Origin of the sequence: Rhodococcus sp. C1 (genome assembly GCF_020809065.1) — a bacterium.
Lineage (GTDB): Bacteria > Actinomycetota > Actinomycetes > Mycobacteriales > Mycobacteriaceae > Rhodococcus_F > Rhodococcus_F qingshengii.
Window position 1 is genome coordinate 4,542,456 of the sequence record NZ_CP078080.1, and the last position, 229,396, is coordinate 4,771,851.

230 protein-coding genes and 2 tRNA genes (2 of these 232 only partly in view) are annotated in these 229,396 nt (G+C 62.9%); 103 read left to right on the forward strand and 129 right to left on the reverse strand.

Annotated elements, in window-relative coordinates; all coding sequences use genetic code 11:
- From KTR60_RS20680 to KTR60_RS20710, 7 genes are all read right to left on the reverse strand, one after another.
- Positions 1-260, reverse strand: the start of a protein-coding gene (locus KTR60_RS20680) for a pyridoxine/pyridoxamine 5'-phosphate oxidase (protein ID WP_050654515.1). It extends 415 nt beyond the left edge of the window; the window shows 260 of its 675 coding nt (coding positions 1-260); it begins with the start codon at positions 258-260; the stop codon falls past the left edge of the window.
- Positions 261-285: 25 nt separating this feature from the next.
- Complete coding sequence (locus KTR60_RS20685) at positions 286-786, reverse strand: nuclear transport factor 2 family protein (RefSeq protein ID WP_003946235.1); 501 nt, start codon at positions 784-786, stop codon at positions 286-288.
- A gap of 97 nt (positions 787-883) precedes the next feature.
- Positions 884-1,525, reverse strand: coding sequence for a TetR/AcrR family transcriptional regulator (locus KTR60_RS20690; RefSeq protein ID WP_063316786.1), 642 nt, complete (start codon positions 1,523-1,525; stop codon positions 884-886).
- Positions 1,526-1,530: 5 nt separating this feature from the next.
- Entirely contained in the window at positions 1,531-3,267 is a 1,737-nt protein-coding gene (locus tag KTR60_RS20695; protein WP_228401212.1) for an ABC transporter ATP-binding protein, read from the reverse strand.
- Positions 3,264-5,165: an ABC transporter ATP-binding protein gene (locus tag KTR60_RS20700; protein ID WP_228401213.1), complete on the reverse strand. Its 1,902-nt coding sequence runs from the start codon at positions 5,163-5,165 to the stop codon at positions 3,264-3,266. The genes KTR60_RS20695 and KTR60_RS20700 overlap by 4 nt, the downstream gene beginning before the upstream one ends.
- On the reverse strand, positions 5,162-6,154 hold the full coding sequence (locus KTR60_RS20705) for an ABC transporter substrate-binding protein (RefSeq protein WP_058037023.1): 993 nt from the start codon (positions 6,152-6,154) through the stop codon (positions 5,162-5,164). Before KTR60_RS20705 ends, KTR60_RS20700 begins: the two co-directional genes overlap by 4 nt.
- A gap of 55 nt (positions 6,155-6,209) precedes the next feature.
- The gene (locus KTR60_RS20710; RefSeq protein ID WP_228401214.1) at positions 6,210-7,592 is read right to left on the reverse strand and encodes an MFS transporter; all 1,383 of its coding nucleotides are present in this window, start codon (positions 7,590-7,592) and stop codon (positions 6,210-6,212) included.
- An 84-nt stretch (positions 7,593-7,676) separates the two neighbouring features.
- On the opposite strand from KTR60_RS20710, the gene KTR60_RS20715 reads away from it, so the two are divergent.
- Complete coding sequence (locus KTR60_RS20715; RefSeq protein WP_030536301.1) at positions 7,677-8,315, forward strand: TetR/AcrR family transcriptional regulator; 639 nt, start codon at positions 7,677-7,679, stop codon at positions 8,313-8,315.
- Positions 8,316-8,386: 71 nt separating this feature from the next.
- Positions 8,387-9,361: an ABC transporter substrate-binding protein gene (locus KTR60_RS20720; RefSeq protein WP_228401215.1), complete on the forward strand. Its 975-nt coding sequence runs from the start codon at positions 8,387-8,389 to the stop codon at positions 9,359-9,361.
- Position 9,362: 1 nt separating this feature from the next.
- Here KTR60_RS20720 and KTR60_RS20725 read toward each other — a convergent pair whose 3' ends face one another.
- From KTR60_RS20725 to KTR60_RS20745, 5 genes are read right to left on the reverse strand one after another with little or no spacing between them, the layout of a single operon-like run.
- Positions 9,363-10,403 (reverse strand): ABC transporter substrate-binding protein, encoded by a 1,041-nt coding sequence (locus tag KTR60_RS20725; protein WP_228401216.1) that lies wholly within the window; start codon positions 10,401-10,403, stop codon positions 9,363-9,365.
- Positions 10,400-11,251, reverse strand: a complete 852-nt coding sequence (locus KTR60_RS20730; protein ID WP_050794099.1) for an ABC transporter ATP-binding protein — start codon at positions 11,249-11,251, stop codon at positions 10,400-10,402. The genes KTR60_RS20725 and KTR60_RS20730 overlap by 4 nt, the downstream gene beginning before the upstream one ends.
- Positions 11,252-11,274: 23 nt before the next feature.
- Entirely contained in the window at positions 11,275-12,324 is a 1,050-nt protein-coding gene (gene fepG / locus KTR60_RS20735) for an iron-enterobactin ABC transporter permease (protein ID WP_228401217.1), read from the reverse strand.
- Complete coding sequence (locus KTR60_RS20740; RefSeq protein ID WP_003946222.1) at positions 12,321-13,448, reverse strand: Fe(3+)-siderophore ABC transporter permease; 1,128 nt, start codon at positions 13,446-13,448, stop codon at positions 12,321-12,323. The genes fepG and KTR60_RS20740 overlap by 4 nt, the downstream gene beginning before the upstream one ends.
- Positions 13,445-14,332: a siderophore-interacting protein gene (locus tag KTR60_RS20745; protein WP_228232781.1), complete on the reverse strand. Its 888-nt coding sequence runs from the start codon at positions 14,330-14,332 to the stop codon at positions 13,445-13,447. Before KTR60_RS20745 ends, KTR60_RS20740 begins: the two co-directional genes overlap by 4 nt.
- A 257-nt stretch (positions 14,333-14,589) precedes the next feature.
- Between KTR60_RS20745 and KTR60_RS20750 the strand changes: the two genes are divergently transcribed.
- Both KTR60_RS20750 and KTR60_RS20755 read left to right on the forward strand, forming a co-directional pair.
- Positions 14,590-16,248: an ABC transporter ATP-binding protein gene (locus KTR60_RS20750; protein ID WP_228232783.1), complete on the forward strand. Its 1,659-nt coding sequence runs from the start codon at positions 14,590-14,592 to the stop codon at positions 16,246-16,248.
- Positions 16,245-18,002 (forward strand): ABC transporter ATP-binding protein, encoded by a 1,758-nt coding sequence (locus KTR60_RS20755; RefSeq protein WP_007729003.1) that lies wholly within the window; start codon positions 16,245-16,247, stop codon positions 18,000-18,002. The genes KTR60_RS20750 and KTR60_RS20755 overlap by 4 nt, the downstream gene beginning before the upstream one ends.
- 43 nt (positions 18,003-18,045) lie before the next feature.
- Here the strand turns inward: KTR60_RS20755 and KTR60_RS20760 are convergent, their stop codons facing one another.
- Positions 18,046-18,870, reverse strand: a complete 825-nt coding sequence (locus KTR60_RS20760; RefSeq protein ID WP_007729004.1) for a helix-turn-helix domain-containing protein — start codon at positions 18,868-18,870, stop codon at positions 18,046-18,048.
- Between the two features lie 139 nt (positions 18,871-19,009).
- Between KTR60_RS20760 and KTR60_RS20765 the strand changes: the two genes are divergently transcribed.
- A complete protein-coding gene (locus KTR60_RS20765; protein ID WP_050654510.1) occupies positions 19,010-20,500 on the forward strand; it encodes an acetyl-CoA acetyltransferase in 1,491 nt (496 codons plus the stop codon).
- Positions 20,501-20,580: 80 nt separating this feature from the next.
- Here KTR60_RS20765 and KTR60_RS20770 read toward each other — a convergent pair whose 3' ends face one another.
- Positions 20,581-21,819 carry an HNH endonuclease signature motif containing protein gene (locus tag KTR60_RS20770; RefSeq protein ID WP_228401218.1) on the reverse strand — a complete coding sequence of 413 codons (1,239 nt, stop codon included), beginning with the start codon at positions 21,817-21,819 and terminating at the stop codon, positions 20,581-20,583.
- Between the two features lie 217 nt (positions 21,820-22,036).
- Here KTR60_RS20770 and KTR60_RS20775 point away from each other — a divergent pair, with 217 nt between their 5' ends.
- Positions 22,037-22,456 (forward strand): TetR/AcrR family transcriptional regulator, encoded by a 420-nt coding sequence (locus KTR60_RS20775; RefSeq protein WP_064111652.1) that lies wholly within the window; start codon positions 22,037-22,039, stop codon positions 22,454-22,456.
- Here the strand turns inward: KTR60_RS20775 and KTR60_RS20780 are convergent.
- The 4 genes from KTR60_RS20780 to KTR60_RS20795 all read right to left on the reverse strand — a co-directional run bounded on the left by KTR60_RS20780 (position 22,453) and on the right by KTR60_RS20795 (position 27,086).
- Complete coding sequence (locus KTR60_RS20780; protein WP_003946255.1) at positions 22,453-24,261, reverse strand: ABC-F family ATP-binding cassette domain-containing protein; 1,809 nt, start codon at positions 24,259-24,261, stop codon at positions 22,453-22,455. The two genes, KTR60_RS20775 and KTR60_RS20780, sit on opposite strands and share 4 nt — an antisense overlap.
- The gene (locus KTR60_RS20785; RefSeq protein ID WP_042921272.1) at positions 24,261-25,196 is read right to left on the reverse strand and encodes a 4-(cytidine 5'-diphospho)-2-C-methyl-D-erythritol kinase; all 936 of its coding nucleotides are present in this window, start codon (positions 25,194-25,196) and stop codon (positions 24,261-24,263) included. Before KTR60_RS20785 ends, KTR60_RS20780 begins: the two co-directional genes overlap by 1 nt.
- 81 nt (positions 25,197-25,277) lie before the next feature.
- Positions 25,278-26,054, reverse strand: coding sequence for an ABC transporter permease (locus KTR60_RS20790; RefSeq protein ID WP_042921274.1), 777 nt, complete (start codon positions 26,052-26,054; stop codon positions 25,278-25,280).
- A 36-nt stretch (positions 26,055-26,090) separates the two neighbouring features.
- Positions 26,091-27,086 carry an ABC transporter ATP-binding protein gene (locus tag KTR60_RS20795; RefSeq protein WP_228401219.1) on the reverse strand — a complete coding sequence of 332 codons (996 nt, stop codon included), beginning with the start codon at positions 27,084-27,086 and terminating at the stop codon, positions 26,091-26,093.
- 97 nt (positions 27,087-27,183) lie between these two features.
- Between KTR60_RS20795 and KTR60_RS20800 the strand changes: the two genes are divergently transcribed.
- Positions 27,184-28,152: a helix-turn-helix transcriptional regulator gene (locus KTR60_RS20800; RefSeq protein WP_228401220.1), complete on the forward strand. Its 969-nt coding sequence runs from the start codon at positions 27,184-27,186 to the stop codon at positions 28,150-28,152.
- 96 nt (positions 28,153-28,248) lie between these two features.
- Here KTR60_RS20800 and KTR60_RS20805 read toward each other — a convergent pair whose 3' ends face one another.
- Positions 28,249-28,452 (reverse strand): cold-shock protein, encoded by a 204-nt coding sequence (locus KTR60_RS20805; protein WP_003946232.1) that lies wholly within the window; start codon positions 28,450-28,452, stop codon positions 28,249-28,251.
- 314 nt (positions 28,453-28,766) lie between these two features.
- On the opposite strand from KTR60_RS20805, the gene KTR60_RS20810 reads away from it, so the two are divergent.
- The 3 genes from KTR60_RS20810 to KTR60_RS20820 are packed head-to-tail and all read left to right on the forward strand — an operon-like array spanning position 28,767 to position 32,159.
- A complete protein-coding gene (locus tag KTR60_RS20810) occupies positions 28,767-28,976 on the forward strand; it encodes a heavy-metal-associated domain-containing protein (protein ID WP_003946267.1) in 210 nt (69 codons plus the stop codon).
- Between the two features lie 7 nt (positions 28,977-28,983).
- Entirely contained in the window at positions 28,984-29,898 is a 915-nt protein-coding gene (locus KTR60_RS20815; RefSeq protein ID WP_007729015.1) for a hypothetical protein, read from the forward strand.
- Positions 29,898-32,159: a heavy metal translocating P-type ATPase gene (locus tag KTR60_RS20820; protein WP_003946240.1), complete on the forward strand. Its 2,262-nt coding sequence runs from the start codon at positions 29,898-29,900 to the stop codon at positions 32,157-32,159. Before KTR60_RS20815 ends, KTR60_RS20820 begins: the two co-directional genes overlap by 1 nt.
- 58 nt (positions 32,160-32,217) lie before the next feature.
- On the opposite strand, the gene rsmA is transcribed toward KTR60_RS20820, so the two are convergent.
- The 3 genes from rsmA to KTR60_RS20835 are packed head-to-tail and all read right to left on the reverse strand — an operon-like array spanning position 32,218 to position 35,410.
- Positions 32,218-33,117 carry a 16S rRNA (adenine(1518)-N(6)/adenine(1519)-N(6))-dimethyltransferase RsmA gene (rsmA, locus tag KTR60_RS20825; RefSeq protein WP_003946263.1) on the reverse strand — a complete coding sequence of 300 codons (900 nt, stop codon included), beginning with the start codon at positions 33,115-33,117 and terminating at the stop codon, positions 32,218-32,220.
- 9 nt (positions 33,118-33,126) lie between these two features.
- Positions 33,127-34,254 (reverse strand): resuscitation-promoting factor, encoded by a 1,128-nt coding sequence (locus tag KTR60_RS20830; RefSeq protein WP_099697979.1) that lies wholly within the window; start codon positions 34,252-34,254, stop codon positions 33,127-33,129.
- Between the two features lie 31 nt (positions 34,255-34,285).
- Positions 34,286-35,410, reverse strand: coding sequence for a resuscitation-promoting factor (locus KTR60_RS20835; RefSeq protein ID WP_042921286.1), 1,125 nt, complete (start codon positions 35,408-35,410; stop codon positions 34,286-34,288).
- A gap of 236 nt (positions 35,411-35,646) precedes the next feature.
- Here KTR60_RS20835 and KTR60_RS20840 point away from each other — a divergent pair, with 236 nt between their 5' ends.
- Both KTR60_RS20840 and KTR60_RS20845 read left to right on the forward strand, forming a co-directional pair.
- Positions 35,647-37,095 (forward strand): amino acid ABC transporter substrate-binding protein/permease, encoded by a 1,449-nt coding sequence (locus KTR60_RS20840; protein ID WP_003946214.1) that lies wholly within the window; start codon positions 35,647-35,649, stop codon positions 37,093-37,095.
- A complete protein-coding gene (locus tag KTR60_RS20845) occupies positions 37,092-37,859 on the forward strand; it encodes an amino acid ABC transporter ATP-binding protein (protein ID WP_003946239.1) in 768 nt (255 codons plus the stop codon). The genes KTR60_RS20840 and KTR60_RS20845 overlap by 4 nt, the downstream gene beginning before the upstream one ends.
- 36 nt (positions 37,860-37,895) lie before the next feature.
- On the opposite strand, the gene KTR60_RS20850 is transcribed toward KTR60_RS20845, so the two are convergent.
- The 3 genes from KTR60_RS20850 to KTR60_RS20860 all read right to left on the reverse strand — a co-directional run bounded on the left by KTR60_RS20850 (position 37,896) and on the right by KTR60_RS20860 (position 39,605).
- Positions 37,896-38,321, reverse strand: a complete 426-nt coding sequence (locus tag KTR60_RS20850; protein ID WP_042448984.1) for a DUF6578 domain-containing protein — start codon at positions 38,319-38,321, stop codon at positions 37,896-37,898.
- Positions 38,318-38,701: a DUF6578 domain-containing protein gene (locus tag KTR60_RS20855; protein ID WP_042921287.1), complete on the reverse strand. Its 384-nt coding sequence runs from the start codon at positions 38,699-38,701 to the stop codon at positions 38,318-38,320. Before KTR60_RS20855 ends, KTR60_RS20850 begins: the two co-directional genes overlap by 4 nt.
- 76 nt (positions 38,702-38,777) lie before the next feature.
- Positions 38,778-39,605 (reverse strand): TatD family hydrolase, encoded by an 828-nt coding sequence (locus KTR60_RS20860; RefSeq protein ID WP_030536315.1) that lies wholly within the window; start codon positions 39,603-39,605, stop codon positions 38,778-38,780.
- A 21-nt stretch (positions 39,606-39,626) separates the two neighbouring features.
- Here KTR60_RS20860 and metG point away from each other — a divergent pair, with 21 nt between their 5' ends.
- Positions 39,627-41,225 carry a methionine--tRNA ligase gene (gene metG, locus KTR60_RS20865; protein ID WP_003946248.1) on the forward strand — a complete coding sequence of 533 codons (1,599 nt, stop codon included), beginning with the start codon at positions 39,627-39,629 and terminating at the stop codon, positions 41,223-41,225.
- Positions 41,226-41,306: 81 nt separating this feature from the next.
- The gene (locus tag KTR60_RS20870) at positions 41,307-42,554 is read left to right on the forward strand and encodes a DUF2786 domain-containing protein (RefSeq protein WP_202425863.1); all 1,248 of its coding nucleotides are present in this window, start codon (positions 41,307-41,309) and stop codon (positions 42,552-42,554) included.
- Here the strand turns inward: KTR60_RS20870 and rsmI are convergent.
- Positions 42,551-43,381: a 16S rRNA (cytidine(1402)-2'-O)-methyltransferase gene (gene rsmI, locus KTR60_RS20875; RefSeq protein WP_003946264.1), complete on the reverse strand. Its 831-nt coding sequence runs from the start codon at positions 43,379-43,381 to the stop codon at positions 42,551-42,553. The genes KTR60_RS20870 and rsmI overlap by 4 nt on opposite strands.
- A 74-nt stretch (positions 43,382-43,455) precedes the next feature.
- Here rsmI and KTR60_RS20880 point away from each other — a divergent pair, with 74 nt between their 5' ends.
- On the forward strand, positions 43,456-44,964 hold the full coding sequence (locus tag KTR60_RS20880; RefSeq protein ID WP_003946230.1) for a dolichyl-phosphate-mannose--protein mannosyltransferase: 1,509 nt from the start codon (positions 43,456-43,458) through the stop codon (positions 44,962-44,964).
- Between the two features lie 72 nt (positions 44,965-45,036).
- Here the strand turns inward: KTR60_RS20880 and KTR60_RS20885 are convergent, their stop codons facing one another.
- From KTR60_RS20885 to KTR60_RS20900, 4 genes are all read right to left on the reverse strand, one after another.
- Positions 45,037-46,671, reverse strand: coding sequence for a BCCT family transporter (locus tag KTR60_RS20885; RefSeq protein WP_054188803.1), 1,635 nt, complete (start codon positions 46,669-46,671; stop codon positions 45,037-45,039).
- 84 nt (positions 46,672-46,755) lie between these two features.
- Positions 46,756-47,187: a DoxX family protein gene (locus KTR60_RS20890; protein ID WP_003946228.1), complete on the reverse strand. Its 432-nt coding sequence runs from the start codon at positions 47,185-47,187 to the stop codon at positions 46,756-46,758.
- Between the two features lie 48 nt (positions 47,188-47,235).
- On the reverse strand, positions 47,236-47,595 hold the full coding sequence (locus KTR60_RS20895) for a GntR family transcriptional regulator (protein WP_003946225.1): 360 nt from the start codon (positions 47,593-47,595) through the stop codon (positions 47,236-47,238).
- Positions 47,596-47,637: 42 nt separating this feature from the next.
- The gene (locus KTR60_RS20900; RefSeq protein ID WP_050654500.1) at positions 47,638-48,321 is read right to left on the reverse strand and encodes an SDR family oxidoreductase; all 684 of its coding nucleotides are present in this window, start codon (positions 48,319-48,321) and stop codon (positions 47,638-47,640) included.
- Positions 48,322-48,415: 94 nt separating this feature from the next.
- On the opposite strand from KTR60_RS20900, the gene arsC reads away from it, so the two are divergent.
- Positions 48,416-48,769 carry an arsenate reductase (glutaredoxin) gene (gene arsC / locus KTR60_RS20905; RefSeq protein WP_003946209.1) on the forward strand — a complete coding sequence of 118 codons (354 nt, stop codon included), beginning with the start codon at positions 48,416-48,418 and terminating at the stop codon, positions 48,767-48,769.
- Positions 48,770-48,782: 13 nt separating this feature from the next.
- On the opposite strand, the gene arcA is transcribed toward arsC, so the two are convergent.
- Positions 48,783-50,000, reverse strand: a complete 1,218-nt coding sequence (gene arcA / locus KTR60_RS20910) for an arginine deiminase (RefSeq protein WP_003946210.1) — start codon at positions 49,998-50,000, stop codon at positions 48,783-48,785.
- 99 nt (positions 50,001-50,099) lie between these two features.
- On the opposite strand from arcA, the gene KTR60_RS20915 reads away from it, so the two are divergent.
- Complete coding sequence (locus KTR60_RS20915; RefSeq protein WP_228401221.1) at positions 50,100-50,588, forward strand: FABP family protein; 489 nt, start codon at positions 50,100-50,102, stop codon at positions 50,586-50,588.
- Between the two features lie 5 nt (positions 50,589-50,593).
- Positions 50,594-51,073 carry a redox-sensitive transcriptional activator SoxR gene (soxR, locus tag KTR60_RS20920; RefSeq protein ID WP_003946250.1) on the forward strand — a complete coding sequence of 160 codons (480 nt, stop codon included), beginning with the start codon at positions 50,594-50,596 and terminating at the stop codon, positions 51,071-51,073.
- On the opposite strand, the gene KTR60_RS20925 is transcribed toward soxR, so the two are convergent.
- The 3 genes from KTR60_RS20925 to KTR60_RS20935 all read right to left on the reverse strand — a co-directional run bounded on the left by KTR60_RS20925 (position 51,059) and on the right by KTR60_RS20935 (position 52,736).
- A complete protein-coding gene (locus KTR60_RS20925; RefSeq protein WP_030536322.1) occupies positions 51,059-51,541 on the reverse strand; it encodes a DUF2505 domain-containing protein in 483 nt (160 codons plus the stop codon). The two genes, soxR and KTR60_RS20925, sit on opposite strands and share 15 nt — an antisense overlap.
- A gap of 48 nt (positions 51,542-51,589) precedes the next feature.
- Positions 51,590-52,435, reverse strand: a complete 846-nt coding sequence (locus KTR60_RS20930) for an SDR family oxidoreductase (protein ID WP_007729029.1) — start codon at positions 52,433-52,435, stop codon at positions 51,590-51,592.
- A 145-nt stretch (positions 52,436-52,580) separates the two neighbouring features.
- Positions 52,581-52,736, reverse strand: a complete 156-nt coding sequence (locus KTR60_RS20935; protein ID WP_003946253.1) for a hypothetical protein — start codon at positions 52,734-52,736, stop codon at positions 52,581-52,583.
- Positions 52,737-53,215: 479 nt separating this feature from the next.
- On the opposite strand from KTR60_RS20935, the gene KTR60_RS20940 reads away from it, so the two are divergent.
- On the forward strand, positions 53,216-53,632 hold the full coding sequence (locus KTR60_RS20940) for a helix-turn-helix domain-containing protein (protein ID WP_003946231.1): 417 nt from the start codon (positions 53,216-53,218) through the stop codon (positions 53,630-53,632).
- A 60-nt stretch (positions 53,633-53,692) separates the two neighbouring features.
- Here KTR60_RS20940 and KTR60_RS20945 read toward each other — a convergent pair whose 3' ends face one another.
- Both KTR60_RS20945 and KTR60_RS20950 read right to left on the reverse strand, forming a co-directional pair.
- A complete protein-coding gene (locus KTR60_RS20945) occupies positions 53,693-54,694 on the reverse strand; it encodes a hypothetical protein (RefSeq protein WP_204855498.1) in 1,002 nt (333 codons plus the stop codon).
- The gene (locus KTR60_RS20950; RefSeq protein ID WP_003946241.1) at positions 54,691-55,191 is read right to left on the reverse strand and encodes an ImmA/IrrE family metallo-endopeptidase; all 501 of its coding nucleotides are present in this window, start codon (positions 55,189-55,191) and stop codon (positions 54,691-54,693) included. The genes KTR60_RS20945 and KTR60_RS20950 overlap by 4 nt, the downstream gene beginning before the upstream one ends.
- A gap of 178 nt (positions 55,192-55,369) precedes the next feature.
- On the opposite strand from KTR60_RS20950, the gene KTR60_RS20955 reads away from it, so the two are divergent.
- Both KTR60_RS20955 and KTR60_RS20960 read left to right on the forward strand, forming a co-directional pair.
- Complete coding sequence (locus KTR60_RS20955) at positions 55,370-56,161, forward strand: hypothetical protein (protein WP_228401222.1); 792 nt, start codon at positions 55,370-55,372, stop codon at positions 56,159-56,161.
- 2 nt (positions 56,162-56,163) lie between these two features.
- Complete coding sequence (locus tag KTR60_RS20960; protein ID WP_228401223.1) at positions 56,164-56,418, forward strand: hypothetical protein; 255 nt, start codon at positions 56,164-56,166, stop codon at positions 56,416-56,418.
- Positions 56,419-56,710: 292 nt separating this feature from the next.
- Here KTR60_RS20960 and KTR60_RS20965 read toward each other — a convergent pair.
- From KTR60_RS20965 to KTR60_RS20985, 5 genes are all read right to left on the reverse strand, one after another.
- A tRNA-Ala gene (locus KTR60_RS20965) sits at positions 56,711-56,786 on the reverse strand.
- Positions 56,787-56,888: 102 nt separating this feature from the next.
- Complete coding sequence (gene glpR, locus KTR60_RS20970; RefSeq protein ID WP_007727521.1) at positions 56,889-57,623, reverse strand: gephyrin-like molybdotransferase receptor GlpR; 735 nt, start codon at positions 57,621-57,623, stop codon at positions 56,889-56,891.
- A 267-nt stretch (positions 57,624-57,890) separates the two neighbouring features.
- Positions 57,891-58,526 (reverse strand): GNAT family N-acetyltransferase, encoded by a 636-nt coding sequence (locus KTR60_RS20975; protein WP_007727523.1) that lies wholly within the window; start codon positions 58,524-58,526, stop codon positions 57,891-57,893.
- 21 nt (positions 58,527-58,547) lie between these two features.
- On the reverse strand, positions 58,548-59,807 hold the full coding sequence (glp, locus tag KTR60_RS20980) for a gephyrin-like molybdotransferase Glp (protein ID WP_007727526.1): 1,260 nt from the start codon (positions 59,805-59,807) through the stop codon (positions 58,548-58,550).
- Between the two features lie 125 nt (positions 59,808-59,932).
- On the reverse strand, positions 59,933-60,844 hold the full coding sequence (locus tag KTR60_RS20985; protein WP_003946415.1) for a UTP--glucose-1-phosphate uridylyltransferase: 912 nt from the start codon (positions 60,842-60,844) through the stop codon (positions 59,933-59,935).
- 59 nt (positions 60,845-60,903) lie between these two features.
- Between KTR60_RS20985 and KTR60_RS20990 the strand changes: the two genes are divergently transcribed.
- The 4 genes from KTR60_RS20990 to mscL all read left to right on the forward strand — a co-directional run bounded on the left by KTR60_RS20990 (position 60,904) and on the right by mscL (position 63,251).
- Positions 60,904-61,482 carry a 5-formyltetrahydrofolate cyclo-ligase gene (locus tag KTR60_RS20990; protein ID WP_042921299.1) on the forward strand — a complete coding sequence of 193 codons (579 nt, stop codon included), beginning with the start codon at positions 60,904-60,906 and terminating at the stop codon, positions 61,480-61,482.
- Between the two features lie 111 nt (positions 61,483-61,593).
- Positions 61,594-61,905, forward strand: coding sequence for an FmdB family zinc ribbon protein (locus KTR60_RS20995; protein WP_003946378.1), 312 nt, complete (start codon positions 61,594-61,596; stop codon positions 61,903-61,905).
- A 77-nt stretch (positions 61,906-61,982) separates the two neighbouring features.
- Positions 61,983-62,729, forward strand: coding sequence for an SAF domain-containing protein (locus tag KTR60_RS21000; protein ID WP_073512730.1), 747 nt, complete (start codon positions 61,983-61,985; stop codon positions 62,727-62,729).
- A gap of 99 nt (positions 62,730-62,828) precedes the next feature.
- On the forward strand, positions 62,829-63,251 hold the full coding sequence (gene mscL / locus KTR60_RS21005) for a large conductance mechanosensitive channel protein MscL (RefSeq protein ID WP_030536328.1): 423 nt from the start codon (positions 62,829-62,831) through the stop codon (positions 63,249-63,251).
- A gap of 59 nt (positions 63,252-63,310) precedes the next feature.
- Here the strand turns inward: mscL and KTR60_RS21010 are convergent, their stop codons facing one another.
- From KTR60_RS21010 to mrf, 9 genes are all read right to left on the reverse strand, one after another.
- A complete protein-coding gene (locus KTR60_RS21010; RefSeq protein WP_165639126.1) occupies positions 63,311-63,487 on the reverse strand; it encodes a hypothetical protein in 177 nt (58 codons plus the stop codon).
- Positions 63,488-63,493: 6 nt separating this feature from the next.
- A complete protein-coding gene (locus tag KTR60_RS21015) occupies positions 63,494-63,991 on the reverse strand; it encodes a MogA/MoaB family molybdenum cofactor biosynthesis protein (RefSeq protein ID WP_176720912.1) in 498 nt (165 codons plus the stop codon).
- Between the two features lie 80 nt (positions 63,992-64,071).
- A complete protein-coding gene (locus KTR60_RS21020; protein ID WP_228401224.1) occupies positions 64,072-65,565 on the reverse strand; it encodes a S1C family serine protease in 1,494 nt (497 codons plus the stop codon).
- Positions 65,566-65,791: 226 nt separating this feature from the next.
- Positions 65,792-67,171: a HAMP domain-containing sensor histidine kinase gene (locus KTR60_RS21025; protein WP_020908630.1), complete on the reverse strand. Its 1,380-nt coding sequence runs from the start codon at positions 67,169-67,171 to the stop codon at positions 65,792-65,794.
- A gap of 65 nt (positions 67,172-67,236) precedes the next feature.
- Positions 67,237-67,923, reverse strand: a complete 687-nt coding sequence (locus KTR60_RS21030) for a response regulator transcription factor (RefSeq protein ID WP_003946387.1) — start codon at positions 67,921-67,923, stop codon at positions 67,237-67,239.
- 70 nt (positions 67,924-67,993) lie between these two features.
- The gene (locus KTR60_RS21035) at positions 67,994-68,605 is read right to left on the reverse strand and encodes a trimeric intracellular cation channel family protein (RefSeq protein ID WP_003946409.1); all 612 of its coding nucleotides are present in this window, start codon (positions 68,603-68,605) and stop codon (positions 67,994-67,996) included.
- Positions 68,606-68,623: 18 nt separating this feature from the next.
- Positions 68,624-68,797, reverse strand: a complete 174-nt coding sequence (gene rpmF / locus KTR60_RS21040; protein ID WP_007727540.1) for a 50S ribosomal protein L32 — start codon at positions 68,795-68,797, stop codon at positions 68,624-68,626.
- A complete protein-coding gene (locus KTR60_RS21045) occupies positions 68,797-69,051 on the reverse strand; it encodes a type B 50S ribosomal protein L31 (RefSeq protein ID WP_003946367.1) in 255 nt (84 codons plus the stop codon). The genes rpmF and KTR60_RS21045 overlap by 1 nt, the downstream gene beginning before the upstream one ends.
- Positions 69,048-70,301 (reverse strand): ribosome hibernation factor-recruiting GTPase MRF, encoded by a 1,254-nt coding sequence (gene mrf, locus KTR60_RS21050; RefSeq protein ID WP_128637894.1) that lies wholly within the window; start codon positions 70,299-70,301, stop codon positions 69,048-69,050. Before mrf ends, KTR60_RS21045 begins: the two co-directional genes overlap by 4 nt.
- 104 nt (positions 70,302-70,405) lie before the next feature.
- Here mrf and rpmB point away from each other — a divergent pair, with 104 nt between their 5' ends.
- The 7 genes from rpmB (at position 70,406) to KTR60_RS21085 (ending at position 74,454) form a co-directional block, all read left to right on the forward strand.
- Entirely contained in the window at positions 70,406-70,642 is a 237-nt protein-coding gene (rpmB, locus tag KTR60_RS21055; RefSeq protein ID WP_003946346.1) for a 50S ribosomal protein L28, read from the forward strand.
- Positions 70,643-70,646: 4 nt separating this feature from the next.
- The gene (gene rpmG, locus KTR60_RS21060; protein WP_003946358.1) at positions 70,647-70,811 is read left to right on the forward strand and encodes a 50S ribosomal protein L33; all 165 of its coding nucleotides are present in this window, start codon (positions 70,647-70,649) and stop codon (positions 70,809-70,811) included.
- A 2-nt stretch (positions 70,812-70,813) separates the two neighbouring features.
- A complete protein-coding gene (rpsN, locus tag KTR60_RS21065; RefSeq protein ID WP_003946379.1) occupies positions 70,814-71,119 on the forward strand; it encodes a 30S ribosomal protein S14 in 306 nt (101 codons plus the stop codon).
- A 9-nt stretch (positions 71,120-71,128) separates the two neighbouring features.
- Positions 71,129-71,386: a 30S ribosomal protein S18 gene (rpsR, locus tag KTR60_RS21070; RefSeq protein WP_003946414.1), complete on the forward strand. Its 258-nt coding sequence runs from the start codon at positions 71,129-71,131 to the stop codon at positions 71,384-71,386.
- A 129-nt stretch (positions 71,387-71,515) separates the two neighbouring features.
- On the forward strand, positions 71,516-72,454 hold the full coding sequence (locus KTR60_RS21075; protein WP_221741750.1) for an AEC family transporter: 939 nt from the start codon (positions 71,516-71,518) through the stop codon (positions 72,452-72,454).
- 19 nt (positions 72,455-72,473) lie between these two features.
- Positions 72,474-72,938: a hypothetical protein gene (locus KTR60_RS21080; protein ID WP_007727550.1), complete on the forward strand. Its 465-nt coding sequence runs from the start codon at positions 72,474-72,476 to the stop codon at positions 72,936-72,938.
- A gap of 154 nt (positions 72,939-73,092) precedes the next feature.
- Positions 73,093-74,454, forward strand: a complete 1,362-nt coding sequence (locus tag KTR60_RS21085) for a flavin monoamine oxidase family protein (protein ID WP_007727552.1) — start codon at positions 73,093-73,095, stop codon at positions 74,452-74,454.
- 36 nt (positions 74,455-74,490) lie between these two features.
- Here the strand turns inward: KTR60_RS21085 and KTR60_RS21090 are convergent, their stop codons facing one another.
- Positions 74,491-76,008 carry a PucR family transcriptional regulator gene (locus KTR60_RS21090; RefSeq protein ID WP_003946355.1) on the reverse strand — a complete coding sequence of 506 codons (1,518 nt, stop codon included), beginning with the start codon at positions 76,006-76,008 and terminating at the stop codon, positions 74,491-74,493.
- 169 nt (positions 76,009-76,177) lie between these two features.
- Between KTR60_RS21090 and KTR60_RS21095 the strand changes: the two genes are divergently transcribed.
- From KTR60_RS21095 to KTR60_RS21105, 3 genes are all read left to right on the forward strand, one after another.
- Positions 76,178-77,608, forward strand: coding sequence for a gamma-aminobutyraldehyde dehydrogenase (locus tag KTR60_RS21095; protein ID WP_003946421.1), 1,431 nt, complete (start codon positions 76,178-76,180; stop codon positions 77,606-77,608).
- Between the two features lie 90 nt (positions 77,609-77,698).
- Positions 77,699-78,598, forward strand: coding sequence for a universal stress protein (locus tag KTR60_RS21100; RefSeq protein ID WP_064074030.1), 900 nt, complete (start codon positions 77,699-77,701; stop codon positions 78,596-78,598).
- On the forward strand, positions 78,595-80,121 hold the full coding sequence (locus KTR60_RS21105; RefSeq protein ID WP_003946397.1) for an APC family permease: 1,527 nt from the start codon (positions 78,595-78,597) through the stop codon (positions 80,119-80,121). The genes KTR60_RS21100 and KTR60_RS21105 overlap by 4 nt, the downstream gene beginning before the upstream one ends.
- Here the strand turns inward: KTR60_RS21105 and KTR60_RS21110 are convergent.
- Positions 80,118-80,735, reverse strand: a complete 618-nt coding sequence (locus KTR60_RS21110) for a TetR/AcrR family transcriptional regulator C-terminal domain-containing protein (protein WP_030536334.1) — start codon at positions 80,733-80,735, stop codon at positions 80,118-80,120. The two genes, KTR60_RS21105 and KTR60_RS21110, sit on opposite strands and share 4 nt — an antisense overlap.
- A gap of 149 nt (positions 80,736-80,884) precedes the next feature.
- On the opposite strand from KTR60_RS21110, the gene KTR60_RS21115 reads away from it, so the two are divergent.
- Both KTR60_RS21115 and KTR60_RS21120 read left to right on the forward strand, forming a co-directional pair.
- A complete protein-coding gene (locus KTR60_RS21115; RefSeq protein ID WP_228401225.1) occupies positions 80,885-81,832 on the forward strand; it encodes a nitrilase-related carbon-nitrogen hydrolase in 948 nt (315 codons plus the stop codon).
- On the forward strand, positions 81,829-82,854 hold the full coding sequence (locus KTR60_RS21120) for an agmatine deiminase family protein (RefSeq protein WP_042449028.1): 1,026 nt from the start codon (positions 81,829-81,831) through the stop codon (positions 82,852-82,854). Before KTR60_RS21115 ends, KTR60_RS21120 begins: the two co-directional genes overlap by 4 nt.
- 11 nt (positions 82,855-82,865) lie before the next feature.
- On the opposite strand, the gene KTR60_RS21125 is transcribed toward KTR60_RS21120, so the two are convergent.
- Genes KTR60_RS21125 through KTR60_RS21135 form a run of 3 tightly spaced genes read right to left on the reverse strand, consistent with a single transcriptional unit; the run spans position 82,866 to position 86,660 of the window.
- The gene (locus KTR60_RS21125) at positions 82,866-84,803 is read right to left on the reverse strand and encodes a VWA domain-containing protein (protein ID WP_042449031.1); all 1,938 of its coding nucleotides are present in this window, start codon (positions 84,801-84,803) and stop codon (positions 82,866-82,868) included.
- Positions 84,804-84,812: 9 nt separating this feature from the next.
- On the reverse strand, positions 84,813-86,189 hold the full coding sequence (locus KTR60_RS21130; RefSeq protein ID WP_102999408.1) for an ATP-binding protein: 1,377 nt from the start codon (positions 86,187-86,189) through the stop codon (positions 84,813-84,815).
- A 54-nt stretch (positions 86,190-86,243) separates the two neighbouring features.
- On the reverse strand, positions 86,244-86,660 hold the full coding sequence (locus KTR60_RS21135; protein ID WP_228401226.1) for a VOC family protein: 417 nt from the start codon (positions 86,658-86,660) through the stop codon (positions 86,244-86,246).
- Between the two features lie 85 nt (positions 86,661-86,745).
- On the opposite strand from KTR60_RS21135, the gene KTR60_RS21140 reads away from it, so the two are divergent.
- The 3 genes from KTR60_RS21140 (at position 86,746) to KTR60_RS21150 (ending at position 88,987) form a co-directional block, all read left to right on the forward strand.
- Positions 86,746-87,318: a DUF4126 domain-containing protein gene (locus KTR60_RS21140; protein ID WP_007727593.1), complete on the forward strand. Its 573-nt coding sequence runs from the start codon at positions 86,746-86,748 to the stop codon at positions 87,316-87,318.
- Between the two features lie 27 nt (positions 87,319-87,345).
- Positions 87,346-88,314: an alpha/beta hydrolase family protein gene (locus tag KTR60_RS21145; RefSeq protein WP_003946348.1), complete on the forward strand. Its 969-nt coding sequence runs from the start codon at positions 87,346-87,348 to the stop codon at positions 88,312-88,314.
- 451 nt (positions 88,315-88,765) lie between these two features.
- Positions 88,766-88,987: a hypothetical protein gene (locus KTR60_RS21150; RefSeq protein ID WP_003946391.1), complete on the forward strand. Its 222-nt coding sequence runs from the start codon at positions 88,766-88,768 to the stop codon at positions 88,985-88,987.
- A 76-nt stretch (positions 88,988-89,063) separates the two neighbouring features.
- On the opposite strand, the gene purH is transcribed toward KTR60_RS21150, so the two are convergent.
- From purH to KTR60_RS21170, 4 genes are all read right to left on the reverse strand, one after another.
- Complete coding sequence (gene purH / locus KTR60_RS21155) at positions 89,064-90,623, reverse strand: bifunctional phosphoribosylaminoimidazolecarboxamide formyltransferase/IMP cyclohydrolase (protein ID WP_228401227.1); 1,560 nt, start codon at positions 90,621-90,623, stop codon at positions 89,064-89,066.
- Positions 90,616-91,335 (reverse strand): phosphoribosylglycinamide formyltransferase, encoded by a 720-nt coding sequence (gene purN / locus KTR60_RS21160; protein ID WP_081558239.1) that lies wholly within the window; start codon positions 91,333-91,335, stop codon positions 90,616-90,618. The genes purH and purN overlap by 8 nt, the downstream gene beginning before the upstream one ends.
- Positions 91,336-91,341: 6 nt before the next feature.
- Complete coding sequence (locus KTR60_RS21165) at positions 91,342-92,874, reverse strand: DUF6350 family protein (RefSeq protein ID WP_052959976.1); 1,533 nt, start codon at positions 92,872-92,874, stop codon at positions 91,342-91,344.
- Positions 92,875-92,995: 121 nt separating this feature from the next.
- On the reverse strand, positions 92,996-94,051 hold the full coding sequence (locus KTR60_RS21170) for a DUF5336 domain-containing protein (protein WP_042921326.1): 1,056 nt from the start codon (positions 94,049-94,051) through the stop codon (positions 92,996-92,998).
- Between the two features lie 86 nt (positions 94,052-94,137).
- Here KTR60_RS21170 and KTR60_RS21175 point away from each other — a divergent pair, with 86 nt between their 5' ends.
- A complete protein-coding gene (locus KTR60_RS21175; protein ID WP_058037877.1) occupies positions 94,138-94,773 on the forward strand; it encodes an IMPACT family protein in 636 nt (211 codons plus the stop codon).
- A 42-nt stretch (positions 94,774-94,815) separates the two neighbouring features.
- Here KTR60_RS21175 and sucD read toward each other — a convergent pair whose 3' ends face one another.
- From sucD to KTR60_RS21190, 3 genes are all read right to left on the reverse strand, one after another.
- Entirely contained in the window at positions 94,816-95,718 is a 903-nt protein-coding gene (sucD, locus tag KTR60_RS21180) for a succinate--CoA ligase subunit alpha (RefSeq protein ID WP_003946432.1), read from the reverse strand.
- A 15-nt stretch (positions 95,719-95,733) separates the two neighbouring features.
- Positions 95,734-96,903 carry an ADP-forming succinate--CoA ligase subunit beta gene (gene sucC, locus KTR60_RS21185; protein WP_003946426.1) on the reverse strand — a complete coding sequence of 390 codons (1,170 nt, stop codon included), beginning with the start codon at positions 96,901-96,903 and terminating at the stop codon, positions 95,734-95,736.
- A 179-nt stretch (positions 96,904-97,082) separates the two neighbouring features.
- Positions 97,083-98,924: a hypothetical protein gene (locus KTR60_RS21190; RefSeq protein ID WP_228401229.1), complete on the reverse strand. Its 1,842-nt coding sequence runs from the start codon at positions 98,922-98,924 to the stop codon at positions 97,083-97,085.
- A gap of 232 nt (positions 98,925-99,156) precedes the next feature.
- Between KTR60_RS21190 and KTR60_RS21195 the strand changes: the two genes are divergently transcribed.
- Positions 99,157-100,179 carry a M23 family metallopeptidase gene (locus KTR60_RS21195; protein ID WP_030534879.1) on the forward strand — a complete coding sequence of 341 codons (1,023 nt, stop codon included), beginning with the start codon at positions 99,157-99,159 and terminating at the stop codon, positions 100,177-100,179.
- 78 nt (positions 100,180-100,257) lie between these two features.
- On the opposite strand, the gene pcrA is transcribed toward KTR60_RS21195, so the two are convergent.
- On the reverse strand, positions 100,258-102,750 hold the full coding sequence (gene pcrA, locus KTR60_RS21200; RefSeq protein WP_003946394.1) for a DNA helicase PcrA: 2,493 nt from the start codon (positions 102,748-102,750) through the stop codon (positions 100,258-100,260).
- Positions 102,751-103,066: 316 nt separating this feature from the next.
- Here pcrA and KTR60_RS21205 point away from each other — a divergent pair, with 316 nt between their 5' ends.
- Positions 103,067-103,393, forward strand: coding sequence for a chorismate mutase (locus KTR60_RS21205; RefSeq protein WP_003946362.1), 327 nt, complete (start codon positions 103,067-103,069; stop codon positions 103,391-103,393).
- A gap of 74 nt (positions 103,394-103,467) precedes the next feature.
- Here the strand turns inward: KTR60_RS21205 and KTR60_RS21210 are convergent, their stop codons facing one another.
- Complete coding sequence (locus tag KTR60_RS21210; protein ID WP_007727613.1) at positions 103,468-104,922, reverse strand: NAD-dependent succinate-semialdehyde dehydrogenase; 1,455 nt, start codon at positions 104,920-104,922, stop codon at positions 103,468-103,470.
- A 92-nt stretch (positions 104,923-105,014) separates the two neighbouring features.
- On the opposite strand from KTR60_RS21210, the gene pgi reads away from it, so the two are divergent.
- Positions 105,015-106,670: a glucose-6-phosphate isomerase gene (pgi, locus tag KTR60_RS21215; protein ID WP_118603670.1), complete on the forward strand. Its 1,656-nt coding sequence runs from the start codon at positions 105,015-105,017 to the stop codon at positions 106,668-106,670.
- A 1-nt stretch (position 106,671) separates the two neighbouring features.
- On the opposite strand, the gene KTR60_RS21220 is transcribed toward pgi, so the two are convergent.
- On the reverse strand, positions 106,672-107,484 hold the full coding sequence (locus KTR60_RS21220; RefSeq protein WP_007727618.1) for an FAD:protein FMN transferase: 813 nt from the start codon (positions 107,482-107,484) through the stop codon (positions 106,672-106,674).
- A gap of 210 nt (positions 107,485-107,694) precedes the next feature.
- Here KTR60_RS21220 and KTR60_RS21225 point away from each other — a divergent pair, with 210 nt between their 5' ends.
- Positions 107,695-107,853 carry a hypothetical protein gene (locus tag KTR60_RS21225; protein WP_155277906.1) on the forward strand — a complete coding sequence of 53 codons (159 nt, stop codon included), beginning with the start codon at positions 107,695-107,697 and terminating at the stop codon, positions 107,851-107,853.
- Between the two features lie 551 nt (positions 107,854-108,404).
- The gene (locus tag KTR60_RS21230; protein WP_003946341.1) at positions 108,405-108,848 is read left to right on the forward strand and encodes a helix-turn-helix domain-containing protein; all 444 of its coding nucleotides are present in this window, start codon (positions 108,405-108,407) and stop codon (positions 108,846-108,848) included.
- Positions 108,849-108,874: 26 nt separating this feature from the next.
- Here KTR60_RS21230 and KTR60_RS21235 read toward each other — a convergent pair whose 3' ends face one another.
- Genes KTR60_RS21235 through KTR60_RS21245 form a run of 3 tightly spaced genes read right to left on the reverse strand, consistent with a single transcriptional unit; the run spans position 108,875 to position 110,976 of the window.
- Entirely contained in the window at positions 108,875-109,693 is an 819-nt protein-coding gene (locus KTR60_RS21235) for an ABC transporter permease (RefSeq protein ID WP_007727621.1), read from the reverse strand.
- Positions 109,653-110,468, reverse strand: a complete 816-nt coding sequence (locus tag KTR60_RS21240) for an ABC transporter ATP-binding protein (protein WP_371698823.1) — start codon at positions 110,466-110,468, stop codon at positions 109,653-109,655. The genes KTR60_RS21235 and KTR60_RS21240 overlap by 41 nt, the downstream gene beginning before the upstream one ends.
- 37 nt (positions 110,469-110,505) lie before the next feature.
- The gene (locus KTR60_RS21245) at positions 110,506-110,976 is read right to left on the reverse strand and encodes a MarR family winged helix-turn-helix transcriptional regulator (protein ID WP_007727626.1); all 471 of its coding nucleotides are present in this window, start codon (positions 110,974-110,976) and stop codon (positions 110,506-110,508) included.
- Positions 110,977-111,101: 125 nt separating this feature from the next.
- Here KTR60_RS21245 and KTR60_RS21250 point away from each other — a divergent pair, with 125 nt between their 5' ends.
- On the forward strand, positions 111,102-111,605 hold the full coding sequence (locus KTR60_RS21250) for a hypothetical protein (RefSeq protein WP_007727629.1): 504 nt from the start codon (positions 111,102-111,104) through the stop codon (positions 111,603-111,605).
- A gap of 3 nt (positions 111,606-111,608) precedes the next feature.
- Here the strand turns inward: KTR60_RS21250 and KTR60_RS21255 are convergent, their stop codons facing one another.
- Both KTR60_RS21255 and KTR60_RS21260 read right to left on the reverse strand, forming a co-directional pair.
- On the reverse strand, positions 111,609-112,931 hold the full coding sequence (locus KTR60_RS21255; protein WP_003946361.1) for an NAD(P)/FAD-dependent oxidoreductase: 1,323 nt from the start codon (positions 112,929-112,931) through the stop codon (positions 111,609-111,611).
- Positions 112,931-113,683, reverse strand: coding sequence for an SDR family oxidoreductase (locus tag KTR60_RS21260; RefSeq protein WP_007727631.1), 753 nt, complete (start codon positions 113,681-113,683; stop codon positions 112,931-112,933). The genes KTR60_RS21255 and KTR60_RS21260 overlap by 1 nt, the downstream gene beginning before the upstream one ends.
- Positions 113,684-113,765: 82 nt before the next feature.
- Here KTR60_RS21260 and KTR60_RS21265 point away from each other — a divergent pair, with 82 nt between their 5' ends.
- From KTR60_RS21265 to KTR60_RS21275, 3 genes are read left to right on the forward strand one after another with little or no spacing between them, the layout of a single operon-like run.
- On the forward strand, positions 113,766-115,175 hold the full coding sequence (locus KTR60_RS21265; RefSeq protein WP_039972850.1) for a dihydrolipoyl dehydrogenase family protein: 1,410 nt from the start codon (positions 113,766-113,768) through the stop codon (positions 115,173-115,175).
- Between the two features lie 29 nt (positions 115,176-115,204).
- Positions 115,205-116,734, forward strand: a complete 1,530-nt coding sequence (locus tag KTR60_RS21270; RefSeq protein WP_007727637.1) for a carboxylesterase/lipase family protein — start codon at positions 115,205-115,207, stop codon at positions 116,732-116,734.
- Positions 116,731-118,203 carry a carboxylesterase/lipase family protein gene (locus tag KTR60_RS21275; protein WP_209909602.1) on the forward strand — a complete coding sequence of 491 codons (1,473 nt, stop codon included), beginning with the start codon at positions 116,731-116,733 and terminating at the stop codon, positions 118,201-118,203. Before KTR60_RS21270 ends, KTR60_RS21275 begins: the two co-directional genes overlap by 4 nt.
- 7 nt (positions 118,204-118,210) lie before the next feature.
- Here the strand turns inward: KTR60_RS21275 and KTR60_RS21280 are convergent, their stop codons facing one another.
- On the reverse strand, positions 118,211-118,636 hold the full coding sequence (locus KTR60_RS21280; RefSeq protein ID WP_003946354.1) for a hypothetical protein: 426 nt from the start codon (positions 118,634-118,636) through the stop codon (positions 118,211-118,213).
- Positions 118,633-119,223, reverse strand: a complete 591-nt coding sequence (locus KTR60_RS21285) for a helix-turn-helix domain-containing protein (protein ID WP_003946400.1) — start codon at positions 119,221-119,223, stop codon at positions 118,633-118,635. The genes KTR60_RS21280 and KTR60_RS21285 overlap by 4 nt, the downstream gene beginning before the upstream one ends.
- Positions 119,224-119,389: 166 nt before the next feature.
- Between KTR60_RS21285 and KTR60_RS21290 the strand changes: the two genes are divergently transcribed.
- The 6 genes from KTR60_RS21290 (at position 119,390) to KTR60_RS21315 (ending at position 125,337) form a co-directional block, all read left to right on the forward strand.
- Positions 119,390-120,175, forward strand: coding sequence for an aldolase (locus KTR60_RS21290; protein WP_030534888.1), 786 nt, complete (start codon positions 119,390-119,392; stop codon positions 120,173-120,175).
- A gap of 33 nt (positions 120,176-120,208) precedes the next feature.
- On the forward strand, positions 120,209-121,111 hold the full coding sequence (locus KTR60_RS21295; protein WP_209909605.1) for a dihydrodipicolinate synthase family protein: 903 nt from the start codon (positions 120,209-120,211) through the stop codon (positions 121,109-121,111).
- Positions 121,112-121,170: 59 nt separating this feature from the next.
- The gene (locus KTR60_RS21300; RefSeq protein ID WP_007727644.1) at positions 121,171-122,031 is read left to right on the forward strand and encodes an SDR family oxidoreductase; all 861 of its coding nucleotides are present in this window, start codon (positions 121,171-121,173) and stop codon (positions 122,029-122,031) included.
- Positions 122,031-123,824 (forward strand): DEAD/DEAH box helicase family protein, encoded by a 1,794-nt coding sequence (locus tag KTR60_RS21305; protein ID WP_007727645.1) that lies wholly within the window; start codon positions 122,031-122,033, stop codon positions 123,822-123,824. The genes KTR60_RS21300 and KTR60_RS21305 overlap by 1 nt, the downstream gene beginning before the upstream one ends.
- Before the next feature lie 199 nt (positions 123,825-124,023).
- Entirely contained in the window at positions 124,024-124,500 is a 477-nt protein-coding gene (locus tag KTR60_RS21310) for a nitroreductase/quinone reductase family protein (protein WP_003946395.1), read from the forward strand.
- A 57-nt stretch (positions 124,501-124,557) separates the two neighbouring features.
- Complete coding sequence (locus KTR60_RS21315) at positions 124,558-125,337, forward strand: DUF427 domain-containing protein (protein WP_047272578.1); 780 nt, start codon at positions 124,558-124,560, stop codon at positions 125,335-125,337.
- A gap of 30 nt (positions 125,338-125,367) precedes the next feature.
- Here the strand turns inward: KTR60_RS21315 and KTR60_RS21320 are convergent, their stop codons facing one another.
- A complete protein-coding gene (locus tag KTR60_RS21320; RefSeq protein ID WP_228401230.1) occupies positions 125,368-126,600 on the reverse strand; it encodes an MFS transporter in 1,233 nt (410 codons plus the stop codon).
- A 72-nt stretch (positions 126,601-126,672) separates the two neighbouring features.
- Between KTR60_RS21320 and KTR60_RS21325 the strand changes: the two genes are divergently transcribed.
- Positions 126,673-127,548 carry a LysR family transcriptional regulator gene (locus KTR60_RS21325; RefSeq protein WP_007727651.1) on the forward strand — a complete coding sequence of 292 codons (876 nt, stop codon included), beginning with the start codon at positions 126,673-126,675 and terminating at the stop codon, positions 127,546-127,548.
- On the opposite strand, the gene KTR60_RS21330 is transcribed toward KTR60_RS21325, so the two are convergent.
- The 4 genes from KTR60_RS21330 to cobF form a co-directional block, all read right to left on the reverse strand.
- Positions 127,541-128,407 (reverse strand): Fpg/Nei family DNA glycosylase, encoded by an 867-nt coding sequence (locus tag KTR60_RS21330; protein WP_007727653.1) that lies wholly within the window; start codon positions 128,405-128,407, stop codon positions 127,541-127,543. The two genes, KTR60_RS21325 and KTR60_RS21330, sit on opposite strands and share 8 nt — an antisense overlap.
- A 40-nt stretch (positions 128,408-128,447) precedes the next feature.
- On the reverse strand, positions 128,448-129,623 hold the full coding sequence (locus KTR60_RS21335; RefSeq protein ID WP_042449063.1) for a sensor domain-containing diguanylate cyclase: 1,176 nt from the start codon (positions 129,621-129,623) through the stop codon (positions 128,448-128,450).
- 43 nt (positions 129,624-129,666) lie between these two features.
- On the reverse strand, positions 129,667-130,833 hold the full coding sequence (locus KTR60_RS21340) for a GGDEF domain-containing protein (protein ID WP_223304416.1): 1,167 nt from the start codon (positions 130,831-130,833) through the stop codon (positions 129,667-129,669).
- A 76-nt stretch (positions 130,834-130,909) separates the two neighbouring features.
- Positions 130,910-131,650, reverse strand: a complete 741-nt coding sequence (gene cobF / locus KTR60_RS21345; RefSeq protein WP_047272582.1) for a precorrin-6A synthase (deacetylating) — start codon at positions 131,648-131,650, stop codon at positions 130,910-130,912.
- 86 nt (positions 131,651-131,736) lie between these two features.
- Between cobF and KTR60_RS21350 the strand changes: the two genes are divergently transcribed.
- From KTR60_RS21350 to KTR60_RS21370, 5 genes are all read left to right on the forward strand, one after another.
- A complete protein-coding gene (locus KTR60_RS21350; RefSeq protein ID WP_003946427.1) occupies positions 131,737-132,537 on the forward strand; it encodes a thymidylate synthase in 801 nt (266 codons plus the stop codon).
- Positions 132,538-132,539: 2 nt separating this feature from the next.
- Positions 132,540-133,031 (forward strand): dihydrofolate reductase, encoded by a 492-nt coding sequence (locus KTR60_RS21355; protein ID WP_208690361.1) that lies wholly within the window; start codon positions 132,540-132,542, stop codon positions 133,029-133,031.
- Positions 133,032-133,115: 84 nt separating this feature from the next.
- Positions 133,116-133,448 (forward strand): cupin domain-containing protein, encoded by a 333-nt coding sequence (locus KTR60_RS21360; protein WP_003946336.1) that lies wholly within the window; start codon positions 133,116-133,118, stop codon positions 133,446-133,448.
- A gap of 19 nt (positions 133,449-133,467) precedes the next feature.
- On the forward strand, positions 133,468-134,163 hold the full coding sequence (locus KTR60_RS21365; RefSeq protein ID WP_030534897.1) for a hypothetical protein: 696 nt from the start codon (positions 133,468-133,470) through the stop codon (positions 134,161-134,163).
- Positions 134,164-134,190: 27 nt separating this feature from the next.
- Complete coding sequence (locus KTR60_RS21370) at positions 134,191-135,882, forward strand: GAF domain-containing protein (RefSeq protein WP_042921348.1); 1,692 nt, start codon at positions 134,191-134,193, stop codon at positions 135,880-135,882.
- A gap of 3 nt (positions 135,883-135,885) precedes the next feature.
- On the opposite strand, the gene KTR60_RS21375 is transcribed toward KTR60_RS21370, so the two are convergent.
- The 7 genes from KTR60_RS21375 to cycA all read right to left on the reverse strand — a co-directional run bounded on the left by KTR60_RS21375 (position 135,886) and on the right by cycA (position 144,093).
- The gene (locus KTR60_RS21375; RefSeq protein ID WP_003946380.1) at positions 135,886-136,524 is read right to left on the reverse strand and encodes a response regulator; all 639 of its coding nucleotides are present in this window, start codon (positions 136,522-136,524) and stop codon (positions 135,886-135,888) included.
- Between the two features lie 76 nt (positions 136,525-136,600).
- The gene (locus KTR60_RS21380) at positions 136,601-137,494 is read right to left on the reverse strand and encodes a universal stress protein (RefSeq protein ID WP_228401231.1); all 894 of its coding nucleotides are present in this window, start codon (positions 137,492-137,494) and stop codon (positions 136,601-136,603) included.
- 358 nt (positions 137,495-137,852) lie between these two features.
- A complete protein-coding gene (locus tag KTR60_RS21385) occupies positions 137,853-138,893 on the reverse strand; it encodes an LLM class F420-dependent oxidoreductase (protein ID WP_007727670.1) in 1,041 nt (346 codons plus the stop codon).
- A 176-nt stretch (positions 138,894-139,069) separates the two neighbouring features.
- Entirely contained in the window at positions 139,070-139,963 is an 894-nt protein-coding gene (locus KTR60_RS21390; protein ID WP_007727672.1) for a universal stress protein, read from the reverse strand.
- Between the two features lie 141 nt (positions 139,964-140,104).
- Positions 140,105-141,610 (reverse strand): glutamate-cysteine ligase family protein, encoded by a 1,506-nt coding sequence (locus KTR60_RS21395; protein WP_047272585.1) that lies wholly within the window; start codon positions 141,608-141,610, stop codon positions 140,105-140,107.
- A 126-nt stretch (positions 141,611-141,736) separates the two neighbouring features.
- The gene (locus KTR60_RS21400; protein WP_003946431.1) at positions 141,737-142,507 is read right to left on the reverse strand and encodes a M23 family metallopeptidase; all 771 of its coding nucleotides are present in this window, start codon (positions 142,505-142,507) and stop codon (positions 141,737-141,739) included.
- A gap of 122 nt (positions 142,508-142,629) precedes the next feature.
- Entirely contained in the window at positions 142,630-144,093 is a 1,464-nt protein-coding gene (gene cycA / locus KTR60_RS21405) for a D-serine/D-alanine/glycine transporter (RefSeq protein WP_030534902.1), read from the reverse strand.
- 142 nt (positions 144,094-144,235) lie between these two features.
- On the opposite strand from cycA, the gene KTR60_RS21410 reads away from it, so the two are divergent.
- Positions 144,236-144,952, forward strand: a complete 717-nt coding sequence (locus KTR60_RS21410) for an HAD family hydrolase (RefSeq protein ID WP_047272587.1) — start codon at positions 144,236-144,238, stop codon at positions 144,950-144,952.
- Between the two features lie 7 nt (positions 144,953-144,959).
- Here the strand turns inward: KTR60_RS21410 and xylB are convergent, their stop codons facing one another.
- From xylB to KTR60_RS21425, 3 genes are all read right to left on the reverse strand, one after another.
- Positions 144,960-146,357 (reverse strand): xylulokinase, encoded by a 1,398-nt coding sequence (xylB, locus tag KTR60_RS21415; RefSeq protein WP_047272588.1) that lies wholly within the window; start codon positions 146,355-146,357, stop codon positions 144,960-144,962.
- A 24-nt stretch (positions 146,358-146,381) separates the two neighbouring features.
- The gene (locus KTR60_RS21420) at positions 146,382-146,699 is read right to left on the reverse strand and encodes a WhiB family transcriptional regulator (protein WP_003946343.1); all 318 of its coding nucleotides are present in this window, start codon (positions 146,697-146,699) and stop codon (positions 146,382-146,384) included.
- Between the two features lie 69 nt (positions 146,700-146,768).
- Positions 146,769-146,999 (reverse strand): DUF3263 domain-containing protein, encoded by a 231-nt coding sequence (locus KTR60_RS21425; protein WP_030534904.1) that lies wholly within the window; start codon positions 146,997-146,999, stop codon positions 146,769-146,771.
- Between the two features lie 194 nt (positions 147,000-147,193).
- On the opposite strand from KTR60_RS21425, the gene KTR60_RS21430 reads away from it, so the two are divergent.
- Positions 147,194-148,381, forward strand: a complete 1,188-nt coding sequence (locus KTR60_RS21430; RefSeq protein WP_003946405.1) for an ROK family transcriptional regulator — start codon at positions 147,194-147,196, stop codon at positions 148,379-148,381.
- Between the two features lie 267 nt (positions 148,382-148,648).
- Positions 148,649-149,950 (forward strand): MFS transporter, encoded by a 1,302-nt coding sequence (locus KTR60_RS21435; protein ID WP_075834070.1) that lies wholly within the window; start codon positions 148,649-148,651, stop codon positions 149,948-149,950.
- Positions 149,951-149,996: 46 nt separating this feature from the next.
- On the opposite strand, the gene KTR60_RS21440 is transcribed toward KTR60_RS21435, so the two are convergent.
- The gene (locus tag KTR60_RS21440; RefSeq protein ID WP_007727685.1) at positions 149,997-150,797 is read right to left on the reverse strand and encodes a crotonase/enoyl-CoA hydratase family protein; all 801 of its coding nucleotides are present in this window, start codon (positions 150,795-150,797) and stop codon (positions 149,997-149,999) included.
- A gap of 259 nt (positions 150,798-151,056) precedes the next feature.
- Here KTR60_RS21440 and KTR60_RS21445 point away from each other — a divergent pair, with 259 nt between their 5' ends.
- Positions 151,057-151,155, forward strand: coding sequence for a winged helix-turn-helix transcriptional regulator (locus tag KTR60_RS21445; RefSeq protein ID WP_228401232.1), 99 nt, complete (start codon positions 151,057-151,059; stop codon positions 151,153-151,155).
- Positions 151,156-151,310: 155 nt separating this feature from the next.
- Here KTR60_RS21445 and KTR60_RS21450 read toward each other — a convergent pair whose 3' ends face one another.
- Complete coding sequence (locus KTR60_RS21450) at positions 151,311-152,690, reverse strand: LLM class flavin-dependent oxidoreductase (protein ID WP_047272629.1); 1,380 nt, start codon at positions 152,688-152,690, stop codon at positions 151,311-151,313.
- Between the two features lie 242 nt (positions 152,691-152,932).
- Between KTR60_RS21450 and KTR60_RS21455 the strand changes: the two genes are divergently transcribed.
- Both KTR60_RS21455 and KTR60_RS21460 read left to right on the forward strand, forming a co-directional pair.
- Positions 152,933-153,008: transfer RNA gene (locus KTR60_RS21455), tRNA-Arg, on the forward strand.
- A 49-nt stretch (positions 153,009-153,057) separates the two neighbouring features.
- The gene (locus KTR60_RS21460; protein WP_047272589.1) at positions 153,058-154,020 is read left to right on the forward strand and encodes a formylglycine-generating enzyme family protein; all 963 of its coding nucleotides are present in this window, start codon (positions 153,058-153,060) and stop codon (positions 154,018-154,020) included.
- A gap of 1 nt (position 154,021) precedes the next feature.
- On the opposite strand, the gene KTR60_RS21465 is transcribed toward KTR60_RS21460, so the two are convergent.
- Positions 154,022-154,939, reverse strand: a complete 918-nt coding sequence (locus KTR60_RS21465; RefSeq protein ID WP_064444230.1) for a TauD/TfdA dioxygenase family protein — start codon at positions 154,937-154,939, stop codon at positions 154,022-154,024.
- Positions 154,940-154,974: 35 nt separating this feature from the next.
- On the reverse strand, positions 154,975-155,643 hold the full coding sequence (locus KTR60_RS21470) for a TetR family transcriptional regulator (protein ID WP_064443878.1): 669 nt from the start codon (positions 155,641-155,643) through the stop codon (positions 154,975-154,977).
- 205 nt (positions 155,644-155,848) lie between these two features.
- On the opposite strand from KTR60_RS21470, the gene KTR60_RS21475 reads away from it, so the two are divergent.
- On the forward strand, positions 155,849-158,185 hold the full coding sequence (locus KTR60_RS21475) for an arylsulfatase (protein WP_064443877.1): 2,337 nt from the start codon (positions 155,849-155,851) through the stop codon (positions 158,183-158,185).
- Positions 158,186-158,258: 73 nt separating this feature from the next.
- Here the strand turns inward: KTR60_RS21475 and KTR60_RS21480 are convergent, their stop codons facing one another.
- The 4 genes from KTR60_RS21480 to KTR60_RS21495 form a co-directional block, all read right to left on the reverse strand.
- Entirely contained in the window at positions 158,259-159,761 is a 1,503-nt protein-coding gene (locus KTR60_RS21480; RefSeq protein WP_228401233.1) for a DUF4153 domain-containing protein, read from the reverse strand.
- Between the two features lie 108 nt (positions 159,762-159,869).
- Positions 159,870-160,865 (reverse strand): HAMP domain-containing sensor histidine kinase, encoded by a 996-nt coding sequence (locus KTR60_RS21485; protein WP_007727705.1) that lies wholly within the window; start codon positions 160,863-160,865, stop codon positions 159,870-159,872.
- Entirely contained in the window at positions 160,862-161,548 is a 687-nt protein-coding gene (locus KTR60_RS21490; RefSeq protein ID WP_003940586.1) for a response regulator transcription factor, read from the reverse strand. The genes KTR60_RS21485 and KTR60_RS21490 overlap by 4 nt, the downstream gene beginning before the upstream one ends.
- 65 nt (positions 161,549-161,613) lie before the next feature.
- On the reverse strand, positions 161,614-162,147 hold the full coding sequence (locus KTR60_RS21495) for an NlpC/P60 family protein (protein ID WP_007727720.1): 534 nt from the start codon (positions 162,145-162,147) through the stop codon (positions 161,614-161,616).
- 250 nt (positions 162,148-162,397) lie between these two features.
- Here KTR60_RS21495 and KTR60_RS21500 point away from each other — a divergent pair, with 250 nt between their 5' ends.
- Positions 162,398-163,507 carry a serine hydrolase domain-containing protein gene (locus KTR60_RS21500; protein WP_228401234.1) on the forward strand — a complete coding sequence of 370 codons (1,110 nt, stop codon included), beginning with the start codon at positions 162,398-162,400 and terminating at the stop codon, positions 163,505-163,507.
- A gap of 5 nt (positions 163,508-163,512) precedes the next feature.
- Here the strand turns inward: KTR60_RS21500 and KTR60_RS21505 are convergent, their stop codons facing one another.
- Positions 163,513-164,736: an erythromycin esterase family protein gene (locus KTR60_RS21505; RefSeq protein WP_228401235.1), complete on the reverse strand. Its 1,224-nt coding sequence runs from the start codon at positions 164,734-164,736 to the stop codon at positions 163,513-163,515.
- 108 nt (positions 164,737-164,844) lie between these two features.
- Here KTR60_RS21505 and KTR60_RS21510 point away from each other — a divergent pair, with 108 nt between their 5' ends.
- Positions 164,845-165,567, forward strand: coding sequence for a MerR family transcriptional regulator (locus tag KTR60_RS21510; RefSeq protein ID WP_030534937.1), 723 nt, complete (start codon positions 164,845-164,847; stop codon positions 165,565-165,567).
- Between the two features lie 4 nt (positions 165,568-165,571).
- Here KTR60_RS21510 and KTR60_RS21515 read toward each other — a convergent pair whose 3' ends face one another.
- Entirely contained in the window at positions 165,572-166,219 is a 648-nt protein-coding gene (locus KTR60_RS21515) for a TetR/AcrR family transcriptional regulator (RefSeq protein ID WP_003940096.1), read from the reverse strand.
- A 77-nt stretch (positions 166,220-166,296) separates the two neighbouring features.
- On the opposite strand from KTR60_RS21515, the gene KTR60_RS21520 reads away from it, so the two are divergent.
- Positions 166,297-167,838, forward strand: coding sequence for an MFS transporter (locus KTR60_RS21520; RefSeq protein ID WP_228401236.1), 1,542 nt, complete (start codon positions 166,297-166,299; stop codon positions 167,836-167,838).
- On the opposite strand, the gene KTR60_RS21525 is transcribed toward KTR60_RS21520, so the two are convergent.
- A complete protein-coding gene (locus KTR60_RS21525; protein ID WP_064111615.1) occupies positions 167,738-170,020 on the reverse strand; it encodes an ATP-dependent DNA ligase in 2,283 nt (760 codons plus the stop codon). The genes KTR60_RS21520 and KTR60_RS21525 overlap by 101 nt on opposite strands.
- A gap of 131 nt (positions 170,021-170,151) precedes the next feature.
- Between KTR60_RS21525 and KTR60_RS21530 the strand changes: the two genes are divergently transcribed.
- Positions 170,152-170,424, forward strand: a complete 273-nt coding sequence (locus KTR60_RS21530; RefSeq protein ID WP_050654722.1) for a WhiB family transcriptional regulator — start codon at positions 170,152-170,154, stop codon at positions 170,422-170,424.
- A 65-nt stretch (positions 170,425-170,489) separates the two neighbouring features.
- Positions 170,490-171,395: a transporter substrate-binding domain-containing protein gene (locus tag KTR60_RS21535; RefSeq protein WP_030534940.1), complete on the forward strand. Its 906-nt coding sequence runs from the start codon at positions 170,490-170,492 to the stop codon at positions 171,393-171,395.
- Between the two features lies 1 nt (position 171,396).
- On the opposite strand, the gene KTR60_RS21540 is transcribed toward KTR60_RS21535, so the two are convergent.
- From KTR60_RS21540 to KTR60_RS21595, 12 genes are all read right to left on the reverse strand, one after another.
- Complete coding sequence (locus KTR60_RS21540) at positions 171,397-173,052, reverse strand: substrate-binding domain-containing protein (protein ID WP_228401237.1); 1,656 nt, start codon at positions 173,050-173,052, stop codon at positions 171,397-171,399.
- A 120-nt stretch (positions 173,053-173,172) separates the two neighbouring features.
- A complete protein-coding gene (locus tag KTR60_RS21545; RefSeq protein ID WP_003939735.1) occupies positions 173,173-173,604 on the reverse strand; it encodes an SRPBCC family protein in 432 nt (143 codons plus the stop codon).
- Between the two features lie 73 nt (positions 173,605-173,677).
- Positions 173,678-175,315, reverse strand: coding sequence for a cation acetate symporter (locus tag KTR60_RS21550; protein WP_228401238.1), 1,638 nt, complete (start codon positions 175,313-175,315; stop codon positions 173,678-173,680).
- Complete coding sequence (locus KTR60_RS21555; protein ID WP_003939976.1) at positions 175,312-175,674, reverse strand: DUF485 domain-containing protein; 363 nt, start codon at positions 175,672-175,674, stop codon at positions 175,312-175,314. The genes KTR60_RS21550 and KTR60_RS21555 overlap by 4 nt, the downstream gene beginning before the upstream one ends.
- Before the next feature lie 162 nt (positions 175,675-175,836).
- Positions 175,837-177,588, reverse strand: coding sequence for a cation acetate symporter (locus KTR60_RS21560; protein ID WP_030534942.1), 1,752 nt, complete (start codon positions 177,586-177,588; stop codon positions 175,837-175,839).
- A 10-nt stretch (positions 177,589-177,598) separates the two neighbouring features.
- Entirely contained in the window at positions 177,599-177,970 is a 372-nt protein-coding gene (locus KTR60_RS21565) for a membrane protein (RefSeq protein ID WP_003939880.1), read from the reverse strand.
- Complete coding sequence (locus tag KTR60_RS21570) at positions 177,967-178,758, reverse strand: LytR/AlgR family response regulator transcription factor (protein WP_047272635.1); 792 nt, start codon at positions 178,756-178,758, stop codon at positions 177,967-177,969. The genes KTR60_RS21565 and KTR60_RS21570 overlap by 4 nt, the downstream gene beginning before the upstream one ends.
- 51 nt (positions 178,759-178,809) lie before the next feature.
- Positions 178,810-180,027, reverse strand: a complete 1,218-nt coding sequence (locus KTR60_RS21575) for a sensor histidine kinase (RefSeq protein WP_030534943.1) — start codon at positions 180,025-180,027, stop codon at positions 178,810-178,812.
- Positions 180,024-180,410, reverse strand: coding sequence for an MmcQ/YjbR family DNA-binding protein (locus KTR60_RS21580; RefSeq protein ID WP_047272600.1), 387 nt, complete (start codon positions 180,408-180,410; stop codon positions 180,024-180,026). The genes KTR60_RS21575 and KTR60_RS21580 overlap by 4 nt, the downstream gene beginning before the upstream one ends.
- Positions 180,411-180,414: 4 nt before the next feature.
- Positions 180,415-181,632 carry a lipase family protein gene (locus tag KTR60_RS21585; protein ID WP_064074002.1) on the reverse strand — a complete coding sequence of 406 codons (1,218 nt, stop codon included), beginning with the start codon at positions 181,630-181,632 and terminating at the stop codon, positions 180,415-180,417.
- Positions 181,633-181,647: 15 nt separating this feature from the next.
- Positions 181,648-183,294 (reverse strand): Na+/H+ antiporter, encoded by a 1,647-nt coding sequence (locus KTR60_RS21590; protein ID WP_003939739.1) that lies wholly within the window; start codon positions 183,292-183,294, stop codon positions 181,648-181,650.
- A gap of 121 nt (positions 183,295-183,415) precedes the next feature.
- A complete protein-coding gene (locus tag KTR60_RS21595) occupies positions 183,416-183,607 on the reverse strand; it encodes an antitoxin (RefSeq protein WP_003940164.1) in 192 nt (63 codons plus the stop codon).
- 180 nt (positions 183,608-183,787) lie between these two features.
- Between KTR60_RS21595 and KTR60_RS21600 the strand changes: the two genes are divergently transcribed.
- Positions 183,788-184,930, forward strand: a complete 1,143-nt coding sequence (locus tag KTR60_RS21600; protein WP_003940053.1) for a sensor domain-containing diguanylate cyclase — start codon at positions 183,788-183,790, stop codon at positions 184,928-184,930.
- Positions 184,931-184,936: 6 nt separating this feature from the next.
- Here KTR60_RS21600 and KTR60_RS21605 read toward each other — a convergent pair whose 3' ends face one another.
- The 3 genes from KTR60_RS21605 to KTR60_RS21615 form a co-directional block, all read right to left on the reverse strand.
- Positions 184,937-187,441, reverse strand: a complete 2,505-nt coding sequence (locus tag KTR60_RS21605; protein ID WP_003940410.1) for a cation-translocating P-type ATPase — start codon at positions 187,439-187,441, stop codon at positions 184,937-184,939.
- Between the two features lie 76 nt (positions 187,442-187,517).
- Positions 187,518-188,633 (reverse strand): MBL fold metallo-hydrolase, encoded by a 1,116-nt coding sequence (locus tag KTR60_RS21610; protein ID WP_228401240.1) that lies wholly within the window; start codon positions 188,631-188,633, stop codon positions 187,518-187,520.
- Between the two features lie 62 nt (positions 188,634-188,695).
- A complete protein-coding gene (locus KTR60_RS21615; protein WP_003940192.1) occupies positions 188,696-189,427 on the reverse strand; it encodes an enoyl-CoA hydratase in 732 nt (243 codons plus the stop codon).
- Positions 189,428-189,539: 112 nt separating this feature from the next.
- On the opposite strand from KTR60_RS21615, the gene KTR60_RS21620 reads away from it, so the two are divergent.
- Together KTR60_RS21620 and KTR60_RS21625 are read left to right on the forward strand one after the other, a co-directional pair.
- The gene (locus KTR60_RS21620; RefSeq protein WP_042451119.1) at positions 189,540-190,643 is read left to right on the forward strand and encodes an NAD(P)-binding domain-containing protein; all 1,104 of its coding nucleotides are present in this window, start codon (positions 189,540-189,542) and stop codon (positions 190,641-190,643) included.
- Entirely contained in the window at positions 190,640-192,082 is a 1,443-nt protein-coding gene (locus KTR60_RS21625) for a phospholipase D-like domain-containing protein (RefSeq protein WP_042921404.1), read from the forward strand. Before KTR60_RS21620 ends, KTR60_RS21625 begins: the two co-directional genes overlap by 4 nt.
- A gap of 4 nt (positions 192,083-192,086) precedes the next feature.
- Here KTR60_RS21625 and KTR60_RS21630 read toward each other — a convergent pair whose 3' ends face one another.
- Positions 192,087-192,596, reverse strand: coding sequence for a hypothetical protein (locus tag KTR60_RS21630; RefSeq protein WP_042451123.1), 510 nt, complete (start codon positions 192,594-192,596; stop codon positions 192,087-192,089).
- Positions 192,597-192,974: 378 nt separating this feature from the next.
- On the opposite strand from KTR60_RS21630, the gene KTR60_RS21635 reads away from it, so the two are divergent.
- The 6 genes from KTR60_RS21635 (at position 192,975) to KTR60_RS21660 (ending at position 198,606) form a co-directional block, all read left to right on the forward strand.
- Complete coding sequence (locus KTR60_RS21635) at positions 192,975-195,821, forward strand: ATP-binding protein (RefSeq protein WP_228401241.1); 2,847 nt, start codon at positions 192,975-192,977, stop codon at positions 195,819-195,821.
- Entirely contained in the window at positions 195,818-196,234 is a 417-nt protein-coding gene (locus KTR60_RS21640; RefSeq protein WP_003940329.1) for a roadblock/LC7 domain-containing protein, read from the forward strand. Before KTR60_RS21635 ends, KTR60_RS21640 begins: the two co-directional genes overlap by 4 nt.
- 5 nt (positions 196,235-196,239) lie before the next feature.
- Complete coding sequence (locus tag KTR60_RS21645; protein WP_007727785.1) at positions 196,240-196,614, forward strand: DUF742 domain-containing protein; 375 nt, start codon at positions 196,240-196,242, stop codon at positions 196,612-196,614.
- A complete protein-coding gene (locus KTR60_RS21650) occupies positions 196,595-197,182 on the forward strand; it encodes a GTP-binding protein (protein WP_003940118.1) in 588 nt (195 codons plus the stop codon). The genes KTR60_RS21645 and KTR60_RS21650 overlap by 20 nt, the downstream gene beginning before the upstream one ends.
- 40 nt (positions 197,183-197,222) lie before the next feature.
- Positions 197,223-198,017 (forward strand): MHYT domain-containing protein, encoded by a 795-nt coding sequence (locus tag KTR60_RS21655; RefSeq protein WP_228401242.1) that lies wholly within the window; start codon positions 197,223-197,225, stop codon positions 198,015-198,017.
- Positions 198,018-198,318: 301 nt separating this feature from the next.
- A complete protein-coding gene (locus KTR60_RS21660; RefSeq protein ID WP_228401243.1) occupies positions 198,319-198,606 on the forward strand; it encodes a hypothetical protein in 288 nt (95 codons plus the stop codon).
- A 12-nt stretch (positions 198,607-198,618) separates the two neighbouring features.
- Here the strand turns inward: KTR60_RS21660 and KTR60_RS21665 are convergent, their stop codons facing one another.
- A complete protein-coding gene (locus tag KTR60_RS21665) occupies positions 198,619-199,077 on the reverse strand; it encodes a GNAT family N-acetyltransferase (RefSeq protein ID WP_228401244.1) in 459 nt (152 codons plus the stop codon).
- A 56-nt stretch (positions 199,078-199,133) separates the two neighbouring features.
- Complete coding sequence (locus KTR60_RS21670) at positions 199,134-199,760, reverse strand: helix-turn-helix domain-containing protein (RefSeq protein WP_003940282.1); 627 nt, start codon at positions 199,758-199,760, stop codon at positions 199,134-199,136.
- A gap of 33 nt (positions 199,761-199,793) precedes the next feature.
- On the opposite strand from KTR60_RS21670, the gene KTR60_RS21675 reads away from it, so the two are divergent.
- Positions 199,794-200,822, forward strand: a complete 1,029-nt coding sequence (locus tag KTR60_RS21675; RefSeq protein ID WP_217018920.1) for an NAD(P)/FAD-dependent oxidoreductase — start codon at positions 199,794-199,796, stop codon at positions 200,820-200,822.
- Between the two features lie 9 nt (positions 200,823-200,831).
- On the opposite strand, the gene KTR60_RS21680 is transcribed toward KTR60_RS21675, so the two are convergent.
- The 3 genes from KTR60_RS21680 to ctaD are packed head-to-tail and all read right to left on the reverse strand — an operon-like array spanning position 200,832 to position 203,580.
- Entirely contained in the window at positions 200,832-201,251 is a 420-nt protein-coding gene (locus KTR60_RS21680; RefSeq protein ID WP_042451127.1) for a DUF5313 family protein, read from the reverse strand.
- Positions 201,252-201,306: 55 nt separating this feature from the next.
- Entirely contained in the window at positions 201,307-201,780 is a 474-nt protein-coding gene (locus KTR60_RS21685; RefSeq protein ID WP_003939892.1) for a MarR family winged helix-turn-helix transcriptional regulator, read from the reverse strand.
- Between the two features lie 45 nt (positions 201,781-201,825).
- Positions 201,826-203,580, reverse strand: a complete 1,755-nt coding sequence (gene ctaD / locus KTR60_RS21690; protein ID WP_020970441.1) for a cytochrome c oxidase subunit I — start codon at positions 203,578-203,580, stop codon at positions 201,826-201,828.
- A gap of 202 nt (positions 203,581-203,782) precedes the next feature.
- Between ctaD and KTR60_RS21695 the strand changes: the two genes are divergently transcribed.
- The gene (locus KTR60_RS21695) at positions 203,783-204,934 is read left to right on the forward strand and encodes an NADH:flavin oxidoreductase (protein WP_065455317.1); all 1,152 of its coding nucleotides are present in this window, start codon (positions 203,783-203,785) and stop codon (positions 204,932-204,934) included.
- Positions 204,935-204,998: 64 nt separating this feature from the next.
- Here KTR60_RS21695 and KTR60_RS21700 read toward each other — a convergent pair whose 3' ends face one another.
- The gene (locus tag KTR60_RS21700) at positions 204,999-205,847 is read right to left on the reverse strand and encodes an aldo/keto reductase (RefSeq protein WP_037128502.1); all 849 of its coding nucleotides are present in this window, start codon (positions 205,845-205,847) and stop codon (positions 204,999-205,001) included.
- Positions 205,848-205,977: 130 nt separating this feature from the next.
- Between KTR60_RS21700 and KTR60_RS21705 the strand changes: the two genes are divergently transcribed.
- The 3 genes from KTR60_RS21705 to KTR60_RS21715 all read left to right on the forward strand — a co-directional run bounded on the left by KTR60_RS21705 (position 205,978) and on the right by KTR60_RS21715 (position 209,257).
- Positions 205,978-206,574, forward strand: a complete 597-nt coding sequence (locus KTR60_RS21705; protein WP_030535396.1) for a class I SAM-dependent methyltransferase — start codon at positions 205,978-205,980, stop codon at positions 206,572-206,574.
- Between the two features lie 66 nt (positions 206,575-206,640).
- Complete coding sequence (locus KTR60_RS21710) at positions 206,641-208,272, forward strand: ABC-F family ATP-binding cassette domain-containing protein (protein ID WP_030535395.1); 1,632 nt, start codon at positions 206,641-206,643, stop codon at positions 208,270-208,272.
- Between the two features lie 145 nt (positions 208,273-208,417).
- On the forward strand, positions 208,418-209,257 hold the full coding sequence (locus KTR60_RS21715) for an aldo/keto reductase (RefSeq protein WP_054827330.1): 840 nt from the start codon (positions 208,418-208,420) through the stop codon (positions 209,255-209,257).
- A gap of 12 nt (positions 209,258-209,269) precedes the next feature.
- Here the strand turns inward: KTR60_RS21715 and KTR60_RS21720 are convergent, their stop codons facing one another.
- The 3 genes from KTR60_RS21720 to KTR60_RS21730 form a co-directional block, all read right to left on the reverse strand.
- The gene (locus tag KTR60_RS21720) at positions 209,270-209,845 is read right to left on the reverse strand and encodes a TetR/AcrR family transcriptional regulator (RefSeq protein ID WP_007733408.1); all 576 of its coding nucleotides are present in this window, start codon (positions 209,843-209,845) and stop codon (positions 209,270-209,272) included.
- Positions 209,846-210,259, reverse strand: coding sequence for a VOC family protein (locus KTR60_RS21725; RefSeq protein ID WP_021332241.1), 414 nt, complete (start codon positions 210,257-210,259; stop codon positions 209,846-209,848).
- 74 nt (positions 210,260-210,333) lie between these two features.
- Complete coding sequence (locus tag KTR60_RS21730) at positions 210,334-210,753, reverse strand: hypothetical protein (RefSeq protein WP_007733415.1); 420 nt, start codon at positions 210,751-210,753, stop codon at positions 210,334-210,336.
- 106 nt (positions 210,754-210,859) lie between these two features.
- On the opposite strand from KTR60_RS21730, the gene KTR60_RS21735 reads away from it, so the two are divergent.
- The 6 genes from KTR60_RS21735 to KTR60_RS21760 all read left to right on the forward strand — a co-directional run bounded on the left by KTR60_RS21735 (position 210,860) and on the right by KTR60_RS21760 (position 216,497).
- Positions 210,860-211,210, forward strand: coding sequence for a helix-turn-helix transcriptional regulator (locus tag KTR60_RS21735; RefSeq protein WP_042952669.1), 351 nt, complete (start codon positions 210,860-210,862; stop codon positions 211,208-211,210).
- Positions 211,203-211,748 carry a hypothetical protein gene (locus KTR60_RS21740; protein WP_228401246.1) on the forward strand — a complete coding sequence of 182 codons (546 nt, stop codon included), beginning with the start codon at positions 211,203-211,205 and terminating at the stop codon, positions 211,746-211,748. Before KTR60_RS21735 ends, KTR60_RS21740 begins: the two co-directional genes overlap by 8 nt.
- A gap of 43 nt (positions 211,749-211,791) precedes the next feature.
- A complete protein-coding gene (locus tag KTR60_RS21745) occupies positions 211,792-212,688 on the forward strand; it encodes an ABC transporter ATP-binding protein (protein ID WP_003939757.1) in 897 nt (298 codons plus the stop codon).
- On the forward strand, positions 212,685-213,878 hold the full coding sequence (locus KTR60_RS21750) for an ABC transporter permease (RefSeq protein WP_228401247.1): 1,194 nt from the start codon (positions 212,685-212,687) through the stop codon (positions 213,876-213,878). The genes KTR60_RS21745 and KTR60_RS21750 overlap by 4 nt, the downstream gene beginning before the upstream one ends.
- A gap of 94 nt (positions 213,879-213,972) precedes the next feature.
- Complete coding sequence (locus KTR60_RS21755; RefSeq protein WP_003940141.1) at positions 213,973-215,460, forward strand: acetyl-coenzyme A carboxylase carboxyl transferase subunits beta/alpha; 1,488 nt, start codon at positions 213,973-213,975, stop codon at positions 215,458-215,460.
- Entirely contained in the window at positions 215,457-216,497 is a 1,041-nt protein-coding gene (locus KTR60_RS21760) for a hypothetical protein (RefSeq protein ID WP_151098116.1), read from the forward strand. The genes KTR60_RS21755 and KTR60_RS21760 overlap by 4 nt, the downstream gene beginning before the upstream one ends.
- 4 nt (positions 216,498-216,501) lie before the next feature.
- Here the strand turns inward: KTR60_RS21760 and KTR60_RS21765 are convergent, their stop codons facing one another.
- Positions 216,502-217,773 (reverse strand): MFS transporter, encoded by a 1,272-nt coding sequence (locus KTR60_RS21765; RefSeq protein WP_228401248.1) that lies wholly within the window; start codon positions 217,771-217,773, stop codon positions 216,502-216,504.
- Between the two features lie 177 nt (positions 217,774-217,950).
- On the opposite strand from KTR60_RS21765, the gene KTR60_RS21770 reads away from it, so the two are divergent.
- The 3 genes from KTR60_RS21770 (at position 217,951) to KTR60_RS21780 (ending at position 221,616) form a co-directional block, all read left to right on the forward strand.
- Positions 217,951-219,867 carry a propionyl-CoA synthetase gene (locus KTR60_RS21770; RefSeq protein ID WP_003940009.1) on the forward strand — a complete coding sequence of 639 codons (1,917 nt, stop codon included), beginning with the start codon at positions 217,951-217,953 and terminating at the stop codon, positions 219,865-219,867.
- Between the two features lie 92 nt (positions 219,868-219,959).
- A complete protein-coding gene (locus KTR60_RS21775; protein WP_020970454.1) occupies positions 219,960-220,805 on the forward strand; it encodes a mycofactocin-coupled SDR family oxidoreductase in 846 nt (281 codons plus the stop codon).
- A 301-nt stretch (positions 220,806-221,106) separates the two neighbouring features.
- Complete coding sequence (locus KTR60_RS21780; protein WP_228401249.1) at positions 221,107-221,616, forward strand: hypothetical protein; 510 nt, start codon at positions 221,107-221,109, stop codon at positions 221,614-221,616.
- Positions 221,617-221,623: 7 nt separating this feature from the next.
- Here KTR60_RS21780 and KTR60_RS21785 read toward each other — a convergent pair whose 3' ends face one another.
- Complete coding sequence (locus tag KTR60_RS21785; protein WP_064443858.1) at positions 221,624-222,010, reverse strand: DUF1304 domain-containing protein; 387 nt, start codon at positions 222,008-222,010, stop codon at positions 221,624-221,626.
- Positions 222,011-222,097: 87 nt separating this feature from the next.
- Here KTR60_RS21785 and KTR60_RS21790 point away from each other — a divergent pair, with 87 nt between their 5' ends.
- Positions 222,098-222,682 (forward strand): TetR/AcrR family transcriptional regulator, encoded by a 585-nt coding sequence (locus tag KTR60_RS21790; RefSeq protein ID WP_125051806.1) that lies wholly within the window; start codon positions 222,098-222,100, stop codon positions 222,680-222,682.
- A gap of 57 nt (positions 222,683-222,739) precedes the next feature.
- Positions 222,740-223,360, forward strand: coding sequence for a GNAT family N-acetyltransferase (locus KTR60_RS21795; protein ID WP_125051808.1), 621 nt, complete (start codon positions 222,740-222,742; stop codon positions 223,358-223,360).
- Here KTR60_RS21795 and KTR60_RS21800 read toward each other — a convergent pair.
- The gene (locus tag KTR60_RS21800) at positions 223,318-223,908 is read right to left on the reverse strand and encodes a TetR/AcrR family transcriptional regulator (protein WP_007733425.1); all 591 of its coding nucleotides are present in this window, start codon (positions 223,906-223,908) and stop codon (positions 223,318-223,320) included. The two genes, KTR60_RS21795 and KTR60_RS21800, sit on opposite strands and share 43 nt — an antisense overlap.
- Positions 223,909-224,021: 113 nt before the next feature.
- Here KTR60_RS21800 and KTR60_RS21805 point away from each other — a divergent pair, with 113 nt between their 5' ends.
- The 3 genes from KTR60_RS21805 to KTR60_RS21815 all read left to right on the forward strand — a co-directional run bounded on the left by KTR60_RS21805 (position 224,022) and on the right by KTR60_RS21815 (position 226,366).
- The gene (locus tag KTR60_RS21805; RefSeq protein ID WP_063315920.1) at positions 224,022-225,260 is read left to right on the forward strand and encodes an MFS transporter; all 1,239 of its coding nucleotides are present in this window, start codon (positions 224,022-224,024) and stop codon (positions 225,258-225,260) included.
- A 134-nt stretch (positions 225,261-225,394) separates the two neighbouring features.
- Positions 225,395-225,841: a hypothetical protein gene (locus KTR60_RS21810; protein ID WP_125051810.1), complete on the forward strand. Its 447-nt coding sequence runs from the start codon at positions 225,395-225,397 to the stop codon at positions 225,839-225,841.
- 156 nt (positions 225,842-225,997) lie between these two features.
- The gene (locus tag KTR60_RS21815; RefSeq protein WP_228401250.1) at positions 225,998-226,366 is read left to right on the forward strand and encodes a VOC family protein; all 369 of its coding nucleotides are present in this window, start codon (positions 225,998-226,000) and stop codon (positions 226,364-226,366) included.
- A 4-nt stretch (positions 226,367-226,370) separates the two neighbouring features.
- On the opposite strand, the gene KTR60_RS21820 is transcribed toward KTR60_RS21815, so the two are convergent.
- Positions 226,371-227,717 (reverse strand): cryptochrome/photolyase family protein, encoded by a 1,347-nt coding sequence (locus KTR60_RS21820; RefSeq protein WP_228401251.1) that lies wholly within the window; start codon positions 227,715-227,717, stop codon positions 226,371-226,373.
- 10 nt (positions 227,718-227,727) lie between these two features.
- The gene (locus KTR60_RS21825) at positions 227,728-228,315 is read right to left on the reverse strand and encodes a TetR/AcrR family transcriptional regulator (RefSeq protein WP_047270920.1); all 588 of its coding nucleotides are present in this window, start codon (positions 228,313-228,315) and stop codon (positions 227,728-227,730) included.
- Positions 228,316-228,391: 76 nt separating this feature from the next.
- Here KTR60_RS21825 and KTR60_RS21830 point away from each other — a divergent pair, with 76 nt between their 5' ends.
- Positions 228,392-228,769: a DUF952 domain-containing protein gene (locus KTR60_RS21830; RefSeq protein ID WP_125051812.1), complete on the forward strand. Its 378-nt coding sequence runs from the start codon at positions 228,392-228,394 to the stop codon at positions 228,767-228,769.
- On the opposite strand, the gene KTR60_RS21835 is transcribed toward KTR60_RS21830, so the two are convergent.
- A protein-coding gene (locus KTR60_RS21835) for an ABC transporter permease (protein WP_228401252.1) crosses the window boundary here: on the reverse strand, positions 228,766-229,396 show its 3' portion. It continues 365 nt past the right edge of the window; the window shows 631 of its 996 coding nt (coding positions 366-996); its start codon lies beyond the right edge, outside the window; it ends in the stop codon at positions 228,766-228,768. The genes KTR60_RS21830 and KTR60_RS21835 overlap by 4 nt on opposite strands.

Genomic DNA, 229,396 nt, shown 5'->3' on the forward strand with positions numbered 1-229,396 from the left:
GAGAACCAGAACCCACCCTCGGTCACGTCCTTGAGGATGAGGAAGCGAGAATCAGGCATACCGTCGCCGTCCACGGTCGAGAGCGCACACACGTGTGGCTCGACGACGCCGAAGGCCACGGCCGCACGGAGCCAGTCGAGGAACAACTCCCCCGGCTTTTCCGGAAAACACTCGGGCGCGGGCGGCGGAGTTCCGGTCAGCGCGGGGATACCGCGAATCCACGTCCGTACGTCAGGCAGCGAAAAATCTGCATCAACCATGAGCCGACTCTAATCGCGGGCGACCTCAGGAGACGTTGCGAACGACCGAGTCGCCGAACGACGGTTGCTGCAGCAGCGCCCACTTGTTGGACGTCAATCGGAAACTCGGCATGTCGGCGAGCGCCACCACCGATTCCCAGGTCCGCTCGTAGCTCGTGTGGGAGATTCGCCATTCACCGTCGCTGCAGCGGGTGTATCTGTCGTGATAGAAGGCCGATCCGCGAAGCAGCATGCCGTCTTCGGGGATTACCACTGTGTCCGCGAGGCACCAGATCCCGGTTGCGGTGTCTCCGTCGACGTCGATCTCGGGTTGCCCGCACTGATGTTCGGTGATGATGTGTGATCCGAGAGTATTCTCGAGGAAGGAGACGAACGAATCTCGGGAATCGAAACTGAGTTGTTCTCCGTAGATCGCGGTGGCGTCGACGGTCAGAGTGTCGGCGAATTCGACCCACGATTTGGTGTCCAAGGCGCGTGCGTATCGGTACTTGAGTCTTTGGATGAGAACAATCGCTTCGAGATCCATGATCCCCGCCTCCCGGTGCAGCAACCACCCGTCCTATGTGTGCACATTAGCCTGTATCACGCCGAAACGGGCATTACTCTCAAAGCTAGTAGAAATGTCAGCCGATAACACGCTTTTCCAGGCCGTCGAGCATGATCGTGATCTTCTCGTCCAACCAACCTCGCCCGTGCCACGTCGATTCGTCGCCGATTCCCTCGATCAACGACTCCGATGCATTCCAACTTTCCTGATACGCCTCTCGCGCGGAACGTGAATCGGCGGAGCTGACGGTCTTGTCCATCGCCGCCATCATTGCGAACTGCGTCATCGTCACCTCGGAGATGAAGTCCACCGCCAATATCGCATCGTGGGGTGTGAAGCCTTGCGCAGTCAACGAACCGACCAGTTTCTCCACGATCTCGATTATCGCCGGCGGCGTGCCCGGAACTGCGAGACCGACCTGGGCCAGACCTGGATAGCGCTCGAACGAGGACCACAGAACGTCGCAGAAATCCTTCAGGAATTCGCGCCACGGACGATTCGTATCGGGCCATACAGTCTGACGCACAACATGATCCGAGCAGGCACGCAGCAGCGCTTCGCGGTCTGCGAAGTAGCGATAAAGTGCAGAATGACTGACGCCCAGCCGCTTTGCCACGCTCGGCATGGTCAGTTCACTCAGATCACCGGCGAGGGCGGCCTCGACGATGTCCACTGTCGACAACGTCGGCGGCCGCCCCGTCTTCTTTCCGGTCTGCATTCTGCTCAGCTTGCCACCAACCGCCATCCCGACGCACGGTGGCGCTGATTCCAGAACGCGGCGTAGTTCCCACCGGCTGCGAGCAGGACTTCGTGGGTGCCCACTTCGACGATCGATCCGTCGTCACCGAGCACGATGATCTGATCTGCGGCCACGACGGTCGACAGTTTGTGAGCGATCACGAGCAGTGTGCTTTCCCTGACGAGTTCTTGCATCGCACGCTGCACGTGTGCCTCGTTCTCGGGATCGAGCGCGGCCGTCGCCTCGTCGAGCAGAACGACAGGTGCGCGTTTGAGGAGTGCGCGCGCAATGGAGACCCGCTGCCGCTCTCCACCGGACAGTGCCGTCCCGGCCTCACCGACACGGGTGTCCCAACCCCGCGGAAGCCGCTCGACGATTTCCGCGACGCCCGCGATCCGAGCCACGTCGAAGACTTCCTCGTCCGTGGCTTCGGGGCGGCCGAGGCGGATGTTCGCGATCAACGTGTCGTCGAAGAGGTACACGTCCTGGAAGACCAGAGACAGCTGCGACATCAGGTCGGCACTCGTGAGGTCCCGCACGTCGACGCCGCCGACACGCACCACACCGGAGTCGACGTCGTAGAAGCGCGAGATCAACCGGGTGACGGTGGTTTTGCCGGACCCTGACGGACCGACCAACGCCGTCAACGACTTCCGTGGCACGTCGAAGGAGATGTTTCGCAGAACCTGCCCACCGTCCGCGTATCCGAAGTCGACGGCGTCGAACTGCACTGCCGTCTCCCCCGTCGCCGTCCCGCTGGTATCGGGTTCGACCATTGGTTCAACTTCGAGGATCTCGGACATTCGCCGGATTTCATTGCGTGCCATTCTGATTGCACCGCCGAACTCGCCGATCTCACCCAGCGGCTGGATGAACCGTGCGGTCAGTCCGAGTAGCGCGATCAACGTGACCGGATCGATGTCGCCGCCGAGCGCGAGGAACGCGCCCAAGATGATCACGGCAGAGAACACGAATTGCAGGGCGATCCCGTTGACCACGGACCCGATCACCACGAACCACAGTTGTGAACGACCCGCAGTGTGTTGCGCTTCGATCGCGTCGTCGAGCGGTTCGTACACCCCGTGGGTGCGTCCGAAAGCACGCAGGACCGGTTGGCAACGCGCGTATTCGAGCACTCGATTGTTCGATTCGACGGCCGCTGCATGAGCCCGATCGTCGGCCTTGGCAGTCATCGTCGAGGCAAATCGTGCTGCCGCGAAGAGAATCGGAACGCTGATTACCAGCGCGAGCCCGAGCCGCCAGTCGAAGAACAACATGCACACGACAATGGTTGCCGGGCTGGCAATTCCGGAGATGATCGGTGTCATCAGGTGCGCAGCGGCCCCCATCACCGAGATGGTGCCCTTGCTGGCAACCTGCGATACCTGCCCGAGTCGGCCGGCGCCGAACCAGCCGAGCGGCAGAGTGACGAGATGATCTCCCAGGCGCAGATGCATCGTCCGCAGCAGAGTGAGGGCCGACTCGAAACCCTTCATCGCCTGCAGGTAGTGCGCAATCGAACTGATCACAGCGCATACGGCCATGGCGGCGAGCCACCGAACGAAACTGCCCCAGCTCTGATCGAACAGTGCCTGCACCGCAGGGACCAGAAGCGCCACTGCCAAACCCTGCATCACGCCGTACAACACTGCCCACACCAGGAACTCGCGATAACGGCCCTGATTCTGCGGGCCGAGTATCCGGAAGAGGTCGCGAATCATGAGTTGGCCTTTCCTGCTGCGTCAGACTTACCTGCGGTGTTGCGTTCAATCGAGTCGGCCCGACTGTGTTCAATCGAGTCGGCCCGACTGTGACTCGCCCACATCCGCGCATAGGTTGAACCACTCGCCACAAGCTGATCGTGCGTGCCCTTCTCCACGATCCGTCCGGCGTCGAGGACCACGATCTGATCGGCACTCACGATCGAAGCCAACCGGTGCGCGATCACCAGCACGGTGCGCCCCACCGTCAAACGCGACAGCGCTTCTTGGATATCGGCTTCGGACTCCGGGTCGGCGAACGCGGTTGCCTCGTCGAGCACGAGAACAGGAGTGTCCGCGAGAATCGCACGCGCGATGGAGACTCTTTGGGCTTCACCACCCGAGAATCTGGCGTCGACCCCGACCACCGAGTCGTACCCCCTCGGGAGCGCTTCGATTCGGGTGTCGATCTGCGCGGCTGCGGCAGCGGCCTTCACCTCGGCCGAAGTCGCCTGCGGTCGGGCAAGCCGAATGTTGTCGAGCACGGTCGCTTCGACCAGCTGCACGTCCTGCAGAACGAATCCGACGTGGCGGTACAGCTCGTCGGTAGCGACTTCCCTGACGTCGACACCACCGATGGCCACGGATCCGGCACGCACGTCGTGGAACCTCGGAACCAGCGTTGCCAGCGTCGACTTACCCGAACCCGAAGGTCCGACCAGCGCCGTCACCGTACCCTCCGGCAGCGTCAGATCAATGTCGGTCAGAACGTCGGCGCCGTCGTCGTATGCAAAGGAAACTCCGGAGAATCGAACTTCGTTCCCCACAGGCTTTTTCGGATGATCGGTTTCCGGCAGAGCGTCGGTTGCGAACAGCGCGATCAGTCGCGCCGCAGCGGCGGCTGCCTCACGGCGTGCCTGCATACCGAAACCGATGGTCGTCACCGACACCGGAATCACCATCGCGACAAGAGAACTGGTCAGCACATCGATGGGTGACACCCATCCGGAGTGAACGAACCACGAGCCGAGGCCAAGGTTGACCACCAGCACAACCGGTGCGCTCAACGCAATCGAGGCCAGCGCCTCGGTCCGGAGCATCGGGCGAACCCAGCCCTCGTACGAGACGGCAAACGCCTTGGCAGCGTCGCGGTATCGAGAATGTGACTGCTTGTCCTGACCGAAGGTCTTGACCACTGCGATGCCGGTGACGAACTCGACGATGGTGTTGCTGATGGCCGCGATGCCCTCATTCATCCGGCTCATCTTGACGGCCATGTCCTTGGTCATCATGGCGTAGGCGATCATGTAGATCGGGAGGGTGGCAATCGCGACCAGTCCCAGACGCCAGTCGATCGAGATCACGTAGCCGAGCCCGACGAGCGGCACCGCGATGGCGCCGGTGGTCTCGACGGCGCTGTGCGCAACCAGGTAGTGGAGATCGGAGATGTCGTTCTGCGCGGCTTTTCGCACGGTTCCGGACGAGTGGGAGGTGAACCAGCCCAGTGGAAGTCGACCCAGTGTCGCTGCGATTCGACGCCGAAGCACAGCTTGAAGATTGACATCGGCGAAGTGCGTCACGATCAATGCACCGCCTCCGAAGAACGCACGCATACCCAGACCGAAGACGACCACCCACACGATCGTCCAGACGCGAGACGAGTCGATGTCGCCGCCCACGATCAGCGTCTTACCCAACTCGGCGATGGCCACGTACGGCACGATGGCCGCGACCGCGGCGATCACCTGCATCACCATCGCGATGGTGGTCCGTGTACGAACTGGCGCAAGGAGTTCGCGAAGCGCGCTCTTGTGCGCCGCCGCTTCAGCTTTGGCTTGCGAGGCTTCGGCCGTCGCTGCTTGTGATGCGTCGGCCTCTTCAGATGAAATGTCTGCTTTCGTAGCCTGTGTCGTCGTCATTTCGAGAACGCCTTCCATCGGGTTACTGCGTCGGCGTCGGATGCGATGCGGCCTTGGAGTTCCGCGCCGGTGAGAGTGCGATCGGCAAGAGCCTCGAGGTCTTCGAGGATCCAGTAGACCGCGAAAGGATAACTGCCGAACCAAAGTTCACCGCTCACGTCCGCCGTGCGTCCGGCCTTCACTGCGGAGATCTCGTTGAACAGTGGATTTGCGTGAACTAGAGCGCCGTCGTAGATGTTGCCCGAGGTCACGACCATCGCGTCCGCCGCGTGCTGTCCGACCTCCTCGCCGGACACCGAAGACGTGGCAACACCTGTGTTGGGGCCGATCTTCGCGTCGAGTTCGGCTTGCGGGCGCCCGAAACCGGCTTCCTCGATGATCGAGGACATCGGCGACTGTGGGATGACGGTGTAGATGCCGCCGGAGAATCCCACCAGCACTGACAGTGTCTGCGGTTGCGCCTCGACCGTTCCGGATACTTCGGCAAATTTGGCCTCGAGCCTCGACACGATTTCGCGAGCTTCGGACTCTCGACCCAGTGCAGTCGCCGCGGTATTCAGAACTTCGCGCCACGGCGCCGCATAGGCGAGCACCGTCGTCGGGGCAATCTCGTTGGCCTGCACGGTGATCGACGTCAACGAGCCGACATCACTGAGCAGGATTCGGTCAGGATGAACGGCCGCGATCTGCTCCACATCTGGTGATTGGAAGAACGTCGGTTTGTCGACGACCTCGATCCCCTCACTCTGCAATATCTCCTTCGCCGCCTGCGACTGCAGCGTGGCGAAGACCGTATCGGGCTTGACCCCGAGCGTGAGTGCGTTGAGCGCTGCGAACTCGTCCAGTGCGAGCAGTTTCTGAGGTGCAGGTACGGCCGACGACTCGCCTGTTTCCGATGCGTCTGCGTCATCGCCGCCCACGGAGCAACCGACAAGCGCCGTTGCTGTCGCTGCGAGTGCCGTTGCTCGCAGGCCCCACTGCTGCCGCATCCTTCTCTCCCCGCTTTAGTTACATGCTGTCTCGATTAGGGGAGCCTACAATAAGTCACGCCTTTTGTGCAGTCCTCGTCGCTGGAAGTGCAATCGCCGGCAGACAGGCGACAACACTGATGACGGCACCCATCACGAACGCCAGCGCGAACGAGTCGCCGGAAATGCCGATCGCCAGGACCGCTGTGGTCACCGGGGCGCCCACCGCCGAACCGACGGTTCTGATCACACTGTTGACTCCACTGGCTGCTGCCATTTCCGATGGCGGGACGATCGAGGCAACCAACAGAGCACAGACCGCGAACCCCACGCCGTTCCCCAATCCGACGAGGGAAAAGAACGCCACGATCGCAACCACCGAACTCGGCCAGATCGCGAGTCCGACTGCGCCCGCCGCCATGAGGGCCAGCGCTATGACAGCGGGCACCCGCGGCCCGAATCGCCGCGCGAGAGCCGGCGTCAAGCGGCCACCGAGAAAGACGAGGACAGCGGCGGGCAAGAGCGCCAAGCCGGTCTGCACAACGGTGAATCCGCTTCCATACGTGGACGTTTCCGGCGCCTGGAGGATCCGCGGCAGACAGAGATAGAAAATGTACGGCACGAACCCGAACACCAGGGTGAGTGCGCTGGTGATCATCATCGGCTTGTCCCGAAAAACTCGCATGTCGACGATCGGCGCGTCGTGGCGGGAATCGACGGCAATCAGTGTCGCGAACGAAACGAACGCGACTACCACCAGACCCCAGAATCCGAGCGACAAAACTCCCCAGTCGGAGGCTTTCGTGATCGCCAATAGCAGGCTCACCAATCCGAACGCCAGAGCGCCGGCACCGGCCCAGTCCGTCGGCATACCCGTGCGGCGATGCGAGCCCGGAACCACGGCCACCACTGCGACCAATGCGAGCACGATCGAGATCCCGGTGATCACGAACAACCACTGCCAACTGAGATACTCGAGGATGACACCGCCGATCACCAGTGCACTTCCGGCACCGATTCCCAAAGTCCCAGCGAGCCAACCTATCCCTGAAGACAACTCGGGACCTACTACCGTTCTCCGCAGTACTGCCATCGCAAGCGGGAAGCTCGCCATGCTCACTCCCTGGACAGCTCGAACGACAAGCAGCACCCCGATATTCGGGGCGGCTGCCGCGGCAAATGTCGCGAGAGCGAAGATGATCAGGACGATCACCAGGACTCGCTTGTCGCCGAATCGGTCACCCATCGCGCCGACTATCGGAGCCATCACCGCGGCCGCCAACAGGTACGCCGTCAGGATCCAGCCGGTCACCGCCACGGACGTGTCGAAATGCTCACCCAACACCGGCAACGCCGGTACCAGCATGGTCTGCATGAGCGAGTAGACGAGTACCGCCCCCGCAAGCGCGGCGATCACCCGGCTCCCGGATCGCGTGGGCGCCTCCGCCAAGGTTGTCATCGACACCTTCCTCCAATCATGAATCGAATCGGAACGGAACACTCCGTTCCGATTGAGTAAACCATGCATTGCTAGCCTGTGGGAATGGCGAAAGAGAATGCGAGCCTCCCCGGACGCGCCCGAGAAGCCGCAGACAACGACGTCACCGTACTGCGAGCAGCGCGCGAGATTTTTGCCGAACAGGGTTGGAATGCACCGGTATCGGCAATTGCCACCCGGGCCGGAGTGGGAGTAGGCAGCATCTATCGCCGATACCGAGGCAAGGAGGAACTGGCGCAATCCCTGCGCGTCTGGGCGATCGACCACCTCGCCACCCTCGCCCGAGAGTGCATGAGCACCGCGAAAACCGATGAAGCCGTATTGAAGACGTTCTTCTCGCGATATCTCACCGAATCGGTGGGACCGCTCATTCCGGTCCTCGGCGGCAAGTTACCTGAACACGCCGAAGTCACTCGTGCCGCCGAAGAATTGGAGGCCGCACTGCAATCGATGGTCGACGTCTGCATCGACGCTCGCGAAGTCCCGCCCGACTTCACTGCTGCAGACGTCATGCTCATGACAGTGCATCTGCGGCCGACTCTGCCGATCGAGGGTGATCGAGCCACCGAAATACACACGCGCTATCTCGACTTCATGCTCGACGGACTTCGTGGTGGAACACCCCGACCAACGATCACTCCCCCGTCCTGGAGCGAATGGCTTCAGATGTGGCAGGGCAACTGACCCCGAGAACACCCGAATGACATGTCAGGTTAGGCTTACCTAGCTTAGTTAGCCATGTTCGGAAGGTTCTCATGAAAATCAATCGCCGGCTCGCCGGCTTCGCCGCTCTACCCGCCGTCGCCACGCTCCTACTCGCCGGTTGCGGAAGTAGCGACGCAGCGCCCTCTACCGAGACCAGGTCTGCCGACCAGTCCTGGAGTTACACAACGGGATACGGAAACACGATCACCCTCGACCACGCCCCGGAGCGGATCGTCGTCGACGCGTACTCCGCTGCGGCTCTGTGGGACTACGGCATTCGGCCGGTCGGCATCTTCGGTTACGGCGTCGGCAATCCAGACGTCACCGATCGCGCTGACGAGTCGACGATGACCGTCGTCGGCCGTGAAGGTGAACTCAGCGCGGAAGCTCTTGCGGCGCTGGACCCAGACCTGGTCATCGGGTACGGCAACAGCGACGACCCGACACGATGGACTTGGTGGGACGAGCCGATGGGCAAGACCGTCAACAATGTTGCACCGTTTGTCGGCGTCAAGTTCTCCGGAGCCTCGACACCGGACGTGTTGAACGAGTACGCCTCACTCGCCGAAGTACTCGGCGGGAACACCGACACAGCCGCAGCACGCGAGGGCAAGGAAGCATTCGAATCCGGTGCAGAGCGCATCCGAACTGCTGCGGCCAAGGTCGACGACATCGAAGTCCTCGCCCTGAACGGTGACAGCTCCGAGTTGTACGCAGGCACAACGGCGCTCGCTCAGTTCGGGTACCTTAAGGAACTGGGCGTGAAGTTCACCGGTCCGGGAGGCGACAAGGGCTGGACCGATCTCAGCTGGGAACAGGTACCGGACTATCCGGCGGACATCGTGTTCCAGTTCGCGAAGTCGGCAGAGGCATTCGCGGCATCACCCGTGTTCGTCAAGCTGCCCGCGGTGACCGCGAACCAGGTGATCGACTTCGACGACAAGCGTCCCAACACCTACGCCAATTACGGCGCCTGGTTCGAGCAGGTTGCACAACTACTCGACCAGGCCCGCAACGTCGCCTGAATTACTGCCCAGCAGTGATTCGTCCGGCCGCTTCCTCGAGAACGTCGAGGAAGATGGCCGCGGTGAGCGCAAATCCTTGGTTGTATCGCGCGTCGCTGGTCAACACGTTGCCCGCTTGAACTGCAGGCAACCGCTGCCACGTCGGCTGCGACTTGATCGCGTCGAGCGCTTCCTGATCGCGTGCTTGGGCGATGATCACATCCGCCGGAGCCAAGGTGTCGAGTTGCTCGAACGACAACTCGAACGAGTTCTCTGCATTGTCGTCGTCACGGAAAAGCACGTCCAGGCCGGCATCGAGTGCAACACTGATTCGCAGATTCCGCTGATGCACAAGGAAGCCCGTCGGCGTCTGAACGCCGAACACGATCTTCTTTCCGCCCAGCTTCTCCTGCAACATCGGTCGCAGTCTCGCGAGCTTGTCGTCGTACTCCGCAATGGAAGCCTCGGCGATCGTCACCCGGTCGAGCTGGCTCGCCTGCGCCATCAGAGCACCTCGCCAGTCGACCGGGTGCCCGGCAATCGGTTCGACGTCGTCGCCGACGACCAACAGCGGCGCGATGGAAGACAAGCGCTCGGTGCCGTACCAGTCACTGGTGTATCCGATCGCAGTGATGACGATCAGATCGGGCTCGAGAGCGAGCAGAGCCTCGAAGTTGGTGGAGAAGTCGCCGGCGACGTTGACGAAGCTCGCGTCCTCGATGGTGCGGCCGGGAAACTGGAATCCTGCCTTGGCGTCGGGGAACCAGAAGTTGCCCGATCCGACGATCGGGTAGTCCATCATCATCGCGAATTCGAGGTCGACGCGGCCGTCGAGCACCACCACACGCTTCGGGTCGCGCGGAACGTCGCCGCTGAACTCGGCCCACGTGTACGGGAGAGTGTCACTGGCAGAGTCGGATTCGCCATCGGAGCTTCCGCAGGCGCTCAGCACCAATGCTGCAGCCACACCAGCTGCGCCACCGAAGAATCGGCGTCGCGAAATGCGGTCGACGATCTGAGCCCACTCCGTGTCGGTAACCTGCGCATCCAGGACGAGTGTCATACCTTTGCTCCTTCGATGTTTCGCTGACGCTCGCGTCCCAGCGGAATGACCAGCGGTGTGTGGGAAACCGGATCGTCGATGATGCGGCACGCCATGCCGAACACCTCCTGCACCAGTTCTTCGGTGATGATCTCCGCGGGCGGGCCCTCGGCGACCACCGCGCCGTCCTTCATCGCGATGATGTGAGTTCCGTAGCGGCACGCGTGATTGAGATCGTGAAGCACCGCCACCAGCGTGTGTCCGTCGTTCTCGTTCAGATCGCGGCAGAGTTCCAGCAGCTCGATCTGGTGCGCGATGTCGAGGAACGTCGTCGGCTCGTCCAGTAGCACCAACGGAGTCTGCTGCGCGAGAACCATAGCTACCCAGACACGTTGGCGCTGACCACCGGACAGTTCGTCGACCGGCCTGGCCGACAGATCCGTGACCTTGGTTGCTTCCATCGCCTTGATGACGGCGGCCTCGTCCTCTCGGGACCACTGGCGGATCAGCTTCTGGTGCGGATAACGCCCTCGCGCAACCAGATCGGCGACTTTGATTCCGTCCGGCGCGATCGACGTCTGCGGCAGAAGCCCGAGTCGCCTCGCAACTTCCTTTGCCGGGTACGACGTGATCGCCTTACCGTCGAGAAGGACCTTGCCGGTGGTCGGCTTGAGCAACCGGGACAGCGCACGCAGAAGCGTCGACTTGCCGCAGGCATTGGGACCGACGATGACGGTGAAGCCACCGTCGGGGATTTCGACGTCGAGGTGTTCCGAGATGACGCGCTTGTCGTAACCGATCGTGACGTCCTCGGCGCGAAGCCGATTCGTCCTTTCGACCACGACGGCGGCCGTACTTGTCTCGTTCACGCTGTTCCTCGTTCCTTCACCGATCACTGCTTACGTGCCTCTCGCGCGAGAAGCCATACGAAATAGATGCCACCGATGGAGACGGTGACGACGCCGACCGGCAACTGTGTCGGCGCGAAAGCTCGCTGCGCCACCCAGTCGCTGACCATCAGCAACGCGCCACCCATTGCTGCCGACGGCAGCAGGGTCACTCCGGCACTACCGGTCAATCGCCTCACCAACTGCGGAGCCGCCAGCGAGACGAACCCGATGGGACCGGCCGCTGCTGTCACCATGGCCGTCAGGGCGACGCCGAGAACAACCAGGGATAGCCGCGTGGGTTCGGCCCGGACGCCGAGCGCCTTGGCGGCGTCGTCGCCCATCTCGAGCATCTGCATCCGCCTGCCCAACACCAGGATCAGCGGAACGAGGATGGCCAGCACGACGACCACCGGCCACACCTGAGTCCAGCCGAGGCCGTTCAACGAACCGGCACCCCACACTGCGGCAGCCATGGCGTCGTCAAGTTTCGCCTTGAGGATCATCCAGGTGTTGACCGAGCCCAACATCGCGCTGATGGCGATACCGACGATGATCAACCGGAATCCCTGCACACCTCGCTTGTACGCAAGGAGATAAACAACTGCTGCGGTGGCGATTCCGCCCACCAGAGCACCGACTGCGATCTCGTAGTAAGTACCACCGATGAGGAGGATGACCACCAGAGCGCCCGTGTACGCACCGGAGTTGAAGCCGATGATGTCCGGGCTACCCAACGGGTTCCTGGTCAGCGATTGGAAGATCGCACCGCTCATACCGAGCGCCGCACCGAGCATCAGCGCCAACAGAACTCGGGGCAGACGCCATTCCACGACGACCATGTGGATACGCGCGGGGGCTTCGCCGAACAGTGCACCGAGGACGTCCCCGATCGGCACTTGGTAGTCACCACTACCGAGCGCGATGACACCGATGGCCAATGCAAGCGCAACGAGGACGAGGCAGATTGTGACCGTGCGGACGTCGATCCGCGCGGACCAGCCTTCTTTGGGTGAGCGCACCACCGTGGTGGCGCGCCCGAAATCGATGCTCACAGACCGCTCACCTTGCTTCGACGCACCAGCATGATCAGCACCGGAGCGCCGATGAAGGCCGTGACGATACCGACCTGAAGTTCACCCGGGCGCAGCACGATTCGGCCGACGACGTCGGAGAAGAGAAGAAGAATCGGCGAGCACACCAACGTGTACGGGAGAATCCATCGCTGATCCGGTCCGACGAACCATCTCGCGACGTGCGGAACCATCAAACCGACGAATCCGATCGGCCCGGCCGCAGCTGTCGCCGCGCCGCACAGCAATGTCACCGCGATGACACCGAGGATGCGAGTACGAGTGATGTTGGCACCGAGCGAACGTGCCAGATCGTCACCCAGGGCCACCGCGTTGAGTTGGCGCGCCAACGCGAGCGCCAGGAAGAGCCCGATGAGAATGAATGGGGCAACGGCCAGAACGATTTCCAACGAACGCCCGCTGAGTGAGCCGGCATTCCACTGGCGCATCTGGTCGAAGGCGGTCGGGTTGAGCAAGGTGATCCCGGACGAGATGCCGCCGAGCACGGAGCCGATGGCAACACCGGCAAGCGTCAGCCGAATGGGCGTCGCACCACCTCGACCGATCGAGCCCAGCGTGTAGACGATCGCCGTGGCTATCACCGCTCCGAGGAACGCGAACCAGATGTACGACCAGATGCTGGTCAGGCCGAAGACCGCGACGGCAACGACCATCGCGAAGCCTGCTCCGGCATTGACACCGAGAATTCCGGGATCAGCCAAGGGATTTCGTGTCATCGCCTGGATGAGGCCACCGGCCACACCCAGTGCCATACCGACTATCAGACCGAGCAGAGTACGCGGTAGTCGCAGGTCACGGATGATCACGTGATCATTGGAATCGTCGTAGTTCACCAGCGCGTCGATCACGGTGCCGAACGGAATGGTCTTCGATCCCACCGCGATACTCAGAAGGAGCACGGCGGCGAGCACCACCAGGCACACCAGAAGACCCGCCATACGACGAGAGTTGGTCGATACCAGCCCGTCCGGTTGCTTCTGCTTCTCGTGCAGCGACTCGTCGATCAGTTCTTCGGTGTGTTTGTCGACTGCGCTCTTGTCCGCCGCACCGCTGTCGACAGCACTCTTGTCGAATCCAACGGTCACAAGCCGGCGCTCTCTAGAGTCTTCTCGACCTCGTCGCGGATCTCTTCCTCGTCGCGGTCCGATTCCCAGGCCGCATCGAGTGCCGCGCGGACACTTTCGTCGAGGGCCTCGTACTTCGCGTTCCACACCTCGGCTTTGTACGTCCAGTAGCCGATGACCTTGTACTGCTCACCCGGCAACTTCAGTTCGTGGCGAAGGTACTTGCGGATGTCACGGAGCATCGTGCTCTCGCCTGCAACCCACACGTATCCGAGTTCGGTGGGCAGGTTCATCGCGCGAACCGCGTCCGGCAACTTCGACGGTGCAACACCGTTGCCACTGCCGACCAGCCAGATGAACTCGACGTCGGCGTCCGAGGTGATCTGCTGCTTGTGAGACTCGTCCACCACCTCGACGATCGCCTTGGCCGACATCCCGGCGGGCAACTGTTCGATCAAGCGCCCGAGTGCGGGGAGTCCAGTCGCGTCGGCGACGAACACCTGCCAGCGTGCGTCGGCCGGGGGCTCGTAGAGGCCACGAGACTCGCCGATCGCCAACTTGTCACCGATCTCGGCCTTCTGTGCCCAGTCGCTGGCGATACCACCCTCGTGAACGACGAAGTCGATCGTCATGCAGCTGGTTTCGGAATCGAACCGTCGCACGGTGTACGGCTGGCACGGGGACGGTTCCTCTCCCTCCGGGTATCGCCAACCGCGCGGTGCATCCGGATCTTCCGCCGGTAGAACGAACTTGCCTGTAGCCGGGACCGGGAAGTGGAGGCGCAGGTATTCGTCACCGGTACCGGTGGTTTCGAAGGCGGTCAGCTCCTCCCCACCGAACACGATACGAACCATTCCCGGGGTCACGTACTCCTTGTGAAGTACCTCGCCGAACACAAGACTCACAACAATCTCCAACATCGATGGAACATGAACCGGACCCGAACACGAGGATCTATCCGACTTCCGGACATAGTTAACCCGCGCTAAGTAAGGTAGACCTTAATTTATTGCAGTGTCGTCGATGAGTCGATGCCTTCTCCGCTGCAACGGGGCCAACTACTATCGCAATTCGGCCAACGCAATACGTATGGCCTGTTCACGACAAGTATTGGCACCGGTGTGACTTCTGACTACCGCCCACGATCCCTAGCGTGGACCCAGTGCCTTCGACACCACTTCTTTCGGCCGAGACAAACGGTCCCCCAACCAGCCCGGCGATCACGCCGCGTCAGGTAATCACACGCGCGATCGCTTCCGAAGGTCGCGGAGCCAAGCTGGCGGCCGCGTCCGTCGGCTTCACCGGCCACCAGGTCGCGGAAGCGTTGGTGCCGGTGGTGATCGGTGCGGTCATCGACCGTGCTGTGGCGACCAGCGATGCCGCCGCACTCGGAAAGTGGATCCTCGTTCTCGGAATTCTCTTCACCGGCTTGTTGCTCAGTTGGCGCTTCGCGGCGCGCATCTCCGATTCCGTCACCGAGCACGGAGCACATCGCTTGCGGATGGACATCGCGCGCCGAGGCCTCGATCCGCACGGCATGTCGCCGCGGCGTATGCCGGGCGAGGTCTACTCGATTGCAACATCCGACGCGGGTTCGGTGGCCGGATTCACGCACACGCTGAGCACTAAACTTGCGGCCGCCTGCGGAGTGCTGACCGCCGCGATTTCGCTACTGGTGATCTCGGTGCCACTCGGGCTGCTCGTCATCCTCGGCACTCCCCCGGTGCTGGCTCTCATGCAGGTGGTCAGTCGGCCGCTCGAACGCCGAGCCGAAACCGATCAGTGGCAGGGCGCCAAGGCCGGCGCGCTAGCCGCGGATCTACTCTCCGGACTCCGAATCCTCTCCGGAATCGGCGCCGGAGATGCTGCAGCGCAGCGGTATCGGGGAGCCAGCCGGACTTCGTTGGGAGCAACCCTTCGCGCACAGAGATACCAAGCGATGTACTCCGCCGCCAACGTTGCGATCGCCGGCGCTTTCCTCGCCGTCATCGCGTACGTGGGCGGACGGATGGCAGCGTCCGGGAGCATCTCGGTCGGTGAATTCGTTGCCGTGGTTGGTCTGGCACAGTTCCTTCGGGGTCCGTTGATCGACATCATCTACTTCGGCGCCGGTCTGGCACGGGCGCGTGCTTCCGCCAACCGCGTCGCAGCACTTCTCGGGACCACCGAGGCTGTGACTCCCGCGGGTGAACCTGTGTCCCTGAATCACTCCGAGTTCCTGACGCTGCGCGACGTCGTGTTGGCCGGAGCGTCACCAGTCGATCTCGACGTCAAACGCGGCGAGATCATCGGCATCGTCACCGAGAATGCCGCCTGGGCGGATGCGTTGGTCGACGCACTGGCGCGTCGAATCGAGCCTTCGAGCGGAACAATTCATCTCGGCGACAACGCCATTCACGAGCTGCACATCGACGAACTTCGCACTCACGTTCTGGCAGCACCGCACGACGCGGCACTGTTCATCGGCACAGTCGGCGACAACATCGACGCCCTCGCACCGATCGGCAGCCGCAACGACGAGGCCATCGCCGCTGCTGCGGCAGATCAAGTGATCTCGGCACTGCCGCTCGGCCTCGCAACCCGAGTCACCGAGCAAGGGAATTCTTTGTCCGGCGGTCAGCGTCAGCGCATCGCGTTGGCGAGGGCACTGGCGAGCGAAGCTCCCGTCCTGGTGCTGCACGATCCCACCACTGCCGTCGACTCCGTCACCGAAGCGCGCATTGCTCGCGGGATCGCCGAGGTACGCGGGGCACACGCCACAATACTTCTGACCAGCAGCCCCGTGCTGCTCGATATCTGCGATCGGGTGATCGAGCTGTGAACGAACTACTCCCCACCGCAACACCGAAACAGGCGCGGCGCGCGGCACTTCGGTTGATGGGACCCCACCGAATTTCCGCGATCGCAGCAGTCGTCACCCTGACCGCCGCGACCGCGATCGGTCTGCTCACACCGCTGGTCCTCGGCGCCATGGTCGACGCCGTGACCGACGCAGACGGCGACGCTGTCTCTCGCATCGGCACACTGACTCTCGCGTTGGTCGGTATCGCGGTTGCCTCATCCCTTCTCGTCGGAGTGAGCAACTACCTGCTCGCCGGCGTCGGCGAGCGCGTTGTCGCCGACCTTCGCGAAGAAGTCGTCGTCCGGGTTCTCGACCTTCCGCAGAGCGACGTCGAACGGGCCGGGCGCGGAGATCTCGTCTCCCGCATCACCGGCGACGTGCGGTTGGTGACCCGGGCCGTATCCGAAGCACTTCCGGTTTTTGCCACCGCGGCACTGACCATCGTGTTGACCCTGATCGGATTGGGTAGCCTCGATTGGAGATTCGCCGTCGCCGCGGTGATCGCGGCACCCATCCAGATCCAGGCGCTGCGCTGGTACCTCTCGAGGTCGGCACCGGTCTACCGCGAGGAGCGGGAGGCAGAAGGTGCACGTGCGCAACAGCTCCTGGACTCGCTGAGCAACTCCGACACCGTCGGATCGCTTCGCCTGGCCCAGCCGCATCTCGAACAGATCGAATCTCGATCGATGACGGCCGTCCGGCTGAGCTTGTTGACCACGCGTCTACGCACCAGGTTCTTCGGCCGGCTCAACATCGCGGAGTTCATCGGCCTGTCCGCTGTGCTGATCACCGGCTTCTGGCTGGTGAAGGACGGTCAGATCAGCATCGGTGCCGCCACCGCCGCAGCCCTGTTCTTCCACCGCCTCTTCGATCCGGTGGGCGCGGTTCTCAGCGTGTTCGACGAATTGCAGGAAGGCACAATCGCGTTGGCTCGCCTGGTCGGAGTCACGCTTGCGCCCGTGCCATCTGCACCGACCGATCCGCAGGAACCTGTCGACAGCTCAGCTTCTTTGGAACGCGTCACATTCTCGTACCGAAGCGGCGACGCTCCTGTTCTGCGAGACATCGACATCACCATTCCGGCAGGAACCGTCACCGCACTGGTGGGCGCTACCGGAGCCGGAAAATCTACAGTCGCAAAGCTGATCGCGGGAACCTACGAACCGACCGAAGGCGTCGTGAAGATCGGGACGGTGCCCCGGAACGAACTGCCACCGTCGACATCTCGGAGCGCGGTGGCCCTCGTGACTCAGGAGGTCCACGTCTTCGCCGGCACGTTGGCCGAGGATCTGCGGCTGGCCGACCCGTCGGCAACCGACAACGACATCACCGCGGCGCTCGATACCGTCGGCGCGTCGGATTGGCTGCGGGCTCTCCCGGACGGACTCGAAACCGTGGTCGGAGACGGTGGACACCGGCTGACCGCAACACAGGCACAACAACTTGCGTTGGCAAGAATCGAATTACTGGATCCGCCGCTGCTGATTCTCGACGAGGCGACCGCCGAAGCGGGCAGCGCCGGAGCCAGGGTCCTCGACGATGCCGCTCTCGCTCTGACCCGGGGTCGCACTGCTGTCACAGTGGCACACCGACTCTCACAGGCCGTCGACGCCGATCAGATCCTGGTGATGGACGACGGCCGCGTCGTCGAGCACGGCTCTCACGACGAGTTGGTCAACCTCGGGGGTCGGTACGCGGAGCTGTGGGAAGCGTGGTCCGCGCCGCGGAGTTGACCGCGACGGTTGCACCGAGCACTTCCGCCCGGTGCAACCCAACTCAAGCGTGCAGAAGGTACGGCACCGATTCGGGCGCCACACTCCCCTTGTTCATCATGCTGCCGGGTGTGCGGCCGGTGACCCGGCGGAACACTGCGACAAAGGCACTCGGAGTTTCGTATCCGACCCGCCTACTGACAACCGAAACCGGCACTCCAGCAGCTAAATACGTCAATGCTGCGCGGACACGTACCTGAATTCGCCACTGCGCAAAAGTCATTCCAGTGCCCTGCGCGAACACACGCGTCAGCGTACGGACGCTACCGCCAGCCGTCAGCGCCCATTCGGACAGCGACCGCTGGTCTGCCGGATTGGCGACCAACGCTTCGGCGACGAACAACGCTCGCGGATCGGTCGGCATCGGAACCTCCACCGCAGCAACTTCGAGCGGCTGCAACATGTCGAAGGCCACCCGCTCGGCGCGACTGCGCGCCTCGTCGGGCATGTTCCGCCGATGCATGTGCAGGAGTACCTCACGCAGGAGAGCGCTGACACCGAACAAGCCCGGAACACCCGACGGCGCCTCGTGAGCCTCGGGCCGGAAGTAGGTGCAGAAGAACTCCGTACCCGGACCGGCCTTCACGGCATGCAACGCCCCGGCAGGCAGCCACAGTCCGGCCGAAGGCGGCACCTCCCAAGTGATGCCGTCAGCGACAACCGTGAGCATTCCACCGGAGTTTCCCCAGATCAGCTCATGTTCAGGATGACGATGCGGGGCCCACTGCCGCTGATGAGAGAGCTTCAGAGTCACCGTTGTCATCGAGTAGGGGTGATCGATGGAACGCGGCCCCACGGGCACCGAAACTCTCTCTGCCACAGCTGTCATGAAGACGAGTATAGGACTTTCGTTAGGCATACCTAAATAGGAACCCGAAAATCGTTGACTGTGACCCCAGAGTTACACATACCAGGGTCCCCGATATCGTGACTGCAACTCCCGGCTACGGGTCGGCAACGAGAGGTACATGATGGTTGACGCATCACGAATCCCGGTCATCGTCGGCGTCGGCGATCTGCGCTGGAATCCTGCCGACGGGCACCGCGAACCCCTCGATCTGATTCACGACGCCACCGTCGGCGCGTTGAACGACAGTGGACACGCTGAACTGGGAACACAGATCGATTCCGTGTTCGCGATCAAGACAGTCAGCTGGTCGTACGACGATCTCCCCGGGCTGCTTGCCTCACGATTAGGCGCGACCCCCACGGTCACCTCTACCTCGCCGATCGGTGGCCACTGGCCCGCGGCGCTCCTCGATCGGATCGGCGCGGCCATCGCTCGCGGTGAATCCTCGGCTGCTCTGCTCGTGGGCGGCGAATCGCACGCCAGCAGCACCGCGCTGCGAAAGTCCGGAGTCGCCCCCGACTCGATCGGGTGGACAGCCGCGCCCGGTGGGCCTCCCGGATTCGATCCGACCGACCTGGGAAGCCCCGAAATGCAGCGCGCCGGTTTCATCGTGCCGACTCGTGTCTACCCGCTCTTCGAGAACTGTTTCAGTGCTGCCGAGGGCCACGACGCCCGTGAATCGCTCGACTGGTCCGCGCGGATGTACGCCGCGTTCTCGGAACTGGCTTCGAAGAATCCCGCCTCCTGGACGTCGGAGATCCGATCGGCAGACGAGATCGGCACCGTCGGCCCCGGCAATCGGATGGTCTCCGAGCCGTACCCGCTGATGCTCAACGCCATGCCTTTCGTCAATCAGGCTGCGGCCGTTGTCGTCTGCTCGTTGTCGACGGCCCGCGAGTTCGGGATCGATGAAAACAAGCTGGTGTACCTCTGGGGCGGCGCAGGTGCGAGTGATCCGTTGGACATACTCAGCCGCAACAGCTTCGACAGCTCGGCCGCGATGCATGACGCCGTACATCGCACACTCGACGGTGCCGGAGTCGGCGCCGACGCACTCGACATCGTCGATGCCTACAGCTGCTTCCCGATCGTGCCCAAGCTGTTGATCCGCGAACTCGGACTTCCCGATACCGCGATCCCAAGCGTCACCGGAGGACACTCGTTCTTCGGCGGACCGCTCAACAGCTACACCCTGCATTCCGTCGCTGAAGTCACCAGGCGAATTCGCGACGGCGCGAACCTTGCCCTCGTCCACGGCAACGGTGGATTCCTCACCTACCAGCACTGCGTACTGCTGTCGTCCGCCGCTCATGCCGACGGGTACGTCGGTGATCCCGACGCACGCGCTTTGACCCCGGAGGCTCCGGAACTGATCACCGATTACCAGGGCACTGCAGAAATTGTCACTACCTCTGTCGAATACGGTCGCACCGGGGAGCCTGAGATCGGGTTCGTGATCGCGGCAACGCCGGACGGCCGCCGCGTCGCCGGTCACACCGGTCCCGAGAATGCCTCCGAACTGACCCAGCTTCGCGGTGACAACCCTCCGTCGATCGGGCGAACTGTTCACATCAGCGACGAGAACGGGCGACTCACGCTCACGTTCTGACAGTAGCGTTCTGACAGTAGACAGCCGTCAGCACCGGGGCATGGTGATGCCCCGGTGCTCACGTCTTCAGTTGTCGCGATTCACGCCGCGGTGGGTGGGCTGTTCCCGCCGATCGGCTGCTGATACGGATCAACAGACATCGGTGGATAGAACACCGTCTTCCGATCCGGTCCGATCTCCACCCGCCATTCCGTGTGGTGCATCGTCCGGTGGTGATGACCGCACAACAAGATCAGGTTGTCGAGATCTGTTGGGCCACCATCGTTCCAGTGAACAATATGATGGGCATCGCACCACCCCGACGGAGTCCCGCACCCCGGAAACGCACACCCACCATCCCGAACCGCAAGAGCCCGCCGCTGCGGAACGGTCGCCGTTCTCGCTTCCTTACCGCAGTCGAGCGGAACACCACTCTCATCCAGGAGGATCCGCGTCACGGTGCAGTCGCACGCCAACATCCGGGCCGTGTCGATACTGATCGGACCCACCCAATCCGCCCACGCGAAACCCAGTTCCTGAGTCGACGGCAGTAGATCCTTCAAGGCTTTGAGGTCGGTCATGTCTTTTGCACTGGCGGTGACTGTGATGTGCGGTTTCACTCCGCCCTCGATCGGACCCAGCCCCGCCCGCTCGTACCGGCGCAGTAGTTCGCAGAACCCGTCCGCGCGCCGCAGCGCCGGCGTACGGGTGTCCTTGACGCCGTCTTTCTCCGGCGTCGGCGCAGACAGGCTCGACAGCAACGTGATCAGACGGGCCCCGTTGATCGCATCCAAGTCACCCTTCACAGTGACCCGCCCGTACAAACCTTTCGAGGCGTAGAACTCGTTACGCTCCGAATCCTCACCAACCGGAACGCCGTCCTCGCGTTTTCCGTACTGCTTCTCGATCCGCCGGATCGCCGCCCGCACCGCATCACAATCCGCGATGTTCTGCGACGCCAGGCCAAGCAAGATCCCGCGGGCCTTGTCCACATCCGCCAGGGTCATGTTCTTGGGCGGATGCTGACAGAACGACGCCACCTGACGCGCCTTCAACGCATCCACGTCACCGCGATGGAATGCATCCGCGACAACAGGTTCGAGCATCAACAACCGCGCCAACCCGACCAGCAGGCTGCACTCACCGATCTCCAGATTCGTCGAACCATGCAACCACTGCGCGATCGCCCGAAAACCCTTCCCGCCGAGAACCTCACGGGAAAACATCTCCACGATCAGCAACACCATCCGCGACTGCAACTCGTGCCGGACACGCACCAGATCCAAAACCTCACCCTTGAGGCCCTCACCATCCAGCTGCCACGCTTCCCGACTGTCCATGCCCAAAGTCTAATCGAACACACTTTCGATAACCAGAGACAAACCGGACAACTTCGGGAACATGAAGTCTCGAGACCTGTTGAAGTACATAAACATTCGCCTAGTCGTCCAATATCACGCGATAGAGGACGTATCCCGCGAAACACGCAATCGCAACAACGCACAGCACGAGCAGGATGTCGAAAAGACGGGCCGGGTTGGGTTTCGAGCCTGGTCGATGAGAGGCGCCGAAGACGAGGCGGGCGTGCCACACGGCAGCGCACGGCACTACTTCGCAAACCAGCGTGGACTGATAGTCGAGGTGGTGCGGCATCTTCTGGACGGTGATCTTCCTCGCCCGGGCGAGACGCCGAAGCAACAGGTGGCCCGGTGGCTGGGGCCTGAATCCGGCCGCACTCGGGCGCGTTACGAACTGATCATCGCGTCATTCCACGATCCCGACCTCGCAGTGGAACTGGTGCGTGGTCGGGATCGGTTTGTCGACATCCTGGTCGAACGCGGCATGACCTCGTCCGATGCAACGGAGTTGGTCGCAGCACTGGACGGGCTCGTTCTGGACGCACTGCTGCGCAGGCATGCTCCGGAAACCCTGGATCCCGAGCGAATCTTCAAGAGGTTCGCAGCGAAGTTCCCCTAGCCGTCCAGCTCGGCGAAGAGCTCCATCCACTGCTCTTCGGCGGCTTCCTTGTCGGCGATGACCTGCTTGAGTTCTGCGCCGAGTTTCTGCAGCTTGTCCGGGTCGGTGGCCGCGTCGGCGAGGGAAGCGTGCAGCTTCTTCTCTCGGTCGTCGAACTTCGCAATGGACCGCTCGAGCTTCGAAAGTTCCTTGCGTGCAGCGCGATCCGCGGCGCCGTCGCGGACCTGCTTGCTCTTCGACGCACCACTCGCCGTCGAGGCCACCGACGGGTTGTCGCCATCCCCCATTGCTGCGCGCCGACGCAGGTAGTCCTCGATACCACCGGGCAGGTTGGTGAGCTTGCGGTCACCGAAGAGCGCCCAGGTGGTGTCACAGATGCGCTCGATCAGGTACCGGTCGTGCGAGATGACCACCATGGTGCCCGCCCAGCCGTCGAGCAGATCTTCGAGTTGCTGAAGCGTGTCGATGTCGAGATCGTTGGTCGGCTCGTCGAGAAGCAGGACGTTGGGCTCGGCCATGAGGACACGCGTCAACTGCAGACGTCGGCGCTCACCACCGGAGAGATCACCGACTGGGGTGCGCTGACGCGCCGGCGTGAAGCCCAACCGCTCAGCCAGCTGACCCGCCGATACTTCCTTGTCTCCCAGCGTGATTCGCTCGGCTACATCCTTGACCGCGTCGAGTACGCGCATGTCGGTCGGTAGATCGTCGAGTTCCTGCTTGAGCCAACCGATGTGGACGGTCTGCCCCTGAATGCGCTTTCCGGCGGCAGGCTCGAGTTCGCCGGCCAGAGTCCGCAACAGAGTCGTCTTGCCCGAGCCGTTGACACCGACCAGGCCTACACGCTCACCTGGAGCGAGACGCCAGGTCAGATCCTCGACGAGTACACGACCGTCCGGAGTCTCCAGACGCGCGTCTTCGAGTTCGATGACAACCTTGCCGAGCCGACGCTGCGCGAACGACGCAAGAGCGACCGCGTCACGAGGTGCCGGAACGTCGGCGATCAGGGCCTCTGCGGCCTCGATGCGGTACTTCGGCTTGGACGTACGGGCCGGCGCACCGCGGCGCAGCCATGCGAGTTCCTTGCGTGCAAGGTTGCGTCGACGCTCTTCGGAAGCGTCAGCCTGACGCGAGCGCTCGGCGCGAGCGAACACCCAGTCGTTGTAGCCACCCTCGTAGCTTTCGACGCCGCCGCCGACAACCTCCCAGGTGCGGGTGGCGACGGTGTCGAGGAACCAGCGATCGTGGGTCACGACGACAAGCGCGCTGCGACGCGAGACGAGGTGCTCGGCCAACCACTGAACACCTTCGACGTCGAGGTGGTTGGTGGGCTCGTCGAGCACCAGCAGGTCGAGGTCCTGAACCAGAGCCGCAGCGAGAGCCACGCGGCGACGCTCACCGCCGGACAGGCCGTCGACCTTGGCGTCCAATGCGGACCGCTCGCCACCGGCGCCCAAGTTGTCGATGCCGATACCCGAGAGCACCGAACGGATGCGCGCGTCGCCGGCCCATTCGTGTTGCGCCACTCCGAGCGGCCCCAGGACCACTTCACCGACAGTGGAGCCGGGAGGCAGCACACCGCGCTGCGTCACGACGGCCATACGCAATCCGCCGACGCGGCTGACGCGTCCCGAATCCGGCTGCTCCACACCCGCGAGGACTTCGAGCATGGTCGTCTTACCGCCACCGTTGAGACCGACGACGCCGATGCGCTCGCCCTCCTCGACGCCCAGGGAGACCCCGTCGAGCAACGGCTTGACGCCGAAAGACTTCGACACGTTTTCCAGATTGATCAGATTCGCCATCAGTGCTGTCCCTTTGCCGCATTGTCGAGTATTCGTGCTCCGGGAACGGGTCCGCTCGCCACGCGAACGGTGCGGCACACCCCCGCTCCCGCAAGTTCTGCGCTCACTTCCACCGCGGACTGTGCGTCGGCGCAGAGAAAGGCGCATGTCGGTCCGGAGCCGGAGACGATGCCGGCCAAAGCTCCGGCTTCGACGCCCGCTCGAAGCGTCCGTCGTAGATCCGGGTTGAGTGAGAGTGCCGCAGCCTGCAGATCGTTGCCGAGCAGCGACGCAAGCAGATGAGCGTCACCCGTGGTCAGTGCCTGGATCAACGCATCGGCGCTCCCCACCCGTTTCGGGGAGCCTTCTGCCCGCAGCTTGTCCAGCTCGCGGAACACGACCGGTGTGCTCAAGCCACCCTTCGCCAGCGCCAACACCCAGTGAAAAGTGTGGCGGGTCAACACGGGGACAAGTTGTTCGCCGCGGCCGGTTCCAAGGGCAGTGCCACCGTGCAGCGAGAACGGAACGTCACTCCCGAGGCGTGCCGCAAAAGCGTCGAGATCAGGCCGCGAGAAGTCGAGCTTCCACAAAGCGTTGAGCGCAACCAAAGCGGCGGCTGCGTCGGCACTCCCGCCGGCCATTCCGCCTGCGACGGGGATGCCTTTCTCGATGACTATCTCGACGTTCGGGGCCACGCCACCCTCGACGGCGAGCATCTCGGCGGCACGCCACACGAGGTTGGTGCGATCGGTCGGCACGGCCGCGGCGTCGTCGCCGATCACCCGCACGGTCAAGGTGTCCGCAGGCGCCACCGTGAGGGTGTCTGCCAGCGACAATGCCTGAAAAACCGTCGTCAGCTCGTGATAGCCGTCGTCTCGCAGGTCCCCGACGGCAAGGTGGAGATTCACCTTGGACGGGGCCCGGACGACTACGGGGCGTGGAACGACGGAGAGCACAAGGAACAACAATAGGCGCTGCGAACACCTGGGCGAAAACCTGCGACCGCAGCAGCCCGTCCGACAGCCAGCACACCCACGCTATTTCACCGCGCGCACACCTACGCCCAGACCGACCACCGCCACGCCCAAGGCGGCGACGATTCCTGCCAGAACGCTGCTCGACGCGAAGTCTCCGGCAAAGAGTGCCCGCTCGGCGTCTACGACGTAGCCGAGCGGATTGATGTTCACGAGGACCTTCATCCAACCTGGTGCGTCCTCGAGTGGAAGCATGGTTCCCGACAGGATCAGGAGCGGGAACATCAGCGTCTGCTGAACGACCCAGAACATCCAATCCTGCTCCCGCACAGCCAGAGCGAGAGCGTACGAGAGCGCACCGAGTCCGACGCCGAACACTCCCAGCAGGACTATCCCGAGCGCGGCTCCCGCTGCATTGACGTCCAATCCGAGCGGAAGTGCGACCAGAATGATCAGAATCGCCTGCGCGGCAAGCGGAACCATCTCCTTGCACGCTCGCCCGATCAACAAGGACGAGCGTCGGAGCGGAGTCACCAACATTCGCTCGTGCGATCCCTGCTGCATCTCCATCAAGAGGTTGGACCCGGTCATCGTCGTTCCGAAGATCGCGATCATCACCAACACACCGGGAATGAACCAATTCCATACGCCGTCACCGGTACCCGGAACCCCTTTGAGCAGAGGCCCGAACAACGCCAACAGGATCAGCGGCTGGATGAGGCTGAAGATGACGCTGACCGGGTCGCGCAACATCGGTCGCAGCTCACGGCCCATCACGATTGAGCTGTCTCGAACGATGTTGCCGTGCACGGTAAGTGGGGTATCGAGTGTGATTGTCATGGCGGATTCCTGTTCGTCGAAGTTCTTTGTCGTGTTTCAGGAAGCGACCGCAGCGGCGCTCTCGCGCAGACTGCGGCCGGTGAGAGTGAGGAAGACGTCGTCGAGAGTCGGCCTGGTGATGTCGGCAGTGAGTGCGAGGGCACCGCGGGCATCGGCTTCACGCAGCAACACCGGTAGCGTCGAATCACCCTCGCCGGCACGGATACTCACCGAACTTGCCTCGACGGTGACCCCACGCACAGTGACAAGTCGCTCGGCCACCGACGCCGCGATGGCAGCCGCTTCGGCGTTGTCGAAGGTGAGCAGAAGATGATCCCCGGCAAGATCCGCTTTGAGTGCGGCAGCGGTGTTGTCCGCGATAACGGTGCCCTCGTCGATGACGATGACCCGCTCTGCCATCGAATCCGCTTCTTCGAGGTAGTGCGTGGTCAGCACGATCGTGGTGCCCATCTCGCGCCGCAGCCGGAGGATGTGGTCCCAGAGGTTGGCCCGACTCTGCGGGTCCATGCCCGTGGTCGGCTCGTCGAGGAACAGGAGCGGTGGGCGATGGACCAGGCCGAGGGCGATATCGAGCCGCCGGCGCTGCCCGCCGGACAGCGTACTGACCTTTCTAGTACCCAACTCGGTGAGTTCGAGATCACGCAGCAATTCGTCGGCCCGGACCTGCGAGTCGCCCTTGGGCATTCCGTAGCACAACCCCTGCGTCACCAACTCGTCGCGAACTCGCTGGTTGTGGCCGGCGCCGTTCCCCTGTCCGACGTATCCGAGGCTGGAGCGCACCTCGTTCCGCGCCGCGGAGATGTCAAATCCTGCGATTCGCGCAGTACCGGACGTGGGCTCGAGCAAGGTGGTCAGCATGCGCAACGTCGTCGATTTCCCGGCGCCGTTCGGCCCCAGCAAGGCAACCAACTCACCCTCCGCTACGTCGAGCGTGACTCCCTTGACTGCTTCCACGAGTTTCTTGCCCTGAGCGAAGTGCTTGGTGAGCGCCTTCGTCTCGATCATCGGTCTGCCGTCGTTGATGCGACTCATGACGTGGCCCCAATTTCTTCTCGACTGGTCGGATGTGGACCAACCTAAATTCAATTGAGGACTCATACGGTCCTAAATGTTTGGCAGACTTCTGGCCATGAAGGAGACATCGGCTCGCCTACTGCGGTTGCTGTCACTGCTCCAGACGCGTCGAGACTGGTCCGGTGCCGAACTCGCAGACAAACTCGCGATCACCCCGCGCACGGTTCGACGTGACGTGGACCGCCTCCGCGATCTCGGCTATCCGGTCGACGCGACAGTCGGAGTCGGTGGCGGATATCGCCTGGGTGCCGGCGCGGAGATGCCCCCGCTACAGCTCGATGACGAAGAAGTGCTCGCGGTGGCACTTTCACTGCAATCCGGAGCGACCGGCTCTGTGGTCGGCATCGGCGAGGCTTCGATGCGCGCGCTGGCGAAGCTGCGGCAGATCATGCCGTCGAGGCTGCGACACCGTCTGGAGTCGCTGTCGATCGACGTCGTGCCACGCGAGCCCGCCGCGAGCGCAGTCGATGCGTCGGTCTTGTCCGCCATCGCGTCGGTGTGCCACAACCACGAACGCCTGCGATTCGACTACTGCACTCACGACGGCACCCAGAGCCGGCGCGAGGTGGAACCGTACCGGCTCGTACGGTCGGGTGTCCGGTGGTATCTGGTGGCCTGGGATCTCGCTCGCGAAGACTGGCGATCATTTCGCGTAGACAGAATGGAACCCAAGATCCCCACCGGCCCACGATTCGTGCCGCGGGAACTACCCGCCGGCGGTGCAGCAGACTTCGTGTCCCGCGGTGTCGCTCGGGCCTATTCCTCCACGCGCGCAACAGTTCTACTGCATGCACCCATCGAGCAGATAGCACCCATGGTCAACGAACAGTGGGGATCGGTGGAGTCCACCGACGAAGGGCGTTGCGTCATAGTGCTTTCGGGCACTTCTCTGCGATCGATCGCACACTGGCTCAGAGCTTTCGACGTCGATTTCACCGTTGTGAATCCACCTGAACTCCGCGAAGAATGCCGCACGATCGCGGCGGAAACGACAGTCGCCACTCAGCGGTATCTGGATGCATGACAGCGTTTTTCACTCAAATACAACAAGACCCCAACTCCGAAGAGTTGGGGTCTTGTCAGTACGTCATGCGTCGGTTGCCCGACTCACATGGACGTCTTAGACGATGGTAACGCCGGTGGCCTGCGGGCCCTTGTTGCCCTGACCGATCTCGAACGCCACGCGCTGGTTCTCCTCGAGAGTGCGGAAGCCGCCACTCTGGATCTCGGAGTAGTGAACGAAGACGTCAGCGCTGCCGTCTTCGGGAGCGATGAAGCCGAACCCCTTCTCGGAGTTGAACCACTTCACGATGCCCTCTGCCATGTAAATCTCCTCTAACACAGTGTCAACAGGCAGTCGCTTCGACCGCCCGGGTCACTTACTACGACCGTTCTGAGACAAATCCGTGGAGGATGTCCAAACGCTCGCAACCTAACCATTTGCGAGCGTGGAAACACAAACACAAACACTTACGACCACCACAAGTAGACCACACATCCGCCGTGTTGTCTTCCCTGAGGCCTTCATCACTGCCCAGCCCGTTGACATGCATACCCCCTGGGGGTACCTTCGATTGCAGAGCGATACCTACACCGGGTATCCGTAAAATAAGCTTTCCACAACCGAAGGGACCTGCGATGACCACCGCCGAATACACCGTTTCCGGAATGACCTGCGGACACTGCGTCGGATCCGTCAAGGAAGAGATCGGCAACATCGCGGGAGTAACCGCGGTGGATGTCGAACTGGCGAGCGGACGCGTCGTTGTCACCAGCGATGCTCCCGTCTCCGCAGCCGACGTCGTCGCAGCAGTCGACGAAGCCGGCTACGCAGTCGTACCAAGCTGAGTCAGCCGTGCGCACCTCGACAACACTTGCCGCCTACGCCGTAGGGCTGGTCGCCGTCTTCGGCGCCGCCCTCGGCGTGGGGGCCGCAATCGGAAGCCCGATAGACATGTCCACCACCCAGCACAGCACCCACGAATCAACCACCGAATCGATGCCAGGCATGGATTCGGCAACACCTGCAGGACTCGAAGTCTCTTCCGGCGGATACACACTCACCGATGTGACCGCACCCGGTCGAGCTGGGGAGCCGGGAACCTTGACCTTCCGGATTCTCGACGACACCAACACGCCCGTCGTCGATTTCGACCTCCTGCACGAGAAGAAACTCCACCTCATTGTCGTCCGAAACGACACCAGCGAATTCCGCCACGTACATCCGTCCCTCGCTGCAGACGGCACCTGGTCGATCGACTGGGCCTGGCCCGCCGCCGGCACCTACCGAGTCTTCGCGGACTTCGATCCCACCGACGGCACCCAACTGACACTCGGCCGAAACTTCGACGTGGCAGGCGAATTCACTCCCGCGCCGCTACCTGCGAAGAGCGCGACCGCAACCGTCGACGGATACACCGTGACTCTCGACGGTGATCTGACCACTGCCGGCGGCCCGATCACGCTGAGCGTTGCTCGCGACGGAGCCCCGGTCACCGATCTCGATCCGTACCTCGGTGCCTTCGGTCACCTCGTTGCCCTGCGCACCGGCGACCTCGCCTACCTGCACGTGCACCCCGAAGGCGAGCCAGGCGACGGCGTCACAGCTCCTGGTCCGGACATTTCCTTCCACGCACAGGCACCGAGCGAAGGCACATACCGGCTGTTCCTCGACTTCCAGCACGAGGGCGTGGTTCGGACCGCCGAATTCACTGTTGATGCAGGCACTTCCACGGCTTCAGTTCCAGACAATCACGAGGGAGGGCACTGATGACGTCACCGACTGCGGTCGACAATGCTGCCAACTCGAGCAGCGTCGAACTCGCGATCACCGGGATGACCTGCGCCTCCTGCGCGTCACGAATCGAGAAGAAGCTCAACAAGATCGACGGCGTCACAGCCACCGTCAACTACGCGACGGAGAAGGCCAAGGTCACCTTCCCGGACGGGGTGCCCGTCGAAGATCTGGTCACTGCCGTCGAGAATGCCGGCTATTCCGCCGCGCTCCCCAAACCGCCCAGCGCGCCGGACACCGTCGACCCGGATGCGGAAACCCCGCAGGATCGTGATCTGCGCGAGCTTCGTACCCGCCTGATCATCTCGACTCTTCTCTCCGTGCCGGTCATCGCTATGGCGATGATTCCTGCGCTGCAGTTCGATAACTGGCAGTGGCTCTCCCTCACGCTGGCCGCACCGGTCATCGTGTGGGCGGCCCTCCCCTTCCACCGGGCTGCCTGGGTGAACCTGCGTCACGGCGCGGCCACGATGGACACGCTCATCTCGCTGGGCACCATCTCGGCCTTCGTCTGGTCGCTCTACGCACTGTTCTTCGGCACTGCGGGCGAAGCCGGTATGAAGCACGCCTTCCGGTTGACGGTCGACCGGATGGACGGCAGCGCCAACATCTACCTCGAAGTTGCCGCGGGCGTCATCACGTTCGTGCTGGCCGGACGCTACTTCGAGCACAAGTCCAAGCGCACGTCCGGCGCCGCACTACGCGCACTCATGGAGCTCGGTGCGAAAGACGTCGCGGTATTGCGCAACGGCGTCGAAGTACGAATCCCCGCCGAAGAACTGGCAGCGGGCGACTCCTTCATCGTCCGGCCCGGCGAGAAGATCGCCACCGACGGCATCATCACCGAGGGCCGCTCAGCCGTCGACATGAGCATGTTGACGGGTGAATCCGTGCCTGAGGAAGTCGGTGTCGGGGACACTGTCGTCGGCGCCACCGTCAACGTCGGTGGAACCTTGACCGTCGAGGCAACCCGGGTCGGGAGCGACACCCAACTCGCCCAGATGGCGGCACTGGTCGAAGACGCCCAGAACGGCAAGGCCGAAGTTCAGCGCCTCGCCGATCGGATCGCCGGTATCTTCGTACCGGTCGTCATCGCGATTGCCGTTGCGACACTGGGCTACTGGCTCGGCACCGGTAACCCTATCGAGATGGCCTTCACCGCTGCTGTCGCCGTGCTGATCATCGCGTGCCCCTGTGCCCTCGGATTGGCAACGCCCACAGCCCTGTTGGTGGGCACGGGTCGCGGAGCTCAGATGGGAATCCTCATCAAGGGACCCGAGGTGCTCGAATCGACGCGCGCAGTCGACACCGTCGTGCTCGACAAGACGGGAACCGTCACCACCGGTCAGATGACATTGCTGGACACCGTGGTGGGCGAAGGAACAACCGTCGACGAGGTCCTTCGGCTGGCGGGCGCACTCGAACATCGCTCCGAGCACCCCATCGCCGCAGCGATCGCGAAGGGTGCGACCGAAGCTGTGGGCGAATTGCCTACGGTCGAGGATTTCGTGAACGTCGCCGGGCGCGGCGTGCAGGGAATGGTCGACGGTCACGCCGTCGTCGCGGGCCGAGACGCGCTGCTCGCCGACTGGTCGATGCCGTTGCCGGAAAATCTCCGCGAGGCGAAGGCTGCAGCAGAGAAGGCCGGGCGCACCGCAATCGCGGTGGGCTGGGACGGCAAGGCGCACGGCATCCTCGTGATCGCCGACGCGGTCAAGGACACGAGCGCCGAAGCAATCGCGCAGTTGAAAGCACTCGGCCTCGAACCGGTTCTGCTGACCGGTGACAACGCCACCGTTGCTCGCACTGTCGCGGATCAGGTCGGGATCAGCACCGTCTTCGCCGAGGTCATGCCTGCGGACAAGGTCGACGCCGTCAAGAAACTGCAGGCGGAAGGACGCGTCGTGGCCATGGTCGGCGACGGCGTGAACGACGCGGCAGCCCTGGCTCAGGCCGATCTCGGCCTGGCGATGGGCACGGGTACCGACGTTGCGATCGAGGCCAGCGATATCACTCTGGTGCGAGGTGACCTGCGGTCGGCAGCCGATGCAATTCGACTGTCCCGCAAGACGCTCAAGACCATCAAGGGCAACCTGTTCTGGGCATTCGCCTACAACACGGCTGCGATCCCGCTGGCTGCGGCCGGCCTGCTCAACCCGATGCTCGCCGGTGCCGCAATGGCATTCAGCAGTGTGTTCGTGGTGAGCAACAGCCTGAGGTTGCGGCGGTTCAAATAAGGGGGCAAGCCCCTGTGCGCGGTTAGGGAGTCCCTGCACTCCTTAACCGCGCACGGGACTATTCGCCTCCAGCCAGCCGAACGAAGGCTGCTGCGTCGAGCATCTCACCACGCGTCTGTGGCTCGATGCCGGCAGCGAGGAGCCGTCGTTCGGCCTCGGCAGGCGAACCTGCCCAACCGCTGAGCGCGGCACGCAAAGTCTTGCGGCGCTGCGCGAATGCGGCGTCGATCGCCGCAAAAACCTGCTTGCGGTGTTTCTCGTCCATCGGCCACGGCGGCTCCGCATACCGGTCGATACGAACCAGACCTGATTCCACCTTCGGCACCGGCCAGAACACGTTGCGTCCGACGGCACCGGCGCGGCGAACCTCGCCGAAGAAGTTGGCCTTGACGCTGGGAACGCCGTAGATCTTGCTTCCCGGATCAGCCGCCAGGCGATCGGCAACCTCGGCTTGCACCATCACGAGTGCGGTCCGCAGACTCGGAAGCGACGCGAACAGGTGCAACAGCACCGGCACCGCGACGTTGTACGGCAGGTTCGCGACCAGCGCGGTCGGCTCGCCGGGAATCTGCGAAGGCAGCACACGCATCGCGTCGGCTTCGACGACGGTCAGGCGATCGGCCAGTTCCGGCGCTCGCTCGGCCACCGTCTTCGGCAGGCGAGCCGCGAGGTTGGGATCGATCTCGACCGCGATGACCCGATCGACCACGTCCATCAGCGCCATCGTCAGCGAACCGAGACCAGGCCCTACCTCGAGAACGACGTCGTCACGTGTCACGCCTGCCGTGGTGACGATGCGCCTCACGGTATTGGCGTCGTGAACGAAGTTCTGCCCCAACTGTTTCGTGGGCCGGACACCGAATTCCTCGGCAAGAGCGCGCACCTCGACCGGACCGAGCAGGGCCGCCTGCCCGCGCGGAGTAGCGATGGGTTCGTTCGATTGTTCGGCGTCTGACACCAGTAGAACTTATCCCAGTCCGAGGCGACCCGAGCACGACGGCCATGCGCCCCAGCCCTGAGTGCGCTGGGTCTGTGTCGCAATCGCGATCTGTTCTTCACGGGTGGCGAGGTCGGCGCGGGGCGCATACTTCAACCCGCCCTGTCGTTCCCAGGTGTTCTGGTCGAACTGCACGCCGCCGTAGAAACCGTTGCCGGTGTTGATGGCCCAGTTACCGGTGGCCTCGCACTGTGCGAGCGCATCCCACGTCGAACCGTTCTCCACGGGCGGCACCTCGGTGCCCGGCTTCGTTCCGACACGCACGACCTTCGGCTGCGCCGGTGTGGTGATCGTCTCCGAGACCTGGGTACGTCCGGCTTCGACACCGTTGACGAGATTCACGGCGAACGTCACGTCACGCACGCCGGGCACGCCCGGGTTCTCGACGATCGTGCGGCTCTGGTTCATCGTCGGATCCTCGATGCGCTGATCCGGCGGATCGAGCGGCAAGGTCTCGACCTTGTTCTCGGTGCGGTTGCGCGTCACCGTGACCTCCAGGCCCTCGGTCAGTGGAGCGTCGGCGGCGGGAACCACCGTGTCCGACTGCTCGAGCGGAGTGCCGTTGGCGGTAAGGAACTCCCCGACCGTCGGCGCCGCGATACGCACGTCTGCTGCCGCGTTTGCGCCGTCGACCAGTTTTGCGACGACCGGTGTCAGCACGTCGAGCGCGGCGCCGTCCAGCGGAAGACGCTGCGAGCGCGAAGCCGACACGTGCACATCCGCCGCGACGTCCAACTGCTTCAACGCGTCGTCGACGGTCAAGGCTGTGGTCCAGAGCTTCTGCGGCTGACCGTCGACCGTCAGCGTGATCTCACGGGCACGACGGAGCACCACGGTGTCGCCGTCGGACAGCGTAGCGTCGGCCGCGGGAGCAACTGCATCCTTGTCACCGATCGGGTAACCCGCGTCCTCGAGAGCGCCGTCGACGTTGGTCGACATGGTGCTCAGGCGAATCTGCTCACCGTCGACATCGAGAGTGATGGTCTTGTGCCGGACGACGGCCAGAACACCACCCACGAGAACCGTCAGGAGAAGAGCGGCGATCGCCGAGTACAACAACGGCGACCTGGTCGAGTTGATCTTGGCGAACGGTGACATCGGTTCCTGTGTTCTGTGAGGTGTGAGCGCGTCAGCGCAGGCCCAATTTGCTGGTGCAGGACGGCCAAGCACCCCAGCCCTGACCGGCGCGGACTTTCTCGCCGATCGCGATCTGCTGTTCACGTGATGCGAGGTCGGCGCGAGCTGCGTACTGACCGCCGCCGAATGCTTCCCAGGTGCTCTGGGTGAACTGAAGTCCTCCGTAGAAACCGTTGCCGGTGTTGATGGCCCAGTTTCCGGTCGCCTCGCACTGAGCAATGGCATCCCACGTCGACGCGTTGGACACAGCGGGAGCGGAAGCCTGCTTGGTACCGACCTTCACCACTGCTGCGACCGGTTCCTTGATCACGGTCGCGGACAGTTCGGTTCGTCCGGCCTCGACGCCGTTGACGGTCTTGACCTCGACAGTGGCCGTGCGCTCACCCGGAACACCCGGGTTCTCGACGACGGTCTTGTCCTTCTCTAGCTCGGGATCCTCGACCTTGTTCTCCGGCGGCGCGATCGGCTGCGTCTCGACGCGAGTGTCCGTGCGGTCGCGAGTGACCTGGATGGTCAGGCCGTTGGTAACGGGTGTGTCGGCGGTGGGAACCACCGAGTCGGCCTGCTCGAGCGGCGCATTCTTGGCCGCGAGAAGATCACCGACGGTCACGGCGGCGAGCTTGACCTCCGCCGCGGGAGCGCCACCGTCGCTGACGCTGACGGTCTTCGGGCTGACGACGTCGAGCTCGGTCCGTTCGAGCGGCAGACGATGCGAGCGCGAAGCCGAGACTGCGAAGTCGTCGGAAACATCTACCTGCTTCAATGCCTCGTCGACCGTCAATGCGGTGGTCCAGATGGTGGTCGGCTGACCGTCGACGGTCAGAGCCAACTCACGGGCACGGCGCAGTACGACGGTATCGCCATCGGACAGGGAGGAATCGGCACTGGGTGCGAGCGCGTCCTTGGGATCGACCGGGTATCCGGCGTCCTCGAGAGCGGTACCGACGCTGCTCGACATCGTGGACAGCGAAATCATGTCGCCGTCGACATCGAGGGTGATCGTCTTGTGCCGAACCACGGCGAGCGCACCCCCGACGATGAGCGTCAGAAGCAACGCACCCACCACTGAATAGAGAAGTGGTGACTTCGTGGAGTTGATCTTGGCAAAAGGCGACACAGGAAATCCCAAGGCAGACGACGTTCGATCACAATACGGTAACGACCGAGCGTTGTATCGGCAACCAAATCACAACGAAATGCGACTTTTGTCACGGAACGGCAACGGCGTGTCGTGTGTTCTGCACTTTCCGGCTCCGATACCCGTGTATCGATTCAGCTCTGGGCGCAGTATGTTCTCGTCTGGTTCAAAGCAGTCCGGCGATCCCGGGCGCGACAGAAGAAAGCTGGGCGATAGTGCGAAGAAGATTCGACAGACCACGTAATGCCAGGTGGCCGATCCTGGCCATCCTGCTGGCGCTGATCGCAGCGCTGTTCGCCCCCGGAATCGCGAGCGCGCAACCCGGCCGCACCTACACGATCGCCACCGATCTGACATTCGCGCCGTTCGAATTCGAGAACGAAGACGGCAAACTTGTCGGCATCGACATCGACCTACTCAATGCGATCGCCGAGGACCAAGGCTTCAAGGTCGACATCAAGCAGCTCGGCTTCGACGCGGCCCTTCAGGCCGTGCAGGCCGGGCAGGCGGACGGCGTCATCGCGGGCATGTCCATCACCGACGCCCGCAAGCAGGTGTTCGACTTCTCCGACCCGTACTTCGAGTCGGGCGTGCAGATGGCGGTCCTCGAGACCGACAACGACGTGAAGTCGTACGAGGATCTGAGGGGCAAGCGCGTCGCCGTCAAGAACGGCACCGAGGGCGCCAGCTTCGCCGAGTCCATCAAGGACCAATACGGCTTCACCACAGTCTATTTCGCCGACTCCGCCAGCATGTACGACGAGGTCCGCACCGGGAACTCCGTCGCAGTCTTCGACGACTACCCCGTCCTCGCCTACGGCATCACACAGGGCAACGGCCTCAAGACGGTCACCGAAAAAGAGGTGGGCGCGAGCTACGGCTTCGCAGTCAACAAGGGCCAGAACGCCGAACTGCTCCAGATGTTCAACGCCGGACTGCAGAACCTGCGCGACGACGGCCAGTACGACGAAATCGTCTCGACCTACCTCGGTCAGGGCGCGTCGACGTCGGACAACTCCATCATCGGCTTGATCAAGAGCACCTACCCGCAGCTTCTCAAGGGCCTGTGGTTGACGATCGTTCTCTCCGTCGTCTCGATCGCGATCGCTCTGGTCCTAGGCGCGATCTTCGGTCTCTGCCGCGTGTCCACCAACATGTTCGTCCGAGGTATAGGCACAACCTACGTCGACATCTTCCGCGGCACACCGCTGTTGGTGCAGGCATTCTTCATCTACTTCGGCATCCCGGCAGCCCTGCATTTCCAGATGTCCGCCTTCACCGCAGGCATCATCACGCTCTCGCTCAACGCCGGCGCGTACATGGCTGAAATCGTCCGCGGCGGCATCCTGTCCGTCGACAAGGGACAGATGGAGGCGTCACGAAGCCTGGGCATCAGCTACATGAAGTCGATGCGAAAAGTCATCATGCCGCAGGCAATTCGCACGATGATCCCGTCGTACATCAACCAGTTCGTGATCACCCTCAAGGACACGTCGATCCTGTCGGTCATCGGACTCGCCGAGCTCACTCAGACAGGGCGCATCATCATCGCGCGCAACTTCCAGTCGTTCAACATGTGGCTGATCATCGGCGTCATGTACTTCATCATCATCATGGCGCTCACCAAGCTGTCTAACCGCCTCGAGAAGAGGATCAACAAGTGACCGAAACAGCCGTCAACATGGGCAAGTCCGCCACCGAGGTCAAGATTTCGGTCAAGGGACTGAAGAAGTCGTTCGGCGACAACGAGGTCCTCAAGGGCCTGGACGTCGACATCAAGAGCGGTGAAGTGGTCTGCGTCATCGGGCCTTCCGGTTCCGGCAAGTCGACCTTCCTGCGTTGCCTCAACCGCCTCGAAGACATCACCGCCGGATCCGTGCGCGTCGACCAGTTCGACCTCACGAACAAGGATGTCGACATCGACAAGGTGCGCCAGCACATCGGGATGGTGTTCCAGCACTTCAACCTGTTCCCTCACATGAGCGTCGTCGAAAACGTGATGCTCGCTCCGGTGCAGACCGGGCGATCGACCAAGGAGCAGGCTCGCGAGATCGCCGTCAAACTGCTCGGCCAGGTCGGTCTCGCGGAGAAGGCAGATGCCAAGCCCGCCAGCCTGTCCGGTGGGCAGAAGCAGCGCGTTGCCATCGCCCGCGCACTCGCGATGAGTCCGGACATCATGCTCTTCGACGAGGCCACCAGCGCCCTCGACCCCGAAATGGTGGGTGAGGTTCTGCAGGTGCTGCGCGACCTCGCCAAGCAGGGCATGACCATGGTCGTCGTGACCCACGAGATGGGCTTCGCCCGTGAGGTTTCCGACCGAGTCATCTTCATGGCCGACGGATACATCGTCGAAGAAGGTAAGCCGGAGAGTCTGTTCGGCAACCCCCAGCAGCAGCGCACCCAGGACTTCCTGGCGAAGGTTCTCTAGGGGCAAGCCCCCTGTGCGCCTTTTTGGTAGTGGGGACTACCGGAAAGGCGCACGGGTGGTGGCCAATTCGACGACCAGCCCGGTCTCGATCCGATTCTGCGGCTCGAAGTCGAAGTCGCCGAACCTTCGGAACCACCGAGGACTGGCCTCGACCCTTCGATAGGTCTCGCTACCTTCGACGGGCAACCACATGCGTGGACTTCCGACTTCCTCGTACGTCGTCGTGACCACGAGAATCCCGAGCACCACACCGGTGGTCACGACTCCAGACGCCGGCATCCCGCCGTGAACCCAACCGTCGAAATCGTCGTCCTGCGATCGCGGTGTCAATGTCCACGAGCATGGTTCACCGACCACCGGAAACGGCCCGCAGCACTCGACTTCGACCGCGTCGACATGAACGCTGACGATCCGGACCGAAGAGTCGACCGGCGTCGGCTCAGTGAAGCTGTGCGCCCTCATCCCCTCGCGGGAAGAGCAAGCTCGACGACAACGGCCGTCTCCATCCAGCCACGACGACCGGCAACCAGCGACGACATGCCGCGAAAAGACCGTGGGACCTTCTCGACTCGAACGTGATCGGTGCTCCCAGGTACCAATACCCAGTGCCTGGGTTCTTGTTCGACAAACTCGCCGCGCTCGAGTCGGATCGAGAGAACGATCCCGGCCGTAGGTTCCACGTCGTCGGGATAGATTCCTCCATGAACCGTCCCGTCGAACCACAGCGACTCACGTGTGGGGTGCAAAGCCCACGCAGATTTTTCGCCGACCACCGGCAACGGTGCACAGCACTCGAATTCCCACGTTTCGATGCGGACTGTGACCACGTTGTAGTCATTCATCTGAATACTCCGCGCAGTAGACGAACCGGGACACGACCGTCCCGGGCGCGGAGTTACCTGTCAGACCACCATAGCGTCAGAGCTTGTAGACGCGCTCCGCTGTCGCCGTGGACGCTGCTGCCAGCGCCTGCGGATCCTCACCGCGGATGTCTGCGAGCGCGCGCACTGTGTACGGCAGGCAGTACGACTCGTTGGGCGCACCGCGGAACGGGTGCGGCGTCAAGAACGGCGCATCCGTCTCGACGATCAGTTGATCCGACGGCACCAACAGCGCGGCCTCACGCAGCGCCTTCGCATTCTTGAAACTCACGGTTCCCGAGAAACTCAACACGTAGCCCGCGTCGATGCACGCACGGGCCATCTCCGAATCCGAGGAGAAGCAATGGAACACCACGGTCTCCGGCGCGCCTTCCTCGTGCAGCACCCGCAGCAGGTCCTCATCGGCTTCGCGATTGTGAATCATCAGCGTCTTGCCGAGACGCTTCGCGAGGTCGATGTGCCACCGGAAACCGTCGACCTGCTCCTCGATGGTGGCGCACCCTTCGAGCTTGCCTGGCCAGTAGAGATCCAGCCCGGTCTCCCCCACCGCGACGACCCGCGGATCGGACGCCAACCGTTCTATCTCGGCTCTGGTGTCGACATCGAGGACGTTCGCCCTGGTCGGATGGATTGCGACGGCTGCGTAAACCCTCGAATCCCAGTTCGCAGCGTCGACGGCAAAGCGTGCGGCATCAAGGTCGTCGGCCACCGTGACGACCCGTCCGACGCCGACGGCTTCGGCCCGATCGACAATTTCGGCCACGGTCGCAGCGTCGTGCGCACCACAGGCGTCGAGGTGCGTATGTGCGTCGATCAGAGGCGACAAGGGCTCAGGGGCATCGGGGGCGGGACGGTCTTTGCTCACGCCCGATAGAGTAAGCCCACCATGACTGTGCCTGCCTCACCCTCCCAGACCCCGCGCCCGGACTCCGCTGCCCCGGAAGGCGCGGAACGATCGCCGTTCTACATCACGACAGCGATCGCGTATCCCAACGGCGCTCCGCACATCGGCCACGCGTACGAGTACATCTCCTCGGACGCGCTCGCCCGTTTCAAGCGGTTGGACGGTCATGAAGTGTTCTTCATGACCGGCACCGACGAGCACGGTCTGAAGATGCAGCAGACAGCGATCAAAGAGGGCATCGACGTCCGCGAACTCGCGGCTCGGAACTCCGACGTGTTCCAGAACCTCGACAAGGTCCTGAACATCTCGTACGACCGGTTCATCCGCACCACCGACGCCGATCATCAGGTCGCCAGCAAGGCGATCTGGGAAAAGATGGCCGCATCGGGCGACATCTACCTCGACACGTACTCGGGGTGGTATTCGGTTCGTGACGAGGCCTTCTACACCGAAGCCGAGACCACGCTTCTGGACGACGGCACCCGTCAGTCGACGGAGACCGGCACCCCGGTGGAGTGGACCGAGGAGTCCAACTACACCTTCCGTCTCTCGGCCTACGAGGACCGTTTGCTTGCTCTGTACGAAGAGCATCCCGAGTTCATTGCCCCCGCGACTCGTCGCAACGAGATCGTCAGCTTCGTCAAGGGCGGCCTCAAGGACCTGTCGATCTCGCGCACCACGTTCGACTGGGGCGTCGAGGTTCCCGGAGACCCCGACCACGTCATGTACGTCTGGGTCGACGCCCTCACCAACTACCTGACCGGCGTGGGTTACCCGAACGTCGACTCGGCGGAGTTCGAGAAGTTCTGGCCCGCGAGCCTGCACATCATCGGCAAGGACATCACGCGTTTCCATACCGTGTACTGGCCGGCGTTCCTCATGTCTGCCGGCATCGAACTGCCGGAGCGGGTCTTCGTCCACGGGTTCTTGTACAACAAGGGCGAGAAGATGTCGAAGTCGGTCGGCAACGTCGTCGACCCCATCGCGATGGTCGATCAGTACGGCCTCGACGCGGTCCGCTTCTTCCTGCTCCGCGAGATCTCGTACGGCCAGGACGGCAGCTACAGCCACGAAGCAATCGTGACGCGTATGAATGCAGACCTGTCCAATGAACTGGGCAACCTCGCGCAGCGTTCACTGACGATGGTCGCGAAGAACTGCGATGCCCAGGTACCGACCCCCGGCGAGTTCACCGAGGACGACCTGGCGATGCTGGCGTCGGCGGATGCCCTGCTTGCCAAGTGCCGCAGCGAGTTCGACGTGCAGGCGCTGCATCTCGCACTGGAAGCCATCTGGGGCGTTCTCGGCGAGACCAACCGGTACTTCTCCAAGCAGGAACCGTGGGTTCTGCGCAAGACGGATCCGGCACGCATGGCGACGGTTCTGTACGTGACGCTCGAAGTGGTCCGTATCGTCGGGCTTCTCGTTCAGCCGGTGATGCCCGACGCGGCGTCACGCATCCTCGATCTGCTTGGCCAGAGCGAAGAGAACCGGCAGTTCGCCGACATTGCGGTTCGCATCGACGCGAACCGGAAACTGCCTGCTCCGGCGCCAGTTTTCCCCCGCTTCGTCGAGGAATGAGCTAAGCGAGAGTGCCGCACGTGGGGTCCGAGATATCCGGTTACAGGCGGATGTGTCGGACCCCACGTGCACACTCCAGCCATGACGACGAATAGAACATACATTCGAACCAGCGCTTCGGCGCAGACACTGCCATGGAACGGAGCGCGGGTGTCCACTCAGGAGGTCAGCCCTCAATCCGTTTCCGCGGTGCGAGATCTCGTTTCCGAACTGTCCGCGGCGTACGACCGCGGATGGCAGCCGGCGGATCTGATTCATCTGGCGCGTCGAAGCAAAGAAGCGTCCGACGCCGATCTCGCCGCCACCACCATCCTGTTCGACGCGAAGGCGTCGCGCGCCTCCGATCGCGCTCCGCTCGAATGGGTGGGGCAGTTGCAGACAATCGGCGAGCAGTATCCGAAGTCTCGGCACATCGCTTCTCGAATCACCGTGGACGACGACGTTTTTCGCTCCCTCGCGGCCGGCCTTCTGTTCCAGGATCCCTACTTCCTCGTTTCGCAGATCGTCGACGTCGCGCGATCGTGGATGCGCCTACCTCAGTGGACGGTGTTGCTCGCGCCACCATCCACCTGGCCGTCGCAACGCACCGATACCAGCTATGCCGGCGTCGGCGATACCGAGGTCGACGCCAAGGTACTCAAGCGAATTCGTGGACTACTCGCCAAAGCGGAAGCAACCAACTTCGCGGAAGAAGCCGAGATTTTCACCGCGAAGGCCCAGGAGTTGATGACCCGGTACGCCATCGACTCCGCACTGCTCCACAGTCGCGCCGGGGTCACCGACACATCCGTCAATGCCCGACGCATTCACATCGAGAACCCGTACGTGAAGGAAAAGGTTCACCTCCTGACCGAGATCGGCGAATCGAATCGTGTCAGGACTGTCTGGTTCAGCGACATTGCACTCGCGACCGTCGTCGGCACTCCGGTCGACCTTCAGCAAGTCGACATGCTGTTCACTTCCCTGCTCGTACAGGCAACCCGTGCAATGCAATTCGCCGACTCGAGCAATCGTGGCGGCTCACGCACCACCTCGTTCCGCAAGGGATTCCTGGCCGGGTTCGCCAGCCGCATCGGACACCGCCTGCGTGACGCCGGCACCAAAGCCACCGCCGAAGCGGCCGACGCGGCATCGATGGACGTCGCGGATCTTCTGCCGATCCTCGCCACCACATCCGAGGCCGTCGACGCCGAATTCGATCGATTGTTCCCGACAACCCGCAAGACTCGCGGACGGTCCGTGGACGCCGAAGGCTGGCACGCCGGCCAGGCTGCAGCCGACGACGCCAACCTGCGTCCCGGCGCACCCGCCGTGAACCGCTCCCGCTAGTCCTTTCGAGCGGCCAGGACCGTCTCGTACAACTCACGCTTGGAGACTCCGGCCGTTGCGACCAGAGCACACGCGTCCTTCAATCGTGCTCCCCCCTCGACCAGCCTTTCCACCTCGTCGACCAGATCGGCAGGATCAGATGCCACCAGCACTGCGCCTTCGAGCACCACCGTGATCTCACCGCGAACGCCCTCGGCGGCCCAAGCAGCTAACTCCCCGAGAGTGCCGCGCTTCACTTCCTCGTAGGTCTTGGTCAATTCCCGGCACACGGCCGCGCGGCGATTCGGCCCGAGCACTTCCACCGCATCTGCGAGGCAGTCGGCAAGGCGATGAGGCGCTTCGAAGAACACACACGCTCGCTGCTCGGTTGCCAAGGCAGAGAGCCACGTCTTGCGCTGCCCCTGCTTACGCGGCGGGAACCCGTCGAAGCAGAACCGCTCGACGGGCAATCCGGAGAGTGCCAGCGCCGTCGTCACCGCCGACGGACCGGGCAAGCACGTGACGGCGAGGTTCTCGGCTACGCAGGCGGCGACAAGGCGATATCCGGGATCGCTGACCGACGGCATGCCCGCGTCCGTGACCAGCAGGACGGTCTTGCCTTCGGCGACGTCGGCGACCAGCGCGGGCAGCCGGGAAATCTCGACCTGATCGTAGAAACTGACGATCTTCCCGGTGATGGTTACCTCGAGCGCGGACGCCAGAGACTTGGTGCGTCGTGTGTCCTCCGCAGCAACGACGTCGGCGGTTGCGAGAGCAGACCGAAGACGCGGAGACGCGTCACCGACATCTCCCATGGGTGTTGCGGCGAGTACCAAGCGACCAGTCATACCTGACAGCCTACGATTGCCAGGTGACTGTGCAGACGGACGAGCGGCCAACGCCCGCCACGAGCGATCGGGTAATGCGTAGTCCCGGCCCGCTGGTACCGGATCCTGATTTCGGCCCGACCGACAGATTGCGCGGCTGGATTGTCACCGCTTTCGTCACCGCTATCGCGGCGATCACACGCTTCACGATGCTCGCCTACCCGACCGACGCCGGCACACCTGTCTTCGACGAGAAGCACTACGTTCCGCAGGGCTGGCAAGTTCTGACCGGTGGCGGCATCGAAGACAATCCCGGTTACGGATTGGTGGTACACCCGCCGATCGGTAAGCAGATGATCGCGATCGGCGAAGCACTCTTCGGTTACAACGGTTGGGGGTGGCGATTCTCGTCGGCCCTGGTCGGGACACTGATGGTCTTGCTGATCATCCGGATCGTGCGCCGCATGACGCGGTCCACGCTGATCGGCGCGATTGCCGGAATCCTGCTCATCGTCGACGGCGTCACCTTCGTCTCCTCACGCCTGGGGATGCTCGACATCTTCCTGGCTTTCTTCGTTCTCGCCGCCCTCGGATGCCTGGTGGTCGATCGCGACCAAGTCCGCGAACGGATGGCGAAGGTATACGAAGAGGGCCGAATCGGCGACTCTGCCTGGGGTCCGCGGCTGGGTTTCCGGTGGTGGAGGTTCGGCGCCGGCATCCTGCTCGGCCTGGCCTGCGGAACCAAGTGGTCCGGCATGTACTTCATTCTGTTCTTCGGATTGCTCAGTGTTGCCTTCGACCTGTCAGCGCGCCGCGCCTACCGCGTGCAGCGCCCATGGGTCGGCACTGCAGTTCGCGACATCGGGCCTGCTCTGTATGCGTTGGTGATCATTCCGCTCGGTGTGTACCTCGCGAGCTACTGGGCCTGGTTCACCAGCGAGACCGGCGTCGACCGTCACGCCGTCGGTAACGAGATCGGTGAGGGCGGCACATGGAGCTTCATTCCCTCCGCGCTGCGCTCACTCTGGTACTACAGCGGAAACGTTCTCCAGTTCCACGCCGGTCTGACCAACTCCGCCGGAAACCACCACCCGTGGGAGTCGAAACCGTGGACGTGGCCGATGGGGCTACGACCGATGCTCTACTACTACGCCGACGGCGAGCAGGTCACCGGTTGCGGGGCCGCCAGCTGCGTCAAGGCCGTGATGCTGATCGGCACACCGGCGATGTGGTGGCTGGCCCTACCGATGTTGGCGTGGGCGATCTGGCAGACGTTCGTGCGCAGGGACTGGCGATACGCCGTGGTCCTGACGGGCTACGGTGCCGCTTACCTCCCGTGGTTCGCGACGCTCGACCGCCAGATGTACTACTTCTACGCAGTTGCACTCGCCCCGTTCATGGTCATGGGATTTGCGCTGGTCCTCGGCGATGTACTGGGCAAGGCGAGCGCGTCCGTCGAGCGTCGTACCACCGGACTTCTGGCAGTCAGTCTGTACATCGGTCTGGTCGTGGCCAACTTCGTCTACCTCTGGCCGATACTCACCGCCATGCCGATCACGCCGGAATCGTGGCAGAACCATCTGTGGTTGCCCAGCTGGAAATAACCGGACGACAAAAGGGGCACCGAACCGCAGTTCGGTGCCCCTTCACGGTTCAAGTCCTACTCCGCTCAAGTCCTACTCCACTGACTTATCCACACGGCGTCCTCGGCGCGGGCGTAGGAGAGCACGTTTCTGCTCCTTCGCCGCAATGATGATCGGGTCGTGCGAAAGATCCTTGTACAGCGAGAAGCACAGTCCGATCATGACCAGCACGAACGGCGCCGCAGCGATGATCGTCATGGTCTGCAAGCCGTCGAGCGCTTCGGAACCACCGGTCCACAGCAGAAGCGCCGCGACGCCACCGGTCAACATGCCCCAGAACACCACGACCCAGCGACTCGGTTCGAGCGTTCCGCGCTGCGAGAGCGTCCCCATCACCATCGACGCAGCGTCGGCGCCGGAGACGAAGAACACTGCGACGAGCAGCATGACCAGGACAGTCGTCACTCCGGCCAACGGCAGATTGTCGAGCATGCCGAACAGTTGAGCCTCTTCCGAGCCTCGGCCGGACAAGCCGATTCCGTCGCGTTCCTCACCGATGCCTGCGCCGCCGAAGATCGCGAACCAGAGCAAGCTGACAGTCGTGGGAACGGCGATGACGCCGACGATGAACTGGCGGATCGTGCGGCCGCGGCTGATGCGGGCCAGGAACATGCCGACGAACGGCGTCCAGGACACCCACCATGCCCAGTAGAAGATCGTCCACGACGAAAGCCACGCGCCGGTTTCAGGATTCGACGATGCACCCGTGCGGGCCGACATCTGGGCGAGGTCGGAAACGTATGCACCAATGGTCGTCGGGAGCAGATTGAGAATCAGCACGGTCGGCCCGAGAACGAACACGAACAGGGCCAAGATCAGCGCTAGCACCATGTTGATGTTGGAGAGCCACTGAATTCCCTTGGCCACACCGGAAACTGCCGAAGCGACGAACGCCAGGGTCAGCACCGCAACGATGGCCACGAGCAGGAATACGCCGGCTTCTTCCATCCAGCCGACTACCTCGAAACCGGAGCCGATCTGAAGTGCGCCGAGCCCCAAAGATGCTGCGGTGCCGAAAAGTGTCGCAAAGATTGCCAGGATGTCGATGACCTTGCCGATCGGCCCTTCGGCTTTGCGACCGAGCAACGGGATGAAGGCCGAACTGAACAGTTGCTTGCGTCCTCGGCGATACGACCCGTACGCAATGGCAAGGCCCACAACGGCATACATCGCCCAAGGATGAAGACCCCAGTGAAACATGGTGGTAGCCATGGCAGTTCCGACGCCACCGTCGGTACCGGGAGGCGGAGTCACGTAGTGCGCAAGCGGTTCCGCGACACCGAAGAACATCAGGCCGATGCCCATGCCGGCGCTGAACATCATGGCGATCCAGCTGACGGTTCGGAACTCGGGCTTCTCACCGTCTTTGCCCAGCGGAATGTCGCCGAATCGACTGACAGCGAGGTAGATGGAAAACAGCACGAAAGCCGAAGCTGCGAGTACGAAGAGCCAGCCGATGTTCGTCACCAACCAGCCGAGAACACTTCCGGTTACCGAGTTCAGGTTGTCGGGAGCTACGAGACCCCACACGACAATAGCCAGCACCGCTGCGGCCGCCACGGAAAACACCACGTAGTCGGTCCGAACGCCTACCCGAGTAAAGCCCGTTTCCGGGCGCTCTTCGTTGGCCCCGGAATCTTGTTCGGATCGATCAGATTTCGTCACCATAGATGACTACGTTCGTCACTTTGTGGGCCAAAAGCAAGCTGGAAGGCGGGCTCAACAGCCGTTGAACCCGCCTTCTCACCCCGATCAAGCTGGGGTTTTAACCCAACCGTTGCCCTTGCCGATCAATCCGTCGATGCTGATGCGTCCTGCGCCGATAACAGCGATCAAGAGCGAACCGACACCGAGTGCGACGACGAGTTCATAGCCGCCGTTGTCTATGAAGACGCCCTTGTCGGCGTGCACGATGAAGAACGCGCCGACCATGTCGAGGAACAGCAGTGCGCCGACGAGCGGGGTCAGCAGACCGGCGATGAGCAGGATGCCGCCACCGAGTTCGATGGATGCTGCCAGAACTGCAGAAATCTTGGGGAGCGGGGCGCCCATCCCTTCGAATGCGGCCTGCGTTCCGGCGATCTTGTAGGTGAAGAACTTCTGCCAACCGTGGGCGATGAAGATGATCCCGAGGCCGACACGGGCGATGAGGAGTCCGAGGTCACGAGCAATCGACGAATTCATGAGCCAAGACTGACAGCTTCAAGTTGAAGCGTCAACTTAATCAATGTGTCACGCACCTCTCAATGCCGACTCCACCATGGCGACGATCTCAGTGTCGGAGTACCCGAGCGAGCGGACCTTATGCGCAAACGCTGTCGCCGCCTGCTCCGCCTGCGCCTGCACCGGATCGGTCCCCGAAGCGATGAACGTCCCTTGCTTTCCCCTCGTCTCGATCACGCCCTGATCGCTGAGCGCGCGATAAGCCTTCGCGACGGTGTTGGCCGCCAATCCCAGCTCCGAGGCCAATGCACGCACCGTCGGGATCTTGGTTCCCGCAATCAATCCGCCGCCGTGAACCTGCTCGATAATCTGTTGCCGCAGTTGGTCGTACGGAGCTGTGGAGGAATCGTGTTCGATCGCGATCTTCATCGTCACCCTCGTCGTATCTTCTCGGTCACAGCATCTTCTCTCTCACAAACCCTCGATCGCTTCGCGGATCGTATGCGGGCCGGAGGTCAGAACCAATATCTTGCCGACACTGGACGGCGCGTCGATGAGCGCTTCGATCACTGCGGCGACATCTGCACGAGGCACAGAGCCTCGATCGACGGGTGGCTCTGCAAGAAGGACTTCACCGGTGGGGTCGTCGTCTGTCAGAAGTCCTGGCCGAAGAATCGTCCAATCCAGCGAAGTCCTTGTCTTCAGGTCTTCCTCCGCTGCCGTCTTCGCCCGCAGGTAGGCGGCAAAAATCTCGTCGGTGTTCTCCGGTATTTCGTCACCAGCACCCATGGCGCTGATCTGTATGAACCGACGCACTCCCGCTTTCTCGGCGGCATCGGCCAACAGCACCGCCGCAGCTCGGTCTACGGAGTCCTTCCGCTCGATCGAGCTACCAGGTCCGGCGCCCGCGGCGAAGACCGCGACGTCGGCACCGTCGAGTACCTTCGCAACTTCCTCGACCGTGGAGGATTCCAGATCGATCACCACGGGGAACGCGCCGAGTGTGCGGACCGCACCCTCGTGCGCGGAGTTGCGGATCAGCGCTACCGGCCGATCACCATGTCCTGCCAGCAGGTACGTCAGGTGCTGCGCGATCTTGCCGTGCCCACCGGCAATGACCACGCGCCGTTCGTCCACACTTCGATGTTCCGTCATCGTTTTCTCCTCACAAGTCGGTACTTCAAGTGCAGCGCGCCGGAGGTGTCCGTTGTTCCCCTGTTTGTCCCACGAGTTCGGACACAGAGGCAGAATGACGGACATGGCATCTGCAACCATCTTCCACAATCAACGGTGCAACACGTCGCGGACTGTTCTCGGACTTATCCGCGACGCCGGCATCGAACCGACCATTGTGAAGTACCTCGATACTCCGCCTACCCGATCCGAGCTGGAAAAACTCCTCGCCGACGCCGGCCTCGAGCCCAGCCAAGCCGTTCGCAAGCGCGAAACGCAGTACAAGGAACTCGGGCTCGCCGATGCATCCGAATCCGAGATCCTCGACGCGATGATCGAGCACCCAATTCTGATCGAACGCCCGTTCGTGGTCACCGACAAAGGCACCGTCCTCGCGCGGCCTGCAGCCAAGGTGGAAGAAATTCTCTGACAGCGTCGACGGCTTACAGCGGATCGCGGGCGATCGGGCAGGACATGCACCGAGGACCACCTCGGCCGGACCCCAGTTCCGAACCCGCGATTCGCAAAACCTCGATACCCGAGGCCTCCAGCCTGGCGTTCGTTTCGACGTTGCGCTCGTAAGCGACGACGACGCCAGGCTCGACGGCGAGGGTGTTGTTTCCGTCGTCCCACTGCTCACGCTCGGCAGTCACCGTGTCGAGTCCGGTGTCGATCACACGCAGTTTTCCGATTCCCATGGCGTCGGCCGCCGCTTCGAGGAACGGCGTCGCACCGCGAATACTCACCCCGTCGTCTTCCTTGCGCAGAGTGAACGCCGCCAGGGTGTCCTGAATGGCCGGATACATGACGACCGCGTCGGCCTCGACCATGGTGCAGACCGTGTCGAGATGCATCGACGCTCGGCGTTGCTCGATCGGAACAACCAACACCGTGTGGGCGAGGCCGTCGTCGAACACGCTACGCGCCAATGCTTCTGCTCCGGCGGGTGACGTACGTTCACCGACACCGATTGCGATCACCCCCGGCGCGAGAAGCAGCACGTCACCTCCCTCGACAGGAGCCGTGTGCGACTCGTACGCGCGGCGCACGCCTTTGAATCGAGGGTGATGCGCGTAGACGAGATCCGTTATCGAGGATTCGCGAGCTCGCGCTGACAACGCCAAGGACGTGATGATGACCCGTGGCCCGACCCAGAACGACGAATCACGGGTGAAGAGCAAGTTGGGCAACGGGTCGATCACGAAGTCACCGCCGTGATGCATCCTGCGCACCAACGAGGTCGAGTCGGCATCGATCGGCAATTCGTCGAACGTCATTCCTGCAGTAAGGATCGACGAAAGCTCCTTCGGCTCCACCTTTCGCAGGTAGGCGGCCAGGTGTTGCCCGAGCGCGTGGCCGATCTTGCGTGCGTCGACGGCGGCCGCGATTCCCTGGATCCTCGCTGCGCCACTGACCTCGAGCGCCTCGGTGAGGAGATCGGACAAAAGCAGTACCTCGACGCCGCGCTCACGAAGGACGGTCGCAAACTGATCGTGTTCTTCCTGCGCGCGGTCCACCCACGGCAACGCGTCGAACAGCAGCTCGTCGTTGTTGCGCGGAGTCAATCGTTTCAACTCGTCGCCAGGACGATGAAGAATGACCGATCGCAATCGGCCCACCTCGGAATCGACACCGAGGGGGACGGAGCCAGAAGCGTTCATGAGTGAACACTAATCCCGTAGGCCCCACCCAGCAGGGATAAGCAGCTGTCGTACCGGCCCGCGTAACCTCTGATCCGACGCAGGCGAGAGGACCAGGCAATGAGTAGTACGGATCAGGCGGCGCTGAACGGCGCCGGAATCGAGAGGTTCACCGGGCGCTGGGTCGGCGCTGGAGCCGGACATTTCCCCACCATCGACGACTTCGAGTACTCCGAGGAGATCGAGTTCGCGCCCACCCCGAAACCGTTTCTCACCTACTCGTCGCGCACTCGTGGGCTCCCCGACGGACGACCGCTTCACATGGAATCGGGATACCTGCGCCCAACACCGGGTGGTGAGCTCGAATTGCTGGTCAGCCAGCCCACCGGATTCGTCGAGATCCATCGCGGCACCCTCGACTCCGAAGGTACTCTCGCCTTGACCCGTCTCACGCTCGCAGCATCACCCGACGCAAAACCGGTTCACGACGTTCGGCGAGTCATGCGCGTTCAGGGCGACACGCTGACATACGACCTGTGGATGGCGCACGGCGACACCCCGCTGGCGCATCATCTCCACGCCACCCTCCACCGCGCGACGGACCGGTAGTCGCCATGGAGATGCCGTCGTGGAAGGCAAAGGAACTCACGCCCGGCCAGCTCTCCGAGCGCAGCGGTGTCGCCGTCTCGGCCCTGCATTTCTACGAACGAGAAGGCCTCATCGTCAGTCGCCGGACCAGCGGAAACCAGCGCCGATACCAACGAGACACGCTTCGACGCGTCGCCTTCATCAGAATCTCGCAACGCGTCGGCATTCCGCTGTCGGAAATCAGAGAGGCCCTCGGCACACTTCCTGAAGGCCGTACCCCGAACCGCGCAGATTGGGAAAGATTGTCGACCGGGTGGCGGCGCCACCTCGATCTACGCATCGAGCAACTGGAACGTCTACGGGACAACCTCACCGGTTGCATCGGTTGCGGGTGCCTCTCGTTGGAGGGGTGCGCCCTCGCCAACCCGCACGATCAACTCGCATCCGCCGGCCCGGGTGCGCGCGTTCTCGAAGTAGATTTCGGTGCAGGCTCAGGCGAGAAATGACTCGACGGCGTCCCGATCGCGCCCCAGCAAGTCCTCGACGGTCTTCTTCAGCAACTTCTCGATCTGGCCGCCGATGATCGGCATCTTCACCTCAGCCGTTCCGTCGACGACCAACCGCGTGCAGGACTCGGCGGCGGTGAGATCGAGCGTCGTCTCGATTCGGATCGGCAGTCCCCGCGCGATTCCGGTGACCGACCCTGCTGCACGCCCGTCCGACAGAGGTCCCCACCGATCGACCCGTTTCAGACCGAGCCGACTCGGCGCAACCTTGGCGACCAGGCTCGGGAGGGAGGCGGAGTCGATTTCCTCGGACACGGATACTTCGATCGATCCGTCTCGAACTTCGATGTCCGAGGTGGCATAAAGGTCTCCGAGTCTGCCTTTCCAATAATTCGGGTCGGTCAAAGTTCGATGCACGTCGTCGATCGGATATTTGAATTCGATATCGAAGTGAAAACTCTTCGGCATGACTTTGGTCCCTATTCGACTAGATAAAAGTCCCGGCGGAGTTAACGCTCATCGCTTGAGCAATTTACTGAACTGGTCGTTCGCTTTTTGCATCACGAACTCGTAAGGCAGGGCGAATTTGCGCGCCCACCAGTATCCGAATCGGATGTCATTGGACGTATATACGAGGTACGTATTCTTCTCGATTCCCCGCAGAATGCACGACGCCACCTTCTCCGGGGAGACAGCACGCGCCTCGAACCGGTGCGTGAGTTTTTCGACCCGCGGGTCGTTCCTGTCGATACCCGCTATTTCCACAGTTCCCACCAATGGCGTCTTCACCCCACCCGGCACAACCAGACTGACCCCGATTCCGTGCCGCTTCAGATCGAATCGCAGCACCTCGGACACCCCGCGAAGGCCGAACTTGCTCGCACTGTAGGCGGCGTGCCACGGCAGGGCCAAAAGTCCGGCAGCCGAAGACACGTTGACCAGGTGTCCACCCTTGCCGGCACGAATCATGGGTGGAACAAACGTCTCCATGACATGGATCGGCCCCATCAGGTTGACGTCCACCATGGACTTCCAATGCCGATGTTCGAGGTTCTCGATAGTTCCCCACGCTGAAATGCCGGCGATATTCATGACGACATCCATCGAAGAAAATTGAGTGTGAATCTCGGTACCGAATTTCACGACCTCGTCGTAGTCCGAGATATCGAGTGCCTTCGCCATGCTGACCGTGCCGCCGCCGGCGCCGACCATCGCGACCGTCTCTTCCAATCCGACGCTGTTGATATCGGTGAGAAACAATTCGGCGCCGACCTCTGATGCACGCAGCGCAGTTGCACGTCCAATTCCACTACCGGCGCCGGTGATCAGGCATTTCTTGCCGTCGAGCGACCTTACAGACATGGATGAACACTCCCCCGCACTCGTACTGTGGACATGCGGGAAAGTCTACGCACGCACGGTGCGGCCGCCCTGAAACACGCAAGGCGACCTGCGGGGCACGGCCGTACTCCGCGCAAACACCGCACAGAGACGACCGCAGCGAGCACTAGAGACGCTGCATCATCTGCTCTTGATAGCCCTTGACCGTACGGTCGAGTTCTTCCGCCGCTACATCGTCCCCACGCTTGCGTGCGTCGTGGGCTCGATCCTGAATTTCACGGATTGCGCGGCGCAATTCATCATCGCTCATCGTGTGTTTCATGTCACAATTCTGCACCCACTCGGAGGGTTTAGCTAGCACAGATCGCAATCCGGCAAACCGTTCAAGGTTCAACCCGGAGGTGATCCGCATGACATCGCAACCAGCCACCCTGATCGCGACCCCAAACCTTCAAACATCGCTTGAACTGCAGTTTTTCAATCGAAATAGTTGTGAAAAACCAGGCTAACGCATAGCTAATATCGCCAAAACGGGTAAAAGGTTTGATATTGGGCAGATTGGCCAAGTACTGGAAGGTTCGAATAGCGCAGTCGTAGCTGCACATTTCCGTGTGGCGGAAACTCAATGTGCGCTGAGACATAGCTGAGCACTCATTGGCCGGACGAATCGAATCTCGGACACATTTGACAACTAGTCCACTAAACAGACTACGGTGAGCTACCGATCGGTTATCCGCGTGATACCGTAGGATTCACTGAACGGACAATTGCTAGCTAGAGAGGATTACGGGGCGGTTCACAATGGCTGACTTTGCAGAACGATTGAACAAACTGTTCGACAGTGTTCATCCTCCGGGGCGCAAACCCCATACCAACGCCGAGGTTGCGGCAGCGCTCATCGAAGACGGCCATCAGATCTCCAAGCCGTACATCTCGCAGCTCCGCTCGGGACAGCGCACCAACCCCTCAGACGAGACAGTCGCAGCCTTCGCCCGGTTCTTCAAGGTGAAGCCCGACTACTTCTTCAACGACATCTACGCAGCCAAGATCGATCACGATCTCGAACTGCTCTCACAGCTCCAAGGCTACGGGCTTCGCCGCCTCTCGAGCCGTGCATTCGACCTCTCGGAAGAATCGCAGAATCTACTCACCACGATGGCTGAAAAGCTCCGCGCGAGTGAAGGTTTGCCAGAGGTTCCGCCTGACGCGTCACGCTGATGTGAACGTGCTGAAGCACTGACTCGATCTCGAGCACTGCAATGACATGGAGTAGGTCGACTACGAACGTCGACCTACTTTTGTCGTTTCATCGAGTTCTTTCGCCAACAACAACACCCATCGGCGCGCCGACATCTTCTCAGGAGGCGCAATCCACCTGGTGTCCAACACATCCGAGGCCAAGGGATCGGCGATCCACCCCGCCAAAATCCCCGCGTGTGCAGTGACGGCCCGCGGCGGTTCCTGACCACCGACGTCGAACATCCCGGCGCCGGACTGGATGTACATCGCATCCATGATCTGCGCGATCATGTCCGATGCCCGCAGCACAGACGTACTCCCGGCGCTGTCCGCGTCGACTACCTCGGGGAATCGCTTGACGAGAAGCGCGTGCATCCGCCGCAGCCGGTACAGATCTCGTCGCGCACGTAACCAGGTCTCGAGAAGCACCCACGTGATGCCCAGCGCAATCAGAACACTCGAGGCAGCGATGAACCACACCCCTGCGCCCGTCCAGATATCCGATTCGAGTGCGCCGGTGCCACCGATCGATTCGACAAGCATCACGACGACCACGACGAGCAGGATCGACGAACCGGTCACGATCAACGCGATTCCGCGCCCCAACGGCGCCCACGCAACGTGCCGTAGCCCCGTCGAAATGACAAGGGACAGAGCGACGACGATAAAGATCAGGGCCGGCGTCGGGTAGCCGAAGAGAACCGCGATCGCCACCAGGAGCCCCACCGAGTACAGCACGGTGGCGAGGCCGCGCATAGCCGGACGTGACATCACAGGCCAGGCAGACACGGCGCCGACTGCACTGGCCGCAGACAACGCTGTCCACAAGACGATGACGATCATCGCGGCGGCATGCTGCTCCGGCGCAATGCGATCGACGATGTCCCATACCGCAGGCACCATGACCGTCGACGACAACGCGACCGAGAAGCCTGCAAAGACCATCGACATTCGCAACGGCGTCGCGGTGCGCGCGACAACTCGACCCAGTCTCGCGCCGGCTGCAACCCAGACGAGAAGGGCCACAGCCCAAAAGATCATCCGATCGCCTCGTCGTACCGCAACACCGACAGCGGTGTCCCACGGCCACTCATCGTTCGCAGACGCATGATCAACATCGACGCAAACGTCTCGGCTTCCCACTCCGCGATGTCGTCCATCGGCACGGGTTCGTTGCGCCGCAGAGAACGTTGACTCAACATGTAGGCGATCAAATCGTCACTGACCTCGAGCGTCGCCTCGGCGATCTCGGCACCCTCGTGCCGAAACACTATGTGCCCCAACTCATGTGCCAGAGTTCGCTCGACATTGGGAAGTCCGGGGGCCAAGACAATGACGTCGTGGTCGTCGTAGGCTCGGCGCTGACCGCACACTCCGGTGGCGAGCGGGGTTTCCAGATCGATCTCGATCGGGCGCCCACGCTCGCGGGCGACTGTCTGCACTACCGTCAGCAGTGACACAGCCTCCGACGACGCTGCTGCGTCGCATACGGCATCCACCGCGGCCAGAACGCGGCGATGTGAACGTCTGTCCGGCACGACTCACGCACCTCCCTGTGATCCGGGTGCCAGGAATTCGGCACGCGCGGCAGCCAATCGTGCCTTCTGCAGCGATGCTCCGCGGAAAGTCAGTGCTCCCGCACCGGCCGCTACCACTGCCATTCCGCCTACACCGCCGGCGACGGCGGCGGCGTTGAGAATCGGCGGAAGCCCTTGAGTGAACGCCGTCGGAAATGCCTGCGGGTTGTCAGTCGGAGCCGCGACGTTCGGAACGTTCGACGGTACCTGCGGAGCTACGGGTGCGGGTGCGGCCAGAACCTCGGGTGCGGAAGGGGCTGCGACTGCGCCCGGCGCAGCGTTTGCCGGTCCACCGGCAGAGGGTACAGGCGCTCCGCCGCCCGCTGACGGTCCCTGCGGATCAGACGGTCCAGCCGGCGGAGCGGCTACCGCGGACGACTGCTCGGAACTCGGCTGCGATTCGGAAGGAGACTGTGTCTCGGAGGGTGCTTGGCTCGAAGGACTCTCGGTCTGCGAAGTTGCGTTGGTCGCGGGGGAAGCGCTGCTGCTCGGACGTTGCGACGCCGAAGGGTTGGTCGTGGGCTCAGTCGTGGTCGGCTCAGTCGTGGTCGGCTCAGTCGTGGTCGTCGGCTCAGTCGTCGTGGTCGGCTCAGTCGTCGTGGTCGGCTCAGTCGTCGTGGTCGGCTCAGTCGTCGTGGTCGGCTCAGTCGTCGTGGTCGGCTCAGTCGTCGTGGTCGGCTCAGTCGTCGTGGTCGGCTCAGTCGTCGTCGGCTCAGTCGTCGTCGGCTCAGTCGTCGTCGGCTCAGTCGTCGTCGTCGGCTCAGTCGTCGTCGTCGGCTCAGTCGTGGTCGTCGGCTCAGTCGTGGTCGTCGGCTCAGTCGTGGTCGTCGGCTCAGTCGTCGTGGTCGGCTCAGTCGTCGTCGTCGGCTCAGTCGTCGTCGGCTCAGTCGTCGTGGTCGGTGTCGGAATTACGGTCGTGCCGCAGTTGTGACGGTGACAATGCCAGCCATAGTTGCCGTTGCCGTTGTTGCCGCCACCGTTGCCGTTGTTGCCGCCACCGTTGCCGTTGTGACCGCCACCGTTGCCGTTGTTATTGCCACCGTTGTTGCCGTAATTGCCGTTTCCATTGCCGTTGTTGCCACCACCGCTGTTGCCGCCAGGTTGGGCGGCGACGATGGCGGGGAAGACCGATACGGCAAGGACGCCGATACCCATCAGGCACATCACAGCAACAAGCATCATCGCTAGCCGTCGTGGCTGGCTCATCGACATTCCTCCCCGACACATACGTCCGACCTGCGGAAAACTGCGGCAGACTCACCGTGCCTATCGCACCGGACACACCCTCGTTACATTTCCGGCAAACATGTATCCGCCCAAGGATCATCCCTCACTTGGAAGCTCAACGGTCCGGATCAGCGGTCGCAATCGTATGAAACGGCGCACACTCAGATCGAATCTTCGCAATTCGGGCAGGCCCTGAAAATGCAGGAAAGGGTCGTTCAACTTTCGTTGAAAGACCCTTTTCGCTGGTACTTCTTGGTGGAGCTGAGGGGAATCGAACCCCTGACCTCTTCGATGCGAACGAAGCGCGCTACCAACTGCGCCACAGCCCCGTGCCACCGCCTCAGCGGTGCTCGGCAACTCTAACAGGAACGAATACTCCCGTTGGAATCACCCGACACGAACTTTCGGCCCGACGAGATCGGCCCAGAAGATCACTGACCGGACGCGCGACGCATCTCGGTGTGCCTGATCTCTTCTTCGTAGTGATCCAGGTGATCGAACACCGGATCTTCGTCGTCGACCTCGAGGACAACCGCTCCTGGCCGACGCAGTCGCGCCGGAATCAGGCGAAGCTCTTCGTCGGTGTGCGATTCGACTCCGAGTCGCGATCGGTTGAGGCGTTCGGTACGACGGCGGCGAATCTCTTGCTCGATCCGAACCTGCCGACGCAAGTACGCCATGTACCCGCCGAGGCCGCACACGGTCAGCGCAAACAACCACCACACCATCGGCGAGATGATCAATGCGAGAGCGCCCGAGAGAATCGCGACGAACGCAAGTCCCAGCAACGTCCGCTGACGGAATGCATACCGCGCCTCCCGGGCGATGGCATCCGCTTCGGGGTCGAATCCGCCTCGGCCGCGCCGAACCGGAACAAATTCTCCGACCGGTGCACGACCGCCGGCGTAGTCGTCTTCTGCGTGAGTGTCCATCTGGTCCTCCGCGTCGTAGCTGCTGCGCACTGGTTCTGGTTGCCAGTTCGGATCGCTTCGATGTCCTGCTGCCGGCCCGCGCTGAACAGGGTTGCTGTCGCCGCGGTGGAGTACTCGAGTCGCGAGTGCCGCGTCACTCGTCTGCCGGATCCTGGGGCGCTTGTTGACAAGCATCGGCACCAGGACGAACAGCCACACGGCCACCAGCCCGATCCACACGAATGAGCTAGGCATGCCGCGGCCTCCTCCCGATCACCTACCAGCACCTATGCCAGCCGTTGACGAGTCAAGGTTAACGGCCGACGCCCTCGCATCGTTGCCGACGCGCCGAACCCCACCATACTCATGTGTCACACGCGTACCGAACTGAACTTCCGGTTCAGTCCCAAAAGTCTCAAGTTCTGGTTGAATCAAAAACCACATTTTCCCGACCGAAAGTAGGACTACTCAGCGGTAACTGCTGTTTAGCTCGCGTTTCTCACGCTTCTGGCGCCGTCTTCGTCACACCCACGAAGCGCGTCCGGACCGCACCAATCTGTCGACGACGGTGGTGGGTACTTCCTCGATGGTCATTCCGACCAGAAGATGATCACGCCATTGGCCGTCGACATCGAGGTAGCGCTTGAGAAGACCTTCCTCCCGGAACCCAACATTTCGTAGGACTGCGCGACTCGACGCGTTCTCCGGCCGAACAGTGGCCTCCACTCGATGCAGACCGACCTTCGAGAATGCGTGATCGAGTGTGAGTGCAACGGCAGCTGTGGCTACGCCCCCACCGGTCACGTGCGAGGCGACCCAATAGCCCACCCAGGCGGACCGCAGAGCGCCGCGCACCACATTTCCGATGGTGACCTGCCCGCAGTACTTCCCGTCGAGTTCGATCACCAGGGGAAGGATCCTGCCCTTGCGCGCTTCGGAGCGAAGGTTTCCGCACAGGGACGGCCAGACGGTGATGTGGTGGCGAGCATCCCAGGGCGATTCTCCGGTGGGCTCCCACGGCTCGAGGTGCTCGCGATCGCGAATGCGGAGACGACTCCACACAGCAGCGTCACGGAGCTTCACGGGGCGGACGGTCACCACTCCCGCGGGCACTCGCAGCGGGCCGAGATCTTCCGGCCATCCTGGATGGACTGACATCACACCCCACTCGGGTCGGCGTTACCCACGTTGGGCGAGAAAAGCTACGTCGACTTCTTCACCGATGTGCACTTCGGTGACGTCTCGATCGACCAGAACCAAGCAATTGGCTTCCGCCAAGGTCGCGAGGAGATGTGAGGACGCACCGGGCGCACCCCCGAGGGCCTGCACGAGGTACTCCCCTGTCGCTTCGTCACGCATCAGCTGACCACGCAGAAAACCCTTGCGATCGGCAATCGACGTGATCGTTCCCACTGTCCGCGCCTTCACTACTCGCCGCATCGGCTGGCGGCGTCCGAGCGCGATTCTGATCAGCGGGCGAACCATGACTTCGAATACCACCAGTGCGCTGACCGGGTTGGACGGTAGGAGAAAGGTCGGAACCTCGTCCCTTCCCAGCTTTCCGAAGCCTTGCACCGATCCCGGATGCATGGCAACGCGCTCCACCTCGAGTGTCCCCAGGTCGGCAAGCGCCTCACGAACCTCGTCGGACGCTCCGCCGCCCACGGCACCGGCGATGACAACGATTTCCGAGCGAATCAGCTGTCCCTCGACTACTTCGCGAAGACGACGCGAGTCGTTGCCTGCGATTCCCACACGGTTGACGTCGGCGCCGGCATCGCGCGCTGCGGCGGCGAGGGCATACGAATTGACGTCGTAAACCTGACCAGGTCCCGGCGTGCGATCCACGTCGACGAGTTCTCCACCGACGCTGATGACGGAGAGGCGCGGACGGGGATGGACGAGTACTTTGTCGCGGCCGACCGCGGCGAGCAACCCGACCTGTGCGGCTCCGATGATGGTGCCTGCCCGAACGGCCACGTCGCCCGGCTGGACGTCGTCGCCTGCACGGCGAACGTAATCGCCCGAACGCACCGGCTCGAAGATCCGAACGCGAGCGCGACCACCGTCGGTGTTTTCGAGCGGGAGCACGGCGTCGGCCAGCGTGGGCAGCGGCGCGCCCGTGTCGACTCGAACGGCCTGACGCGGTTGCAACCGGATCGGTTGGCGTGAGCCCGCCGTCACCTCACCGACCACCGGCAAGGTGAGATCGGTAGGCTCGCCGTCCTCGCCTCGGAGGTCGGCTCCGGCGCCGGCGACATCGACACTACGAACCGCGTAACCGTCGATGGCAGCTTGATCGAATCCCGGCAATGGGCGTTCGGTCACCACTTCCTCGGCACACAGCAGTCCCTGCGCCTCCGAGATGGCGACCCGAACCGGACGGGGTGCCACTGCAGCAGCGGTAACCCTGGTCTGCTGCTCCTCAACCGACCGCATCTGGTCCGCGTCCTCCTGTGTCTGGAAATTCGGTGATATCCGTCAGCTCATGATGCCTTGCCGCCGAAAAGGGACAAGCACATTGATACTGCGTTATCGGGCGATCAACCACCGTGGCGACACGCTCAGCGGTCGAGCCGATCCGCGAGCCACTTACGCAAGGACGGGCCGTAATCGTCACTGTCGAGCGCCAGGTCCACCGAAGCGCGGAGGTACCCGCCGGGGTTGCCCAGGTCATGACGCGTTCCGCGGTGCACCACCACGTGAACCGGATGGCCCTCGGAAATCAGGAGAGCGATGGCGTCGGTGAGTTGCAACTCACCGCCGGCTCCCGGCTCGATGCGACGAAGTGCGTCGAAGATCGCACGATCGAGCAGATAGCGACCTGCAGCGGCAAAGGTCGACGGCGCGTCTTCCACAGCCGGCTTCTCGACCATGCCGACGACCTTGAGGACGTCGGGATTGACCGCGTCGGGAACGATCTCGACGTCGAAGACGCCGTAAGCGCTGACTGCGTCTTTCGGGACGTCGATTGCACAGAGAACGGATCCGCCGCGCTTGGCCCGAACTCGCGCCATGATCTCCAGGACGCCACGCGGTAGTACGAGATCATCGGGCAGAAGGACCGCGATGGCATCTTCGTCGTCGTCGAGAACCGACTCGACGCAACCGACTGCATGCCCGAGGCCGAGGGGCTGCTCCTGAATCACGGAGTCGACTTCGAGCAAACCCGGCGCTTTGCGCACCTTCGCCAGGGCAGCGAGTTTTCCGCTTGCTTCCAGCTTGCTTTCGAGCACGAGATCCTCGACGAAGTGGGCAACCACGCCGTCTTTGCCCGGGGACGTCACGATGACGAGCCGCTCGGCTCCCGAGTCCGCAGCTTCACCTGCCACCAGTTCGATACCCGGTGTGTCCACGACCGGCAGCAATTCTTTCGGAACCGTCTTGGTGGCAGGCAGGAAACGCGTACCAAGTCCGGCTGCGGGAACCACGGCCGTACGGAAGGCCCTCGTGCTGCTAGCGACAACGTCTGTCATGCCAACACCTTAGCCGCCGCTTGTTACCGCTCGGTCAGCACGACGAATATCGTTGCGGGGTGACACCTCAGACAAAAGCACAATGGCGACAAATCACACTCGCAGCACGTGATGCAGTCTCCGAGCACACTCGAAACACGGAAACTGCGGCGTTGATCACGCACATACGTTCAGTGATTGTCGACGGCTCGGTCGTCTGTGCGTACGTCCCCACCCGCACCGAACCAGGATCCACCGATTTGCTCGACGCCGTTGCCGAGATCGCTCAGCGTGTACTACTTCCGATCACCGGGGAGCCGGGACCGTTGTCCTGGGTCGAGTACAGCGGCGCGGACGGTTTGCGTCCCGCGAAGTACGGCATTCGGGAGCCTGTCGGACCCGTCTTGCCACCGGAGGCCCTGTCCGACGTGGAATGCATGCTTGTCCCTGCTCTCGCGGTGGATCTTCGCGGAACACGCCTCGGCCGTGGCGCAGGCTTCTACGACCGGACGCTCGGGTCGGTCGGACCACAGACTCGGCTCGTGGCAATTGTCAGAGACTCCGAACTCGTCGAGGCCTTGCCTGCCGACGACCACGACATTCCCATGGGCTGGGCATTGACGCCAAGCGGCGGTCTCACGCCGCTCCAAGGCGATTGATCTGCGGGAATAGATCCCTGATTAGCGCTGTTGGCACTGTCACTTGTAGAGTGCTAAAGGCTGCGGTGTAAATACGCGGCTGCTCGAACATCACAGTGCGGAGGAAGCCCGGTGCCCACCTACTCATACGCATGTACGGAATGTGACAACCGTTTCGACATCGTCCAGTCCTTCAGCGAAGATTCGCTGACGGTCTGCCCAGCTTGCTCAGGCAAGCTCCGCAAGCTGTTCAACTCTGTTGGCATCGTGTTCAAGGGCAGCGGCTTCTACCGCACCGACAGCCGCGGCGGCTCCGGGACTGCGAGCGAGCCGGCCAAGAGCGATTCGGCACCCGCTGCGAAGTCCGAGTCCAAGTCGGACTCCTCTTCGACATCGAGTTCGTCGACCAGCACGCCGGCGCCCGCAAAGGCTGCCGCAAGCTGATTTCCACAACCTCCGGGTTGTCCACAGGTTCACATTGTCAGGGCCGGAAGCACCGCTTCCGGCCCTAACGTGCATGAATGCCGTCAGTACGTTCTCGTTCGCCGAGGCGCTCCCATCCATTGCGCGCCCAGCTCGATCTCACGCCGAACACCTTCGATCGCGTCGTCGAACTGACACGCGGCACACGGTTTCGCTCAGCGACCGTCCGCAAGATCGCAGCGGTCGTCCTGGCCACACTCGGCGTTGTTCTCTTCTTTCGAGGCGATCCCGCGACTGACACCGTCGCCGTAGTTGTCTCGAGCCGCGATCTCACTCCGGGGCAGGTGATTGCGGATTCGGACGTCGAGGTCCGCGAGATCGACTCGAAACAACTTCCCGAAGGAGTTGTCTCCGACACCGACCTGGTAGTCGGGAGAACCGTTGCCGGCCCGATTCGCTCCGGAGAAACCGTCACCGACGTGCGCGTTCTCAGCCCACGGCTGGCCGGGTTGTCGGTAGGAACCGACGACGCCCGCATCGTCCCCGTCCGATTGGCCGATGCGGCCGTCGCGGACATGTTGCGCAGCGGGGACGTCGTCGACGTCCTGACCGTCGGCCCTGACACATCCCGCCCAGACACACCCCACCCCGACACACCCAACGAATCAATTGCCGACAAGGCCCCGCAGATTCTTGCAGCGGGAGCAGTAGTCGCTTTGGTCACCACGTCGGAAAGTACACGTAACCAGCAGGAACAGGTGATTTTGCTGGCCCTGCCGACACCAGCAGCCAACGTCGTAGCCGCGGCATCTCTGTCCAATGCGATCACCGTGACATTCCGCTGACCGCACAAAGCGTCCGAAGCTCCTCTAGGATTTTTCCAGTCGGTTCGGTATCAACGGACCATCTGGCACTTGCCATCGGAGACTCGAGGGGACACCGACATGCTCAAGGGATTCAAGGACTTCCTGCTTCGCGGAAACGTGCTCGACCTGGCCGTCGCAGTGGTCATCGGCGCGGCCTTCACCGCCATCGTGACTGCCTTCACCAGCAATATCATCAACCCACTTGTCGCTTCGATTGGCGGAGCCAACGAATACGGGTGGGGCATTCAGCTGACGGGTGACTCCGCTGAGACGTTCCTGAACTTCGGTGCGGTCGTCACCGCGATCATCAACTTCATCATCATCGCAGCGGTCGTCTACTTCGTGCTGATCGTCCCTGCGAATGCGGCGAAGAAGAAGTTCGTCTCCGAGCCCGAGGACAAGGAAGCCAGCGAAACCGATCTGCTCATCCAGATCCGCGACATCCTCTCGGCCAATGCCGGTGGCGCCGACACGGGAGCGCACGCCAAGACTCTCGAATAGGCAGTGCCCACAGATCAAATCAGGCCCTCGGACAATTGTCCGGGGGCCTGATTTACTTCTCAACCCCCGTGGTGCGGGGGCCGCTGACTGCGCAGCCAGTCGTCGTCCGAGGACCGCGAGGATCCCTCGGGACCCCGCTCGTCCGACGTCGTCTCGGGAAAGACGTCCCCGAAGATGCGCGCCAGGCGCTTCTTGTCGACTGACGGCTTCTTCGGGGTATCGCGTTGCTCCGACAAGCTGTCTCAGCCCTCGAGGCTGGAGAGCTCGGCGATCACGTGACTCGCCAAAGCCGTCAGGGTTGCCATGCCGTCGCGAATTGCCGGCCTGGTCGACGCCAGATTGGCGACCACGGTGCTTCCCGAAACTCCGACGAGGCCGCGGGACAAGCCTGCTTCGAGCGATCCGGCCGAAAGACCGGAAGCACGAAGTGCTTCGGCAATTCCCGGGATCTCGCGATCGAGAACCTCAGCGGTCACGTCAGGAGTGACGTCACGCGGGGATACCCCGGTACCGCCGACCGAGATGACGAGGTCGACGCCACCGATGACTGCGGTGTTGAGAGCGTTGCGGATCTCCACTTCGTCGGCGGCGACGGCGACTGTCGCATCGACGAGAAAACCCGCTTCGTTCAGCAGTTCCGTGACCAGTGGACCGATGGAGTCGGTGTTGTCGCCGTGGGCTGTGCGATCGTCGACGATGACGACCAGAGCGCGGCCGGCCGATGTGGCTTCGAGTTCCATGACTCCTACCGTAGTGTCCGATCCCGACGCCGTTGCGATCTGGCCGAAGATCGGGTCGATCGTCTGCTGATCGCCGAACATCATCGACCGCCCTGCGCTGCCGCGGTTCCCAACGTGACGTCGACGGTCTTGGTCTGCCCGCCGTCGCTGTACGTGATCGAGACCTTGTCGCCGGGAGCATGTGAACGCACTGCCGCGATCAGCGAATCACCATCTGCGACAACACGATCGTCGACCTTGGTGATGACTGCACCCTTCGGGATACCGGCCTTGGCGGCCGGCCCGTCAGCAGTGACATCCATTACGGTTGCGCCGTCGGCGTTGTCCTGCGACGGCACGGTCACGCCGATCATGGCCTGAGTCGCCTTGCCGGTCTTGATCAGTTCGTCGGCGACGCGGCGTGCCTGATCGATCGGGATGGCGAAACCAAGTCCGATCGAACCGCCTTGGGTACCCGACGACGCTCCGAGCGAGGCGATCGCCGTGTTGATGCCGATCAGCTGGCCGTCCATGTTGACGAGGGCGCCACCGGAGTTGCCGGGGTTGATCGCTGCGTCGGTCTGCAGAGCGTCGATGACGGTGTTCTGGTTGCCGGACTCGCCGCTCGTGGAGACCGGGCGATCGAGTGCGGAGATGATGCCTTCGGTGACCGTGCCGGCCAGGCCGAGTGGGGACCCGACGGCAACCACCTGCTGTCCGACCTGGACGTCGCCGGAGTTGCCGAGATCGATGGGCGTGAGGTCGTTGCGACCGTCGACCTTGATGACGGCGATGTCGGAGACGGGGTCGGCACCGACCAGAGTGGCCGAGGCCTTGGTTCCGTCGGAGAACGCAACGCGAAGTTGCGCTCCCTGTGCGCCGGCAACGTGGTTGTTGGTCAGGATCAGACCGTCGGAGGACAGGATGACACCGGAGCCCTCACCGCCCTGTCCCTGCGCGGTGGCTACCTCGATCTGCACGACGCTGGGCACGACCTTCGAGGCAACGGCCTGAACCGAGCCGGCGGGAGCGTTGGACGTGTTGGTCGCAGTGGGCTTCGGAGCGTTCAGAGAGTTGGTGACCGTCGCGGTTCCACCGTTGCGGTCCGCGACGACGGCGCCGACCACGCCACCGACACCACCACTGACCAGGACCAGGGCGAGAGCGCCGGCAACCAGCGCCATGCGTCCCGACTTCGGCTTGGTGGTGGTCGAACCGGAGTTCGGCCCCTGCAGCGGTGCGGGGATCTGATTGTGGCCGCCGCCCGGGCCGTTCGGGCCGCCGGGGCCACCAGGGTTGGGTGCGCCGTACGGGGCGCTCTGCTGGTACGCGGCCTCATGGGCACCGTGCGGGTGGCCGAAAGCCTGCGTGGGCTGCTGCTGTGCCTGCCCGAAGGCTTCGGCGGGTCGGGCGAACGACTCGGTCGGCTGGTACGGCTGCTGAGGCGCCTGCCCCTGAGGCTGCTGCGGCGGCACGGGGGGCTGTGCCTGAGGTGCCGTCGGCTGTGCTTGAGGTGCTGTCGGCTGCGCCTGGGTGGTGGGTTCGCTGTTGGGCTGCTCGGGCCGGGTCGGCCCGACGTTACGGTCCTCGGTCATCGGCTCGCTTTCGTCTACGGTGACCACCGGACGGGCAGTCACAACTGTTCTGCCGACAATGCTGCCTTGCGCTGCTGAGAAGGCGCTGAGACGTGCCTGTCACTTTACCCAGAGTTCGACGTGAAAAACCGGTGTTGTCGGTTCGGCCCGAAAGACTTTCGGGCCGAACGCATTAAGCCGTGACGTCAGTCACCGAAGCGCGGGACCAACGGGTCTACAGAACACGCTACTCGGCACTCGGCCCCGGTTCACCGGGAAGCACGATACGAACAAGCGCTCCCCCACGATCGGATTCGTCGATCGCGATGGTGCCGCCGTGCTTGACGACGACCTGACGCACAATCGCAAGTCCCAGACCCGATCCCGGCATCGAACGTGCCGCAGTCGACCGGTAGAAACGATCGAACACCAACTCCCGATCCTCCTCCGGAATGCCAGGTCCCGCATCACTTACGGTCAATTCCAACAATCCTTGACCCACCGGTCGCATTTCGACGCGTACCTGTTCGCCCTTCGGACTCCACTTCGCAGCGTTGTCGAGGACGTTCAGCACGGCACGCGACAGCCCCGCTTGATCTCCGTAGACGTACCACGGAGTGGTGACCGCCTCGAACTCGATTTCGTTGCGCCTGCGCCGCGCTCGTTCGAGCGCACGCTCGACGACGTCGCTGACGTCGACGCGCTCGTACACGGTTTCGGGTGCGTCTTCACGGGCCAGGTCGACGAGGTCGCCGACCAGAGTCGACAGTTCCTCGATCTGCGCGACGACGTCGGCACGAAGTTCTGCCATGTCCTCGTCGGGAATCTGCGGCGCACCGGGGCGACTGGACGCGATCAGCAATTCCATGTTGGTGCGCAACGAAGTCAACGGCGTCCGCAACTCGTGTCCGGCGTCCGCGACGAGGCGCGACTGACGCTCACGGGACTCGGCGAGCGCCCGCAGCATCGTGTTGAAACTCTCTGTCAGGCGCGCCAATTCGTCGCTGCCGGTTACGGGGATCTGCGTCAGATCGTCGGTCCGAGCGACTCGTTCGGTGGCAGCAGTCAGCCTGGCAATGGGTCGTAAACCGGTGCGGCCCACGGTAGTACCCGCCACTGCCGCAAGTATGACGCCACACCCGCCGACCACGAAGAGCACCCAGGCCAGACGGTCCAGTACCGCAACGGTCGGCGCGAGCCGCTGACCGATCACCAAAGTGCTTCCGTCATGGGTTCGTTGAGCCAGCACTCGCTGACCGTCGACGGTTCGCAGCGAGGAATCCGATTCACCACGCGCTACGGCGTCTTCGGCTTCACCGATCGGCACGTCGGAACCGGGCGGCTGGTACGTGCTCAGGTCCGAAAAGATCAGGGCCACACTGATGTCGGTGGTGTACAGCGTCGCACCGGAGATGTAGCGAGGATCGAATCGCACGACATTGCTGTCGATCAGCACCGCTGCCCTGGTACGCAACTGGTGATCGACGTCCGCGTAGAGCGCACGCGAAACCACCGCGTAGGCAGCGATCGCCATGACTGCGACGGCAATGGCCACCACCGACGCGGCGAGCAGCGTCACACGCCAACGTAATGACACCGAACGGGTCAGTGGCATCGGCGGGCGCATTTCGACGGACGCTTGGGTGGTGGAGGATTTCTTCGGTTCGGCGTTCTTGCCGAACGGAGCGGTGATCACGGAGGCGTCTCCCGCAGGACGTATCCGACTCCGCGGACGGTGTGGATCAACCTCGGTTCGCCGTCGGCTTCCGTCTTGCGACGCAGGTAGCCGACATACACCTCGAGGGCATTGCCGGACGTCGGGAAGTCGTATCCCCACACTTCTTCGAGAATGCGTCCACGGGTCAGCACGCGGCGTGGGTTGGCCATGAGCATTTCGAGGAGGGAGAACTCGGTGCGCGTCAGGCTGATCGATCGTTCGCCGCGCTTGACCTCACGGGTGACCGGGTCGAGGGTGAGGTCCTCGAACGCCATCATTTCGGAATCGGCGTCCAGATCGGGCGCGGTGCGGCGAAGTAGTGCACGCAACCTGGCAAGCAACTCTTCCAAAGCGAAGGGCTTGGGCAGGTAGTCGTCCGCTCCGGCATCGAGACCGGCCACTCGCTCGCTGACCGAATCGCGGGCGGTGAGCACGAGGATGGGCAGGTCGTCGCCGGCACTGCGAAGACGACGGCACACTTCGAGTCCGTCGAGTCGCGGCATCATGACGTCGAGCACGACGGCGTCGGGCCGGTTGGCGAGGATCTTCTCGAGTGCGTCGAGCCCGTCGACCGCGAGCTCGACCGTGTAGCCGTTGAAGCTGAGCGACCGCCGAAGCGACTCGCGAACCGCCCGGTCGTCGTCGACCACCAAAATACGCATACCGACAGTTTGGACTGAAGTGCTGAGATGCGGCTGAGAGGGTCCGATTCCGGCCTCCGGCGTGTCGCGGTCAGTCCCGGGTTCGCCTCGGCCCGGGCAGGCTCCAATGACGCCATAACGCAAGCAGTCTGAACACCGCGGCGAACGCTGTGCCGCACACCAGCGCGGCGTTGGTGGACAGTCCGGCTTGCGAGACTGTGACCACCAACGCAGCGCCGAGCAGTGCGGGAACCGCGTACAGGTCCTTGTGCAGGAGCAGTGGCACCTCGTTGACGAGAACGTCGCGGATCACGCCGCCGCCGATCGCCGCGGTCGCACCGATCAACGTCGCCGCCAGCGAACTGGCGTTGTTGTCCAGCGCGATGACGGCGCCGGTGCTCGCGAACAAGCCCATCCCCAGTGCGTCGAGCGCCAGGATTTCACGACGCAGTCGATTGAGCGGCTCGTGGAGGTAGAACACGGCGAGTGAGGTGGCGGCGGCCGTTCCGAAGTACGGCCAACTGCTCAGAGAGCTGGGCGGATGGACGCCGAGGAGAACGTCGCGGACGATACCGCCGCCGATGCCGGTGAACACACCCACCGAGCACACCCCGAAGATGTCGAGTCGCTTGGTGACGCCCACCAGGGCACCCGAGGCCGCGAACGCCACGATGCCCACCAGTTCGAGGATCCTCAGCAGCACCGGCCAAGGATCGCACGGTCAGATGCGGCTCGGGTCGATCACCCCGAGCCGAACTGCTTTGACCAGTCGCCGAGGCACCCGGTGGGTCTGGCCGAAGGCCGTGACCTCGACCAGATCGGGCGCCGTCGCCTTCCACTGGGCACGACGGCTGCGCGTGTTGGAACGGGACATCTTCCGCTTGGGAACGGCCATCAGAGTGCCTTGCGCTTTCCGTAGCGCCGCTCGAACTTCTCGACGCGTCCGGCGGTGTCCATCACACGTTGCGCTCCGGTCCAGAACGGGTGAGAGTCGCTCGTGACGTCGACGACCAGCAGCGGGTACGTGCCACCGTCTTCCCATTCGACGGTGCGCTCACTCGTCACGGTCGATCGGGTCAGGAAGCTCTTGCCGGTGCTGGCGTCCTGGAAGACCACCGGGTGGTAGTCGGGGTGCATCTGCTTCTTCATTCGTTTCCCTCTCGCGTTGATTCGGTTTCGGCATAAGGTGATTCGGATTCGTCACACGGGTCTTCGTGAAACTCGCCGAACGGGTCTTCCCACGTTGCCCACGACGCTTCGTCCGCCAATTCGTCGTCGGTGACCAAGGCGTGCTGCAGTGTTCGGTCGATCTCGAGCGGGTTCGCACCGCAGGTCAGAACGACCATCGAGGTGTCGCGATCACCGAAACGCTCGTCCCATTTCAGAGCCGCGAGGGCACGGCGCTCGGCCGGAACGCGCTCTCGTTGCTCCGGCGTCATCGCGGCCAGCCAGGTGTCTGCGCTCGCAACCCGCAAGCCACCGCCGGCCGATTCGAGCCAGAGCGCTTCACCCGGTTGCGTCGCCACCCAGACGCGCCCCCGGGAGTACACGACGCCTTCGAGCAGAACGTCGATCGCCTCGTGCAGACGCCCGGGGTGAAACGGCCGGTTCGCGGTGAACTCGACCAGCATCACTCCGCCGTCGTCGTCGAGCGGCGGCTGGCGACGCAGCAACGGTGAGTGAGCGTCGGCCAGTTCACCGCGTCGCGCATCCGCAGGCACCTCGAGGAGCAGTGCCTCGATGTCGTCTCCCTCATCGAAGACGGGTACCCGCGGAGCGATGCGCGCGAGAACCGCGTTCAAGCGGGACCGCTGCCAGCCGTCGAGCGCATCGGACCCGCGTAGGACGAGCGCGTCGGCGAAGTCGACCTGCCCGACGACGACCTGAGCCAGGGTGCGGTCGTCGTCGAGGGCTTCGTCGCCGGTGGCGTCTGCCAGCCAGGTCACCGCGTCGATGCACGTCACGACGGCGTCGACGCGGACGTCCCGCTGCGCCGGTCCGTCCAGTTGGCCGACGACGCCGGTCACGACGACGTGCTCGATCGCCCAGCACAGCGCCTCGGGCTCGAGTTGCCGGTCCAACAGCAACACGATCCGCTGCACCGAACTGTGCGAGTGAAGCCGGCGCAGGAGCGGCAGCAAGTCTTCGCGCAGGGTGCAGGAGACGCAGCCGTGCGCGAGCTCGAGGATCGTCTCGCGCTCGGACACAGTGCCGGCAGACCCGGCACTCCCGGTCATCGAGGTGACCGTCCGCCGGACCACCCCTTCACGGACGTGGCTCAGGTCGTGGTGGACCAGAACAGTTCCCGTTCGCAGCAACGCTCGTGCGGTGTGTGGGGTGGATTCGCTCATGCCGGCGACCAGGACCAGCGGAGTCCTGCCGTCCAAGATCGTGTTCACAGCGGGCCTTTCTGGGAATGATTGTCATTACCGAGGTTGAACGGTACATTGATCTCACCGCATTGTCGAAAATGATTGTCATCTGCAAGTTGAAAGGAACACCCATGTCGGCTCACTGCCAAGTGACCGGACGTGTGCCGGGGTTCGGAAAATCCGTCTCGCACTCTCACAAGCGTTCGAACCGTCGCTGGAACCCGAACATCCAGCGCAAGACCTACCTCCTGCCCAGCGAGGGGCGTCGCATCACACTCACGCTCTCGACCAAGGGCATCAAGACGATCGACCGCGACGGCATCGAATCCGTCGTCGCCCGGATCCGCGCGCGCGGCGAGAAGGTCTGAGCAGATGGCACGCAACGAGATCCGCCCGATCGTGAAACTCAAGTCCACCGCGGGCACCGGGTACACGTACGTGACCCGCAAGAACCGTCGTAACGACCCCGATCGACTCGTACTGAAGAAGTACGACCCGGTGCTGCGAAAGCACGTCGATTTCCGAGAAGAGAAGTAGGCATGGCCAAGAAGTCGAAGATCGCGAAGAACAACCAGCGACGGGTCGTCGTCGAGCGGTACGCGGAGCAGCGGTCCGCTCTCAAGGAGACGATCCGCTCCCCGAAAAGCTCGGCAGAGGAGCGCGCGAAGGCCCAAGCGACCCTGCAACGTCTACCACGCGACGCCAGTCCGGTACGATTGCGCAATCGAGACGCTGCGGATGGACGTCCGCGCGGCCACCTGCGGAAGTTCGGGCTCTCCCGGATTCGCGTGCGAGAAATGGCGCACCGTGGGGAACTGCCTGGCGTACACAAGTCGAGCTGGTAAGGAAGTCGGATGGCAGTCAAGCGTTCACCGTCGAAGAAGCCACGCCCCGTAGAGGGTCGTAAGCCCAAGAAGAACCCGTTGTTCGCAGCGAAGATCACGCATGTCGATTACAAGGACATCAACTTGCTTCGCACGTTCATCTCGGACCGCGGCAAGATCCGCAGCCGTCGCGTCACGGGCCTGACCCCGCAGCAGCAGCGTCAGGTCGCCGTTGCAGTGAAGAACGCACGCGAAATGGCGTTGCTCCCCTTCACCGCCGCCCGGTAGTCATACGTGCTCGGTAGTCACACGTAGAAGTACCGAAGAGGTCGCGCAGTCACTCGACTGCGCGGCCTTTTTGTTGCCCGGACTAAGATTTCCCGAAGTCGTTCATTCCAGTCGAGAGGTGCCCGCAGCGTGTCGGGAGTTGTTGCGGGTTTCACCGTAATTTTTGTTGTCATCGCGGTTGGGTATCTCCTCGGCCGTCTCGGCACCCTCGGTAGCCAAGGACAGTTCGTTCTCGGTCGACTCGTCTTCTTCGTCGCGACGCCTGCCCTGCTGTTCACCACCCTCGCGTCGTCTGATCTTTCGGTGATCTTCTCGCCGACGCTCGCCGTTGCGTCGACTACTGCCTTTGCCGTCGGCGCTCTGTACGTCGTCGTCGCAAAGATCTGGCTCAACCGGCCGCTACCCGAACTGACCATCGGCGCGCTGTCGGCTTCGTACGTGAATTCAGCCAACCTCGGAATCCCGATCGCGGTGTTCGTGCTCGGCGATGCCACGTTCGTCGCGCCGCTCCTGCTCTTTCAGATCGTCGTGTACTCCCCGATCGCCTTGACGATCCTCGATCTGACGGCCCTTCGCGGCGCGGATGCCGAGAAGCTCTCGTTGATCGACACCGTCACCGCCCCGTTCAAGAATCCGATCGTGCTCGCGGGCGCTGCGGGGTTGATCGTCGCGTTGATCGGTTGGGTACCGCCCCGGCCGCTGATGCAGCCTTTCGAATTGATCGGCGCGACGTCGGTACCCGGTGCGCTGTTGGCATTCGGGCTCTCGCTCTACGGAGTGCGGGTGCTGGAGAAGGGCTCGAGTCCACGCCGCGACGTCGCGCTGGCATCGACGCTCAAGATCGTGGTCCAACCTGTGCTGGCCTATCTGATGGCGCATTTCCTCCTCGGCATCGACGGTCATCAGTTGTTCGCCATCGTGGTCGTCTCGACGTTGCCGACGGCGCAGAACGTCTTCATCTATGCAAGCCGCTATCGGCGCGGAATGGTCCTCGCCCGAGACAGTGCCTTTGTCACCACTTTGGCGTCAATTCCCGCAATTGCGCTGGTCACAGCGCTACTCGCTTGAGCAGGGTTACGGTGGATTCATGCGTGTACTAACCCTCGCCGTTCTGGCCTGCCTTGCTGTGGCCGGATGCTCCGTCGGGGCCCAGACCACGGGGCCGGTTGCCGCACCGAATCCGATGGCGGCCAACGAAGCAAGTCCCGCCGACTGGTCGCTCGGAACCCCCGTTCCCGACGAGGTCGACGACAGCGAGATGGGCACGGAGTTCGACAGCCGCACCGACATCGTGGGTGCGACGGCCACGATGTTCGAATCGTGGTCCGAGGTCGACGATCACACGGTGGCCGTCCACTTCGTGACCGGCACTCCGGAGTGCTACGGCGCGTACGCAACCGTCGAAGAGACCGATACGACGGTGATCGTCACGCTCCGAACCGGGGCACTGCCCGAGGCCGCGGACAAGATGTGCATTCTGGTTGCCGTGTTCGGCAGCTTGGATGTCCCGCTGAGCCGACCGCTCGGCGATCGTCACGTCATCAACGGCTAGCTGCGCGCCTAAACGGCACAAGTTCGACGATCGAACACGCCGTTTCGTCAGGTGTGGTGTGCGTCTCCTCGGGACAGACTGAAAACCGACACCCGTTCACTCGCTCGTCGGCAGCTTTCGACTCGAGCGGTGCTCAACATGAAGGAGCTCGCAAGTGCCTACTCTCCAGAGAGACGTTGCAATCGTCGGTGCCGGCCCCTCTGGCCTGGCAGCTGCAACCGCGCTGCGCAAGGCCGGTTTGACCGTCGCTGTGATCGAAGCGCGCGACCGCGTCGGCGGCCGCACGTGGACCGACACCATCGACGGAGCAGTTCTGGAAATCGGCGGCCAGTGGGTCTCCCCCGACCAGACCGCGCTGATCTCCTTGCTCGACGAACTCGGCCTGAAAACTTTCGAGCGCTACCGCGAGGGCGAGTCCGTCTACATCTCGTCGGCAGGTGAGCGGACGCAGTACACGGGTGATTCCTTCCCCACGAACGACACCACGAAGAAGGAGATGGACCGTCTCATCGACGAGATGGACGATCTCGCAGCACAGATCGGCGCCGAGGAACCGTGGGCACATCCCCTCGCCCGCGATCTCGACACAGTCTCCTTCAAGCAGTGGCTGATCAATCAGTCCGACGACGCCGAGGCACGTGACAACATCGGCCTCTTCATCGCCGGTGGCATGCTCACCAAGCCCGCCCACTCGTTCTCTGCCCTGCAGGCCGTACTCATGGCCGCTTCCGCAGGTTCGTTCTCCCACCTTGTCGACGAGGACTTCATCCTCGACAAGCGAGTGATCGGCGGAATGCAGCAGGTATCGATCCGCATGGCGGAGGCCCTCGGTGACGACGTCTTCCTCAACGCACCCGTGCGAACGGTGAAGTGGAACGAATCCGGTGCAACGGTGTTGGCGGACGGCGATGTTCGCGTCGAGGCAAGCCGAGTGATCCTGGCCGTACCGCCCAACCTCTACTCCCGAATCTCGTACGATCCCCCGCTGCCGCGTCGTCAGCACCAGATGCACCAGCACCAGTCCCTCGGCCTCGTCATCAAGGTTCACGCGGTGTACGAGACGCCTTTCTGGCGCGAAGACGGCCTCTCCGGCACCGGCTTCGGCGCGTCCGAGGTAGTGCAGGAGGTGTACGACAACACCAACCACGAGGACGATCGCGGCACCCTGGTCGCGTTCGTCTCCGACGAGAAGGCCGACGCGATGTTCGAGCTTTCCGTCGAGGAGCGTAAGGCCACGATTCTGGCCTCACTTGCCCGCTATCTCGGCCCGAAGGCCGAAGAGCCGGTTGTGTACTACGAATCCGACTGGGGCTCGGAGGAATGGACCCGCGGTGCGTACGCAGCGAGCTTCGACCTCGGAGGCCTGCACCGCTACGGCGCGGATTCCCGCACGCCCGTCGGCCCGATTCACTTCTCGTGCTCCGACATTGCGGCCGAGGGATACCAGCACGTCGACGGTGCCGTTCGGATGGGTCAGCGAACCGCAGCCGACATCATCGCTCGCAGCAAGGCCTGACGGCCGCTTTGCCAAGTCTCGATCATTGCCCGGCAGTCACGATTGCCGGGCAATGATCGAGAGCAGTAGTTCGGCCCGAACCCTGGCCACTTCCAGCCGACAGTCGATCAGGCTCTCCACCTTCGCCATTCGGCTCCGCAGTGTGTGCCGGTGAACGCCCATCGTGATGGCGGCCGCTTCCCAGTGTCCGTTGGCCTCGAGAAATGCCCGCAACGACGCCAGCAGTTCGGTGCCGTTGTCACGGTCGTAGTCCTCGATCGGTGTGATCATCGTTTCCGCCAGCGTGTTGAGCACTTCACGCGTCGAATCGAAAGACAGCAGCACACTTCCGGTCAGCGCCGCGAATTCCAAAGGTTCGCCACCGATTTCCGCCGCCGACGCACACAGCTGGGACTGTTCGACGGCGACCGCCAGCGCAGCGACCACCCGTCGCGCGCTCAAGCCGACACGAAGCGCGCGAAGATCCGACCTCGATACCCCGCCGAGCAGCTCTCGGGCGAACTCGACGTCGTCGGTTCCACGCAGCAGCACCGTGACGCGAGTGTCGTTGATCCGCGAGAACAACTGCCGCCCTGCCTTGTTCATGAACTCGGCAATCTCGGCTCCGACGCGTCCCGCTACGTCGGACGTGTCGGCAAGAACTGTCAATCCTCGGATCATTCCCTCGCCGTCGGCGGCCTGCCTGATCTGTTGCCACGCCGGCGCCGGGTCGCGATCCTCGGTGAGCAGCAGCCCGAGGGCGTGCGAATTCAACTGATCCTGAGTAGCACGCAGGCGCGCAGGTTTCTCGAAGTCCAACGCCAACAACGAGTTCGCGTGACCGAGCAGTATCTGATCGACGTAGCTGAGCGCCGAAGCACTGATCACCGCCAGGTATCCGTACGGCGTTCGCCCGACGCTGATCTGCTGCACCGCGATCGACGCTCCAGACCTTGCGAGCGTCACGCTACTGGAGGCACCGCCCCCGAGAGTTGCTCGCAGTTCGTCGATCACGTCGTCCGTCGGCAGTTGAGGTGAGCTCTCGAGAACTCTTCCGGCGACGTCGAGAAGAAGCACCGTCGCCGAAGTCGCGATCGCCAGTTCACGCACGGTCGCAGCCGTTCCGCCGGAAATGACGGCACGAGTCATTCGCGGTTGCGCCCGCGACGCCCGGAGGACCGCTTCGTATTCCTGCTCTGCCAACCGGCTCATCACACGCTTGACGACGGCAGCAAAAGGCGTCGGCAGCGGCACCTCGATCAGCGGGAGTCCGATCTCGTCGGCGACGGCCACCAGATCGGCCGGGACCTCGGGGTACGAGAGCCCGGTTCCGAATCCCACCGCCGCCACACCTGCCGCGTCGAGCATTCGGAGATAGCGGCCGCGCTTTTGCTGAGTGGACGGCAATCGGATGCCGGTGGTGAGGATGAATTCGCCGCCGGTCAACCACCGGAAAGGGTCGAGCAACTCCGTGGCGTGCGCAAATGTGATTTCGCGACCGACGCCCTGGGCGCCGCCTTTGAGTTCCAGCGCGAGGTCCGGCTGCGCCAACATCCACCGCACAGCGATCGTCATGGGCTGGACTGTACAACTCGGCGCGTCGGCGATCAAAGATTTCACCTTTTTGGCAGCTGCCTTTACTTGTGAGTCAGCGCACACTTGCTCACACACGCCCCACAAAGTGCGAGTTCCGTGCTGATCACCTCGGCCGGAACTCGTTCGACCTCGAGAGGAACCGGTACCGATGTCGATCGTCGTACTCGAGAACTACATCAACGGTGAATTCGTCGCCTCAGCCGCGACGGAAACACTCGACCTGATCAACCCCGTAGACGAGAGTGTGGTCGGGCGTACGCCGGTCTCCACGAAGGAAGACGTCGACGCCGCCGTCGAAGCCGCACAGAGAGCATTCGAGACCTGGGGCAAGACGACGCCGAGCGTGCGGCAGGCTGCACTCCTCAAGCTCGCCGACGCCATCGAAGCGCACAGCGACGAAATCGTCGCAGCCGAAAGCGCCAACACCGGCCAGGCCCACCAGATGATCGCCGACGAAGAGGTCAAGGTCGGAGCCGATCAGATGCGGTTCTTCGCCGGAGCTGCACGACTTCTCGAGGGCAAAGCGGCCGGAGAGTACATGGAGGGTTTCACCTCCTACGTCCGTCGTGAGCCGATCGGCGTCGTCGGTCAGGTCACGCCCTGGAACTACCCGTTCATGATGGCGCTGTGGAAGATCGGGCCCGCCCTCGCGGCCGGCAACACGATCGTCCTCAAGCCCAGCGACACCACACCGGGCAGCACGCTGGTCCTGGCGAAGCTCTCGAAGGGCATCCTGCCGGACGGCGTGTTCAACGTCGTGCTCGGCAACGGCGGAACCGGCGCGACGTTGGTGGAGAACCCGGCCCTCGGTCTCGTCTCGATCACCGGTTCGGTGCGGGCGGGCATCGCTGTCGCCGTGTCCGCAGCACAGCAACTCAAGCGCGCGCACCTCGAACTGGGCGGCAAAGCGCCGGCGATCGTCTTCGGCGACGTCGACATCGAGAAGACCGCCACCGGCATCGCCGAGGCAGCGTTCTTCAACGGCGGCCAGGATTGCACCGCGGCCACTCGCGTGATCGTTCACGAGTCCATCCACGATCAGCTCGTCGAAGCCCTCGTCCGGAACGCCGAGAAGCTGCGCCCCGGAGCGCCTTCCGATCCTGATGCCTTCTACGGCCCGCTCAACAACATCAATCACTTCAACGCCGTGAGCGACAAGATCGCGAACCTGCCGGCGTCGGCCAAGATCGTTACCGGCGGAAAGCGTTCGGGCGAAACCGGATTCTTCTTCGAGCCGACCGTCATCACCGGCGTCGCGCAATCGGACGACATCGTGCAGGAAGAGACTTTCGGTCCTATCCTCACAGTCCAGAGCTTCTCCGACGAGAAGGAGGCGATCACGCTTGCCAACGACGTTCGGTTCGGCCTGGCCTCGAGCATCTGGACCAAGGATCACGGTGTCACGCAACGCGTCTCCGCTGCTCTCGACTTCGGTGCGGTGTGGATCAACTGCCACATCCCGCTCGTCGCCGAAATGCCGCACGGCGGCTTCAAGTATTCCGGTTACGGCAAGGATCTCTCGGCCTACGGAGTCGAGGACTACACCCGTCTCAAGCACGTCATGAGTTCGCACGACTGAGTCGCCGCCCCTCCTGCTGTGCGCCTTTATCAACCCCCCGCGGTTAATAAAGGCGCACAGCAGATTCCTCCAATCCGGAAAAGAGCCACCATGCGCCTTATCGTCGGATACCTCGCCACACCCAGCGGTAAAGACGGGCTGGTCCTCGGGGCCCAGCTCGCGCGCAGTCTCGGCGCGCAACTCGACATCTGCATGGTCCTCCCACCGGATCGGACACTGCCGGCCAAGGTTCCCTCGGAAGCCGGCTACGACGACATCCTCGCCGCGCGTGCACACGACTGGCTCGCCGAGGCGAAAGCGTCGGTGCCCGAGGACATCCAAGTGGAAGTACACCTGAGCTTCCACGAGTCGTTCGCTCAGGGCCTGCTCGACGAAGTGGACCGACTGAATGCGCTCGCGATCGTGGTGGGAGCTTCCGGCGACGGTCTGCTCGGCCGTCACGCGATAGGTTCGGTCTCGACCGAACTGCTTCACTCCGCCCATGTCCCGGTAGCACTGGCGCCTCGAGGAACGCGGAACTCGGCGGCCACTGCGATACGAGAGGTCACCTGTGCACTCGGCACCCGTGTCGGCGCCGACATCGTCTTGAACACCGCCGTGCGCGCCAGCGAACTGATGCAGGTTCCGTTGCGACTGGTCTCACTGGTAGCGCTCGACCCCCAGAACGATCTCCGCGATCATCGCGACACCGCCGAGTCGGCCAGGGAGCGTGCACGAAATCACGCTCAGGACACACTCGACGTCGCAAGAGCCGCGCTCCCCGCGGAGTTCCCCATCGAGGTCATCATTGCCGACGGATCTACCGTGGAATCGGCAGTGCGTCAACTGGACTGGCAGGACGGCGACCTCGTGATGGTCGGTTCCAGCCGTCTCGCGCAGCCCCGCAAACTGTTCCTGGGCTCGACCGCCGCCAAGATGCTGCGCGTACTGCCCGTACCCATGGTCGTAGTGCCCAAGCACGAATTCACCCAGCCGGAGGCACTGTCATGACCAGCACCGAACTGAGTTCCAAAGGCCTCGCCACCGGCAAGATCGGCATGATCTCCGGCGCGGTGCTCGGAATCTCCTCCGTGGCACCGGGTTACACCCTGACGGCCAGCATCGGATTGATCGTCGCCGCGGTCGGTCTCAAGATGCCCGCCATCTTCATCGCCGGCTTCATCCCGATGTTCCTCACCGCGTACGCGTACCGCGAACTGAACTCCGACACTCCTGACTGCGGAGCGTCATTCACGTGGTCCACCAAGGCATTCGGACCGTACGTCGGCTGGATGTGCGGCTGGGGCATGGTGATCGCCACCATCATCGTGCTCTCGAACCTCGCTGCAATTGCCGTCGACTTCTTCTATCTGTTCATCGCGCGGGTGGCCGACAATCCCTCCATCGCCGATCTGCCGGGCAACAAATTTGTCAATGTCGGCACCACACTCGTCTTCATCGCCCTGGCCACGTGGATAGCGAGTCGGGGAATCACTACCAGCGAGCGCGTGCAGTTCGCACTCGTCGGCTTCCAGATGGTGCTGCTGGTCGTCTTCGCCGTCGTTGCACTGGTTCACGTTGGCGCCGGCGACGCCCCGGCCGGATTGTCCTTCGACCTGAGTTGGTTCAACCCGTTCAGCGGACTCGCCATCGGTGCGTTTGTCATCGGACTCACCGGATCGATCTTCGCGTTCTGGGGCTGGGATACCTGTCTCACGCTGGGCGAGGAGTCGAAGAACCCCAAGAAGACCCCCGGCCGCGCCGGTTTGCTCTGTGTCGCAACCATTCTCCTGACCTACCTGCTGGTCGCCGTTGCCGCGATGATGTACGCCGGCGTCGGCGAGGAAGGCCTCGGTCTCGGCAATCCCGACAACTCCGAGAACGTCTTCGGCGCTCTGGCCGACCCGGTCCTGGGCAACTGGGGCGGAATGCTTCTGTTCCTCGCGGTCTTCGTCTCTTCAGTCGCCAGCCTGCAGACCACGTTCCTGCCCGCGGCACGAACCATGCTCGCCATGGGCGCATACGGGGCTTTCCCCAAGAAGCTCGCCGAGGTCTCGCCTCGGTTCCTGGTGCCGTCGTACGCGACCGTCGTGGCAGGCGCGGTAACCGCAGTGTTCTACAGCGTCGTCACGTTCCTGTCCGAAAGTGCTCTGCTCGATACGATCGCCGCACTCGGCATCATGATCTGCTGGTATTATGGCATCACCGCATTCGCGTGCGTGTGGTACTTCCGCAAGACGCTTTTCGAGAGCGTACGAAACTTCGTCTTTCGGCTCGCGTTCCCACTCATCGGTGGCCTCATGCTGCTTGCGGTGTTCGTCATTTCGGTCCAGGAGAGTATGAATCCGGACAATGCCAGCGGAGCATCCATCGGCGGAATCGGCCTGGTCTTCTTCCTCGGCTTCGGGATCCTCATCCTCGGCGCGGTCCTGATGATGGTCATGCGAGTGCGCAATCCCGAGTTCTTCGAGGGCAAGACCCTCAACCGCGACACGGAGGCTCTGCGCGACGAAAACGACCTCAGCGTGTCCTAGGAGACAGTAGATTCGGGGGCCTGCGCGATCAGGCCCGCCATCAACACGCGCAAGCCGAATTCGAAGGCGGCGTCGGCACGTTCGGGATTTTTCCCGGATGTTGCCAACGCCGCCTTCATCGCGTCGTTGGCTTCGGGTCCCGACGCCCACTGGACGTCCGGCGCCGCCAGGTCCAGGGCCGAACCGAGAACAAAACTGTCGACGGTCGTGATCGCGTGCAGTGTTTCGGTCGGGTCGAAGCCACCATCGGCAAATGCCTGCGCCAATGCGTTGTAGAGGGTGAACGCCACACCGGCCTGCACCGTCTGGGCCGTGAAGAGCGGAATCAGACGAGGATGCGCGGCGTAGCTTCGCCGGTACTCGGCTGCCAGCGCCGCGACGGTCTCACTCCAGGTCCCCGAGGCCGACTCGACGTCGATTCCTGCCATCAACTGCGCCCTCATCAGTTCGACGATCTCGGCTCGTCCGGAAACGTGGTTGTAGAGCGAGGACGGTCGAACCTTCAGTCTTGCGGCGAGTCCCGGCATGGTGAAGTCGCCGGATTCGTCCACCGACTCGATCGCTGCCTCGGTGATGATCGCCGGTGAGAGCAGTCGTTGCGATGGCCGCGGCATATGTCCTCCTGTAGTGATCCACACCGTTCGGGGCGCTGCAAAAAACAATTCCTCGAAAGTCCTTGATCAATCAGCGCTCACCCACCATACTTAACGAATCACATTCGTTTTACGTTGAACGTCGAATACCCGAGCACCGAGGAAACCCCATGCAGACGATCACCGCCCTCACCCCACCCGAGTCACCGGCCGCGACTTCGCCGTCCACGTCCACCCCTCTGCGTGTAGGTCTCGTCCAACATCGCTGGCACGAGGACCAAGACGACCTCCACGCTGAATTGAGCGAAGGCATTGCGTCCGCAGCGAAGCTGGGCGCTTCCGTGGTCTTTCTTCCGGAGCTGACGCTCAGCCGCTACCCCGCCTCCACCCCGGCCGGCGACAATCCCGGACGCGCGGCGGAAGACCTGCTCACCGGACCCACTTTCGCCTTCGCCACCAAGGCCGCCGCGGAGAACCAGGTTCTCGTTCACGCGTCGTTGTACGAGCGCAGCGACGCCGAGGACGGCCTGGGCTTCAACACCGCGATCCTGGTCTCGCCCGGGGGTGAACTTCTCGGTCGTACCCGCAAGCTCCACATTCCGGTGACGGCCGGGTACTACGAGGACACGTACTTTCGCGGCGGTCCGTCCGTGGACGCATACCCCGTTCACGAGGCACTCGGCGCCAAGTTCGGACTCCCGACATGCTGGGACGAGTGGTTCCCCGAGGTCGCACGTGCATACTCCCTCGCCGGTGCCCAGGTCTTGGTGTACCCGACGGCGATTGGCTCGGAACCCGATCACCCGAACTTCGACACCCAACCGCTGTGGCAGCAAGTGATCGTCGGAAACGGTATCGCCAACGGCACTTTCATGGTTGTCCCCAATCGCCACGGCAGTGAAGGTCTCATCACCTTCTACGGTTCGTCGTTCATCTCGGACCCGTACGGACGCATCCTCGTTCAGGCTCCGCGCGACGAATCAGCCGTCCTGGTCGCAGATCTCGATCTACAGCACCGTGAAGACTGGCTTGCGCTGTTCCCGTTCCTGGCCACTCGCCGACCCGACACCTACTCGGGCCTGACCGCACCGGTGAACACTGCAGGAGCCAACCGATGACCTGGCGCATGCCCGCGGAAAGTGAGCCGCACGAACGTACCTGGATGGCGTACCCGAGCGCCGGATACTCTCTCGGGGACACCGCGGAAGAACAGCACGAAGCGCGCTCGACGTGGGCGGCCGTCGCCCACGCCGTCGCCGAATTCGAGCCGGTCACCGTCGTCGTCGATCCCGCCGAAGTCGAAGAAGCACGAAAGTACCTGTCCGAGAAGGTCGACATCGTCGAGGCACCTCTCGACGACGCGTGGATGCGCGACATCGGGCCGACGTTCGTCCTGTCCGACGAAGGCCGTCTCGGCGGAGTCGACTGGGTGTTCAACGGCTGGGGTGCACAGGATTGGGCGCAGTGGGACAAGGACTCGAAGATCGGCGCATTTGTCGTCGAACAATCCGGTGCCCAGTTGATCGACTCACCAATCGTCAACGAGGGCGGCGGTATTGCGGTCGACGGTCTCGGCACCGTCTTGGTCACCGAAACCGTCCAACTCGATCCGGGACGAAACCCCGACCTGACGAAGGCCGACATCGAGGCCGAACTCGCCCGCACCATCGGCGCCAAGCACGTGATCTGGCTTCCCCGCGGATTGACTCGCGATCAGGAGACGTACGGAACGCGCGGACACGTCGACATCGTCGCTGCCATCTCTTCCCCCGGAGTGGTACTCGTCCATGACCAACGCAATCCGGTGCACCCCGACTACGCCGTCAGCAAGACGATCATCGAGTTGTTCGAAAGCTCGACGGACGTCGGCGGCCGGCCGTGGAAGGTCATTCGGGTACCTGCGCCCGAGATCCTGCGCGACGACGAGGGATTCGTCGACTACAGCTACATCAACCATCTCGTGGTCAATCGCGGAGTGATCGCCTGCAGCTTCGACGATCCGGCCGACGCCGAAGCGGCCCGGATCCTTGCGGCCGCCTACCCCGGGCGCACCGTCGTCACCGTCGACGCCAGACCACTGTTCGAACGTGGCGGCGGCATCCACTGCATCACCCAGCACCAGCCCGCTGAACAAGACTGACGGCGGCAGAATTAGCGGCGACCTCGCATGTAGTCACTCACGACCGCGGCGCCGAGGCCGTCCAGGTCCGGCGCGATGACGCGTCCACCCACACGGTGCGCCATCCGGTCGACCACCCTGGCCAGACCTGGATCCTCACCGAGGCGGAAGAACGTGACCTTGGCGCCCAGCCTGGCCACCGCGTCGAGTGCTCGAACCGTCAAACCGAGGGTTCGCGCACTCGGCGGGTAGTCGAACCTGGCTTCTCCGTCCGCTTCGAGATGAGCCGTCGGCTCACCGTCGGTGACGATCAGTACCACCGGCTGTGCGTTGGAGTGGCGTCGAAGATGCCTGGCCGCCAACAACAGTGCGTGGTGCAGGTTGGTTCCCTGGTCCCACGCGCCGTCCAAACCAGCGAGCTCCGACGGGCTCAGCACGTGCGCGTGGCGTCCGAAGGCGATCAACTGGAGTTCGTCGCTGCGAAATCGCGTACTCACCAGATGATTGAGTGCCAGAGCGGTGCGCTTCATCGGTACCCAACGCTCTTCCATCACCATCGAGAACGACGTGTCCACCAGGAGAGCAACCGCGGCCTGACTGCGCTGTTCGGTTTCGGCCACCTCGACATCGACGACGCTCAGCCGCACCGGCATTCGGCCCGGGTCACGCAGGACGGCGTTGGTGATGGTTCTCGTGACGTCCCACGGTTCCGTGTCCCCGAATTCCCATTCGCGGGACGCTCCGGTCGGTTCACCCATCGCACCGGCCCGACGCGTATCGCGTTGACCGGTTCGCGACGACAGTTGCCCGGCGACATCGCGCAGAGCAGTCTGCCCGAGCTGTCGCATGGCTTTGGGCGACAAGCGCCATTGACCATCCGGTGCACGATCGAAGAAACCCTGTTCCTGCAAAGCCTTTTCGAGATCGGCCAGGGTGCGAGCATCAGCGGCGGCTTCGTCGCCGAGTTGCCGCGCGAGTAGCTCGGGGTCGATGTCGTCGAGCGCCGCGCCCGCGTATTGCTGCGACAGTTGATCCGCCAAGGATTCCAGCTCGGCGATGTCCTGCAGGGCACCGGTCCCCTCACCCAACCCCATTCCGTTGTCGCCGCGGAACTGTTGCGAACCTTCCCAGTCCTCACCCGGCCGAGCCGCCTGAAGGAACTGGTCGAGTTGACTCAGCTCACTCATCAGGCTCGGATCACCGAACGCCTGCTGCGCCAACGCATCCAACTCGTCACGCTGCTCCTGCGAGAGCGAGTTCCGCAATCGTTGTGCAGCCGCCGCGCGCTGCGCCAAAGAATCCAGAAGTTCCTCGACGTTGCGCGGGTTGTCCGGGAAATACTGCCCGTGCTTGTCCATGAACTCCGCGAACTGCTCCGCAGTGTCGACGCCGCGAGAGTGCGCGTCGAGCAGTTGATTCAGATCAGCCAGCATCTGGCGTATCTGCTCACGATCCTCGTCGGTGGCGCCCTCGAGTGCCTGCTTCATTCCCGAGAAGCGTTGATCGAGAACCTCACGTCCGAGCAGATCACGAATCTTCTCGTAATCCGCGCGAGCCTGTTCGCTGCGCCAGTTGTAGTCGGCCAGATCTTGCACGGCCTGAGCTGTCGACGGCGGTAACTCCTCGATCCGCATTTCGTTGAATCGTGCGTCGTCGTCGAGAGCACGTGCCAGTTCTTTGCGCTCTTCGAGCACCGCCTTGTCGAGAAGCTTACGAACCTCGTCGAGCGTTCCGTCGAGATTGTTGCGGCGTAGCAACTCACGTCGGCGCCGGTTCGCCTGGGCAGCAAGGTCGTCGAGCCCGCGCATGTCCCGGTTGCCTCGGCGCAGGAGCTCTCGGAGGGCATGGCGCGGCGACGTGCCCGACAACACGTCGTCGCCGATTGCTGCCAGGGCCTCGCGCAGATCCACGGGAGGCGCGAGCGGATCGGGACCACCGTCGTAAGGCCCGTACCGCGGATTGTGGATCATCACTGCCCCTTACGAATATACCGAGCGGCCGCCCGGGCCTTGATCTTTGGAGATCCGGCGCGCGAGGTAAAGCCCTTCGAGGGCAAGTTCGGCACCGGCGGCACGCTCGCCGTCGGATTGCGCACCGAGACGTTCGGCTACTTCGTCCAGGACCTCGAGGTCCGGAAGCTCGTCGAGAAATGCCTTGGCCGTGACAGATTCACCGGTGACGATCGTGTTGCCCATCTCCACCGCAGCAACCAGCATCCCCAGGTCGATCCCGCCGAGACGTACCCGAACCGTATCGGCGGTCGCGCGACGCAGCAGGTGCTCGAGCACCTCCAGTTCCCGTCCCTCTTCACCGGATTCGAACTCGACCTTGCCGCGAAGAACCTCGACCACGGACTCGAGATCGACGGGCCGTGCAACAGGATCGGCTTCGCCGAGCACCGCTGCCCGTCGTACCGCGGCGGCACTGACGGTTTCCGCGCCGGCGACGGCAAAGCGTGCCGACACACCCGATCGCTGATCCACCGAGGTGGATTCGCGGAGCAGGCGAGTGAATCTGGCAAGAATTTCGAGAAGGTAGTCGGGCACCTCCGCGGCCAGGTGCGCCTCCTGCTCGATCACCGCGATCTCGCCCGCCAACTCGACGGGGTAGTGAGTACGGATCTCGGCGCCGAAGCGGTCCTTGAGTGGTGTGATGATGCGCCCGCGGTTGGTGTAGTCCTCGGGGTTGGCGCTCGCGACCAGAAGAACGTCCAACGGAAGCCGAAGCGTGTACCCGCGGACCTGGATGTCCCGCTCTTCCATCACGTTGAGCAAAGAGACCTGGATGCGTTCGGCGAGGTCGGGGAGCTCGTTGATGGCCACGATTCCGCGATGCGCGCGAGGCACGAGGCCGAAGTGAATGGTCTCCGGATCGCCGAGGCTCCGGCCTTCGGCAACCTTGACCGGATCGACGTCGCCGATCAGGTCGGCGACCGAGGTATCCGGCGTCGCCAACTTCTCGGAGTACCGCTCGCTGCGGTGGCGCCAGGCGATCGGGAGGTCGTCGCCCAGTTCCTTGGCTCGACGTATCGAAGCCGGGGTGATCGGCTCGTACGGGTGCTCCCCCAGTTCCGAGCCTTCGATGACGGGCGTCCACTCGTCGAGCAGGAGCCCGAGAGTGCGAAGCAGCCTCGTCTTTCCCTGACCTCGTTCGCCGAGCAGAACCACGTCGTGGCCGGCGATCAGCGCCCGCTCGAGTTGCGGGGCGACCGTGTCCTCGAACCCGACTATCCCGGGCCAGGGGTCACGGCCGTCCCGCAACGCGGCGAGAAGATTCTCTCGTAGTTCTTCCTTGACACTTCGCTGTACGTGTCCGGAGGCGCGTAGCTCTCCGAGGGTTTTTGCGACAGTCACCACTCCACGCTACGAGTGTTTTCGGGGTTTCGCCTCTCGCCGAGGAAGTTCGGTCGCTCAGCCCTCGATGTTCTCGGGATTCATCCAGATGATTTCCCAGATGTGGCCATCGGGATCCTGGAAGCTGCGGCTGTACATGAAGCCGTGATCCTGCGTCGCGTTTCCTTCGGAACCGCCGGTCGCGAGCGCCTTGTCGACGAGGGCGTCGACGGCCTCACGGGTCTCGGCCGAGAGACCGAGCAGCGCTTCCGTCGACGTCGAGGTGTCGGCGACGCCCTTGGTGGTGAAGGTCTTGAAGAAGGGCTCGGCCAACAGCATCACGACGATGGTGTCACTGATGACCATCGACGACGCATTCTCGTCGGAGAACTGCGTGTTCTTGGAGTATCCGAGGCCCTCGTAGAAGGTGGTGGCCTTGCCGAGGTCCTTGACGGGCAGGTTGAGGAAGAACATCGGCTGCGGGTTTGTCGCCATGAAAGGTCCTTTCCGAGACTTTGCTGTGCGCCTTTATTAACCGCCGGCGGTTAATAAAGGCGCACAGTAGACCTAAACTCCACCCATGGATACCTGGGTGTTGCCCGCCATGCTCGGCCTCGGACTCGCCGCAGCGTCCGGAATGCGAACCTTCCTGCCGCTGCTGATGCTCAGCGCTGCCGTCCATTTCGAACTGTTCGGGATCACCGTCGGCGAGTCGATGCGGTGGATCGGATCGACCGGCGCGCTGGTCGCATTGGCAATCGCCGCGGTGGTCGAACTGGGTGCCGACCTCATTCCGTTCGTGGACAACGCACTATCGGTGATCGGGAACGTCACCGGACCGATTGCCGGAGTGATCGCCGCCTGGGCGGCCTTCAGCCATCTCGACCCTGCGATGGCCGCGTTGGCGGGCATCATCGTCGGAGCGCCGACGGCGTTGACGTTCAGCGCCGCGCAGACCGGCACTCGCGCGGTCAGTACGGCCACTACCGGTGGGCTGGCAAATCCCGTCGTTTCCGTCATCGAGGATGTGCTGACTTTCTTCACCTCCTTGATCGCGATGATCTTGCCGCTCCTGATCATTCCCCTGCTCGCCGCGCTCTTGTGGTTCAGCTGGCGTGGCTGGCGTCGCGTCCGGAGTCTGCGCACCGCCTGACCGCACCGACCTGGTAGACAAGTCGTCATGTCCGACACCGAGATCTCGTTCCAATCCGGCGACGTCACCCTGTACGGGAGTCTTCGCCTGGCCGCCTCACCCGACGCCCCTGCCCCGGCCGCGCTGATTCTGGCCGGCAGCGGCCCCACCGATCGCAACGGCGACAGCGCCCTCCTCGAAGGCGACATCGGAACTCTGCGGTTCATCGCGGATCTTCTTGAAAAACAAGGGATTTCAAGCCTGCGTTACGACAAGCTCGGCAGTGGCGAAACCGCCCTCGGTGACTACGACATCGAGGACATCGCCGATCTCGGCTTCAACACTTTTGTCGACGCCGCCTCCGACGGACTGGACTACCTCGCCGGGCAACCCGGTGTCGATCCCGAGCGCTTGTTCGTGGTCGGACACAGCGACGGCGCCGTAGTCGCACTGGCTCTCGCCACCGCGAAGGAGGGCGCCAGAGTCAGTGCCCTCGCACTGCTCGAGCCACTGAGCGTCAGACTTCTCGATCTACTCACGACGCAGATTCACCGCCAGCTCGATGCGGTCGTCGGCGCCGGTCAGTTGCCGGTCGAACTGGCTGACGAACTGCGCGTCGCGCTCGCCGATGCCGTCGAGTCGCTGCGATCCGAGGGCACTGTTCCGGATGACCTGCCCGAGCCGCTGCAGAATGCGGGACTCGTACACGCCAACGCCAAGGCACTCGCCGAGGAAGACGCATTGGACCCGGTTGCGCTCGTGGCGGCGCTACCGGCGGGCATGCCCGTTCTCACGAGCTGCTCGGACAAAGACATCCAAGTCATTCCCGCCGATGTCGCGGCACTCGACGCCGCGCTCTCACATACAGCGCTGACTTCCGTGCGGATGCGCAACGCCAACTTCGTACTCAAGGACATCGGCGACGAACAGTCCACCGGGGCCGACTACGTCGCGCCGCTTCCGTACTCGGCAGAGTTCTCGGAGCCCTTCACAGCGTGGGTCCGCTCGTTCTCCTGATCACGTACAGACCGAACGTCCTCTTTTTCAGGTAGAAAGTTCCCTCCGCGAACCATCGCGGAGGGAATTCTGCTTTCTACGCCTGACCTGCAATGAAGACTCTTTCAATCCAGCGAACCTGGGGACAGAAGTCACCCGGAGTTTACGTTCGCGGCGCTTTTTATTGGTGCGAACCCTCGATCCGTGCTGTACGGTCATCCATTAACCAGCAACGCCACACAGAAAGGAACGGACATCATGTCGCTACACCCGCACGTCGTATCCGTACCTTCGTGGCGCAGCTGCACCGCAGACAAGCACATTTTTTCGGCCGCAATGTCGGCCAAGCACATGGGCAACAAGCGCGGTGTACCCCGAGAATGATCCCCAGTTTCACCGGATTATTTCTCGGGCACCCAGGGCAAACGCCTCGGGTGCCTTTTCTTTTACCTTTCACACGCAGGAGCACCACATGAAACTTCGAGTCAACCAACTGTCCATCGCGCCGCCGTATGTCGATCTGCCCGGTGACCTCACCGGATACGCCGTCACCCTGGATCTTTCACACTCCGATGCGGCCCACGAAGCTACCCTCGGCGCATTGATCAGCGAGATCCGCAGTCGCGGAGCCTCACGCGTCGTCATCACCGGCTCACCGCGCGAACTCCAGGGCACCCACAGCAGCGCCGCCTGAAAGACCCGGGCGGCCTGAATGCAGAACGGGCCCCGAACTCCCGTTGAGGAGTCGAGGCCCGCTACCGACGCAGGAGTCAGTGCGCGAAGTGGCGCGCACCGGTCAGATAGAGAGTGACACCGGCTTCCTTGGCTGCGGCAATCACTTCGTTGTCGCGAACCGAACCACCCGGCTGCACAACAGCCTTGACGCCGGCATTGAGCAGCACCTGCAGACCGTCAGGGAACGGGAAGAACGCGTCCGAAGCTGCAACCGAACCTACGACGCGGTCACCGGCTCGCTGAACAGCCAGATGCGCTGCATCGACGCGGTTGACCTGGCCCATACCGACGCCGACGGACGCGCCGCCGGAGGCCAGCAGGATCGCGTTGGACTTCACCGAACGGCTGGCGCGCCAAGCAAATTCGAGGTCAGCGAGAGTCTCGGCATCGGCAGCCTCACCGTTGGCGAGGGTCCAGTTGGCCGGGTTGTCGCCGTCAGCGTCCAGAACGTCGCGCTGCTGGAGCAAGGTACCGCCGGAGATCGGACGCAGTTCGATTCCGGTAGCGGTCGGAGCGGCTGCCTTCAGAACACGAATGTTCTTCTTACGCTGCAGAACCTCGACAGCTCCGTCTTCGTACGAGGGCGCGATGACGACCTCGGTGAAGATGTCGGCGATCTGCTCGGCCAGTTCGACGGTGACCTCGCGGTTGGCAGCGATCACACCACCGAAAGCACTGACCGGATCGCATGCATGCGCCTTGCGGTGGGCGTCGGCGATGTCGGTGCCGATGGCGATGCCACACGGGTTGGCGTGCTTGATGATTGCGACGGCCGGATCAGTGAAGTCGTACGCTGCGCGCCACGCTGCGTCGGAGTCCGTGTAGTTGTTGTACGACATCTCCTTGCCGTGCCACTGCTCCGCCTGAGCCAAACCTGCAGGCGCAGCCGGGTTTTCGTACAGCGCAGCGTCCTGGTGCGGGTTCTCGCCGTAGCGAAGAACTGCGCTGCGGTTCCAGGTAGCACCGACCCAGGCCGGGAACAGCGAACCGTCTTCGTCAGCGGCGATCGTGCTCGTCATCCAGCTCGCAACAGCGACGTCGTACGACGCAGTGTGCTGGAACGCCTGCGCCGCAAGCACAGTGCGCTCACGCAAGGTGAATCCGCCACCGGCAACGGCAGTCAGGACGTCGGCGTAACGAGCCGGATCGACCACGACGGCAACCGACGGATGGTTCTTGGCTGCAGCACGCACCATCGACGGGCCGCCGATGTCGATCTGCTCGACGCACTCGTCCGGGCTAGCGCCCGAGGCAACCGTCTCGGTGAAGGGGTACAGGTTCACGACAACCAATTCGAAGGTCGCGATGCCGAGTTCCTCGAGCTGAGCGAGGTGATCCGGCTTGCGGGTATCGGCGAGAACGCCGGCGTGGACGCGCGGATGCAGCGTCTTCACACGGCCTTCGAGGCATTCCGGGAATCCGGTCAGAGCCTCGACCGGGGTCACGGGGATTCCGGCGTCGGCGATCTTCGACGCGGTCGAACCGGTCGAGACCAACTCGACACCGGCCTCGTGCAGGCCCGTGGCCAGCTCGATCAGACCACTCTTGTCGTAGACGCTGACAAGTGCACGGCGCACAGCCTTGCGTTCACTCACTGGGGATCACGGCCTTTCGTCCATCGGAAACCACTCCGCGCGTAGCAACAGCGGCGATGACGTCCGCCAACAACCGTCGCTCCACAATTTTGATGCGTTCATGCAACGAAGACTCGGTGTCGTCGTCATGCACCGGCACAGCTTCCTGCGCCAAGATCGGCCCGGTATCAACTCCGCCGTCGACGAGATGCACCGTGGAACCGGTGACCTTCACGCCGTACGCCAGAGCGTCGGGAACCGCGTGCGCGCCGGGAAAGGCAGGCAGCAACGCGGGATGAGTGTTGATGATTCGGCCGCCGAAACGCTCGAGAAAGCTGGGGCCGAGGATTTTCATGAAGCCTGCACTGACCACGAGATCGGGCTCGTACTCGGCCACCGCTGCTGTCAGCGCCTCGTCCCAGGCGGCACGATTTTCGTAGGTCTTGATCGAGACCTTGAAGGACGGGATCTTCGAATCCACAGCGTGCTCGGCGGCGAGGCAGTCACGATCTACACCGACGGCAACGATCTCGGCGGGGTATCCCTCGGCATGCGAAGCGTCGATCAGCGAAGTCAGCAGGGTTCCAGCGCCGGAAGCGAGTACGACTACCCGCGCGACCGAGTCGCGAAATTGGACCCTGTCGGGCATTGTCGGCTGCGGATTGTCGGCCGAGGCAGTCAGCGCACTACTCCTGAGAACTGGAAGATGATGCGGCCGGAGTATCGGCCGCATGACAGCCTAGTCGCTGGACTCCTGCGGCTTCGAGGGCAGGTCGGTCTCCGGCTCGGCCCCGGCTGTGGGGTCCGCCTCGGGTGCCGCGACAACCTCCGCGTCGACTACTTCGATCTCGACGGTTTCCTCTGTCACTACCTGCACGGGTTCGCCTGATTCTTCGACAATTTCGGCTTCGACGACCTTGGTCACTACCACCGCAGATTCCTGGGCGAGCACTTCGTCGGCGTTTTCGTCGTCCTCGCCATCCGTTGTGGCCGCGGCCGTGATCGCAAGTTCGGGCTCGGATGCTCGAGCCGGTTCAGCCGTCGGCGGCGCAACCTCGTCCTTCATGTGTCCGCGGTGTGAGAACCACATCGCGAACAGCGCCGAGACGGTTCCGAACAATCCCAGCCACGCAAAAGTCAGAAGACCGAAGCCCCACCACAGGACCTCGACGGTGCCGAACTGCCCGAGGTCTCCCCCCGCAGCAAGGGCAAGCAGAGCCATGACGACGCCGGCACCGGCAGCTGCCGTCAGCACTGCGAGCACACTGTCCTGCCCGGCGATGCGTCGAGCGCAATCACGGCCGAGCATCACACCCACCGCAGCCGGAACGACCAACAGCACCGGCCAGATTCCGCCGGCGACGCCTTCCGGAACCGCTCCGAGAAGGGGCAAGGGTGGCAGATCTCCACCGATGTTGCCGAACACGCTGATGGAGACGTTTCCGAAATCGGCCGTCGATCCCGTCATCACCGCGGCTGCACCGACCACGAGGTTCGGCAGGTAGAGCAGCGACAACACCGTCAATCCCAGCACGCCGACAAACCCGTTGCCTCGTGCGAGTAGGTCACCGACCGTCGACCACGACACGAGTAGTGACACCACGACGGCCACGGCGCCCGCAGCCAGCAGCGCTGCCGACGCGGCCGCGGCCGGACGAACAGCGGCAGATGCCCACGGCGGAATCTCGGCGACGACGCGATCCCAGTGCGCAGCAGCAACACCGACGGACGCGGCGATCAGGTGAATCCCGGCGACCCAGCCGAAAGCGGCCAACGTGTTGGGGCTCGACAGCGGAATTGCCGCGGAGGCGTCGGCGACAACGGCGAGAGCGATTGCCGTGATAGTCAACGGCCCGGCTACTGCCGCCCCCACCAGGCGGAGGGTGTCGTCACGGGAGTCGGTGTGCACCGCAGTCGACGCGCATCGGCGTGCAACCACCCACATCATGACGGCCGTCGGAAGCAATGGCAGTACACCGAGTTGGACGCCGCTGATAGTCGCCGGCACCTGGTGGATGACCAACCAGGTGGTGGCAATGGCGCCGAAGGTTCCGGTCAGGTCGCTGCTCGCCGATACCAAAGTGACCACGACGACAGCCGCGATCAGCAGCATCGTCAGGCCCGACGGTCGGAAGGCGACAGTCAGCAACTTGCGTGCCAGGTCCGGGTTCGGTCCCGGGCGACCGCCGCCGACGCGGCCGCTGCCAGTACGACCACGTCCGGGTCGTGAGGACGTGGGACGGGACCGGGTGCCATCAATCAAAGAACTCATCCCCTCGAGGGTTTCACTCGACAGTGCGCCGCGCACTCAGGCGCGCCGTCGGGCTCACGGAATGTGGCCTCCACCCGCAGCGGGTCGGAGGCCACATTCATGTTCGTGAAACGAAGAAGTACTACTGCTGACGCTCGTCGGGGTTCTGCGAGCCGAAGACCTTGGTCTCGGCCGCGGAATCGCTGCTGCCCTGGTCAGGTTCCGCAGACGGCGTCGGCGCTTCGAAAGTGGGCGGCTCGAAGCCCGTCGGCTGCTCGGTCGAGCCAGTCTGCTGCTGGTTGTACGGCTGGCCGTAACCGCGTGGAGCGGTGAACTGATCCGACGAGTAACTCGGGTTCGGCTGGCCACCGGGCTGAGAGGTCAGCGGATAGTAAGACGACGTCGTCGCGGCCGACGAGTCGGTCTGTCCGGGATTTTGCACCGGGTTCTGCCCGTAGGGAGACGCAGTCTGGCCGTAAGGCGGCTGCGAAGCGGTCGGGTCGACGGGGGCGGCGTGCGCTCCCCCGTATCCCTGCTGCTGCGCCTGCCCGTACTGCGGATTCTGCTGGTACTGGCCCGGCTGCTGAGCCTGCTGAGGCTGGCCGTACTGAGCCTGTCCGTATCCCTGTGGCTGACCTGGCGCCTGCCCCGGCGCCTGGCCCTGGGGCTGGCCGTAAGGCTGCTGCTGACCGTACTGCTGAGCTACCGGTCGGGGCGCGGGCGCCTTCAGAATTCCGATCTCGAACAACAACGCGGCGACTGCGACGACGGTCTGCACGAACGAGAGGATCAGCACGATGATCAGGCCCCAACCGAGGCTGATGTCGACGTAGTCGCTGGTACCGACGGAGAACGCGGCGAACACCAAAGCGAAGAAACCCGTGAGGGTGAGCGCTGCGGCAATGCCTGCATACGACTGCTTCGGGAGCAGCGAGACGCCTGCAACCACACCGCCGGCGAAAACGAATCCGAGGCCGTAGATGCTCGATTCGAAGAAACTCGAACTGGTATCCAGGCCGCTACCGATGCCGCTGCTGCTTCCACTGATCGACGTGAAGGGCGCAAAACCGAGCAGGAAATTGATCAGGCCGAGTGCCGCGACGGCGATGAGCAGGATGAATCCGAGATTCTTGGTTCCACCGCCCGCTGCCGGCTGATTCGGTGGCCCGAAGCTGGGCCCTTGCGGCGTGAACGTCATGACTTCTCCTCGTAGACGGTCTTCGATGGTTACCAGCGTATGTGTCTCGACTTCGCACGCTAACACCGACAGGAGACAATGGGCAGATGCCCTTCACCCTCGCGCCCGGCGCCGACCACGTCGTCGAAACCGAGGTGAAGCACTCACGATTCATCGCCGCGCTTCACCGAGTAGACGACGCCGAAGCCGCCACGGAGTTCGTCGCGGAGCAGAAATCGCTGTATCCCGATGCGCGCCATCATTGTTCGGCTTTCGTGATCGGATACGAGGCGAACTCACGCGTCGAACGTGCACACGACGACGGTGAACCGGGCGGCACTGCCGGGGTGCCGATGCTTCAAGTTCTCAAGTCTCGAGATCTGGTCGATGTGATTGTTGTCGTCACGCGCTATTTCGGCGGAATCAAGCTCGGCGCCGGTGGATTGGTCCGCGCATATTCGGGAGCGGTCTCGGTGGCTCTCGATTCGGCCGAGCTTGTGGCCAGGGAGAGAAAGATCCTGCGCACTTTGGCGATCCGGCACTCAGAGGCCGGTCGGGTGGAAGCGGAGCTGAGAGCGCGGGGCGTCTCGGTGCTCGGAACTACGTATGGATCGAAGGCGGTGATGACGCTCGCCGCCGGTGACGCCGACGATCTCGATTCGATCGTCGCATCCATCACATCCGGTGCGGGGCAGTTGGAACCTGCCGGGTCGATGTGGGTCGATACCACTGTGCGTGGTTAAGGAGTCCGGAGACTCCCTAACCACGCACGGGGGCGAAGCCCCTTACAGGGACTGAAGAATCTCGCGAGCGAGAGCAGCGGTGGCGGACGGCGTCTTGCCGACCTTCACGCCTGCAGCTTCGAGAGCTTCCTGCTTTGCCTGAGCAGTTCCCGAGGAACCGGAGACGATGGCGCCGGCGTGGCCCATGGTCTTGCCTTCGGGAGCGGTGAAGCCTGCCACGTAGCCGACGACCGGCTTGGTGACGTTGGCCTTGATGTAATCGGCTGCACGCTCTTCCGCGTCGCCACCGATTTCACCGATCATCACGATGACCTTGGTCTCGGGATCCTTCTCGAACGCCTCGATGGCGTCGATGTGGGTGGTTCCGATGACCGGGTCGCCGCCGATGCCGATGGCGGTGGAGAAGCCGAAGTCACGGAGTTCGTACATCATCTGGTAGGTCAGGGTGCCCGACTTGGAGACCAGGCCGATGGGGCCGGTGCCTGCAATGTTGGCGGGCGTGATGCCGACGAGGGCCTCACCCGGGGTGATGATGCCGGGGCAGTTCGGTCCGATGATGCGCGTCTTCTTGCCCTTGGACTCGTTGTACGCCCAAGCGTAAGCGGAGTCCTGAACCGGGATGCCCTCGGTGATGACCACGAGGAGCGGGATCTCCGCGTCGATGGCCTCGACGATGGCGTCCTTCGAGAAGGCCGGGGGAACGAATGCGATGGAGACGTCTGCGCCGGTCTCCTTGATTGCCTCTTCGACCGTCGCGAAGACGGGGAGCTCGACAGGGGAACCGTCAGCTGCAACGTGCGAGACCGTGGTGCCGGCCTTGCGAGCGTTGACGCCGCCGACGACCTGGGTGCCGGCCTTGAGCATCAGAGCGGTGTGCTTGGTGCCCTCGCCGCCGGTGATGCCCTGGACGATGACCTTTGAATCCTTGGTGAGGAAGATTGCCATTGTTCTGTGAGTCCCTTACTTCGCTGCGTGAGCGAGTTCGGCGGCCTTGTCGGCGGCCTCGTCCATGGTTGCGACGACCGTGACCAGCGGGTGGTTGGCCTCGGCGAGGATGCGACGACCCTCTTCGACGTTGTTTCCGTCCAGGCGAACGACGAGCGGCTTGTTGGCCTCGTCACCCAGGGTCTTCAGTGCGCCGACGATGCCGTTGGCAACTGCGTCACACGCGGTGATGCCGCCGAAGACGTTGACGAACACGCTCTTGACCTGTGCATCGTTGAGGATGACATCCAGGCCGGCAGCCATGACTGCAGCGGAAGCTCCGCCGCCGATGTCGAGGAAGTTGGCGGGCTTGACGCCACCGTGGTTCTCGCCGGCGTATGCGACGACGTCCAGCGTGGACATGACCAGGCCTGCGCCGTTGCCGATGATTCCGACCTCACCGTCGAGCTTGACGTAGTTGAGGTCGTTTTCCTTGGCCTTGAGCTCGAGGGGATCGGTAGCGTCGCGATCCTCGAATGCCTCGTGGCCGGGCTGACGGAACGCTGCGTTCTCGTCGAGGGTGACCTTGCCGTCGAGGGCGAGGATCTGATCGTCAGGCGTACGAACGAGGGGGTTGACCTCGACGAGGAGTGCGTCTTCGCCGATGAAGACCTCCCACAGCTTCTGGATCGTCACGGCCGCTGCGTCGAGCACCTCTGCGGGCAGCTTTCCTGCCTCGGCGATGCTGCGCGCGAACGCGAGGTCGACGCCCTTGACTGCGTCGACGGGGATCTTGGCGAGAGCGTCGGGGTTCTCCTCGGCGGTGACCTCGATCTCGACGCCACCCTCTACCGAGCACATGGCCAGGTAGGTGCGGTTGGTGCGGTCGAGCAGGAAGGAGATGTAGTACTCCTCGGCAATGTCACTTGCCTCTGCGACCAGCAGCTTCTTGACGACATGGCCCTTGATGTCCAGGCCCAGGATTGCCTCGGCGTTTGCCACTGCGGCATCCACGTCGGGCGAGTACTTGACGCCACCGGCCTTGCCGCGGCCGCCTACCTTGACCTGTGCCTTCACCATCACGGGCTTACCGATTTCTTCGGCAATCTCGCGTGCGCCGGCGACTGTGTCTGTAACACGTCCAGCCGAAGTCGGCACTCCGTGCTTGGCGAAGAGTTCCTTCGCCTGGTATTCGAAGAGATCCATCTGCTCACCGTCTCGTCTGCGTTGTCACCCGCTCGAGGGGTAGGAGCGGGTCTGTTCTGGACTTTAACCAGTTGCCGCGTTCGGTTTGCGCCCGCATTGATGCTATGTGGCCCAAGTCACGCGCAATTGCCCGATGAGGCACGCCTCACCGATTCGGCAAGGTGGCCACACCGAATTTGTCAAGCATCAGTCTCACTGATTCTTGCGCTCGAGAACGCTGCAACGAGAAGCAACACTATGCCCGTGGCCGCTGTGATCGCACCCACCCCCACGGTTGCGTCCGATATGCGCGATGACGTGAGTGGCCACTCACCGACGTACACCAGAGCTGCCACGGCAGATCCGATCAGCAATGCCGCGCCCCGCGACGGCCGCGCGGACGCTGCGATCACAGCGGCGATCACGACGGTGACGCCGACGAGCAGTTGACCCCAGACGTCAATTCCCCACGGCCACTCCAGAACTGAGGCCGCCGTATAGGCGTCGCCCTGATAGAGGGGAAGCGCGGTTCCGATCAGGACAGCGACGGCGCCGATCCCACCGACGATAAGCACCAGCCCTCGCGAACCGCCACCTACCGACGTGTCGACATCCTCACGCTCGGCGCTTCCCGCCAGCCAGACGAGCAGTCCCGTCGCCGCAGCGAGGAAAGCCGCGCCGCAGAGCACGAAGGCACCGGCCCCCAACCCGACGCCCGGTACGTCCGTGGCGATGAAAGCCGACTGCATGACAGCGGCGACTCCCATCACGACCGTGGTCCACAACACGCCGACGGCCGGCCGCACCACCGCGGCGCGGCCCGGGGCGAACAAGCCCAGACCGGCGACCAGCAGTACAGCAGCCGCGAGCAAGACAACTCGAGACGAGAGCATGGACGGTTCGGGGATGTTCTCCGGCAACGACAGGACCGGAAGTGCCACCCCCAGGGCCGCCACTGCTGCGGTGACAACTGCGCCGATACCGGCAACGCGGTGAAGTCTGTTCACCCGCGCTTGCGCCGCCCGGGACTGAGCCACCATCGCCGCTTTCAGCGCACCCTTTGTCGTCTTCGCGGGTGCGCGAACCACACTTTCAGCGGGAATCGCATCTCTTTCACGCCTGGATGCGAGGTAGGGAGCTGAAACTCCGATCACGGCGATGACCACGGCGGCCAGCGCCCCGACCACCGATCCCGAACCGACGCCGATCCGATCGCCGGCCGCGAACCCAGCCATCACCCTGGTTCCACTGACTGCGAGTGCGCCGAGACCGACACCGATCAGGGCGCCGCAGCCCACCGGTAGCGAGATGGACGTCAATGCCGCCGCGACCGCAACGAGTACCGCGACGCCGACCAATCCCGTACCGACGGCGGTGGCCGCCGCCGAGTCGACGAGCGGTTTGACCAGAAAGATCGGATCCTGCGAACTGAAGGAAGGACCGAACAGGGAGAGCACGAACACCACCGCGGCCAGAATCAGCAGCGCTGTCGGCCACCCACCGATCCGCCCGCCAACCGATCGCCCGTCGAATTCCGCGGCGCGAGCGCTGCCGTATCCGTCCCGCTCCGATTCACGATGGACGACCATGAAGCCGAGGACACCGGACACCACAAGAAGTCCGTGGCCCGCGAGCGCGAGATAAGCGCCCGGACCCGCATCGATCGAACCCGCCGAAATCGGACGGAAAAGGTCCAAGCGGTTTGCATCGATTGCGTCGACGAACAACTGAACGTCGAGGATCGCCGCGCCGAGGGACACCGCGCCGATACCTGCCAGGAGTCCACCTGCGAAGGCGGGCCTGCGCCCCGAGGTGAGCACCGCAACCAGCGGCACGACGATCGTGCAGACGGCAGCGAAGAGAGCGGCGGAAGCAAGAGCCCCCGTCGTGTCGACCCCGCGGCCACTCCCGACTCCGACGACGGGACTGGCTGCCACTCCGACGGCACCGAGCAGTCCGATTACCGCCGCGAGTGGCGCCCCGGACTTCACTCCGGGGTCGTCGATACGCGCCTGCGACGTAGTTCCAGGTGTTGTGGACACTCGATCGACGGTAGTGCCTGAATGGACCGGTGATCCGGTTGTGACACGCGCGATCACGAAACGAGATGATTCGTCCGTTTTGCCCGGATCGACATATTCCCAGGTCAAGCTGTGAGGCACGTCACATAATCGGACAGGTTTCCGCTACGGCTTGCGCCCATCGCAATCATTTCGTTACCGTCAGTCGGTCTAAGTCACGGGCTGATCACGAACTCGAGGAGAGAACCGGCATATGCATCACCGCAGCCAGTTCACCGCTAGTAGGTTCTCGAACTCAGCTCCAGACGAGGTCACGACCACTTATCCAACGCACTCGGCCAGGCGTTACACCGAGACCAAAAGTTCTGAGATCTCTACCGATATGTTCACTCGAAATTCATCCTCCACGTCGTCAGATTCCGACTCTCACGAGTTCGTCGAGTCCGACGTGATCAGCACCCCCACTTACGCCTCCTCCGCACCGACAGTCGATGTCGAATCTCCGGTTCGCCGCAGCGGTGCTCACCGACTCCCCACCCCTCCCTCCGCTCTCAAGGGCCGCGCCGCCGTTCTGGCAGTTGCAGCCGGCGCGGTTGTCGCCGCGGGCCAGGCAGTTGTCAACGACGGTTCCTCTTCTGCCGCCGACCACTCGGAAGTTGCACTCGCCAACGAGTCCTCCGCGATCGGTACCACCGCAGAACCGCAGGCCGCTCAGTTCGCTCCGGCCACCTCCACGGCAGCCACCACCGAGGCCGACGCTCCGCAGGTCCTCAACGTCGCAGCGCCGACCGACCTCTCCCAGTTCAGCAACCTGCTTGCCAAGGGCCAGCGTTTCAGTGACGAGCGCGCAGCACGCGAAGCCGCTGCCCGTCGCCCGCTGTTCGTCCTGCCGGCAGTGGGCACGTTCACGTCCAACTTCGGCACCCGCTGGGGCACCCTGCACGCCGGCGTCGACATCGCCGCCCCGATCGGGACGCCCATCGTCGCGGTCGCCGACGGCAAGGTCATCGATTCAGGTCCGGCTTCCGGGTTCGGCATGTGGGTACGCCTACAGCACGCAGACGGAACGATCACCGTCTACGGCCACATCGACACGTCCACCGTCACGGTTGGTCAGCAGGTCATGGCCGGCGACCAGATCGCCACTGTCGGCAACCGCGGCTTCTCCACCGGCCCGCACCTTCACTTCGAGGTTCATCTCGCCGGCGAGAACAAGATCGATCCCCTCCCCTGGCTCGCCTCACGCGGCATCAGCCTCGGCGTCGAGCAGGACTGATCGCAAGCCCAACGCTTCTGATGAAAAACTTCCGGCCCGCACCTTTCCAGGTACGGGCCGGAAGTTTTTGCCTGTCTTCTACAGCTTGACCATCGGCACACCGCCGATGAGCATCAACCGCACCTTGCCCGCGCTACCGAAGTCGATGGTGACCGTCGCGGTGGGGCCAGTGCCCTTGGTTTCCAACACGGTGCCCAGACCGTACTTGTCGTGACTGACGCGGTCACCCGTGGCGAGGACCAGAACGTTGTTGCGGCCACGCGCGGCCCCGAAACTGGGAGTCGACGCGGCCTTGCCGGACCCTCCCCCGTAGTTCTGCCCGCCGCCGTATCCCTGGCCGCCCTGGCTGCCGTAGCGGCTTCCGCTGCCGTAACCCGGCCTGCCGCTTCCGAATCCGCCACCGGTGCCCGGATCCTCACGGCGCCAGTTGATCAGGTCCTCCGGGATCTCCTGGATGAACCGCGACGCCGGGTTCTGGATCGGTTGCCCCCACGCCGAACGCATGATCGCGCGCGTCAGGTACAGGCGCTGCCTGGCACGGGTGATGCCGACGTAAGCAAGTCGACGCTCTTCGGACAGCTCCGCCGGATCGCCGAGGGCGCGCATGTGCGGGAACTGCCCGTCCTCCCAACCGGTGACGAAGACGACCGGGAACTCGAGGCCCTTGGCGGTGTGAAGCGTCATCATGGTCACGACGCCGTCGTCGGAGTCCGGCAGTTGATCGGCGTCGGCGACAAGCGATACCCGTTCGAGGAAGGCGGCAAGCGAACCCGGATCGGGTTCACCTTCACGCATTGCTGCGGTTTCCTCGTCGTCCGGATCGATCAGCCCGGCCGCGTTTCGCGCGTCGGAACTGAATTCCCTTGCCACGCTGACGAGTTCGTTCAAGTTGTCGAGTCGCGCGCCATCCTGCGGATCGCTGCTCGCCGCAAGCTCGGCGCGGTAGCCGGTGCGCTCGAGCACCGCCTCGGCAACCTCACCGATGTCACCGAGCTCGAACGGTTCGTCCTCGTCGGCGGCCGCTGTCGGTAGCAGGGCCCGCAGCCCGTCCATCATCTCGAGGAACGACGCGATGGCCTTCTGTGACCGCGTATTGAGCAGCGCCACTTTGCCTTCCGCGCCGTCACGGAGAGCGGCGGCGAAGCTGATGTTGCGATGCTCGGAGTGCACGGCGACGCAGGCTTCGGCTCGATCACCGATACCGCGTCGGGGCGTGTTGAGAATGCGTCGCAGGCTCACGGTGTCGTCCTCGTTGGCGAGGACGCGCAGATACGCGACGATGTCCCGAACTTCCTTGCGCTCGTAGAAGCGAACGCCGCCGACCACCTTGTACGGCACTCCGAGTCGAATGAAGATCTCCTCGAGCGCGCGCGAGGAGTTGTTGGTCCGGTAGAACACCGCGATGTCGGCGAACTTGGTCTCGCCCTGGTCCACCAGCCGATCGATCTCCGAGGCGACAAACGATGCTTCGTCGTGCTCGTTGTCTGCAACGTAGCCGACGATCAGTTCGCCTTCACCCGAATCGGTCCACAGACGCTTTTCTCGTCGGCCGGTGTTCTTGGAAATCACGGAGTTGGCCGCAGACAGAATGTTCTGCGTCGAACGGTAGTTCTGTTCGAGAAGGATGGTCCGAGCATCCGGGTAGTCGCGTTCGAACTCTTCGATGTTGCGGATAGTGGCTCCGCGGAACGCGTAGATCGACTGATCGGCGTCACCGACGACGCACAGTTCGGCCGGGGCAACGGCGTGGTCGGACTCGCCGGCTCCACCGACCAGTTCACGCACAAGCATGTATTGCGCGTGGTTGGTGTCCTGGTACTCGTCGACGAGCACGTGACGGAAGCGGCGGCGGTAGTACTCGGCGATCTGTGGAAACGCCTGAAGAAGCGCGACGGTCTCACCGATGAGATCGTCGAAGTCGAGTGCGTTCGCCGCACGCAGCCGCTGTTGGTAGTGGCCGTAGACCTTGGCGATCAGTCGCGGAAGTTCGGCCGGATCCTGATCGGCTGCGACAACCGCCTCTTCCGGTCCGACGAGTTCGTTCTTCAGGTTGGAGATGTGAGTGGCGAGAAGCCGCGCGGAGAATCGTTTGGTGTCGAGCTCGAGGTCCTTCGAGATCATCGTCAGCAGTCGACGCGAATCGTCGGAATCGTAGATCGAGAAATTCGAGTTCAAACCGGGTAGGAGCGCCGCCTGTGCTCGCAGAATCCGCACGCAACTGGAGTGGAACGTCGATACCCACATGGCGTTGGCACGCGGTCCGACAAGAGCTGCCACACGCTCGCGCATCTCGGCCGCAGCCTTGTTGGTGAACGTGATGGCCAGGATCTGACCGGGGGTGACACCCCGTTCGGCCAACAGATAGGCGATGCGACGCGTCAGCACTGCAGTCTTGCCCGAGCCGGCTCCCGCGACTATCAGCAACGGCGAACCGGCATGGACCACGGCCTCGCGCTGTTGCGGGTTGAGACCCTCGAGGAGGGCGTCCGAACCCGCGTCGTGTCCCCGCGCGCCGCCCCCGTCGTGCTGGGAATGTCCGTCGTGCTCACCGAGTGCTGGGTACGTGTTCATCGCCTGTCCACGCTACCGGCGTCCACCGACACGGTCGTCAGTGCGTCCACCTGCTGGTAGAGGCACTTGGATTACCTGTGTCGAGCATGGCAAACTGGACGCTATGTTCAGCATTTCCGTTCGCGACAACACGGCCGACCCCGTCGGCCCGCTGTGGCGTTACTTTACGTGCCCCGGACCTCGGTGCACGTGATCTGAACAGCTCACCCGCCCCTGGTCCGAATCGGATCCGGGGCATTTTCGTCAGTGTGCCTGGATCGGTAACGACCCGAGCCGAGACCACGATCCACGCAGTAGGAAGAGGAGACGAATAGCAATGAGCACCCAGGCTGCAGCCCCCCATGGAAATACTGTCGATACTGTAAAAACTGCTCCGACAGACGTCGAGATCCCCCAGAGTGAGGCGGAGATCGACGAACTACGGAAAGAAATCGACCGTCTCGACGCCGAGATCCTCGCGGCCATCAAACGCCGCTCCGAGGTCTCCCAGATCATCGGCCGTACCCGGATGGCATCGGGTGGTCCGCGTCTGGTGCACAGCCGCGAGATGAAGGTCCTCGAACGATTCAACGAGCTGGGCCAGGAAGGCCACACTCTCGCGATGCTGCTCCTGCGCCTGGGCCGCGGACGCCTGGGCCACTAGCGCACACCCAGATCACTTGCGAACGGCCACATCGGATGCCTCTGGCAGTCCCGATGTGGCCGTTCGCGTGTGTATCAGCTCTCGAGCGCGATGTACTTCGTGTTCAGGTATTCCTCGATCCCCTCGGTCCCGCCCTCGCGGCCGAATCCGGATTCCTTCACGCCACCGAACGGCGCTGCCGCGTCCGAGATCACTCCGCGGTTGACGCCGATCATTCCTGATTCCAGTGCGTCGGAAACCCGAAGCGCACGGTCGAGATCCCTCGTGAAGATGTACGCGGCCAGTCCGAACTCGGTGTCGTTGGCGGCTGCGATTCCCTCGGCTTCGGTGTCGAAGCCGGTGATCGCGGCGACGGGTCCGAACACCTCTTCTTTCAGAATCCGCGCGCTGGCCGGAACGTCTGCCAACACCGTGGCTGGATAGAAGTACCCTTCACCACCCGGCGCTTCGCCGCCCAGTCGCACCTTCGCCCCGGCATCCACCGCATCTGCAACCAACTCCGCGACCGTGTCGAGTTGGTTCTGGTTGATCAGCGGGCCGAGCTTCGTCTCCGGGTCGGTACCGGGTCCCATCGTGAAAGTCGCCATCTTCTCGGTCAGCTTGGTCGTGAACTCTTCACGCACGGCGTTGGCGACGTGGAACCGGTTGGCGGCGGTGCATGCTTCGCCACCGTTGCGAAGCTTCGCCAGTACCGCGCCCTCGACTGCCTTGTCGACGTCGGCGTCGTCGAACACCACGAAGGGTGCGTTGCCACCCAATTCCATCGACGTGCGGAGCAATCGCTTCGCGGACTTCTCCACCAGCATCTTGCCGACGCCGGTGGACCCGGTGAAGGTGAGCTTGCGCAGTCGAGGGTCGTCGATGAGAGGGCCGGTCACTTCACCGGATTTCGATGTCGGCAACACCGAGAGGACTCCGTCGGGCAACCCGGCTTCGGCCATGAGCTGAGCAAGCAACAACATCGTCAACGGGGTCTCCGAGGCGGGCTTGACGATGATCGTGCAGCCGGCGGCCAACGCCGGGCCGATCTTGCGGGTACCCATCGCCAACGGGAAATTCCAGGGAGTGATGGCCAGACACGGTCCGACCGGCGCTTTGGTGACAAGGATCCGGCCGTTGCCCGCCGGGGCCGGCGTGTAGCGCCCGCCGATGCGAACGGCCTCCTCGCTGAACCACCGGAAGAACTCAGCCCCGTACTTCACCTCGGCGCGACTTTCGGCGAGTGCCTTGCCCATTTCGAGGGTCATCAGCAGCGCCACGTCCTCCGCTCGCTCGGTGATCTTCTCGAAGACGGCTCGCAGGATTTCACCACGCTCGCGCGCAGGTGTGCTCGCCCACTTCGACGAGACGGCCACGGCTTCGTCGAGAGCGCGCAGCGCGTCCGCGGGGCTCGCATCGGCGACATCGGTCAACGATTTCCCGGTCGCCGGATCCGCCACCGGGAAGGTCGCGTTGTTCTCCGCGGGCACGAACCGACCGCCGACGAACAACTGGGTGGGAACTGATCGAATGAATTCGAATGTGTCCATGGGTTCCATGATGCTCGTCGGAGCCGCGTCCGTCTGCCCGCGAGCGAGACTCACGCGGAAGTTTCCAGCTTGTGCCACTAAAGTCGATGATCGTGAGCACTGACATCACCGGAACCTCAGCCTGGCAGAAACTGCGCGCTCATTACGCCGACATCGAAGGCGTTCACCTGCGAGAACTCTTCCAGGACGATCCAGCCCGCGGGCGAGAGCTGACGATCGACGCCGGTGATCTTCACATCGACTACAGCAAGCATCGCGTCAGCCGCGAGACTCTCGCGCTGCTCGTCGACCTGGCCCGCGAGGCCGGCGTCGAGGCACGACGCGACGCGATGTTCGCGGGCGATCACATCAACACTTCCGAAGACCGCGCCGTACTGCACACAGCGCTGCGTCTGCCCAAGGATTCTGCTCTGACCGTCGACGGTCAAGACGTCGTCGCGGACGTTCACGAAGTTCTGGACGCGATGGGCGCTTTTGCCGATCGTGTGCGCAGCGGCGAGTGGACCGGAGCTACCGGCAAGCGCATCCGCACCATCGTCAACATCGGCATCGGCGGTTCCGACCTCGGGCCGGTGATGGTCTACCGCGCACTACGGCATTACGCCGACGCCGGAATCAGCGTCCGGTTCGTCTCCAACATCGACCCTGTCGACCTGGTCGGGCAGCTCGACGACCTCGATCCGGAGACGACGCTCTTCATCGTCGCATCCAAGACGTTCTCCACCCTCGAGACCCTCACCAACGCGACAGCGGCAAAGCGTTGGCTGTTCGCCGGTCTGGGCAGCGAAGACGTCTCGGCCGTAGCCAAGCATTTCGTCGCAGTCTCCACCCACGGTGACCGTGTGGCGGAGTTCGGCATCGACACCGCGAACATGTTCGGGTTCTGGGATTGGGTCGGCGGGCGCTACTCCGTCGACTCGGCGATCGGCTTGTCGGTCATGTGTGCCGTCGGACCCGTTCGCTTTGCGGAGTTCCTCGACGGTTTCCACCAGATCGACACGCACTTCCGAAACCAACCGCTCGAGCAGAACGCGCCGGTCCTCCTCGGCCTCATCGGGCTCTGGTATTCCAACTTCTTCGGCGCACAGTCCCGCGCAGTGCTGCCCTACTCCAACGACTTGCTGCGCTTTCCCGCCTACCTGCAGCAGCTGACCATGGAATCCAACGGCAAATCGGTTCGCGCCGACGGCTCACCGGTGACCACGTCCACCGGTGAGATCTTCTGGGGCGAGCCCGGAACCAACGGCCAACACGCCTTCTACCAACTCCTGCATCAGGGCACCTGGCTGGTGCCTGCCGATTTCATCGGGTTCGCGGAATCCACCGACGATCTGCCTACTGCGGACGGCACGGGATCAATGCACGATCTGCTCATGAGTAACTTCTTCGCTCAGACAAAGGTTCTCGCGTTCGGCAAGACTGCCGAAGAAATCGCGTCAGAGGGCACTGCTCCGGAGCTGGTGCCACACAAGGTGATGCCAGGCAACCGACCGTCGAGCACTATCTTGGCGAAGGAGCTGACCCCCTCGGTCGTCGGTCAGCTGATCGCACTTTACGAGCACCAGGTATTTGTCGAAGGTGCTGTCTGGGGTGTCAATCCGTTCGATCAGTGGGGCGTCGAACTCGGCAAGACACAAGCCATGGAACTGGGGCCTGCGCTCTCTTCCGAAGCAACACCCGGCGACCTCGGCGACACATCCACAGATGCTCTGGTGCAGTGGTACCGCAGAGAGCGCGGACGGGCCTGACTCACGCGGCCGCCGGGCCGAACCAACTTTCCGTTGTGTACACGCGTCCGGATCGGTCGACGAGCCGAGCCCGAAGCTCTTGCTGTTCAACCCATTTGATGGCGCTTATCCCCCGGATCAACGCAGCTTCGCTCGCGGCGTACGCCCACACCGCGTCGTCAGCAATCACCGAGACCTGTGCCCATTCCGTGGAGGGCCGCTCCTGGTTCGGCTCCCAGGAGGGCAGCTCCAGCGCCCGCGCCGTCGCCATCGCGGTTCCGTTGATCAGTTCGACTTCTTCGCTGTCCGGCACCGGAATCTGCCAGCCACCAGCCGGTGCATGGCCGGCCGTGGCGATCACGTCGCCGATCCGCACAGCAACGCCGCATTGTAATTCGGCGGCGACGATCTGCGCGGCGCGATCGACGGTGTCGGCCTTGGCAACTCCGGTGATGTCGAACGACGCACCCCAGGGCGCGTACACCACGTCTCCGTCGAGCTGTACGTCCTCGAACGTCGGGGTCGGGTGCACCGGAGGGATGGATTCGTCCTCGGAGTAGTTGTCGGCAAGCGGATTGACTGCACCGCCGGTCATACGGGCAGCCCACAGCGCCGACCGCAGCAGAGCCGACATACGTCGTGTCACTTTGACCGGAGTTCCCTGAGCGAGGTTGACGGCGTGAATCTCGGCGTCTCCCCGGCGAAGGTCGCAGACCGCTTCGGTTTCGTCGATGGCAGCTGCGATCAACGCGTGCGCAGTAGGCAGCGCAGCGCCCTCGGTGACGTCCACCTCCACGGCGGAATCCCACATCGCCCACTTCTCGACACTGACCATGTCAGTCCTGCCCTTCGAACACACTGTGTTGTAACCAGTATGCGCCGGTCAGCAACCCCCGTGCCATAAAGCGCTTCCGAGGCCGAGGCACACATGCCGCAGGTTGAGCAGCGCACGGCGGGGACTGGATGGTAGATCTGTGCGACAGAATTGCCGCCCGGACTGTCGCCCTCCGTGTGCAAGACGTGTAATCCTCCACATGGTTCTGACATGCACCTGACTGCGACGACGTCGACTACTACTGGCGCAGCGGGCAATTCCGATCCGAAAGACGCAGAGTCGACGCTCGACATGTCCGGCCGACCGGCTGCGCTTCGAGCCCGGTCCGCCGCAGCAACACGCCCGGGCGGCGCTGATGTCACCGCATGAACCTTATGTCACCGCATGAAAAATGGGGACCGACGAGAAGCACTGTGTTCCAACGTCGATGACATACCAATCGGCCGCTTCAATGCGCGTCACTTTCGCAGGTGGACACACCTGAGCGCTCACTCTCGAGTGCAGCAAAATACGGGCCCACCACTGCGCGCGAGCGTCGAGCAGAGCACCGAGAAGAAGTCCCGAACACGCGGCGCGCCAACCGCCGGCACGACGACGCCCGGTGCCCGGCGGCAGCGCTTCGCACGTTACAGACCGAGCAGGAATGCATCGACACAAAATGGATAGGACCGGCTGAAAGAACCTGCAGCACAATGGCGTAACCACCACCGTTCGGCTTATACGCTACCGCCGTACACCTTGGCAAAACGAACGGTCAGTACGCGGCGAAAATCACATACTTTACAAAGTCTTTGGAATTTTTCTGCGCCAAATATCCGCAGGTGAAAGGACTTTCGACCAGAGTCCAGAATAACCGTGTCGTCTACTATGTGAAAACTGCGAAGTAGCTGTGACGCTGGGTCACGCTCGAGGGAGGAATTGTGACCGATTCATTCAAGGACCGTTTGAACGCCTTGTACCCGGCCACAGCACCGAGACTCACCAACGCACAAGTTGTGGAAGCCCTTTCGCAACGTGGATGCAAGATTTCGACACCGTACCTCTCGCAACTCCGGAGCGGTGTGCGCACGAATCCATCGGAGCAAGTCGTTTTGGCATTGGCCGATTACTTCGGCGTAGCAGCAGAGTACTTCTTCGGCCCGACACCTCGCCAAGATCCCGAACTGATTCCGGAAGAAGACCGTTCGGTTGTCGAGGAGTTCCACGACAGCGAATTACGTTCTCTGGCCATAAAAGCGGTCGATCTCTCCCCTGAATCGCAGGACTTGCTCTCATCGATTGCGGAGAAACTTCGCTCGTCCGAAGGACTCCCGGCCGTCCCTCCGGATTGCAGCACCTACACCCCACCGTTCACTCGCGACTAGTCCGGAGCGAAGTTCAGCGAGTCAGATCAGCGAGTCAAGCGGCCCAATAGTGCCGAAGCTGTGATGATTCCGAGCAGCGCGGCCCCGATCAGCACGCCGAAGTCGACGAGGTAGTCGGTCGGCATTCCGATCAGCAGACCGCGCAGCGCTGACACCTCGTAACTCAGCGGATTGATGCGACTGAGCCACTGAACCCACGTCGGCATGAGTTCGACCGGGTACAGAGCGTTGGACGCGAAGAACAACGGCATGGTGATCGCCTGGCCGATGCCCATCAATCGATCTCGTTTGAGCACGATCCCCGCGATCGCAACCGACAGACAGGCGAAGAACGCCGAGCCGAGGACAACGACAGCCACGACGCCGAGCAGCTTGATCGGGTTCCACGTCATGCTCACGCCCAGCAGCGCCGCTACAACGACTACGACCACGGCCTGGGCGACCGCACGGATACCGGCTGCAAATGCCTTTCCGGTGACCAGCGCGGCTCGTGGCGTCGGCGTCACCATGAGTTTGGTGAGGACTCCCGCGTCACGCTCCCAGATGATCTGGATTCCGTAGAAGATCGCAACAAAAAGCGCGGACTGCGCAATGATGCCCGGCGCGAGAAAGTCGAGATACGGTACGTCGCCAGTCGGGATCGCTCGGATATGACTGAACGTCTGACCGAAGATCACCAACCAGAGGATCGGCTGGATTGCGCGCGTGACCAATTCAGATCGGTCGTGCCGCAACTTCTGAACTTCCACGAGGCAGAATGTGTAAATTCTCGAGAGCAATCGAGCAAGACTGTTGGTAGTGGGATCAGCCCAAGCGGCGCGCTGTGCGACGGGCACTGCGGACATCGTGGAGACCTCCTGACTTGCCGCCGGTGAGGTCGTCGCCGGTGTAGTGACGGAATACGTCTTCGAGAGTGGCCTCCGGCCCCAGTTCGGCGGCCAACGCGCTCGGCTCGCCCACTGCACGAAGTTCACCGTGATGCATCAACGCAACACGATCACACAACTCCTCGGCTTCTTCCATGTAGTGCGTCGTGAGCAGGACGGTCATGCCGTATCGCTTCTGCATCTCCGCCACTCGCTTCCAGACGGATTCGCGGGCAATGGGATCCAACCCCACCGTCGGTTCGTCGAGCACCAGCAGCGACGGTCGGTTCACCAGTGCCTGCGCAAGTTCGAGCCGTCGCACCATACCGCCGGAGAAGCTCGACGCGAGACGCTCACCTGAATCGAGCAGATCCACCATCTCGAGCGCTTGGTCGACGCGCTCGCGTCGTTCGGACCGCGGAACGTCGTACAGTCGCGCGAACCAGGTCACGTTCTCGCGTGCGGTCAATGCGCTTTCGATCGAGAGCTGTTGTGGCACGTACCCGAGGTAGCGCCGAATGGTCATCGCTTCGCTGCGAACGGAGCGACCGAGAATTCGAATGTCACCCTCTTGCAGAGGAAGTAACGTGTTGAGCAACCTGATCGTCGTCGTCTTTCCTGCACCGTTGGGACCGAGCAGGCCGAAGCATTCCCCCGCGTTGACGACCAGACTCAGGTTGTCCACCGCCCGATGACCGCCGAACTTGTATGTGACCGAGTCGATCTCGACCGCGGGTGCGTCAGGGTCAGGCATGTGTACTGCTCGGCTCCTCCACCACTGCGTCAGCATCTCACTGCCCCCCGCCTTCCGATCCGGCTGCTGCCAGAGCGCTCGCCAATCGAGACAGGGCCGGTAGAGCAGCCTCGATACTTGCCCTGTCCTCTGCGGTCAGAGTCGACAATGCCTGACCGACAATCACACTCCGGCGATCACGCCACACCTCGACGCGGGCGCGCGCCTCGTCCGCGAGCACCAATCGCGCGACGCGGCGGTCGGCCTCGTCGGCAACGCGTTCGATCACTCCCTCGTCGACGAGCTGCCGCACCAAGGTGGACACCGTGTTTGCCGCGACACCCAATCGCCCGGCAGCCTCGGCCACCGACAGACCCGGGTTGCGTCGTAGCAGCCTGACGAGTTCGATCTGGGCGCCGGCGAGCGGTCGTTCCGCAAACGGCCGCCCCGACGCCTTCCTCGTGCCCCGGCGCAATTGTCCGAGCGTCTCCAGGACGTCATCCGCAAGATTTGCTCCGCTTCCATCCACAACCTCACAATAGCTCTGTAACAGAGCTATTGTCGAGGAATCCGGACGCCCGGCGTTTTCAGCTCGTCCGCAACGGGTATCCCCGATTGCTTGTCCCGAGCACTCCCGCCCAGAACGGAGACGTCATGCGCAGACAGTGGTTGTTCGCGACAGTTGCGAGTACCGCCCTGATCCTCACCGGTTGCTCGCCCGACGCCCTCGATTCCGGGGACAGCGCAGACAACGTCACTGCCATTTCGACGTCGCTGTCGCCACCCGCCGCCGCTGATGCACCCCTGCTGAAGACCGCCGACTCCCCACTCGGGACGATCGCCGTCGACGGCGAAGGCATGACCGTCTACGTCTACAACCCGGACGAGGAGAACTCACAAGCCGGGTCGTGCGACGAAGCGTGCCTGCGTTACTGGCCGGCGGTCACCTCGGTCACGGATTCGCCGATCGTCGAAGGAATCGACGCTGTCATCGGTACCATCGACGGGCCGGAAGGATCTTTCCAGATCACCGTCAACGGCAAGCCCGTCTATCGGTACCTCGACGACAAGGTTCCCGGCGACATGCTCGGACAGAGCGTCGGCAGCCTGTGGTGGATGATCGACACCGCCGGAAACCCCGTGTTCAAGACCGAGTAACCCTCAGTTGTACGGCTGCCGAGCGGTTTCGGGGTCGCCGTACGTGATTGCCCGTTCCCGACGCGTCTTCGACGCCAGGGTTGCACCCCAGTTCAGCACCGTGCTGGCGCGATTGCGGAACCCCGCGAGGAACGCGATGTGGATGATTCCCCAGGACACCCATCCGATGAACCCGGACAACTGGACCGGCCCTGCCTGAAGCAACGCGTGGCGTCGCGAAATGTAGGCCGCGGTTCCAAGATCGCGGTACTTGAACGGTTTTCGGCTGGGCACTCCGTTTTCTACGGTTGCAGCGATCCGGGCACCGGCGTGCCGACCACCCTGCATCGCGACCTCGGCCACCCCGGCAAGTTTGTCCCGCGACATGAGGTCGCCCACCACGTAGACGTTCGGGTGGCCGGGAACGGTCAGATCGGCTTCCACCTCGATGCGGCCACCGCCGACCTGCTTCACACCCAGCGCCGTGGCCAGTGCCTCGGCGAACGGCACTGCTTCGACGCCCGCGGTCCACAGAATCGTGCGGGTCTCGTACTGCCGCTTCTCTTTTGTCTTCTTGTCCGTCGTCTCGATGCTGGTCTCGCACACGTCGGTGACGTGCACGCCGAGGTGAGTCTCGACGCCGATCCCGTCGAGAGTACGTTTGGCGGCGGCCGAGAGCTTGCGACTGAACGAAGGGAGCACCCGATCGTCGCCGTGGAAGAGCAGTACCCTTGCCTCGTCAGGGTCGATGGACCGGAACTCGTTGGTGAGCGCGTGCATCGCCAATTCGCGGATCTGTCCGGCTAATTCGACGCCGGTGGGTCCGCCGCCCGCCACGGCGAATGTCAGCCACGGTCGACGTTCTTCCGCAGTCGGGAGCGATTCGGCCATCTCGAACGCAGCAATGAGACTGCGCCTGATCGCCAAAGCGTCGTCGAGGGTTTTCATGCCGGGCGCCCATTTGATGAACTCGTCCTGGCCGTGGTAGGACTGGCGCATTCCAGCCGCCACGATCAGGTAGTCGTACGGCAATTCGAAGGTCGACCCGTCGAAGCGACTGGCAGTCAGTATCCCGGCGTCGGCGTCCACCGACTTGGCCTCGCCCAGAACGACGTTCGTGTTCTTGTTGTCCTCGAGCAGATGTCGCAGCGGACTTGCGATCTGCCCTTCGGAGAGCAGACCCGTGGCGCACTGGTAGAGCAGGGGCTGGAAGACGTGGCTGGTCCCTCGGTCGATCAGAACCACCTCGACGTCAGCCTTCTTGAGTCGTCTCGCTGCATACAGTCCACCGAAGCCGCCACCGACGATCACTACCCGGGGCTTACCGTTCGAGATGTGGATGCTCATCAGACAAACCTCGCTGTCACGGAGTTGGGCAGGAATCGTAGGGCCGCATCTATCCCTTGCCACTTGAGGCCGGGTAGCGCCGCTCGGGTGGTTTCCTTCTCGATAGCGTCGACCATGGCACTGACGCCTTCGTCCAGACTGGCCATGAGCGCAGCGTCGTCGCCGGCGCCGGCGGACATGTCGGTCTTGATGAAGCCCGGCAGCAGCGTGGTGACCCGAATAGGTGTGCGCGCCAACTCGATACTGAGCGCCTCACCCAGCGCCGCTACTCCCGCCTTGCTCGCCGAATAGGCCGCTTTTGGCCCGGGTAGCCCCCGATCCGCGCTTATCGAGGACACGAGAACCAGGTGTCCGGAGTCCTGCGCGCGGAAGATCTCGAGCGCAGCTTCACACTGCGACAGCGCGCCGACAAAATTCGTCTGCGCTGTTGCAAGATTCGCGTGCGCTTTTCCGGTTCCGATCTTGGCGCCCTTGCCGAGCCCGGCGTTCACGATCACCCGGTCCAGGCCACCCAACTCGTCGCGCAGCTCACCGAAAACCCGGACGACGGAATCGTGTTCGGTCACATCGAGTTCGCGCACTGCGACGCTGATCGACGGGTACTGCGCCACCAGCTCCCCACGCAGCGTGTCGAGACGATCCGTCCGCCGGGCACACAACGCGAGGTCGCGACCGGCCGCGGCGAATCTCCTGGCCATCTCCTCACCCAGACCCGAACTGGCACCGGTGATCAAAATCTTCTGCCGCGTCATGAGTGCAACTGTAACCATCATCGAGTTCTCGTACCCGGCGGTAACCGAGCGAACTCGGACCGATCCGACATACCGTGGAGCAATGACCGACGAATTCGATGTCATCGTGATCGGCGGTGGACCCGCCGGCGAGAACGCCGCCGCATACGCCATCGCCGGAAGTAATCGCACCGCCGCAATCGTGGAACACGAACTGGTCGGCGGTGAATGCTCGTATTGGGCCTGTATGCCCAGCAAGGCACTACTGCGCCCGGGGCAGGTCCTCGAGGCGGCCGACGCCTTGCCCGGGATCCCGGCCGGACCGCTGGACGTCGATGCCATTCTGAAACGGCGCGACTCGTTCACCCACAACCACGACGACTCGTCCCAGGTCGACTGGGCAACCTCCGCGGGCATCACCGTGATCAAAGGCCACGGGGTCATCGACGGCGAGCGAGCAGTGACCGTCGACGGGACCCGTAAGCTCCGTGCCCGCCAGGCCGTCGTACTCGCCACGGGAACGACCGCCACCGTCCCGAAGACACCGGGATTGCGCGAGGCACTCCCGTGGACCTCGCGCGATGCGACCAACCTGCACGAGGTTCCGTCGCGAGTGGCGGTCATCGGCGGCGGAGTGGTCGCAACGGAGTGCGCAACGTGGTTGTCGTCGTTCGGCGCTCGCGTGACGTTGCTCGTGAGGGGCGATGCTCTGTTGAAATCAGCAGAACCGTTTGCCGGAACTATGGTGGCCGAAGCACTCGGCGCCCGCGGTGTGGACGTTCGACTGAGCACTGCCGTCAATTCGGTCTCACGCCCCGATGCCAAGGACACCGGCGAAGGTCACATCCACGGTGGACCCGTCAGCATCGAGACATCGTCCGGCGTGATCGAAGTCGACGAGGTCATCGTCGCGGCGGGCCGCGGCCCGACCTCAGCCGATCTCGGCTTGTCCGTCATCGGCCTCGAGGACGGCAAGTACGTCACCACTGACGATCACCTCTGCGCCCAAGGTGAATGGCTCTACGCAGTCGGCGACATCAACGGTCGTTCTCCCCTCACCCACATGGGCAAGTATCAGGCGAGAGTCTGCGGAGACGTCATCGCCGCGCGGGCCGAGAGTCGCGGGCTCAGTGGACCTCGGTACACCGCGTCGGCGGACAACGGACAGGTCCCCCAGGTGGTGTTCACCTCACCCGAGATCGCCTGGGTGGGACGCACCGAGAAGAAAGCTCGCGACGACGGCTACGACGTCGAAGTCGTGGAGATCGAACTCGCCGTCGCGGGATCTTCGCTGCTGCGCGACGACTACTCGGGGCGCGCGAAGTTGGTGATCGACAAGGCCACCGACGTGATCCTCGGCGCTACCTTCGCCGGGCCCGAAGTATCCGAGCTGGTGCATGCGGCGACAATCGCGGTCGTCGGCGCCGTACCACTGGAAACTCTCTGGCATGCGGTGCCCTCGTATCCGACGGTCAGTGAAGTCTGGCTTCGATTGCTGGAGGCTCGCCGCTGACGCGCTCCCGAAGTACGTATAGTCGCGACATGGCGTCCGACATACTTGTGACCACGGCCGACGGCACCCTGCGCGGCCGCCGGGTGGGAAAACTTCGTGCCTGGCGCGGAATTCCCTACGCCCGGCCGCCGGTCGGAACACTGCGTCTGACGCGACCCCAGCCGGTCACGCCGTGGACCGGAGAACGCGACGCGACCAGGTTCGGCGACGCGTCTGTCCAACACAAGAAGGGGCTGTTGCTCGCGCCCGGGAAGTACCAGCCGAGCAGCGAGGACTGCCTGACGCTCAACGTGCTCGCCCCCGCGAACACCGGCAATACTCCGCGTCCCGTCATGGTTTTCATCCACGGTGGGGCAAACACCATCGGGACCTCGGCCACCGGCTTGTACTCGGGCGTGTCCCTCGTCGAACGCGGCGACGTCGTCTACGTCTCGATCAACTACCGACTCGGCGCTCTGGGCTACCTCGATTTCACCCCGTTCTCCACATCCGAGCGCGTATTCGACTCCAACCTCGGACTGCGCGATCAGGTCGCGGCCCTGCAGTGGGTGCAACGCAACATCGCCGCCTTCGGTGGGGATCCTGAAAAAGTCACGATTTTCGGTGAATCCGCCGGAGCCACCGCCGTCACCACCCTGATGGCGACTCCGGCCGCCAAGGGACTCTTTGCCGGCGCTATCGCCGAGAGTTCGGCTCCGGATCTGGTCTCGAGCACGCAGCGATCGCATGCCTGGGGCGCGCGTTTCGTCGAGATCCTCGATTCCGGCCTACCACCCGCGAAGGCCCTGACCTCGGCGACAGCCGTCGAATTGGGCAGAGCCGGAAGCAGACTGGGCGCCGAGGTACTCGCGAACACACCTGGACTACATCCCTTCGGACCGGTCGTCGACGGCGACTTCCTCCCCCGCTCCCCCTTGGACGCATTCAAAGAAGGATCGGCACACCAGGTGCCGATGATCATCGGCACCAACAGACGGGAGGGGACGCTGTTCCCGAAGGTGCTCGACGCACTTCCGACCAACCCGTCGCGCATCGACACCATGTTTGCCCTCACCGATCCCGAGGCCGGGAAGCGCATCCTCGCGACCTATCCCGGCTACCCGGACGAGCAGTCCGCGATCGACGTCGGCGGAGACGTCACGTTCTGGCACCCGTCCGTGGAGTTGATGCAAGCGCACGCACAATCGGCGCCGACGTACGCCTACCGATTCGACTTCGCGCCGACGATGATGCGCTGGCTCGGCCTCGACGCCACACACGGATTCGAGATGTTTGCAGTCTTCGGCATCGGTGACACCCTTGTCGGGCGCGGCCTCACCCTTCCCGGCGGTCGACGCGGACTGCGCGCAGTCACCGAATCTGTTCAGGGACACTGGCTTCACTTCGCCGAGCACGGCTCGCCGCGCGGATCGTGGCCGCGCTACGAGGGGCAGGAGCGTCGGACCATGATCTTCGACGAGATCGTCCGCGTCGAGAACGATCCCAGACGTGAACAACGCTTGGCCTGGGCGGGATACAGCGGTTACCGTAGCCACGGCACCGACATCTCCCTACCGTGACGAGCCCCCTCGAGATCACTCTCGATTCCGGGGTCGTACGCGGGCGCCTCGATCGAGGACTGCGCACCTGGCGAGCAATCCCCTACGCAACGGCCCCGACCGGTCCTCGGAGATTTCGCGCACCGCAGCCGGTCGAGGCTTGGCATGGTGTCCGCCCGGCGGAAGCATTCGGCTCTCCGTCTCCGCAGCGCAAGAGCAATTTCGACGAGAACTCACTCTTCGTCAATGTCGTGGCTCCGCAGGTACCGTCGGATTCGTTGCGACCGGTCATGGTTTTCATTCACGGCGGCGCGTACAACGGCGGGAATCCGTCGACGCCCATGTACCGCGGAACGAGCCTGGTCGAACGTGGCGACATCGTCTACGTCTCGATCCAATATCGTCTCGGCGCGTTGGGCTACCTCGATTTCAGTGAATATTCCACTGCGGAAAGATCATTCGAGACGAACCTCGGATTGCGCGATCAGATCGCCGCGATGACGTGGGTCCAACGCAACATCGCCGCTTTCGGCGGCGACCCGAACGCCGTCACCGTCTTCGGTGAATCGTCCGGCGCCAACGCGGTCACCACTCTGATGGCAACGCCGGCGGCACGAGGGCTGTTCGCCCGGGCCATCGCTCAAAGTCCGCCGGCTGCTTCGGCATACGGAAAAGTGCGAGCGCACCGTTGGGCACGCGAGTTCCTCGAGATCGCACAGGCTCCGGATACCGATCCGGGATCGTGGCTGCGCTCCGCTTCGGTGAAGGACCTGGTCGCTGCCGGCGAAGAACTTACGCGCCGCGGCGCGGACGAAGAACCCGGAACGCGGGCATTTGCCCCCGTGGTGGGTGACGACGTCCTTCCCGAACACCCGCTCGACGTGTTCGCCGCCGGACGCGCCCACCCCGTTCCGCTGCTCGTCGGTTCGAATCTCCACGAGGGAAGAATCTTCCCGCGCGTTCTCGACATCTTGCCTACCGACCCGGTTCGGATCGAGAAGATGTTCTCCCACACCACCCCTGAAGTGAAAGCACGTGCGCTCGCGGCGTATCCCACGTATCCGCACCGGTTTGCTGCCGCAGATCTCGGCGGCGACATCACGTTCTGGGAGCCCGCGATACTCTGCGCACAGGGTCATTGCCAGGTAGCTCCTACCTACAGTTACCGCTACGATTTTGCGCCTCGCCTGCTCAGACTCGTCGGCATGGGCGCTACCCACGCCACCGAATTGCTTGCGGTCTTCGGGCGTTCGGATGCACTCACCGCGGCCTTGACCGCGGTCGGTGGGCGCCGCGGACTGACTGCGGTGACCTCCACCATGCAGCGCCACTGGATCCATTTCGCCCGCCACGGAGTCCCGGACCGGGATTGGCCCGCCTACTCCGTACCGGAGCGGCAAACAATGATCTTCGACGAGACGTCCCGAGTAGAGAACGACCCGATGGGTGAGCGTCGACGGGCTTGGATCGGCTACGAGCACAGGCGCTGAAGCCCGATCAGAAGAACTGACCTTTCACGAAACCTGCGAGTAGGACGGCAAATCCGCCCACCTCACCGAGGATCAGCAGAAACATCCCGAGGTGCAGGGGCGGACCGGCGGACTCGAACTGATTGTCGGTGTCCTTCATCGCACCGTGAGCGATGTAGCTGAATATCGCTGCGAGAAAGAAGAACACGACCACTGCGGCACTGGTCAGGTTGATCCACGTCGGCCACGCACTGAGTTCGACGAACACCGCGATCAGCAGCGTCGCAAACGAGTACATCAGGGCAGCGCGGTGTGCGATGTCGACATACGGATGGGCGAGGTGATTGTCCGAAGTGGCCATCTGTCGGTATTTCCAGATTCCCAGGCACAGGGAGAGAAGGAAGATCAGACCGGCCGCGAGAAGCGTCAGTGTCGTGTCGATCCCCAGCGTCATCTGCCCACCCCGCAGTGCGTTTCCAGCGAGTCACCGCTGGGTGATCCAGCCGAAGGCTTGTCGTAGACGACAACCAGCACCACCGCACGATCCGCCGACACCGACCGCATCCGGTGCGGCGTATTCGCGTCGAAGTACAAGCTGTCGCCGGCGTCGAGGTGCATCGTCTGCCCGGGGATTTCGAATTCTACGGATCCGGAATGTACGAACACGAACTCCTCTCCCGTGTGGTCCATGAACTTGGGACCCATCACCGAGGCCGGATGAACCACGAACGGCTGCATGGCCTTTCCGACCAGTGAGGGCGCGATCGGATCGTAGACGGAAGACTGCACGGAGTTGGCCGGGTCGATCACGCGGTCCTTCGCGCGCACGATCGTCATGGCATTTCCCTCCATACTGTCCGAGAACAGTTGCCCCACATCGGCGTCGAGCACACGCGCAATCTTGAGTGCCACCGCGATCGACGGGGTACTGATACCCCGCTCGACCTTGGAGAGATAGCTCTTCGTCAGACCGGTCTGCTCGGCCAGGCCCTCGAGCGTCAGACCGGCGCGACGCCGATGTGTTCGCAAAAACGCTGCCATTCGGTTCCCCTCACGAGACTTTGTGTCATCACCCTACCAATACATTGACCTGCGTCGATCAGCGATGCAGGAATCGAGGGTTGCACATTTCCGTCCTATATGACACTTTGTGTCTTATAGGTGACTGAATGTCATTGATTTCCGGGTCCCGAGAAAGGCACACCCCATGACCGACACGATGCATGCGAGCAAGCAGGAACTCATGGCCACCGCCGAGACGAAGATGCTCACCGAAGTAACGACAGGTAGTTGGACTCTTCGACAGAAGATCGCACTGACCTGCCGGGCACTGTCGGACGCCGGCCACGACTCCGGCCTTGCCGGACAGATCTCCGCCCGCGGTGGGCAGCCAGGAACGTTTGTCACACAGCGACTCGGCCTCGGGTTCGACGAGATCACCGAGGACAACCTCCTGCTCGTCAACGAGGATCTCGAAGTCCTCGACGGGGAGGGCATGCCGAACCCCGCCAACAGGTTCCACAGTTGGATCTACCGCGCACGACCCGACGTCAACTGCATCGTCCACACACACCCACTACATGCGACGGCGCTGTCGATGCTCGAGATTCCCCTCGTCGTCTCCCAAATGGACATCGCGCCGCTCTACGACGACTGCGCATTTCTCGCCGACTGGCCCGGGGTTCCCGTGGGAAACGAGGAGGGCGAGATCATTTCGGCTGCACTCGGCGACAAGCGGGCAATTCTGCTCGCCCACCACGGCCAACTCGTCGTCGGCAACACGGTCGAAGAGGCATGCTCTCTCGGGCATCTGATCGAGCGAGCGGCCAGACTGCAGTTGCTGGCGATGGCTGCCGGAGACATCAAGCCGCTACCGCCTCGCCTGGCGAAGGAGGCACACGATTGGACACTGACTCCTCGGCGCAGCGAGGCGAACTTCGCTTACTACGCCCGTCGCGCTCTCCGCAATCATCCCGACACACTGACCAACTGACTTTTGTTTCCCACCAACAGAACTGAGAGCCTCATGAGCAGCACCATCAAGGGAATCGTCGCCTATCCCATCACCCCGTTCGACCGGGACACCGGAGCATTCGACCCCAAGCCGCTACACACGCTCCTCGACAGCATGATCAGCAGTGGTGTCGACGCGATAGCCCCACTCGGCAGTACGGGCGAGAGCGCCTATCTCGACGATGCAGAGTGGGAGACGGTAGCTCGGGAGACTGTCGACTACGTCGACCGCCGAGTCCCCACCGTCGTCGGAGTGTCGGATCTGACGACGACGGGAGCACTCCGCCGAGCATCGATCGCGGCAGACGCCGGAGCCGACGCAATGATGATCCTCCCCACGTCGTACTGGCATCTGGGTGAGCAGGAGATTCGTGAACACGTCACCGCGGTGGCCGATTCCGTCGACATTCCCACGATGATCTACAACAATCCGGCCACCACCGGGATCGACATGTCGCCGGAGTTTCTCGTCGATCTCGTCTCCACCGTCGACGGCATCACGATGATCAAGGAATCCACCGGCGACATCACCCGGATGAACCGCATCAACGAACTGAGCGGTGGCACGATCCCCTTCTTCAACGGCAGCAATCCTCTTGCACTGCAATCTTTCTCTGCCGGTGCAAGCGGATGGTGCACGGCAGCCCCGTGTCTGGCCCCCGAACAGGTGGTGCACTTCTGGCGTCTACTCGAATCCGGTGATCGGTCGGGTGCCGCCGCTGTGTTCGAACAGATCGAGCCGCTACTGAAGGTCCTCGTCAGTCGCGGACTGCCGTCGACGGTCAAAGCCGGGTTGGAATCTCTCGGCATCGACGCCGGCCTTCCCCGCCGGCCGCTGCTGTCCCTCGACGACAACACCAGGACAGCTTTGTCCGACGCTCTGTCGGTGGCTCGCGGTGTAATCGTCGCGTCGTGACCTGACGTGGGAGTGGGTTCCGGCAAGATGGGATGCACACCGACCGAAGGAGGGGCACCATGTCCGTAGATTCACGGTCTGCGAGGATCGCCGTCACCGGCGCGACCGGTCATATCGGCGGACTGGTGGCCCGGTCGTTGGCCGACGCCGGTGTCCCACAGCGGCTGATCGCACGGTCGGTCAACCGATTACCGCAGCTCCCCGGTGCCGATTCGGCCGAGACCACGTATGGGGATCAGAAGCGCGCTCTCGCGGCTCTGGCCGGAATCGACACCCTCTTCATGGTCTCGGCGGCCGAAAGCGCAGATCGTCTGGATCAGCACCGCACCTTCATCGACGCCGCAGCGGAGGCCGGGGTCAGGCACATCGTGTACACGTCTTTCCTCGGCGCTGCTCCGGACGCGACGTTCACGCTCGCTCGCGATCACTGGGTCACCGAAGAACATATCCGCGCTTCCGGGCTCGCATTCACCTTCCTGCGCGACAGCTTCTACCTCGATTTCCTACCCGCTCTCGCCGGTGAAGACGGTGTGATCCGCGGACCCGCAGGGGACGGTCTCGTCGGCGCGGTAGCGCGCTCCGACATTGCTGCCGTCGCTGTGTCGGTTCTGCAGGATCTGGATTCTCATGTCGGACAGACGTACAGCCTGACCGGACGGGAGGCACTGACGCTCTCCGAGGCCGCGAGCATCATCACCGAAGTCACCGGCAAGCGAACCACGTACGTCGAGGAAACGCTCGAGGAAGCTTACGAATCGCGGGCGTCGTACAACGCACCCGCTTGGGAACTCGACGCATGGGTGTCGACGTACACCGCAATCGCGCAGGGTGAATTGGCGCTGATCACGGGCACCGTGGAGGACCTTGTCGGCCGGCCTGCGCTCACGCTGCGTGAATTCCTCACAGCAGAAACCGCCTGATGCCACCACGCAAAGCAACCACGGCACGCAAGGCTGCCGCAAAGAAGGCTGCACCGAAGAAGGCTGCACCCAAGAGGAACACGACCAGAAAGACCGCCCCGAAGAAGACTGTCGCAAAGAAGAGCTCACGCGCGACGATGCCGGATGTGCCGACTGCCGGCCCTGGTGAGAGAGTCTGGCTCCTCGACGTTCCCTTTCGGACGCCGGCGCCTGGTGCGCAATTCGTCAAGAAATGGAAGAGCTACGCGTGGGTCGGTACGGAGTTGCCCGTAGAACTCGCTCCATTCAAGGCACTCCCCTTCTCTTATCAGCAGTGGGTAGAGGACGACATCAATGACAGCACCGGTGAACGTCCCGTTGCTGCACCCAAAATTCCTCGGCCCGAGCAGGTTTCGGGGGCTGCAGCCGTCGTCGATGCCGCTCGCGCCGGCAAACGCGGGTTTCTGTTGGCAGACAATGCAGGCCTGGGTAAGACGCTGATCGCAGTGATGTCTGCCAAGACGATTGCCGAGGAGCGCGGCGAAACCAACATCCTCGTCCTCGTCGATCGACCCGCACAGATCACCATTCCGCATTGGCGCTATTCCATCGCCTCGGTGGGCGACGGTGGATTCCGCTGGTTGATCATGTCGCCTGACCAATTGAAGAAGCTGATCGCGCGAAACGGCCGCCCCAAGTACACGTTCGGTGTGGTGATTGCCGACGAGGCCCAGCTGTACAGCAACGACACACAGCGCACGGCCGCATTCGAGAAGGTCGCGCGCTTTTCGAATGCTCACGAGCAAGCGCCGTTCGTCCTGTCCGTGACAGCAACACCGGGACACACGCCGGCCGATCAGCGTTACCTGGCACCGCTTTTCGCGCAGCTGCATTCAGAACCTTCGGAGTACTGGTCCGACCTGGGCGCCAGGCTGGTCGAGTCCGGCCTTCCGCTGGACAAGTCCTACGGGAAGTGGACGTGGAGCGCAGAGGCGAAGGAATCACCTGCGCTGCAATCTCGCGCGCTCGAGACCGTGCGTGGGTGGATGTCGAACAGCAAACCGCCCTTGATGATTCATCGACCGACTCCGTGGGGACCCGTTCCGCTCGACGGTATGCCGATCGACCTCACCCATGCCCAGCGCGCCGAGTACGAGACGGAGTGGGCCGAGTACGCCTACGAAATGGGATTGGCCCGCAAGAGTCGCAACATCGCGCGCGGCCGTGCGCTGGTTCTGCGCTACCGACAGAAAGCGGGCATGATCCGCGCCGAGTCGACGGCCCAGTGGGCGCAGGCGCAGGTCAAGGCAGGCAAGCAGGTGTTGGTGGCCGTCGAATTCGTCTCCACGGCAGGTGATCCACTGGTCGAGATGATCGAAGACGCCGGGATCTCGGTGGCAAAACTGTTCGGTGCGGTGCCGGACAAGGAGGGTCAACGTCTGCGGTTTCAACGCGGGGACGCACCGGTCATCGTCTTCAATGTCACGACCTCGATCTCGCTCCATGCCAACGAAGCACTCCCGGACGGCACTCACGCGTCCCCGTTGCCACGGACGGGAATCTTTCATCAACCGCGCTACTCAGGGATCGCGGCAGAACAGACGTTCGGTCGGTCGCATCGCGACTACCAGACGTGCCCGTGGGTCATACCCTTCGGCGTGGGCACCAAGGAAGAGGACGTCGCCACGGTCATGTTGCGCAATCTCAATTCGGTCACAGGTCTGAAAGGTGGTGATCGATCCGGTCTGCGGTCGCTGTCCGAACTGCTCGGCGTCGAGTGGCTAGAGCCTGATGTCTTGACCTCGGAGGGTTGATCTTCCAACGACCGTCCAACGCGCACAAACGAACGGTTTCGGCGGTATGCCCCAATTCCACTCCACCAAAACCGAATTCGGCTGACCGCTTCATTCCTTTCGGGACCTTGGGACTCAGGTATCTGTGACCTGACGTGGCAGACTCTTCCGAGTCGAGGTGCACCAGCCTCGAAACAGTGCCGAGAATGCGAGGGGTCCGATGCGCAATATCTACCGGTCATTGATGCGCAATGTCGGCCATACACAATGGTTCTCGGATCTCGGCAAGGATCTGGTTCCGCTCGATCGAGCAGTGCAGAGAGTGTCGGGAGGCAAGCTCTCGCTGGTCGGAGAGAACACCGTGACTCAGCTACTGCTCACCACGACGGGCCGTAAGACCGGCCGTTCTCGAACCACGCCACTCCTGTACGCACCCGACGGCGATGCGTTTGTCGTCGTCGGTTCGAACTGGGGGCAGGATACGCATCCAGCATGGACACTCAATTTGATGGCAAACCCCACCGCGATCGTGACAGTGAAGGGCGTCGAAATACCGGTCGGTGCGAGTCTGGCGGAGGGCGCCACGCGTAAGAAACTGTGGGAGCTCGCGACCACCACGTGGCCGCCGTACGAAACCTACGCCGATCGAGCATTCGGGCGCCAGATCCGCGTATTTCGACTCCAACCTGTCAAATAACTGCTGCCGGGCGCAGGATGGGAAGGACCACCCTGCCGATCTCAGGAGCATTCGCGAATGTCCACAGCACTGACTCACGCAGAAGACACACAGATCACAGCTTCCAACGGGCGGATCGCACTGGAGCCGAACCCCCGCCGAATTCGAGCCTTCTTCGCTGGTCACGCCGTCGCAGACACCACTCGTTCGGTATACCTTTTCGAACGCGGCCGCCTGCCGATGTACTACATCCCCCTCGCGGACGTTCGTACCGAATTCCTCGTCCCGACGTCGACGACCACCCATTGCCCATGGAAAGGTGACGCCACCTACTGGACGATCGAGATCGGGGATCGCCGGGCCGAGGACGCCGTCTGGACCTACCCTGAACAGTTCGACGGTTCCCTGGATCTGAGTGAGTACGTCGCATTCTATTGGGATCGCATGGACGCCTGGTACGAGGAGGATCAACAGGTCTTTGTCCACGCCCGCGATCCATACGTACGTATCGACGCACTCCCCTCGTCCCGCCACGTCCAGGTCTTTGTCGGCGACGTACTGGTCGCCGAGACGAGACGACCCAGACTGCTCTTCGAAACCGGACTGCCCACGCGGTACTACATTCCGAGAATCGACGTTCGCAGCGAGTACTTTGCGCCGTCCCCGACCACCACGGCCTGCCCCTACAAGGGCACTGCGTCGTATCTGTCGTTCACCGGCACAACCGAACTCGCTCCGATCGAGGATCTGGCGTGGTTCTATCCGTTCACTACCGCCGAAGCGTCCGGGATCGACGACCACGTGTCGTTCTATCCCGAACGCGTCGGCAAGATCCTGGTGGACGGTGCCGAAATCTGAAAGGTGCTGGAGCCGAGACGGTGTGGGTGCCTACCCCACTGCAACAGGGGATTGCGGGATTCGCAGTTCAGCCGTCTCCAGTCGGCGATCATGCACCCACACCATCGCCGTTGCAACGGAGAAGACCAACCCGGCGATGCATACTCCGTTCCAGCCGTACGACTTCCACACCACTGACCCCACCGCCGAGCCCACGGCAGCACCGACGAAGTAGGTGGTCATGTACACGGAATTCACACGCGAACGCGCTTCGGGGACAAGGGCGTAGATCACGTTCTGGTTGCTGACGTGCACTCCCTGCAGCGCGAGGTCGGCAAGGACGATGGCAACGAGAAACCACACCACGTGGGTGGCACCGGCGACAAAGGGAAGCCACGACACCAAGAGAATCGCGATGGCGCCGCCGGTCGCCAGCTGACCCAATCCCCGATCGGCCAGTCTGCCCGCCACCGTCGCCATCAAAGCTCCCGCCACACCGAGTAGTCCGACCAAGCCGATTTGAGTGTCGCTGTAGCCGAATTCGCCGGACAGAAGAAAGGCCATTGTCGTGAAGACGGTGCTGACAGCAGCAAAAGCCAGTCCGCCCATGGCCGATCGGGTTCTCAGGCGCGGCAAGGTCGCAGCCAACTTCCCTACCGAAGCGAGCGTTGCGCGGTAGCTTGCCTTCGGGCGATCTGCGGAATCGGAAGGCAGAGATCGCCACAATGCCACGGCCATCACCACCATCAGTACCGCCGCAACCTTGTATACCGTCGACCAACCTCCCAGTCCGGAGAGGACGCCGGCAACGCTGCGCGCCAGCAGGATTCCGATCAGCAGTCCGCTCATGATCGTGCCGACCACCTGACCGGACCTCTCAGGTTCGGCCAGTGAGGCGGCAAACGGAATGAGCACCTGGGCGGCGACCGAAAAGACTGCAGCGACAGCGATTCCCACTGCCAGCGTGGCAAAGTTGGGCGCAAATCCGCTGACCGCTTGACCGGTCGCCGCCAGCAGCATGAGCCCTACCGTCAGCTTGCGTCGGTCCACCATGTCGCCCACCGGAACCAGAAGTATCAATCCGAGTGCATACGCGACCTGCGCGATGGTCACCGTCGCGGCCGCTGCGGAGGCCGACACATTCAGGTGATCTGCGATGGAATCGAGGAGTGGCTGGTTGAAATAGTTACCGCCCGCGCACAGGCCCGTCGCTGCAGCCATCAGCAGCACTATCGGTAGTCCGAGCCTCGGACGCGCGTCGCTTGAAATCATGTCGTCAAGCATGACCGCCTACACCGACGCGCGTCCAATAGATAGATATGCATGATCTATCTCCAGAAACGATAGATTGGTGCAATGGAACTACGTCACATCCGCTACGCCCTGGCAGTCGCGGAAGACAGACACTTCAGCCGAGCAGCGTCGCGGTTGCACGTTTCCCAGTCCGCCTTGAGTGCCCAGATCAGAGACCTCGAAAAGGAACTGGGAGTCGAATTGTTCAACCGGAACAGCCGAAACGTCGGCCTGACTGCTGCAGGCGAGGTTTTTGTCGCCCGCTCCCGCGAGGTACTCGGCGCCGTGTCGAGACTCGTCAGTGATGTCTCGGCACGGAGCAACGAGCAAGTGCGGTTGACGGTCGGCACCATCACCTCGGCGGGGCGCGTCGACGTCGGACGCGCGCTGGCAGATCTGACACGGCGCCACCCTGCAATCAACATCACCGCGCGACCGTACGGCAGTGAAGTAGTTATCGAGGGAGTCCGGTCCGGTGCAATCGACGTCGGCATTGTCGGATTGGCCGCAGGTCGCCTACCCAAGAGCTTTGCCGCCGCACCGCTGTGGAGTGAACCCACCGCAGCGTTCGTTGCTCCTGACCATCCCTTCGCCCAGGCTTCGTCGATCAGGCTCGAAGACCTACGCGATCACACTCTCGTGGACTTCGCCTCCGGCAGCGAGGCCCGTGTCCAAACCGACCAAGCCTTCGCCGAATCACAGGTCCCTCGGGGAAAAACACTTGAAGCCAACTCGGTAGACCTGATCTGTTCACTGACCGCCAACGGCCTGGGCGTAGGTTTGCTCCCCCAGTCCATGAGCGCCCTGCACCCCGAATTGGTCTGTATTCCGATCACCGATGCGCCGCATCGGATCGTCCACGCAATCACCGAACCCACCCATTCGTCGGCGCTCGCCCGCGAGTTCGTCGAACTACTCGCAGCGCAGTTCGCTACTTGAGCAGTTTCGACATTCGCCTGTCCGCCAACGGTTTACCGCCGGTCTGGCACGTCGCGCAGTATTGAAAAGAGCGCTCCGCGAACGACACTTCGCGTACGACGTCACCGCACACCGGGCACGGAAGTCCGGTACGAGCATGCACTCGCATCCCCGAGCGTTTCTCACCTTTGAGCCGGGCCGCGTCCTGACCTTCCGAACGCTCGATCGCGTCGGCCAGCGTAGATCGCATCACGGCATACAACGTCGAAATCTGATCCGGCGTCAGCCGCGACGAGGTCGCGAAAGGCGAGAGTTTCGCGGTGTGGAGGATCTCGTCCGAGTAGGCGTTCCCGATACCGGCGATCAACGACTGCTCGACTATCGAGTTCTTGATCCGCGCCGACGTTCCGCCCAGAATCTGTGCGAACTCGGCTTCGGTCACGGCCATCGCGTCCGGCCCCAACCGGGCGATGCCCGGAACCTCCTGCGGATCGTTCACGACCCAGACGGCGAGGCGTTTCTTGGTGCCGGCTTCGGTGAGATCGAATGCCGGCGTCAACCCTTCGGGTGTGAAGAAATGAACGCGCAGCGCCAACGGCCCCTTCCCCGGCTTCGGCGGCGTCGCCGATGGATTGTCCAGCCAGCGCATCCAGCCGGCACGGGAGAGATGCGTGACCAACCACAACCCGTCGCAATCCAGAGCCAGATGCTTCCCGAAGCGGGCGGCGCCCGTGACGTCACGCCCCTGCAGAGCGGTGATCGGCGGATCGAAGGTCTTGAGCACACTCAATGCAGCGATGTCGACGCGTCCCACCACTGCGCCGACCGCGTGCTGACGAAGGAACCCTGCCAGCGCTTCCACCTCGGGTAGTTCAGGCATGGCAACAGACTAACGCCGACCACGGACACTCACAGCGCGCTCAGTCCGTTTCCGTCTGCAGCACCACCGAATGCCCACCGCGTGCCTTCGCGGAGTACATCGCCCGATCCGCTCGCCGCAGCAGAGTCGGGTAGGCGACCAGCGCATCATCCGCTGATTCGAAAGGCCCTGCAATCTTCGCGATTCCGACGCTCATCGCCACCTCGGGATGATCGGGCGAGGTGATCGTCGAACGGAGTAGCTCATGTTCGAGTCGATGGAACGAGCGTTGATCGACCGAATCGACGATGACGAACTCGTCGCCGCCTATCCGTGCGATCAAGGCCGCCGGGCCGGCGCATTCGACCAGCCTCGATCCGACTTTTTCGATCACAGCGTCACCGACGGTATGTCCGTACTCGTCGTTGATGGCCTTGAATCGATTGATGTCGACGGCGGCGACTACCAAGAGCGCCGAGTGCGTGTACGACCGCTCCAGCAACAGTCGTACTTCGTCGGCCAGTCCCCTCCTGTTGAGCAGTCCCGTCAGTGGGTCCAATTGCGAGTTCAACGCGTCGGTGCCGAGGATGGAGAAAATGAACTGACAGGCAAAGGGAATCACGTAGATTGCCGCGCCGACCAGTACTACCAACGCGACCAGAACCGGAACATCCACATCGTTTTCGACCACGGCCGTACGTGTCACGATGCCGATGACCACGACGAATACCCACAACATGTGAAGGCTCTGTATTCGAGCATTGTGGAAGAACGCGATGTATCCGCCGATCACCGAGAACATCACGGCGTGTGCCAGTGCTGCAAGTGGATTGGAGTACAGCAGCATTGCGGCCGCTATTCCCACTTCCGAGTAGAGCACAAAGGCGTAAGACCAGGAACGGGAGAGATTTCGCCTCGTCGAGAGGGCGACGGCCATCATCACGGTTATGACCATGATGACTGCGTTCGCGGAGCGCGCGTGCGCAGTGGTCGGTCCCTGTGGACTGAAGCGAGTGAGGAACATGATCACGGTGACCAGTACCAACGAGCAGACGACGAGAAACCGCGAGGCGACGGTCAACCCTTTGTCCGCGAGATAGCGATTGAAGGTGTCGAATTGGTCCGGACGCCGATACCAATCGACAAGTTGAGAAGAGATCAGCCGGAACGCGGGACCCGAGAGCGGTCGTCGAGACGCCACGGCGTCCGAACGCTCAACACTCTCGGCAGATTCCATAGTGTCAGGGTAATCCAGTCAACTCCCCGCAATCAGACAATTTTCACTGTTTGCCGTCCCACATCACAACCTGATCGCCGCCGGCGGCCTTCGCGCGGTACATCGAGGCATCGGCTACTCGAAACAGTTCCGTCAACTCCTCGTCGGAAATAATCGACGACCATTCGGCAGAGGTGATCGCGACTCCGACGCTGGTGGTCACTACCGGATCACGATCGTCGATTCGCAAGTGCCTTCGCAGATTGTCTTCGAACGCAGGCGCTGCGCCGACGTCTATCGTGTCTACCAACACGAACTCGTCCCCACCGAATCTGGCGAAGAGCGCCTTCTCGCCGCCGCACCACCGCAGTCGATCAGCAATCTGGCGAAGTACGAGATCGCCTTCTTCGTGCCCCTGTGAGTCGTTGACGCTCTTGAACGAATCGACATCGACAATCGCGACGACATACGACGACTTGCTCGACGCATGCCCCGTCGCCCCCATTTCGACAACAGCTCGCTGCAGCCCGCGCCGATTCAGAAGCCCTGTCAACGGATCCACATCCGAACTGTCCGCGTCGGAGCCGAGAAGTGAGAGGACGAACTGGCAGGCGAACGGGATGACCACGATCCCGGTGGCGATGATCAGGCACAGTGCTGTGGCCAACGCAGGATCCGCGTAGACCGCAACCTTTCGGCCGACCACTGCCAGAACCACGATGGACAGCGCGATGTGAACCGCCTGGAGTCTCGCGTTGTGAAAGTACGCGATGTAACCACCGATCAGTACGAAGAGCACACACTGGATCAACCCGATGAAAGGGTCGTTGTTCAAGAACACACCGACGAATACGCCGACCTCGCAGTAGGCGACAAAGAAGTACGACCACCGACGCGTGATTTCGGGCAGAAGGCAGAAGAGCACGATCACCGCAATCGTGACGGCGATGATAACGGCGTTGACGACGCTGGTGACGTGGTTGTGCACGCCCGCGTCGCTGAAGCGCAGCAGAGTCATCGCAATGATGACCGTCGTCAGCGAGCCGATGACCAGCAATCGGACAGCTAGCTCCAGGCCCTTCGTGGCGAGGTATCGATTGAAACTGTCGAATTGATCAGGACGCCGATACCACTGAACCAGAAGGTCGAAAGCCGACTTCACAGCTGATTTTTCACGGCCACGCGGCGCGGGCAGAATCGACTGCAGTCGGTCCTGCCCGAACGATGTCATGCGCAGATCATAGGTGCGCAGACCGTCGTTCGGGATCAAGAGTGCAGGATCAAGGCGGCAAATTCGGGGTCGGTTGTCAGCGCCGAACGAGGTACGTATCCATGATCCAACCGTGCTTCTCACGCAACTCCGCCCGGCAAGCGACGATCCGATCTTCGACGTCACGCAGTTTGCCGGAAATCAACTCCTCGTCCGGGGTCCCGAGGTACGCGCCCCACCAGATCTCGGCGTCGTTTTCGCTTACCTGAGTGAAGGTGCAATGCGCGTCGAGCATCACGACGGCATTGTCCACGCCGTCGGGCAATCCCTCGGCCAGTTTGCGGCCGGTCGTGATGTGGATGGGTTCGCCGATTCGGTTCAGGACGATCCGGTGTTGTGCAGCCAGCGACTGCACGCTGGTGATTCCCGGGATGACGGAGTAGTCGAACGAAACTCTCCCGCGAGCGAGCACACGCTCGACGATCCGCAGAGTGCTGTCGTAGAGGGAAGGGTCACCCCAGACGAGAATCGCGCCGACGCCAGGTTCGGCCGCGAATTCCGCTTCGAATTTCGCGGCCCGACGCTCGTGCCAGTCCTCGACAACCCCCTCGTAATCGGTGGGGGTTCGGTCCCGCGGCGGGTCCGTGATCTCGACCACCTTGTAGTCGAGGTGAACGTGCTCGTCGAGAATGCCGGTGCGCAAGTCGACCAGGGCCTGCTTCTCGTCACCCTTTCCGATGATGAAGAAGGTATCGGCCCTGTTCATAGCCTTGATCGCCTGAACCGTCACCTGGTCGGGATCACCAGCACCGATACCGATCACCAAGAGTTCGCGCATGTGCCGAGGCTATATTGCCGTGCGCCTTTATTAACCGCCGGAGGTTAATAAAGGCGCACAGCAGGGCAGGCCCTAGACTGATTCCCGTGACTGTCTCCACTGCTTACGAAGACCTCCTCCGGCTCGTCATGGAGACGGGTACCGCCAAATCCGATCGAACCGGAACCGGCACCCGCAGCATCTTCGGTCACCAGATGCGTTTCGATCTTGCCGACGGCTTTCCGCTCGTCACCACCAAGAAGGTCCACCTCAAGTCGATAGTCAACGAACTCCTGTGGTTCCTGCGCGGCGACTCCAACGTGGCGTGGCTGCACGAGCACGGCGTCTCCATCTGGGACGAGTGGGCCGACGAGAACGGTGAACTCGGCCCCGTCTACGGCGTCCAGTGGCGTAGCTGGCCCACCCCTTCGGGCGAGCACATCGACCAGATCACGCAGACCGTCGAGACCCTGCGCTCCAACCCCGATTCGCGGCGGATCATCGTTTCGGCGTGGAACGTCGCCGACATTCCGCAGATGGCCCTGGCGCCGTGCCACGCTTTCTTCCAGTTCTACGTCGCCGACGGCAAGCTCTCCTGCCAGCTGTACCAGCGCAGCGCCGACATGTTCCTCGGCGTTCCGTTCAACATCGCCAGTTACGCGCTGCTCACCCACATGATGGCCCAGCAGGCCGGACTCGACGTCGGCGAGTTCGTCTGGACCGGCGGTGACTGCCACATCTACGACAACCACGTCGACCAGGTCACCGAGCAGCTCGGTCGCGAGCCCCTTCCGTTGCCGACCCTGAAGCTGAACAAACGCGACTCCATTTTCGACTACACCTTCGAGGACGTCGAGATCGTCGATTATCAGCACCACCCCGCGATCAAAGCGCCGGTAGCGGTCTGACGATGACCGATCGCACAGTCACCCTCATCTGGGCGCAGGCCCTCGGCGGCGTCATCGGCGCCGACAACTCGATCCCGTGGCGCGTGTCCGAGGACATGGCTTACTTCAAGCGCGTCACCATGGGCCATCCGGTAATCATGGGGCGGCGCACCTGGGACTCCATTCCATCGAAGTTCCGTCCGTTCAGCGGGCGTCGGAACATCGTCGTCACACGCGATCCGCAATGGCACGCCGAAGGCGCCGAGGTAGTCCACAGGCTGGACGACGCCCTGGCGTTGCCGGACGGTGACGTCTTCGTCGTCGGCGGCGGGCAAATTTATTCGGCTGCACTGCCATTCGCGACGCATCTACTGGTGACCGAGATCGACCTCGACATCGCCGGTGATGCTTTTGCTCCCGAGATCGGCCCCGAATGGAACCTGAAATCCGACGAGCCCTGGCAGACCTCGGAGAAGAGCGGCCTGCGCTTCCGCTGGTTGGAGTACACGCGCTGACCGACTTCCGCCGATAACGAGGCACCTCGCGAGTGAGTCGGTCATACTCCAAGAAGGACATTCACCGCTTCCGAGAGGTCTTCGATGGACAAGAAGTCACTGACCGCTCTCGCTCGCCAACAGTTGAAACTGGCGGGCTCGGCGACCAGCGGTCGCAGTTCACAAACCGTCTACGGTGGCCACCAGCGCAGCCTGCGACAGACGGTGATCGCCCTGAGCGCCGGCAAGAGCCTCGCCGAACACGACAGTCCGGGCGAAGCCACGTTGTTGGTCCTGAGCGGGAAGCTGAATCTTGTGTGTGGGAGTGACCAGTGGAAAGGATCCACGGGTGATTTCCTGACCGTCCCGGCCGACCGGCACAGCGTCGAAGCGCTCGAAGACGTTGCATTTCTACTGACCGTCGCCATGAAGGGCTGAAATCGGTAGCGTCTTCCGCGTGAGCGAAACCGTGATCGAAGTGTCCGTCGTCGCAGCCCCGTCCGTACTCTGGCCCGCGCTGCGCGACCCGTCGCTGATTCGACGTTGGTTCGGCTGGGAGTACGACGGACTCGACGACGAAATCAACCAGATCTACTCCACCGCTGAGGCCGACCCCGAAGCGTTGACGCTGAAACTCGGAAACGGTGACCGTTTCTCACTTCGCGAACAGGACGGCAAGACGGTCGTCCGCATCGATCGGCCGGCCAAATCTGCCGACGACGACTGGTACGACGACATCACCGAGGGCTGGACGACATTCCTCCAGTTGCTCAGATTCGCAGTGGAGCACCACGGACTGGCCGAGCGTAAAACCATTTATCTCGACGGCCTTCTGCTCCCCGGTGAGAACGTGGCAAGCGTCCTCGGGCTCACCGAAATCGAATTGGAAGCGGGAAGTCGGTACGCGGTGACAATCGCTCCCGGCGACTATTTCGAAGGCGTCGTCGACTACGTCACTGACCACCAATTCGGGTTGACAGTCGAGGATCTCGGCCCTGGCCTGCTGTCTGTCGCCACCCAGTCGGTGACGGCGCAGCGGCCCGACGGAGGCATGTCCATCCTGCTGACCACCTACGACCTGAGCGATGACGAGTTCGACGAGATCAAGCATCACTGGTCGTCGTGGTGGGAAGGTCGCCGCCAGGAGAGCTGACGTTCGGTGAGGCGATATGCTTCGACCATGGTCGAAGCTTCGGGTCACAGTCCGGCACGTACGTTCGGCGAGTTGCTCGACCGCCTGGGCGATTCCAATGCCGACATACCGACACTCCACCGCCTGCTCGAGGCGGTCCTGGTGGTCGGCTCCGGCCTGGACCTCGACCTGACGCTTCAACGGATCATCACCTCTGCGACAACGGTTCTGGATTGCCGCTACGGCGCCCTGGGGGTCGCGGCGCCGGGGGGCGGGCTCTCGGAATTCGTGTACGAGGGAATCTCCGGGTCCCAACGCGCGACCATGGGACATTTCCCCGAAGGTCATGGCGTGCTGGGTGTTCTGATGAATCACCCGCAGACTTTGCGTGTGGCCCATCTCGGCGACCATCCCGAATCGGTGGGATTCCCCGCAAATCATCCACCGATGGAGAGCTTCCTCGGGGCGCCGATCATGATGCGGGGAAAGGTGTTCGGAAGCATCTACCTGACCGAGAAACGGGGACAGGCCGAGTTCACCCAGGAAGACGAGGTCATTCTCGAAGCCCTCGCCATCGCAGCCGGTATCGCTGTGGAAAACGCCCGACTGTTCGAGCAGTCACGAACTCGTGAAAGATGGCTCACCGCAACATCTGCCATCCGCTCGCGGTTGCTGGCCGGTGACTCGCTCGAGGACGGCCTGCAACTTCTTGCCAGTCGCGTTCGGGACCTGACCGGCGTCGACGACGTGATCGTGGTGATCTGCGAGAACGGCTACGCACAGGTTCACGCCGCGGCCAGCGCCCGGACCACGTCACGTGGAGTCAGAATCCCGGCGACCACTTATCCGTTCGACGTGGTGCGGAGCACTCGAAAGCTACAGGTACTCACCACTTTAGGCGCACTCACCGAACTGGTGCCGTCGGCTGGGAGTGCGGTCGTGGCACCGATGTGCGTCGCCTCGGGTGTAGTCGGCGCGGTCATCGTGGCGTCGAATTCCACCAACACGCACTGGGATCACGACGAACTGACCCGGATCGAGTCGATGGCCGAACTCGGCTCCGTTGCAATCGAGTTCGACGAGAAACAAAAGGCGCAACGCCTGTTGTCCGTTCTCGCCGACCGCGACCGCATCGCACGAGACCTGCACGACAACGTCATCCAGCGACTGTTCGCGAGCGGAATGAGCCTGCAGAGCACGCTTCCGGACGAGACCCTCCCGGAGTCGGCGCGCGCGATTGTCAAACGATCCCTCGAACAGCTCGACAAGACAGTCCGCGAGATCCGGACAACCATCTTCGATCTGCAGACTCCCACAGCCACCGATTCGTCGAGCCTGCGCCGGCGCCTCCTCGATGTCATCGGCGACGCCACCGCACAGTCCGCTGTTACCCCGAGCGTCCAATTCTCCGGCGCCATCGACACTCTGGTGAATCCCGGGATCCACCAGCACGCCGAAGCCGTGCTGCGTGAGGGGTTGAGCAACGTCCTTCGGCATGCACACGCACGCCACATCACCATCGCTGTCACCGCGGACGTCGAATTTGCGATCACGATCGAGGACGACGGCGTCGGACTCCCCTCCGACTTCCACAAGAGTGGACTGCACAATCTGGAGCGCCGCGCCGAACATTGCGGCGGTACGTGCACGATCGTCAATCACGATCCGAGCGGTGCACGCCTGCTCTGGCGAGTACCGCTCGGTCGCACCAACTCGAATCGACCGAAATCCGGTCGTTAGATCCTAGCGACTGCCGCTACGGATTTCGGTCGCCAGCACCGCAGCCTGAGTACGACGCTGCATGCCCAGCTTCGAGAGCAGACGCGTCACGTAGTTCTTGACCGTCTTCTCCGCGAGGAACAATCGCGCGCCGATCTCCCTGTTGGTGAGCCCCTCTCCGATGAGGTCGAAGACTGCTCGCTCCTGATCGGAAAGTTCGGCCAACGGATCAGCTGTACGGTCGCTGCGGATCCGCTGCATCAGCGCCTCGGTTGCACGACTGTCGAGCAGTGAACCGCCGCGCCCGACTGTGCGGACTGCAGCGACCAGATCGGTTCCGAGAATCTGCTTGAGGACGAATCCCGAGGCGCCCGCCATGATCGCGTCGAGCAACGCCTCGTCGTCGGCGTACGACGTGAGCATCAGGCAGCGGAGGTCGGGAAGCATCGAGCGGAGTTCTCGGCACAGTTCGACGCCGTTGCCGTCAGGCAGGCGTACGTCTAGAACAGCGACGTCGGCGTTGCTCTGCGGTACCGCAGCCAGCGCTTCCCCCACGGACGCCGCCTCGCCCACCACCACGAAGTCCTCGACCCCACCGAGTAGGTCGAACAATCCGCGTCTGACGATCTCGTGATCGTCGACCAGGAATATCCGCGTTGTCATCGAACCCCTCCAAAAGACATCTCACGTCGAACGGTACCGGAGACGGTGGACTCAGAACTCATGGAATGCATTCTCTTCACTTGCTGACGTGCCGGACGATGAGAACCGGGCAATCCGCGGTGTGCAGGAGCGCCCGACTGGTCGATCCGAGGAGCATTCCTGCGAATCCGCCGCGCCCGCGACTGCCGACGACTATCAACTGCGCCGTCTCCGCGTATTCGCTCAGGACTCGGACCGGACGGTCACGCGCGACGACTCTTTCGACGACGACGTCCGGGTAACGCTCGGTGAATCCGGCCAATTGCTCGGCGAGGACAACTTCCTCGCCCGTCTGGATGCTGCTCCACAGGGGGTCGTCGGGGGTGGCGCCCAACGAGGGCTGCACACTCACGTCGCTCCACACGTTGACGGCAATCAAGGTGGCGCCCCGCGCGGAGGCCTGCTCGAAAGCGTGCTCGACTGCCTCGATGCTGCTTTCGGATCCATCGACACCGACGACGACGGGGCCCTCGGTCGGCGGTCGACCGTCGAGCGTCCGTCCTCGGACAACTGCAACCGGAGATTCGCCGTGCGAGACAACCGAGACCGTCGCAGAACCGACGACCAATCCGGTGAATTCGCCGTGCCCGCGAGGGCCGAGCGCAATGATGTACGCGCCCTTGGACAATTCGATCAGGCGATCGGAGACGCTGCCGTCGAGTAGTTCGGTGACGATCTCGAGGTCGTCGTCGATGCTTTGCCGCGCGAGAATCTGTGCGCTGTCCAGACGAGCGGTGGCAGTGCGCCGCAGTTCGTCCTTGAAGCTCTCGGCGAGGTAAGGCTCGGAGTAGTAGAAGGCTGGGATGTGCACCACCGTCGCGATGTGGAGTGGTCGACCGAGCGCCACCGCGGTCCTCGCCGCCCAGACGACAGCCGACGACGCCGATTCCGAACCGTCTACCGCTACGACGACGGGTTTGGTTGCACTCATGTTCGTCCCTCCACAATCGACCACAGAATCTCTTCGCCCTCACACTATTGCCCAATGACGGCAAAAAGGATTCATCAGCCGACGCGAGTCCCGAATCGGACATTGGGTGTTCGGGTGGACTGCGGCAACGGCCCCGCCAACATCCCTTTCGGGCGTCAACGAGGCCACCGGTGCCGGATTCGCACGCAAACCCTGGCTACTCGATCCACGTTAGGTGAAGAACCCGACCGGTCAGAAGTGAAAAAAGTCCTGTCAACAAGCGCCCAAAATCGGGTTTCGTACGCAGGAGATCCTGAACCACCCGCTCTGCTGTGCGCCTTTGTTAACCGCCGGCGGTTAATAAAGGCGCACAGCAGGGTCAGTCACAAATCTTGCGGAACTTCTCGATCAGCTGCACTCGGCCGTTGCGGTCGGCCGCCAACGGCGTGACGTTGAGCGTCGTGACACCGGCTTCGGCGAAGGCTGCGACGCGTTCCTTGACGTAGCTCTCGGGACCGATCAACGACACTGCGCGAACCAGTTCGTCCGGCACTGCTGCTGCGGCTTCGTCCTTCTTGCCCGCGAGGTAGAGATCCTGGATCTTCTCGGCGGCCTCTTCGTAGCCGTAGCGCACCGCGAGATCGTTGTAGAAGTTCTTGCCCTTGGCGCCCATGCCACCGATGTAGAGCGCAAGGCTCGGGCGTACCCAGTCGAGCATGTGGTCGACGTCGTCACCGATGGCCAGTGCCGGCGACGCGTACACCTGAAGCTCACCGAGGCTCGGATCGCGCTTGGCCTTGCCCTTGGCGATCGGCTCACCCCACACGCTTGCTGCCTTCTCCGGATGGAAGAAGATAGGTTCCCAGCCTTCGGCGATTTCCGCCGTCAGCTCGACGTTCTTGGGTCCGAGCGAAGCGATCAGGATCGGGATGCGCTCACGCACAGGATGATTGATCAGCTTGAGCGGCTTTCCGAGTCCGGTGCCCTTCTCGGCGGGGAGGGGAACCTGGTAGTACTTGCCCTGGTACTCGACCTTCTCGCGGCGCCATACCTGACGGCAGATCTCGACGACCTCACGTGTGCGTCCCAGCGGAGCGTCGTACTTGACGCCGTGGAACCCCTCGATCACCTGCGGTCCGGAAGCGCCCAGTCCCATCACGAAGCGACCGTTGGAGACGAAGTCCAGGCCCGCCGCCGTCATGGCGGTCAACGAAGGGGTACGGGTGTAGATCTGAAAGATTCCCGAAGCGAGTTCGATGGTCGACGTCTTGGCCGCCAGGTAACCGAGCTGGCTGACGGCGTCGAAGGAATACGCCTCCGGGACGAAGGCGATGTCGAGGCCCGCCTTCTCCAGGTCACCGACCTCTTCGACGGTTTCGGCGAACCCGCCGCTGTAGTTCAAACCCATACCGATACGCACGTTGTAACCCCAATCCTGACGATTGCTGCCGTGTGCGACGCGCACACGAGCAGTGGTACTCCCATCGAACACTTACTCACATCGAACACTACGGAACCTGAGTCCGCATTCATGTGACTACCCCGTTCATATTCGATGACCGAAATGAACGGGGTAGTGGGAGAGCCTGTCGAGGGTCAGGATTCTTCGGGGCGAACCACCATGACGGGGCACTTGGCCGAAGCGATCAGGGTGTTGCTGGTCGAGCCGAGCAACATGCCGCGGAATCCACCGCGACCACGGCTTCCGACTACGACGAGCTGCGCTTTTGCCGACCAGTCCAACAGCCGTCCGCGTGGGTTGTCGAGGTATACCTCGCGCCGGACCTTCACGTCCGGGTATTGCTCGGACCATCCGGCCAAGCTCTCGCTGAGTACCGCGTGCTCTTCCTCTTCGAGAGACTGCGGGGCAAGCGCAGCGGCCCTCGGGTCTTCGAATGCCGCACTGCCGAGGTCACTCCACACGTGCAACGCCACCAACTCGACTCCGCGGAACGACGCTTCCTCGAAAGCCGCACCGACGGCCTGGGCGCTCAATGCGCTGCCGTCGACGCCGACCACTACGGGTCCTTCCGAGGGCACCGCACCATCGCGGTCTCGGACGACGATGACCGGACACTTGCCGTGACTGGCCACACCGACCGCGGTATTGCCGAGGACTGCTGTCGCCGCCTTGCCTGACGCCGACGCTCCGACGACTACCCGCCTGGCTTGTGCCGAACTCTCGATCAGCCACTGAGTTGCGCTGCCGATGGCGATTTCGGTGTGAACTTCGAGTTTCGGATCGATCTCACGGGCGAACTGTTCCGCCTCCGCCAAGATCGCTTTTCCGGCCTCTTCGACCCATTCGTACACCCCACCCGCGTCGACGTACGGTCCGCCGAAACCGTAAGGCGCGAAGTCGAGAGCGTGGATGATGTCGAGTCGCAATTCGCGCTGGGCGGCGATTTTCGCGGCCTCGCGGAGCGCTGTGGACGCAGTGTCCGAACCCTCGACTCCGACAACAACACTGTTATGTTCGCGTGAACTCATGTGCCCACCTTCCTGAAGAAGTAACCGAGCCACTTTCACTCTAACCATCCCACTTGTCCGGCTTTTTTGGGGTCGCCCCCTCTTCATTTCGGGGACTTAGGTCCCCGAAACTGTTGACGGATAGGAGAATTAGCAGAGCAATCAGGACCAGGTGTGAACAGGATCTCCCGTCCGCATGTTTTCCACGTAACCGCGGAGCATTCCGGTGAGCGCAGTCGAGCGGTCCGCGCCCGAGGCCTCCGCGTGCGCCACGTGCTCGCGTTGCCAGGCGGCACCGGTCTGCCGATTCATGCACCGCCCTTCGATCACGCCGAGGTACCGATCGCGGGCCGCGGCGGACAATCCGAAGTCGGCCAAACCCTCGTCCGCCAACGGCAGCAGCCTTCGCAGGACCAACTCGTCGGCACCGACCCAACCGATCTCCGGCCAGTACAGGGTGGCGTCGAGTCCGTACTTGGCGCCGATGTGCAGGTTCTCTTCTGCCGCATGGAACGACATGTGCGACCACAGTGGCCGCTCCGCGTTCACCAATGCGCGAACGGTTCCGTAGTAGAAGGCCGCATTGGCCATGATGTCGACGACGGTCGGCCCGGCCGGCAGCACCCGATTCTCGATACGCAAGTGCGGCTTGCCATCCGAGCAGTCGTAGACGGGCCGATTCCAGCGATAGACCGTGCCGTTGTGCATCTGAAGCTCGCTCAACTCCGGAACCCCGCCCGCCGCGAGCACTTCCAGCGGATCGGTGTCCGAGACATCAGGGAGCAGCGCCGGGAAGTACCGTGAATTCTCCTCGAACAGGTCGAGAACCGAATGGATCCACCGCTCACCGAACCACACTCGCGGTCGCACACCTTGGTTCTTGAGCTCGAAAGTTCGGGTGTCCGTTGCCTGTTCGAAGATCGGAATGCGTGATTCGTGCCAAAGCGCCTTCCCTGCCAGGAAAGGAGAATTGGCCGCAAGCGCCACCTGTACTCCGGCCAGACACTGCGCGGCATTCCAGTGCGCTGCGAATTCTTCCGGCGCGACGCGCAGGTGCAACTGCATGGACGTACATGCCGCCTCCGGCACCACCGAATTGGTGTCGGCCCGAAGGATTTCCACGTCGCCGCCGGGTAGCGCGACACCTTCGACGTCGAGTTCGATGTCCTCTCCTCGCGCGGCAAAAATTTGCTCGTTGAGCAATTCGTAGCGCGGGTTGGCGGTGATCCACTCACGATCGAGATGCTCGAGCTGCAGGGTCGGCAGCATCCCGATCATCACCATCTCGGCGTCGTGCGCGTGGATTCGCGCGTCTGCGACGTCGAGGGACGCCCGCAGTTTCTTCTCCAATTCGAAAGTCGCATCACCGGTGAGTGGGCCGGGCTCGACGTTCATCTCGACGTTGAACTGTCCGAGCTCGGTTTGGAAAACCGCAGAGTCGTCGATGGATTCGAGCACTTCACGGTTGGACATCGCGGGCGTCATGTCGCCGGTCACGAGGTTGAACTCGATCTCCATGCCCAACAGCGGAGCGGGCTTGTCGACGGCGTCTCGGAAGTCACCACCGTCGAGCATCTGCTTCATGGCGTCGACGCACGAGCGCACCTTCTTACGAAAGAGCCTACGGTCGGCTCTGGTGAATTCTCGCGCCGTGACCTCTGCACCCATTGCGCATTCCCCCCTTCGACGATCAACGTCACTGAAGGCTATCCGTCCGGTGTCACCGACAAACGAGAACTGCGGTGGCACCAGGAAGAATTTCCCGACGCCACCGCAGTTCTCCGAAAGTTTCTTCTACGAGTTGTCGACCCAGGTGACAGCTACGCCGCGAGCCTGCAGCCACGCTGCGGGATCGACCTTTGCGCCGTTCTCGGCAACCTCGAAGTGCAGGTGCGGGCCGGTGGACTGGCCACGGTTACCCACGGTGGCGATCTGCTGGCCGGCGTTGACGCGCTGGCCGACGTTGACCTGGTAGTCGTTGACGTGGCCGTACGTGGTGACCGTGCCGTCGTCGTGCTGGACGCGGACCCAGAGGCCGAAACCTGACGCCGGGCCGGCGTCGATGACCTGGCCGTCGGCTGCAGCCAGAATCGGCGTACCGATCGGAGCCGCGATGTCGAGGCCACCGTGGTGTGCTCCCCAGCGCGAACCGAAGGTGGAGGTCAGCGTTCCGGACACCGGCTGCACGGTACGAGCTGAGGTGCCGGGGTTGATCCCAGCGAGGAACTGCTGTGCCTGCGTGTTGAGGTCGGCAGCAAAATCGGGAAGCTCGGGGATGTCGAGAGCCGGAAGTGCCGCCAATTCAGCCGGAACGACAACGCCCTCGGGAAGCAGACCCTGCGGGATTTCGATGCCGGCGATGGTCTGTGTTGCCGGCGCCGCAGCAGCGGTTCCTGCACCCATCTGGCCTGCACCGACGAGGAGCGCACCGGTAGCCGCAGCTACGACACCTGCCTTGACACCGGCACCAGGGCCAGCCGACGGGGTGCGGTGGCGGCCGCTTGCTGCCTCGGGATCGATCTCGAAGACAACATCGTCATTGCCCGTGCGGTGGTGGTTTCCCACAGTGTGTACTCCGTCAGTCGTCGGCGTGCAGCGTCCTTCTGATGAAGCCCGCTCCTCTGTCTGCCGAAGAATGTAACAGTTTGATCAAGGCGGCCGCCACCGTTACCCGATCTTGACCAAAACTATTTCTCGCCGTTCTGTCGGCTGGCGTCCAGTTCTGACTTGAATGCGTCGTATCGTGCCCGGTGAGCGGGTCGACGCCGGATGATCGCCCACGCGATGCCCAGAACCACGAACCAGATCGGCGTGACGAGAAGTGCCTGCAGGGTGTCGTCCTTGGTTGTCAGTGCCCAGAGAATGAAGACGAAGAACGCGAGCACGACCCAGCACATCACGATGCCGCCGGGCATCTTGAACTTCGACGCCTCGTGCAGGTGCGGACGACGCTTCCGGTACACCATGTAGCTCGCCAGGATGATCGTCCATACGAACATGAACAGCAGCGCCGAAATGGTCGTGACGACGGTGAAGGCCTCGATCACGGAATCGCCCGAGAACAGCAGGATCAACGACGCCAGCAGGAAGATGCACGAGAACATCAGGGCGTTCGCGGGGACCTTGCGTGAGTTCAGCTTGCCGAGGGCCCTCGGTGCGTCGCCCTCCTGCGCAAGGCCGAACACCATGCGCGAGGTGGAGTAGATACCCGAGTTGGCCGAAGATGCCGCGGAGGTCAGCACGACGAAGTTGATGACAGATGCAGCGATGCCGAGGCCGGCGAGTGTGAACATGGCGACGAACGGACTCTTGTCTGCGCTGATTTCACGCCACGGAGTCACCGCGATGATCACGGTCAGTGCAACGACGTAGAACAGCAGGACACGAATGGGGATGGAGTTGATGGCCTTCGGCAGATTCTTCTCCGGGTCCTTGGCCTCGGCTGCCGTCGTACCGACGAGCTCGATACCCACGAAGGCGAACACGGCGATCTGGAAGCCGGCGACGAAGCCCATGAATCCGGTCGGGAACATCCCGCCGTCGTTCCAGAGGTTGTCGATACCCGAGGTGGCACCGTTCGGCGCCGTGAACCCGGAGACGACCATGACGATGCCGACGACGATCAGGCTGACGATGGCGATGATCTTGATCAGCGCGAACCAGAACTCGGTTTCACCGAAAGCGCGAACGGTCGGGAGATTGAGGAGCAACAGCGCCGCGATCGTCAGCAAAGCAGGAATCCACGCCGCGAGCCCTGGCCACCAGTACTTGAAGTACCCGGAAATCGCGATGACGTCCGCGATGCCGGTGACGATCCAGCAGAACCAGTAGGTCCAGCCGGTGAAGAATCCCGCCCAGGGGCCCAGCAGATCCGCGGCGAAGTCGGAGAACGACTTGTACGCCATGTTCGAGAGCAGCAGCTCCCCCATCGCCCGCATGACGAAGAAGAGCATGAATCCGATGATCATGTACACGAAGATCACGGAAGGCCCGGCGAGCGAGATCGTCTTGCCCGATCCCATGAACAGTCCGGTGCCGATGGCACCACCGATGGCGATCAGCTGGATATGCCGGTTGGACAGCTGACGTGAGAGGTGGGGGTCTTCGCCGGACGGCTTCGTCAGGTCTGGTGTATTCGCGTGGTCGGACACGGAGGATCCCCCTCGTCGTTCGGTTCATCCGGGGCATCGAAATCGTGCCCGTCGGGGGAACCTCGGAAAATGTGCTCTCTCAAAGTACGCGTGCACTGGCTCACATCACGCATCGGAAAGCGGACGCCGATAACCTGTCGAGGTGAACACTGACAGCACGGCCCATCAAGACGGACATATCGCCGCGACGCTGTTCGATTTCTCCGGAACCCTCTTCCGTTTGGAGGAGAGCGACGATTGGACCGAGCACCTCGTCGATCACCAAGGCGATCCGCTCGACGTGCACGCTCAAGCCGAGCTGATGCGTCGGATGACCGCGCCGGTGGGCAGAACCGTGGAGATGGACGAAGCGGAGATCTACGCGTGGGAGAACCGCGACCGGGATCCGAAGTTGCATCGTCAGGCTTACCTCGACGTGTTGAGTAAGTCCGGGGTGCCCGATCCGGTTCGGGCCGAAGCTTTCTACGCCCTGCTGGTCGATCCGGATCAGTGGTCGCCGTACCCGGATACCGGCGAGGTCCTGAAGTCACTGTCGGAGAAGGGCATACGCACTGCCGTCTTGAGCAACATCGCCTTCGACATCCGTCCGGCGTTCGCCGACCGCGGCTGGGACGTCTGGGTCGACGAGTTCGTTCTCTCGTTCGAGGTGGGTGCAGTCAAGCCTGAACCGGCGATCTTCGAGTACGCCCTCGCACAACTCGATGTGGATGCGGCGCAGACTCTGATGGTCGGTGACAGCGACATCGCCGACGGCGCTGCCCGTGACGTCGGTTGCCAGTTCGCACTCGTCGATCCCCTGCCGACGACCGAACGCCCGCACGCGCTACTCGACGCAGTGCGGAAGTTCGGGCTTCTGTAGGGAGCGCTCAGACACCTTCGGTGAGTTCGCGCAACGACGCGTAGCGCTCGCGCACGTGGGGAGCTGGTTCGGCGTCGAATCGTCGCTCTTCCGGTTTCGGCCACACCGGCGGCTGCGTGTCCCCGGACAGTGCCCATGCTGCTTGCCTGCATGCCCCTTCGGCGACGTACTCACCCGGAGCAGGGATCACGACCGGCACTCCGAGAATTGCCGGCGCGATCTCACAGAGAGCGCGCGACTTCGCTCCGCCTCCCACGAGGAGAACTCGCTTCACCTCGACGCCTTGACGAACCAGGTCGTCGACGCCGTCGGCCAAGCCGCACAGGAGCCCTTCGATTGCGGCTCGTGCAAAGTGCGCAGGCGTCGAGTTCTGCAGCCGGAATCCGTGCATGGCCCCCGTGGCGTCAGGGCGGTTGGGCGTCCGTTCACCCTCGAAGTACGGAATCATGACCAGCCCGTCGTTTCCGAGGGGCGCCGTCGACGCCAACCGCGACAGTTCGGCGTGATCGACACCGAGAATGGACGCCGTCGCATCAAGAATGCGCGCGCCGTTGAGAGTGCACACCAGCGGCAAGTGCAGGCCGGTTGCGTCCGCGAATCCTGCCACGTTCCCGCCGGGATCGTGCGTGGGGGTGGCCGATACAGCCGAGACGACGCCGGATGTTCCGATCGAGATGATCACGTCACCGGGAACTGCTCCCAAACCCAGTGCGGCTGCGGCATTGTCACCGGTGCCAGGCCCGACAATACCTCCGGAACGTGTACTTCCGATCTTTTCGTTCGGCGATGCAACTCGGGGAACATGCGGGGTTCGACCGCGAAATGCCAACGCCAGCAAATCTTTACGATATTCGCGCGTCGAGGCAGCATAATAGCCGGTTCCACTGGCGTCGCCCGCGTCGGTAACAAGCTCCTCGATCGAGCCGGACCCACCCAACTTCCAGGACAACCAGTCATGCGGAAGACACACCGCGGCAGTGCGATCGGCATTGCCGGGTTCGTGATCTGCCAGCCATCGAAGCTTGCTTGCCGTGACCGCGGCGACCGGAACTACACCAACTGCGTCGGCCCACGCCTTGGGTCCGCCGAACTCTTCGACCAGATCGGTCGCAGCCTTCGCCGACCGAGTGTCGTTCCACAGCAACGCCGGTCTGACAACCTCGCCGCCACTGTCCAGACACACCATGCCGTGCTGTTGAGCTCCGACCGATACGGCTGCGACGTCGCCGAGCCCACCCGCCGCGGCGATTGCACTGTCCATCGCCTCGAGCCAGCATGCCGGATCTATCTCGGTACCGACGGGGTGCGCCGCCCGCCCTTCTCGTACCAGCTCTCCCGAATCGGCATCACGGACAATGACTTTGCACGACTGGGTAGACGAATCGATACCGGCTACGAGGGTCACACTGGCGTCCTTTCCGAAGGACCGTCAGCTCGCGTTGGCGACCGCGGGCATCCGGTTGCTGCGCTTACGCAGCGATCGCACATATTCTGCGCGCTCGGTCTCCGTCATTCCACCCCAGATGCCGTACGGCTCGTGGACGGAGAGTGCGTGTTCGCGGCACTGCTGGAGTACAGGGCACGTCGCGCAGACCTTCTTGGCGTTGCGTTCACGGTTCTCGCGGGCGTGTCCACGCTCGCCGTCCGGATGGAAGTACACCGCGGAATCGTGCCCGCGGCACGCTCCCTGCAGCTGCCAGTCCCACACTTCGGCGGTCGGGTACGGCATCGGAAGGTGCTTGTGCATGATGGCGACCTCAATTCCTTACTCGGGTGACACGGATTCGGGTGACTCTGGGCTGACGCCGGGTCGGACTTATCGACGCCTGACCGATTGGCCGAGTCGATGTGCACAGACCGTTGCGAGTTCGCCGGTGACCGGCGGAGTCAGCGCTACGACGCCGTCGTCGAGAATTGCCTGCAGCCTGCGGAAATACTCGTCCGGGGCGAGGCCGAAGGTTACAAAGATCTCTTCGTCAGGTCCACCGTCGAACTGCTGCCACTTACGTGCGAACTCGACGATCTCTTGTGTATCCGTGCGGCTCATCAGGTTCTCCCCTGTTTGTGCGCCCTGCTTCACAGAAACTGCGACTCGTCTCCTCGGACGCCCGTGGCAGTGAGTCAAGACACAGACTATGCCTACTTCTGCTTTTTCACAAGACCTACTTACGTCTTTTTGTGGACAAAGTATGCGAACTTTCGCACGCTGAAGTTACCGACGAGGAATGCTTGAATAGGACAATGACCCGACCGTCCACGACTCCGGCTACCGCGGGAGAGGTATTCACGCTGATACGCAGCGGTTCCGCGACCACGCGCAGCGAGATCGGGAAGCTCACCGGCCTGTCCAGGACGGCGGTATCGGCCAGGGTTGCAGCACTTCAATCGCTTGGTTTGATCGCCGATGACGACGAGGGCCCGTCGACGGGCGGCCGGCCGCCGTCCACTCTCACCTTCGCGAACTCGTCCGGCGTGGTTCTCGTCGTGGCAATCGGTCGATCGCGGGCACAACTTGCCGTCACCGACCTGGCGGGCACGATCCTCGCGGCAGAAGACATCGACAAGTCGGTCGGGGTCGGCCCCGACGAACTGATGCCCGAAATTGCCGAGCATCTTTCGTCACTACTGGCCCAGGTCCACCGCGCGTCTACCGAGGTCATCGGAATCGGACTGAGCATTCCCGGAACGGTCGACGTCGCCGCGGGAGCAAGCCTCGACTCTCCGATGATGGCGGGATGGGACGGAGTCGCGCTTGCCCCCTATCTGGCATCGGTGACCACGGCTCCGCTGTTCGCGGACAACGATGCCAACGTGATGGCTCTGGCCGAATTGAGCGAGCGACGCGAGAGTGCGCCCAACCTCCTGATGATCAAGGCGTCAACCGGCCTCGGCGCAGGAATCGTCATGGGCGGAGTCCTCCAACGCGGTTCACTCGGAGCGTCCGGCGAGATCGGGCATACCAAAACCGCTGCAGCGCGGGGCATGAAGTGTCGCTGCGGCGACGTCGGCTGCGTCGAAACTGTCGCCAGCGGTTGGGCTCTCGTGCATGCCCTCCGAGATCAGGGCCGAAGCGTCGGTCACGTGCGTGATGTCGTCCGCCTCGCCCTGGACGGCGACAGCGAAGCCCGCCGGCTCATCAGAAGCAGCGGCCGACTGATCGGCGACGTCATTTCCGGCGCGGTCAATCTCCTCAATCCCGAGGTCCTGATCATCGGCGGCGACATGGCCGAGGCGGACGAACTCTTCCTCGCCGGGCTTCGGGAGTCCGTCTACGGCAACGCAACGGCGCTTGCCACCCGAAAGCTTCAGATCGCTTCGGTCAGCCACGGCGCACAATCCGGCATCCTCGGTTGTGCGGTTCTCGTCCTCGACCATCTGCTCAGCGCCAGGGAAATCGATCTGCGGATCGCGGCGTCACTCCACACGTGAGTCGCTGACTTCTCGCACGCTCCGCATCAAACAATCAGACTTTTCCGGCATCGCTTGTGTTGACGCTCACACTTCTGCATAATTCATTACCTACCGATCATTCGGTTGCCGATATCGACGATGAGATCGCGCAGGAACGCTCCGAGTCAGCCAAAAGCATGCACCGAGCACACCGGCAACGTCGCAGATCGAACAGCGTTTCTCCCCTGTTCCGACTTCGCAGTTTCACCGTGTCGGTGAACCACGTGACTGGCAGAAAGTAGCTCGATGACCACAACCAGAACTGGCACCAAACCCGCCGCGAAGGAATACGACCGCGCCGCGATGGCGTCGATGGTCGGCACCACCGTCGAGTGGTACGACTTCTTCATCTACGCCCAAGCTGCAGCCCTGATCTTTGCCGACCTGTTCTTCAAGCCGATGGGCTCGGCCGGCCAGATCGTCTCCTACGTCACGGTCGGCATCAGCTTTGTCTTCCGTCCTCTCGGTGCCATCGTGGCCGGCTATCTCGGCGACAGGCTCGGCCGCAAACGTGTCCTGGTCGCGACGTTGGCGATGATGGGTGCCGCGACGGTTCTCATCGGCGTGCTGCCGACGTATGCCTCGATCGGAATCTGGGCACCGATCCTGTTGATCCTGCTTCGCGTCGTCCAAGGATTCTCGACGGGCGGCGAATGGGGCGGGGCCGCTCTTCTTGCCGTCGAACACGCACCCACCAAGCGTCGAGGATTCTTCGGAGCGTTCGTACAGATGGGAGTACCGCTCGGAATGTTGCTCGCCACCGGCGTTTTGGCACTGTGCACGTTCACCCTCACGGACGAACAGTTCACCACCTGGGGATGGCGAGTGCCGTTCCTGCTCAGCGTCGTGTTGATCGGCGTCGGCTTCTACATTCGAAGCAAGGTCAGCGAGTCACCCGTATTCGCCGAACTCAAGGAACGCCGCACCGAGAGCAACACGCCTATCCGAACTCTGTTCAAGAAACACCCGAAGCAGGTCGTACTCGCGGCGCTGTCCTTCATCGGCACAAACGGCAACGGCTACATGGTGATCGGCGGATTCATCGTCGCGTACGCAACCAAGACCTATGGCCTGGGTAAGACCGAACTACTGATTGCCACGCTCGCAAGTGCCGTCACGTGGGGCGTTTTCACCATGATCGGCGCCTACTGGTCGGATCGACGCGGCCGCACCACGGTGATGAACGTGGGCAACCTCGCAATGGTCCTCTTCGCGGTGCCGTTCTTCCTCCTCATCGACACCGGGAATCTCGGCTGGATCTACGTGGCGATGATCCTGTTCTCGGTCGGACTCGGGCTGTCGTACGGACCTCAACCCGCGTTGTTCGCCGAACTGTTCCCGGCTTCGATCCGTTACAGCGGTGCGTCGATCTCCTACGCGGTAGGCACCATCTTCGGCGGCGCCTTTGCTCCCACCGTCGCACAGTGGCTCCTCGGCAAGACCGTTGGCACCCTTGCCATCTCGATATACCTCGCCCTGCTGGCCGCGGTCTCGTTCGTCGCCACGATGCTCATCAAGGATCGATCAGGACGAGACCTGATGGTGTAATCGACCTGAATGTGGACGCCCAACGGCGTCGCGATGCCGGAGTTTGTCAGCCGAACTTTCGAAAGGCGAACTCCGGCAACTTCTTCGCAGCATTCGCTGTACGCACGATCTTGTGGTTCTTGCCTCGCATCAGCGCCAGTTGGATCCGCGATTCGATCCAGAACGCGCCGCGAGGCGAGCGGTTCCAGGTCTTGTGCAGCAACGTCTTCGTCGCTGCGACGGCGTCCGGCGAGCGAACCGCGATCTGCGACAGCAGTTCCTGTGCCGGCTTGATCGGATTGTCGCTGACTCCGCTCACGAACCCCCACTCGAGAGCCTGATTTCCGTCGAACAGTTCAGCAGTCATGGCGAGGCGTTTCACGACGTCCATTGCCGCGAGTTCGCGCATCGTGACCGTTCCGGTCATGTCGGGGATCAATCCCCACTTCGCCTCCATCACCGAGAACGTGCAATCGGGGGTGGTGAATCGAAAGTCTGCGGCGAGCGCCAATTGCAGTCCCCCACCGAAGCAGTGCCCGTGAACGACCGCGATGACCGGCACGGGCAATTCGCGCCACACCCAGCACGCGCGTTGGAAGAGGTTGGTCTTCTGACCGGGAAACTTCGCGAAGGCCTTTGCCATCCGCCTCGGCTGCTTGCCCGCAGAAGCGAAGTCCAACCCGGCAGAGAATGCGTCACCCGCGCCTTGCAGAACCACGCCCCGAATCGAACGATCGGTTTCGATCGTTCGAGCGGCATTCACCAGCGCGTCGAGCATGTCCAGATCGAGACCGTTGAGTTTCTCCGGTCGGTTCAGCGTCACGTACGCCACCGACTGCACTACCTCGACACGAACACGATCACTCACGGCAACTCCTCCGATTCGACATATCCCCGACGAACTTACCTGAGAGTAAGTTCCCCGGGGATTCGTCATGCCATCTCGGCAAGAAGTTCCATGGTCACTTTGCCGGCAGGATCCGAATCAGTGGATGAAGGCACGGCCACAACGGTGTCCACGCCCGTTCGCCTAGTTAGGGTCGCGGCGCTACAACGTCTGGCTGGCGCGGGGGAAATCTCCAACTCCGTGTTGTCCGCACGGTTGGCAATCCTGACGGCCGACGGAAATGCGCGAGCCTCGTGAATATGAACAGAACCCACCGAGACACGAGTATTCGGTCACTTGCAAAGGGCAGTCAATCTGGCCCGTCCTCATCACCATGTAATCGCGGGAGAAGCGGTGTGCGCCCAATAAACCGCACCGCTACCACCACTACGGCACAGCACCTTCGGAAACGAACCGAGGTCTTCGGACATCGAGGCCGTCGACCTCACCACCTCGGTTCACGTACCCGGGTCCGGCTGGTCCTGAGGTCCCCGCTCAGCCGGCAGTGCGGATCCGGTCGAAGCTCCGGCCTCGGTGTTCGAGCGGCAGCCTGTCCCCTCGCCCGAACAGTTTGTTGCGCAGCGTTCCCTCGTCGTAGTCGCTCTGGTAGGCACCTCGTTTGGTCAGCTCCGGAATCACATGCTCCACAATGTCTTCGAAGGTTCCGGGAGTCACCGCGTACGCGAGATTGAAACCGTCGACGTCGGTCTCGGACACCCACTCCTGCAATTCGTCGGCGACCTCCGCGCCGGAACCGACAACGATCGGGCCGAGCCCGCCGATGCCCGCCCACTCCGCGATGTCCCCCACCGTCCATTCGCCACCTTTCTCGTCGGCCTGACGAAACGATGCGACCGCGGATTGAATGGCATTGCTCTCGACGTTCCCGATCGGCTCGTCCGCTCGGTATCCGGAGAGGTCGATTCCCATCCACCCCGAGGTGAAAACGAGCGCGCCTTCACTACTCGCGTAACTGCGGTAGTCCTCGAGCTTCGCCTGGGCCAACTCGGGGGTTCGGTCGGTGATGATCGTCAACAGTGTGTAGATGCGGGCCGAGTACGGATCGCGCCCGACCTTCGTCAGTTCGTTTCGGATTCGGGCAACGGTGTCTTTGAGAATCGCCTTTGTCGGTGCACCGACAAAAATTGCTTCGGCATTCTCGGCGGCGAACCGAACCCCGCGAGGCGACGCGCCGGCCTGGAAGATGACCGGCGTCCGCTGCGGAGAAGGTTCGGAGATGTGGATGCCCGGAACGGTGAAGTGCTTGCCTTCGTGCTCGATCGGATGAACCTTGGCGGGGTCTGTGTAGACCCCGGTGGTTCTGTCACGCACCACCGCGTCGTCTTCCCACGACGTTTCCCACAACTTGTAGAGAACTTCGAGGTACTCGTCCGCGTGGTCGTAGCGATCGTCGTGCTGGAGTTGGTCGTCCTCGCCCATGTTCCGTGCGGCCGAGGGGAGGTATCCGGTGACCACGTTCCACCCGATTCGCCCGTTCGTCAGGTGGTCGAGGGTGCTCAATCGCCGAGCGAACGGGTAGGGATGCTCGAAAGCTGTACCTGCGGTGATCCCGAAGCCCAAGTGCTCGGTCACGGCAGCCATCGCCGACGCCAGCAGTAGCGGGTCCGAGACCGGTACCTGCGCGCCCTGCCGCAGCGCTGCGTCGTGATTGCCGCCGTACACGTCGTACGTTCCCAACACGTCGGCCAGGAACAGCCCGTCGAATCGTCCGCGCTCGAGGAGCTTCGCCAATTCCGTCCAGTACCTCAGATCCGTGTACCTGGACGACTGATCCTCCGGGTGGCGCCACAGACCTGGCGATTGGTGGGCGACGCAGTTCATGGCAAAGGCGTTGAATCGGATTCTGCGGGTCATTCCCGCACGATGCCGTGCCTGCTCCGCGGTGAACACCATTGCGATCAGTGCGATCGGTTCGGCTCCTGCTTGCACCCGGCGATACCGTCGACTTCGCGACCTCGTCGGCGGGCCGCTACACTGACTAGCGCAGCTGTGACGCCCGAGGCTTCGTGCCGACAGGTCGAGCGGATGCAACAGCAGTATCGGGAAGCGAAAACCCCGGCAGCACAGGGTTTTCAGCGCTTGTCGGTACGCTCCCCGCCCTCGTAGCTCAGGGGATAGAGCATTCCTCTCCTAAAGGAAGGGTCGCAGGTTCGAATCCTGCCGAGGGCACCAGGTGGGACTCTCCCCACATCGGCGCGACCAACGTGCCATTCTTGAATTCATGACGACGCCTCACTCCACGGCTACTCCCCCGAAGAACATGTCTTTGATCCCGGGTGGGACGTACTGGATGGGCTCCGAAGATTTCTATCCGGAAGAACGCCCAGTTCACCAGGTCACCGTCGACGGATTCTGGATGGACACGACGGCGGTGACGGTCGCCGAGTTCCGACGCTTCGTGAAGGCAACCGGCCACGTCACCACTGCGGAAATCGCCCCGGATCCCGCCGACTATCCCGATGCCGATCCAGCCCTCCTCGTTCCGGGATCGTTGGTCTTCACTTCGCCACCCGGCCCGGTCTCACTCGACGACTACACCCAGTGGTGGTCGTTCACTCCCGGCGCCGACTGGCGCCATCCCGAGGGAACTGACAGCAACATCGGGGGACGTGAACGGCACCCCGTCACCCACGTGTCGCACTTCGACGCCCAGGCCTACGCCGCGTGGGCCGGCAAGGAACTCCCGACCGAGGCCGAGTGGGAGTTTGCCGCCCGCGGCGGACTCGATCGCCAGGCCTACGTGTGGGGCGATCACGACTCTCCGGGCGGGCGGCCCGGTGGCAACGTGTGGCAAGGCCAGTTCCCCTGGGAGAACCTGCTCGAGGACGGTTACGAGCGCACTGCTCCGGTCGGAAAGTTCCGGCCCAACGGCTACGGACTGTTCGACATGGCCGGGAACGTGTGGGAATGGACGGCCGATCACTACACATCGGACCACGCCCACAGTTCCAAGAACGTCGCGCCGGCCTCGTCGTGCTGCATTCCTCGTAATCCCCGAGCGGAGTTCGCCACGGAGGCGTTGGTGGGCGAACCCTACGCACGACGGGTGATCAAAGGCGGCTCACATCTGTGTGCACCGAACTACTGCTTGCGATACCGCCCCGCCGCGCGGCAGGGCGAATCCGAGGAGTCCTCGACCTGCCACGTCGGCTTCCGGTGCATCATCCGCATTCCGCAGGAGTAGATCAGAAGGGCACGTCCCCCAGGATGGCCACCCGCTCCATGACGCGGCGATGAGGGAAGTAATCACTCGCTGCGTAGTGCTGGGTAGCCCGGTTGTCCCAGAAGGCAATGGAATTCGGCGCCCACTTGAAGCGGCACTGAAAGTCCGGGACCTTGACCTGCGCGAACAGCAAATTGAGCAGATCGTTGCCTTCGACAGAATCCATATCCGGAATGTGGGTGGTGAAAAGGCTGTTGACGAACAGCGTCTTCCGCCCGGTCTCCGGATGCTTACGCACCATCGGGTGCAGAACCGGCGGGTACTGCTCCTTCATCTGTTCCAACTTCTCCGGGCTCATGCCGCGTCCGAAGGACGGCACAAAATCGTGGATGGCGTCCTTGCCGTCGATCAATTCCTTGATCTCGTCGGGGAGGCAGTCGAAGGCGTTACCCATATCGGCCCAGAGCGTGTCACCACCGGCAGGCGGTACGTCGATCGCCCGAAGTACTGAACCGAGCGGCGGCGTCTTCGTCCAGGTGACGTCGACGTGCCAGATGTTCTCCGTTCCTGGACTGTCCTCTCCGCGTTCGAATCTGACGACTGCCGGGACCTCTCCCTGCGGGAGAAGTGGATGAACCTCGAGTTCACCCCAATGGGCCGCGAAGTCACGATGATTCACGCTCGAAATCGGCTGGTCCCGAAAGAACACGACCTTCCATTCGAGGAGGGCCCGGCGCACGTCCTCGATCTGCTCCTCCGACGGATCACGCAAGTCGATATCGCTGATCTCGGCACCGATGAACGGTGTGACGGGTGTCAGAGTGAACCGCTCGTACGGCCTCGATTCAACGCCTTCCGGATTGCGCCTCATTCCGCGCGGTCCGAATTCGATTGTGTGATTGCCGATTTGGACTGTTCGTGATGATGTAAGGGTAGCCATCGAATGACTCCGTCCTGTCGTGTCGTGTCGCGGGGTCACACGTCAATCGACGCGTCCACCCGCTTTGCTCGTGTGCGTTTGTGTGCGCTTTGGGGCGCGGTCAGTGCTCCTACCGCGAGATCGACCAGATGATCCACCGTCGTATCGAAATCTGCCTGCACAACGGGGTTTTCGTCTTCGCGGCGCTGCTCGAAGATGGCCAGAGCAGAGACGCTCATGTTGAACGTCAGATCGATCCGTTCAACCGCGACGCGGCGGGGCAGATGCGGCAACGCCCGCGTCAACCTGACGACAACTTCGTTGATCCCCTCGCTGACCTCGCGGAACTCAGCACTCTGCGTATCCACCGACGGTGAGATTCGGGCAATGAACCTCGCATAGTTGGAACCGTCGACCGTCGCCAGAAAATCTGCCAGCGGGTACAGAAAGGCTTCGACCAAAGCACGGACCAAGTCGGTCCGCCCACTGGCGTCGATGTCGTCGAGATACGTCAGTCGCGCTGCGTTGATCTGATCCATCCGATGCCGGAATACGGCCAGCACCAGACCGTCTCGCCCACCGAAGTGATACTGAACTGCAGAGTTGTTGCGCTGCCCGGCCGCAGTCGCCACGTCCCGCATGGACACTTCGTGAATACCTTGCTCGGCGAACATCCGCTCGGCGACGGCGATCATGGCGTTCTTGGCATCCAACGAGGCGGGCATACACCGACCATATAAGTCACTGTCTTAATTCCGCAAGCCCCATCCCCTGTGCGCGGTTAGGGAGTGCAGGGACTCCTTAACCACTCACGGGGGTAGTTGTCCCAGTCAACGAGACATACGCCGCCAACTGAATTCCGATCGATACGCTCCAGATTAAGACGACTGCTTAATCCGCCCGGTTTTGCACACGCCAAGGAGCCTGCTGGTGAATCGCCATTCCATTCCGATCATTCCCGAGACGCCGAACGTCGCGGCCGCCGTGTACTACCCCGATCAGAATCCCCCGTACACCCGCCCGGAACCGCTTCGCCCGCCGGCCGGGGCCCCGAACGTGCTGCTGATCATGATCGACGACGTCGGATTCGGCGCACCCTCCGCGTTCGGTGGCCCGTGCCGCACCCCCACCGCCGAGCGTTTGGCCGAAACCGGCGTGAAATACAGCCGATTCCACACCACGGCTCTGTGCTCGCCGACGCGTGCCGCCACACTGACCGGGCGCAACCACCACAGTGTCGGTATGGGTGTCATCTCCGAAATGGCCAACGCGGCACCGGGATACAACGGGACCCGCCCCGCCTCTGCCGCCACGGTCGCACGCGTCCTACAGGGAAACGGCTATGCGACAGGTGCTTTCGGCAAGATGCACCAGACCCCGACGTGGGAGACCACCGCTGCCGGGCCGTTCGATCGTTGGCCGGTCCGTGAGGGTTTCGACAAGTTCTACGGTTTCCTCGGTGCCGAGTCCGACCAGTTCACCCCGGTTCTCTACGAGGACTTCACGATGGTCGACTTACCCAAGACACCACAGGAGGGTTACCACCTGTCCGAGGATCTCGTCGACCACGCGATCGAATGGGTCGAGGGCGTCAACACGATGGACCCCGACAAGCCGTGGTTCTGCTACCTCCCCTTCGGCGCGTGCCACGCTCCACTCCAGGTCCCGGACCGCTACCTGGACAAGTACGTCGGCGAATTCGATCACGGGTGGGATCGCCAACGCGAGATCACCCTCCAAAAGCAGAAGGAACTGGGCGTCGTCGCTCCTGACACCGAATTGGCCCCGTGGGCTCCGGGGCTCCCACACTGGGACGAACTCGACGACGACCAGAAGAAGGTCTCGGCCCGTCTGATGGAGTTGTACGCGGCGTTTCTCGAGCACACCGACGACGAGGTAGGCAGGCTCGTCGACCGGTTGCAGGACATGGGTGTACTCGACAACACTCTGGTGCTCTACATGATGGGTGACAACGGCGCTTCCGCGGAAGGCGGAATGGAGGGTTCGTTCAACTACCTCGCCGGCCTCAACGGTTACAAGAGTGCGACATCCGACGTACTGGCGCGCTACGACGAATTGGGGACCGAAACCAGCTACCCGCACTATCCGGCGTCGTGGGCTCTGGCTCTCGACACCCCTTACCAGTGGGCCAAGCAGGTTGCGTCCCACTACGGCGGTACCCGAAACGGTCTGATCGCCCACTGGCCCAAGGGGATCGACAAGCCAGGAATCAGGGAGCAGTGGCATCACTGCGTCGACATCACGCCGACAATCCTGGAAGCTGCCGGCATTCCGGCACCGACCAGCGTCGACGGGGTCACCCAGAAACCGATGGAAGGCGTGGCGATGAACTACACCTTCGCCGAGCCCGACGCCGAAGAGCGCCACACCACACAGTATTTCGAGATCTTCGGCAACCGCGGAATCTACGATCACGGTTGGACCGCAGTCACGGCCCACCGCGCACCCTGGCTGATGGCCACTCACGGCCTCGAGCTCACACCGATGAGCGAGGACCGTTGGGAGCTGTACGACACCTCGGTCGACTGGTCGCAGGCCCGCGATCTCGCGGACGAGCATCCCGAGATCCTCGCCCGGCTCAAGGAAAAGTTCCTCGTCGAGGCGGCCAAATATCAGGTGCTGCCGCTGGACGACAGAACGGTCGGTCGCCACGCCACCGCGGAATCACGACCCCCGCATCCGATGATGGGCCGCAAGACCCTCACGCTGTACCCACACATGAACGGTCTGGTCGAGAAAGCCGCGCCGACGTTCTTCAACCGCTCGTACACGCTGACCGCAAGTCTGGGTAGCGTCGCCGACGGCATGCTGGTCAGCCTCGGTGGCCGGTTCGGCGGATTCGCTTTGTACATACTCGATTCCGTCCCCGTCTACTGCTACAACTTCAGCGGCGGTGGTCGGACCTTCGTGCGTGGGCGCAACCCGCTGGCACCCAATGCACGCGAGGTGTCCGTCCACTTCGAGTACGACGGCGGCGGAATCGGCAAGGGTGGAACCGCAACCCTGAGCGTCGACGACGAGGTGGTCTCCGAAGGCCGGATCGAGAAGACCACTCGGGCGATCTTCAGCATGAACGAACAGCTCGACGTCGGCATCAACCGGGGAAGCCCGGTCGCGGAAGAGTTCGCGGACAAGGGCACGTTCCGCTACGGCGGCAAACTCCACAGCGTGACCGTCGACTTACGATCCACCCGAGATGTGGTGTCCGCAGAGGAACGGGAGAAAATCTCACTCGCCGTGCACTGATCGACCAGGCGACGCTCGCCGATTGTGCAGCCGCGCGCGATATCTGCCGTGCGGCTGCACAATCGCCCTGCGTCTATCCGACCGTGTACATCGGCAGGCACGGCCCCACCGGGCGAGCTTCCAGGATGTCGCGGGCCTTCTCACGCGCTGCGTTGAACTCCCAGGGTGCAGTGGTGCCCGGCACTCCGAATCGATATCTGCTCAAGGCACATGAACGCTGCGGTTCCGGTAGACGATCCAAGGCAGGTACCGCGTCGACGGAGAGCCCGCGTAAGTAGGAAACGTCGATGCTCTTGCCGCCCTCGAACCGTTCCACGTTCTTTTGCGCGATGTACGCGCCGGGGTTGAACACCGCGAAGGCCAGCAGCGCGACGGCCGAAGTGGCGAGAACAGCTGTGGGCAGCCACTTCCCGGACATCCGAATACCTGCGACGAGCAACAACACGAACACGAAGCCAAGAAGCAGCTCTGTCGCGAAGACGCTGACCCGGAGCACCGTGAAACCGTACTGATTCTCGTACAACCACATCCGGTGCACAGCGGACGCCACGATCACCAGGCTGAAAACACACAGGGCACCCAGCAGTCCGCGGGCAAGACGCCTCGATCCAGCGTCGCGGCGGTCGATGTACCGCACTGCGACGGCGATGACGAGCAGCGTCAGCACGGTAACCGCCATGAGCTGCCAGAAACCCTCACGCGCATAGTCCGCATAGGTCAGTCCATCGGTCACCTGTACGTGCTCGTCTCCCCCGAACAGCGTCTTCGTCTGTACTGCAACAAAACCGAGGAACAGCACGTTGAGTACTCCGAGCGGGACCGCCCACTCCCACATCGGCAACGGCGTCGCCTGCGCAGGTGCAAACGCGTCCACCGTCGGCGTTCTGCGGCGCAGATACACCGCAACCAGCGTGCCGAACGCCATCACGACGCCGGCAAAGATCCGTGCTCCCGGGTTCGACACCGAGATGGCAGGAGCGAAGCCGTCGAAGATCTTCGCGAACTCCGGATCCGCACTCACGAACAAAGATCCGAAAATCAGCAGGAGAAGAATCGATACTGCGCTTACGACGACAACTCGCGCCGCCGGCACCCGCGGAGCAGAGCGGGTAGCAAGTTTTCGACGACGAACGAAGTTGACCGTCCGGTGCGGTGCCCGCCAGGGAGCGACCGTTCCCAGAAGTATTCCGGTCCACGTCCGCCCGCCGATCAGAGTCCACGTGAACAGAACCCACGCAGCTACGACGCAGAGGAACACCAACCACTCCGCACCGCGAACGGCGGCAACACCCAGCAGTGCGAGCATCCCGATGGCGGCGACCCACTGCGTCACGGTCATCCGCGGCGGCGTCAGAATCCCGAAGACGATCACCACACCGGCACCCACGATCACGTACGCGATACTCGCGAACCCTGGGTCGAGGATCAGGGCCGCAAGCACCCCTACTGCGGCCGCGCCGAGGAGCATCGAGCGGGTGGCCATCGAAGTGCGATCGGGACGCCAGAACCGGCTGGAACGCTTGGGTTTTACGGCCGGCATCGGCGGTTTCGGTGGAATTACTATCGGAGCGCTCATGTGATCTCCTATGTGTCTGGTTCAATTTTTCAGGGTCGGAAGTACAGACGAATGCCGATGAAGACATGCGCCATCGCGAGATCTCTCGATCTCGTCAGGGACTTTGATTCAGTTCTGCGGCAGCACTACTCGAATGCAACAACCCGACGGGGCATCGACGACGGCAATCCTGCCGTCATGTAATTCGACCGCCCACTTCGCGATCGCGAGGCCGAGCCCGGTACCCCCGTCGGTCGAGCCGCCGCGGATGAAGCGGTCGAACACTCGCTCACGGGCCTGTGGTTCGATGCCGGGGCCGTCGTCGTGGACGTCGAGCACCAATTCCCCCGCGCTGCCGGTACGTACTCGGATGACAACTTTGGTGTCGACGTTCCCGTGCTGAACCGCATTGTCCACCAGGTTGGTCACCACCTGGTGGAGGCGATCCGGATCGGCGACCACGGACAATTGTGGAGGCTTGACGTCTATCTCGATGTCGCCCGCACTCACACTCGACAGCTCGCGTAGGAACGGCTCGACCTCGAAACGGCGGCGTTTCAACGGCATTGCGCCACCCTCGAGTTTCGAGAGATCGAGAAGGTCGGCTACCAGCGCGCCCAGTCGTTCCGTTTGCCGCAGCGCCGATTTCATCATCGCCGGATCCGGTTCTTCGACACCGTCGACGACGTTCTCGAGCATGGCTTGCAAAGCGGTGATGGGCGTGCGCAGTTCATGGGAGACGTTGCCGATCAACTCGCGGCGGTACCGGTCGTCGGCCCCGAGGTCCTCGGCCATCCGATTGAACGCATGGGCGAGTTCGCCTACTTCGTCTCTGGAAGTCGCTCGTACTCGCCGCGAATAGTCGCCGCGCGCCATCGCCTTCGCCGCGGCCGTCATCTCGCGAAGCGGTGACGTCATCCCGTGTGCGAGCACCTGCGTAACGCCGAGAGCGACAACCAACGCCGTCAGTAGAGCAAAACGAAACGGTTGTTGCGACGTCAGCCAGAAACCACCCGCGGCGAACACCAGTGCTGCGACAACCAGGAGGCCGACCTTCACCTTGAAGGACCGCATCGGGTCCAGCGGCCGCGGCCACCGTGCAAAAAGACGGTCGACGACGCTCATCGCGGCACGTCCCAGGCGTACCCGACCCCGTGAACGGTCCGGATCACGGAAGGTCCGAGCTTGCGTCGCAGTGCCTTGACGTGGCTGTCGACGGTCCGACTGCCCGCTCCCTCACCCCAGCCCCAGATCTCCTCGAGCAGCGACTCCCGCGGGATCGCGGCTCGCGGCCGCTCCGCCAGATAGGCGATGAGATCGAATTCGGTGCGAGTCAGGTGAACTTCTTGCGCATCACGGCGCACTCGACGTTCGGTCAGGTCGATCACGACGTCACCGAACTCGAGGAGGTCGGCCACCGGGCGAGCAGCGTGCTCCGCGCGATCCGCACGCCGAAGCAGAGCCTGCACCCGGGCGACGAGCACACGCATGCTGAACGGCTTGCTCAGATAGTCGTCGGCCCCGACGCCGAGACCGATCAGCATGTCCGTTTCATCGGCGCGAGCGGTCAGCATCAGCACAGGCACCGGGCGCACGGCCTGGATGCGGCGGCAGACTTCGAGTCCGTCGAATCCCGGCATCATCACGTCGAGTACCACCAGGTCTGCGTCCATCTGCTCGCAGCGGGCCACCGCGCTGGGACCGTCGAACGCCAGCTCGACGTCGTAGCCCTCGGCACGCAGCCTCGCCGCGATGGACTCGCAGATGCTGACCTCGTCGTCGACCACGAGCACTCTTCGCTGACTCATGGAACTGACTGTATTCGGCCCTCGTGGATGAACCTGGGAGGACTTGTGAAGGTTCTGTGCAGGTTCTAGAACCTGCGGATGTTGTTGATCGGCAGATCCGCCAGGGGCGTCAGTCCGGTCGGAACACCAACTCCGTAGGCGTTGAACACCATTCCGAACCCAGCGTAGATGCCGACGTGCGTCGCACCGGGGTAGAAGGTGATGACGTCGCCGGGGGCGAGGGCCCACCGGGGAACCGGCTGTCCGACGTTGGCCTGCTGTTGGCTGGTCCGTGGCAGATTCACGCCGGCCTGCCGAAACGCCCATTGCACCAGCCCGGAGCAGTCCCACGAGTTCGGCCCGACGCCGCCCCACTGGTAGGGCTTTCCGGTCTGAGTGCTCGCCGCTGCCAGCGCGATCAGCCCTGCCGGACTCGGAATCGGAAGGGCGGCTGATCCGCTGCTGATGCTGCCCGTGCTTCCCACGCTTCCGGAACTCCCGCTACTGCCACCGCTACCGAGGCTTCCCGGGTCGGCTGAGGCAGGGGCAGCGGAAAGCAACAGGGCACTTCCGGTCAGCAAAGCCGCGACCGTTCCCGTGCGGAGTGTCGACTTCTTCATGCATCCGTCCTTCGTGGGAGTCGTTTCGGCGCGCGGCAGCGCACCTCGATAGCCGTGAACTGGTAAGACACGTGAAAACAAACACTTCGTTCGGATGTTAACTGCGTGGACGTGGTGTTCGGACAGGAATGATTGATCCGATTTGTCGGTTTTGAACAAACGGGCCTTACGTCCCGGGCTGGCAGAAGATCAGGGAATGATGGGGGATTTCCTGGATCCCGCGGCACGACAAGGTCCATAGATTCGACTCATGCGCCCATACCTGCTCGTCGCCGCGGTCATCATCGGAGCCACCACGGCACTCGTCGGTTGCTCGACGCTCCAGCGCGCAGTGGAGATTCAATCGGATCTCGACGGACTCACCAGGTCGGGTGTCGTCGGGTCGATCGCAACACTCGACGACGGCACCACGACGGCTGTCATGACCAGCGGCGTGCCCAACCGGACCAACGGCGATTCGATCAGCAAGAATGATCGCGTCCGGATCGGAAGTGTGACAAAGACATTCACAGCTTCACTCGTTCTGCAGTTGGTCGCCGAGGGCAAGGTCGACCTCGACGCACCGATCGAGCGGTATCTCCCGGGCCTACTGCACAGCAGTGACATGGACGGCAGTGGCATCGACGGTAGCGCGATCACCGTGCGGCAACTGCTGCAACATCGCAGCGGCCTTCCCGAGTTCGCCGGAGAACCCGGCGCCGACGAATGGATTGCAGCTAACGAGAACCGAACGCTGACGCCGTCCGCCGCGGTCGCCATCGCCCTCGGCAAACCGGCGCAATTCGTCCCCGGAACGTCGTTCGTCTACACCAACACCAACTACATCGTTCTCGGAATGCTCGTCGAATCCGTGAGCGGCCGCAGCTACGCCGATGAACTCCGGTCTCGGATACTCGATCCGCTGGACTTGGAAGACACGTACCTCCCGCCGGCCGGTGAGCTCGACATCAGGGGCGATCACCTGACGGGCTATCAGGATCTCGACGGTGGCCTGACCGACGTTTCCCGCACGGAACCGTCGATCCCCTGGTCTGCCGGAGCGATGGTCTCGACGGGCACAGACCTGAACACCTTCTGGCGTGCACTACTCGACGGGCGGGTGGTGCCGGCCGAGCAGCTTGCCGAGATGACCACCCCTCAGGTCGCCGCCACCGAAGCCGAGGGACTCGGGTACGGGATGGGCGTCGGCGCCACCGAACTTCCCTGCGGCGTCACCTATACCGGCCACAGTGGCGGGATCTACGGGTACTACACACTGTCCGGTGCGACGCCGGACCGCGCGTTCACTGTGACGCTGACGTCGACGCCGAAGGACCAGCCGGACACCGTCGCGATACTCTCGCACGCGCTCTGCCCCTGACGCTGTTACCAGTACTGATGACGCTGCCCGTCGGTATCCGCGACGAAGATGACCGCGTCGGCGCCGTCCAACTCCGAAGGTTTCAGCGGCAGATGCCCTGGCAGGATCGCTTCTCCCGCGGTGATCGACGGGCCGAGCGCGGCTCGCAGGGCCGGAGTCGAGAACAGGGCACGCCGACCGGTCGCATCGGCCAACGCTCCCTGCAGAGTGCCCGGATCACTGTCGGGGTTGGCGTCGGTTGCCAAAAATACGTAACGCTCCCCGAGGACAAGTCCGACAAGTGAGCCGGCGCTCCCCCAACTGACCACGTCGCCGTTGACCGGCATGTCGGACGGCACTCGCAAGAGATGGGCATTGTGTGCGAACAGCAGGCTAGGCCCGCGTCGCTGCTCCTGGGCGACGACCGCCAGCAGGGTCTCGGCCATCATCTCGGCACGCAGACTGAGCAGTGTTCCAATGCGATCAGGAGCGGAACTCGCCATCGCGGAGTGATAGCGCAAGAGCCCCAGAGCGGTGCGTGAATGTGCAAGGGCCAGGTCGTACCCGGCCGGGTCGTCGGGTCGCAGCACTGGTGCGGCGCGCCGCAGGACGCTGCCGAGGTCGTCCGCAATGATGCGCAGAGCGCGAGCATAATCGGAGTTGCCGACGGACGCAGCCGGATCGAACATCGCCGCCGGGTTGGTCCAGTCGGCGTCCTGACCCAGTAAAAGGTCGGCGTCGTCGAGAGATTGTGGCCGCAACGCGGCGGGCAGGAAGTCACCTGCCGCAGACAGTGCGCGGCGCGGGCTCGGTGCACCGGAGTACTCCACCGGAGCGTCGAAGCCGTAGAAGCGAACTCGGTCAGCCGGAGCGCGGCCGTGGTTGTACTCGCGTAGCCATTCGACGAGTTCGCGGTTACCCGGTACCGCACCGAATCCGTGGCTGAAGCCTGTGTCGAGCACCTTCTCGATGTCCGCCTCTCCCCCGTTCACGTAGTCGTTCACGAGCAAAGCCGCAAAGACATCTGTTTCGAGCACGATCGACCGATATCCTCGTTCGACCAGTTGGCCGAGAAGTTCGTTGCGCAGCAACGGAAAAGCCTTGATCCCATGAGTCGGCTCGCCGAGGGCGAGCAGAGTCGGCACCTCGGTTAGCGTGGCGAGCAGTTCGTCGACCGCACGACCAAGACTTGCCGCGTCTTCGAGTTGGCGGCCGAACTCACTCAGCGCTGGGGCAGTGGACATGATCATCCCTTTCGAAGGTGGACTGCCTTCGACAGTATCGTTGAAGATTCGAGTGAAACTTTTACTGGCAATTACCTGGGGTATACCGTGAAAAGCCTCAATCGGAGGTGATCAGTGCGGCCCATAGACCTTGCCCGTGAACACGGGTTGTCCGCACAGGCGATCCGCAACTACGACGATGCCGGCATCCTCCCTCCGACCGAGCGCAGCACTTACGGCTACCGGCGATACACCCCAGTGCACGCGCAAGCCCTGCGCACTTTCCTCGCATTGCGCGGCGGTCACGGGCACCAGCGGGCCACGGAAATCATGCGGGCGACCAACCAAGGCGACACCGAGTCCGCCTACCGCCTGATCGACAGTGCGCACGTGACGCTGCTCGCCGAGCGAGGAACTCGCACCGAGGTAGCCACAGCGCTGGGGACTCTGTCCACCATGGCACCGGCACTGGTGCACGGTCCAGCGCTGACGGTGGGTGAGCTGGCGCGCCGTCTCGGCGTTCACCCGGCGACACTGCGCACATGGGAAGAGCACGGCATCCTGCGCCCCGAGCGCGAACAGGCAACGGGTTATCGCGAATACGGTTCGGAGTGTGTGCGCGACGCCGAGATCGCGCGGCAGCTGCGGCGCGGCGGCTACCGACTGTCGCAAGTCGCCCAGTTTCTCGATTCGCTGCGCGAGGCCGGCGGAGCAGACGCATTGTCAGCGTTCCTCGAATCCTGGCAAGACCGGCTGACCACACGCAGTCGCAACCTTCTCGCCGGCGCGGCTCAGCTCGATGCCTATCTCACGATGCTGGATCAGACCTCGCCTGGTTGCCGATCAGCAAACGGTTGAGGTGTCAGTTCACAAGCCGCGCAAGGCTCCTCACCATCTCACCGACGGTGTCGGTCGACGGCCACGGGAATTCCGGGAGATCGGCCCGCAACATCACCTGTCCGTGCAGCGAAGTCCAGATCGATACCGCATCGACAAAAGTGTCTGTGCTGGCCGACCTCCCAGCGGCGACGCACGCGTCGAGGTTGGTCACCAGCGTGTTGAAGGCGGCCAGTCCTCGCGTATCCGATTGTGGTGACTGACCTTTCGGCCTGGACCACCCGAACAAGACCCGATACCGAGCGGGCTCGGAAATGCCGAACTCGACGTATGCCGAGCACCCGGCATACAGACCCTCGACCGGGTCGGGGTGTGCGGAAACGGCGTCGGCCACGGCGAGATGCAACTGCTCCAGCGATTCGGAGACCACCGCTTCGACAATGGCATCGCGATCGGAAAAGTGTCCGTAGATAGATGGTGCGGATATCCCGACTTCGCGAGCGACCGATCGGAGCGTCACCGCCTGATCCGATCCGGTGCGGGCGATGAGCGTCGCCGCTGCGGCGACGATCTCTCCGCGGAGTCGTGCGCCGCTTCCTCTCGGATTTCGGGCGCGAGTACTCCGAGAACCACTCGTCCCAGTTTCATCGGCATCTTCGGAAACATCACTCACCCGACAAACTTTACACATGTAAGGCGAAGGGGTACGTTCTCATCACTAAACATTCGTAAGGTTACATTCGTAAGGACATGATGAATTCCCTCGAACCCACTGACCGGCGACGATGGGCAGCACTGGGCGCCCTCTGCACATCCCTCGTCGTAGTCACGATCGACAACACCATCCTCAACACCGCTATCCCGACCCTTGCCCGCGAACTGCGGGCGACCACCGTCGACCTGCAATGGATCACCAACGCATACACATTGGCGTTCGCCGCCTTGCTCATCACGGCAGGTGGACTCGGCGCGAGATTCGGTCACCGTCGGATACTTCTGACCGGCCTCACCTTGTTCGCTCTCGGGTCAGCCTTCGCTGCCCTCTCTCACACGTCGTTGCAGCTGATCGGCTGGAGAACAGTGATGGGGGCAGCCGCCGCACTGGTCATGCCGGCGACGCTGTCACTTGTCGTCTCGATGTTCGCCCCGCACGAGAGAGGCCGGGCGATAGGAATCTGGTCTGCAACCGCCGGACTGGGAATCGCGATCGGCCCCGTGGCCGGTGGCGTACTTCTCGAACATTTCAGTTGGGGAAGCGTCTTCTGGATAAACGTCCCACTGGTCGCCGGTGTGATCGCCGCGACGGTTTTTCTTGTGCCCCCGGCAAGAGGGATCACGAAGGGTTCGTTCGACATCCCCGGACTCCTGCTGTCCGCCGGCGGACTGGCTTTGATCGTGGATGCCCTCACCCAGGCAAGCCTTCGCGGATGGTCGTCGCCCGTCACGGTGCTGGAGATCGTCAGCGCAACAGCACTTCTCGCCGGATTCGTCTGGTGGGAGCTGCGGGCCTCGGCGCCGATGACCGACGTGCGCATCTTCACCAGTCGAGTGTTCAGCACCTCCAATGCCATCTTGGCCGTAACGTTCTTCGCCCTTTTCGGAGTTCTCTTCACGTACACGCAATACCTCCAATTAGTTCGTGGTTACGGTCCATTGGTCGCCGGCGTCGGTGCAGTTCCGTTTGCGATAGTGATGGCGACTGTCGCCTCCAGCAGCGATCGTATGGTCGGCCGATTCGGCGTGCGCAGTTCGATCGCGACCGGTCTCGCAGTCATGTCCGCGGGACTGTTGGTCCTGTCGATCGCAGCAGATAGGTACGCACCGTTCGGAATCCTGGCTGCGATCATGGCACTGGTTGGCGCCGGGATGGGGCTGGTCATGGCTCCGGCAACAACTGCGTCGATGTCGTCGGTTGCGCCCCAGCAGGCTGCGATGGCAAGTTCGATCAACAGTGTCGTAAGGGAATTGGGTGGAGTTCTGGGCGTCGCCGTCGTCGGGACAGTCGTAGCAACGGTTTTCCGGTCCCGCTTCGAACCCGGAGTCGGCACTTCCACAGTCGATCTGGCGCAGATCCACGCCGACGCTCCCCCGGTGAGCATTGTGGCGGAAGCAGCGAATCAGGCTTACACTTCGGCGATGTGCATGGGAATCCAGATCTGTGCCGCAGCAGCGTTCCTCGGCGCGTTGGCCGTTATTGCCTTGTTTCCCGCACCACGTCGCCCGGCTTCTTGTCCTCCCGCAGACCCCGCCAACTCGGATGGCGAAGGCGTCCGGTCCCCGTCCAATCCATGAACCGCGCCTCACCGACGAGTTCCGGCCTCACCCACACCGCACCCTTGCGGTCATCTGCTGGAAGTTCCTCCCCGAACGGACTTTCCTTCTGACGCAGCGGTTCCAGTGTCGCAAGTAAAGACTCCAAGTCGCGATCACTGAAGCCGGTACCGACGCGCCCCACGTAGGTCAATCCATCCTCACCCGGAATTCCCATGAGCAGCGCCCCGATCCCCTGTGCTCGATTGCCCTGCCCAGTGCGCCACCCTCCGATCACCACCTCTTGAGTGCGCCAGTTCTTCACCTTGATCCAACTCGACCCACGCCGCCCCGGAAGGTAGACCGATGCACGACGTTTGGCGACAATCCCTTCCCATCCGGCATCGGTACTCACCTCCAACGCGTTCTCCGCCGTGCCCTCGATCTGTGGAGGTACCTCGAGCTCACCGACCTTGCCCGCCAACGCATTCAACACGGTGCGCCGGTCCGAGTAGGATTTCCGCAGCAAAGACACTCCGTCGAGGTACAGAAGATCGAAGGCCAGGAACACCGGCTCCCCACCTCGCTGGAGAAGACCGAAATCGGTGACCCCCGCGTCGTTGTACGCCACCACTTCACCGTCGAGAACCACGTCATGACCGTCCAGCACCTCGGCCAACCCGGCAAGGGCGGGATAGTCCCCGGTCTTGTCGTTACCCGCGCGACTGCGAAGTGACATTGTGCCCGAATGATATTCGAGAATCACTCGGATCCCGTCCCACTTACCTTCGAAAGCCCACTCCTGCGAGTCGAGACCTTCGAGCGTTCCAGCGGTGGCAAGCATCGGCTCGAGATTCTTGGGAAACTCCGTTCCGAAACTCGCGTTCTGATCCTTCATCAGATGCATCAACCACTGGTCACCCTTCGTCCGGATCAGCGCGAAGCGTCCCTGCACCCGTTTCCCACTGAGGCGCACGATCACCTCGTCTTCACGCCACTTCTCGGTCTCGTACGTCCCGGAATCCCAAATCGTCATCGAACCGCCGCCGTACTCCCCCTTCGGAATCGTGCCCGAGAACGTGGCGTACTCGAGCGGGTGATCCTCGGTGTGCACGGCCAACCGATTCTCTCCGGCACTGGTCGGCACGCCCTTCGGAACAGCCCAGGACACGAGCACACCATCCCGCTCCAGCCGAACGTCGTAATGCAATCGTCTGGCGTGATGTTCCTGAATCACAAAGGTATTGCCCGCTGTCTCCTTGGTCACCGCAGCAGGGATCGGCTCCGGCGTCCGGTCGGCCGACCGCTTGTTGCGATAGTGCGTCAACGTGTCGGCTACAGCCGCCGAGACCGGCGGATCCAGATCGCCCAGCAGATCACCATCGGATTCGACGCGCTCCAGAACCTCGTCGAACAACAGATGTCGTAGTTTCGGATCGTCGAGTTCGTCCCAACTGCGCGGCGCGGCAACATAGGGTTGATCGCGACCGCGCATCGAGTACGGCGCAATGGTTGTCTTGGCTGCGTTGTTCTGACTCCAGTCCACGAAAATCTTGCCTGCCCGCACATTTCGAGCCATCGTCGCGGTGACGAGATCCGGGTGAAGCTTCTCGAGTCCGGTGGCGATCTGCTTGGCGACAGTCGACGCACCGCTGCCGTCCAAGGCTCGATCCAGTGGAACGTAGAGGTGAATTCCCTTGCTACCACTGGTTACCGGATAGGCAGTCCACCCCAGAGTTGCGACCAGATCTCGAATCGACCTCGCCACCTCGGCGCACTCGGTCAATCCGACGCCTTCGCCCGGGTCGAGATCGAATACCAGTCGTGTCGCCGGACCACGCTCGGAACCGTCGAATCGCCATTGGGGAACGTGTAATTCGAGTGCCGCCTGTTGCCCCAGCCACGCCAGGGATGCAACGGAATCGAAGATCGGGTAAGTGACGACGCGATCAGAATGTTGCAGCGACGCACGCGTGAGCCACTGCGGGGCAGACGACGCCAGGTTCTTCTCGAAGAAGGACTGACCGTCCACACCGTTGGGCCAACGCTTACGAGTGCCCGGTCTACCGACGACATGTGGAAGCATGACTGCGGCGATACGGGTGTAGTAGTCGATGACTTCGGCCTTCGTGGTCCCGCTCTCGGGGTAGAGGATCTTGCCCAGATTGGTCACGGACACGGTTGTGCCGTCGAGAGTGATCTGACCCCGATCCGTCGTTGCCATTTCCTCATTGTGCTGGATAGCACTGTGTCTGGATAGCGCTGCGTCTGGCAGTAGAAATCTGATGGATCGGAAACCTGCCGCTGTGCCAGGCCACGGGCAAGACTGGATTCTCGATGGGAGAGGAGACCACGATGACAGTTCGCAGTTCCGTGGAGCCGTTGGTGGACAACAACTGGCGGATGTTCGCCACCTGTAAAACAGTGGACCCGGCGGTGTTCTATTCGCCGGGTGAAGAGCGCGGACGCAATCGGGCTGCACGGGAGAGTTCCGCGAAGCAGGTGTGCTTCCGCTGCCCGGTCATTCGGGACTGCCTGACCTTTGCACTCGACACCGCTGAACCACACGGAGTATGGGGTGGGACGACACCGTCGGAGCGCCTTGCACTACGACGCTCAGCTGCGTGAACTCCGCTCACACGAGACCCCCGTCACGTCCGTACCGGACAAACAGGCAAGATGGCCTTGTGCCTATGACACGACGCGCTGTTGCCGTGACCGCGATCTTCGCTTGCTCGATCTTGTTGGGCTCGTGTTCGTCGCAGCCGGAGGCACCTGCGGCAGCGGACACCACGACCACGGTTCCCGAGGCATTCACCAAACTGCCCTCGACCACCGCCGTGGACAAGTGCGGACCCCAGAGCGGGACCACCCTCGAAGACGGTGTCTTGACCATCGCCACCGATTCGCCGGCGTACGCGCCGTGGTTCGTCGACAACACTCCGTCCAACGGCAAGGGCTTCGAGGGGGCGGTGGCCCGGGCCGTCGTCGACAAACTCGGGTACAACGCCGATCAGGTTCGCTTCACCACGGTCGCCTTCAACGACGCACTGAAACCAGGCCCCAAGGATTTCGACTTCGACGTCAATCAGTTCACGGTTTCCGGGGATCGCCGCGAGAACGTCGACTTCAGCTCGCCGTATTACGCAGTGGCGCAGTCGGTGATCGCCTCGCGCGGGAGCAAAGCCGCTGAGGCAAAGAATCTTGCGGATCTGGCCGGCTACCGTTTGGGCGCTCAGACCGGTTCCACCAGCCTCGCGGCGATCACCGACACGATTGTTCCGACCACTGCGCCACGCGAGTTCGCGACCACGGACGACGCGAAAGCTGCGCTGGCCGCGGGCGAGATCGACGCATTGGTCGTCGACATCCCGACCGGATTTCACATCACCGAGAACGAACTGCCCGGGTCGGTCATCGTGGGTCAGTTTCCGCGGCCCAACGCGGTCACCGAATTCTTCGGGTTCGTGCTCGAGAAGAACAGTCCTCTGACGGCGTGCGTCTCTGCCGCCGTGGATGCGCTCTACGCCGACGGCACCCTCGAGAGACTCGCAACCGAATGGATCACGGACAGCGCCGACGCGCCAGTCCTCGAGTAGTTCAGCCGGCGCGCCCACTGATCGCGCCGACGAAGACCTTCGGGATGTCTGCCGGTGTCGGAGCGAAGTGGCTGTTGCCGCCGGTGAGAGCCGAAATCTGCTCGAGCACATCGGTATCGGCGTCATCGGTGACACCGATGGTGATGATCGGTACCGGCCGCGTCGGGTCCTGCTCGCGAGTCAGGGTGTCGAGAAGTTCCTGCAGCGAGATACTCGACGGATCATCGTTCGCACCGTCGGTCAGTAGAATCACCGAATTGATCGAGGCCGGATCGTAGGTCTGTTGCATGGACCGATACGCGGCGAGAACGCTGTCGTACAAACCTGTTCCGCCGCCGACGATCGAAGAGAGGCTGTCGATCCGAGACAGCAGTTTGCTCCGATGATCCGTGTCGCCTTCAGTTGCATCCATACGGGCGACAGGTTCGAGTTCGCGGTAGTCCGTGCCCTCGCCGAGGTCTATGGAGAATGCCCAGAGACCCAATTGTGCGTTGGCGGGAAACATTCGGATCGCAATGTCACCGGCCTGTGCAGTCGCGGCCATTCGAGTGACCCCGTCCTGCATGTAGTCCATGGACCCCGAGACGTCGACAACTGCCAGTGCACGGGAAGGCCTGGACAGAATCTCGTACCGCGCAAGCGCTTTGGTGACCACAGTCGGATCGGACGGCACCAGCGAGCCAACCTTTCCCACTCCACCGGCTACCGGTGGGGCCTGATCCGCGCCGCGGAACCCGAGGCCGGCAAGTACGGAGCGCCCGGTGTCCGATGTCAGCGCTGCCGCCAGCAGTTTGCCGGCGTCGACCGCCGCCGCCGAGTCTGCACCCACACCTGCCATCGGGTAGTCCATGAAGACCGAACCGGAAGACGGTACCGACGCGGTGAGTCGACTGTCCGCATGTGCGGCGAGATAAGCCTCGAAGGTCTGCTCGGTCGTCACCGCGGTCCCGCCGTCCGCGTCCACGGTTTGGATGCGTCCGGTCGAACCGGTTTCCTTCAGATTTCCGTACTGCGCTTGCGCCACCGGGACCAGGGCTGCCGAAATGGACGTGAGGTCCCCGCCCCGCGACTGGGCCTCGGCAAAGGCTGCCACGATCGGTGCGCTGGAGACGGCACTGGTGAGGGGATCGCCGATGTGCAGTGCTGGAGCGCCGAGGACATCCGTCCAAGCGGCGGGTGCCTCGCTACCCGGCGCCGAGACAGTGACAACAGGGGTGGACGCGACCGAGTTGCTGATCCGGCGAATCTCCTGCCCGCTAGCCGAAACCTTGTCCAACCATTCGCTCGAATCAGGGACCCACAGTGCGGGTGCCGAACCGTCGGCGATCGCCGCGACGGTGAGCACGGGATCTTGCGGCGTCACACTGAGCGAGCTGCACCCGAGTTCCGTAGCGGGGATGGCAGCGGCGACAGCTTCGAGTCCCGAGGCGATCGACGGATCGGCGGCCACGGTCACGGTTTCCGGGTTCTCACAGCTGGTTGCCGTCGCAGCTGTGACAGCACTCGCACCGAGTTCTCCCTTGTCGCTGACGCTTTTGAACGTCACGGCGAATGCTGCGGTTCCACCGACTGCGACTACTGCCAAGAGTCCGATCAGAACCTGCACGGATCGAGGCATGGACGCAGGTGGTGCGCCGTACCCATGACGAGACGACATTGATCGAATCCTTTCCGGCGGGACCCGCATCAATAACCAACCGATGCCCGGTTTATCCCGCCGAAAAGAATCCTAACTCATGTTAGCGGTGAAGTAGCTCGATGTGGAAATCTCCACAACTTAGGTGTAGATCTGGACAAACTGGGCCAGCGACTTCTCCACATCGCCTTTGAGCGCCCGCGCCACACTCGAACCGATCGGGCCGAACAACGGCGCGCCGCCCAACTCGACTGTCAGCGCGAGTTCCGACCCGTCGCCCTTTGCCTTGACGTCGAGTTCGAGACCGAGCTTGACCCCGCCCTTGCCGTCTCCCTTGAGCGAGATCGCCTTCGGGACGTCGTACTTCTTGATGGTCCACCGAACGCGGTTGCGCAGGCCCTTCACAGTCACGACCGAGCTGATCTCGGTGCCGACACCCAGTTGTTCGGGAAGTTCACTGCGCCATCCGTCGTGAACCACGAGCCAGTTTTCGTATCCACTGAGATCGGACGCCTTGTCCCACACTTCCTGAGGAGGAAGCGGAACGTCGATTTTCACTGTGAGCTTTGCCATGGCAGAACAATAAGCCCCGTGCGCCTTTTCCGTAACCAGAGGTACCAGAAAGACGCACGGGGCTTTGCCCCTCTTAGTGGCTGACAGCCTTTTCGACGCCGACGCCGGTGAGGGAGCGAACTTCCATCTCCGCCTGCTTTGCCGGATCTTCGATCTTGTTACGTCCGATGTACGTACCGACGATGCCGAGGACGAATGCCAGCGGAATCGAGACGATGCCGGGGTTCGAGAGCGGGAACCAGGCGAAGTCGGAGTTCGGGAACATCGACGACGGCTTGCCCGACACTGCCGGGGAGAACACGATCAGCGTCAAGCAGCTGATCAAACCGCCGTAGATGCTGAAGAGCGCACCGGTGGTGTTGAACTTCTTCCAGAACAACGAGTAGAGCAGGGTGGGCAGGTTCGCCGAGGCCGCCACCGCGAAGGCGAGAGCCACCAGGAAGGCGATGTTCTGCCCCATCGCCATGATGCCGAGAACGATGGAGACGAGTCCGATGACCACGACGGTGATTCGAGAAACTCGAACCTGCTGCTCCTCGGTTGCGTTGCCGCGCTTGATGACACTGGCGTAGATGTCGTGAGCGAACGACGCCGAAGCAGTGATCGCGAGACCGGCAACGACGGCGAGGATGGTCGCGAACGCCACCGCGGAGATGATGCCGAGGAAGATGGTGCCACCGAGCTCGAAGGCGAGTAGCGGAGCGGCCGCGTTCTCCTTACCAGGCGCTGCCAAGATCTTGTCCGGTCCGACCATGCTGGCCGCGCCGTAGCCGAGAACCAGTGTGAACAGGTAGAAGGCACCGATCAGCGCGATCGCCCAGGTCACCGAGCGGCGAGCTTCCTTGGCAGTGGGCACCGTGTAGAAGCGCATCAGCACGTGCGGCAGGCCCGCCGTGCCGAGCACCAAAGCGATTCCGAGAGAGATGAAGTCGAGCTTCGTCTTTCCGGAAAGACCGTACTTGGCACCGGGGCCGAGGATGTCGCGTCCCTGCACACCCTTGGTGGTGGAACTGTTGACCATGTCCTGCGCATTGGCGAGCAACTGAGAGAAGTTGCCGCGCACTGCCCACAGAACGAGTACGAACATGATTCCGGCTCCGGCAACCAGCAGAACTGCCTTGACCATCTGTACGTAGGTGGTGCCCTTCATGCCGCCGACCAAGACGTACACGATCATCAGCACACCCACGATCGCGACGACGATCGACTGTCCCACCTTGCCGTCGATGTTGAGCAACAGGGCGACAAGTCCACCGGCGCCGGCCATCTGGGCAAGAAGATAGAAGAGGGAAACGGCCAGAGTGGACAGGGCCGCCGCCATGCGCACCGGACGCTGCTTGAGTCGGAAGCTCAGCACGTCGGCCATCGTGAATCTGCCCGTGTTCCTGAGCAATTCGGCGACCAGGAGCAGTGCAACCAACCAGGCGACAAGGAAGCCGATGGAGTACAGGAAGCCGTCGTAGCCGTACACGGCGATCGCACCTGCGATACCGAGGAACGATGCCGCCGAGAGGTAGTCACCGGCGATGGCGAACCCGTTCTGCGGGCCGGTGAACTGCCCACCACCGGTGTAGAAGTCGGACGCCTTCTTGGTGGTCCGGCTGGCGCGGATCACCAGCGTCATGGTCACGACGACAAACGCGAGGAAGATCGCGATGTTGAAGGCTGGGTTTCCTACGTCCGTTCCGGACGCGGCGAGTGTGGTGATCACTGTGCGGGACCTTCCAGTTCTTCACGGATGGCGGCGGAGCGGGGATCGAGCTCACGACCGGCGAACTTCACGTACCACGCGGTGATGGCGAAGGTCGTGACGAATTGCCCGAGGCCGAGGATGATGCCGAGATTGATGTTGCCGAGGACCTTGGTGGCCATGAAGTCGTGGGCATAGGTAGCCAGGACGACGTACACCGCATACCAGAGCAGGAAGAATGCAGTGATGGGGAAAACGAACTTGCGCAGACGCGTTCGGAGTTCCTGGAATTCGGGACTCGCTTGCATGTCTATGAATGCCTGGGCATCCGGGGTGCGTCGCTCTTGCGGCGACCCCTCACTGATTTCTGCTGTGGACACTGCCGGCTCCTCGCCTCGCGTGTGAAGTGAACTACGCACAGACGTTAGTGAGATCGGAGTCACATGAAGACGCTGTGGCGCCAGTCACACGGTGAGCAGTCGCGCGCTGCGCCGAACGGTCAGGCAGGCGCGACCAACGGCAGAGGGTTCGGGCGGTGAAAGTCAGGGTTGGCGGAGATCGTCTTCGCGATCGGAGCCCATTCCGAGCCGTTCCGGGGCGTGCATCCGCGTGAAGATTCGCGCAATATCTGCCGGTATCTGCTTCGACGACACCTTGCTCACGACGATCATCGTGAGGAACGCCAGCGGCACGCTCACCGCGGCCGGGAACGCGAAAATGGCTGCCGGCCAGCCACCGAGGACGTCCTCCGACAAACCACCCAGGACGGCGACAGTAGCGGCAGTGCCCGCAACACATCCACCGACAACCATCCCCGCCCCCGCGCCGACGGCAGTCAGACCGCGCCACCAGATACCCAATACGAGCAGTGGGCAGAGCGTCGACGCAGCGACTGCGAACACCAAACCGACGGTTCTCGAGAGGTCGACCGACACCACCGCCAGCGACAGCACGAGAGGAACGACCCCGGCCAGTAGCGCTGCAATACGGAAGTCTCGAACTCGCCCACGGAGAACGTCGGTACTGACGACGCCCGCGATGCTGACGAGCAATCCGGACGACGTCGACAGGAAAGCGGCGATGGCACCGGACGCCACGAGGGCTGCCAGCAGTTGTCCGCCCCACCCCGAGAACACCGAGCCCGGCAACAGCAGCACCGCCGCGTCAGAGGTGCCGGTGATCAGAAGTTGCGGGACGTACAGGCGAGCGAAGACGCCGAGGAGTGTCGGAAACAGGTAGAACACGCTGACCAGACCGACAACGGCGAGCGACGTCAGACGGGCTGCCCGGCCGTCGGGGTTGGTGTAGAACCGGACGAGAACGTGAGGAAGGCCGAGCGTTCCGAGGAAGGTCGCGAGCATCAGCGAGTACACCTGGTACATCGGGTGCGGCCCACCGAAACCCCAACCCGGGGTGATCCAGTCAGAGTTCTGCGCGGGCGCTCCGGCGACGACAGGGACAGCGGCTCCCGCGTCGAGGACCATGGACATGCCTTCACCGAGAGTGTGCTCCCCCGGCCCCAGGGTCATCGTGCCTTCGACCGCTCGCCCGTCGACTGTGCCGCCGCTGACCGTCACCGGCTCGGACACCTGGACGACGACGTCGGTGGTGATGTCGACGGTCGTCGCAGTGGTGACCGTCGGCGGCATCGACGCGCCGACGTCGTGGTGATCGCCGAAGAAGTAGAAGGTCAGTGCCACAGCGGGAATCGCGACGGCAGTCAGTTTCAGCCAGTACTGGAAGGCCTGAACGAAGGTGATCGAGCGCATCCCGCCGCCGACGACGTTGGCGATGACGATGACCCCGACCGCTACGCCGCCGATCCAACTGGGAACCCCGAGCAAGATATTGAGCGTCAGTCCCGCGCCTTGGAACTGCGGGATCAGGTACAGGATGCACACCATCGCGACCACGAGCATCGCGAGCTTGCGCAATCGCGGTGAGCCGAGACGGAACTCGGCGAAATCGGGGACGGTATACGCACCGGAACGCCGAAGCGGCGCTGCGACGAACAGCAGCAGGGCGAGGTATCCGGCGGTGAAGCCGATGGGATACCAGAGTGCGTCGGCGCCGTACTTGGCGACCAGCCCCGCAACACCGAGAAACGAAGCAGCAGAGAGGTACTCGCCGGAGATGGCCGTCGCATTCCACCGCGCACTGACGGTTCTGGACGCGACGAGAAAGTCCGAGGTGGTACGAGCGAGCCGAACGCCGTAGATTCCGATAGCCACCGTCGCGACAGCTGCTGCCACGATGCCGAGCACCGTCAACACCGGGATAGGTTGTCCTCCCACAGTGCCGCGCTCAGTCGTCCACGATGTCGTTGAAGTCCTGCTCGTTTCGCTCCGCACGACGCACGAACACCCAACCGGTCGTCAACAGCAAGGGATACACGGCGCCGCCCATCACGAGCCAGGGCAACCGGATGCCAAGGACCGCGACCTCCGACAGCGTCGGGAAGAGATGCGTCAGCAGCGGCACCGCACACAGGAGCCCGGCTGCCACGACGGCAAGGCGAATCGCCAGTCCCAACTGCGCGCGAACGAGACCGCGGATCATGGCGTCACCGACTTCGGTCTGTTCCTGCACCTCCACCCGTGTTCGCACGATCCGTGCGCCACTACGTTGCGCCAACACAACGCGCTCACGCTGCGGAGGATCGGACTGCGACGTCACCGCGACAACCAACTCTGCTTGGGCGCACGAACCAGTCGATCCTTGAGTTCACGGGTGTGTCTGCGACTGACCGGAAGCTCGACGGGAGGTTTGTCACCGTGCGGGCGCAAACAGACCACCAATCCACTGCCTACTGTTCGGATGCCGGTGACCAGCGCCAGCGACACCAGGTAGGAGCGGTGCACACGCAAGAAGCCCGCGTCGGCCCAGCGTGATTCGAGCGTCGAGATCGGGATGCGCACCAGGTGCGACTTTCCAGCGGTGTGCAAACGCGCGTAGTCCCCGTCGGCTTCCACCCACTCCACCGAGGAACGCTGAACGAGCGTCGTGACACCGCCCAGTTCCACCGGGATCACCTCGTCCGTGGGCGCAGCTTCGGGTTTGCTCTCACTCTTGGTGCGCCCGGCCAGCCCCACGATCCGCTGAACGGCCTGAGCGAGACGCTCCTCCCGGAGCGGTTTGAGTAGGTAGTCGACGGCGCCGAGATCGAATGCGTCAACCGCTCGATCGTCGTGCGCTGTCACGAACACCACGGGCGGTGGCGTCGCGAAATTGGAGAGGATGCCGGCCAGTTCGAGACCGTCGAGTCCGGGCATGTTGATGTCGAGAAACACCGCGTCGATGCTTCCACCGCGCAGTATCCGCAACGCTGTCGTCGCATCCGATGCCGTGTGAACCTGCGCCACCGAGTCCTCGGCGCGCAGCAAGAAGGCCAGCTCGTCGAGGGCTGGTTTCTCGTCGTCGACGGCAAGGACGGTCAGCTGGGCATCAGTGTCAGTCTCGTTCACAACAGGTCCATGTTCCCACGACGGTTTCAGCCTGATCATCGAAGGCGAGAATCAGACGTGAATACCCTGCTTGAACTTGGGAACACGCATGCTGACCTTCGTACCGGCACCCGGCGCTGTCTCCACCACGAGTCCGTAGTCATTGCCGAACGCGGCACGAAGTCTGTCGTCGACGTTGGCCAAACCGACGTGAGCAGCTTCTCGTGCGCTGGGTCGCCCCGATCCCGACTCGATGGCGTCGAGCGAACCGGAGCGCAGTAGTTCGGGGTCCATCCCCACACCGTCGTCCTCGACGCTGATGATGCAGTCCGGTCCCTCGTCCGCAGCCACGATGCTCACGGTCCCGCCCTCCGGCTTACTCGAAATGCCGTGACGAACCGCGTTCTCGACCAGCGGCTGGAGGGCAAGGAAAGGAAGAACCACGTTGAGCACTTCGGGTGCTATCTGAAGGCGGACGTTCAGAGCCTCCCCGAATCGCGCGCGTTCGAGGGTCAGGTAACGATCGATGTTGCGCAGCTCGTCGGCAAGCAGGGTGAACTCACCCGCAGATCGGAACGAGTACCGCGTGAAGTCCGCGAACTCGAGGATCAGTTCTCTGGCCCGCGCCGGATCGGTTCGAACAAACGATGCGACCGTGTTGAGCGCGTTGTAGATGAAATGAGGACTGATCTGTGCGCGCAGGGCACGCACTTCGGCTCGATCCAACAGGGCTCTGGACGCGTCGAGGTCGGCGAGTTCGATCTGACTGCAGGCATATCGTGCCACCTCGGTGACCGCTCCGAGCATTCCCGGCCACGGGTCCTCGCTGGTGACGATTCCCAGTACGCCGACCACGCCGATGTCCTCGATCAGCAGGGGCTGAGCGATCAGCGCTCGCACATGGTGATCGCTCGGTCCGCGCACCAGGTCCGAGTGCGTGACGAGTACCCGGCGTTCGCCTTCGATCGCACGAATGGCGGCGTCGTGGAATTGTTCGGACAACGCTTCGTGACGGCCGTCCCACGCCAACAGGTTTCCCGACGCGTCTGCCAGGCCCAGACCGGAGCCGCCGGTCAGCTCACGTAGGTGAGGCGCCGCCTCGGCGGCCGAATTCTCGTCGAGTCCACGCCGAAGTGGCCGCGCGGCAAGCGAAGCCGTATGGAGAGCGGCATGGACGGCACGTTCGGTGGGGGTGGTCACCTCACGTCTGGTGCGCATCCACACAGCCGTCAGCGCCCCGGCCACTGCGAGAATCAGCACGCTGAGAAGCGCGACCACGGCCGGACTCAACGCGAGTCCTCGTCCAGTTTCCGTATCAGTGTTTTCGGAGCCACCGTGCGGTACGCATCTTCGACGACGTCGGCTACGTCGTTCCAGAATTTCTCGTCCTCGGTCTCGTCGGCACTCGGAACGTCGAGGTACACGCCGATCCATCCCCGGCCACCCACGTACGGAGGGACGAAGAACCTCGACGGATCACGACTGACCCAATCTGCCTGCGCCCCAGGTGGGGCCGCGGCCCAGATCGCGACGCGATCGTCGTGGTGGTGATCTGCCATGGTGACGAACTGCGGCGCCTTGCGCACGAACCACGACGCTTCACCGTGGCTGACCCGCTCGGTCGCCTCCGGCAATGCCAGGGCAAGAGCGCGGATTCGTGCCGACGCCGTCATCGATTCACGACCCGCAGGTATTCGGTGCCGGAACACCTGCAAATCGATCCTTCACCCACGCGACAGCTCCCGGCACAGCGGCGCCGTCCGCATGACCTTCACCCGGTCGCGCCTGGAATTCGATGACGTCACCGCCGGCGCAGGCGCGTTCGACTGCCGCCTCGGTCCATTCCGGACGGATCAGGTTGTCATTGGTACCGACGACTACGTACATCGGACCGCTCGCGCGTTGACGGGGAAGAGCAACATCGCTGAGCCACGCGTGAATTCGGTCCGCATCCTCGGCGGTAGCCGGCCGTGTGTCGGCGGGCGTCACCTTTCCGACCAGACCCAACTTCTCCGTCGCCCGAGAGGTCAGGCACGAGGTGAGCAGGTCGTAGTTCTGCTCGAATGCGCCGCGCACGTAGTCGGTTCGTTCGAGGTCCGGATGGGTGAGGGACAGCCCTTCGAGTACATAGGGCAGCAGCAGTTGCTGAGGCAGTGACAGATTCACCTCGGAATCACTCGAGATGATCGGCGAGATGTCCGCTGCCGGGGACAGGTTTGCTGCACCGACGAATTCGAGTCCGTCGCCGTAGGTGTCGGCTTCCTCGGCTGCCGCCCAGGATGCCTGCCCGCCTTGGGACAGCCCCAGAGTTGCCCAACGAGTCGAGGTGTCCGGAACGACGTTGCGCGCCGCTCGAACCGCGTCGATGACGTTGAACGCCGCGGTGTCCGGTTGCAGGTAAGGATGCGGGTCCGGAGTGCCGAGGCCCTCGAAGTCGGAGACAGCGACCACGTATCCCGAGTCGAGGAACGGCGCGACCAGGCCGATCGTGCCGAACAGGGTCGGCGAGGCCGACGGCGCACAGTCGTCCGAAATACCCGTCGTGCCATGGCCGATGGAGACGATCGGCCAACCGCCCTCCGGCGGCGTTCCAGGCGGTGTGAACACCGTTCCCGATACCTGGGTCTCCCGGCCGTCGATACCGGAGGTGGAGCCGTACAGGATTTTCACCGCGCTTGCTCCGGACGCCGCCACTTCGGCTGTGCTGGTGAAGGGTTCACTGTCGAACACGACGCCACGTTGCGCACTGCTCTCGACCGACGGGGTTGTCGTGGTCGAGGTGTCGGTGACGGAGACATCCGGCGAGGCATCCGATCCGCAGCCGACGCTCACGAGAAGTGCGCTCGCCACCACGACTCCCCAGACTGCGCGAACCCTCGAACTCCGAACAGTCATACGCAGTGTTCCCCTCTATTTGCCCGCACCGCTACCTGCTCGGCGACGCCTGACACGTTCCTCTGCTGCGGCCTCTTCGATGTCGAGTCCTTCCAATACGGTACGCAATACCTCGTCGTCGAGATCTCCGTCGTCACGTGCGGCGATCAGCGCAACTCGTTGCGAGCGCAGTGACTGATGCCGGAACTTGTCGAACAGAGCTCCCGCATTCCACAAGGCGGCCTCGCGATCGGCGTCCTCGTCGACCTCCTGGAGTTGAAGCCTCGCCTGCATCGAGCGTCGTACGCGTTCGACGATCGCCTGCAGTTCCTTCCCGTCGATCCCCGGCGGAGGGTGCGCGGCCGCGTCTGCCAACGCCTTCTCTCCCGCCTTGCGAGAAATGTTGCGGGCCAACTCCATCTGTTCCTGCGTGCGCAACTGCTCGTAAGGATCTGCGACGTCGAGGCGACGGATCATGAACGGCAAGGTAGATCCCTGGATGAGCAATGTCCCGACCGCGACGATGAACGCGATCGCCTGGATGACGCCGCGTCCGGGGAACGGCTCGCCGGACGAGAGTGCAAACGGGATACCGCCGGCCGCAGCAAGAGTGACGACGCCGCGCATTCCCGCCCACGAGACCACCAGATTCTGTTTCCACGTCAGTTGATTCTCGCGATCACGGCGCAGGGTTACACCGAATCGCACACGCGAGTAGCTCAGGAACAGCCACACCGGCCGAATCACGATGACAACGGCCAGGACTGCGAGACCGTACGCGAACACGTGAAGCACCGGAAGTCCGTCGGCGACAACATCGTCGATCACGAAGCTCAGCTGGAGCCCCATGTACGCGAAGACGAACATCTCGAGAAGAGTGTCCAGGCTCGACCACACCGAGCGCTCCTGCAATCGCGTCATGATCGACGCGTCCGTCGAATAGTGCCCGATCACCAGACCAGCGACCACGACGGCCAGAACACCGGACGCGTGTAGTTCTTCAGCGGCCAGGTAGGCAGCGAACGGAAGGACCAGCCCCAAGCCGGTTTCGAGTGGAGAGTCGTACATGCGGGCACGAACGAACTTGACGACAAACGCGAGCACCAAGCCGACGACAACGCCGCCGATCACTTCGTACGCGAAGAACAACAGGGGCGAATCGGTGGCAATTCGCGTTCCGGTCACTGCTGCGACGGCGACGGTGAAGAGCGTGAGCGCGGTGGCGTCGTTGACGAGCCCCTCGCCCGTCAGGATGGCGATCACCCGTTTCGGGAGCCCGAGCTTCTGACCGACCGCCACCGCGCTGACGGCGTCGGTCGGCGCGATCACGGCCCCGAGCACCAGGGCGGCGCCGATCGTGAACTCGGGCACCATCCATTCGGCGAAGAAGGCAACCACGAACGCCGTCACCAAGACCATTCCGACGCCGAGGCGCAGGATCGGGGCCAAGTTGCGTTTGAAGGTCGCCACCGAGAATTTCAGAGCGGCCGAGTAGAGAAGCGGCGGCAGGACCACACCGAGAATGACGTGGGGATCGAGTTCCGGCCGCGGCATACCGGGTATGAAGGATGCGACCGAACCTACCGTCACCAAAACCAGCGGGGCCTGCAGGTTTCGTCGATTGGACAGCCCGGTGACTGCGATGGCGGCAATGACGACCAGCAGAATCCAGGTGAAGTTCACGCGTTCATTCTGCCCGCCGACCCTGGGAGTTCACCCAGCGGACGCACAGAAGCCCGCAACCTTTTCGGTGACGGGCCCCTGAGCAACGGTGCTACCGAAAAACGGTATGCCGAATCCGGTATTACTGCTTTTCGGGAACAGCCTTCTTGGCGGCCTCAGCTGCCTTGTCGATCTGATCGCCGTACTTGTTGCCGGTCTTGTCGTCGGCGATGTCGGCGACCTTGTCGATAGCGTCGTGAACCTTGTCGGAGTTCTCCGCTGCGAGCTCCTGGCCCTTTTCGACCAATCCCTTGACGTTGTCCAAGAAACCCATGTCCGTGTCCTCTCCCGGTGCTGACGCACATCCTTCGGCGGAATCGTTCCTCCGCGCCCTTCGATTCTCACAGGTCGACGGCCTCTGCGCCAGAAAGCAGGTCCGTGCGTTCGAGCCGTGCGCAACTCGAGGTAGCGTTAACCCGCCAATAGCTGATTGACCACCCATCGACATCGACAGGTGCCCGGTTTGAATGCAGGACTGCGCGGGACGGGGAGCGACCCCTACCCCACGCGTGAACTGCTGTCCCGGTGGTGGTCGGATCGCACCGATTACACCTGGCTCCCCCGATTCCTCGACACTCGCGGGCTGACCGTTCCCGGACGCAAATTAGTCGCGGTGTGGTGTTTTCTCTTCGCCCTGATCGCGGCGACCATGCAGTTGAGCCGCTTCGGTTCCGACACCGCCCTGGCGCGGTCGATCTTTGCCCTCGGAACTATCAGTGGCGCCTATGCGGGCTACCGCTGGGCGCGTAACGAATCGTGGCCAACTTGGCGACAATCCGTGGCCTTTGTCGTCTGGGCCGACCTGTGGCTCGCCGTCACTCTCTTCTTCGCCGTACGCACCGCTTTCGTCGGAACCATCGGCTGCATCTTGTTCATCATGATCGGCTTCTATGCGGCGATAGTTCACAGCCCTCGCGTTGCCATCAGCCACATCGGTTGGGCTCTTGCTGTCTGCACGACGCTCGCTGCCATGGCGATGTCCGAGCCGGTCAACGACGACTGGGTGGTCGTGAATCTCTATCTGATGGTTGCTGGTGTGGTTTTCTCCACCGCATGGATTCTGCAGATCGTCTGGCTGCGCCTGACCGACGACGCACGCAACGCCCACCGGGACTACCTCACCGCGACACTCAATCGCCGCGGACTCCAGGACGAGGCACAGCATCTGCTGCGCAGTGATCGAACGCAGGCTCTGATCGCACTACTCATCGACGTCGACTCGTTCAAAAACCTCAACGACACACACGGCCACGTCGCGGGCGACGACGCGTTGACCGCTGTCGCCGACCGCCTCATCGCTGCCGCCGGACCCGATGCGGTGGTGGCTCGAATCGGTGGAGACGAGTTCGTCGTCCTGCGCGGAGTCGATCGAGGAGATATCGAGCAGGTCGCCACCGAGATACATTCGGCGGTCTCGTCCGACTCCGATCCCTATCCTGTGTCCGCCAGTACCGGCGTCAGCGTCTATCTGAGTCCCGAGACGGACTTACCGGATCGAGCTGTAAACGAACTGATCGAGCACGCAGACAATGCGATGTACCGAGCCAAGAAGCGCGGCGGCGATCGCATTGCCTGGGTGCAGATGTTCAGGCGCTGAAACTACTCACTCACTGTGGGCATGGTGATGCTCGCCGGGCAGGTCGTCGGGCGTCGCGAACATCTTTCGTTTCTCCCCGTGCAGGCGTGCGCTGATCCACCACGAGAGTTCCACGAGTACAACGCCGATCGCGCCGAGGGTGATCGCGAGCGTCGTCGCAGCGACGTTGCTCGGATCCAGTTTGAAGAACTCGCGGGTGAACGGCAGCGCGAACAGGATGAGGTATCCGGCCACCGACCCGCCGATCAGAACGAGCTTCCACCAGACGTACGGCCGAGCCACGACGGCCAGAACCCACACGGCGATCATGATCAACGTGATGAGCGCACTGGTTCCGGCCTGGATCTTCTGGGTTTCCGTCTGGTCCGGGCCTTGGTAAGCCAATACGTAGGAGATGAACGTGGTGATGCCGATGATCAGGCCCGACGGCAACGCCAGACGCATCACGCGCGAGACGAAACCGGTTCGCGCGCGCTCGTTGTTGGGTGCCAGAGACAAGATGAAGGCCGGGATACCGATCGTGAACCACGCTGCGATCGTGACGTGGCGGGGCAGGAACGGGTACGGCAGCGGTTCGAAGTCGAAGACCTGGGACAGGACGCCGGTGATGCCGATCAGGAACGCAAGCACCACCGAGTAGACGGTCTTGGTCAGGAACAGATTCGACACACGCTCGATGTTGCCGATCACTCGGCGGCCTTCCGCGACGACGTACGGGAGCGTCGCGAACTTGTTGTCCAGCAGCACGATCTGGGCCACGGCTCGGGTAGCCGGGCTGCCCGACCCCATCGAGACTCCGATGTCGGCGTCCTTGAGAGCGAGCACGTCGTTGACGCCGTCACCGGTCATCGCGACGGTATGTCCGCGAGACTGCAAGGCCGCGACCATTTCCCGCTTCTGATCCGGTCGCACTCGACCGAACGTCGTTGCTCCGTCGAGAGTGTCCGCCAGCTTTTCCTGATCGCTGGGCAGCTCTCGCGCGTCGATGGGGCGGTCGCCGCCTTCGAGTCCGAGGGATCCGGCAACCGCGCCGACGGAAACCGCGTTGTCGCCGGAAATGACCTTGACCGCGACCTTCTGGCTGGCGAAGTACTCCAACGTCTCCTGGGCGTCCGGGCGCACTTTCTGCTCGAGCACGACCAGAGCTTCGGGGGTGACGGTGCCAGGGGCGTCGGCGTCGTCGACGGGGAGGTCGCTGCTGCCGAGCATGAGGACACGAAGTCCGCTCGAACCCACTTCCTCGGCCTTGCGGGCCATTTCCGAGTCGGGATCGAGCAGCACGTCCGGGGCACCGAGTACCCAGTTGCCGTGACTGCCGTACGACTGGCCGCTCCACTTCTTCGCCGAGGAGAACGGCGCCACCGCTGTCGCTTCGCCCCACCCGGAGTCGTCGGAGAGAGACTCGCGAATCGCCAGGACACTCGCGTTGGGGCGAGGGTCGGACGCGGCCATCGCGCTCAACGCGGACTTGACCGCAGTCTCCCCCGATCCACCCGGTGCGACGTCGACCTCGGACAGCCGCATACCGTTCTCGGTCAGCGTTCCGGTCTTGTCCGCGCACACCACGTCGACACGAGCCAGACCCTCGATCGCCGGCAACTCCTGAACGAGGCACTGGCGCTTGCCCAACCGGATCACACCGACCGCAAATGCAATGGACGTCATGAGCACAAGGCCTTCGGGAACCATCGGAACCAGAGCTGCCACCATGCCGTTGAGTGCCGGTCGGATCGGCAGGCCGATCGTGAAGAGCTGATTGAAGATGATCAGCGCACCCGCCGGAATCATCAGGTAGGTGATGAACTTCAGGATCTTGTCGATGCCGCTGCGCAGTTCGGAATGCACGAGGGTGAACTTGCTCGCCTCTTCGGCCAGCTTGGCCGCGTATGCATCGCCGCCGACCTTGGTGGCGCGGTATGCACCGCTGCCCGCGGCAACAAAACTGCCCGACAACACTTGCTGGCCACTCGCCTTGTGAACCGGATCGGCCTCACCGGTGAGCAGCGATTCGTCGACCTCGAGTGCAGCCGAACTGACCACCTCACCGTCGACGACTATCTGGTCACCGGATCCGAGTTCGATAATATCGTCGAGCACAACATCTTTGGGCGCCATCGCCACGGCGACGCCGTCACGCCTGACCATGGGCTTGGCCTGACTCACGATGGCCAGAGCGTCGAGCGTGCGCTTGGCGCGGATCTCCTGGATGATGCCGATACCGCTGTTCGCGATGATCAGCAGTCCGAACATGCCGTCGATGATCGAACCCGTCGCGAGCACGATCACCAACAACACGGTCAGGATCGCGTTGATGCGAGTGAAGACGTTGCCGCGAATGATGTCCTTGACCGAGCGGGACGCCCGGTCCGGTACATCGTTGGTTTGTCCCGACGCGATCCGGGCCGCAACCTGATCGGCGGTCAGACCGCGGGCGACGTCGACGTCGTCCGGCAATCGCTCGGGGGCTACCGCCACTGCTGTCTCTTCTGAACTGGTGTGCTCGTGAGCCATGGTCAAAGATTACGCACCCGGAGCAACTAATCAGGGTGCGACTCGACAGGCAACCACGTCCGCGACACTTCGTCGCTCAGCCCAGCGGTATCCACCACTTCGACGGCGGTGTCGGTGACAACGCGTCGATCCTGCCGCCCGGCATCGGGACCGACACTGTTGTGCCCGCATCTGCAGCCGACTCGTCGAGGCGAATGATCGGCTCCGACCACGAGTGAAACGCGAGGTTGAACGTCGCCCAGTGAATCGGGACGAAGACACCGCGCGACCCGTCGCCCTTGTTGAGGTCGATGTGCGTCTGCACTGCCTCTTCCGGATTCATGTGGATGTCCGGCCAGCGCACGTCGTACGCACCGACGGGGAGAAGCGTCAGATCGAAAGGCCCATAGGTTTCACCCAGCTGTTCGAAACGTGATGTGTATCCGCTGTCACCACCGAAGAAGACCCGGTGCTTCGGCCCGGCGAATACCCACGACGCCCACTGGGTCGTGTTCCGGACAAGCCCACGACCGGAGAAGTGACGAGCCTCCGTGCACGTGAGGACCAGGTCGCCGATCTTGGTCGACTCGTCCCAGTCCAGTTCCACGATCCGGTTCTCGGGCACCTTCCAGTGCCGCAGGTGCGCACCGATACCGATCGGCACGACGAACGGAGCGGTCTGTGTACGAGTCAGGGTCTTGACCGTAGTCATGTCGAGATGGTCGTAGTGATCGTGAGAGATGACTATCGCATCCACTGCAGGCAGTTCGGTCAAAGCCACCGGAGTGGGGTGCATGCGTGCGGGACCTACTGTGGCCGAGGGTGATACGCGTTCACTCCACACCGGATCGGCGAGAACGCGGTAGCCGTCGACCTCGACGAGAACGCTCGAATGGCCGTACCACGTCACCGCCGCGTCGCCGGCTGCCGCCGGTGCCAGCGGAGTGGCCAACGGAATCGGCCGACGCGGCCGACCCGTCGACCCTCGCGTGGCCATCGACTTGAACATTCCGACATCGGTGCCCGGAACCAGTGTGCTGCTGGGCTCCGAGTTGTGGAACTGGCGGTCCCGGTATCGCGGGGACATCGCCGCATACGGTTGCACCGTGTTTCGCGAGGCCCCGATCTGCGTCGGGATGCCCCATGCGGCTCGCGCCACCCACCCCGTCGCCGCGGCAACAGCAGCAACTCCGAGAACCGTCGTCTTCTTCATTCAGACGAGCGTAGCCACTATCTGCCCTGCGTGCCCGGCGCCTGTTTTCCCTGCAACCAGCTTTACTTACCCTTGAATACGGGAGGGCGGTTCTCGATGCGGGCAGCGCGGGCTTCCTGGACGTCCTCGCTGAGCCAGGCGGCGTGAAGCGCGTCGAGCTGCTCGGGAGACTGCTCCTCCATGGTGCCGTCGTCGTTGAGAACCATCTTCATGTGCCGCAACGACAGCGGTGCGAGATTCGCGATGCGGTGTGCCCATTCCTGAGCGTCGTCGAGGGTTCCGATTTTGTTGGCGAGGCCGCGAGTGAAGGCTTCTTCGGCGCCGATCTGTTCGATGCCGAGCAAAATGGTGCGCGCGGGACCGCCGCCGACCAGCGACGCGAGCCGACGCATCGTCCACTTGTCCACCGAGACACCGAGGGTGGCGGCCGGGATTCCGAAGCGAGCGCTCGGCGCCACGACGCGAAGATCCGACGCGATGGCCAGTTGCGTACCCGCGCCGATGGCCGGACCGTTGACGGCAGCGATGACCGGGATGGGCGCCGTGTCGATAGAGCGAAGCATCTCGAACAGGCGATCGGTGAAGCCCTCCATGTAGACGTCGCCGGAAAGGTCCGCGCCTGCACAGAACGCCGATCCCTCACCGGTGATGACGACGACGTGCGCGTGCTCGGCTACCGCCGCGTTCATCGCGTCCCGTATTGCGATGCAGAGTTCCGCGCTGAGCGCATTACGACGCTCGTGACGCTGCAACTCGATGGTCACGACGTTGCCGTCACGGGAGAACCCGATCATGTCCGCTCACTTTCGTTTCTGGAAGGCTCGACACAGGGATGTTCCGAGGCGCCGATACCGTCCGCATACTTCTCTGCAGCTAAGTTCTGTACATCAGGAGGTTAGATTACCGATGAGTACAGACGACCTTGCCGCACAGCAACCACACCCGGTTGACGTGGTGGTGATCGGCGCCGGACAGGCCGGACTCTCCGCCGCGTACTACCTGCGCAAGTTCGGAATCGAGCCCGAATCGGGGTTCGTGGTGCTCGATCATGCGTCGGGGCCGGGCGGGGCGTGGCAGTTCCGTTGGCCGAGCCTGACACTGAGCACCGTCAACGGCGTCCATGACCTCCCGGGAATGTCCTTCGCGGAAACCACCGGTACAGACGCCGAACAGGTGCCTGCATCGGTGGCGGTCCCCCACTACTTCGAACTGTACGAAAAGCAATTCGAACTTCCCGTCCACCGCCCGGTACACACGCGAGTGGTGTGTCCGAGGGAAGAGCGCCTGCGGATCGAGACCGACCAGGGAGTATTCGCGGCGCGAGGCTTGATCAACGCGACGGGGACCTGGGAGCGGCCCTTCATCCCCCACTATCGCGGGGCCGAGTCGTTCCGTGGCCGACAACTGCACACGAAGGACTATCGAACCGCTGCCGAGTTCGAAGGCAAACATGTCGTCGTGGTCGGCGGCGGGATCTCGGCTGTCCAACTGCTCGACGAGATCTCACGCGTCACGACCACTACCTGGGTGACGCGGCGCGAACCCGAGTTCCGCGACGAGCCGTTCACGCCGGACATCGGCCGCGCTGCGGTTGCCATGGTCGAAGATCGTGTACGACGCGGCCTGCCACCGGGATCCGTTGTCTCGGTGACCGGCCTCCCGGTAACGCCTGCCATCCGGGCAGCGCGAGAGCGTGGTGTGATGAATCGACTGCCGATGTTCTCCGAAATTCTTCCGAACGGCGTGAAGTGGGCCGACGGTACCGTCGCCGACGCCGATGTCATCTTGTGGTGCACCGGTTTTCGTAGCTCACTCGATCACCTGGCGCCGTTGCACCTGCGCGGACCGGGTGGCGGAATCCCGATGACCGGGCGCCTCGCCACGCAGGTCGAAGCCGACCCTCGCGTGCACCTGGTGGGATACGGACCGTCGTCGTCGACGATCGGAGCCAACCGCGCCGGCCAAGCGGCAGCGCGCGAACTGACCGCGTACCTGGGAATCGGCGAATGAACAGAATCCTTGTTCCGGGCGAAACCTGCTGGCGCATCGAACCGGCGGACAATCTTGCCTGCATCGTCGACGCCGCTGACTACTTTCATCATGCGAAGTCCGCAATGCTGCAAGCTGAGAAGCGAATCATGTTGATCGGCTGGGACTTCGACACGCGCATCAAACTCGAACCAGGCGAGCAGACTCTCGACGGCCCCAACCGGTTGGGAATGTTCCTCCGCTGGCTCGTCCGCGAGAAACCCGACCTCGAAATCCTCGTACTCAAATGGAACATCGGCGCGTTCACCGCAATCGGCCGCGGTATGACTCCCGTCTTCGTGTCCAACTGGTTGACCGACGAGCGCCTTCGGTTCGAGATCGACGGCGCCCATCCGGTGGGCGCGGCGCACCATCAGAAGATCATCGTCATCGACGACGCCCTGGCGTTCTGCGGCGGCATCGACATGACTGTGGACCGCTGGGACACCTCGGATCACGTCGACCGAAACGATTACCGAATCACTCCGAGTGGAAGGCGTTACGGCCCTTGGCATGACGCGACCACGGCGGTCGACGGCAATGCGGCGGCGGCCATCGGCGAATTGGCGCGGGCACGTTGGAAATCCGCAACCGGCGAGGATCTCACACCGGTCGAGAGCACCGCGACTCCGTGGCCCGTCAATCTGGCGCCCACCTTGCGGGTTGTCGACGTAGCCGTCGCCAGAACATTGCCGGAGCTCGGCGAACGCACGGAGGTGCGTGAGATCGAGGCGCTGTATCTCGCGGCCATCGCCGGGGCCGAGCACACGCTGTACATCGAAAGCCAGTACCTCGCCTCACGCACTCTGGCCGAGGCGATTGCCGCGCGCCTGCGTGAGGACGACGGACCGGAGATCGTTCTGGTCATTCCGCGCAACGCCGACGGTTGGCTGGAACAAAAGGCGATGGACGGGGCGCGCCACGACCTGTTGCATCTGCTGTGGTCCGCCGATATCCACGACCGGTTCGGGGCGTTTTATCCCGTGACCTCTTCTGGCGCACCTATTTACGTCCACGCCAAGGTTCTCGTGATGGACGATCGCCTCCTGCGAATCGGGTCGTCGAATCTCAACAACCGTTCGATGGGCTTCGACACCGAGTGCGACATCGCCGTCGAATCCGACGACGACGCAGATGTCGAGTTGCGCGCCTCGATCATCGGATTGAGGCGCCGCCTACTCAGCGAGCACCTCGACGTCACCGAGGAAGAAGTCGACGACGCGTTGGGCGAGCAGTCACTGTTGTCGACGGTTCGCGCTCTCGCGACCTCCGACGCTCGCAGTCTGCGCGAATTCGACCGGAACACAGTCGACGGCGAAGACCACGTGCTCGCTGAAAATGCACTGATGGATCCCGAGCGCACGCCACCCAGACTGAGCGATCGAATCGAAGGATTGCGCCGCCTGCTCGGCAAACGCTGAGACTCTAGAACACGCGCACGCAGTGCCCGGTTGCCAGCGCGAGTTCGACGAGCGTTGCACCGTGAACACTCGGGACGAGCGCGAGGAGAAACGTATCGCTGTCGCTGTCGAGCCAGGCAAGTGAAACGCCCGTATCGGTGATGTTGTCGACGATACGGGCGAGAAGCGATTCGAGTCCGGCAGCTCGATCGAAGCCCATGGCAAGACTGTCCGCCCACTCCCACGATCCTGCCGGCGCCGACGTGAGCACTCGCAGCTGACCCAGAACCTCGGCAGCGCCCTCGTTCCAATCCACCCAGACCAGGCGTTCTTGTTCGTGCAATGCGTCGACGAGAGCAAACCACGCCATTTCCGGGTGCGGCTTCTCGAGCGTCTGTGAGTACAACTCGTTCTGTACTTCGACATACCGTTCCGGCTGGTCGATCGCGAGAGTCACACGATCGATGACAACAGCGCTGTCAGGGGCGAGCAGTTCGGCGATCGCGCGCAACGCGTCGCGAGCAGTTCCACTCACTATGGCTCCAAGTTCAATTCGGTCATCGGTGCGGTTTCCACATTCTGACATGCGTGTGCGCCTCGTTCGGACGTGTCCTCGATGTCGGGACACGAGCCAGATGCTTGCCGTGAGTTCCACGAATTCCCGGGCAACACCGCTCGCCGAGCTACCAAATTGGACTTTCCGGCTATCCCATTCGCCGCACTTGTCCGTTTACCCTTTCACCTGGCCTTACAATCCGGATATAGTCATCGGCGATCCAAGAAGCCAACTGGGATGTAGCGAGCCAGCGAACAGTCTGTTACCGTTCAGCTAACTACCCCTTCTGGTCAAACCGGATCGAAGGGGTTCGGGCAATGACCCACGGGGGGTTGACGTGAAGGGGCCATGTTCCGCATGAAACACGATTCACACACGACAACCTCTTGGTGGTCGATCGGCGAATGGCGCCTGGGATGGAAGGTCATCGCCGTTCTCGCATTGCCGATGATCGTCGCCGTCGTCCTCGGAGCCCTTCGCGTTCAGACGGAACTCGAAGAAGCCGCACAGCTGAGTTCCTCGTCCGAGCGCGCCCTCGCTGTGCCCGCCGCGATCAATCTCGAATCCGCGCTGTACGAGCTCGCCGAAGCCGCATCGGCACGCACTGACACCGGCCCCGCCACACAAGCGGTTTCGGACGCAATGGATCAACTGGTCGACGCCGCGCGCGCGTTCCAGTCCGACGACGATCTCAACGACCAAGTGACTTCGGCGCTCGCAGAGAGCCGTTCCATCACGGAGGAGGTCGCCGCCGGCGCGGTGGCTCCCGCACGCTTGGTTTCGCGGGTCGGCGAAGTCTCTCGCGCACTCTCGAGCACCTTCACCAGCGTCGTCGAGCATTCTCAGCGTCCGGCGCTGCGCGAAGAGGGTGGCCGACTCTCAGCACTCTGGGATGCGCGACGAGCACTGGCCGAACAACGAATCCTCTTCGGCTCAGGTGATCCGGACCAGCAGGCTCGTACCTCGATGGTCAGTGCCGCCGGTGCCGAACTGGTCGCTCTGAACAACATTCTCGCCATCGACGGGAGCAACGACACCGTCCGGACCCTCAGCAACTCCGCTCAGAACCGGATCAACGCACTCGGATCAACCCCGTCGACCTCTCCTCTGGGGAGCCGCGTCGGTACCGATCTGAAATCCGGAAACGACCAGTACAACAGCCTGACCGACACCACCGTCACCGAGTTCGGCGATACCGTCACCGCTGAATCCAATGCAGCACGAACCGCAGCACTTCGTGACACTGCAATCGTGCTCGGCGCGGTCCTGCTGGCACTGGCCATCGCCCTCGTCATCAGCCGATCGCTCATCGATCCGATCCGTCGGCTGCGATTTGCCGCATTGCAAGCAGCACGACGCGGACTCCCCGACGCGATCGAACGAATTCGCGCAGGTGCCAGTATCGACGACGTCGACTTCGCCCGTGTACCGATCCGCACCCACGAGGAAATCGGCGAGCTTGCACGCGCGGTGGACGACATGCACGGTCAGGCCATCACGCTGGCCGGCGAGCAGGCCACCCTGCGGCGCCAGGTCAACGACATGTTCGAAACGCTGTCGAGGCGTAACAAGTCCCTCGTCGACCAGCAACTCGGCTTGATCGAACAGTTGGAGCAGGACGAAGACGACCCTCGTCGCCTCGAGAATCTGTTCCGGCTCGACCACATCGCCGCGAGAATGCGTAGAAACGGCGACAACTTGTTGGTTCTCGCCGGAACCGATGTACGCCGCGCCAGAACCGCCCCCGTCGCTCTCGGCGATATCCTTCGTGCGGCGGTATCAGGCGTCGAGGAATATCGACGCGTCGAACTCGGGCAGATACCGCCCGGAGTCGTCACCGGTCATGCTGCCCCGGACGTCGTTCACCTCATCGCTGAACTGCTCGACAATTCTCTGCGGTACTCCCCGCCGGAGACCACCGTCTCCATCAACGCTGCCCGCACCATCGACGGCTCCATGATCGTCGAGATCGCAGATCTCGGTATCGGCATGTCGCCTGCCGATATCCTCGATGCCAACGAGCGCCTCGCCGCCGGCGGCGAGATGAGCGCGGATACAGCGCGTCGCATGGGTTTGTTCGTCGTGAGCCGAATCAGTCGTCGCTACAACATCTCTGTGCGCCTGCGCCCGACGGCAACGTCGTCGACGCACAGCGGCATCACCGCAACGGTGCTCCTACCGACGTCGATACTCGATTCTTCTCGGGGACCCGAGATCCGCACGCCGCGAACCGGACCCGTGCCCACGCTCGATCGGACTCCGCCGCCCGCACCGTCTGAACCGTCCTGGTCAAAGCCCGTCCCGACCGAATTGGCACCCCCGCAGCCTGCGACCAGAAGTTTCGCAGATCTCCCGCGTCGAACGCCCAGCAACAGCACCGACCGGACTGAGACGTTCGCCCCGATCACACCGCAATCCATTCCCACGACAACAGCGCCTTCGGGGTTGCCACGTCGCACTCCGGGCACAAGTGGAGTACCGGCGGTCAGTACCTCGACTCCGACCACTGCTGCACCCGCCACCTCCGTGTCGTCCTTCGCTCCTCTGCCCGATCCCGAAGGCACAAGCGCATCGACGTCCCTTCCCGTGCGTACTCCTTCGCCGGAATTCACCTCGCCGGCACAGGGTCCCGAGATCCCGGTGGGTCCACACCCGTCGACAACCCCGCCGCCACGGCACCGGCTCTCAGCCCCGACGCCGACAAATACTGCGGCGTTCTTCTCCTCGCGCACCCGTGACGGGCTCTCTGCTCGCGCATCGGCGCGCGCTGACGGCGCGGGAGAGGGCAACTCGAACGGCGTACTCGCTGCCCCGACCACGATGCCGATTTTCGCCCGGATGGTGTCCGAGTGGCTCGTGGACCCGACGGCGGAGACTTCAGCTGCTTCCACCGGCAGTGCGTGGACCACCGACGCGGATCAAGGCTGGCTGGCCGCTCGGACCTCGTTCGAGATGCCGGTCACCAAGATCGCCGATTCCGGACTTCCCATTCGAGACCGCGGAGCCCGCCTGGTTCCCGGCGCAGTCGGGAGAGGCGGAACGACACAGCGCCATGCATCCAATCCGGCGGACGTCCAACGTGGTTGGAGCAGTTACCAATCCGGAGTACAACGAGGGCGTCGGCGCGCCGCCGACCATCAGCCCGATGGCGGACAGTCTTTCGAATCGTCCACGATGTTGCACAACGATGAAGGAGAACAGTGAACACTGTCGGAGCCCAAGAGACTCCCCGCGCACTCGACTGGCTGGTATCGGCTTTTGCCCGAGACGTGCCGGGTGTGAGTCACGCGATCATCGTCTCAGCCGACGGGTTGTTGACGGCCTCGAGCACACATCTTCCGCTCGATCGGGCCGATCAATTAGCCGCTGTCACTTCCGGACTCGCCAGCCTGTCCGCGGGGGCGTCACGCCTCTTCGACGGTGGAGCCGTCATGCAGTCCGTCGTCGAGATGGAGAACGGCTACCTGCTTCTCATGGGCGTCGGTAGTGGCGCTTACCTTGCTGCTCTCGCTGTCGCCGGATGCGACATCGGCCAGATCGGTTACGAAATGGCGACTCTCGTCGATCGCGTCGGCACCACCATGGACATTGCCCCGAGAACATCGCAGGGTATTTGAGTTCGATGCCTCACCATCAATCCGAGTACGACGACGCCGAACCGAGCTTGGTCCGGCCGTACGCGCTCACCGAAGGTCGGACCCTGCCGTCCATCGACCTCCCACTCGAAGCGATCATCGCGACGATCGAAGACGCGGTCTCGAACAATCTTGCACCGCAGGATATTCGTGCATCGATCGTCGCACTCTGCGAGCAGCGGATCTCGGTTGCCGAGATCGCTGCCCACCTGGGTGTTCCGATCGGAGTCGTGCGGGTACTGGTCGCCGACCTCGTAGTAGCCGGATCACTGGAAATACATGCCACTCTGCGAAGCGACGCATCTCGAGTCGAGCGACGCGAACTGATCGAAAGGACCCTCAGTGGACTTCGGGCACTCTGACTCATCGTCTCGCGTGAAATCGACAAAAATCGTGATCGCCGGGGGTTTCGGTGTTGGCAAGACAACACTTGTGGGGACCGTCTCCGAAATCGTCCCCCTTCGCACGGAGGCCATGGTCACCGACGCCAGCGACGGTATCGACAATCTCGGATCCACTCCCGACAAGAGCACCACGACGGTCGCGATGGACTTCGGGCGCATCACTCTCGCCGACGACCTGGTCCTCTATCTGTTCGGAACCCCGGGACAGCGCCGCTTCTGGTTCATGTGGGACGACCTGATCACCGGTGCGATCGGTGCGGTCATTCTGGTCGACACGCGTCGCCTGGAAGACAGCTTCGCCGCAGTCGACTTCTTCGAGGCGCGAGGCCTCCCGTTCATCGTGGCGGTCAACCGTTTCGACGGCGCACCAATCCATTCGGCGAGCGATCTCCGCCAGGCGTTGGCTCTACCCAACCGGGTTCCCATGATCGAGATCGACGCCCGAAACCGCGAATCAGCCAAACGCGCGCTGATCGCCGTCACCGAATACTCCCTCGAACGACTTGCAGCTGAAGCAGTCGTCTAGATGAATCACCAGATGCGAATCGTCGCCGAAAGGAACTGGCATGTCGGATGAAATGCACCATTTCTCGATGGGAATCTGGCTGCTCGGACTCGCCTACGTCGTGTCCGTGATCGGGTCGGTAGTCGGCCTGGCGTGCACCAGGCATTCAGCGTCGGCGACGACAACCGCCACACGCATGCGATGGCTCGCCATGGCTGCCTTGTCGATCGGTGGCGTCGCCATCTGGCTCATGCATTTCATCGCCATGCTCGGCTTCGCGGTCCCCGGCAGTCCCATTCGATACAACCTCGGATGGACCGTGATCTCCGCGATCATCTCAGTAGGGGCCGTGTTTGTCGGCCTGCTGATCATCGGGACCGAATTTCGCTGGACGCGGCTTCTGATCGGGGGCGTGGTAACCGGTCTCGCCGTGAACATCATGCATTACACGGGTATGCGCGCCTTGCGCTTTCAGGGCGAGATCCACTACGACCTGCTCTTCGTTGCACTGTCGGTTCTCATCGCAGTCGTCGCCGGAACCGCTGCACTGTGGTTCACCATGGTGCTCGAGTCCACGATTCTGCGTTTTGTCGCCGGAATCATCATGGGCATCGCTGTCGTCGGTATGCACTACACCGGAATGGCCGCTGTCGAGGTTGTTCACGACGCGGCAGCCCCGGCGCCACAGGGACTCGAAGTGTTCTCATTCCTCTTCCCTGTCTTCGTTCTCGGCCTGCTGGCGTTGGCAGTTCCGATTGTCGCAGTGCTGACAGCACCCAACCGCGCGACGGCACGAATGGAATCCGCCGCCGACGATCTGGCGTTCGAAGCACGAGAGTTCGCGATCTCGAACTGAGCAGAGTACGGGGCGAGTTCACGTAAATCGACAACGCCCCGTACATTTCGGGGATGGTGGATGCCGGACACAACCCCCAGCCATCGACCCGCGCAACGCTCGTCGTGATCGGTGGTTTGCCGGCCACCGGCAAGTCGACGATCGCGCGGGCGCTTGCGCAGCGTCACCAAATCCCCTTCGTGCGGATCGATACCATCGAACAGGCGCTGATACGCAGTGGTATCGCTGACGCGTCGGGACCGCCGGATACATCACCGGGTACGCGCTCGCCGCCGAACAATTGCGACTGGGACTTTCGGTCGTGGTCGAATGCGTCAACCCCGTCGAGGCGACACGAGACGCCTGGTCCGCTACCGCACAACATAATTCGGCGCGCCTGCTCGGTGTCGAGGTCATCTGTTCGGATCCCGACGAGCATCGCAGACGCGCTGAACGGCGAGTCGTCGACATCCCGGATCTCGTACTACCGACGTGGCAGGAAATTCTGGATCGAGACTACGAGCCGTGGACTACGGAACGGCTGGTGCTCGACACCGCAATCATGGACTCCGACAGTGCAGTACGACGCATCACAGCAAAGATGCTGTAGCGTGCGAGCTGCTCACAAGGTGAGAACGAAGAATGCGCTGTTCGGGTCTTCGCGGTAGTTCCCGAACGGTGGACAAGGCACGAACCCGAATTTCGCGTACAACCGGCGAGCTGGATCGAAGAACTCTTGCGTACCGGTCTCCAATTCGAGTTGCCGGTAACCTCGTTGTCTCGACTCGTCCACGACGTGTTGAAGAAGTCGCGTTCCCACGCCACGCCCCCTTGCTGCCGATGACGTTCGCATCGACTTGATCTCGCCGCCGGCCGACGACCGTTCCTTGAGTGCGACGCAACCGAGTAACTCGTCACCTTCGCTCCACAGCGTCCACATGGTCACAGAGCTATCCATCAGCCCCGTGACGTCCAGCGCGTGAACGCTGTCCGCGGGCGAGGTCGCGTGCATGTTGGCGAGATGTTCGGTGAGTAGAGCACGGACCGCATCCCGACTCAGGTCGTCAATTTCGATTCGCACAGATCCTCACTGTCCTCTTCGCTTCCGGCAGTACCGAATGAAAGTATGACTGTCCTTCACTTCGCCGAAGGCTTGGCCCGAACGTGGATGCGTTCTCCTTGGGGGCCGAACAGACTCAGTACCTCGACCGGGCCGCGCCCGTCACTGCCGAACCAATGCGGGTTTCGGGTGTCGAATTCAGCAGCTTCACCCGTACCCATCACGATGTCGTGATCGGCCAACACCAACCGCAACCTCCCCGACAGCACGTACAGCCATTCGTAGCCGTCGTGCACTTGGGGATCCGGTTCCGTCTGGCTTGCCGGGATGGTCATCTTGAATGCCTGCAACCCACCCGGTTGCCGAGTCAGCGGCAATACCGTTCGCCCACTGACGCTTCGAGGCGCACTCTGGATGCGTGGATCGGCGACCTGCGGTGCCGCCACCAGTTGGTCCAACGGCACTTGGTGGGCAAGCGCGATCGGAAGCAGCAACTCCAAGCTCGGGCGACGCTCCCCCGCTTCGAGCCTCGACAGGGTGCTCTTCGAAATACCGGTGGACTCGGACAGCGCTGTGAGCGTGACGTTCCTCTGTGTACGAATGCGTTTGAGGCGCGCGCCGATCTGCGAGATGGCGGCATCGATGTGCGGACCGTTGACATTCATGGTGCCGAGTCTGACGACGATTCCCAGAAATGGCAACATTAGTTGCTGATGAACCTCCTCTGCGAGCAATCTGTGCTCATGCGAACACACACTGAAACTGAGATCCTCGACGCCGTGATCGTCGGCGGTGGCGCCGCCGGACTCAGCGCAGCCCTGGTGTTGGGTCGTGCTCGGCGCTCGGTCGCCGTCATCGATTCCAGCAAACCGCGCAACGCACCGGCAGCACACATGCACGGCTTCCTCTCGCGCGACGGCATGGCGCCACGTGAGTTGCTCGCCGTCGGACGCAGCGAATTGCAGACGTACGGAGTGGAATTGACACAAGATGACGTAGTCGACATCTCCTGGTGCGGTATCGAACCCGGCTTTGTCGTCGAACTTTCAGGAGGCACGACGCTCGAAACTCGTACTGTGCTGGTTGCCACCGGCCTACGGGATTCACTCCCGAAAATACCAGGCATCCAGGAGCTTTGGGGGCAAAGCGTGCTCCATTGCCCGTACTGCCATGCGTACGAGATCAGCGACCAACCGATCGGCGTTCTCGGCGGCGACGCTCGCGAGATGTCACTTCACCAGGCGTTTCTACTCCGACAGTGGTCGTCGGATGTGACGTTCTTCCCCGACAAGATCTCGCTCACCCCCGACGAACGCGCACGACTGGCTGCCCGAGGAGTGACGGTTGCCGACGGATCGGTATCTGGATTGATCGGCGAGAGAGGCGAACTGAGGGCCGTCGAACTCGACAACGGCCAACTTGTTGCGCGCTCAGCACTGTTCGTTGCGCCGCGTTTCGTTCCGAACGACGCACATCTGACGCGACTCGGCTGCAAAACCAGCCCCACGGGATTCGTGGCTGTCGATCGTTCCGGCGCCACCAGTGTTCCTGGTATCTGGGGCGCCGGCAACGTCGTCGACCCTCGCGCCCAGGTAATCAATGCTGCGGCGGCAGGTTCGACCGCGGCAATCGCGATCAACGGATATCTGGTCGAGCAAGATGTCGAATCGGCTCTTCGTTCGACCGAGCCGGAAGGGGGCTTCTCGGCGACAGTGGAGCAACGCGTCTGCGAGTTGAACGGCGGCAGCGCCCTCCACGGCTTGTGACCGAGGCGTCTACGTCGCGGGGCCGCCGTGCAACTTCTCGTAGGCGGCCTTCTCGGCGTCGTGGCGCGAGATCTTCTTCGGGTTCTCGAGGTCGGAAGGCAAACCGTGACGCTCGAGGCGGCGCGACCTGTTCTGAGCCATGTAGGAGACCGAATAGAACAGTGCCAGAAGCACTCCGAGCAGCACCATCGATGCCCGCAGGGCCCACGGTCCGGGGAAGAGCATGAAGGCCGCGAACACTGGAATGAACGGCACCATGCTTCGGATCAGGTGACGCGGCACGGCCCAGTCACCGATCAGGTCGTTTCGTACCCAGTCCTGCATCGAATCGGGCAGTTTGCGCCCCACTGAATAACCCAACCACTGAAGAGGATTCGGGCTCGTACGTTGCTTTTTGGAAGTCACGGAAGTCACCTGTTCGGTACGCATCGACGGTACTGACGCAGTCATCACGTTTCTTTCGGATGCAGTCATCACATTTCTCTCATTGGTCCAAGGCTCCGGCGCGGAGCGCGGCCTCGTTGACCCGCGTCAGAACGTTGTGGAGTTCTTCGAGTTCGGCGAGGCTGACGCCGAGCTTCGCGACAACCGCCGGCGGGATCTTCTCCGCCTCCGCGCGCAGTGCCACACCGGCTTCGGTGAGGTCCACGTCCAGTTGCCGTTCGTCGGCGCGGCTACGGGTTCGCGTGATCAGCCCGGACGCCTCGAGTCGCTTGAGGAGCGGCGACAGCGTCGGCGAATCGAGTTGCAGTGCCTGCCCGATTTCCTTGACCGCCATCGGCGACTTTCCCCACAGTGCCAGCATCACCAGGTACTGGGGATGCGTGAGGCCCATCGGCTCGAGCAGTGGCCGGTAGACGGACAGCACCGCCCGGTTCGCGACCGCAAGTGCAAAGCACACCTGCCGGTCGAGAGCCAGCGGATCATCCATCTGCGTCTGCGGAGCCTTCGTCGTCATGAATCCGATGTTATCAGATTAATTAGTGCAGCAACTATTATTGCACTAATCAATCTGGCGATGATCGTCACTCTTCTCCAACGTCGACGTGGGTTGCCCGGTGAGACCCACGTGCGCTTCCGCCCTCATTCGCTCCACCATGTGCGGGTAGTGCAGCTCGAACGCCGGACGCTCACTGCGGATGCGCGGCAACTCGGTGAAGTTGTGACGCGGCGGCGGGCAGGTGGTTGCCCACTCCAGCGAGTTTCCGTAACCCCACGGATCGTCGACGGTGACAACTTCGCCGTAGCGGTAGCTCTTGAAAACGTTCCAGATGAACGGAAGCGTCGAGGCACCGAGCACGAAGGCAAAGATCGTGGACACCGAGTTCAGCACCGTGAACCCGTCCGAGGGCAGGTAGTCGGCGTAACGACGCGGCATACCTTCGCCGCCGAGCCAGTGCTGAACGAGAAACGTGCCGTGGAAACCGACGAACGTGGTCCAGAAGTGCCACTTGCCGAGACGCTCGTCCATCATGCGACCGGTCATCTTCGGGAACCAGAAGTAGATACCGGCGTACGTGGCGAACACGACCGTACCGAAGACCACGTAATGGAAGTGGGCGACGACAAAATACGTGTCGGTGACATGGAAGTCGATCGGCGGGCTCGCGAGAATGACACCCGACAGACCACCGAAGAGGAAGGTGATCAAGAAGCCGACCGAGAACAGCATCGGCGACTCGAAGGTCAACTGCCCCTTCCACATCGTGCCGATCCAGTTGAAGATCTTCACACCTGTCGGCACGGCGATCAGGAACGTCATGAACGAGAAGTACGGCAGGAGAACAGCACCCGTCGCGTACATGTGGTGAGCCCACACCGCGATCGACAGAGCTGAAATCGCCAGTGTCGCATAGACCAATCCGGTGTACCCGAAGATCGGCTTACGGCTGAAGACCGGGAAGATCTCCGAGACGATGCCGAAGAACGGCAGCGCGATGATGTACACCTCGGGGTGACCGAAGAACCAGAACAGGTGCTGCCACAACAGAACTCCACCCGACGCCGGGTCGAAGATGTGCCCACCGAGATGACGGTCGACGAACAGACCCATGAACGCAGCGGTCAAGAGCGGGAACGCCATCAAGATCAGAATGCTGGTGATGAAGATGTTCCACGTGAAGATGGACATCCGAAACATCGTCATACCGGGTGCGCGCAGGCAGATCACGGTGGTGATCATGTTGACCGCACCGAGAATGGTGCCGAGGCCACCGACCGTCAGACCGAAGACCCACAGGTCGGCGCCGACGCCGGGACTGTGCACCGCGCCCGACAACGGGGTGTACGCGGTCCAACCGAAGTCGGCAGCGCCGCCCGGCGTGAGGAATCCGCCGAGAACGATGAGACCACCAAAAGTGAAGAGCCAGAATCCGAATGCGTTCAGACGCGGGAACGCCACGTCCGGGGCACCGATCTGCAGCGGAAGTATGTAGTTCGCGAAGCCGAAAACGACGGGCGTCGCGTACAGCAGCAACATGATCGTGCCGTGCATGGTGAACAACTGGTTGAACTGCTCGTTCGAGAGGAACTGCATCCCGGGGACAGCCAGTTCCGCACGCATGAACAGGGCCATCAGGCCGCCGATCAGGAAGAACACGAAAGCCGTGATCATGTACATGATCCCGATCTTCTTGTGATCGGTGGTCTTGATCATGTCGAACATCCACGACCCCTTGGGATCACGGCGCTTCGGGTACGGCCGCTCCGGAATCGGCTCCAACTCTCCGGTCCGCTCGTCCGGCACCGTTGTCGTCATGCTCGCGCGTCCTCTTTCGTGCTCGATACCGCCTCAAGAACTTTCCGCACGACCATATCGCATGTTAATAGTTAATGCACAAACTAAGTGTGGCCGACGTGAGCATCTATCGAAAACCGAACGTACGCAACCTTTTGCAGATTTCGGTGAGATAAAGTCAGGCGGCGGAATAGGTCGAGGGTCCGCCGCGTTGAACAAACCCGTGACTCTTCCCGACACATCGACAGCACCCGAGGCCTCCGCGTTGCGCGGCCTCTTCGAGCCTTTCGAGGTCAAATCACTCTCGTTGCGTAACCGTTTCGCCATGGCCCCGATGACGCGCGCCTTCTCGCCGGACGGAATCCCCGGCGCCGACGTAGCCGAGTACTACCGTCGTCGCGCAGCAGGTGGTGTCGGCTTGATCATCACCGAAGGCACGTACATCCCGGACCCGGCAGCCGGCCCGCACACCCGCGTACCGCGCATCTACGGCGATTCGAGCCTGGGTGGCTGGAAGTCGGTTGTCGACGCCGTCCACGCCGAAGGCGGATCGATCATTCCTCAGCTGTGGCACCTCGGAGTCGAACGCGGCGAGAACTCGCGCCTGAACCCCGAGGTCGAAACCGTCAGCCCCTCCGGCCTGGCACTGGACGGCACCCGCCTGGGACGAGAATTCACCACCTCTGACCTCGACGACTTGAAGCAGTCGTGGGTCGACGCCGCACTCAACGCGAAGAACACCGGCTTCGACGGTCTCGAGTTGCACGGAGCACATGGCTACCTGCTCGACGAATTTCTCTGGGCGGGAACCAATGTCCGAACCGACGGATACGGCGGATCACTCGAGGCCCGCACCCGTTTCCCGGCCGAGGTCGTCGCCGCAATCCGAGAGGCCGTCGGGGACGAGTTCGCGATCGTCTACCGATTCTCGCAGTGGAAGTCTGGCCATTACGACGCTCGTATCGCCCAGAGCCCGGCAGAACTCGGCCGCATCCTCACTCCCCTGGTCGACGCCGGCGTCGACATTCTGCATCCGTCCACGAGGCGTCATTGGGAACCGGCATTCGCTGAACTCGACGGTGAAGACGGCACACTCGGCCTCGCCGGTTGGACGAAGAAGCTGACCGGGTTGCCGACCATCACCGTCGGTTCGGTCGGACTCGATTCCGTGTTCACGACGGCATTCACCGGCGACGCTGCATCTGCTGTCACCGGACTGGAGCGTCTCGAAGCTCAGTACGAGAGGGGTGAATTCGACATGGTTGCCATCGGGCGCGCGCTGCTCGCCGATCCCGAGTGGGTCGAGAAGCTCCGCACCGGACGCGCGGACGAGCACATCGCATTCACCGCAGAACATCGCACACACCTGAACTGACCTCGCACGACAAAACGGCACTCCCGCAATTGTGGGAGTGCCGTTTGTGGGTCTGCCGGAAGTACTAGCTGCCGAGCGTGACCGGGTCGGGGCCGATGCGGCCGGCCGGGTCGTCGAGAGCACCGATCGCGTTGATCTGTTCCGGTGTCAGTTCGAATCCGAAGACATCGAAGTTGGCGGCGATACGTTCGGGGGTCACCGACTTCGGAATCACCACGTTTCCGATCTGCAGGTGCCAGCGAATGATCACCTGAGCCGCGGTGACGCCATGAGCGTCGGCGATAGCGGTGATGACGGGGTCGCCGAGAACGGTTCCCTGTCCGAGCGGGCTCCACGCTTCCGTCGCGATTCCCTTGCCGGTGTGGAAGGCGCGCAGTTCGGCTTGGTTGAACTTGGGGTGAAGCTCGATCTGATTGAGGACCGGCACCTCACCGGTTTCGCCGATGACGCGCTCGAGGTTCTCGATGGTGAAGTTGGAGACGCCGATGGATCGAACCCGTCCGTCGGCCTTGAGCTTCTGGAATGCCTTGAACGTCTCGACGTACAGGTCCTTGGACGGAACCGGCCAGTGGATCAGGTACAGGTCGAGGTACTCGAGACCCAACTTGTCGAGGCTGGCGTCGAATGCCGCAAGCGTCGAGTCGTAGCCCTGATCGTCGTTCCACAGTTTTGTCGTGATGTAAAGGTCTTCGCGGGCGATGCCGGATTCGGCGATCGCGCGGCCGACGCCCACCTCGTTGCCGTAGATCTTGGCGGTGTCGATACTGCGGTAGCCGGTCTTCAGGGCTGTGGAGACGGCTTCCTGCGTCTCGTCGTCCGGAACCTGGAACACACCGAATCCGAGTGCGGGGATCGTCTTACCGTCGTTCAGAACAATGGTCGGTACAGAGGTCACATCGTTGGTCTCGGTCATATATGGATCCAACGCGCGAGGGCCGGGAGGCATTCCCCGCCGAACCTCCGGGCAGTGCCCTTGTACCGCCCGAAATGCCGGTCTACCTTGGAAGACAAGTATTGGAATCGCCTCGAGAAAAGAGAGAGCGATGAATCTTTCATATCGTCTCGCCTACAAGGTCGGCGTCACTCCGTGGGAGCACACCGGGCACGGGTTCGACGCTCAACTGTCCGGCCTTCTGGATGCGATTCCCGTCCCGGAAGGTGGCCGTGCACTCGATATCGGTTGCGGCACCGGACGCCATTCCATCGAGCTGGCGCAACGCGGTTGGCACGTCACCGGCGTCGACGCCGAACAGGAACCGCTGGACAAAGCGCGCATACACGCGCGTGAAGCACACGTCGACGTCCGGTTCCTCCACGAGGACGCGGCAGACCTGCACATTGCCGTCGACGGCGGGCACATGCTGGTGCTCGACATCGGCTGTTTTCACGGGCTCACCGATCATCAACGGCGGGACTACGGGAGATCCGTAAACGCGATCACCGCACCCGGGGCGTCCATGGTGATGTTCGCATTCGGACCGGGGCACCGTTGGCCGATGCCACACGGCGTCTCGGAGGAGGACGTCATGCGAGCATTCGACGGTTGGTCGATGGCCTCGAGCATGGCCGCGGACGTGAGTGAATCGCCACTTCCGGTCCGTGCGGCACATCCGTGCTGGTATCACCTGGTCCGTGGCTGACTGCTGTGCGCCTTTATTAACCGCCCGCGGTTAATAAAGGCGCACAGCACCGGGGATACTTCTCAGGTGACTGCAACACTGCGCATCAGCGGCCTCTCTGCTTCCCGGGGAGAACGCACCCTGTTCTCCGACCTCGATCTCACCGTTGCCCCCGGCGACGTCATCGGCCTCGTCGGCGCGAACGGCGCCGGCAAGTCGACGCTTCTCACCGCACTGGCCGGAATCGGAACCGCCGACGTCGAGGGTTCGATCATCCTCAGCCCGCCGGATGCTGCGGTCGGTTACCTCGCGCAGGAACCCGATCGCATCGAGGGTGAGACCGTCCTCGAGTTCCTCGGCCGCCGCACCGGCGTCGCCCACGCCGAGGAAGTCATGAACGCCGCAGCCGAAACCCTGGCCGAAGCCGAAGAGGATCTGTACTCCCCTGCACTGGAACGCTGGCTCGCTCTCGGCGGCGCCGACCTGCTCGAGCGCGCCGAGAAGGTGGTCGAAGAACTCGGTCTCGGAGTTCCACTCGATGCACATATGACGGCATTGTCCGGCGGTCAGGCCGCGCGCGCCGGCCTCGCGTCACTGTTGCTTTCGCGCTACGACATTCTCTTGTTGGACGAGCCCACCAACGATCTCGACCTACGCGGTCTCGAGCAGTTGGAGCGATTTGTCGCCGAGACGCGCGCAGCACTGGTTGTCGTGAGCCACGATCGCGAGTTCCTCTCGCGCACCGTCACCGGAATCGTGGAACTCGATCTGGCACAACAGGACATCGCCGTGTACGACGGCGGCTACGAGTCGTACCTCGCCGAACGCGAGATCGCCCGCCAGCACGCACGCGAGGCGTTCGAGGAATACGCAGGCACCCGCTCCGATCTCGAAGATCGCGCACAGATGCAGCGCAACTGGATGGAACACGGCGTCCGCAACGCGCGTCGTAAAGCCAAGGACAACGACAAGATCGGACGCGGATTGCGGACCGAGTCGACGGAGAAGCAAGCCGCGAAGGCCCGCCAGACTCAACGCCGCATCGAGCGACTCGAAGTGGTCGAGGAACCGCGCAAGGAGTGGGAACTTCGCATGGAGATCGCGGCGGCGCCGCGGTCCGGTTCCGTTGTCGCAACCACGAACGGCGCCAAGGTAACTCGCGGTCAGTTCACGTTCGGTCCGGTCACGACGCAGATCGACTGGGGCGATCGGATTCTCGTCACGGGCGCGAACGGGGCAGGCAAGACCACCCTCCTGAACGTCCTGCTCGGCAAACTCGTCCCGGACGAGGGCATCGCGTCGCTGGGTTCCGGTGTCGCGATCGGTGAGATCGATCAGGCGCGTGGATTGTTCGAAGGTGATCAACCAGTCGTGGAGGCCTTCGGTGCGCAGGTTCCGGACTGGCCCGATGCCGATGTCCGCACTCTCCTCGCCAAGTTCGGCCTGCGCGGACACCACGTACTCAGATCTGCCGCTTCCCTGTCCCCCGGCGAGAGAACAAGGGCTGCACTTGCTTTGCTCCAGGCTCGCGGCGTGAACCTACTGGTACTGGACGAGCCGACGAACCATCTCGACCTTCCGGCGATCGAACAGCTCGAGCAGGCAATGGAGTCGTTCGAGGGAACCCTCCTTCTGGTCACTCACGATCGACGCATGCTGCAGTCCACCCGAAGCACGCGCCGGTGGCGAATGGAGAACGGACAGCTCTTCGAGGAGTAGCCGATCGACTCTGCTTGCGCAGACAACCCGCGTGTGCAACTATTTATCAGGCGCACGCAATAGTTGCATGCGCGGCATAGGTGGCCCGCGGATGACATGATCCCCCGTCGAGCTGCCACATCCCAGTCCCGAAAGGCACTCTTCAATGTTGTCGATCCCCGACCGCACACTGACTCACGGAACCACCGGCGAGCCGATCACCATCCCGCAACTCGGGTACGGCGTTTTCCAGGTACCGGACGCACAGACCGAAGAGGTCACTGCCGCAGCTCTCGAGATCGGCTACCGCCACATCGACACGGCCGCGATCTACGGAAATGAAGCCGGAGTCGGCCGCGCCATCGCAGGTTCGGATATCCCTAGGTCAGAGCTGTTCGTCACCACCAAGCTGTGGAATGACGATCAGGGCCACGACCGAACACTCGCCGCTTTCGACACCAGCCTCGACAAGCTCGGACTCGACTACGTCGACCTCTATCTGATTCACTGGCCCGCGCCGGCAAAGGGCCTGTTCGTCGAGACCTGGGCGGCATTCGAGCAAATTCTCGCCTCCGGCCGCACCCGTGCGATCGGCGTGTCCAACTTCCTGCCCGAGCACCTCGAACTGCTGGCCCAGCACAGCGCGACCACCCCGGCCGTCAACCAGATCGAATTGCACCCCAGACTGCAACAGCACGCGTCACGGGAGTACGCGCGAAGTCGCAGCATCGAAATCGAGGCTTGGAGCCCATTGGGACAGGGAACTATCCTCGACGACCCGGCCATCGGGAAAATTGCTGCAGCACACGGCAAGAGCCCGGCACAGATCATTCTGCGTTGGCATCTCGAACAGGGCCACACCGTTCTGTCGAAGTCGGTCACGCCTGCCCGTATGCGCGACAACGCCGCAATCTTCGACTTCGCACTCGATACCGACGAGTCAGCTGCCATCGCAGCGCTGAACACCGACAGCCGTGTCGGACCCGATCCAGTCGAATTGAACTGAATCGAAACGGCTTCAAGAATTTTCGTGGGGAGTCAACGTCAGCAGCACAGAATCGACGGACTGCTCGGCCAGGAGCGCGTCCAGCGGTAGGTGACGGAACAACGCTCGGTAATAGATCGGCGACGCCAGCGCGTCCAGGACGAAGTCCAGGTCGAAGTCGCTCCGTATGTCGCCGCGTAGGCGCGCCGATTCCAGCACTGCCGCAGTGGAATCGCGTCGAGGCTGAAAGAATGCCGACTGGAAATCCCGCGCCAATTCCGGGTCCGCCGCCAGATCCGCGACCAACGCGGGCAGGATCCGACCGACTACCGTTTCGCTCAGCCCCACAACCAATGTCGTGATGCCGGCGACCAGGTCTGCCCTGAGATCGCCGGTGTCCGGCGTTGGATCAGTGCCGATGTGCGCCACGACAACGTCGACCACCAGATGCCGCTTCGACGGCCATCTCCGGTAGATGGCGGGTCGATGCACGCCCGCTCTCGTCGCCACCGAACCGATCGACAGCTCCGCATATCCGTTCTCCCCCAACAACTCCAGGGTTGCCGCCAGAACGGCGTCGTCGATCCGCTCGTCGCGGGCGCGCACCATCTACAGCACCGGCCGCGGCATGAGCACCAGACGCCAGCCGTCGGGATCTTCGAAAGTCATCCCCGCATTCTCCTCCCAGTACGGATTCTCGGCGCCAACGGGTTCGTGCCCTGCTTCCCCCAACCTCTGAACTACCTCGTACATCGCCGACTCGCCGGCGAAGTAGAGCACCAACAGGTTGTCCTGCGTCGGCGCCGGGCACGGGCTTCCGTCTTCGTGGGTCGTGAATTCGAGGTGATAGTTCGAATCCGGCAGACCCAGCATGATTCCGTCGTACCCGGCATGACCGGAGAACCGGTAGAGCTCTGGCAATCCCAGACAGTCGCGATAGAACGCAATCACGTCGTCGAGCCTGTCGGTGGGTCGCGCTACGCGCACTTGCACTACTGCGAGGTCGTTCGGCCAAGTTGTCATTCCAAAACAGTACAGTACGTACCGTAATGTTTCGCGAAGATGGCTGCCAGCCTCCCGACGGCAGCTCGCTGCAACTACAAGCGATCATTCTCCGGAAACGCCGCCTTGGGCATGAACTTCGGCCTGGCGAACAGCACAGACAGTTTAGTGGGCTGCGACTCCACCGGGCGATCGGACCGGTACAGCAACGCCTGCTGCGGGGTACTCACCCATTCACTGGCGAAGATCTCACCGAGGCGCGAAACCGGCACGTGCGACCCGTCCTCGAGTCGAACGGTGACGTCCGCCCCGATGTCCGACTGGCCGTACACGACCCACCACGATTCGCCTTCCACATCCCCCGGAGTGTGCTGCCCAATACCGATGACTGCACCCTTCTCCATCGGATCGCGCCAGACCGCTTCGCGCCCTTGCGGTCCCACGCAGTAGCTACCATCCTCGCGCACCTGCACGACCAGGCCGGACTCTTCGAGCACCAACTGTTCGACCACCATGCCAAGCCCCTTCCGTTGCCCGAACCTTATCCGCCGGCACGCCCCAGAAGCGGAACAATCGCGATTCGTGTTGACAAACTGTTGGGTTTTTACAACACTTTGATGCATGAGCCCAGTCCGGCGGGGAGACGCGCTCCCCATCTTCAATCGCATCGGAGTGCTTCGCGCCGAGCGGAAGATGAGCCGGGCACAGCTTGCGCAACTCGTCGACGTGAATCCGCAGACGGTGGGGGCACTCGAACGCGGTGACCACTACCCCAGCCTGGATCTTGCATTCCGAATCTGCTGGGTGTTCGACCTCCCGGTGGAGGCGGTGTTCTCCCGGACGGAGTTCGGGCCGCTGTCGACGGAGGTCTACCGGAATGCACCGTCGACGGAGGTCTACCGGAATGCACCGTCGACGGAGGTCTACCGATCTGACCGCACTACCGAGGGGAGTGAAAAGCCAAGTGCCTGAATCAAATCTGATCGACCGCTACCAGGCCCACCGCACTCGGCGGTTCCTGCAGAACGAGGAGACGTTCCGACATTGGCTCCCGAATTGGCGAACCCGTCGACGTCGGCGCGTACTCGTCGTCGCCCTGGCGGTCCTGTTCACCGCGATGGTTGCCGTCAGCACAGCATGCCTGTTCAATCCGCTCTTCGCCGTGGCATGGCCGGTCCTCACCCTGCTGTTCCTGCCGACGTGGTCCTCACTTCAAATCGTGTCGGGCCGGCAAGGGGATGCTCCGCGGCAGGCGTTGGACGAATGGGAGATCCAGCAACGCAACGACGCTCGCTCCGTCGGGCTCAGCGTGACCCAAACGTTGGTCTTCATTGTCGCCATTTTCCTCATTTTCACCTCGTCGGTGCAGTGGAATGTAGAGAGGCTGCCTTACACGGGAGGTTTATTGGCACTGACTGCAATGCTGATCGGCGCGTGCACGCCCGCGATGATTCTCTCGTGGACCAATCCAGACCCGGATCCGATTGATTCGGAAGAGTTCGATCTCTGACCCGTATTACCGAAGCGCACCACTCGACCGATGGGAAGGACCCATGTCAGCCACCCTCACGATCGACGGCATCTCGAAACGCTACGGCGACGTCGTCGCACTCGACAACCTGAGTTTCGAAGTGCGCCCAGGCGAGATCTTCGGATTCGTCGGCAGCAACGGCGCCGGCAAGACGACCACGATGCGCATTGCGCTGGGTGTGCTCGGAGCAGATTCGGGAGAAGTTCGCCTCGGCGGCAAACCCGTCGACCTCGACGTGCGTCGCACTATCGGATACATGCCGGAGGAACGCGGCCTCTACCCCAAGATGAAGGTGGGAGCGCAACTTTCCTATCTGGCCGAGCTACACGGACTCTCGAAGGCCGACGCGCACGCGGCCACTGAGCGGTGGACCGAACGTCTGGGCATCGCCGAACGCGTCAAGGACACCGTCGATTCCCTGTCCCTCGGTAATCAGCAACGTGTGCAGCTCGCGGCGGCGCTGGTTCACGACCCATCGGTACTCGTTCTGGACGAACCGTTTTCGGGCCTCGACCCCGTAGCAGTCGATGTCATGAGTGACGTGCTGGTCGAGAAGGCTCGCACCGGTGTTCCCGTAATCTTCTCCAGCCATCAGCTGGATCTGGTGGAGCGCTTGTGCGATCGCGTGGGCATCATCAGCCGCGGCAGCATGCGGGAGATCGGAACCGTCGACGAACTACGAGGCAAGGGCGACGGCCGAATCGAAGTCTTCGCCCCTGACGCGCCGGTCGGTTGGGCACACCATCTGATCGGTGTCACCACACTGAGCCACCTCGACGGTCGAACGCTCCTGAGCGTCGACGGAACCGCCGACGATCAGCAGATCCTGCATGCAGCGTTGAAAACCGGACCGGTGCACGAGTTCACGCTACGACGTCCGTCACTGACCGATCTGTTCCGAGAGGTAGTAGCCGCATGAGCAACCAGTTGAGCGGAGGTCGAGCCATCGGGTTGGTCGCCCGACGCGAATTCATGACGCAGATCTCGAAGAAGAGTTTTGTGATCAGCAACGTCATCATTCTGGTCGCGATCATCGGCGGCATCATCGCCTTCTCACTCTTCTCCGGCGGCGACGAGGACAAGTCGAAGATCGGCTTGGTCGGCAACCAATCACTCAGTGCCACGATGGTGTCCATCGGCGACACCCTCGGAAATCCGGTGACGGTGACGGAGGTTTCCGACGACGGAACCGCGCGTAACCAGGTCAAGGACGGCGACCTCGACGTGGCCGTGATCGCTGGATCGGGCGGCGGCGTCACTGTCGTGACCAAGAAGGAAGTGCCCACGAATCTGCGCGCTGTCATCGAGAGTTCCGTTGCACAGCAGGCACAATCGAATGCGCTTTCCGCTGCGGGGATCGATCCGGCTCAGCTCGCCGAAGCCACGTCCACGGCAGTGGTCACCATCGATGCCATCGATCCCCCGGATCCCGAACAGGGCCAACGCATAGCGATGTCGATCGCTGCTGTGGTGCTCCTCTACATGCAGATCCTGCTGTTCGGAACGTACGTGGCGATGGGCGTCGTCGAGGAGAAGTCCAGTCGCGTGGTCGAGCTGCTGCTCTCCACTCTTCGTCCGCTGCAGTTGTTGTGGGGCAAGGTTCTCGGAATCGGTGCTGTCGGCCTGATGCAGATGGCTGCCTATGCCGTCGCGGGCGTCGCCACCGGACTGGCGACGGGCGTCCTGACCGTGACGGGCACCGCGATCGGCGTTCTGTTCGGCACTCTCGGGTGGTTCATTCTCGGCTTCCTCTTCTTCGCCGTGCTGTACGCCGCCGCCGGGTCCATGGTCTCGCGGCAGGAGGACGTCAACGCCACCGCGATGCCTCTCGCGCTGCTCGTCATGGCGATGGTCAGCGTGGCTTTCGTTTCGGTGAGCAATCCAGAAGGAACCCTGAGCAACGTGTTGAGTTGGATTCCGCCGTTCTCGGCAATCCTCATGCCCCTGCGCATTTCCGCCGGTGTTGCTTCTCCGTTCCAGATCGTGGGAACGATTCTGCTGATGCTGGTGGTGACCGCTGCGCTGTCGATGATCGCGGCAAAGATCTACCAGCGCTCCATCCTTCGCATCGGCAAGGTCGTTTCGTGGAAAGAGGCGTTCGGACGCTGATTTATCCGGCGCACAACTGACGCCACACGATCACGGCAGCACCCCGCCCAGGTAGGTTCATCCTGGACGGGGTGCTGCTTACTTGGAGGACGTTGTGCGAATCTCGGCCGAAGAACTACTCACTGCGGTACTCGATCCCGAGAGCTTCGTCTCTTGGGACTCCCCGCCCGTCGACGTCGGACCTGGCGCGAAATACGCGGAAGACCTGGCGAAGGCCCGCGAGAAGAGCGGAGTTGACGAGTCCGTCGTCACCGGTGTCGGTACCGTTCGGGGACGTCGGGTCGCGGTAATTGCCTGTGAATTCAGCTTTCTCGCCGGTTCGATCGGAGTTGCTGCGGCCGAGCGGATCGTGACCGCCGTCGAACGTGCTACGGCAGAACAACTCCCACTGCTGGCCTCGCCAACCTCCGGCGGAACGCGGATGCAGGAGGGCACCGTGGCGTTCGTTCAGATGGTGAAGATCGCTGCGGCAGTGGCTGTTCACAAAGCGGCACACCTGCCCTACCTGGTTTACCTGCGCAATCCCACCACCGGCGGGGTCTTTGCCTCATGGGGATCCCTCGGCCACATCACCGTCGCGGAACCCGGTGCTCTGGTGGGTTTCCTCGGACCCCGTGTCTACGAATCGCTGTACGGCGAAAAGTTTCCCGACGGTATCCAGACGTCCGAAAACTTGTATCGCAACGGCGTTATCGACGGCGTCGTACCCGTCGACCGCCTCCGTCTGCTGGTCAACCGAGCGTTGTGCGTGCTCACCGATCCCCCGGCCCCGGCGGCCACGGACCCGATTCCCTCACCCGAGATTCCCGATGTTCCCGCCTGGCAGTCGGTGATGCTCTCGCGCCGGGCCGATCGACCCGGTATCCGGCAGTTGCTCCGCCATGCCGCAACTGAACAGGTACCGCTCAGCGGCACCGGGCAGGGTGAAACCGACAAGACGATCTTGCTCTCGCTCGCCCGCTTCCGAGGCTTTCCGTGCATCCTGCTCGGCCAGGACCGCAGTGGCCAATCCGCGCTCACCACGATGGGACCGGCCGCGCTCAGGGAAGCACGACGTGGCATGAAACTTGCCGAAGAACTACAACTCCCGCTTGTCCTCGTGATCGACACTTTGGGCGCGTCGCTGTCCAAAGAAGCTGAAGAACGTGGACTGGCCCCTGAGATCGCCCGTTGCATCGCCGACCTCGTGACGCTGAAGACCCCGACAGTGTCGGTGTTGCTCGGCCAGGGAACAGGCGGCGGGGCTCTCGCGCTGCTGCCCGCCGATCGGGTACTCGCGGCACAGAACGGGTGGCTCGCTCCCCTGCCGCCGGAAGGCGCAAGCGCGATCGTCCATCGCGACATCAGTCACGCACCGGAGATGGCGGCAGCGCAGGGCATTCGTTCGTTGGATCTGCTTCGAGACGGCGTGATCGACGCGATCATTCCCGAAACGCCTGACGCGGCCGACGAACCCGTGGAATTCTCCAAGAGGGTAGGGGCTGCGATAGCGCACGAACTCTTCGTGCTTGCCGAAGAGTCGGACACCGATCGCCAGTCCTCCCGTATCGCGCGCTATCGAAACCTGGGAGTTCCGCAATGACGACGAAGGACCGGAATGCGCTGACGCTGCCGCACAGTTACGACCGCGCGGCACTCGCTCGTTTCGAATTGTTCCTGTTCGCGGGCATCGCCACCGTGCTGATCACCCGCGCATATCTGGCGGCAACGGGCTATCCCCAGATCGGGGGCGGCGCCCTCCACATCGCACACGTTCTCTGGGGCGGATTGCTGATGGCCGTAGCCATCGTGGCGACCGCCATCACCGAAGGCTCTCGCACGCGTGACCTGGCCACGCTCGTCGGCGGAATCGGGTTCGGTCTCTTCATTGACGAGGTCGGAAAATTCGTCACCGCCGACGTCGATTACTTCTACCAGCCTGCCATCGCGATCATGTACGTCGTCTTCGTTCTCTTCTATCTTGCCGCGCGCGAGGTGGTGATTCGGCGCGGAATGAATGATCGTCATCGGCTCGCCATCGGGGCGCGAGCGCTCTCGGACCTCGCTCTCGGTCAGCTCGACGAGATCCAGTACAACCACGCCCTCCGCGTACTCGACGGCGTCGAAGACCGCAGCCTCACCGACCTCGTCGATTCGATCAAAGCCGGCCTGCATTCACAGACTCCGCCGACCGGCGGTATCGAATCGAAGATCACTCGTGGCCGCAACGCGTTCTTCCACCGTGCCGAGGAACTGCTCCGGCACCGGGTCGTCCGCCGACTGGTACTGACCCTGTTCGTACTGCAGGCTCTTCTGGCGATTGTCCAGGTGATCTACGCGTTGGTTTCCGAGAACGTCGTCGAGGCCGACGACGTCTCCGACCTGGTGGTCCAGATCTCCACCGTCGCAACCGGAGTTCTTGTGGTTCTGGGAGTGTGGTTCCTCTTCCGCGGTCCGTACCTGCGAGCCCTGAAACTCCTGCGTGCATCCCTCATCGTGAGTCTCCTGGTGACGCAGGTCTATCTGTTCACGCAGGACCAGTTCGGCGCGCTTTTCGGTTTCGCAGTGTCACTGTTCATGCTCGCGACTCTTCGCATCGCGATTCGTAGCGAAGAGGCCGCCGCGGCTCTACCGCAGTAATCCTCTACCGCAGTGGGACTGCAGGCCGACTCGGTAGATCGCGGATCCCGCGGAGCGGGCTGAAGAGCAGGACCAATCCGCACGGCGCGATCAGGCAGGCCATGATCCACATCGTCCCGCGCGGTCCCACTGCGTCGCCGAGGTAGCCTGCCGTCAGAGCACCGAGCGGAATGCTGCTGTGCAGCAGGTACATACTCGTTGCCACCACTCGTCCGAGGCGGTCCGGCGGACAGTAACTTTGACGGAAACTGCCGAGCACCACGTTGCACGACACGACGCCCGCAACCATCACCATGCCGCCGATGCAGAACCAGAACAGGCCGGCACCGTACGTCGTCAGAGGTGCTAACAGGATGAACGGTCCCGTCACCAACTGACAGGTGAGAACGCTTCGGGCAGTGCCGAATCTGCGGCCGAGCGGGCGCGCGATCATCGATCCGACAATTCCGCCCACCCAGGCAATCGCCAGGAGAAGCCCGAGTCCGAACTCCCCCACGCCAACCGTCTTTTCCAGGAACACGATCTGGATCGTGGAGTACCCGGTGAGACCGAAATTGAGCAGAGTGCCGTAGACGACGATCGACCGCAGATACGGATCACCGGCGACGAATCGCAGTCCGAGCGCAATCTGGCGTCGCAACGGTTCTCGCTGATTCTGTCCGCGATGGACGGTCTCCTGCACACGAATCAGCCAGATGCATACGAAGCAGAAGGCGAACGTGAACGCGTCGACAACCAGACCGGCCGCGAGCCCGACAGTTGCAACCACCAGCCCACCGACGCTTGGGCCGATCACCCGAGTTGCGGCCTCGGCGCCCTGAATCTTCGAGTTCCCTTCGACAAGATCCGCTTCGGCGAGCACCGTGGGGAGATACGAGTGATAGGCCGCCTGGAAGAAGACGGTGGCTGTACCGGTGAGCAGCGCGACCAGGAGCAGGTGGCCGTATGTCATCGCCTCCAGGAAGCCGGCGATCGCGAGGCTCGCGAAGAACAGCGCGCACGCAGCGTTCGCGATCATCATGATCGGGCGCCGAGGCAGCCGGTCGATCCAGGCACCGGCTGGTAGTCCGACGATCAACCACGGCAACCACACTGCTGATGCCAGCACACCGATCTGGAAGCTACTCGCGTCCAGTTCGCGAAGCGCGATCAGCGGCAGTACGACGGTCGTGACACCGTTTCCGATACCGCTGACTGCGTCGCCAGTCCACAGAAGTCGGAAGTCACGCAGAGCGAGGACTCCCCAGAAGCCTGCGCGTTGCGCTGCACCTGTCACATCGATCCCCCTTTCCGTCCCTGGCTTATCCCACCCCTACGCGCCACTGGCCGACAGGACAGGCCCGCCCGGCGCAAAGGGACGGTACCCCCACCGCTACTGAGGCGCACCGCACTGACGGTGACCTAAGGTGTTTCAGGTCACCGGTAAGCGAAGTTCACGAGAGGACACACGTCGATGAGCTCTTCCGAGCAGGCGTCCCACACCACGTATGCCGACGCATATCGCGAGAGCATGGATCAGCCGGAGAAGTTCTGGCTCGACGCTGCGCGGGCCGTCGACTGGGATGTCGCCCCCACGAAGGCTCTCGACGATTCTGCCGCGCCGATCTATCGCTGGTTCCCGGATGCTTCGCTCAACACCAGTTTCAATGCCCTCGATCGGCACGTCCGCGACGGCCGCGGCGATCAGACCGCGTTGATCTTCGACTCCGCGATGGTCCCCACCAAGGCCACGTACACCTACGCCGAATTGCTCGAGCAGGTCTCACTCTTCGCCGGCGTCTTGAAAGATCAGGGTGTGGTGGCGGGCGACCGCGTGATCATCTACATGCCGATGATCCCCGAGGCTGCGATCGCGATGCTCGCGTGTGCGCGAATCGGCGCGGTGCATTCGGTGGTGTTCGGCGGCTTTGCGGCCAAGGAGCTCGCAACCCGTATCGACGACGCCGGTCCAGTGGTGCTCGTGACGGCGTCCGGCGGCCTCGAACCCGGACGAACAATCGAGTACCTGCCGATGGTCGAGAAGGCTCTGCAACTGTCCGCCACTCCCGCGCACACCGTGATCGTGAAGAATCGCGAGCAGATTCCCGGTGCAGCTTCCGACTACAAGTCAAGTGCCGCAGCCTGGTTCGACTGGGACGAGCTGATCGCCGACGCCACCCCGGCCGACCCGGTGTCGGTCGCCGCGACGGATCCGCTCTACATCCTCTACACCTCGGGAACGACCGGTAAGCCCAAGGGCGTCGTCCGGGACAACGGTGGCCATGCCGTTGCGCTGACGTGGACCATGAAGAATCTGTACGACATCAGCCCAGGACAGGTGTGGTGGACCGCCTCCGACGTCGGCTGGGTGGTCGGCCACTCCTACATCGTCTACGGACCGTTGCTCGCCGGAGCCACGACGGTCATGTACGAAGGCAAGCCCGTCGGCACCCCCGACGCCGGTGCGTTCTGGCGCATCATTTCCGAATACAACGTGTCGGCACTCTTCACCGCTCCGACAGCGATCCGCGCGGTCCGCAAGGCCGACCCGGACGCAAAAGAGCTTGCCAAGTACGACATCTCGTCGCTCGACACACTCTTCGCGGCCGGCGAGCGCTTGGATCCCGACACCTACGAGTGGGCTACTCGGATTCTCGATCGCCCGGTGGTCGATCACTGGTGGCAGACAGAAACCGGTTGGGCCATCTGCGCGAATCTGCGCGGCCTCGAACCCATGGAGATCAAAGCGGGCTCACCCACCGTCGCCTGCCCCGGATACCGCGTCGAAATCGTCGACGGCAAGGGCGAACTCGTGGGTCCGGGCACCGAGGGCAACATCGTGATCGGCCTGCCGCTTCCTCCCGGAACACTCGCCGGACTGTGGCGTGACGAGGACCGGTACGTGAAGTCCTACCTGTCGACTTTCGAAGGGTATTACCTCACCGGCGACTCCGGGTACATCGACGAGGACAACTACGTCTTCGTGCTCGGACGAAGTGACGACGTGATCAACGTTGCCGGACATCGCCTTTCGACCGGAAGCATGGAGGCCGTCGTCGCCGGCCACCCGGCTGTCGCCGAATGCGCGGTCATCGGCATTCACGACGAACTCAAGGGGCAACGGCCGAGCGGTTATGTCGTGCTCAAGTCCGGCGTCGACATCGATCCCGAAACACTCCGACAGGAACTGGTCGCGCGGGTGCGAGACCAGATCGGTGCCGTCGCCACGTTCCGGGACGTCACCGTCGTCGCCGCACTACCGAAGACTCGTTCCGGCAAGATCCTCCGCAAGACCATGCGGCAGATCGCCGACAACGAGGAGTACACGGTCCCGTCGACCATCGAGGACGCGAGCGTATTGGACGAGTTGTCCAAACTCCTTCGCGGATAAGGATTCAGCGAATTCCCCTGTCCCTCTGCCTCCGGACGTAGCAGTATGAACACGTTCCAGTTTCGGCGATTCACACGGACAGGGGAAGTTCGATGGGCAATTTGGACGGTCAGGTCGCATTCATCACCGGAGCGGCGCGTGGTCAAGGGCGCGCGCATGCCGTCAAGCTCGCGTCCGAGGGCGCGGACATCATCGCGGTGGATCTCTGCGCGCCGGTCGCAACGGCGGGGTACGACATGGCCACCGAAGCCGACCTCGCCCAGACCGTCGCCCTGGTCGAAGCTCAGGGCCGGCGTATCGTCGCATCCGTCGCGGACACTCGCGACCTCGATGCCCTGAAATCAGCGGTCGACGCCGGAGTCGAGAAACTCGGCCGACTGGACATCGTGATCGCCAACGCGGGAATCGCGGCGTCGGCGAAATTGTCCTGGGACCTGAGCGCCGAAGAGTTCCGCGAGCTGATGGACATCAACGTCACCGGCGTCTGGTTGACGACCAAGGTGTCGATTCCGCACATCATGAACGGCAATCGAGGTGGATCCATTGTGTTGATCAGCTCGATGGCCGGGCTTCGAGGCGTGCCGGGGATTGCACATTACTCCGCGTCCAAGCACGCCGTTCGGGGGTTGGCGAAGTCTCTGGCCAACGAACTCGGCTGGGCAGACATCCGAGTCAACTCCGTACACCCGGGCAATGTGCGAACGACGATGATCGACAACGAACCGATGGTTCGTGCGTTCCGTCCAGACTTGGAGAATCCTGTCCTCGCCGATACCGCTCCGATCATGTCGAAGCTGAATCTGCTGCCCCACCCGTGGGTCGACCCCGAAGTGATTGCGGATGCGGTGTTCTATCTGGTGGGGCCGGCCGGGCGCGGGATCACCGGCATCGCGTTGCCGATCGATCTCGGCACCTCGGAAAAATTCGCCGGCGGCTGAAGGCCCGAACTGATGCAGAATTGCCTCTGCCGGATGGGTCTCGAGCACCATCCGGCAGAGGCAATTCCGGCTTGATCAAGCCTTCGTAGCAACAGAACAAGTAGTCGACAACCTCATAGGCGCTCCTCGTCTGGTGTGGGAAAAACCGTTGTGGGATGCGCAACAAACCCAAGACCCAGCGTAGAAGCATTTGGCCGCAAACGCGCGTCATTCGGCACTATTTTTTTGGATTCGGGCATACTGGACAACGCTCCCACCACGTATTATGGACCCGAGTTCACACTTACAGGGGGTAGGCACAGTGACGGTCAAATACGCCGTAATGGACCCGATTCACGGAAAAGTCGAGATCTCGTTCGATGTCGACACGGGGGTCGTCGACGTCCGAAACGGCAACTCACACGCTCTGTTGACGCGTCGAGTCGATGCCCCGCGCCGTGAAGGCACACCCATCGGAACGCGCGCCGCCGCCGACTTGTTCTTCACTGTCGGTGGCGACGAAGTCGAACTCACTGTCGGCAAAGGGTTTCTGTCCCGTCGCTCGTACTCTGTCTCGGCACTCGTCTACGGCGTGAGTTTGAACTTCGCCCCAGTCGACGACGCGAACAGTGCATTCACCCGCGAGGGATTGCGGATCGGGCACTTCTCCAAGAACGAGGAATCCGATCCCAGACAGACCGACGCAGTCTGGTCGAGCACGCCGAGCACCGACGAACTTGTCATCGGTTACGCCCTGGCCGAAGCCTTCGATTGCGGAGCACTCAACGGTGCTTTTGCGTTGATCGAATCACTGGTGCTCGGCGGCGGATAGAGACCACTCAAAGCAGGTGGATTACCAGCAGAACAACGGCAATAGCTGGGAAAAGCATCTGCACGACGGCTGCGCGGGCTTTGTCGGGAGACGAGAGAATCAGCACCAATCCCGCGGCAACCATCGATCCTGCGCCTGCCAGGACGAGGGCAATTCCGACCGACGCGGAGCCGGTCGCCGCAATCACGATGCCGACCGCCGACACGATCGCCAAGAAAAGGTTGTAAAAGCCCTGGTTGAAGGCGAGCGGCTGCGTGGCGATCGCCTCTTCCTCGGACTTCACGCCGAACGTGGCGCGGGTCTTCGGGGCCGTCCAGAGAATCGATTCGAGGACAAAAATGTACACGTGCACTGCTGCGGCCAGTCCCGCGAAGATGTAGCCGGCGACATTCATCGGTGAACTCCTGTTGCTTCGAGTGAATTCTGTATCGTTCGGTCCAATATATACTGGACCGAACGATACAGAAAGAGCGAGGCTTTGATGGGCAGATCACAAGAATTCGACACAACAGCCGTGGTCGCTGCCGCTTTGGACGTTTTCTGGGCACGCGGATACGAAGGTGCCTCACTCGGCGACCTCGAATCCGCGACGGGGCTGAGTCGGTCAAGTCTCTACAACTCGTTCACCAACAAGCGCGGATTGTTCGACGCCGCCGTGCAGCTGTACCTCGACCATGTCATCCGGCCACGTCTGCGCAGCCTCACGACAAATCCCGGGGCAGACGCCGTCGACGACTACCTTTCCTCGCTTGCGCACGCGATCGGCACCATGACCGCCGACTCACCTCGGCGCGGTTGCCTACTTCTCAATACGGCTGCCGGACTCGGCGCGCACGACGATGCGATGGCCGCAGTGATCCGCGCTTACCGCCGAGAGCTCGCCGACGCGATCAACAGTGGATTACACGCCGCGTTTCCAACCGAGACAGACGCCACGCTCTCAGATCGCACTCGAATCCTTCTCTCCTGCACGGTAAGTGCATTGGTACTCGCACGAGTTGACACCGAAGAGGCGATCGCAACTCTGGAATCTGCGCGCCGACTGAACGCAGAGTGGCAGGGATAATGACCGGAAAGCTCACGCCATTGCCCGCCATCAGGCGGGTAGGCGATGATGCTTCACGTGCCCAAGTTGACTACGCCCGCGATCGCCACTGGCTCTCTCGAGGGGATGGACCAACCCTCGATCCACGTCGGGACTTTCGCGATTCTCCGACCCTGGACCCGCGACGACGCACCGGCCGTCATGGAAGCCTTTCGCGATCCGTCGATTCAGCGTTGGCACATCCGCCGCGCCGACTCGATCGACGAAGCACGGGGTTGGCTCACCCAGTGGAGAGACGGGTGGGCAAGCGAATCCGAATGCCATTGGGCGATCGCCGCTCCCGAGACAAATGAACTCCTCGGTCGAATCGCAGCAAAGGGGGTGAATTTGTGGGACGGCACTGCCGAGCTCGCGTATTGGGTGACCCCAGCGGCGCGCGGCCGCGGACTGTGCACCCAGGCTGTAACCGCACTGTCCGAGTGGGCATTCCGCGAAGCAGGGTTTCATCGACTGGAACTCGAGCACTCGATCCACAACCCACGATCGTGCCGAGTCGCCACCAAAGCAGGGTTCAGCGAAGAAGGTGTTCGACGAAGCTCCGCCAGGCACGCCGACGGCTGGCACGACATGCACGTCCACGCCCGACTACGTAGCGATCAGCCTTCGGCAACGACCCGCGCCGCGAGGGCAAGCGTCTGATCCACCAATTCCGCAACTCGCTGCGGCACGACCGGTTCGAGGTCGAACAGAATTCGGTAGATGATCGGCGCCACTACATGGTCGACCACCGAATCACCATCCACGCCGGCAGCTTCCGGCCAACGCGCGAGGATCACGTCGATCTGCGTCCGACAGAAGAAGGCACACTTGAACTTCTTCGTACCGTCCGGTGCATGCGTCTGATCGTCGCTCATCAACACGTCACGCAACGAAGCACGACCGACAGGCGCAGACATCTCCTCGAGGTACTCCTGCGCCCAAATCGTCAGATCCCCTCGGAGCGAGCCCGTTTCACGCGGGTCGGCGTCCGGGCGCAATCTCTCGATCGAGACGTCGGCAAAGACTTCGTTGATGTCACCCCACCGCCGATAGATGGTCGACGGGGTCACTCCCGCATCGGTCGCGATCATCGGCACCGTGATCTCGGCTCGATCACGCTGTTCCAACAACTTGCGCGCCGACGCATGCACGGCCTGTTGGATGCGCGCACTACGGCCACCGGGGCGCGGACCTGCGGACGGACTCATAAATCCAATACTAACGCAAAGATGTTGCATTAGGCTACGGCCAGGCGTAGCGTCCCAAACGCAAAGTATTTGCGTTTGAAGTCTTCACCACCCGCACGGGAAGCGCTACGACAATGACAACGACCGTTTCACCACAGACCGAGAGCACTTCACGCCCACGCCTTGGGCGAGGCGTCGCTTTCACACTCATCGCCGTCATCATCGCCACGTTCCTGGGCGCATCCGCGACCCCGACACCGTTGTACGAGCACTATCAACAGTTGTGGGGATTCTCCTCGCTCGCGTCGACGCTCGTGTTCGGCATCTACGCTCTCGCATTGCTCGCCACGCTCCTGACCGCCGGATCCCTGTCCGATCACATCGGCAGGCGCCCGGTCCTGCTCGGAGCACTCGCGCTCGAGGCAGTCTCGCTCGCGCTGTTCGCCTCGGCCGACGGTTTGACCATCCTGCTCATCGCCCGGGTCGTACAGGGTGTTGCCACCGGCGCTGCAATCAGCGCTCTGGGTTCGGCATTGATCGACCTCGAACGCACTCCGGGCCGAGGATCGATCATCAACAGCGTCGCTCCGACGATGGGGCTTGCAGTCGGAGCAGTGGGTTCGAGCCTCATCAGCGAGCACCTGCCCCGGCCCACCAGCACTGTCTACCTGGTCCTTCTCGTGCTTGTCATTCTCGAGATCTTCGGAGTATGGGCCGCTCCCGAGACTTCGGGCGGACGCCCCGGAGCCTGGCAGTCCCTGCGCCCCACACTGGCCGTTCCTCGTCAGGCGCGCACGATGATTGCCCTGACCGCACCGTGCCTGATCGCGGTCTGGGCGCTGGGAGGTTTCTACCTCTCACTCGGACCTGCATTGGCGCGCAACGCACTTGACGTTCACAGCTCCCTCATCGGTGCCGTCATGGTCGCAACACTGACAGGATTCGGAGCGGCAGCAGTACTCACCTTCCGCAAACTCGGCGGCCGGACCGTGATGCTGATCGGAACCACCGCCTTGGTGCTCGGGGTGGCCGTCACACTCATCGGTGCTGAAACATCCTCTGCCGTATTGATTCTGGTCGGTACGGCTGTTGCAGGTATCGGCTTCGGAGCAGGATTCCAAGGAACTATCCTCACCGTCATGCCGCTGGCCGAGAACCACGAACGCGCGGGTTTGTTGTCCACCGTCTACGTCATCGCATATCTGGCCAACAGTCTTCCCGCCTTGCTGGCCGGCTACCTGGTCGGCAAGGTCGGATTGGTGGATACGACGCGTGGCTACGGAGCACTCGTCATGGTGCTCGCGGCGGCCGCACTGATCGGACTGCTGGTCACCGGCGAGCGAAAGGTCGAAGCCGTCTCGGTGTCGGAGTAGGTGTCCCCCGATCGGTGGACACACCGTTCCGCCTGCACAGGGTCCGGGGAGTGGACATACGACATCGATCTGCTCCGACATAGTTGTCTTCGAGAGAGCCAACCGAACGCTCACCCGGACAAAGGACACCGACGATGACGAACCCACGCTACGTAGTTGCCGCAATCACAGCTCTGGCCGCCGGCGCCCTCACTTTGGGATTGAGCGGAATCGCCAGTGCCGGAACCCTTCCCACAACCGGCAACAGCATCACGATGACGATCAGCAACGACACCGAACAGACAATTCATCTCGAAGGCGCCGACAACCCCTACGGACAGTGGATGCAGAGCCCACGCCAGTCGCTCGCGCCTCACGAGACCGAGATCGTCACGGCATACAACCAGGACCCGCGCGGCCTGACGGTCGACGTCGTCTGTTCCACTCCCGACGGCGGACAAGCCGTCTTCACGGCCAACGACTATCCGCAGTTCGACACCGACGGAACTCGCACCACCGACCCTGATCACTACTTCATCTCGAGCTACATCGACGGCTACTACCCGAACCTGAGCGTCGGGTACCACCTCAGTGCGGTGTGACTGCGGCAGTCGTCATAAGTAATCCATCTGCCTCTCAGACGCACTTGTTCTTGGACATTCGTCCGGCGCGCGGGGATTGTTGAACGCAGCCCCGCACGACCAGGCACACGCCCCGCTGCCGGTGGCCCGAACATCAACGGGAGAGGGAAAACCACAGTGCGACTACCCAACCAGTTTCTGATCTACGTCAGCGATGCCGCCTCCGCAGCAGCGTTCTACGGCGAATTGTTCGACGCGAAGCCTGAGGTCCTCAGCCCTCGGTACATGACCTTCGACCTCGGCGGCGGTGTGGTCCTTGCACTGTGGAGCGGCAAGTCCCGCGACCTCGATCCCGCGACACCGCGCAATTTCGAAGTCGTCATCTTGGTCGACGGCGGGAGCAACGAAATTCGGGCGATCCACGACGAGTGGGTGGCCAAGGGAGTCGAGGTCGTCGAAGAACCCAACGAAGATGTCTTCGGTCTGACGTTTGTCATTTCAGATCTGGACGGAAACCGCGTCCGCGTAGCGCCCGCAGATCACTGAGCACTCAGCCTTTGATCTCGCCGTACCGGCGCAAGGCCTCCTCACGCTCGTGCGCGTGATCGACTATCGGGTCCGGGTAGTCGACTGGGCGCATCGCCTTCAACGAGTGGACGGCCTTCCCGGGAACATCGCGAAGTTCGGGGACCCACCGACGGACGTATGTGCCGTCGGGATCGAACTTCTCCCCTTGCATGATCGGGTTGAAGACGCGGAAGAAGGGCGAAGCATCCGTACCCGACCCGGCAGTCCACTGCCACCCGTGCTGATTGGAGGCCAAGTCACCGTCCACCAGTTGCGACATGAAGTACCGTGCGCCGCGCCACCACGGAATGTGCAGGTCCTTCACCAGGAATGACGCGACGATCATTCGGACCCGATTGTGCATCCAGTTCTCGGCGGCGAGTTGCCGCATGCCGGCATCCACGATCGGGAAGCCGGTCTTGCCTTCACACCAGGCCGTGAAGGCGGCGTCTGCGTCGACTCCCCCGTCGTGACGTAAACGGTCGAACTTGTCGTCGTAGTTCTTCCGCGCGCTGTCGGGGCGCTGAAACAGGATGTCTGCGTAGAAGTCTCGCCAAGCAAGCTGGCGACGGTACGCCTGAACGCCGTCTCCGAGTCGCTTGGAGAGATCTGCCAACATGGTTCTCGGATGAATCGTGCCGTACTTGAGCGGGATCGACATCCGACTCGTGGTGTCGAGGTCGGGTCGATTTCGTTCGTCGTCGTACCGGTCAAGATCGTTCTCGCAGTATTCTTTCCACTGTTCGAGCGCACCGGCCTCACCGACGACATCGCTGACGGTGCCGGACGGCGCGGGGATACTCACCCGGCGCGGGCCACCGTCCTTCTCGCTCGGATCGAACCAACGGACCGTCCCCGCATCGGTCGACGCGGGGCCCCGCCAACCATGATCCATCCACTGACGGAAGTACGGCGTGAACACCTTGTACGGATCACCGTCCGCCTTGGTGACGCGTCCGGGCGCCACGGCATATGGTGACCCGGTGGCGATCAACTCCACCTTCTCGGCCACGGCCGCGTCGCGCCGTCGGCCGTAGGGCCCGTAGTCGGCACTGATGTGAACTTCTTCGGCGCCAACGGATTCCGCCACGCGGGGCACCACGTCTGCCGGATCACCTCGAACAACCATCAATCGTCCGTCGAGCTGGTTGTCGAGTGCCGACAAGTTGGCGAACAGTTGATTCTGGCGGGGTGAGCCTGCCGGTCCGAGCAACTTCTCGTCGAGGACGAACAAACCCAACGTCTGTCCGCCGGCATCCGCCGCTGCAGTCAGAGTCGGAAGATCACCGACCCTCAGATCGCGTCGAAACCAGATCACAGAGTTACTCACCCAGTCGAGCCTACCGATCAGATCTCAGAACGCATCCCACCGCGCGGGCCGCCAGTTGCGCCGCTCTTTCGGCTGTCGGCTCGGAGGTGAGCCCGAGCAGTCGCCGCCGGTGCTCCTCCCCGAGCAGCAAGGTGTACAACTGATCCGCGCACAGCGCAGCCTTCTGGCCGTGCTGATCGATCAATATCTTCTCCAGAAAGGCAATCGACTTGGCCGGGCCGGATTCGTAGAACGCTGCGGCCAATTCAGGGAACTGCACTGCCTCGCCGATCATCATGCGGTGCAGCGCAATCGAGTTGTCGCTGTGCAGGGCGATGACGATGTCCACTGCAGCGGCGAGCAGGTCGGACTGGCCCTCGCCGGCATTGTCGACGTACGCGTGCTGACGCGCAACCGCAGCTGCAAAGACCGCAGACTTGTCGCCGAAGTAGCTGTACACGGTGCGCTTGGCGACGCCGGCCACCGTGGCAATGCCCTCGATGGTAGTTCGGGCGAACCCGACATCTCGAAACGAGTCGACAGCGACGTCGAGAATCTCGTTGCGTCGTTCGGCGCGCTCGGCGTCACTGGTTCTCCCACGTCTGCGCGGTTGCTCCATCAAGTCCCCTGTTACCGTGCCGGTGAATTAATGCTACGTTGACGTTTCATTAATTCGAATACTACAGGAGCACTGCATGACCGGACAACGACTCGTCCACGTCGCCATCGCCGACGACTGGGAAGCATGCAAGCGTTTCGGTGAGTACGAGGTCTCGACGCGCGGAATCAGTTACGACGAGGCAGGATTCATTCGCGCAACGACCCCGGACGCACTCGCTTCGGTGCTCGATCTGGCGTTCGGCGACCTCACATTGCCGCTGGTCGTCGCCGTCATCGATCAGGACGCCCTGACCTCCGCGGGCATCGACGTCGAATGGGAGGCGGAAAAGCCCCGAATCCTCCGACCTCTACCGATGGACGAGGACACCGTGGTCGCCGAACTGGCCGTGGAACGCGTTGACGGGGTCTGGCCGATTCCCGACCTGACCCCGTACGCAAGCTGCGCCGGCTAGACCAGCGCAGCCTCCGGTTCGATAACCGGCGCAGACGCCTTCTTCCGGCCGGCAGCCACGCACAGCGCGATCCCGACGGCAATCCAGCACACCAGCACCAGAAGTGGCGTGGTGGCGCCATGGCCGTCGAAGAACGCCATCGAACGGACGGATGCTCCTGCGGCGCCAGGTGGGAGCAGCTGCCCCAATGCGCCCCAGCCTGCGGGCAACCACGCGGCAGTTGTCGCCATCCCCGAGAGTGGGTTTCCGATGAACATCATCGTGACGGCGCCCAACGCGAACCCCTTCATCCCGAGCAGGGATTCGAGCCCCAAAATGGGAAGCGAGATGGCCGACATGCCCATGGTGAGTGCGAGCGCGGTGAGCAGGTAGTTTCCGTCAAGACTGTTGGTGCCGAACTGCAGAATGGCAGTCAGTGCAAAACCCGCGACCATCGCGACGCCGGCAGCGCCCAACACTCGCTTGACGATGCTGCGCGGAAACAGTTGCACGAGAACAACAGCGGGCATGATTCCGCCGAACACCAAGGGCAAGGCCAATGCCGTGAGCCCAGCACCGGTCGGGTCGTCCGCCGTCAACGGCACAACGTCTTCGACGGGAACCTTTGCCCCCGAGGCCTCCGAGAGG

Coding starts and splice junctions, on each gene's coding strand:
- KTR60_RS21265 (WP_039972850.1), top strand. CDS start 113,766: ATGACCGACGAATTCGATGTCATCGTGATCGGCGGTGGACCCGCCGGC.
- KTR60_RS21290 (WP_030534888.1), top strand. CDS start 119,390: ATGACCGACACGATGCATGCGAGCAAGCAGGAACTCATGGCCACCGCC.
- KTR60_RS21210 (WP_007727613.1), bottom strand. CDS start 104,922: ATGGACACATTCGAATTCATTCGATCAGTTCCCACCCAGTTGTTCGTC.
- KTR60_RS20930 (WP_007729029.1), bottom strand. CDS start 52,435: ATGTCTGTAAGGTCGCTCGACGGCAAGAAATGCCTGATCACCGGCGCC.
- KTR60_RS21730 (WP_007733415.1), bottom strand. CDS start 210,753: ATGGTGGTCGAACAGTTGGTGCTCGAAGAGTCCGGCCTGGTCGTGCAG.
- KTR60_RS21670 (WP_003940282.1), bottom strand. CDS start 199,760: ATGTTGCCATTTCTGGGAATCGTCGTCAGACTCGGCACCATGAATGTC.
- KTR60_RS21460 (WP_047272589.1), top strand. CDS start 153,058: ATGACGACGCCTCACTCCACGGCTACTCCCCCGAAGAACATGTCTTTG.
- KTR60_RS21540 (WP_228401237.1), bottom strand. CDS start 173,052: ATGTCGTCTCGTCATGGGTACGGCGCACCACCTGCGTCCATGCCTCGA.
- KTR60_RS21450 (WP_047272629.1), bottom strand. CDS start 152,690: ATGACCCGCAGAATCCGATTCAACGCCTTTGCCATGAACTGCGTCGCC.
- KTR60_RS21635 (WP_228401241.1), top strand. CDS start 192,975: ATGAAACACGATTCACACACGACAACCTCTTGGTGGTCGATCGGCGAA.
- KTR60_RS20685 (WP_003946235.1), bottom strand. CDS start 786: ATGGATCTCGAAGCGATTGTTCTCATCCAAAGACTCAAGTACCGATAC.
- KTR60_RS21240 (WP_371698823.1), bottom strand. CDS start 110,468: ATGCCTGACCCTGACGCACCCGCGGTCGAGATCGACTCGGTCACATAC.
- KTR60_RS20725 (WP_228401216.1), bottom strand. CDS start 10,403: ATGACACTCGTCCTGGATGCGCAGGTTACCGACACGGAGTGGGCTCAG.
- glp (WP_007727526.1), bottom strand. CDS start 59,807: ATGCGGTCGGTTGAGGAGCAGCAGACCAGGGTTACCGCTGCTGCAGTG.
- KTR60_RS20890 (WP_003946228.1), bottom strand. CDS start 47,187: ATGAATTCGTCGATTGCTCGTGACCTCGGACTCCTCATCGCCCGTGTC.
- KTR60_RS21505 (WP_228401235.1), bottom strand. CDS start 164,736: ATGATCATGTCCACTGCCCCAGCGCTGAGTGAGTTCGGCCGCCAACTC.
- KTR60_RS20880 (WP_003946230.1), top strand. CDS start 43,456: ATGCGTAGTCCCGGCCCGCTGGTACCGGATCCTGATTTCGGCCCGACC.
- KTR60_RS21120 (WP_042449028.1), top strand. CDS start 81,829: ATGACCTGGCGCATGCCCGCGGAAAGTGAGCCGCACGAACGTACCTGG.
- KTR60_RS21355 (WP_208690361.1), top strand. CDS start 132,540: ATGACCGATCGCACAGTCACCCTCATCTGGGCGCAGGCCCTCGGCGGC.
- KTR60_RS21685 (WP_003939892.1), bottom strand. CDS start 201,780: ATGACGACGAAGGCTCCGCAGACGCAGATGGATGATCCGCTGGCTCTC.
- rpmB (WP_003946346.1), top strand. CDS start 70,406: ATGTCGGCTCACTGCCAAGTGACCGGACGTGTGCCGGGGTTCGGAAAA.
- KTR60_RS21585 (WP_064074002.1), bottom strand. CDS start 181,632: ATGACTGTTCGGAGTTCGAGGGTTCGCGCAGTCTGGGGAGTCGTGGTG.
- KTR60_RS21220 (WP_007727618.1), bottom strand. CDS start 107,484: ATGGTCAGTGTCGAGAAGTGGGCGATGTGGGATTCCGCCGTGGAGGTG.
- KTR60_RS21170 (WP_042921326.1), bottom strand. CDS start 94,051: ATGACGTTCACGCCGCAAGGGCCCAGCTTCGGGCCACCGAATCAGCCG.
- soxR (WP_003946250.1), top strand. CDS start 50,594: ATGGAGATGCCGTCGTGGAAGGCAAAGGAACTCACGCCCGGCCAGCTC.
- KTR60_RS21000 (WP_073512730.1), top strand. CDS start 61,983: ATGCCGTCAGTACGTTCTCGTTCGCCGAGGCGCTCCCATCCATTGCGC.
- KTR60_RS20895 (WP_003946225.1), bottom strand. CDS start 47,595: ATGAAGATCGCGATCGAACACGATTCCTCCACAGCTCCGTACGACCAA.
- KTR60_RS21330 (WP_007727653.1), bottom strand. CDS start 128,407: ATGCCTGAACTACCCGAGGTGGAAGCGCTGGCAGGGTTCCTTCGTCAG.
- KTR60_RS20780 (WP_003946255.1), bottom strand. CDS start 24,261: ATGGCGAATCTGATCAATCTGGAAAACGTGTCGAAGTCTTTCGGCGTC.
- rpsR (WP_003946414.1), top strand. CDS start 71,129: ATGGCAGTCAAGCGTTCACCGTCGAAGAAGCCACGCCCCGTAGAGGGT.
- KTR60_RS21235 (WP_007727621.1), bottom strand. CDS start 109,693: ATGTCCGCAGTGCCCGTCGCACAGCGCGCCGCTTGGGCTGATCCCACT.
- KTR60_RS21495 (WP_007727720.1), bottom strand. CDS start 162,147: ATGAAGAAGTCGACACTCCGCACGGGAACGGTCGCGGCTTTGCTGACC.
- KTR60_RS21790 (WP_125051806.1), top strand. CDS start 222,098: ATGGGCAGATCACAAGAATTCGACACAACAGCCGTGGTCGCTGCCGCT.
- KTR60_RS21080 (WP_007727550.1), top strand. CDS start 72,474: ATGCGTGTACTAACCCTCGCCGTTCTGGCCTGCCTTGCTGTGGCCGGA.
- KTR60_RS21800 (WP_007733425.1), bottom strand. CDS start 223,908: ATGAGTCCGTCCGCAGGTCCGCGCCCCGGTGGCCGTAGTGCGCGCATC.
- KTR60_RS21300 (WP_007727644.1), top strand. CDS start 121,171: ATGTCCGTAGATTCACGGTCTGCGAGGATCGCCGTCACCGGCGCGACC.
- KTR60_RS21425 (WP_030534904.1), bottom strand. CDS start 146,999: ATGAGCCGCACGGATACACAAGAGATCGTCGAGTTCGCACGTAAGTGG.
- KTR60_RS21545 (WP_003939735.1), bottom strand. CDS start 173,604: ATGGCAAAGCTCACAGTGAAAATCGACGTTCCGCTTCCTCCTCAGGAA.
- KTR60_RS21520 (WP_228401236.1), top strand. CDS start 166,297: ATGATGAATTCCCTCGAACCCACTGACCGGCGACGATGGGCAGCACTG.
- KTR60_RS21595 (WP_003940164.1), bottom strand. CDS start 183,607: ATGGGTTTCTTGGACAACGTCAAGGGATTGGTCGAAAAGGGCCAGGAG.
- KTR60_RS21700 (WP_037128502.1), bottom strand. CDS start 205,847: ATGACCGAGACCAACGATGTGACCTCTGTACCGACCATTGTTCTGAAC.
- KTR60_RS21255 (WP_003946361.1), bottom strand. CDS start 112,931: ATGAGCATCCACATCTCGAACGGTAAGCCCCGGGTAGTGATCGTCGGT.
- KTR60_RS21390 (WP_007727672.1), bottom strand. CDS start 139,963: ATGAGTTCACGCGAACATAACAGTGTTGTTGTCGGAGTCGAGGGTTCG.
- KTR60_RS20720 (WP_228401215.1), top strand. CDS start 8,387: ATGAAAATCAATCGCCGGCTCGCCGGCTTCGCCGCTCTACCCGCCGTC.
- KTR60_RS20975 (WP_007727523.1), bottom strand. CDS start 58,526: ATGTCAGTCCATCCAGGATGGCCGGAAGATCTCGGCCCGCTGCGAGTG.
- KTR60_RS21530 (WP_050654722.1), top strand. CDS start 170,152: ATGACAGTTCGCAGTTCCGTGGAGCCGTTGGTGGACAACAACTGGCGG.
- glpR (WP_007727521.1), bottom strand. CDS start 57,623: ATGCCTAGCTCATTCGTGTGGATCGGGCTGGTGGCCGTGTGGCTGTTC.
- rpmG (WP_003946358.1), top strand. CDS start 70,647: ATGGCACGCAACGAGATCCGCCCGATCGTGAAACTCAAGTCCACCGCG.
- KTR60_RS21150 (WP_003946391.1), top strand. CDS start 88,766: ATGAAACTTCGAGTCAACCAACTGTCCATCGCGCCGCCGTATGTCGAT.
- KTR60_RS21285 (WP_003946400.1), bottom strand. CDS start 119,223: ATGGCAGCGTTTTTGCGAACACATCGGCGTCGCGCCGGTCTGACGCTC.
- KTR60_RS20855 (WP_042921287.1), bottom strand. CDS start 38,701: ATGAATGACTACAACGTGGTCACAGTCCGCATCGAAACGTGGGAATTC.
- KTR60_RS21655 (WP_228401242.1), top strand. CDS start 197,223: ATGTCGGATGAAATGCACCATTTCTCGATGGGAATCTGGCTGCTCGGA.
- KTR60_RS20900 (WP_050654500.1), bottom strand. CDS start 48,321: ATGACGGAACATCGAAGTGTGGACGAACGGCGCGTGGTCATTGCCGGT.
- KTR60_RS21745 (WP_003939757.1), top strand. CDS start 211,792: ATGTCAGCCACCCTCACGATCGACGGCATCTCGAAACGCTACGGCGAC.
- rpmF (WP_007727540.1), bottom strand. CDS start 68,797: ATGGCCGTTCCCAAGCGGAAGATGTCCCGTTCCAACACGCGCAGCCGT.
- KTR60_RS21110 (WP_030536334.1), bottom strand. CDS start 80,735: ATGCCGCGGCCATCGCAACGACTGCTCTCACCGGCGATCATCACCGAG.
- KTR60_RS21770 (WP_003940009.1), top strand. CDS start 217,951: ATGAGCTCTTCCGAGCAGGCGTCCCACACCACGTATGCCGACGCATAT.
- KTR60_RS21435 (WP_075834070.1), top strand. CDS start 148,649: ATGACCACAACCAGAACTGGCACCAAACCCGCCGCGAAGGAATACGAC.
- KTR60_RS21645 (WP_007727785.1), top strand. CDS start 196,240: ATGCCTCACCATCAATCCGAGTACGACGACGCCGAACCGAGCTTGGTC.
- KTR60_RS21760 (WP_151098116.1), top strand. CDS start 215,457: ATGACGACGAAGGACCGGAATGCGCTGACGCTGCCGCACAGTTACGAC.
- KTR60_RS21775 (WP_020970454.1), top strand. CDS start 219,960: ATGGGCAATTTGGACGGTCAGGTCGCATTCATCACCGGAGCGGCGCGT.
- KTR60_RS20795 (WP_228401219.1), bottom strand. CDS start 27,086: ATGAGTCGCATCAACGACGGCAGACCGATGATCGAGACGAAGGCGCTC.
- KTR60_RS21195 (WP_030534879.1), top strand. CDS start 99,157: ATGCATCACCGCAGCCAGTTCACCGCTAGTAGGTTCTCGAACTCAGCT.
- KTR60_RS20760 (WP_007729004.1), bottom strand. CDS start 18,870: ATGACAGCTGTGGCAGAGAGAGTTTCGGTGCCCGTGGGGCCGCGTTCC.
- KTR60_RS21805 (WP_063315920.1), top strand. CDS start 224,022: ATGACAACGACCGTTTCACCACAGACCGAGAGCACTTCACGCCCACGC.
- KTR60_RS21340 (WP_223304416.1), bottom strand. CDS start 130,833: ATGACATCGTTCGGGCAGGACCGACTGCAGTCGATTCTGCCCGCGCCG.
- KTR60_RS21430 (WP_003946405.1), top strand. CDS start 147,194: ATGACCCGACCGTCCACGACTCCGGCTACCGCGGGAGAGGTATTCACG.
- metG (WP_003946248.1), top strand. CDS start 39,627: ATGACTGTGCCTGCCTCACCCTCCCAGACCCCGCGCCCGGACTCCGCT.
- KTR60_RS21370 (WP_042921348.1), top strand. CDS start 134,191: ATGGTCGAAGCTTCGGGTCACAGTCCGGCACGTACGTTCGGCGAGTTG.
- KTR60_RS21025 (WP_020908630.1), bottom strand. CDS start 67,171: ATGCGCCCGCCGATGCCACTGACCCGTTCGGTGTCATTACGTTGGCGT.
- KTR60_RS21625 (WP_042921404.1), top strand. CDS start 190,640: ATGAACAGAATCCTTGTTCCGGGCGAAACCTGCTGGCGCATCGAACCG.
- KTR60_RS20770 (WP_228401218.1), bottom strand. CDS start 21,819: ATGGACAGTCGGGAAGCGTGGCAGCTGGATGGTGAGGGCCTCAAGGGT.
- arcA (WP_003946210.1), bottom strand. CDS start 50,000: ATGAACGCTTCTGGCTCCGTCCCCCTCGGTGTCGATTCCGAGGTGGGC.
- KTR60_RS21705 (WP_030535396.1), top strand. CDS start 205,978: ATGAATCTTTCATATCGTCTCGCCTACAAGGTCGGCGTCACTCCGTGG.
- KTR60_RS21735 (WP_042952669.1), top strand. CDS start 210,860: ATGAGCCCAGTCCGGCGGGGAGACGCGCTCCCCATCTTCAATCGCATC.
- KTR60_RS21680 (WP_042451127.1), bottom strand. CDS start 201,251: ATGCGTACCGAACAGGTGACTTCCGTGACTTCCAAAAAGCAACGTACG.
- KTR60_RS20775 (WP_064111652.1), top strand. CDS start 22,037: ATGAGAGGCGCCGAAGACGAGGCGGGCGTGCCACACGGCAGCGCACGG.
- KTR60_RS21225 (WP_155277906.1), top strand. CDS start 107,695: ATGCACCTGACTGCGACGACGTCGACTACTACTGGCGCAGCGGGCAAT.
- KTR60_RS20985 (WP_003946415.1), bottom strand. CDS start 60,844: ATGACAGACGTTGTCGCTAGCAGCACGAGGGCCTTCCGTACGGCCGTG.
- KTR60_RS21095 (WP_003946421.1), top strand. CDS start 76,178: ATGTCGATCGTCGTACTCGAGAACTACATCAACGGTGAATTCGTCGCC.
- KTR60_RS20700 (WP_228401213.1), bottom strand. CDS start 5,165: ATGACGACGACACAGGCTACGAAAGCAGACATTTCATCTGAAGAGGCC.
- KTR60_RS20885 (WP_054188803.1), bottom strand. CDS start 46,671: ATGGTGACGAAATCTGATCGATCCGAACAAGATTCCGGGGCCAACGAA.
- KTR60_RS21320 (WP_228401230.1), bottom strand. CDS start 126,600: ATGCTTGACGACATGATTTCAAGCGACGCGCGTCCGAGGCTCGGACTA.
- KTR60_RS20940 (WP_003946231.1), top strand. CDS start 53,216: ATGGCTGACTTTGCAGAACGATTGAACAAACTGTTCGACAGTGTTCAT.
- KTR60_RS21615 (WP_003940192.1), bottom strand. CDS start 189,427: ATGATCGGGTTCTCCCGTGACGGCAACGTCGTGACCATCGAGTTGCAG.
- KTR60_RS20935 (WP_003946253.1), bottom strand. CDS start 52,736: ATGAAACACACGATGAGCGATGATGAATTGCGCCGCGCAATCCGTGAA.
- KTR60_RS21825 (WP_047270920.1), bottom strand. CDS start 228,315: ATGGAGCAACCGCGCAGACGTGGGAGAACCAGTGACGCCGAGCGCGCC.
- KTR60_RS20830 (WP_099697979.1), bottom strand. CDS start 34,254: ATGTCACCGTTCGCCAAGATCAACTCGACCAGGTCGCCGTTGTTGTAC.
- KTR60_RS20695 (WP_228401212.1), bottom strand. CDS start 3,267: ATGATTCGCGACCTCTTCCGGATACTCGGCCCGCAGAATCAGGGCCGT.
- KTR60_RS21250 (WP_007727629.1), top strand. CDS start 111,102: ATGCGCAGACAGTGGTTGTTCGCGACAGTTGCGAGTACCGCCCTGATC.
- KTR60_RS21620 (WP_042451119.1), top strand. CDS start 189,540: ATGAGTACAGACGACCTTGCCGCACAGCAACCACACCCGGTTGACGTG.
- KTR60_RS21100 (WP_064074030.1), top strand. CDS start 77,699: ATGCGCCTTATCGTCGGATACCTCGCCACACCCAGCGGTAAAGACGGG.
- KTR60_RS21305 (WP_007727645.1), top strand. CDS start 122,031: ATGCCACCACGCAAAGCAACCACGGCACGCAAGGCTGCCGCAAAGAAG.
- KTR60_RS20805 (WP_003946232.1), bottom strand. CDS start 28,452: ATGGCAGAGGGCATCGTGAAGTGGTTCAACTCCGAGAAGGGGTTCGGC.
- rpsN (WP_003946379.1), top strand. CDS start 70,814: ATGGCCAAGAAGTCGAAGATCGCGAAGAACAACCAGCGACGGGTCGTC.
- KTR60_RS21380 (WP_228401231.1), bottom strand. CDS start 137,494: ATGAGTGCAACCAAACCCGTCGTCGTAGCGGTAGACGGTTCGGAATCG.
- purN (WP_081558239.1), bottom strand. CDS start 91,335: ATGCGGCCGATACTCCGGCCGCATCATCTTCCAGTTCTCAGGAGTAGT.
- KTR60_RS21045 (WP_003946367.1), bottom strand. CDS start 69,051: ATGAAGAAGCAGATGCACCCCGACTACCACCCGGTGGTCTTCCAGGAC.
- KTR60_RS21015 (WP_176720912.1), bottom strand. CDS start 63,991: ATGGAACTCGAAGCCACATCGGCCGGCCGCGCTCTGGTCGTCATCGTC.
- KTR60_RS21395 (WP_047272585.1), bottom strand. CDS start 141,610: ATGGGTGCAGAGGTCACGGCGCGAGAATTCACCAGAGCCGACCGTAGG.
- KTR60_RS21145 (WP_003946348.1), top strand. CDS start 87,346: ATGTCCGACACCGAGATCTCGTTCCAATCCGGCGACGTCACCCTGTAC.
- KTR60_RS21725 (WP_021332241.1), bottom strand. CDS start 210,259: ATGACAACTTGGCCGAACGACCTCGCAGTAGTGCAAGTGCGCGTAGCG.
- KTR60_RS21750 (WP_228401247.1), top strand. CDS start 212,685: ATGAGCAACCAGTTGAGCGGAGGTCGAGCCATCGGGTTGGTCGCCCGA.
- KTR60_RS20945 (WP_204855498.1), bottom strand. CDS start 54,694: ATGATCTTTTGGGCTGTGGCCCTTCTCGTCTGGGTTGCAGCCGGCGCG.
- KTR60_RS20790 (WP_042921274.1), bottom strand. CDS start 26,054: ATGACAATCACACTCGATACCCCACTTACCGTGCACGGCAACATCGTT.
- KTR60_RS21480 (WP_228401233.1), bottom strand. CDS start 159,761: ATGAGCGCTCCGATAGTAATTCCACCGAAACCGCCGATGCCGGCCGTA.
- KTR60_RS21605 (WP_003940410.1), bottom strand. CDS start 187,441: ATGGCTCACGAGCACACCAGTTCAGAAGAGACAGCAGTGGCGGTAGCC.
- KTR60_RS21580 (WP_047272600.1), bottom strand. CDS start 180,410: ATGACGGCGTCGGCACGAATCCGCGCTCTTGCCCTGGCATTGCCGGAG.
- KTR60_RS21375 (WP_003946380.1), bottom strand. CDS start 136,524: ATGACAACGCGGATATTCCTGGTCGACGATCACGAGATCGTCAGACGC.
- KTR60_RS21315 (WP_047272578.1), top strand. CDS start 124,558: ATGTCCACAGCACTGACTCACGCAGAAGACACACAGATCACAGCTTCC.
- mscL (WP_030536328.1), top strand. CDS start 62,829: ATGCTCAAGGGATTCAAGGACTTCCTGCTTCGCGGAAACGTGCTCGAC.
- KTR60_RS21030 (WP_003946387.1), bottom strand. CDS start 67,923: ATGCGTATTTTGGTGGTCGACGACGACCGGGCGGTTCGCGAGTCGCTT.
- KTR60_RS21140 (WP_007727593.1), top strand. CDS start 86,746: ATGGATACCTGGGTGTTGCCCGCCATGCTCGGCCTCGGACTCGCCGCA.
- KTR60_RS21535 (WP_030534940.1), top strand. CDS start 170,490: ATGACACGACGCGCTGTTGCCGTGACCGCGATCTTCGCTTGCTCGATC.
- arsC (WP_003946209.1), top strand. CDS start 48,416: ATGACGGACATGGCATCTGCAACCATCTTCCACAATCAACGGTGCAAC.
- KTR60_RS21500 (WP_228401234.1), top strand. CDS start 162,398: ATGCGCCCATACCTGCTCGTCGCCGCGGTCATCATCGGAGCCACCACG.
- KTR60_RS21260 (WP_007727631.1), bottom strand. CDS start 113,683: ATGACGCGGCAGAAGATTTTGATCACCGGTGCCAGTTCGGGTCTGGGT.
- cobF (WP_047272582.1), bottom strand. CDS start 131,650: ATGCGCGAACTCTTGGTGATCGGTATCGGTGCTGGTGATCCCGACCAG.
- KTR60_RS20710 (WP_228401214.1), bottom strand. CDS start 7,592: ATGACAACCTTGGCGGAGGCGCCCACGCGATCCGGGAGCCGGGTGATC.
- KTR60_RS20705 (WP_058037023.1), bottom strand. CDS start 6,154: ATGCGGCAGCAGTGGGGCCTGCGAGCAACGGCACTCGCAGCGACAGCA.
- KTR60_RS21420 (WP_003946343.1), bottom strand. CDS start 146,699: ATGCACAAGCACCTTCCGATGCCGTACCCGACCGCCGAAGTGTGGGAC.
- KTR60_RS21525 (WP_064111615.1), bottom strand. CDS start 170,020: ATGGCAACGACGGATCGGGGTCAGATCACTCTCGACGGCACAACCGTG.
- KTR60_RS21090 (WP_003946355.1), bottom strand. CDS start 76,008: ATGACGATCGCTGTGCGGTGGATGTTGGCGCAGCCGGACCTCGCGCTG.
- KTR60_RS21280 (WP_003946354.1), bottom strand. CDS start 118,636: ATGACGCTGGGGATCGACACGACACTGACGCTTCTCGCGGCCGGTCTG.
- KTR60_RS21175 (WP_058037877.1), top strand. CDS start 94,138: ATGCCCTTCACCCTCGCGCCCGGCGCCGACCACGTCGTCGAAACCGAG.
- KTR60_RS21830 (WP_125051812.1), top strand. CDS start 228,392: ATGACCGGACAACGACTCGTCCACGTCGCCATCGCCGACGACTGGGAA.
- KTR60_RS21465 (WP_064444230.1), bottom strand. CDS start 154,939: ATGGCTACCCTTACATCATCACGAACAGTCCAAATCGGCAATCACACA.
- KTR60_RS21810 (WP_125051810.1), top strand. CDS start 225,395: ATGACGAACCCACGCTACGTAGTTGCCGCAATCACAGCTCTGGCCGCC.
- KTR60_RS21310 (WP_003946395.1), top strand. CDS start 124,024: ATGCGCAATATCTACCGGTCATTGATGCGCAATGTCGGCCATACACAA.
- KTR60_RS21135 (WP_228401226.1), bottom strand. CDS start 86,660: ATGGCGACAAACCCGCAGCCGATGTTCTTCCTCAACCTGCCCGTCAAG.
- KTR60_RS21325 (WP_007727651.1), top strand. CDS start 126,673: ATGGAACTACGTCACATCCGCTACGCCCTGGCAGTCGCGGAAGACAGA.
- KTR60_RS21335 (WP_042449063.1), bottom strand. CDS start 129,623: ATGGAATCTGCCGAGAGTGTTGAGCGTTCGGACGCCGTGGCGTCTCGA.
- KTR60_RS20870 (WP_202425863.1), top strand. CDS start 41,307: ATGACGACGAATAGAACATACATTCGAACCAGCGCTTCGGCGCAGACA.
- KTR60_RS21270 (WP_007727637.1), top strand. CDS start 115,205: ATGGCGTCCGACATACTTGTGACCACGGCCGACGGCACCCTGCGCGGC.
- KTR60_RS20850 (WP_042448984.1), bottom strand. CDS start 38,321: ATGAGGGCGCACAGCTTCACTGAGCCGACGCCGGTCGACTCTTCGGTC.
- KTR60_RS21470 (WP_064443878.1), bottom strand. CDS start 155,643: ATGCCCGCCTCGTTGGATGCCAAGAACGCCATGATCGCCGTCGCCGAG.
- KTR60_RS21115 (WP_228401225.1), top strand. CDS start 80,885: ATGCAGACGATCACCGCCCTCACCCCACCCGAGTCACCGGCCGCGACT.
- KTR60_RS20915 (WP_228401221.1), top strand. CDS start 50,100: ATGAGTAGTACGGATCAGGCGGCGCTGAACGGCGCCGGAATCGAGAGG.
- KTR60_RS20800 (WP_228401220.1), top strand. CDS start 27,184: ATGAAGGAGACATCGGCTCGCCTACTGCGGTTGCTGTCACTGCTCCAG.
- KTR60_RS20925 (WP_030536322.1), bottom strand. CDS start 51,541: ATGCCGAAGAGTTTTCACTTCGATATCGAATTCAAATATCCGATCGAC.
- KTR60_RS21205 (WP_003946362.1), top strand. CDS start 103,067: ATGAGCACCCAGGCTGCAGCCCCCCATGGAAATACTGTCGATACTGTA.
- KTR60_RS21490 (WP_003940586.1), bottom strand. CDS start 161,548: ATGAGTCAGCGAAGAGTGCTCGTGGTCGACGACGAGGTCAGCATCTGC.
- KTR60_RS21445 (WP_228401232.1), top strand. CDS start 151,057: ATGCGCGAGCCTCGTGAATATGAACAGAACCCACCGAGACACGAGTAT.
- KTR60_RS20715 (WP_030536301.1), top strand. CDS start 7,677: ATGGCGAAAGAGAATGCGAGCCTCCCCGGACGCGCCCGAGAAGCCGCA.
- KTR60_RS21105 (WP_003946397.1), top strand. CDS start 78,595: ATGACCAGCACCGAACTGAGTTCCAAAGGCCTCGCCACCGGCAAGATC.
- KTR60_RS21720 (WP_007733408.1), bottom strand. CDS start 209,845: ATGGTGCGCGCCCGCGACGAGCGGATCGACGACGCCGTTCTGGCGGCA.
- KTR60_RS21715 (WP_054827330.1), top strand. CDS start 208,418: ATGTTGTCGATCCCCGACCGCACACTGACTCACGGAACCACCGGCGAG.
- KTR60_RS21360 (WP_003946336.1), top strand. CDS start 133,116: ATGGACAAGAAGTCACTGACCGCTCTCGCTCGCCAACAGTTGAAACTG.
- KTR60_RS21165 (WP_052959976.1), bottom strand. CDS start 92,874: ATGAGTTCTTTGATTGATGGCACCCGGTCCCGTCCCACGTCCTCACGA.
- sucC (WP_003946426.1), bottom strand. CDS start 96,903: ATGGATCTCTTCGAATACCAGGCGAAGGAACTCTTCGCCAAGCACGGA.
- KTR60_RS20820 (WP_003946240.1), top strand. CDS start 29,898: ATGACGTCACCGACTGCGGTCGACAATGCTGCCAACTCGAGCAGCGTC.
- KTR60_RS21125 (WP_042449031.1), bottom strand. CDS start 84,803: ATGATCCACAATCCGCGGTACGGGCCTTACGACGGTGGTCCCGATCCG.
- KTR60_RS21020 (WP_228401224.1), bottom strand. CDS start 65,565: ATGACCGAGGACCGTAACGTCGGGCCGACCCGGCCCGAGCAGCCCAAC.
- KTR60_RS21610 (WP_228401240.1), bottom strand. CDS start 188,633: ATGAAGAAGACGACGGTTCTCGGAGTTGCTGCTGTTGCCGCGGCGACG.
- rsmI (WP_003946264.1), bottom strand. CDS start 43,381: ATGACTGGTCGCTTGGTACTCGCCGCAACACCCATGGGAGATGTCGGT.
- pcrA (WP_003946394.1), bottom strand. CDS start 102,750: ATGAACACGTACCCAGCACTCGGTGAGCACGACGGACATTCCCAGCAC.
- KTR60_RS21485 (WP_007727705.1), bottom strand. CDS start 160,865: ATGAGCGTCGTCGACCGTCTTTTTGCACGGTGGCCGCGGCCGCTGGAC.
- KTR60_RS20690 (WP_063316786.1), bottom strand. CDS start 1,525: ATGCAGACCGGAAAGAAGACGGGGCGGCCGCCGACGTTGTCGACAGTG.
- KTR60_RS20765 (WP_050654510.1), top strand. CDS start 19,010: ATGATGGTTGACGCATCACGAATCCCGGTCATCGTCGGCGTCGGCGAT.
- KTR60_RS20810 (WP_003946267.1), top strand. CDS start 28,767: ATGACCACCGCCGAATACACCGTTTCCGGAATGACCTGCGGACACTGC.
- KTR60_RS21295 (WP_209909605.1), top strand. CDS start 120,209: ATGAGCAGCACCATCAAGGGAATCGTCGCCTATCCCATCACCCCGTTC.
- KTR60_RS21785 (WP_064443858.1), bottom strand. CDS start 222,010: ATGAATGTCGCCGGCTACATCTTCGCGGGACTGGCCGCAGCAGTGCAC.
- sucD (WP_003946432.1), bottom strand. CDS start 95,718: ATGGCAATCTTCCTCACCAAGGATTCAAAGGTCATCGTCCAGGGCATC.
- ctaD (WP_020970441.1), bottom strand. CDS start 203,580: ATGACGACAACGGTGCCGGACGAGCGGACCGGAGAGTTGGAGCCGATT.